The 230686-nt window shown below is 72.3% G+C and carries 191 protein-coding genes, 5 tRNA genes and 6 pseudogenes (2 of these 202 cut by a window edge); 125 read left to right on the forward strand and 77 right to left on the reverse strand.

Annotation, left to right across the window (positions count from 1 at the left end; genetic code table 11):
- On the forward strand, positions 1-13 hold the end of the coding sequence (locus tag ACF1DX_RS01345; RefSeq protein WP_391789715.1) for a sugar phosphate isomerase/epimerase family protein. The gene continues 785 nt to the left of window position 1, outside the view; 13 of the gene's 798 nt are visible here — the last part of the coding sequence; the start codon falls outside the window, past its left edge; it ends in the stop codon at positions 11-13.
- 266 nt (positions 14-279) lie between these two features.
- Here ACF1DX_RS01345 and ACF1DX_RS01350 read toward each other — a convergent pair whose 3' ends face one another.
- The 6 genes from ACF1DX_RS01350 to ACF1DX_RS01375 all read right to left on the reverse strand — a co-directional run bounded on the left by ACF1DX_RS01350 (position 280) and on the right by ACF1DX_RS01375 (position 7422).
- Positions 280-1263, reverse strand: coding sequence for a helix-turn-helix domain-containing protein (locus ACF1DX_RS01350; RefSeq protein ID WP_391789201.1), 984 nt, complete (start codon positions 1261-1263; stop codon positions 280-282).
- A gap of 242 nt (positions 1264-1505) precedes the next feature.
- On the reverse strand, positions 1506-1895 hold the full coding sequence (gene rbsD / locus ACF1DX_RS01355; RefSeq protein WP_391789202.1) for a D-ribose pyranase: 390 nt from the start codon (positions 1893-1895) through the stop codon (positions 1506-1508).
- Positions 1892-2884: a ribokinase gene (locus ACF1DX_RS01360; protein WP_391789203.1), complete on the reverse strand. Its 993-nt coding sequence runs from the start codon at positions 2882-2884 to the stop codon at positions 1892-1894. Before ACF1DX_RS01360 ends, rbsD begins: the two co-directional genes overlap by 4 nt.
- Positions 2885-2907: 23 nt before the next feature.
- Complete coding sequence (locus ACF1DX_RS01365; RefSeq protein WP_391789204.1) at positions 2908-4866, reverse strand: substrate-binding domain-containing protein; 1959 nt, start codon at positions 4864-4866, stop codon at positions 2908-2910.
- Positions 4856-6382 (reverse strand): sugar ABC transporter ATP-binding protein, encoded by a 1527-nt coding sequence (locus tag ACF1DX_RS01370; RefSeq protein ID WP_391789205.1) that lies wholly within the window; start codon positions 6380-6382, stop codon positions 4856-4858. The genes ACF1DX_RS01365 and ACF1DX_RS01370 overlap by 11 nt, the downstream gene beginning before the upstream one ends.
- A complete protein-coding gene (locus tag ACF1DX_RS01375) occupies positions 6379-7422 on the reverse strand; it encodes a LacI family DNA-binding transcriptional regulator (protein WP_391789206.1) in 1044 nt (347 codons plus the stop codon). Before ACF1DX_RS01375 ends, ACF1DX_RS01370 begins: the two co-directional genes overlap by 4 nt.
- Positions 7423-7885: 463 nt before the next feature.
- Between ACF1DX_RS01375 and ACF1DX_RS01380 the strand changes: the two genes are divergently transcribed.
- A complete protein-coding gene (locus ACF1DX_RS01380) occupies positions 7886-8539 on the forward strand; it encodes a hypothetical protein (protein ID WP_391789207.1) in 654 nt (217 codons plus the stop codon).
- A 128-nt stretch (positions 8540-8667) separates the two neighbouring features.
- Here ACF1DX_RS01380 and ACF1DX_RS01385 read toward each other — a convergent pair whose 3' ends face one another.
- Together ACF1DX_RS01385 and ACF1DX_RS01390 are read right to left on the reverse strand one after the other, a co-directional pair.
- Positions 8668-10533 (reverse strand): hypothetical protein, encoded by a 1866-nt coding sequence (locus ACF1DX_RS01385; protein WP_391789208.1) that lies wholly within the window; start codon positions 10531-10533, stop codon positions 8668-8670.
- 64 nt (positions 10534-10597) lie between these two features.
- Positions 10598-10708 (reverse strand): annotated as a pseudogene (locus ACF1DX_RS01390) (ATP-binding protein); the annotation flags it as partial.
- Between the two features lie 39 nt (positions 10709-10747).
- On the opposite strand from ACF1DX_RS01390, the gene ACF1DX_RS01395 reads away from it, so the two are divergent.
- From ACF1DX_RS01395 to ACF1DX_RS01410, 4 genes are all read left to right on the forward strand, one after another.
- Complete coding sequence (locus tag ACF1DX_RS01395; RefSeq protein WP_391789716.1) at positions 10748-11134, forward strand: DUF397 domain-containing protein; 387 nt, start codon at positions 10748-10750, stop codon at positions 11132-11134.
- Positions 11056-11523 carry a hypothetical protein gene (locus ACF1DX_RS01400; RefSeq protein ID WP_391789717.1) on the forward strand — a complete coding sequence of 156 codons (468 nt, stop codon included), beginning with the start codon at positions 11056-11058 and terminating at the stop codon, positions 11521-11523. Before ACF1DX_RS01395 ends, ACF1DX_RS01400 begins: the two co-directional genes overlap by 79 nt.
- A 56-nt stretch (positions 11524-11579) precedes the next feature.
- On the forward strand, positions 11580-13862 hold the full coding sequence (locus tag ACF1DX_RS01405; protein ID WP_391789209.1) for an ATP-dependent RecD-like DNA helicase: 2283 nt from the start codon (positions 11580-11582) through the stop codon (positions 13860-13862).
- A gap of 219 nt (positions 13863-14081) precedes the next feature.
- The gene (locus ACF1DX_RS01410; protein ID WP_391789210.1) at positions 14082-15371 is read left to right on the forward strand and encodes a citrate synthase; all 1290 of its coding nucleotides are present in this window, start codon (positions 14082-14084) and stop codon (positions 15369-15371) included.
- 723 nt (positions 15372-16094) lie between these two features.
- On the opposite strand, the gene ACF1DX_RS01415 is transcribed toward ACF1DX_RS01410, so the two are convergent.
- Entirely contained in the window at positions 16095-18413 is a 2319-nt protein-coding gene (locus ACF1DX_RS01415; protein WP_391789211.1) for a heavy metal translocating P-type ATPase, read from the reverse strand.
- 113 nt (positions 18414-18526) lie between these two features.
- Positions 18527-18766, reverse strand: a complete 240-nt coding sequence (locus ACF1DX_RS01420; protein WP_030857950.1) for a heavy-metal-associated domain-containing protein — start codon at positions 18764-18766, stop codon at positions 18527-18529.
- Between the two features lie 153 nt (positions 18767-18919).
- On the opposite strand from ACF1DX_RS01420, the gene ACF1DX_RS01425 reads away from it, so the two are divergent.
- Positions 18920-19966, forward strand: a complete 1047-nt coding sequence (locus tag ACF1DX_RS01425; protein ID WP_391789212.1) for a zinc-dependent alcohol dehydrogenase family protein — start codon at positions 18920-18922, stop codon at positions 19964-19966.
- Positions 19967-19968: 2 nt separating this feature from the next.
- On the opposite strand, the gene ACF1DX_RS01430 is transcribed toward ACF1DX_RS01425, so the two are convergent.
- Entirely contained in the window at positions 19969-20169 is a 201-nt protein-coding gene (locus ACF1DX_RS01430; RefSeq protein ID WP_030857954.1) for an AlpA family transcriptional regulator, read from the reverse strand.
- Positions 20170-20635: 466 nt separating this feature from the next.
- Between ACF1DX_RS01430 and iolC the strand changes: the two genes are divergently transcribed.
- The 8 genes and pseudogenes from iolC (at position 20636) to ACF1DX_RS01470 (ending at position 30258) form a co-directional block, all read left to right on the forward strand.
- Positions 20636-21586: a 5-dehydro-2-deoxygluconokinase gene (gene iolC, locus ACF1DX_RS01435; protein ID WP_391789718.1), complete on the forward strand. Its 951-nt coding sequence runs from the start codon at positions 20636-20638 to the stop codon at positions 21584-21586.
- A gap of 319 nt (positions 21587-21905) precedes the next feature.
- Positions 21906-23408 carry a CoA-acylating methylmalonate-semialdehyde dehydrogenase gene (mmsA, locus tag ACF1DX_RS01440; protein ID WP_391789213.1) on the forward strand — a complete coding sequence of 501 codons (1503 nt, stop codon included), beginning with the start codon at positions 21906-21908 and terminating at the stop codon, positions 23406-23408.
- A 27-nt stretch (positions 23409-23435) separates the two neighbouring features.
- Positions 23436-23801, forward strand: a pseudogene (locus ACF1DX_RS01445) (DUF5753 domain-containing protein); the annotation flags it as partial.
- Entirely contained in the window at positions 23798-24013 is a 216-nt protein-coding gene (locus tag ACF1DX_RS01450) for a DUF397 domain-containing protein (RefSeq protein ID WP_391789214.1), read from the forward strand. The pseudogene ACF1DX_RS01445 and the gene ACF1DX_RS01450, both read left to right, overlap by 4 nt.
- A gap of 534 nt (positions 24014-24547) precedes the next feature.
- Complete coding sequence (locus ACF1DX_RS01455) at positions 24548-25156, forward strand: hypothetical protein (protein WP_391789215.1); 609 nt, start codon at positions 24548-24550, stop codon at positions 25154-25156.
- Positions 25157-25598: 442 nt separating this feature from the next.
- Positions 25599-28268 (forward strand): alpha/beta fold hydrolase, encoded by a 2670-nt coding sequence (locus tag ACF1DX_RS01460; RefSeq protein WP_391789216.1) that lies wholly within the window; start codon positions 25599-25601, stop codon positions 28266-28268.
- Positions 28265-29137 (forward strand): ABC transporter permease, encoded by an 873-nt coding sequence (locus ACF1DX_RS01465; RefSeq protein ID WP_391789217.1) that lies wholly within the window; start codon positions 28265-28267, stop codon positions 29135-29137. The genes ACF1DX_RS01460 and ACF1DX_RS01465 overlap by 4 nt, the downstream gene beginning before the upstream one ends.
- 152 nt (positions 29138-29289) lie before the next feature.
- Positions 29290-30258, forward strand: coding sequence for a chaplin (locus ACF1DX_RS01470; RefSeq protein ID WP_391789218.1), 969 nt, complete (start codon positions 29290-29292; stop codon positions 30256-30258).
- 118 nt (positions 30259-30376) lie between these two features.
- Here ACF1DX_RS01470 and ACF1DX_RS01475 read toward each other — a convergent pair whose 3' ends face one another.
- Positions 30377-31642 carry an NAD(P)-binding domain-containing protein gene (locus tag ACF1DX_RS01475; RefSeq protein ID WP_391789719.1) on the reverse strand — a complete coding sequence of 422 codons (1266 nt, stop codon included), beginning with the start codon at positions 31640-31642 and terminating at the stop codon, positions 30377-30379.
- A gap of 2 nt (positions 31643-31644) precedes the next feature.
- Complete coding sequence (locus ACF1DX_RS01480; RefSeq protein WP_391789219.1) at positions 31645-32919, reverse strand: ATP-grasp domain-containing protein; 1275 nt, start codon at positions 32917-32919, stop codon at positions 31645-31647.
- Positions 32920-33090: 171 nt separating this feature from the next.
- Between ACF1DX_RS01480 and ACF1DX_RS01485 the strand changes: the two genes are divergently transcribed.
- Positions 33091-34410 (forward strand): glycosyl hydrolase, encoded by a 1320-nt coding sequence (locus tag ACF1DX_RS01485; RefSeq protein WP_391789220.1) that lies wholly within the window; start codon positions 33091-33093, stop codon positions 34408-34410.
- A gap of 16 nt (positions 34411-34426) precedes the next feature.
- On the opposite strand, the gene ACF1DX_RS01490 is transcribed toward ACF1DX_RS01485, so the two are convergent.
- The 8 genes from ACF1DX_RS01490 to ACF1DX_RS01525 form a co-directional block, all read right to left on the reverse strand.
- Positions 34427-35077, reverse strand: coding sequence for a lipopolysaccharide biosynthesis protein (locus tag ACF1DX_RS01490; RefSeq protein ID WP_391789221.1), 651 nt, complete (start codon positions 35075-35077; stop codon positions 34427-34429).
- Between the two features lie 74 nt (positions 35078-35151).
- Positions 35152-36291: a glycosyltransferase gene (locus ACF1DX_RS01495; protein WP_391789222.1), complete on the reverse strand. Its 1140-nt coding sequence runs from the start codon at positions 36289-36291 to the stop codon at positions 35152-35154.
- On the reverse strand, positions 36291-37055 hold the full coding sequence (locus ACF1DX_RS01500; RefSeq protein WP_391789223.1) for a polysaccharide deacetylase family protein: 765 nt from the start codon (positions 37053-37055) through the stop codon (positions 36291-36293). The genes ACF1DX_RS01495 and ACF1DX_RS01500 overlap by 1 nt, the downstream gene beginning before the upstream one ends.
- Positions 37039-38643 carry a murein biosynthesis integral membrane protein MurJ gene (gene murJ, locus ACF1DX_RS01505; protein ID WP_391789224.1) on the reverse strand — a complete coding sequence of 535 codons (1605 nt, stop codon included), beginning with the start codon at positions 38641-38643 and terminating at the stop codon, positions 37039-37041. Before murJ ends, ACF1DX_RS01500 begins: the two co-directional genes overlap by 17 nt.
- A gap of 539 nt (positions 38644-39182) precedes the next feature.
- Positions 39183-40535: an O-antigen ligase family protein gene (locus ACF1DX_RS01510; protein WP_391789225.1), complete on the reverse strand. Its 1353-nt coding sequence runs from the start codon at positions 40533-40535 to the stop codon at positions 39183-39185.
- Positions 40536-40541: 6 nt separating this feature from the next.
- Entirely contained in the window at positions 40542-41966 is a 1425-nt protein-coding gene (locus ACF1DX_RS01515; protein WP_391789226.1) for an exopolysaccharide biosynthesis polyprenyl glycosylphosphotransferase, read from the reverse strand.
- Entirely contained in the window at positions 41963-43201 is a 1239-nt protein-coding gene (locus ACF1DX_RS01520; RefSeq protein WP_391789720.1) for a glycosyltransferase family 4 protein, read from the reverse strand. The genes ACF1DX_RS01515 and ACF1DX_RS01520 overlap by 4 nt, the downstream gene beginning before the upstream one ends.
- A gap of 44 nt (positions 43202-43245) precedes the next feature.
- Positions 43246-44331, reverse strand: a complete 1086-nt coding sequence (locus ACF1DX_RS01525) for a DUF3344 domain-containing protein (protein WP_391789227.1) — start codon at positions 44329-44331, stop codon at positions 43246-43248.
- A gap of 363 nt (positions 44332-44694) precedes the next feature.
- Between ACF1DX_RS01525 and ACF1DX_RS01530 the strand changes: the two genes are divergently transcribed.
- The 6 genes from ACF1DX_RS01530 to ACF1DX_RS01555 all read left to right on the forward strand — a co-directional run bounded on the left by ACF1DX_RS01530 (position 44695) and on the right by ACF1DX_RS01555 (position 48079).
- Positions 44695-45405 carry a hypothetical protein gene (locus tag ACF1DX_RS01530; RefSeq protein ID WP_391789228.1) on the forward strand — a complete coding sequence of 237 codons (711 nt, stop codon included), beginning with the start codon at positions 44695-44697 and terminating at the stop codon, positions 45403-45405.
- Positions 45406-45548: 143 nt separating this feature from the next.
- A complete protein-coding gene (locus ACF1DX_RS01535; RefSeq protein WP_391789229.1) occupies positions 45549-45818 on the forward strand; it encodes a hypothetical protein in 270 nt (89 codons plus the stop codon).
- 107 nt (positions 45819-45925) lie between these two features.
- Positions 45926-46399: a tyrosinase family oxidase copper chaperone gene (locus tag ACF1DX_RS01540; RefSeq protein WP_391789721.1), complete on the forward strand. Its 474-nt coding sequence runs from the start codon at positions 45926-45928 to the stop codon at positions 46397-46399.
- Complete coding sequence (locus tag ACF1DX_RS01545; protein ID WP_391789230.1) at positions 46383-47249, forward strand: tyrosinase family protein; 867 nt, start codon at positions 46383-46385, stop codon at positions 47247-47249. The genes ACF1DX_RS01540 and ACF1DX_RS01545 overlap by 17 nt, the downstream gene beginning before the upstream one ends.
- 190 nt (positions 47250-47439) lie before the next feature.
- The gene (locus ACF1DX_RS01550) at positions 47440-47703 is read left to right on the forward strand and encodes a hypothetical protein (RefSeq protein ID WP_030858004.1); all 264 of its coding nucleotides are present in this window, start codon (positions 47440-47442) and stop codon (positions 47701-47703) included.
- Positions 47704-47854: 151 nt separating this feature from the next.
- On the forward strand, positions 47855-48079 hold the full coding sequence (locus ACF1DX_RS01555; RefSeq protein ID WP_391789231.1) for a hypothetical protein: 225 nt from the start codon (positions 47855-47857) through the stop codon (positions 48077-48079).
- An 86-nt stretch (positions 48080-48165) separates the two neighbouring features.
- On the opposite strand, the gene ACF1DX_RS01560 is transcribed toward ACF1DX_RS01555, so the two are convergent.
- Positions 48166-49095, reverse strand: coding sequence for an alpha/beta fold hydrolase (locus ACF1DX_RS01560; RefSeq protein WP_391789232.1), 930 nt, complete (start codon positions 49093-49095; stop codon positions 48166-48168).
- A 602-nt stretch (positions 49096-49697) separates the two neighbouring features.
- On the opposite strand from ACF1DX_RS01560, the gene ACF1DX_RS01565 reads away from it, so the two are divergent.
- Positions 49698-50018 carry a hypothetical protein gene (locus ACF1DX_RS01565; protein ID WP_391789233.1) on the forward strand — a complete coding sequence of 107 codons (321 nt, stop codon included), beginning with the start codon at positions 49698-49700 and terminating at the stop codon, positions 50016-50018.
- A 306-nt stretch (positions 50019-50324) separates the two neighbouring features.
- Here ACF1DX_RS01565 and ACF1DX_RS01570 read toward each other — a convergent pair whose 3' ends face one another.
- Both ACF1DX_RS01570 and ACF1DX_RS01575 read right to left on the reverse strand, forming a co-directional pair.
- Entirely contained in the window at positions 50325-51089 is a 765-nt protein-coding gene (locus ACF1DX_RS01570; RefSeq protein ID WP_391789234.1) for a transporter substrate-binding domain-containing protein, read from the reverse strand.
- Positions 51090-51531: 442 nt separating this feature from the next.
- Positions 51532-51604: transfer RNA gene (locus ACF1DX_RS01575), tRNA-Arg, on the reverse strand.
- Positions 51605-51926: 322 nt separating this feature from the next.
- Here ACF1DX_RS01575 and ACF1DX_RS01580 point away from each other — a divergent pair.
- The 5 genes and pseudogenes from ACF1DX_RS01580 to ACF1DX_RS01600 form a co-directional block, all read left to right on the forward strand.
- Positions 51927-53537 (forward strand): dynamin family protein, encoded by a 1611-nt coding sequence (locus tag ACF1DX_RS01580; protein ID WP_391789235.1) that lies wholly within the window; start codon positions 51927-51929, stop codon positions 53535-53537.
- A 3-nt stretch (positions 53538-53540) separates the two neighbouring features.
- Complete coding sequence (locus ACF1DX_RS01585) at positions 53541-55361, forward strand: GTPase (RefSeq protein ID WP_391789236.1); 1821 nt, start codon at positions 53541-53543, stop codon at positions 55359-55361.
- A gap of 226 nt (positions 55362-55587) precedes the next feature.
- Positions 55588-56067, forward strand: coding sequence for a single-stranded DNA-binding protein (locus tag ACF1DX_RS01590; RefSeq protein ID WP_391789237.1), 480 nt, complete (start codon positions 55588-55590; stop codon positions 56065-56067).
- Positions 56068-56348: 281 nt separating this feature from the next.
- On the forward strand, positions 56349-57758 hold the full coding sequence (locus ACF1DX_RS01595; protein WP_391789238.1) for a Cys-Gln thioester bond-forming surface protein: 1410 nt from the start codon (positions 56349-56351) through the stop codon (positions 57756-57758).
- Positions 57759-57784: 26 nt separating this feature from the next.
- Positions 57785-57988, forward strand: a pseudogene (locus tag ACF1DX_RS01600) (hypothetical protein); the annotation flags it as partial.
- On the opposite strand, the gene ACF1DX_RS01605 reads toward ACF1DX_RS01600, so the two are convergent.
- Positions 57919-58188 (reverse strand): hypothetical protein, encoded by a 270-nt coding sequence (locus tag ACF1DX_RS01605; RefSeq protein ID WP_391789239.1) that lies wholly within the window; start codon positions 58186-58188, stop codon positions 57919-57921. The pseudogene ACF1DX_RS01600 and the gene ACF1DX_RS01605 overlap by 70 nt on opposite strands.
- A gap of 231 nt (positions 58189-58419) precedes the next feature.
- On the opposite strand from ACF1DX_RS01605, the gene ettA reads away from it, so the two are divergent.
- The 3 genes from ettA to ACF1DX_RS01620 are packed head-to-tail and all read left to right on the forward strand — an operon-like array spanning position 58420 to position 61173.
- Positions 58420-60084 (forward strand): energy-dependent translational throttle protein EttA, encoded by a 1665-nt coding sequence (gene ettA, locus ACF1DX_RS01610; RefSeq protein ID WP_391789240.1) that lies wholly within the window; start codon positions 58420-58422, stop codon positions 60082-60084.
- A gap of 4 nt (positions 60085-60088) precedes the next feature.
- Positions 60089-60511 carry an acyl-CoA thioesterase gene (locus tag ACF1DX_RS01615; protein WP_391789241.1) on the forward strand — a complete coding sequence of 141 codons (423 nt, stop codon included), beginning with the start codon at positions 60089-60091 and terminating at the stop codon, positions 60509-60511.
- On the forward strand, positions 60508-61173 hold the full coding sequence (locus ACF1DX_RS01620; protein ID WP_391789242.1) for a hypothetical protein: 666 nt from the start codon (positions 60508-60510) through the stop codon (positions 61171-61173). The genes ACF1DX_RS01615 and ACF1DX_RS01620 overlap by 4 nt, the downstream gene beginning before the upstream one ends.
- A gap of 12 nt (positions 61174-61185) precedes the next feature.
- On the opposite strand, the gene ACF1DX_RS01625 is transcribed toward ACF1DX_RS01620, so the two are convergent.
- From ACF1DX_RS01625 to ACF1DX_RS01640, 4 genes are all read right to left on the reverse strand, one after another.
- Complete coding sequence (locus ACF1DX_RS01625; RefSeq protein ID WP_391789243.1) at positions 61186-62160, reverse strand: ABC transporter ATP-binding protein; 975 nt, start codon at positions 62158-62160, stop codon at positions 61186-61188.
- Positions 62161-62284: 124 nt separating this feature from the next.
- Positions 62285-65026: an FtsX-like permease family protein gene (locus ACF1DX_RS01630; protein ID WP_391789244.1), complete on the reverse strand. Its 2742-nt coding sequence runs from the start codon at positions 65024-65026 to the stop codon at positions 62285-62287.
- A 1-nt stretch (position 65027) separates the two neighbouring features.
- Positions 65028-68324: an FtsX-like permease family protein gene (locus ACF1DX_RS01635; RefSeq protein ID WP_391789245.1), complete on the reverse strand. Its 3297-nt coding sequence runs from the start codon at positions 68322-68324 to the stop codon at positions 65028-65030.
- A gap of 241 nt (positions 68325-68565) precedes the next feature.
- Entirely contained in the window at positions 68566-68979 is a 414-nt protein-coding gene (locus ACF1DX_RS01640; RefSeq protein ID WP_030858022.1) for a globin, read from the reverse strand.
- A gap of 56 nt (positions 68980-69035) precedes the next feature.
- Between ACF1DX_RS01640 and ACF1DX_RS01645 the strand changes: the two genes are divergently transcribed.
- Complete coding sequence (locus ACF1DX_RS01645) at positions 69036-70055, forward strand: methyltransferase domain-containing protein (protein WP_391789246.1); 1020 nt, start codon at positions 69036-69038, stop codon at positions 70053-70055.
- 82 nt (positions 70056-70137) lie between these two features.
- On the opposite strand, the gene ACF1DX_RS01650 is transcribed toward ACF1DX_RS01645, so the two are convergent.
- The 11 genes from ACF1DX_RS01650 to ACF1DX_RS01700 all read right to left on the reverse strand — a co-directional run bounded on the left by ACF1DX_RS01650 (position 70138) and on the right by ACF1DX_RS01700 (position 86517).
- Complete coding sequence (locus ACF1DX_RS01650) at positions 70138-71661, reverse strand: FHA domain-containing protein (RefSeq protein ID WP_391789247.1); 1524 nt, start codon at positions 71659-71661, stop codon at positions 70138-70140.
- Positions 71662-71743: 82 nt separating this feature from the next.
- A complete protein-coding gene (locus tag ACF1DX_RS01655; protein WP_391789248.1) occupies positions 71744-73093 on the reverse strand; it encodes a VWA domain-containing protein in 1350 nt (449 codons plus the stop codon).
- 112 nt (positions 73094-73205) lie between these two features.
- Positions 73206-74651: a protein phosphatase 2C domain-containing protein gene (locus ACF1DX_RS01660; RefSeq protein ID WP_391789249.1), complete on the reverse strand. Its 1446-nt coding sequence runs from the start codon at positions 74649-74651 to the stop codon at positions 73206-73208.
- A 3-nt stretch (positions 74652-74654) separates the two neighbouring features.
- Positions 74655-77192, reverse strand: coding sequence for a tetratricopeptide repeat protein (locus ACF1DX_RS01665; RefSeq protein WP_391789250.1), 2538 nt, complete (start codon positions 77190-77192; stop codon positions 74655-74657).
- 22 nt (positions 77193-77214) lie between these two features.
- Positions 77215-78549, reverse strand: coding sequence for a hypothetical protein (locus tag ACF1DX_RS01670; protein WP_391789251.1), 1335 nt, complete (start codon positions 78547-78549; stop codon positions 77215-77217).
- An 88-nt stretch (positions 78550-78637) separates the two neighbouring features.
- Positions 78638-79687, reverse strand: a complete 1050-nt coding sequence (locus ACF1DX_RS01675) for a glutamate ABC transporter substrate-binding protein (protein ID WP_391789252.1) — start codon at positions 79685-79687, stop codon at positions 78638-78640.
- A gap of 29 nt (positions 79688-79716) precedes the next feature.
- Positions 79717-81144 carry a hypothetical protein gene (locus ACF1DX_RS01680; protein ID WP_391789253.1) on the reverse strand — a complete coding sequence of 476 codons (1428 nt, stop codon included), beginning with the start codon at positions 81142-81144 and terminating at the stop codon, positions 79717-79719.
- Positions 81145-81479: 335 nt separating this feature from the next.
- Positions 81480-82451: an N-acetylglucosamine kinase gene (locus tag ACF1DX_RS01685; RefSeq protein WP_391789254.1), complete on the reverse strand. Its 972-nt coding sequence runs from the start codon at positions 82449-82451 to the stop codon at positions 81480-81482.
- On the reverse strand, positions 82442-83707 hold the full coding sequence (locus tag ACF1DX_RS01690; RefSeq protein WP_391789255.1) for a 6-phospho-beta-glucosidase: 1266 nt from the start codon (positions 83705-83707) through the stop codon (positions 82442-82444). The genes ACF1DX_RS01685 and ACF1DX_RS01690 overlap by 10 nt, the downstream gene beginning before the upstream one ends.
- A gap of 301 nt (positions 83708-84008) precedes the next feature.
- The gene (locus tag ACF1DX_RS01695) at positions 84009-85223 is read right to left on the reverse strand and encodes an ROK family protein (RefSeq protein WP_391789256.1); all 1215 of its coding nucleotides are present in this window, start codon (positions 85221-85223) and stop codon (positions 84009-84011) included.
- Between the two features lie 205 nt (positions 85224-85428).
- Positions 85429-86517, reverse strand: coding sequence for a mechanosensitive ion channel family protein (locus ACF1DX_RS01700; RefSeq protein WP_391789257.1), 1089 nt, complete (start codon positions 86515-86517; stop codon positions 85429-85431).
- A 313-nt stretch (positions 86518-86830) separates the two neighbouring features.
- Here ACF1DX_RS01700 and ACF1DX_RS01705 point away from each other — a divergent pair, with 313 nt between their 5' ends.
- The gene (locus tag ACF1DX_RS01705; protein ID WP_391789258.1) at positions 86831-87367 is read left to right on the forward strand and encodes an HNH endonuclease; all 537 of its coding nucleotides are present in this window, start codon (positions 86831-86833) and stop codon (positions 87365-87367) included.
- Between the two features lie 315 nt (positions 87368-87682).
- Positions 87683-87868 carry a hypothetical protein gene (locus ACF1DX_RS01710; protein WP_391789259.1) on the forward strand — a complete coding sequence of 62 codons (186 nt, stop codon included), beginning with the start codon at positions 87683-87685 and terminating at the stop codon, positions 87866-87868.
- On the opposite strand, the gene ACF1DX_RS01715 is transcribed toward ACF1DX_RS01710, so the two are convergent.
- From ACF1DX_RS01715 to ACF1DX_RS01745, 7 genes are all read right to left on the reverse strand, one after another.
- Positions 87841-88497, reverse strand: coding sequence for a class I SAM-dependent methyltransferase (locus ACF1DX_RS01715; protein ID WP_391789260.1), 657 nt, complete (start codon positions 88495-88497; stop codon positions 87841-87843). The two genes, ACF1DX_RS01710 and ACF1DX_RS01715, sit on opposite strands and share 28 nt — an antisense overlap.
- A 397-nt stretch (positions 88498-88894) precedes the next feature.
- Positions 88895-89500 carry a hypothetical protein gene (locus ACF1DX_RS01720; RefSeq protein ID WP_391789261.1) on the reverse strand — a complete coding sequence of 202 codons (606 nt, stop codon included), beginning with the start codon at positions 89498-89500 and terminating at the stop codon, positions 88895-88897.
- Complete coding sequence (locus ACF1DX_RS01725) at positions 89497-90852, reverse strand: hypothetical protein (protein WP_391789262.1); 1356 nt, start codon at positions 90850-90852, stop codon at positions 89497-89499. Before ACF1DX_RS01725 ends, ACF1DX_RS01720 begins: the two co-directional genes overlap by 4 nt.
- The gene (locus ACF1DX_RS01730; RefSeq protein WP_391789263.1) at positions 90849-91661 is read right to left on the reverse strand and encodes an ABC transporter ATP-binding protein; all 813 of its coding nucleotides are present in this window, start codon (positions 91659-91661) and stop codon (positions 90849-90851) included. Before ACF1DX_RS01730 ends, ACF1DX_RS01725 begins: the two co-directional genes overlap by 4 nt.
- A 29-nt stretch (positions 91662-91690) precedes the next feature.
- Positions 91691-92776: a zf-HC2 domain-containing protein gene (locus ACF1DX_RS01735; protein ID WP_391789264.1), complete on the reverse strand. Its 1086-nt coding sequence runs from the start codon at positions 92774-92776 to the stop codon at positions 91691-91693.
- Positions 92773-93381 (reverse strand): RNA polymerase sigma factor, encoded by a 609-nt coding sequence (locus tag ACF1DX_RS01740; RefSeq protein WP_391789722.1) that lies wholly within the window; start codon positions 93379-93381, stop codon positions 92773-92775. The genes ACF1DX_RS01735 and ACF1DX_RS01740 overlap by 4 nt, the downstream gene beginning before the upstream one ends.
- A gap of 72 nt (positions 93382-93453) precedes the next feature.
- Positions 93454-96381, reverse strand: coding sequence for a beta-N-acetylglucosaminidase domain-containing protein (locus ACF1DX_RS01745; RefSeq protein WP_391789265.1), 2928 nt, complete (start codon positions 96379-96381; stop codon positions 93454-93456).
- 297 nt (positions 96382-96678) lie between these two features.
- Between ACF1DX_RS01745 and ACF1DX_RS01750 the strand changes: the two genes are divergently transcribed.
- From ACF1DX_RS01750 to ACF1DX_RS01765, 4 genes are all read left to right on the forward strand, one after another.
- Positions 96679-96960 (forward strand): hypothetical protein, encoded by a 282-nt coding sequence (locus ACF1DX_RS01750; RefSeq protein ID WP_391789266.1) that lies wholly within the window; start codon positions 96679-96681, stop codon positions 96958-96960.
- Position 96961: 1 nt separating this feature from the next.
- Positions 96962-99019 carry a 4-alpha-glucanotransferase gene (gene malQ, locus ACF1DX_RS01755; RefSeq protein ID WP_391789267.1) on the forward strand — a complete coding sequence of 686 codons (2058 nt, stop codon included), beginning with the start codon at positions 96962-96964 and terminating at the stop codon, positions 99017-99019.
- A 212-nt stretch (positions 99020-99231) separates the two neighbouring features.
- Positions 99232-99507: a hypothetical protein gene (locus tag ACF1DX_RS01760; RefSeq protein ID WP_391789268.1), complete on the forward strand. Its 276-nt coding sequence runs from the start codon at positions 99232-99234 to the stop codon at positions 99505-99507.
- Positions 99508-99643: 136 nt separating this feature from the next.
- Positions 99644-101086, forward strand: a complete 1443-nt coding sequence (locus tag ACF1DX_RS01765; RefSeq protein WP_391789269.1) for an FAD-dependent oxidoreductase — start codon at positions 99644-99646, stop codon at positions 101084-101086.
- A 45-nt stretch (positions 101087-101131) separates the two neighbouring features.
- On the opposite strand, the gene ACF1DX_RS01770 is transcribed toward ACF1DX_RS01765, so the two are convergent.
- A complete protein-coding gene (locus ACF1DX_RS01770) occupies positions 101132-101638 on the reverse strand; it encodes a MarR family winged helix-turn-helix transcriptional regulator (RefSeq protein WP_391789270.1) in 507 nt (168 codons plus the stop codon).
- Positions 101639-101748: 110 nt separating this feature from the next.
- Here ACF1DX_RS01770 and ACF1DX_RS01775 point away from each other — a divergent pair, with 110 nt between their 5' ends.
- Positions 101749-102711 (forward strand): EamA family transporter, encoded by a 963-nt coding sequence (locus ACF1DX_RS01775; RefSeq protein WP_391789271.1) that lies wholly within the window; start codon positions 101749-101751, stop codon positions 102709-102711.
- Between the two features lie 103 nt (positions 102712-102814).
- On the opposite strand, the gene pepN (ACF1DX_RS01780) is transcribed toward ACF1DX_RS01775, so the two are convergent.
- Positions 102815-105394: an aminopeptidase N gene (gene pepN, locus ACF1DX_RS01780; RefSeq protein ID WP_391789272.1), complete on the reverse strand. Its 2580-nt coding sequence runs from the start codon at positions 105392-105394 to the stop codon at positions 102815-102817.
- Between the two features lie 194 nt (positions 105395-105588).
- Here pepN (ACF1DX_RS01780) and ACF1DX_RS01785 point away from each other — a divergent pair, with 194 nt between their 5' ends.
- Together ACF1DX_RS01785 and ACF1DX_RS01790 are read left to right on the forward strand one after the other, a co-directional pair.
- Positions 105589-105819 (forward strand): ribbon-helix-helix domain-containing protein, encoded by a 231-nt coding sequence (locus tag ACF1DX_RS01785; RefSeq protein WP_391789273.1) that lies wholly within the window; start codon positions 105589-105591, stop codon positions 105817-105819.
- Positions 105806-106153 (forward strand): type II toxin-antitoxin system PemK/MazF family toxin, encoded by a 348-nt coding sequence (locus tag ACF1DX_RS01790; protein WP_391789274.1) that lies wholly within the window; start codon positions 105806-105808, stop codon positions 106151-106153. Before ACF1DX_RS01785 ends, ACF1DX_RS01790 begins: the two co-directional genes overlap by 14 nt.
- A 55-nt stretch (positions 106154-106208) precedes the next feature.
- On the opposite strand, the gene ACF1DX_RS01795 is transcribed toward ACF1DX_RS01790, so the two are convergent.
- Entirely contained in the window at positions 106209-107225 is a 1017-nt protein-coding gene (locus tag ACF1DX_RS01795) for an aspartate-semialdehyde dehydrogenase (RefSeq protein ID WP_391789275.1), read from the reverse strand.
- A 334-nt stretch (positions 107226-107559) separates the two neighbouring features.
- On the opposite strand from ACF1DX_RS01795, the gene ACF1DX_RS01800 reads away from it, so the two are divergent.
- Both ACF1DX_RS01800 and ACF1DX_RS01805 read left to right on the forward strand, forming a co-directional pair.
- A complete protein-coding gene (locus ACF1DX_RS01800; protein ID WP_030858072.1) occupies positions 107560-108102 on the forward strand; it encodes a sigma-70 family RNA polymerase sigma factor in 543 nt (180 codons plus the stop codon).
- 1 nt (position 108103) lies between these two features.
- On the forward strand, positions 108104-109354 hold the full coding sequence (locus tag ACF1DX_RS01805) for a hypothetical protein (RefSeq protein ID WP_391789276.1): 1251 nt from the start codon (positions 108104-108106) through the stop codon (positions 109352-109354).
- A 68-nt stretch (positions 109355-109422) separates the two neighbouring features.
- On the opposite strand, the gene ACF1DX_RS01810 is transcribed toward ACF1DX_RS01805, so the two are convergent.
- From ACF1DX_RS01810 to ACF1DX_RS01820, 3 genes are all read right to left on the reverse strand, one after another.
- Positions 109423-109680: a hypothetical protein gene (locus ACF1DX_RS01810; protein ID WP_391789277.1), complete on the reverse strand. Its 258-nt coding sequence runs from the start codon at positions 109678-109680 to the stop codon at positions 109423-109425.
- Between the two features lie 96 nt (positions 109681-109776).
- Positions 109777-110154: a hypothetical protein gene (locus ACF1DX_RS01815; RefSeq protein WP_391789278.1), complete on the reverse strand. Its 378-nt coding sequence runs from the start codon at positions 110152-110154 to the stop codon at positions 109777-109779.
- A gap of 122 nt (positions 110155-110276) precedes the next feature.
- Positions 110277-111257, reverse strand: coding sequence for a LuxR C-terminal-related transcriptional regulator (locus ACF1DX_RS01820; RefSeq protein ID WP_391789279.1), 981 nt, complete (start codon positions 111255-111257; stop codon positions 110277-110279).
- 237 nt (positions 111258-111494) lie between these two features.
- Between ACF1DX_RS01820 and ACF1DX_RS01825 the strand changes: the two genes are divergently transcribed.
- Entirely contained in the window at positions 111495-112208 is a 714-nt protein-coding gene (locus ACF1DX_RS01825; RefSeq protein WP_391789280.1) for a hypothetical protein, read from the forward strand.
- A gap of 173 nt (positions 112209-112381) precedes the next feature.
- Entirely contained in the window at positions 112382-112690 is a 309-nt protein-coding gene (locus ACF1DX_RS01830; RefSeq protein WP_391789281.1) for a hypothetical protein, read from the forward strand.
- 97 nt (positions 112691-112787) lie between these two features.
- Here the strand turns inward: ACF1DX_RS01830 and ACF1DX_RS01835 are convergent, their stop codons facing one another.
- Positions 112788-112973 (reverse strand): hypothetical protein, encoded by a 186-nt coding sequence (locus tag ACF1DX_RS01835; protein ID WP_391789282.1) that lies wholly within the window; start codon positions 112971-112973, stop codon positions 112788-112790.
- 187 nt (positions 112974-113160) lie between these two features.
- Between ACF1DX_RS01835 and ACF1DX_RS01840 the strand changes: the two genes are divergently transcribed.
- Together ACF1DX_RS01840 and ACF1DX_RS01845 are read left to right on the forward strand one after the other, a co-directional pair.
- A complete protein-coding gene (locus tag ACF1DX_RS01840; RefSeq protein ID WP_199822052.1) occupies positions 113161-113613 on the forward strand; it encodes an NUDIX hydrolase in 453 nt (150 codons plus the stop codon).
- A 150-nt stretch (positions 113614-113763) separates the two neighbouring features.
- On the forward strand, positions 113764-114936 hold the full coding sequence (locus tag ACF1DX_RS01845; protein ID WP_391789723.1) for a serine hydrolase domain-containing protein: 1173 nt from the start codon (positions 113764-113766) through the stop codon (positions 114934-114936).
- Between the two features lie 90 nt (positions 114937-115026).
- Here the strand turns inward: ACF1DX_RS01845 and ACF1DX_RS01850 are convergent, their stop codons facing one another.
- On the reverse strand, positions 115027-116079 hold the full coding sequence (locus ACF1DX_RS01850; RefSeq protein ID WP_391789283.1) for a hypothetical protein: 1053 nt from the start codon (positions 116077-116079) through the stop codon (positions 115027-115029).
- A 179-nt stretch (positions 116080-116258) separates the two neighbouring features.
- Entirely contained in the window at positions 116259-118853 is a 2595-nt protein-coding gene (gene pepN, locus ACF1DX_RS01855) for an aminopeptidase N (RefSeq protein WP_391789284.1), read from the reverse strand.
- Positions 118854-118991: 138 nt separating this feature from the next.
- Here pepN (ACF1DX_RS01855) and ACF1DX_RS01860 point away from each other — a divergent pair, with 138 nt between their 5' ends.
- The gene (locus ACF1DX_RS01860; RefSeq protein ID WP_391789285.1) at positions 118992-119639 is read left to right on the forward strand and encodes a DsbA family protein; all 648 of its coding nucleotides are present in this window, start codon (positions 118992-118994) and stop codon (positions 119637-119639) included.
- A gap of 3 nt (positions 119640-119642) precedes the next feature.
- Here the strand turns inward: ACF1DX_RS01860 and ACF1DX_RS01865 are convergent, their stop codons facing one another.
- Positions 119643-119885, reverse strand: coding sequence for a hypothetical protein (locus tag ACF1DX_RS01865; RefSeq protein ID WP_391789286.1), 243 nt, complete (start codon positions 119883-119885; stop codon positions 119643-119645).
- A gap of 230 nt (positions 119886-120115) precedes the next feature.
- Positions 120116-121495, reverse strand: a complete 1380-nt coding sequence (locus ACF1DX_RS01870; protein ID WP_391789287.1) for an amino acid permease — start codon at positions 121493-121495, stop codon at positions 120116-120118.
- A 381-nt stretch (positions 121496-121876) separates the two neighbouring features.
- Here ACF1DX_RS01870 and ACF1DX_RS01875 point away from each other — a divergent pair, with 381 nt between their 5' ends.
- A complete protein-coding gene (locus tag ACF1DX_RS01875) occupies positions 121877-122461 on the forward strand; it encodes a biotin transporter BioY (protein WP_391789288.1) in 585 nt (194 codons plus the stop codon).
- Between the two features lie 81 nt (positions 122462-122542).
- On the opposite strand, the gene ACF1DX_RS01880 is transcribed toward ACF1DX_RS01875, so the two are convergent.
- Positions 122543-124009, reverse strand: coding sequence for an amino acid permease (locus ACF1DX_RS01880; protein ID WP_391789289.1), 1467 nt, complete (start codon positions 124007-124009; stop codon positions 122543-122545).
- Positions 124010-124213: 204 nt separating this feature from the next.
- Here ACF1DX_RS01880 and ACF1DX_RS01885 point away from each other — a divergent pair, with 204 nt between their 5' ends.
- Together ACF1DX_RS01885 and ACF1DX_RS01890 are read left to right on the forward strand one after the other, a co-directional pair.
- Positions 124214-124699, forward strand: a complete 486-nt coding sequence (locus ACF1DX_RS01885; protein ID WP_391789290.1) for a ribose-5-phosphate isomerase — start codon at positions 124214-124216, stop codon at positions 124697-124699.
- Positions 124700-125123: 424 nt separating this feature from the next.
- The gene (locus ACF1DX_RS01890; RefSeq protein WP_391789291.1) at positions 125124-125945 is read left to right on the forward strand and encodes an Fpg/Nei family DNA glycosylase; all 822 of its coding nucleotides are present in this window, start codon (positions 125124-125126) and stop codon (positions 125943-125945) included.
- A gap of 4 nt (positions 125946-125949) precedes the next feature.
- On the opposite strand, the gene ACF1DX_RS01895 is transcribed toward ACF1DX_RS01890, so the two are convergent.
- Positions 125950-127200, reverse strand: a complete 1251-nt coding sequence (locus ACF1DX_RS01895) for a GNAT family N-acetyltransferase (RefSeq protein ID WP_391789292.1) — start codon at positions 127198-127200, stop codon at positions 125950-125952.
- Between the two features lie 161 nt (positions 127201-127361).
- On the opposite strand from ACF1DX_RS01895, the gene ACF1DX_RS01900 reads away from it, so the two are divergent.
- Together ACF1DX_RS01900 and ACF1DX_RS01905 are read left to right on the forward strand one after the other, a co-directional pair.
- Positions 127362-128540 (forward strand): PP2C family protein-serine/threonine phosphatase, encoded by a 1179-nt coding sequence (locus tag ACF1DX_RS01900; protein WP_030858098.1) that lies wholly within the window; start codon positions 127362-127364, stop codon positions 128538-128540.
- 18 nt (positions 128541-128558) lie between these two features.
- A complete protein-coding gene (locus ACF1DX_RS01905; RefSeq protein WP_391789293.1) occupies positions 128559-129017 on the forward strand; it encodes an HD domain-containing protein in 459 nt (152 codons plus the stop codon).
- A gap of 33 nt (positions 129018-129050) precedes the next feature.
- On the opposite strand, the gene ACF1DX_RS01910 is transcribed toward ACF1DX_RS01905, so the two are convergent.
- Positions 129051-130232 carry an acyltransferase family protein gene (locus tag ACF1DX_RS01910; protein WP_391789294.1) on the reverse strand — a complete coding sequence of 394 codons (1182 nt, stop codon included), beginning with the start codon at positions 130230-130232 and terminating at the stop codon, positions 129051-129053.
- Positions 130233-130858: 626 nt separating this feature from the next.
- Between ACF1DX_RS01910 and ACF1DX_RS01915 the strand changes: the two genes are divergently transcribed.
- Positions 130859-131053 (forward strand): hypothetical protein, encoded by a 195-nt coding sequence (locus ACF1DX_RS01915; RefSeq protein WP_030858104.1) that lies wholly within the window; start codon positions 130859-130861, stop codon positions 131051-131053.
- A 168-nt stretch (positions 131054-131221) separates the two neighbouring features.
- Here the strand turns inward: ACF1DX_RS01915 and ACF1DX_RS01920 are convergent.
- Positions 131222-131292 (reverse strand) — tRNA-Gly (locus ACF1DX_RS01920).
- 164 nt (positions 131293-131456) lie between these two features.
- Between ACF1DX_RS01920 and ACF1DX_RS01925 the strand changes: the two genes are divergently transcribed.
- From ACF1DX_RS01925 to clpX, 5 genes are all read left to right on the forward strand, one after another.
- Positions 131457-131533 (forward strand) — tRNA-Pro (locus tag ACF1DX_RS01925).
- A gap of 165 nt (positions 131534-131698) precedes the next feature.
- The gene (tig, locus tag ACF1DX_RS01930; protein ID WP_391789295.1) at positions 131699-133096 is read left to right on the forward strand and encodes a trigger factor; all 1398 of its coding nucleotides are present in this window, start codon (positions 131699-131701) and stop codon (positions 133094-133096) included.
- 476 nt (positions 133097-133572) lie between these two features.
- The gene (locus ACF1DX_RS01935; protein WP_024887530.1) at positions 133573-134178 is read left to right on the forward strand and encodes an ATP-dependent Clp protease proteolytic subunit; all 606 of its coding nucleotides are present in this window, start codon (positions 133573-133575) and stop codon (positions 134176-134178) included.
- A gap of 110 nt (positions 134179-134288) precedes the next feature.
- Positions 134289-134981, forward strand: a complete 693-nt coding sequence (locus ACF1DX_RS01940; RefSeq protein ID WP_030858109.1) for an ATP-dependent Clp protease proteolytic subunit — start codon at positions 134289-134291, stop codon at positions 134979-134981.
- A gap of 182 nt (positions 134982-135163) precedes the next feature.
- Positions 135164-136450: an ATP-dependent Clp protease ATP-binding subunit ClpX gene (gene clpX / locus ACF1DX_RS01945; RefSeq protein WP_391789296.1), complete on the forward strand. Its 1287-nt coding sequence runs from the start codon at positions 135164-135166 to the stop codon at positions 136448-136450.
- Positions 136451-136997: 547 nt separating this feature from the next.
- Here the strand turns inward: clpX and ACF1DX_RS01950 are convergent.
- Complete coding sequence (locus tag ACF1DX_RS01950; RefSeq protein ID WP_391789297.1) at positions 136998-137942, reverse strand: hypothetical protein; 945 nt, start codon at positions 137940-137942, stop codon at positions 136998-137000.
- A gap of 137 nt (positions 137943-138079) precedes the next feature.
- On the opposite strand from ACF1DX_RS01950, the gene ACF1DX_RS01955 reads away from it, so the two are divergent.
- The 11 genes from ACF1DX_RS01955 to ACF1DX_RS02005 all read left to right on the forward strand — a co-directional run bounded on the left by ACF1DX_RS01955 (position 138080) and on the right by ACF1DX_RS02005 (position 153885).
- On the forward strand, positions 138080-140704 hold the full coding sequence (locus tag ACF1DX_RS01955; RefSeq protein WP_391789298.1) for a valine--tRNA ligase: 2625 nt from the start codon (positions 138080-138082) through the stop codon (positions 140702-140704).
- Positions 140705-140901: 197 nt separating this feature from the next.
- Complete coding sequence (locus ACF1DX_RS01960) at positions 140902-142416, forward strand: bifunctional folylpolyglutamate synthase/dihydrofolate synthase (protein WP_391789299.1); 1515 nt, start codon at positions 140902-140904, stop codon at positions 142414-142416.
- A 6-nt stretch (positions 142417-142422) separates the two neighbouring features.
- The gene (locus ACF1DX_RS01965) at positions 142423-142773 is read left to right on the forward strand and encodes a DUF4233 domain-containing protein (RefSeq protein ID WP_391789300.1); all 351 of its coding nucleotides are present in this window, start codon (positions 142423-142425) and stop codon (positions 142771-142773) included.
- Positions 142774-142838: 65 nt separating this feature from the next.
- Complete coding sequence (ndk, locus tag ACF1DX_RS01970) at positions 142839-143252, forward strand: nucleoside-diphosphate kinase (RefSeq protein WP_391789301.1); 414 nt, start codon at positions 142839-142841, stop codon at positions 143250-143252.
- Between the two features lie 354 nt (positions 143253-143606).
- Positions 143607-144626 (forward strand): rod shape-determining protein, encoded by a 1020-nt coding sequence (locus ACF1DX_RS01975; RefSeq protein ID WP_004931372.1) that lies wholly within the window; start codon positions 143607-143609, stop codon positions 144624-144626.
- A gap of 186 nt (positions 144627-144812) precedes the next feature.
- Positions 144813-145754: a rod shape-determining protein MreC gene (gene mreC, locus ACF1DX_RS01980; RefSeq protein WP_391789302.1), complete on the forward strand. Its 942-nt coding sequence runs from the start codon at positions 144813-144815 to the stop codon at positions 145752-145754.
- 13 nt (positions 145755-145767) lie between these two features.
- Positions 145768-146436: a rod shape-determining protein MreD gene (gene mreD / locus ACF1DX_RS01985; RefSeq protein ID WP_391789303.1), complete on the forward strand. Its 669-nt coding sequence runs from the start codon at positions 145768-145770 to the stop codon at positions 146434-146436.
- Positions 146437-146551: 115 nt separating this feature from the next.
- Positions 146552-148843 carry a penicillin-binding protein 2 gene (gene mrdA, locus ACF1DX_RS01990; RefSeq protein WP_391789304.1) on the forward strand — a complete coding sequence of 764 codons (2292 nt, stop codon included), beginning with the start codon at positions 146552-146554 and terminating at the stop codon, positions 148841-148843.
- A complete protein-coding gene (rodA, locus tag ACF1DX_RS01995; protein ID WP_391789305.1) occupies positions 148840-150042 on the forward strand; it encodes a rod shape-determining protein RodA in 1203 nt (400 codons plus the stop codon). The genes mrdA and rodA overlap by 4 nt, the downstream gene beginning before the upstream one ends.
- Before the next feature lie 251 nt (positions 150043-150293).
- Positions 150294-151856, forward strand: coding sequence for a CHAD domain-containing protein (locus ACF1DX_RS02000; protein ID WP_391789306.1), 1563 nt, complete (start codon positions 150294-150296; stop codon positions 151854-151856).
- Positions 151857-151920: 64 nt separating this feature from the next.
- Complete coding sequence (locus ACF1DX_RS02005; protein ID WP_391789307.1) at positions 151921-153885, forward strand: TIGR03960 family B12-binding radical SAM protein; 1965 nt, start codon at positions 151921-151923, stop codon at positions 153883-153885.
- A 163-nt stretch (positions 153886-154048) separates the two neighbouring features.
- Here ACF1DX_RS02005 and ACF1DX_RS02010 read toward each other — a convergent pair whose 3' ends face one another.
- Both ACF1DX_RS02010 and ACF1DX_RS02015 read right to left on the reverse strand, forming a co-directional pair.
- On the reverse strand, positions 154049-155275 hold the full coding sequence (locus ACF1DX_RS02010; RefSeq protein WP_391789308.1) for a hypothetical protein: 1227 nt from the start codon (positions 155273-155275) through the stop codon (positions 154049-154051).
- Positions 155276-155473: 198 nt separating this feature from the next.
- Positions 155474-156289, reverse strand: a complete 816-nt coding sequence (locus ACF1DX_RS02015) for a DUF2637 domain-containing protein (protein WP_391789309.1) — start codon at positions 156287-156289, stop codon at positions 155474-155476.
- Positions 156290-156561: 272 nt separating this feature from the next.
- Here ACF1DX_RS02015 and ACF1DX_RS02020 point away from each other — a divergent pair, with 272 nt between their 5' ends.
- The 17 genes from ACF1DX_RS02020 (at position 156562) to ACF1DX_RS02100 (ending at position 181178) form a co-directional block, all read left to right on the forward strand.
- Positions 156562-157593: a hypothetical protein gene (locus ACF1DX_RS02020; RefSeq protein WP_391789310.1), complete on the forward strand. Its 1032-nt coding sequence runs from the start codon at positions 156562-156564 to the stop codon at positions 157591-157593.
- Between the two features lie 104 nt (positions 157594-157697).
- Entirely contained in the window at positions 157698-158474 is a 777-nt protein-coding gene (locus ACF1DX_RS02025; protein ID WP_391789311.1) for a TIGR03936 family radical SAM-associated protein, read from the forward strand.
- Positions 158475-158735: 261 nt separating this feature from the next.
- A complete protein-coding gene (locus ACF1DX_RS02030; protein WP_391789312.1) occupies positions 158736-162797 on the forward strand; it encodes an Rne/Rng family ribonuclease in 4062 nt (1353 codons plus the stop codon).
- Between the two features lie 216 nt (positions 162798-163013).
- On the forward strand, positions 163014-164081 hold the full coding sequence (locus ACF1DX_RS02035) for a glucose-1-phosphate thymidylyltransferase (protein WP_391789313.1): 1068 nt from the start codon (positions 163014-163016) through the stop codon (positions 164079-164081).
- Positions 164078-165067, forward strand: coding sequence for a dTDP-glucose 4,6-dehydratase (gene rfbB, locus ACF1DX_RS02040; protein WP_391789314.1), 990 nt, complete (start codon positions 164078-164080; stop codon positions 165065-165067). The genes ACF1DX_RS02035 and rfbB overlap by 4 nt, the downstream gene beginning before the upstream one ends.
- A gap of 116 nt (positions 165068-165183) precedes the next feature.
- Positions 165184-166107, forward strand: a complete 924-nt coding sequence (gene rfbD / locus ACF1DX_RS02045) for a dTDP-4-dehydrorhamnose reductase (RefSeq protein WP_391789315.1) — start codon at positions 165184-165186, stop codon at positions 166105-166107.
- Positions 166104-168095 carry a glycosyltransferase family 2 protein gene (locus ACF1DX_RS02050; RefSeq protein ID WP_391789316.1) on the forward strand — a complete coding sequence of 664 codons (1992 nt, stop codon included), beginning with the start codon at positions 166104-166106 and terminating at the stop codon, positions 168093-168095. The genes rfbD and ACF1DX_RS02050 overlap by 4 nt, the downstream gene beginning before the upstream one ends.
- Before the next feature lie 11 nt (positions 168096-168106).
- Complete coding sequence (rfbC, locus tag ACF1DX_RS02055) at positions 168107-168700, forward strand: dTDP-4-dehydrorhamnose 3,5-epimerase (protein WP_030858151.1); 594 nt, start codon at positions 168107-168109, stop codon at positions 168698-168700.
- A gap of 212 nt (positions 168701-168912) precedes the next feature.
- Positions 168913-169233, forward strand: a complete 321-nt coding sequence (gene rplU / locus ACF1DX_RS02060; RefSeq protein ID WP_004931419.1) for a 50S ribosomal protein L21 — start codon at positions 168913-168915, stop codon at positions 169231-169233.
- A gap of 14 nt (positions 169234-169247) precedes the next feature.
- Positions 169248-169502, forward strand: a complete 255-nt coding sequence (gene rpmA / locus ACF1DX_RS02065) for a 50S ribosomal protein L27 (protein WP_003976205.1) — start codon at positions 169248-169250, stop codon at positions 169500-169502.
- Between the two features lie 106 nt (positions 169503-169608).
- Complete coding sequence (obgE, locus tag ACF1DX_RS02070) at positions 169609-171054, forward strand: GTPase ObgE (RefSeq protein WP_391789317.1); 1446 nt, start codon at positions 169609-169611, stop codon at positions 171052-171054.
- A 111-nt stretch (positions 171055-171165) separates the two neighbouring features.
- Positions 171166-172680, forward strand: coding sequence for a VCBS repeat-containing protein (locus ACF1DX_RS02075; protein ID WP_391789318.1), 1515 nt, complete (start codon positions 171166-171168; stop codon positions 172678-172680).
- Between the two features lie 199 nt (positions 172681-172879).
- Positions 172880-174430: an alkaline phosphatase D family protein gene (locus tag ACF1DX_RS02080; RefSeq protein ID WP_391789319.1), complete on the forward strand. Its 1551-nt coding sequence runs from the start codon at positions 172880-172882 to the stop codon at positions 174428-174430.
- A 196-nt stretch (positions 174431-174626) separates the two neighbouring features.
- Positions 174627-175793 carry a hypothetical protein gene (locus ACF1DX_RS02085; RefSeq protein ID WP_391789320.1) on the forward strand — a complete coding sequence of 389 codons (1167 nt, stop codon included), beginning with the start codon at positions 174627-174629 and terminating at the stop codon, positions 175791-175793.
- A gap of 226 nt (positions 175794-176019) precedes the next feature.
- Positions 176020-177516 (forward strand): bifunctional cytidylyltransferase/SDR family oxidoreductase, encoded by a 1497-nt coding sequence (locus tag ACF1DX_RS02090; protein WP_030858165.1) that lies wholly within the window; start codon positions 176020-176022, stop codon positions 177514-177516.
- A 184-nt stretch (positions 177517-177700) separates the two neighbouring features.
- On the forward strand, positions 177701-179776 hold the full coding sequence (locus ACF1DX_RS02095; RefSeq protein WP_391789724.1) for a hypothetical protein: 2076 nt from the start codon (positions 177701-177703) through the stop codon (positions 179774-179776).
- Between the two features lie 205 nt (positions 179777-179981).
- A complete protein-coding gene (locus tag ACF1DX_RS02100) occupies positions 179982-181178 on the forward strand; it encodes a glycosyltransferase family 2 protein (RefSeq protein ID WP_391789321.1) in 1197 nt (398 codons plus the stop codon).
- Between the two features lie 107 nt (positions 181179-181285).
- Here the strand turns inward: ACF1DX_RS02100 and ACF1DX_RS02105 are convergent, their stop codons facing one another.
- Positions 181286-183358: a hypothetical protein gene (locus tag ACF1DX_RS02105; protein WP_391789322.1), complete on the reverse strand. Its 2073-nt coding sequence runs from the start codon at positions 183356-183358 to the stop codon at positions 181286-181288.
- Between the two features lie 118 nt (positions 183359-183476).
- The gene (locus ACF1DX_RS02110; protein ID WP_391789323.1) at positions 183477-184892 is read right to left on the reverse strand and encodes a polysaccharide pyruvyl transferase family protein; all 1416 of its coding nucleotides are present in this window, start codon (positions 184890-184892) and stop codon (positions 183477-183479) included.
- A 211-nt stretch (positions 184893-185103) separates the two neighbouring features.
- Between ACF1DX_RS02110 and proB the strand changes: the two genes are divergently transcribed.
- From proB to ACF1DX_RS02135, 5 genes are all read left to right on the forward strand, one after another.
- Complete coding sequence (proB, locus tag ACF1DX_RS02115) at positions 185104-186210, forward strand: glutamate 5-kinase (RefSeq protein ID WP_391789725.1); 1107 nt, start codon at positions 185104-185106, stop codon at positions 186208-186210.
- 133 nt (positions 186211-186343) lie between these two features.
- Entirely contained in the window at positions 186344-186811 is a 468-nt protein-coding gene (locus tag ACF1DX_RS02120; protein ID WP_391789324.1) for a hypothetical protein, read from the forward strand.
- 163 nt (positions 186812-186974) lie between these two features.
- Positions 186975-188261 (forward strand): glutamate-5-semialdehyde dehydrogenase, encoded by a 1287-nt coding sequence (locus ACF1DX_RS02125; RefSeq protein ID WP_391789325.1) that lies wholly within the window; start codon positions 186975-186977, stop codon positions 188259-188261.
- A 72-nt stretch (positions 188262-188333) separates the two neighbouring features.
- Positions 188334-188939: a hypothetical protein gene (locus ACF1DX_RS02130; protein ID WP_391789326.1), complete on the forward strand. Its 606-nt coding sequence runs from the start codon at positions 188334-188336 to the stop codon at positions 188937-188939.
- A gap of 87 nt (positions 188940-189026) precedes the next feature.
- Positions 189027-190100, forward strand: a complete 1074-nt coding sequence (locus ACF1DX_RS02135) for a hypothetical protein (RefSeq protein WP_391789327.1) — start codon at positions 189027-189029, stop codon at positions 190098-190100.
- 254 nt (positions 190101-190354) lie between these two features.
- Here ACF1DX_RS02135 and ACF1DX_RS02140 read toward each other — a convergent pair whose 3' ends face one another.
- Entirely contained in the window at positions 190355-191482 is a 1128-nt protein-coding gene (locus ACF1DX_RS02140; protein ID WP_391789328.1) for a M48 family metallopeptidase, read from the reverse strand.
- Positions 191483-191838: 356 nt separating this feature from the next.
- Here ACF1DX_RS02140 and ACF1DX_RS02145 point away from each other — a divergent pair, with 356 nt between their 5' ends.
- The 9 genes from ACF1DX_RS02145 to ACF1DX_RS02185 all read left to right on the forward strand — a co-directional run bounded on the left by ACF1DX_RS02145 (position 191839) and on the right by ACF1DX_RS02185 (position 196667).
- Positions 191839-192003, forward strand: coding sequence for a hypothetical protein (locus ACF1DX_RS02145; protein WP_030858187.1), 165 nt, complete (start codon positions 191839-191841; stop codon positions 192001-192003).
- Between the two features lie 61 nt (positions 192004-192064).
- Positions 192065-192703: a nicotinate-nucleotide adenylyltransferase gene (nadD, locus tag ACF1DX_RS02150; RefSeq protein ID WP_391789329.1), complete on the forward strand. Its 639-nt coding sequence runs from the start codon at positions 192065-192067 to the stop codon at positions 192701-192703.
- A gap of 16 nt (positions 192704-192719) precedes the next feature.
- Positions 192720-194432, forward strand: coding sequence for a LytR C-terminal domain-containing protein (locus ACF1DX_RS02155; protein WP_391789330.1), 1713 nt, complete (start codon positions 192720-192722; stop codon positions 194430-194432).
- Positions 194433-194526: 94 nt separating this feature from the next.
- On the forward strand, positions 194527-194970 hold the full coding sequence (gene rsfS, locus ACF1DX_RS02160) for a ribosome silencing factor (RefSeq protein WP_391789331.1): 444 nt from the start codon (positions 194527-194529) through the stop codon (positions 194968-194970).
- Positions 194967-195635: a histidine phosphatase family protein gene (locus tag ACF1DX_RS02165; RefSeq protein ID WP_391789332.1), complete on the forward strand. Its 669-nt coding sequence runs from the start codon at positions 194967-194969 to the stop codon at positions 195633-195635. The genes rsfS and ACF1DX_RS02165 overlap by 4 nt, the downstream gene beginning before the upstream one ends.
- Positions 195636-195767: 132 nt before the next feature.
- A tRNA-Ala gene (locus tag ACF1DX_RS02170) sits at positions 195768-195840 on the forward strand.
- Positions 195841-196041: 201 nt separating this feature from the next.
- On the forward strand, positions 196042-196215 hold the full coding sequence (locus tag ACF1DX_RS02175) for a hypothetical protein (RefSeq protein WP_391789333.1): 174 nt from the start codon (positions 196042-196044) through the stop codon (positions 196213-196215).
- A gap of 3 nt (positions 196216-196218) precedes the next feature.
- The gene (locus ACF1DX_RS02180; protein ID WP_019523121.1) at positions 196219-196452 is read left to right on the forward strand and encodes a hypothetical protein; all 234 of its coding nucleotides are present in this window, start codon (positions 196219-196221) and stop codon (positions 196450-196452) included.
- A gap of 142 nt (positions 196453-196594) precedes the next feature.
- Positions 196595-196667: transfer RNA gene (locus ACF1DX_RS02185), tRNA-Ala, on the forward strand.
- 158 nt (positions 196668-196825) lie between these two features.
- Here ACF1DX_RS02185 and ACF1DX_RS02190 read toward each other — a convergent pair.
- On the reverse strand, positions 196826-198436 hold the full coding sequence (locus tag ACF1DX_RS02190) for an NADH-ubiquinone oxidoreductase-F iron-sulfur binding region domain-containing protein (protein WP_391789334.1): 1611 nt from the start codon (positions 198434-198436) through the stop codon (positions 196826-196828).
- A 184-nt stretch (positions 198437-198620) separates the two neighbouring features.
- Positions 198621-199910 (reverse strand): cytochrome b/b6 domain-containing protein, encoded by a 1290-nt coding sequence (locus ACF1DX_RS02195; protein WP_391789335.1) that lies wholly within the window; start codon positions 199908-199910, stop codon positions 198621-198623.
- Between the two features lie 482 nt (positions 199911-200392).
- Here ACF1DX_RS02195 and leuS point away from each other — a divergent pair, with 482 nt between their 5' ends.
- From leuS to ACF1DX_RS02220, 5 genes are all read left to right on the forward strand, one after another.
- The gene (leuS, locus tag ACF1DX_RS02200; protein WP_391789336.1) at positions 200393-203260 is read left to right on the forward strand and encodes a leucine--tRNA ligase; all 2868 of its coding nucleotides are present in this window, start codon (positions 200393-200395) and stop codon (positions 203258-203260) included.
- Between the two features lie 195 nt (positions 203261-203455).
- The gene (locus ACF1DX_RS02205) at positions 203456-204172 is read left to right on the forward strand and encodes a hypothetical protein (protein WP_391789337.1); all 717 of its coding nucleotides are present in this window, start codon (positions 203456-203458) and stop codon (positions 204170-204172) included.
- Between the two features lie 94 nt (positions 204173-204266).
- Positions 204267-205112, forward strand: coding sequence for a DegV family protein (locus ACF1DX_RS02210; RefSeq protein WP_030858205.1), 846 nt, complete (start codon positions 204267-204269; stop codon positions 205110-205112).
- 106 nt (positions 205113-205218) lie between these two features.
- Positions 205219-206580, forward strand: a complete 1362-nt coding sequence (locus ACF1DX_RS02215; RefSeq protein WP_391789338.1) for a helix-hairpin-helix domain-containing protein — start codon at positions 205219-205221, stop codon at positions 206578-206580.
- Positions 206577-209108: a ComEC/Rec2 family competence protein gene (locus ACF1DX_RS02220; RefSeq protein ID WP_391789339.1), complete on the forward strand. Its 2532-nt coding sequence runs from the start codon at positions 206577-206579 to the stop codon at positions 209106-209108. The genes ACF1DX_RS02215 and ACF1DX_RS02220 overlap by 4 nt, the downstream gene beginning before the upstream one ends.
- Positions 209109-209239: 131 nt before the next feature.
- Here ACF1DX_RS02220 and ACF1DX_RS02225 read toward each other — a convergent pair.
- Positions 209240-209788, reverse strand: a pseudogene (locus ACF1DX_RS02225) (flavoprotein).
- Between the two features lie 216 nt (positions 209789-210004).
- Here ACF1DX_RS02225 and ACF1DX_RS02230 point away from each other — a divergent pair.
- From ACF1DX_RS02230 to ACF1DX_RS02270, 9 genes are all read left to right on the forward strand, one after another.
- Positions 210005-211255 (forward strand): helix-turn-helix transcriptional regulator, encoded by a 1251-nt coding sequence (locus ACF1DX_RS02230; RefSeq protein WP_391789340.1) that lies wholly within the window; start codon positions 210005-210007, stop codon positions 211253-211255.
- 123 nt (positions 211256-211378) lie between these two features.
- Positions 211379-211585 carry a hypothetical protein gene (locus ACF1DX_RS02235; RefSeq protein ID WP_391789341.1) on the forward strand — a complete coding sequence of 69 codons (207 nt, stop codon included), beginning with the start codon at positions 211379-211381 and terminating at the stop codon, positions 211583-211585.
- Entirely contained in the window at positions 211582-211959 is a 378-nt protein-coding gene (locus tag ACF1DX_RS02240) for a DUF6415 family natural product biosynthesis protein (protein ID WP_391789342.1), read from the forward strand. The genes ACF1DX_RS02235 and ACF1DX_RS02240 overlap by 4 nt, the downstream gene beginning before the upstream one ends.
- Positions 211956-212165: a hypothetical protein gene (locus ACF1DX_RS02245; protein ID WP_391789343.1), complete on the forward strand. Its 210-nt coding sequence runs from the start codon at positions 211956-211958 to the stop codon at positions 212163-212165. Before ACF1DX_RS02240 ends, ACF1DX_RS02245 begins: the two co-directional genes overlap by 4 nt.
- Positions 212166-212359: 194 nt before the next feature.
- Positions 212360-212641 (forward strand): DUF397 domain-containing protein, encoded by a 282-nt coding sequence (locus tag ACF1DX_RS02250; RefSeq protein ID WP_391789344.1) that lies wholly within the window; start codon positions 212360-212362, stop codon positions 212639-212641.
- Positions 212642-212731: 90 nt separating this feature from the next.
- Positions 212732-213667, forward strand: coding sequence for a JmjC domain-containing protein (locus tag ACF1DX_RS02255; protein ID WP_391789345.1), 936 nt, complete (start codon positions 212732-212734; stop codon positions 213665-213667).
- The gene (locus tag ACF1DX_RS02260; RefSeq protein WP_391789346.1) at positions 213664-214047 is read left to right on the forward strand and encodes a hypothetical protein; all 384 of its coding nucleotides are present in this window, start codon (positions 213664-213666) and stop codon (positions 214045-214047) included. The genes ACF1DX_RS02255 and ACF1DX_RS02260 overlap by 4 nt, the downstream gene beginning before the upstream one ends.
- Positions 214048-214451: 404 nt before the next feature.
- Positions 214452-214670 carry a hypothetical protein gene (locus tag ACF1DX_RS02265; protein ID WP_391789740.1) on the forward strand — a complete coding sequence of 73 codons (219 nt, stop codon included), beginning with the start codon at positions 214452-214454 and terminating at the stop codon, positions 214668-214670.
- A gap of 243 nt (positions 214671-214913) precedes the next feature.
- Entirely contained in the window at positions 214914-215570 is a 657-nt protein-coding gene (locus ACF1DX_RS02270) for a class I SAM-dependent methyltransferase (protein ID WP_391789347.1), read from the forward strand.
- A 526-nt stretch (positions 215571-216096) separates the two neighbouring features.
- On the opposite strand, the gene ACF1DX_RS02275 is transcribed toward ACF1DX_RS02270, so the two are convergent.
- Positions 216097-216696, reverse strand: coding sequence for a hypothetical protein (locus ACF1DX_RS02275; RefSeq protein WP_391789348.1), 600 nt, complete (start codon positions 216694-216696; stop codon positions 216097-216099).
- A gap of 321 nt (positions 216697-217017) precedes the next feature.
- Here ACF1DX_RS02275 and ACF1DX_RS02280 point away from each other — a divergent pair, with 321 nt between their 5' ends.
- Entirely contained in the window at positions 217018-217359 is a 342-nt protein-coding gene (locus ACF1DX_RS02280; RefSeq protein WP_391789349.1) for a DUF5713 family protein, read from the forward strand.
- Between the two features lie 25 nt (positions 217360-217384).
- Here the strand turns inward: ACF1DX_RS02280 and ACF1DX_RS02285 are convergent, their stop codons facing one another.
- Positions 217385-217717 (reverse strand): hypothetical protein, encoded by a 333-nt coding sequence (locus ACF1DX_RS02285; RefSeq protein WP_391789350.1) that lies wholly within the window; start codon positions 217715-217717, stop codon positions 217385-217387.
- Between the two features lie 141 nt (positions 217718-217858).
- Between ACF1DX_RS02285 and ACF1DX_RS02290 the strand changes: the two genes are divergently transcribed.
- Positions 217859-218386 (forward strand): DinB family protein, encoded by a 528-nt coding sequence (locus tag ACF1DX_RS02290; RefSeq protein WP_391789351.1) that lies wholly within the window; start codon positions 217859-217861, stop codon positions 218384-218386.
- Positions 218387-218401: 15 nt separating this feature from the next.
- Here the strand turns inward: ACF1DX_RS02290 and ACF1DX_RS02295 are convergent.
- Positions 218402-218564: pseudogene (locus ACF1DX_RS02295) on the reverse strand (IS110 family transposase); the annotation flags it as partial.
- 15 nt (positions 218565-218579) lie between these two features.
- Here ACF1DX_RS02295 and ACF1DX_RS02300 point away from each other — a divergent pair.
- The 4 genes and pseudogenes from ACF1DX_RS02300 to holA form a co-directional block, all read left to right on the forward strand.
- Positions 218580-218835, forward strand: a pseudogene (locus ACF1DX_RS02300) (hypothetical protein); the annotation flags it as partial.
- Positions 218836-218843: 8 nt separating this feature from the next.
- Positions 218844-219683 carry an arylamine N-acetyltransferase gene (locus ACF1DX_RS02305; RefSeq protein WP_391789352.1) on the forward strand — a complete coding sequence of 280 codons (840 nt, stop codon included), beginning with the start codon at positions 218844-218846 and terminating at the stop codon, positions 219681-219683.
- A gap of 72 nt (positions 219684-219755) precedes the next feature.
- Complete coding sequence (locus tag ACF1DX_RS02310; RefSeq protein ID WP_391789353.1) at positions 219756-220001, forward strand: hypothetical protein; 246 nt, start codon at positions 219756-219758, stop codon at positions 219999-220001.
- An 82-nt stretch (positions 220002-220083) separates the two neighbouring features.
- On the forward strand, positions 220084-221061 hold the full coding sequence (gene holA / locus ACF1DX_RS02315) for a DNA polymerase III subunit delta (RefSeq protein WP_391789354.1): 978 nt from the start codon (positions 220084-220086) through the stop codon (positions 221059-221061).
- A 195-nt stretch (positions 221062-221256) separates the two neighbouring features.
- Here holA and rpsT read toward each other — a convergent pair whose 3' ends face one another.
- Complete coding sequence (rpsT, locus tag ACF1DX_RS02320) at positions 221257-221523, reverse strand: 30S ribosomal protein S20 (RefSeq protein ID WP_030818315.1); 267 nt, start codon at positions 221521-221523, stop codon at positions 221257-221259.
- Between the two features lie 243 nt (positions 221524-221766).
- Between rpsT and lepA the strand changes: the two genes are divergently transcribed.
- From lepA to hemW, 4 genes are all read left to right on the forward strand, one after another.
- Positions 221767-223635: a translation elongation factor 4 gene (lepA, locus tag ACF1DX_RS02325; protein ID WP_391789355.1), complete on the forward strand. Its 1869-nt coding sequence runs from the start codon at positions 221767-221769 to the stop codon at positions 223633-223635.
- Between the two features lie 247 nt (positions 223636-223882).
- On the forward strand, positions 223883-225757 hold the full coding sequence (locus ACF1DX_RS02330) for an AMP-dependent synthetase/ligase (RefSeq protein WP_391789356.1): 1875 nt from the start codon (positions 223883-223885) through the stop codon (positions 225755-225757).
- A 245-nt stretch (positions 225758-226002) separates the two neighbouring features.
- Entirely contained in the window at positions 226003-228036 is a 2034-nt protein-coding gene (locus ACF1DX_RS02335) for a SpoIIE family protein phosphatase (protein ID WP_391789357.1), read from the forward strand.
- Between the two features lie 27 nt (positions 228037-228063).
- Positions 228064-229296: a radical SAM family heme chaperone HemW gene (gene hemW, locus ACF1DX_RS02340; RefSeq protein ID WP_391789358.1), complete on the forward strand. Its 1233-nt coding sequence runs from the start codon at positions 228064-228066 to the stop codon at positions 229294-229296.
- Between the two features lie 199 nt (positions 229297-229495).
- On the opposite strand, the gene ACF1DX_RS02345 is transcribed toward hemW, so the two are convergent.
- Both ACF1DX_RS02345 and ACF1DX_RS02350 read right to left on the reverse strand, forming a co-directional pair.
- Positions 229496-230302 (reverse strand): DUF3097 domain-containing protein, encoded by an 807-nt coding sequence (locus tag ACF1DX_RS02345; RefSeq protein ID WP_391789359.1) that lies wholly within the window; start codon positions 230300-230302, stop codon positions 229496-229498.
- A gap of 34 nt (positions 230303-230336) precedes the next feature.
- Positions 230337-230686, reverse strand: the 3' end of a protein-coding gene (locus ACF1DX_RS02350; protein WP_391789360.1) for an MBL fold metallo-hydrolase. The gene runs 385 nt beyond the window's last position; the window shows 350 of its 735 coding nt (coding positions 386-735); its start codon lies beyond the right edge, outside the window — the gene reads right to left on this strand; its stop codon occupies positions 230337-230339.

A 230686-nucleotide genomic window follows, 5' to 3' on the forward strand; every position in this document is an offset into this window, starting at 1 on the left:
GCACGCGGGCTAGGCGCCGCGTCGAGGCGCGGGGCACGGGAGAAGCTCTGGGGAGAGGTCTTCCCGTGCCCTGTCGTCCCGTCCCGGGCGGAGCGCAAGCCGTGCGGTGCCGGATCGGACGCCGACGTTCGCCGGCACCGCACGCTGCTTCCCCCGGTTCCCCCGTGCGTGCACAGCCCCCACTGCGCACGAGCACCAGCATGCGTCCACCGAACGTTTGAATCCTTGACCGTCCGTGCAGGGATCTTGTCGATTCCGGCAGGACACGCCGGGCCGTCCTTACCAGTTGCGGCCCGTGTGGTGATGGCGGTGGTCCGTCGGCGTCATGCCGTACGCGCGGCGGAAGACGCGGCTGAAGGTGGCCGCGTCGGTGAAGCCCCACCGCGCGGCGATCGCGTGGACGGAGCGGCCCCGCAGCCGGGGATCGGCCAGGTCACGGCGGCACCGTTCCAGCCGGCGGTGGCGGATCCAGGCCGCCGGGGCCTCGCCCTCCGCCGCGAACAGCTGGTGCAGATGCCGTACCGAGATGCCGTGGGCCGCCGCGACGGTCGCCGGGGACAGCGACGGATCGCCCAGGTTCCGGTCGATGAAGTCCCGGATCCGGGTGCGCAGGGCACGCCGGCGGGACTCCGGCGGCAGCGCGTCCTCGGAGTCCGCGCAGCGGCCGAGCACGGAGGCGAGCAGATCCGTGGTCACCGAGGCCAGCGCCGGCACGTCCGCGTCGGTGAACTCGTCGGCCCGCCGGGCGACATCGGCCAGCCAGCGGTACAGCGCGCCGCCCATGCCCCGGTCCACCGGTATGGGCACCGCCAGCAGGCGGCGCACCGCGCGCGGCGGCAGCGGGAGCCGGGCCCGGGGCAGGCTGACGACCACCGTCGTGGACCGCTGCGACGTCCTGTTGATGCGGACGTCGTACGGGAGGCTGGTGTCGGCCACGATGAGCTGCCCCGCCCCGAACACCCCCTCGGTGCCGTCCTGCGCCAGCATGCCGTCGCCGGAGAGATGGCAGTTGATCTGGAGGACCTCGGGGTCGAAACGCCGGATGGTGCGCGGTGTGCGCATGGTGTCCAGGTGCGGCAGGTCCAGCTCGGCGATCTGCAGGTCTCCCAGCGGCAGGACCCGCATCGTGGCCTCGAAGTCGTCGCTGCGCTCGCTGCGCAGCAGGTTGGGCACGTGCGTCCGCGTGGCGACGTCCTGCCACAGGTCCCACCGCTCGGCGGGCGGCACCACTCCGGTCCGGAACTCCTGCACCAGCATCGTCATACGCCCCCAACGCGTACCGGACGACCGCATCCTGCCCAGGAGGACATCGTAGGGAACCGGGGCCGGAAAAAATGCCGGAGAGACCGTGCAACCCTCCCCGCTCCTCGCGGGTCGTACGTGGAGTCAGGACTCCTGGGAGGGGACCCGGGGGGCTTGAGGGGTTCTGACGGGGGAGGGACGAGGGGGCCGGGTCGACGGACCGGGCCCCCTCGAAGTTCGTGCGCGCCTCGCAACGGGCGTTCCTAGAAGAAGACCCCGCAGCGCAGCAGCACGTTCGCGTACGGCCGTGCCTCGCCGGTGCGCACGACGAGCCGCGCGCCCGCGCTCAGCTCCTTGAGCCGCTCGTGCGGGACCAGGCCGAGGCCGGGGAAGTGGCCCGCCAGCAGCCCGGCCGCCGCCGGATTGGCGTCCCGCACCTCGGACGCGGCCGTGGCGCCCTCGACGACCAGCTCGTCGAGGAGCCCCTCCAGCACCTCCGCGAACGACGGCACGCCCGCGCGGAACGCCAGGTCCACCACGCGCGGCCCACCGGGTATCGGCATCCCCGCGTCGCACACCAGCACCCCGTCGCCGTGCCCGAGCTCGGCCAGGGCGCCGGCGAGGTGCCGGTTCAGGATTCCGCGCTTCTTCACCGGGCGCCGCCTTCCGGGTCCACCCCGGACGTGCTGCCCGGCCCCCGGCCGGGGGGCCGGGAGTCGTCCCCCGGACCGGCACCGCACAGCCCGTCGACCTCCGCCGCCGTCGGGAAGGACACCTGCGCGCCCTCCTTGGTGACCGTCGCCGCGCCCACCCGGGCCGCGTACGCCGCCGCCCCGGCGAGCGGCTCGCCCGCGCCGAGGCGCCAGGCCAGCGCGGCGGTGAACGCGTCACCCGCACCGGTGGTGTCCACGGCGCGCACCTCGACGGACGCGACGCGGTGGACGCCCTCCGCGGAGGCCACCAGCGCGCCCTCGCCACCCAGCGTCACCACCACCGACCGCGGGCCCCTCGCCAGCAGCAGCCGCGCCCACTCCTCGGGCCCGTCGCCCGTCCCGGCGTCGTCGCCCAGGATCACCTTCGCCTCGTGCTCGTTGACGATCAGCGGGTCGCAGGCCGCCAGCACCTCCGCCGGGAGCGGGCGCGGCGGGGACGGGTTCAGTACGAACCGGCTGCCCGGCACCAGGCTCCGCACCACCTCCACCACCGTCTCCAGCGGGATCTCCAGCTGTGCGGAGACCACCCGGGAGGCGTGGAACAGGCTCCCGGCCGCCCGCACGTCCGCCGGCGTCAGCCGGCCGTTGGCGCCCGGCGAGACGACGATGCTGTTGTCCCCCGACGGGTCCACCGTGATCAGCGCGACCCCGGTGGGCGCCCCGCCGACCAGCACGCCCACCGTGTCCACCCCGGCCGCCCGCTGCGAGTCCAGCAGCAGCCGGCCGTGCCCGTCGTCGCCGACCCGCGCCAGCAGGGCCGTACGGGCACCGAGCCGGGCGGCCGCGACCGCCTGGTTCGCGCCCTTGCCGCCCGGGTGGACGGCCAGGTCGGAACCGAGCACCGTCTCCCCGGCGCCGGGCCGGCGCTCGACCCCGATCACCAGGTCGGCGTTGGCCGATCCGACGACCAGGAGGTCGTAGTCGTACATGAAATCGCTCCCCGATCCCGGCGTCAGCCCTCGAAGCCGGCCACGTTCTCCTGGGTGACCACCTTCACCGGCACCTTCACCATGTTCTCCACCTTCTCGTCCTCGGCGGCCCGCAGCGCGTTCCGTACCGCGATCCTGCCCAGTTCCGACGGCTGCTGCGCGACGGACGCGTACAACGTGCCGGCCTCGACCGCCTTCAGCCCGTCCGGCGTACCGTCGAACCCGACGACCTGGACCGACGTGCCGGCCTTCGAGCCGAGCGCCTTGATCGCGCCGAGCGCCATCTCGTCGTTCTCCGCGAAGACACCGTCGATGTCGGGGTGCGCCTGGAGCAGGTTCGTCATCACGTCCAGGCCCTTGGTGCGGTCGAAGTCCGCGGGCTGCTCGGCGACGACCCTGATGCCCGGGTAGTCCTTCAGCCCCTCGGCGAAGCCCGCGCCGCGCTCCCGGCTGGCGGAGGTGCCGGCCTGCCCCTGGAGGATGACGATGGTGCCCTTGCCGCCGAGCTTCTCGGCGAGCGCCTTCGCGCCCAGCGCGCCGCCCTCGACGTTGTCGGAGGCGACCAGCGCGGCCGTGTCCGCGTCGTTGACCCCGCGGTCCACGGCGACGACCGGGATGCCGGCCTTGTTCGCGCCGCGCACCGCGGGAGCGGCCGCGTCGGAGTCCACCGGGTTGACGACGACCGCGGAGAGCGAGCCGCTGGTGAAGTTCTGCAACTGGTTGGCCTGCTGGGAGGCGTCGTTCTGCGCGTCCGTGACCGTCAGGTCCACGCCCAGCTTCTTCGCCTCCTCCTCGGCGCCGTCGCGGATCTGCACGAAGAACGGGTTGTTGAGCGTCGACAGCGACAGGCCGATCCTCTGCGTCTTGCCCGCCGACGACCCGTTGTGCAGCAGCGAGGTCGCGCCGACGACCGCGACGGCGACGACCGCCGCGATGACGTACGTCAGTGCCTGCCTGCCCCTGTTCCCGCCCCCGGACGCCCCGGCCGCCGGGGTGGTCGCGCCCGCCTTGCGGCGCAGCGTGTCGAAGAGGACGGCCAGCGCGATGACGACACCGATGACGACCTGCTGCCAGAACGCGGAGACGGACAGCAGGTTGAGCCCGTTGCGCAGCACCGCCAGGATCAGCGCGCCGATCAGCGTGCCCGACGCCTTGCCGGTGCCGCCCGCGAGGGAGGCGCCGCCGATGACGACGGCGGCGATCGCGTCCAGCTCGTAGCCCTGCGCGGCCTGCGGCTGCGCGGAGGACAGCCGGGAGGCGAGCACGATGCCCGCGGCGGCGGCGAACAGCCCGGAGAAGGCGTAGATGGCGAGCTTCTGCCGCTTCACCCGCAGGCCCGACAGGCGCGCGGCCTCCTCGTTGCCGCCGATGGCGTACATGGAGCGGCCGATGTACGTCCGGCCGAGCACGAAGGCGGTGAGCAGCCCCATGACGACCATCACGAGCACCGGCACCGGCAGCCAGCCGCCCAGCGTGTCACCCAGGTGGGAGACCGAGTCCGGGAAGGCGATCGGCGAGCCCTGCGAGATGACGAGCGACAGACCGCGCCCCACCGACAGCATGGCCAGCGTCGCGATGAACGGCGGCAGCTTCCCGTACGAGATGAGGAAGCCGTTCACCAGACCGCAGACGATGCCCGTCGCGACGGCGAGGAGGACCGCCAGGGGGACCGGGATCCCGGCCTCGGTCGCGCTCCACGCCAGCACGGTCGCGGACAGAGCGGCGACCGAGCCGACCGACAGGTCGATGCCCGCCGAGACGATCACGAAGGTGACGCCGAAGGCGAGGATCGCGGTCACGGCGGCCTGGACGCCGACGTTGAGGAGGTTGTCGGCGGTCAGGAAGTCCCCGGACAGCGCCGACATGGCGATGACGAGGACGATCAGCGCGGTCAGCGCGCCGTTGTCGAGGAGCAGGCGGCGCAGGCCGGCCGTGGCGCCGCCCTGCGCGCCCGGCGTGCCCTTGAGCGTGTCAGTGGCCACGGGAGGCCTCCGTTCCGTTGCTGTGGGGAGTGGTACTGACGGCGAGGGCCATCACGGCGTCCTGGGTGGCCTCGTCGGCGGTGAGTTCGCCCGCGACGCGCCCCTGCGCCATGACGACCACCCGGTCGCTCATGCCGAGCACCTCCGGCAGATCGCTGGAGATCATGAGCACGGCGGCACCGGCGGCCGTCAGTTCGTTGACGAGCTGGTAGATCTCGACCTTCGCGCCGACGTCGATGCCGCGCGTCGGCTCGTCGAGGATGAGCACCTTGGTGTCGGCCAGCAGCCACTTGCCGATGACGACCTTCTGCTGGTTGCCGCCGGAGAGCGTCCGCACGTGCTGGCCGAGCCCGGCCATCCGCACGCCGAGCTGCCCGGCGATCCGCTCGGCGGCCTCGTGCTGCCCCTTGAGGTCGACGAGCCCCGCACGGGAGGCGGACCGGAGGGTGACCAGGCCGAGGTTCTCCTCGACGGAGGCGTCGAGGACGAGCCCCTGCCCCTTGCGGTCCTCGGGCACCAGCCCGATCCCGGCCGCCATGGCGGCGTTCACGTCGTGCCGGCGCAGCGGGGCCCCCGCGACGTGCACGGTCCCGGCGTCGTACGGGTCGGCCCCGAACACCGCCCGGACCACCTCCGTCCGCCCGGCCCCGACGAGCCCCGCGATACCGACGACCTCACCGGCCCGCACCTCGAAGCTCACGTCGTGGAAGACGCCGTCCCGGGTGAGCCCCTCCACCTTCAGCAGCGCGTCACCGGCCTCGGCGCGCTCGCGCGGGTACTGCTGCTCGATCGACCGCCCGACCATGAGCCGTACGAGCTCGTCCTCGGGCGTGGCGGCGGGCACCTGCCCGACGCTGCGGCCGTCCCGGATCACGGTGACCCGGTCGCCGAGGGCGGCGATCTCCTCCAGGTGATGGGTGATGAACACGATCCCGACGCCGTCCTCGCGCAGCCGCCGCACGATGGCGAACAGCTTCTCGACCTCCTCGGAGGTGAGCACGGCGGTCGGCTCGTCCATGACGAGCACCCGCGCGTCCAGGCTGAGCGCCTTGGCGATCTCGACCATCTGGAGCCGCGCGATGCCGAGTTCGCGCACCCGCGCCCGGGGGGACACATCGACCCCGACGCGCTTCAGCAGCACCTCGGCGTCGGCGTCCATCCTCTTCCGGTCGATCATCCCGAGGCGGCGCGGCTGCCGCCCGAGGAAGATGTTCTCGGCGACCGTCAGATCGGGGACCAGGTTGAACTCCTGGTAGATGGTGGCGATCCCGAGCCGCTCGGAGTCCTGCGCACCGTGGATGCGCACCTCCTCGCCGCCGACGGTGATCCGGCCGGCGTCGGGCGTGTAGGCGCCGGAGAGCATCTTGATCAGCGTGCTCTTGCCGGCACCGTTCTCACCGAGGAGCACGTGCACCTCGCCCCGGCGCAGGTCGAAGTCGACGCTGTCGAGCGCGACCACGCCCGGGAAGGTCTTGCGGATGCCCTCGATGCGCAGCAACTCGTCCGGGCTGCTCACGACGTACTCCTTCGTACGGGGGACTGTGGTGCGGGGGACTGCGGGGGTGCCGGCTCACCGCACGAGCGGCGTACGACGAGCCGGGCGGGGAGGGTGACGGACTCGCCGGGTCCGCCCTCGATCCGGTCGACGAGCGCGCGTACGGCGGCCCGGCCCAGCGCGCCGGTCGGCTGGGCGACGGCGGTGACCGGCGGATCGGTGTGCACGAACCAGGGGATGTCGTCGAACGCGGCCAGCGCGATGTCGTCGGGCACCCGCAGCCCGCGCGCGCGGACGGCGTCCAGCGCGCCGAGCGCCATCAGGTTGTCGGCGGCGAACACGACCTCGGGCGGCTCGGGCAGGCCGAGGAAGCCCTCGGTGACCCGGCGCCCGCTGTCGGCCTGGAAGTCGCCCTGGCCGATGTAGGCGTCGGGGAGGGGGAGCCCGTACGCGCCGAGCGCCTCCCGGAAGGCGTCCACGCGCTCGCGGCCGGTGGTGGTGGCGGCGGGCCCGGCGATGATCGCGAGCCGCCGGTGCCCGAGGGCGTACAGGTGCGCGACCAGGTCCCGTACGGCGCCACGCCCGTCCGACCTGACGACGGGCACGTCCACGCCGGGGATCCACCGGTCGACGAACACCATGGGCGTGCCCGCGCGGGCGGCGTCCAGCATGCGCGGGGAGCCGCCGTCGGTGGGGGAGACGAGCAACCCGTCGATACGGCGGTCCAGCAGGGTGGTGACGTGGTGGTCCTGGAGATCGGGCCGCTCGTCGGCGTTGCCGATGATCACGCTGTACCCGAGCGCGCGGGCCTCCTCCTCGACGGAGCGGGCCAGCTCGGTGAAGTACGGGTTCATCACGTCGCTGATGACCAGTCCGAGGGTGCGGGTCTGGTCGGTGCGCAGGGAGCGGGCGACGGCGTTCGGGCGGTAGCCCAGCGCCTCGACGGCGGCCGTCACCCGCCGGCGCGCGTCCTCGCTGACCGACGGGTGGTCGTTCAGCACCCGCGACACCGTGGCGACGGACAGCCCCGCCTCGGCAGCGACGTCCTTGATGCTCGCCATCGCCGTTCCACCTCCTCGTGGAATCGATTACACGGAGGATTGGAATCGATTACACGGGTGGCTGGCAAGAGGATGCGGGGTGTCCGAAATCGAATCGTGACCGCAGGGGCGGTGGTGTCCCGCGGGGCGACCGGGTTCCGCGTACCGCCTTCTTCCGGGGCGACGCGGAAGGGCGGCGTCCGGCCTGCCCCGGACCGGGGGCCCGGTCGTCGGGAAGGAGTGTGCGGCGGGAGAGGACCGCACGGGACGCGCTGCTGCCCTGGCCGGGGCAAGGTCCCACGGAGCCGGTCTGCGGTACCCGGCGCCCGGCGGTACCCGCCGCTTCGTGGTCGCTCACTCCGGGTGCGCCGCCGGCCGCTCCGTCTGCCGGAGTCCGGCCGGTCGCCTCCCCGGCCGTCGGCCTGCCGTCGGCCGGCGTGCGGGCCGGTCCCCGGTGTCAGTGGCCGCTGACAGTATGACGACCATGAGCCGGATCATCTCGTACAGCACCGCCGACAAAGCCGACGTCCTGGCCTTCATCGGAGCCGCGGACGACCTGACAGTCGATCAGGTGCGGCGGCTGGGCGTCATGCGTGAGAAGGCGCGGGAGAGCCAGCGGGAACTGGAGCGGCAGGGCATCGACCTGGGCCTGACCGTCCCCGACGCGCTGGAACACCTCGTGGCCGGCCACGCGGACTCCCAAGCCGAGTACGCGGCGGGCGCCTACTACCGCGCGCTCCAGCACATCATCGACCGCAACGCCTCCGACCCCGCCGAACTCGGTGTCTACTCCAAGCCCTCCACCTTCTTCGGCCTGCTCGACGAAGAGCTGCGCCGCGCGGGTGTGAGCGCCGATCTCCTGCCGCACGACCGCCTGTTCTCCGGGCCGCCCGAGGAGATCCCCTTCCCCGTCCCCTTCCCCGTGGACGGGCCGCACATCGGCATGTTCCCGCTGGACAGGGCCAAGCCGGCCGCCGACGCCTACCGCGCGGTGCTGGACCGGGTGGACGAGGACTTCCGGTACGACCTCGGGGAACTGGCCGAGAAGCTCGAGTTCGAACACGCGGAATGGGAGTACGCCACGAAGAACATCGACTGGTACACCCAGGACACGATCTTCTTCTCCATCACGGGCTGAGTGACGGCGGACGCCTCCCGGTTGAAAGGGGCGAGCGTCTGAAAACGGTGAGCATCCGGCGGACGAATGCACCATACGCACTCAGATGAGCGGAGCATGGACACCACGGACCGGGATGCTCCCGATTTTCAGGCGAGGGCGAGCAAGCTCCAGGCGACCGCGCGGAGTTCCTCGTCCTCGTGGTCCTCGGAGAAGGGTGTGGCGCCGAGCAGGCGGCGCGGGGAGAAGGCGCAGGCCCGAAGGGTCGGGCGCAGCTCCTCGGGTGTCCGGCCGATGGCGGCGAGGGCCTTGAGGGCGTGAAGACCGACCGGACTGGGACCGGCCAGCTCTGCGAGGACGGGGACGGCGTCGTCCGGGGAGCCGGTGATCCAGTGGTGCGCCTCGGCGGCGGTCGCCCGCGTCCATTCGTATCGCGCTGTCAGCATCGGTTCGACGAGGGGGAGCAGGGGTGCGGCGGCACTGCCGAGGGACTGGAGGCGGCCCAGGTGCCAGTGCGCCGGGCCCTGCGCCGCCGAGAGCAGCTCCTCGAAGGTGCGCAGTGCCGGGACGGGGTCACCGGTCAACCGGTAGTGGGCGACGGCCGCCGCGGCCCGCAGTGAGGCGTCGCTGCTCCGCCCGGCCTCCCGCAGGGCGGAAGAGACCTCCCCGGTCAGGATGCCGTTGAGGCCGAGCTGCCGGGCGGCGGCGACGGCCGCCCGGCGGGTCCGGAGACATTCCACCAGTTCGGGCCGGGCCCGCCGGGCGGGAGCACCGAGCGGTTCCAGCGCCGCGATCAGGGCGGCGGCCGCGTTCCCGGTGGCGCCCGCCGACAATTCCTCGCGGATCACCGCCGTGAGCTCGTCGCCCGCCTCCGGGAAGACCGTCGCCGCGGCCCGGACCGCCTCGGCGTCGGGGCGGCGCAGGAGCACGTCCACAGCACGGGGATCACGTGACCGGACCAGGGCGAGGAGCGCCGGCCGCGCGGTCTCCCCGTCCGCACGGGCGTAGTCGTACAGCCTGTCCCGGAGCTCGTCACCGGGCTCGGGCAGACGGCCGACCCAGCGGCCGATGACGTCCAGCGTGTGGACCAGTGAGCGGGTGTCCCGCTGGTGGGGCAGGGCGGCGAGCAGGAGATCCAGTACCTCCGGTTCCCGGTCGCGCCAGACCTCCGTGATCTCCCGGGCCAGCCATGATCCGCGTGAGCCCAGGTCTCCCGCGTCGATCCAGTGGGCCGCCACGGCGAGAGCGGCGTCCGGGTCGTCGGTCAGCAGCCCGGTGAGGTGGGATTCCGGGGTGTCGGCGCCCGGCCACGGGAAGTCGTCCTCCCCGGGGTCGGGTTCGGCCCCGTCCTCGGCGAGGATCGTCACCAGCTCCGCCGGGTACGGCGGGCCGGACCGTTCGGCGGCGAGCGTGGCCGCCGCCAGCCGGACCTCGGACCACGGGCTGCCGAAGGGCAGCGGTTTTCGCCCTCTCCGGTTCAGGACGACCAGTGCGTCGGCCCGTACCGCCGGGACCGCGTCACCGGCGTACAGCTCGCCGACCCGCTCCTCGACGGAGGCCCACAGTCCGACGGGGAGCACGTCCGCCACGGCCGCGACCACGCGAAGTGCCGCCCGGCGCACCGGCCGTTCGGTGTCCGTCAGGCAGGGCAGCAGCTCCGGAAGCACCCGGCACAGTTCCCTGCAGACCTCGGCGACCGGACTGCGCGGCCAGTGCGGTGACCCGGTGTCCGCGGGGGCGTGGTCGGCGAGTGCCGCCAGCAGCATCAGCAACTCGGTGCGCTTGCGGGGAACGTGCCGGGCGGCGTGCGCGAGGAAGGGAACGGCGGGTGCCGACGCCGAGTACACCGTGCCCTGGTGGTGGATGTTCCCGTACAGCTCGTGAACGGCTTCGTCGACGGCCGTGTCATCGCCCTGGTGGAGCGCCCTGATCAGGTCGGGCACGTCCACGGCCGGGCCGTAGGCGTGGGTCAGTGTCTGCCACCGGACGGCGTCCAGTTCGGCCGGGGACTTCATGGTCGGCGCTCCTTCGCTGATCAGGTGCGTCGACCCTACGGAGCACCACCGACAGCGCCGGTCTTCACGCAGTGCTGAGCTCGCACCACACGTACTTGCCCCGGCTGCCCTGTCCGGCCGGCGGCTGCCACCCCCGCCCGTCGGCACAGGCCCGCACCAGCGCCCCCGCCCGTCCTCCGACTCGGGCCCCGGTGACGGCAACTCGCGCCTCGAGATCGCACACGCCCGCACCCTCGTGGCCGTACGCGACTCCAAGGCCCCCATCCTGGCCGCCCTCACCTTCCCAACCGCCGTCTCCGCCGGCTTCCTTGAGGCGCTGAAGGAACCCGGACCGGCGGAAACTGGCATGATGTCACTCAGCCGACGTCTCTGCCGGACACGATCCCGTGGAACCAGGCCGTGCCGCTCCGGAGCGGCACGGACAGCCGTCCCGCCCGGCGGATCCCCCGCCGCGCTTTCACCCTGGAGCCCGCTTTGTCCTTACGGACGACCATCCGCCCCATACCCCTGCTCCTGTCGGCGGTGCTCGCGGCCGGAACGCTCACCGGCTGCGCGCTGCAGGAGCTCACCAAGGACTGCGAGGGGACCGGCAGCAGGGTGAAGGAGATGGCTGCGCTCGGCATCCTCGACTCCCGGCCCGCCGGGGCCACCGTCGCCCGTGGCTTCGAGAAGGTCGACGCCGGCTGCTGGGCGGACAGCGGCGACGTCTCGGTGTACGCCGGCCGGACCTACGCCTTCCCCGGCACGGAGGCCGAAGTCGCCGCCCACTACCGGACGGCAGCGGTACGGGACGGGTGGGATCCGGACCCCGAGGCCCCGTCCGGTGACCCGTGCTTCGTCAAGGAGGACATGACCCTGCGGATCGTCTTCCTCACCGCCGAGGGCCTCGCGGAGGACGGCCACGGAAGCCGCCCCGATCTCACCACCGGGGCCGGCTACTCGGTCAACGCCGACTCGTTCGTGGACAGCGGCGCCGAAGCGGGCTGCTAGCGGCGGGCCGCCCGGACGGGGCACCCCCTGTCACACCCCACGGGTACCGTCGGATCATGCCCAACCAGTCCGCAGCCGCCCCCGGCGAACGCCGGCTCGCCACCCTCGAAGGCGTGCTGGAGCGCATCACGTACGCCAACGAGGAGAACGGCTACACGGTCGCCCGCGTCGACACCGGCAGAGGCGCGGGTGATCTCCTCACCGTCGTCGGCGCGCTGCTCGGCGCCCAGGTGGGGGAGTCCCTGCGGATGGAGGGGCGCTGGGGGTCGCACCCCCAGTACGGCAAGCAGTTCCACGTCGAGAACTACACGACCGTCCTCCCCGCCACCGTCCAGGGCATCCGCCGCTACCTCGGCTCCGGCCTGGTCAAGGGCATCGGCCCGGTCTTCGCCGACCGCATCACGCAGCACTTCGGCATCGACACCCTCACGATCATCGAGGAGGAGCCCAAGCGCCTCATCGAGGTCCCCGGGCTCGGCCCCAAGCGGACCAAGAAGATCGCCGACGCCTGGGAGGAGCAGAAGGCGATCAAGGAGGTCATGCTCTTCCTCCAGACCGTGGAGGTGTCCACCTCCATCGCCGTGCGCATCTACAAGAAGTACGGCGACGCCTCGATCTCCGTCGTGAAGAACCAGCCGTACCGGCTCGCCGCCGACGTCTGGGGCATCGGCTTCCTCACCGCCGACAAGATCGCCCAGTCCGTCGGCATCCCGCACGACAGCCCCGACCGGGTGAAGGCCGGCCTGCAGTACGCCCTCTCGCAGGCCACCGACCAGGGGCACTGCTATCTCCCCGAGGAGAAGCTGATCGCCGACGCGGTGAAACTGCTCCAGGTGGACACCGGCCTCGTCATCGAGTGCCTCGCCGAACTCGCCGCCGAGCCGGAGGAGGACGGCGAGGACCCCGGCGTCGTACGCGAGAAGGTCCCCGACCCGCAGGGCGGCGACCCCGTCACCGCCGTCTACCTCGTTCCCTTCCACCGTGCCGAGCTGGCCCTCTCCGCCCAGTTGCAGCGCCTGCTCCGTACCGACGAGGACCGGATGCCGGCCTTCCGGGACGTGGCCTGGGACAAGGCGCTCGGCTGGCTGAAGGGGCGTACGGGCACGGACCTCGCGCCCGAGCAGGAGGCCGCCGTCAAGCTGGCGCTGAGCGAGAAGGTCGCCCTCCTCACCGGCGGTCCCGGCTGCGGCAAGTCGTTCACCGTCCGGTCCATCGTGGAGCTGGCCCGCGCCAAGAAGGCCAAGGTCGTCCTCGCCGCCCCGACCGGCCGCGCCGCCAAGCGGCTCGCCGAGCTGACCGGGGCCGAGGCCTCCACCGTCCACCGCCTCCTCGAGCTCAAGCCCGGCGGCGACGCCGCCTACGACCGGGACCGCCCGCTCGACGCCGACCTGGTGGTGGTCGACGAGGCGTCCATGCTGGACCTCCTCCTCGCGAACAAGCTGGTCAAGGCCGTGCCCCCGGGCGCCCACCTGCTCTTCGTCGGCGACGTCGACCAGCTCCCCAGCGTCGGCGCGGGGGAGGTGCTCCGGGACCTCCTCGCCGACGGCAGTCCCGTCCCCGCCGTGCGGCTCACCCGTGTCTTCCGCCAGGCCCAGCAGTCCGGCGTGGTGACCAACGCGCACCGGATCAACGCCGGGCAGCACCCCGTCACCGACGGCATGAAGGACTTCTTCCTCTTCGTCGAGGACGACACCGAGGAGGCGGGCCGGCTCACCGTGGACGTCGCGGCCCGGCGCATCCCGGCGAAGTTCGGGCTGGACCCGCGCCGGGACGTGCAGGTCCTCGCCCCCATGCACCGGGGCCCGGCCGGCGCGGGCACGCTCAACGGGCTGCTCCAGCAGGCCATCACCCCCGGCCGCCCCGACCTCGCCGAGAAGCGGTTCGGCGGCCGGGTCTTCCGCGTCGGCGACAAGGTCACCCAGATCCGCAACAATTACGAGAAGGGGGAGAACGGCGTCTTCAACGGCACCGTGGGCGTGGTCACCGCCCTCGATCCGGTCGACCAGCGCCTGACGGTGCTGACCGACGAGGACGAGGAGGTGGGTTACGACTTCGACGAGCTGGACGAGCTGGCGCACGCCTACGCCGTGACCATCCACCGTTCCCAGGGCAGCGAGTACCCGGCGGTCGTCATCCCGGTGACCACGGGCGCCTGGATGATGCTCCAGCGCAACCTGCTGTACACGGCGGTCACCCGGGCCAAGCGGCTGGTCGTCCTCGTCGGCTCCCGCAAGGCGATCGGACAGGCGGTGCGCACGGTCTCCGCGGGCCGCCGGTGCACGGCGCTGGACTTCCGCCTCGCCGGATCCCGCCTCTCGGCCCCCGCGTCACCCCTGTGAGCGGCCCGTCATCAAAAAATGATCGATCAAATGAGTCACGAAGGTCACAGAGCCCTTCCGGACGGGGGACACAGCGGGCAGTATGGGCAAGTTGGCGGCACTCAGTGCCGCCGATAGGCCCGATGGTCGACCCCGAGTGCACTCTCCTGCGCCGAGTGGGGGATGGTGGAGACAGTCAGGGCACCTCGAAGATGAGGCACTAGGTCGGTGAGGGAAGACGTGAGCGACAACTCTGTAGTACTGCGGTACGACGGCAGCGAGTACACCTACCCGGTGATCGACAGCACCGTCGGCGACAAGGGCTTCGACATCGGGAAGCTCCGCGCACAGACCGGTCTGGTGACACTGGACAGCGGCTACGGCAACACCGCCGCCTATAAATCCGCCGTCACCTATCTGGACGGCGAGGCCGGCATCCTCCGGTACCGCGGCTACCCGATCGAGCAGCTGGCCGAGCGTTCCACCTTCCTGGAGGTCGCCTACCTGCTGATCAACGGCGAACTGCCGACCGTCGACGAGCTGTCCGCGTTCAAGGGCGAGATCACGCAGCACACCCTGCTGCACGAGGACGTCAAGAACTTCTACAAGGGCTTCCCGCGCGACGCCCACCCGATGGCCATGCTGTCGTCGGTCGTCTCCGCGCTGTCGACGTTCTACCAGGACAGCCACAACCCGTTCGACGAGCAGCAGCGCAACCTCTCCACGATCCGGCTGCTCGCCAAGCTTCCGACGATCGCGGCCTACGCGTACAAGAAGTCGGTCGGCCACCCGTTCGTCTACCCGCGCAACGACCTCGGCTACGTCGAGAACTTCCTGCGCATGACGTTCTCGGTCCCGGCGCAGGACTACGACCTCGACCCGGTCGTCGTGGCTGCCCTGGACAAGCTGCTGATCCTGCACGCGGACCACGAGCAGAACTGCTCGACCTCCACCGTGCGTCTGGTCGGCTCCTCGCAGGCGAACATGTTCGCCTCGATCTCCGCGGGCATCTCCGCCCTGTGGGGTCCGCTGCACGGCGGCGCCAACCAGTCGGTGCTGGAGATGCTGGAGGGCATCCAGGCCTCCGGCGGTGACGTCGACTCCTTCATCCGCAAGGTGAAGAACAAGGAGGACGGCGTCCGCCTGATGGGCTTCGGCCACCGGGTCTACAAGAACTTCGACCCGCGCGCCAAGATCATCAAGGCTGCCGCGCACGATGTGCTGTCCGCCCTCGGCAAGTCCGACGAGCTGCTGGACATCGCGCTGAAGCTGGAGGAGCACGCGCTCTCCGACGACTACTTCGTCTCGCGCAGCCTCTACCCGAACGTCGACTTCTACACCGGTCTGATCTACCGGGCCATGGGCTTCCCGACCGAGATGTTCACGGTCCTGTTCGCCCTCGGCCGCCTCCCGGGCTGGATCGCCCAGTGGCACGAGATGATCAAGGAGCCGGGTTCCCGCATCGGCCGCCCGCGCCAGATCTACACGGGTGTCGTCGAGCGGGACTTCGTCCCGGTCGAGGAGCGCTGACACCTGCCCGGTGCGAGGGCCGTGCCCTTGAGGGCGCGTAATAGCTCGTCACTGTAGGAGCGTGGGCGACTGCGGGCCGGCTTGCGGCTGGTCGCGCAGTTCCCCGCGCCCCTGGGTGTGTCGCACTACCGCACGTAACCCGCGGTCCTTCAGGTGTGTTGCACAACCACACACGAGCCCGCGTCCCTATAGGCGTGTTGCGCAACCGCAAAGAAGAAGGCGCCCCGGCCGACGGTCCCCCCACGGGCCGACGAACCGGGGCGCCTTCCCATGTCCCGGTGCGGATTCCCCCCACGGGATCCGGCCGGGCGTCTGTGAGGACAGCGCCTGAATCGCTGGGTGAGTGCGGGCGGACCTGAACCCGCCGCACTCGTCGGTGTGTGCGGTCTGCCGGGACAGCGCACGTTCGGGAGGGCCGCTCAAAGCTCCCCGCTGGGTACGTGCCCCGGCAACGCAATCTCCGGAGAAAGTCCCCCAAGACATTCCCCAGATGTCAGGAAGCGCCCCCCAAGACGCTGCCCGACATCGCCAACTTAGACCTTCGAACCCCTTCGATGGTTACGTTCAGATCACTGTGATCTGCGTCTCTTGCACATCACCTCAAGGTGCGCAAGAGCCCGCAAACCGCTCACGGGACTCAAGCGTAAGGAAGATGCGCGAGCCGTGTGAAGAGCTTATGTGAGGGTCGTACCGGACGACAGGGGTACACCCCAACTTGAGACCTCAACGAAACGCCCGCAGGCGCAGGCTGTTCGTCACCACGAAGACCGAGGAGAACGCCATCGCCGCACCGGCGATCATCGGGTTCAGCAGCCCGGCCGCGGCCAGCGGCAGCGCGGCCACGTTGTAGCCGAAGGCCCACACCAGATTGCCCTTGATCGTGCCGAGTGTCCTGCGGGACAGCCGTATCGCGTCCGCGGCCACCCGCAGGTCGCCGCGGACCAGGGTCAGATCGCCCGCCTCGATCGCCGCGTCCGTACCGGTGCCCAGGGCGAGACCCAGATCGGCGACGGCCAGCGCGGCCGCGTCGTTGACGCCGTCGCCGACCATGGCGACGCTGCGTCCCTCGTCCCGCAGCCGCCGTACGACGTCGGCCTTGTCCTCGGGCAGCACCTCGGCGATCACCCGGTCGATGCCCACGGTCCGCGCCACCGCCTCGGCGACGGCCTTGTTGTCACCGGTCAGCAGCACCGGCGTGAGTCCGAGCGCGCGCAGCTCGCGCACCGCCTCGGCGCTGGTCTCCTTCACGGCGTCGGCGACGGCGAGGACACCGCGCGCCACCCCGTCCCAGCCGGCCACGACGGCCGTACGCCCGTCCCGCTCGGCCTCCTCCTTCGCCCGTGCCAGCTCCGGCGGCACCTCGTCGAAGAGGCGTCCCACGGCCACCTCGTGGCCCTCCACGCGCCCGCGTACGCCCCGGCCGGGGACGTTCTCGAAGTGCTCGGCGCGAGGCAGCGCGCCGGCCCGCTCCTCGGCGCCCGCGGCGATCGCCCGGGCGATCGGGTGTTCGGAGGCGTGTTCCAGGGCGCCGGCGAGGCGCAGCACCTCGGTCTCGTCGGTGCCGTCGGCGGTGTGGACGGCGAGCAGGGTCATGCGGCCGGTGGTGACGGTGCCGGTCTTGTCGAGGACGACGGTGTCGACGCGGTGGGTGGATTCCAGGACCTCGGGGCCCTTGATGAGGATGCCGAGCTGGGCGCCGCGCCCGGTGCCGACCATCAGCGCGGTCGGTGTGGCCAGGCCGAGGGCGCAGGGGCAGGCGATGATCAGGACGGCGACGGCGGCGGTGAACGCGGCGACGGTGTCGCCCGTGGCGCCCAGCCACGCCCCGAAGGTGCCGGCCGCGATCAGCAGCACCACCGGGACGAAGACCCCGGCGATCCGGTCGGCGAGCCGCTGCACCCGCGCCTTGCCGTTCTGCGCCTCCTCGACCAGCTTCGCCATCCGCGCGAGCCGCGTGTCGGCGCCGATCCGGGTCGCCTCGACGACGAGCCGTCCGCCCGCGTTGACCGTGGCGCCGGTGACGGTGTCGCCGACGGTGACGTCCACCGGGACGGACTCGCCGGTCAGCATGGACGCGTCCACGGCGGAGGCGCCCTCCACCACCGTGCCGTCGGTGGCGATCTTCTCCCCGGGCCGTACGACGAACAGGTCGCCCACGGCCAGCCGCTCCGCCGGGATCCGCACCTCGCGCCCGCCCACCCGTCTCCCGCCACCGCCCTCGACCGAGAGCGCTTCGCGCTCGCCCCCCTCGTATCGGAGCACGGTCACGTCCTTGGCGCCCAGCTCCATCAGCGCCCGCAGGGCCGCTCCCGCGCGGCGCTTGGAACGGGCCTCCAGATAGCGGCCGAGGAGGAGGAACGCGGTGACGCCCGCGGCGACCTCCAGGTAGATCGTGGAGGCGCCGTCGGTGCGGGTGACGGTGAGTGCGAAGGGGTGCCGCATGCCGGGCATGCCCGCGTCGCCGAGGAACAGCGCCCACAGGGACCAGCCGAACGCGGCGAGCGTGCCGACGGAGACCAGCGTGTCCATGGTGGCCGCGCCGTGCCGGAGGTTGGTCCAGGCGGCCCGGTGGAAGGGGGCGGCGCCCCAGACCACGACGGGCGCGGCGAGGGTGAGCGAGAGCCACTGCCAGTTGTCGAACTGCAGCGGCGGGACCATCGCCAGGAGGACGACGGGGAGGGCGAGGAGCGCGGAGACGGTGAGGCGGCGGCGCAGGGCGGCCGGTTCGGAGTCGGCCTCCCGTGAGGCGGACGTCTCGTCCTGCGGGGACTGCGGGGACCGCGGAGGCGCGGGTTCCTCGGCGGTGTACCCGGTCCGCACCACCGTGCCGATCAGGTCGGCGACCTCGGTGCCCGGCGGGTAGGTGATCCGGGCCTTCTCCGTCGCGTAGTTCACCGTGGCGGTGACCCCGTCCATCCGGTTGAGCTTCTTCTCGACACGGGCCGCGCAGGAGGCGCAGGTCATCCCGCCGATGAGCAGCTCGACCTCCGAGAGGGCCGGCTGCCCGGCGGCCGGTGCCTCGGGGGCGGTGGTGCTGGTCATGTCCGTATCTCCAGGGGCGAGGTCCGGGGCTCCGGGGGCGGTGGCGTGCCGGGCCGCGGGGAACGGGTGGCCGGTACGGCCCGGTTCACGCCGCGCGGGGGCTCAGGAGCGGCTCAGGCGGTGCCCGCCAGCTCGAAGCCGGCCTCGTCGACGGCGGCGCGGACGGCCTCCTCGTCGAGCGGGGCCGCGGAGACGACGGTCACCTCGCCGGAGGAGGCGACCGCCTGTACCGAGCTGACCCCGGGGAGCTGGGAGATCTCACCGGAGACGGCGCCCTCGCAGTGCCCGCAGCTCATCCCGCTCACCTTGTAGACGGTGGTGACGGAGCCCTGGGTGTCGGTCTGGGAGGTCATGTCGTTGCTCCTCGTCGAGGTGTGGATGATGGGTGGGGGTGGTGCGGGCCCACGCGGGTCACGGGGGACCTCAAGACCCTCCTGTCACCCAGTTTATACCCCTAGGGGGTATAAATCCACGACGGTCGGGCCGAGCGGAAGGCGGGACGGGTCATGCGGGCGGTGGTGTTCGAGCGGTACGGGGAACCGGCCGAGGTGCGGGAGGTCGCGGACCCGGAGCCCGCGGAGCACGGGGTCGTGGTCCGCGTCGAGGCCACCGGCCTGTGCCGCAGCGACTGGCACGGCTGGCAGGGCCACGACCCGGACATCACCCTCCCGCACGTCCCCGGCCATGAACTCGCCGGGACCGTCGAGGCCGTCGGCGCCCGGGTCACCGGCTGGCGCGCCGGGGACCGGGTCACCGTCCCCTTCGTCTGCGCCTGCGGTTCCTGCCCCGCCTGCGCGGCCGGCGACCAGCAGGTGTGCGAGCGCCAGACCCAGCCCGGCTTCACCCACTGGGGCTCCTTCGCCCAGTACGTGGCGCTGGACCACGCGGACGTGAACCTCGTCGCGGTCCCCGACGGGATGTCCTTCGCGACGGCCGCCTCGCTCGGCTGCCGTTTCGCCACGGCCTACCGCGCGGTGGTGCAGCGGGGCCGGGTGGCGGCGGGGGAGTGGGTGGCCGTGCACGGCTGCGGCGGGGTGGGGCTGTCGGCGGTGATGATCGCCGCGGCGGCCGGTGCGCGCGTCGTCGCCGTCGACGTGTCACCGGGCGCCCTCGACCTGGCACGGAGGTTCGGCGCGGCGCGGTGCGTGGACGCGGCGGCGGTACCGGACCCCGCCGGGGCGGTCCGCGACCTCACCGGCGGCGGCGTCCACCTCTCCCTGGACGCCCTCGGCGCGCCCGCCACCTGCGCCGCCTCCGTCGACAGCCTGCGCCGCCGGGGCCGCCACGTCCAGGTCGGCCTGCTGCCCTCACCCACGGGCACCACACCCGTCCCCATGGCCCGCGCCATCGCCCTCGAACTCGAACTCCTCGGCAGCCACGGCATGGCCGCGCACACCTATCCCCCGATGCTGGAACTGGTGCGCGCCGGCGTGCTCCGCCCCGACCTGCTGGTGACCTCCACCATCACCCTGGACGCCGCCCCGCCCGCCCTCGCGGCCATGGGCGGGGCGGGAGCGGGAGCGGGCGTGACCGTCATCGAACCCTGGAGCTGACCTCAGCCGTTCCCACGGCCCCGGTTGCCCGGACGGGAGGCGACCCACGCCCGGACGGTGTCGGCGTACCAGTAGGGCTTGCCCCCCTCCACATGGTCGGGCGGGGGCAGCAGCCCGTGCTTGCGGTACGAGCGGACGGTGTCCGGCTGCACCTTGATGTGGGCCGCGATGTCCTTGTAGGACCACAGCGATCGGTCGGTCATGGTGGCACCTCCCCGCGCGCACCACGGCGACGGCCGGGGGCGGCCGTCAGGGGAGCCGGGCGTGCGCTGGTGATCAGGCATGCGTTGTGCCCGGTGAACGAGGCCCGTCGGCGGCAGGGCAGGGGTTGTGCGCCGGGTGTGACGGAAGGCCCGCGCACGTGTGACGCCCGTGACAGCGCGGGAGTGTTTGTGACAGGGATGCCACACAGGCGCACGCCGGTCCGTCGGCGAGGCGCGTTGACTTCCCTCGCGACGGCCGGCCCGGGCCTCGCGGCAGTCGGCCCGGACTTCACGGCGGCCGGTCCGGACCTCACGACAGCGGGTCCGGACCTCACGGCGGCGCATCCGGACAGGCCCCCGGCAAAGTCTCGTCCGAATGTCCGGACAAAACATTGACAGGGCTTCGTGCCCGGGGCTAGAAACCGGGGAGGACCACACAGGCGTGGAGCCGTACGAAGGGGACGCGATGGCGTACGACGTGATCACCATGGGGCGGATCGGGGTGGATCTCTATCCGCTCCAGACGGGCGTGCCGCTGCCGCAGGTCACGTCCTTCGGCAAGTTCCTCGGCGGCTCGGCGACCAATGTCGCGGTCGCCGCAGCCCGCCTCGGCCGCCGCACCGCCGTGATCACCCGCACCGGCGACGACCCCTTCGGCACCTATCTCCACGAGGCGCTGCGCGACTTCGGCGTCGACGACCGCTGGGTCACCCCCGTCCACGGTCTGCCCACCCCGGTCACCTTCTGCGAGGTCTTCCCGCCGGACGACTTCCCGCTCTACTTCTACCGCCGGCCCAAGGCCCCCGACCTGGAGATCGACGCCCACGAACTCGACCTGGACGCCCTCCGCGACGCGAGCGTCTTCTGGGTCACCGGCACCGGCCTGAGCGAGGAACCCAGCCGTACCGCCACCCTCGCCGCCCTCGCCCACCGCGCCAGGTCCGGCACCACGGTCTTCGACCTCGACTGGCGTCCCATGTTCTGGACCGACCCCGACGCCGCCCGCCCCTTCTACCGCGAGGCCCTGCGCCACACCACGGTCGCCGTCGGCAACCTGGACGAGGTGGAGGTCGCCACCGGGGAGCGCGAACCGCACGCCGCCGCCCGCGCCCTGCTCGCCGCCGGGGTCGAGATCGCGGTGGTCAAACAGGGTCCGAAGGGCGTCCTGGCCATGGACCGCGACGGCCGGTCGGCCGAGGTCCCCCCGCTCCCGGTGACCGTCCTCAACGGCCTCGGCGCCGGCGACGCCTTCGGCGGCTCGCTCTGCCACGGCCTGCTGGCCGGCTGGGACCTGGAGAAGACCATGCGGCACGCCAACGCCGCCGGGGCCATCGTCGCCTCCCGCCTGGAGTGCTCCTCCGCGATGCCCACCCCCGACGAGATCGACGCGGCACTCGCCGCCGGGGCCGTCACATGACAACGCTGTACGTCCCCCGGTGCGCCACCACCGCCACCACCGTCACCACCCCACCGATCGCCTCCGGCGCGGGAGGCCGCTTCGCTTTGGCAGGAGCGAAGAGCGAGCGACGACTCCCCGCCCGCCGCGGCCCCGCGCCGGAGGTTCCGCCGAAGCCCCGGGTGTCTATGCGGGCCCCGAAACGGCCGACACTGTGTCGGGCCCGTCCGGCCGCCCGCACCTGGTGTGATGGACCCGTGGCCGAGCCACCCGAACCGCACGAGCTGTACGAACGGCACGTCTCCACCCGTCGCCGCCATCTGTGAAGGAGTTCCCGGTCATGACGAAGATCGTCAACCACTGGATCGGCGGCAGGACCGCCGAAGGCGCCTCGGGGACGTACGGCCCGGTGACGGACCCGGCGACCGGCGAGGTCACCACGAAGGTCGCGTTCGCCTCCGTCGAGGAGGTCGACGCCGCGGTCGCCGCCGCCAAGGAGGCGTACCTGAGCTGGGGCCAGTCCTCCCTGGCCACCCGCACCACCATCCTCTTCCGGTTCCGCGCGCTGCTCGACGCCCACCGCGACGAGATCGCCGAGCTGATCACCGCCGAGCACGGCAAGGTGCACTCCGACGCGCTCGGCGAGGTGGCGCGCGGCCTGGAGATCGTCGACCTGGCCTGCGGCATCAGCGTGCAGCTCAAGGGCGAGCTGTCCACGCAGGTCGCCAGCCGCGTCGACGTGTCGTCCATCCGCCAGCCGCTGGGCGTCGTCGCCGGCATCACGCCGTTCAACTTCCCCGCGATGGTGCCGATGTGGATGTTCCCCCTCGCCATCGCCTGCGGCAACACCTTCGTCCTGAAGCCGAGCGAGAAGGACCCGTCGGCCTCGATCCGCCTCGCCGAACTCCTGGCCGAGGCCGGTCTCCCCGACGGCGTGTTCAACGTCGTCCACGGTGACAAGGTGGCCGTCGACCGCCTCCTCGCCCACCCCGACGTCAAGGCGGTCTCCTTCGTCGGCTCCACCCCGATCGCCCGCTACATCCACACCACCGCCTCCGCGAACGGCAAGCGCGTCCAGGCCCTCGGCGGCGCCAAGAACCACATGCTGGTCCTCCCCGACGCCGACCTCGACGCGGCGGCCGACGCGGCGGTGTCGGCGGCCTACGGCTCGGCGGGCGAGCGCTGCATGGCGATCTCCGCGGTCGTCGCCGTCGGCGCGATCGGCGACACCCTGGTGGAGAAGATCCGCGAGCGCGCCGAGAAGATCAGGATCGGCCCCGGCAACGACCCCACCTCCGAGATGGGCCCGCTGATCACCAAGGTCCACCGCGACAAGGTCGCCTCCTACGTGGCCGGCGCGGCCGACGAGGGCGCCGAGGTCGTCCTGGACGGCACCGGCTACACCGTCGACGGCCACGAGAACGGCCACTGGATCGGCATCTCCCTCCTCGACAAGGTGCCGACCACGTCGAAGGCCTACCAGGACGAGATCTTCGGCCCCGTCCTGTGCGTCCTGCGCACGGAGACCTACGAGGAGGCCCTGGACCTCATCAACAGCTCCCCCTTCGGCAACGGCACCGCGATCTTCACCCGCGACGGCGGCGCCGCCCGCCGCTTCCAGCTGGAGGTCGAGGCCGGCATGGTCGGCGTGAACGTCCCGATCCCGGTCCCCGTCGGCTACCACTCCTTCGGCGGCTGGAAGGACTCCCTCTTCGGCGACCACCACATCTACGGCAACGACGGCACGCACTTCTACACCCGCGGCAAGGTCGTCACCACCCGCTGGCCCGACCCGGCGGACGCCCCGGCCGGCGTCGACCTGGGCTTCCCGCGCAACCACTGAGCCCGTCGCGGACCGTCACCCCGGCCGGCCGGGGCGACGGTCCGCGCGATCATCGACGAGGCGGCGCTACGACGCGCACCGGCCGATCCCAAGATCCGGGAAGACCAGTTGACCCACCTCATCTTCGCAGCGGCACAGCCGTCGATCACTGTCCAGGTGCTGCCGTTCAGTGTGGGAGTACAGCCAGTTCCCGACGGCGCGCTCTCCTTGTTGTGGCAGCCGGACGGCAGCTCCGTCGCATACCTGGAGGGCAGCGCGTCGGGCGAACTGATCGAAGAATCGGATGACTTCCTCAAGTATCGCTTGGCCTACGATCGGATCCGAGACGCGGCACTGGCACCGCCGGAATCGGTGACGTTCATCGAGCGCATCCTGGAGGAACACCGATCATGAACCACACCCTCGAACTCGGCACCGTGACGTGGCGCAAGTCGAGCTACAGCGACGGGGGCCAGAACAACTGCGTCGAGGTCGCCGACGGTCTCCCCGCCGTTGTCCCCGTCCGTGACAGCAAGGTCCCGTACAGTCCCGTCCTCCGCTTCCCCGCCTCCGCGTGGACGGCCTTCCTCAGCGGGCTCAAGGACTCCCGTTCCCCGATGGCCTGATGCCGTGGCCGCTCACCCGCGGAGCACGCCGACGGGACGCGATCCCCTGCGGCCCCTGACCGCGTGGACGGCCTGGCGGGCGCCGGGGAAGGGCAGGCTGTTCGAGACCGTGCGCACCTTCAGCCGGCGGATCTCCCGACGGCCGTGACCGGCCGCACGGGTCCCGTCCCGCAGTTGTCGCGTTGCCGGACGGCCCGGTTGGTTTCCGTCATGCTCTTCGGGATGCGTGACGAATGGGTCGCCTCACCCCGCCGCCATCTCCCCGAAGGGGATATGGGTGATATCTACCGTAAACTTTATTTTAGTTCCCCGGTGCTACCCGATGTGCCGAAATGCAACCGCCATTTGATCCCCGACGCCATAGCGAGGGACACTGCCCCGCGGATGCGTGTTCCCGGCCGAGCGGCACCCGCTTCAGTATCCTCCCGTGCGGGCCGTCGGAGGCCATCTACTCAAGGATTACTGGGCAGTTGACCTCGGGGTTTCGTGATAGCGTCCTTGTTCGGAGGGACAGTGCGACCTGAAAGGGAAATCGTGAACACGGAGAAGATCGCCGCTCGCCGCCTCTCGCTGGAAGAGGTGACGAACCTCGGCGTGAAGGACAGGATCTTCGTTTCCGCCGATACGGCAGAACTCAAACTTCCCGACTGCTATGTTCCTGCTTTTCTGACCAAGTCCGGTGAGCATTTCGAGGGCGGCTCGGTCACGGCGAGAACCGTATTCCAGGAAGAGGTCTCCTGCCTTCCCGACGACGAGAACGAAGCCGGAATCTACGTGGCCGACGAGAACGGCTCGATGACCATCGAGGTCCTCCAGTCCGCCGGTGTCGTGCTGGACCTGGCACTTTTCGTCCCCGGTGGGGACAAGGGGTCCCTCACGGCCCTTTACGCCGCCGTCCGGCAGGCCTTCGGCGCCGACGTCGTGCAGATCTGGCGCCAGGGCCTCAAGGAGGTCCCCGACGTGAAGGTCGACATCTTCGAGGAACAGGTTCCCCGGGGACGCAAGGCGAGCGACAGCCCCAAGCGTGACCGTCGCGCGATCGACACCTACCCCACCCGTGCGGACTTCATCGAGTTCTCCGCGGGATGGAAGCCGGTCGTCGAGATTCACAAGCCGATCGTTGACGACACCCCGACCATCTGAGGCGGAGTCACCTCCCGTCTCGCCCTGAGGGAACGCCGAAACACCGTTCCACTCGATGGCCTCGCGAGACGGCCCGCCCGACCAAGACCAAAGCTTGACGTCGTTCCGCGACAGCCCGCAGGGCTTCGGCGCAGTCAAGTGACGTCCCCTTCGCGCTCAGGCGAGCCCGAGGAGCGTGAGGGGTCGGCGGGCGTCACGCGCATTGCGGCGCGGGCCACCGAGGCGCAAGGGCCATGAGGCGGGAACCGTCCGCTCGCACTCCCTTCACCGCGCGTGGTCACGAGACGGACGCCCACCGGCTACGCCCAAGCCCTGGGGCGGACAAACCGTCCGCGTACCACGGACGCGGTACGCGGCGGCCCTCCCGTACACCAGCGGGAGGTGCCCGGGTTCGGTCTCCGGTCGACATCGCGGCGACAGGTTGACCCCGTACCGTTGACGCATGGATCTTCGACTGCCCGGATCGCGGTGGCTGCGGTCACGACGGCCGCTGTCACGGCGGCCGCGACGGACCGTCGCCGCCGCGGCCGCCGTCGTCGTGCTCGCCGGCGCCGGTACGTGGAGTGCCGTCGCCTCCGACGACGCGCCCGCGGTCACCCGCGCCGACCGGGTCATGAGCACGGGCGACGGGGTGCGCATCGACACCTCGTACTTCACCGCCGGGCCCGACGGCCGCCGCCCCGCCGTCCTGCTCGGGCACGGCTTCGGCGGCAGCAAGGACGATGTGCGGGAGCAGGCCGAGGACCTCGCGCGTGACGGGTATGCCGTGCTGACGTGGTCCGCGCGAGGCTTCGGCGGGTCCACCGGGAAGATCGGGCTGAACGACCCGGAGGGCGAGGTCGCCGACGTCTCCCGGCTGATCGACTGGCTGGCCGACCGGCCCGAGGTCCGGCTCGACAAGGGCGGCGACCCGCGGGTCGGGATGGCCGGTGGCTCGTACGGGGGTGCCATCGCGCTGCTCGGCGCCGGGTACGACGACCGGGTCGACGCCATCGCCCCGGCGATCACCTACTTCGACCTCGCCGACGCGCTCTTCCCGAACGGCGTCTTCAAGAAGCTGTGGGCCGGTGTCTTCGTCAACTCCGGCGGCGGCTGCGAGAAGTTCGAGCCCGCGCTGTGCGCGATGTACCAGCGGGTCGCCGAGTCCGGCGCCCCCGACGACGAGGCGCGCGAACTGCTCGAGGCGCGTTCGCCGTCCGCCGTCGCCGACCGCATCGACGTGCCCACGCTCCTGCTGCAGGGCCAGACCGACTCCCTCTTCCCGCTCGGCCAGGCCGACGCCGCCGCCAAGGCGATCCGCGCCAACGGCGCCCCGGTCGACGTCGACTGGATCGCGGGCGGCCACGACGGCGGCAACCCGGAGACGGACCGCGTGCGGCAGCGCGTACGGACCTGGTTCGACCGGTACCTGAAGGACGACAAGGGCGTCGACACCGGCCCCGCCTTCCGCGTCACCCGCACCGGAGGAGTCGACTCCACCGACGGTGAGGCCGTGCTGAACGGCGCGAGCGCCGACACCTACCCGGGTCTGACGAACGACGGCCGGTCCTTCCCCCTCACCGGACGCGAACAGAGCTTCGCCAACCCGGCAGGCGCCAACCCGCCCGCCATCTCCTCCCTGCCCGGCCTCGGCGGCTCCGGCGGACTCGCCCAGCTCTCCTCGCTCGGCGTGGGCATCTCCCTGGACTTCCCGGGCCAGTACGCCCGCTTCGAGTCCGCCCCGGTCGCCGACGACCTGCGGATCACCGGATCACCGACCGTCACCGTCCACGTCGAGTCGACCGGCGACGACGCCGTCCTCTTCGGCAAGGTCTACGACGTCGGCCCGGACGGACGGCAACAGGTGCTGCCCTCGCAGCTCGTCGCCCCCGTCCGCGTCGAGGACGCCAGGTCCGGCAAGGACGTGACGCTCACCCTCCCGGCCGTCGACCACGAGGTCCAGAAGGGCCACCGGCTGCGCCTTGTCCTCGCCTCCACCGACCTCGGCTACGCCTCCCCGGCCGCCCCGGCGACGTACACCGTCTCCCTGAAGAGCGACCTCACCGTGCCCACCGCACCCGGGGTGACCACCGCCGCGGCCCCGCTGCCCGCATGGGTGGTGTGGCTGCCGGTCGCCGGTGCCGTGATCGCGCTCGGGCTGCTGCTCACCGGCCGCCGCCGCACCACCGCCCCCGCACCCGACCCGGAACTGGCCGACGTCCCGCTCCAGATCACCGGCCTGAGCAAGCGGTACGCCCGCTCCTCGGACCGGTACGCCGTGCGGGACCTGTCCTTCCGGGTGGAGAAGGGGCAGGTGCTCGGACTGCTCGGGCCGAACGGAGCCGGCAAGACCACCACCCTGCGCATGCTGATGGGGCTCATCAAGCCCGACGGCGGCGAGATCCGCGTCTTCGGCCACGCCATCCGCCCCGGCGCCCCGGTGCTGTCCCGGGTCGGCGCGTTCGTCGAGGGCGCGGGCTTCCTGCCGCACCTGTCCGGCCGGGAGAACCTGGAGCTGTACTGGCGGGCCACAGGACGTCCGGCCGAGGACGCCCACCTGGAGGAGGCCCTGGAGATCGCCGGGCTCGGTGACGCACTCGCCCGCGCGGTGCGCACCTACTCCCAGGGCATGCGCCAGCGCCTCGCCATCGCCCAGGCCATGCTCGGCCTTCCGGACCTGCTCATCCTCGACGAACCGACCAACGGACTCGACCCGCCGCAGATCCGCGAGATGCGCGAGGTGATGATCCGCTACGCGGCCGCCGGACGCACGGTGATCGTCTCCAGCCATCTGCTGTCCGAGGTCGAGCAGTCCTGCACGCACCTCGTGGTCATGGACCGCGGGCAGCTCGTCCAGGCCGGTCCGGTGCGGGAGATCATCGGCTCCGGCGACACCCTGCTCGTCGGGACGGAGGAGCCCGTGGACGAGCCGGTCGCCGAGAAGATCGCCGCGCTGCCGGGCGTCGCCTCGGCGGTCCGCACCGACGACGGGCTGCTGGTCCGGCTCGACGCCGGCGGCACCGCCCCGCGCCTGGTCGCCGAACTGGTCCGGCTGGAGGTGCCCGTGGCGTCGGTGGGCCCGCACCGCCGCCTCGAAGACGCCTTCCTCACCCTGATCGGAGGTTCCGCATGAGCACGCTCACCGAGCCCACCGAGCGGACCGAGGTCGCCGCCGGCTACCGCGCGGGCCGCACCCTGCCCCTCCGGGTCGAACTGGTCCGCCAGCTCAAGCGCCGCCGCACCCTCGTGATGGGCGCGATCCTCGCCGTCCTGCCGTTCGTGCTGGTGGTCGCCTTCGCGATCGGCGGCGAGCCCGACCGTCCGGGCGGCCGGGTGAACCTGATGGACACGGCCACCGCCTCCGGCGCCAACTTCGCCGCCGTGAACCTGTTCGTGTCGGCGGGCTTCCTGCTGGTCATCCCCGTCGCCCTGTTCTGCGGGGACACCGTCGCCTCGGAGGCCGGCTGGTCCTCCCTGCGCTACCTGCTCGCCGCGCCGGTGCCCCGGATGCGGCTGCTGTGGTCCAAGCTGATCGTCGGACTGGGGCTGAGCCTGGCCGCGATGGTGCTGCTGCCGGTGGTGGCGCTCGTCGTCGGCACGGCCGCCTACGGCTGGGGCCCGCTGCGGATCCCCACCGGCGGCGCGCTCGACCCCGGCACGGCGGCGCAGCGGCTCGTGGTGGTCGTGGCGTACCTGTTCGTGTCGCAGCTCGTCACCGCCGGGCTCGCGTTCTGGCTGTCCACCCGCACCGACGCCCCACTGGGCGCGGTCGGCGGCGCGGTCGGCCTGACCATCGTCGGCAACGTCCTGGACGCCGTCACCGCCCTCGGCGACTGGCGTCACTTCCTGCCCGCGCACTGGCAGTTCGCCTGGGCGGACGCCGTCCAGCCGACCCCGGAGTGGTCCGGCATGATCCAGGGCGCGTCGGTGTCCGTGACGTACGCGCTGGTGCTGTTCGCGCTGGCGTTCCGCGGGTTCGTCCGCAAGGACGTGGTGTCGTAGCCGGTGGCCCCTTCCGGGTGCGGAGCGGGCCAACCGGGTGAAACCGCGCAACCGATTCCGTCGAGTCGGGTTGATGAAGAAGTAGGCCATGCGGCAGCGGAGGGCCAGAACGCGTGGCCGCTCCCATTTCTTCAAGCAGGAAGACAACCACATTGCGACAGACCCTGAGCAGGGGAGTGTTCGTGGCGGCCGCCGCCGCCACGGGCATTCTGTCCCTGTACGGAACCCCCGCCCTCGCCGACTCGTACGCGACCGGCAAAGCCGAGGATTCTTCCGGTGCGCTGGCTGGGAACAATGTGCAGGCACCGGTCCACGCGCCGGTGAACGCGTGCGGCAACGGCGTCAGCGTGGTCGGGGCGTTCAACGAGGCGTCCGACAACACGTGCGTCAACGGCTCCCACACGTCCAAGGACGGCTCGCACGGTGACTCCGACGGTGGCGCGCACGCGGTGGGCGCCACCAAGGACTCGTCCGGACTGGCGTCCGGGAACAACGTGCAGGTACCGGTCCACGCACCGGTGAACGCGTGCGGCAACGGCGTCAGCGTGATCGGGGCGTTCAACGAGGCGTCCGACAACACGTGCGTCAACGGCTCCTACGGATCCCACGACTCCCACGACGGCACGGAGAAGTCCGCGGACAGGCCGCACGGGGAGAGCACGTACGGCGACTCCTCGCACGCCGATTCCTCCTACGGCGACTACGGCGACTACGGCGCGCACGCGGTGGGCGCCACCAAGGACTCGTCCGGACTGGCGTCCGGGAACAACGTCCAGGTGCCCGTCCACCTGCCGGTGAACGCGTGCGGCAACGACGTCGACGTGATCGGGCTGTTCAACGACGCCTACGGCGACACCTGCGTCAACCACGGAGGCTACGGCGGCTACGGCGAGGAGGACGAGCCCGAGAAGGAGACGCCTCCGCCGCCCACCCACGTCAAGCTGCCTCCCGCCCACGAGGTCGAGAAGCCCCCGGCCGAGGAGTCGGAAGTGCCCGGCAACCCGCCGCACCTGGCCGAGACCGGCAGCGACGGCATGATCGCCGCCGCGGCGGCCGGCGCCGTCCTGATCACCGGCGGCGCGATGGTCTACCGCCGCAGCCGCACCGCCTTCCGCCGCTGAGGCGCTGAGGCGCTGAGCCGCCGGCCGCCGGGCCCGCCCCACCCGGCAGCCGTGCCCGTACGACGACGCGTCCCCCGGACCGAGACCGGTCCGGGGGACGCGTCGTCGTCGACGCCCGTCAGCCGTTCACCGGCGACGGCGCCCCGCTGCGGCTGCCGCCGCCCGGCACGGGGACCGTCCCGCGCACCGGCGTCGACCCCAGCCGCCGGCGCACCCCCTGGACCAGCGTCGACGCCGTGAACGTCGCGCCGTGCACGAAACGCATCGCCGGACCGAAACCGGACGCGGTCACCAGGCCCGCCAGGAACAGCCCCGGATGCGACGACTCGAAGCTGTGGCCGAGCGCCGGGGAACCGTCCGGCAGCACCGCCAGCGCCCCGCGCAGCTCGGCGGAGAGCAGACCGAGCCGGTCGCGGTGTGCCTTGAACCCGGTGGCGGCGATGACGTGTTCGGTCTCCAGGGAACGCCGGGCGCCGTCACGGCCGGTCAGGTCCAGGCGCAGCCCGCCCGGCACCGCGGCGGCCGCGGTGACCTCCTGGCCCGGCAGCAGGTCCACCGCCCGCTCCACCCGGTCCCGCACCCACCACGCGCCCGCGGGACCCAGCGCCGTGGCCGCGATCCGCGACCGGGACGTCTGCGGCAGCCGCCGGAACAGGCCGGGGCGCTCGGCGTAGAACCAGTTCCGCCAGCCGGGCCCGAGACCGCTGTGCGGTGAGCGGACCGACTGCCACCACGGGCGCTCCCAGGCCGGCGGCACATCGTTCCACCGCAGCCGCTCCGCCCGCGCCAGCACCCTTACCCGCGTGCCCTGTTCGGCGAGGAGCGCCGCCGTCTCCAGGGCCGCCTGGCCGCCGCCGATCACCGTGACGTCCTTGCCCTGGAAGTGCCCCAGATCGCTGTGGTGACTGCTGTGCGTCACCAGCGTGGGGTGCAGCCCGCGCAGGGTCGGCGGCACCTCGATGAACGGCATCACCCCGACCGCCAGCGCCACCGTCCGCGTGTGCAGCGCCTGCCCGTCCTCGGTGACCGCCGTGAACCCGTCGGCGCCGGACGAGATCCGGGTGATCACGCGCTCGTCCACCTCCGGCACGGCGTTGCGGGCGAACCACAGGCCGTACGACGCGAACGCCTCCACCGGGACCGGGTGCGCGTGACGCGCCGTCAGGCCCTGCTCGGCGCAGTACACGTCCAGCCGCCAGCGCCCGCCCGGATCGGACAGGTTGGACGCCCACGGCTCCGACTTCAGGAACATGCCGCCGGGCATGTGGTCCCGCCAGGACGCCATGGGCCGGCCGAACACACGCAGGTTCAGCCCGGCGTCCGCGGCGTGGGACGCGATCGACAGACCGTACGGACCGGCGCCCACCACCAGAAGGTCGTACATCATCAGCTGCTCGCTTTCTCGTTGTCGGTCGGGGGGATCGAGGGGGGAGCGGCCGCCCGGGGGACCGCCCGGGGGACCGGGCGGGGCGCCGGTACGGAGATCGCCGTGCCCAGCCGCTGCCGCAGCCGGCCGGACACATGGCGGGCCCACAGGGCCCACATCGCCCATCCGGGCGCGCGGTCGTCCCTGGCGTACCAGGCCAGTTCGCGTCCGCCCGGCGGTGTACGCAGCGCGGCGAACGGCGCGTAGTTCTCCACCACGAACGACCGCCCGGCCACCGGATCCCCCTCCGGCAGCGGCCGTCCGGTCAGATCCAGGTGCAGGGCGCGTACGACGTCCAGTCCCGCGCTGTCCGTGAACAGCCGGAACTGGGCGCCGGGGCGCGGGTTGAAGTCGAGGAGGTGGTAGCGGCCGGTCGTGCCGCAGCGGCGGAAGTCGAGGTCGAAGACGCCGCGGTAGCCGAGTTCGCCGGTGATCCGTTCGGCGAGCGCCCGGACCTCGGGGTTGGGGGTCCAGTGGCCCACCGCGGTCAGTCCCGCGCCGCGCGGCCAGGACAGCCGCTTGCGGCCCGGACCGCCGGCGCGCACGGTGCCCGTACGGTCGGCGTAGCCGTGGAAGAACCAGTCCCGGTCCTCGCCCGGCGGCAGGTACGCCTGGAGCAGCAGCGGGCTGCCCGCCTCCGCGGTGCGCGCGTGCAGCTCCCGGGCCTGCCGTGCGGTGTGCACCAGTTGGGTGCTGCGCAGTCCGCCGCCGGCCGGCAGCAGCCAGGGGCGGCTCCACTTCGCGACCAGCGGCAGTCCGAGCCGGTGGGCGTCGTCGGCGGCCTGCCGCGGGCTGTCCGGGACGAGCGTGAGCGGGTGCGGAACGTCCGCGGCGGCGCACACGGCGGCCAGTTCCGCCTTGTCGGCGACGCGTTCGGCCAGCGTGGCCGGCGTCTCGGGCAGCAGATAGGAGGGCGCGAGGTCGTCCCGCAGCCGGCCCGCGGCGATCGCGGTGGCGTCGTCCAGCGGGACCAGTACGGCAGGGCGCCCCACCCGGCCGGCCACCCGGCGCAGCACGGCGAGGATCTGCTGCGCGGATGCCCCCGGTGGCGGCGGGGAATGCATGTGGTGGACATAACGCGAGCGGTGAACGGGACTTCCCGTGGAATCGGCGACGACATGGACCTCCACTCCCGCCCTGCCGAGCGACCGTACGGCCCCCAGTGTTCCGTGGTGAAAGGGATTCCGGTCGGTCCGCAGCAGTACGGCGGGGACACGGGTGTCGAGCAGCGACACGAAAACTCACTTTCCTCTGGTACCGGCTCACCCGCACGGGCGAGCCCGGCACTCGAAAGCCGCAGTGACATTGGCACCGCCGTATGTCCTGTGCCTGAATTCATATGACTGTTCGTCAAGAGCTCGGACGTCAGGCAGAAGGCGGACGCGAATGAGAAAGAGGAGCAGCCCATGGCCCCACAGCACAGGCGGGTCCGGTCCCGCGGGATGGCCGTGGGCGCGGCGGCGCTCGCCGTGTCCGCCGCCCTGGCGGCCGGTCCCGCGACGGGGCCGGTACCGACCGACGACTCCCGTCCGGCGGTGCCGGCCCCGGACGGACCCGTGGCCACCCCCACGGTCCCCGCGGTCCCTGCCGTCCCCGTGACCCCGAAGGCCCCTGTCGCCCCGGACGTCCCGGACGTCGGCTTCCCGTCGGTCCCCGTGCCGGCCCCGCCGGTGCCGCTCCGCGACATCCCGGCCTTCGGCGCCTTCCTCGCCTCCGACGCGCGCGGAGTGGCCCGCATGGAGCAGCTCAGCCACTGGCTGGGCGGTGCCGAGCTGCGCGTCGGCCACACCTACCTGCCCGGCAACCACTGGAGCGACATCGAGGGGGACGTCGGCTTCCTCGAGTCGTGGGCGCGCTGGCGCAACGCCGAGGACGACCGGATGCTCGTCCTCAACGTCCCCCTGCAGGAGCGCAACGAGGAGGGCGTCCCCGACCACGAGGTCCGGCAGTTGCTGCGGCGGGGCGCCGCCGGGGAGTTCGACCACCACTTCCGTGCCCTCGCCGAGCGGCTGGTCGAGCTGAAGGTGCCGGACACGGTCCTGGTGCTCGGCTGGGAGATGAACGGCGTCACCTACACCCACCGCTGCGGCCCCGACCCGGAATCCTGGAAGAAATACTGGAACCGGATCGTCAGGACCATGCGCGCGGTACCGGGACAGGAATTCCGGTTCGACTTCACACCGAGCCGCGGCCGGGACGCCGTTCCCTGGACCCGGTGCTACCCCGGGGACGACACGGTCGACATCATCGGCATGGATTCCTACGACCAGCCGGCCGGGCACTCCTTCGACGAACAGGTGGAGGAACCGTACGGACTCCAGGCCCATGTGGATTTCGCGAAGGCCCACGGAAAACCGATCTCCTATCCCGAATGGGGGCTTTTCCGCAACGGCGACAATCCCGAGTACATGCGGCGCATGCTCGCGTGGATCGACGAGCACCAGCCGCTCTACAACACGCTCACCGACTACTGTCCGCACGGGGTGTGGCAGTGCGACGACAATCCGGAATCGTCCCGCGTCTACAGGTCCGTCCTCTCCGGCCGCACCCACGAGGAGGAACCGGACACCACGCCGGAGACCCCGGCACCCGCTCCCGCGCCGACCACGCCCGAGACACCGCTGCCGCCGGAGAACTGCTCCCCGCTGGACCTGGGCCAGTGGGTGGAGTACTGGCTCGGTGGAAGGCTCTGCCTCCGCCTCGACTGGTGGTCGCGCACCCGTTAGGGCCGCCCCGGCCGCGTCACCGCTGCACATCGGCGGCGGTGGCCGGGCCGGGCACCGAGGCGGCGGGGGCGGAGTCGCCGTCCCGGGCGGTCCGCCTCGGCCGGGCGAGCAGCACCAGGCCGCCCAGCAGGCCGCCCGCGCTCGCCCCCACCAGCGCGGTCACCTCCGACGTCGCGGACGACGGCTTGCCCGGTGTCACCGCGCGCGAGAACTGCACCAGCCGGACCTGGGTGCTGCCCTTGGTGTCCTCGGCGTGCCGGGTCAGCGCGCGCGAGACCGCGTTGGCCATGTCGACGGCCAGTTCGGGCTGTGCGGAGGTGGCCGTGACGGCGACCATCGGCGCGTCCGGCGAGGTCGCCGTGCGGATGCTGTCCCGCAGGGTGCGCACCGGCACACCGGCCCACACCTGCGCGTCGCCGAGGACCGCGAGCTGGGTGGCGACCCGGCCGTACGCCTGCGCGAAACCGCGGGCCGCGTCCGGGGTCGCCTCGTCGGTCGGCACGGCGACGACGTAACTGGTGGCCGTGTACACCGGAGGCGTGAGCGCGCCGTACGCGCCGCCGGACAGACCGCCGAGGAGCGTGCCCGCCACCAGCGCGGACCAGGCCGGCAGTTTTCTGACACGGTCCAGGGACGGACGGAGCCGACGGGACGGGGTGTCGGTCATGACGGGCTTGCTCCCTCGAAGGTACGGCGGAGTGCGGCGAAGTAGGGCGAAGTGCGGCGGACGACGGCGGAGGCCTACGGTGCGGCGGCGGACGGCGGTGGACCGGCGACGGCCGCCGCGTACACGTCCATCAGGCGGGCGGTGCTGCGGGTGATGCTGTAGTGGTGCGCGGCCCGGCCGGCCGTGCGCGGTCCGGGGCCCGCCGTACGGGCCTCGGCGATCGCGCGGGCGTACGCCCCGGGGCCGCCGCGCACCCGCCGGGCGCCGGCGCGGGTCTCGGGGGGCAGGTCCTCGATCGCCGGGCAGGAGGCGTAGAGCACGGGCAGACCGGACGCCAGCGCCTCCACGACCGCCAGGCCGAAGGCCTCCTCCGCGGACGGGGAGGCGAACAGGTCCATCGCCGCCGTCAGCGAGGGCAGGTCGGGGCCGGGGGAGCCGTCGGGGACGACGGGACGCTCGCCGGTGAACAGGACCCGCCCCGCCACCCCGGCCTCACGGGCGGTGCGGCGCAGCACGTGCTCCTCGGGTCCGCCGCCCACCAGCAGCAGCCAGTGGTCCTCCGGCAGCAGGGCCAGCGCCCGGACCAGGACGTCGAACCGCTTGCCCTGGGCGAGCCGGCCGACACCGCCGACGACGAACGCCCCCTGAGGCAGGCCGAGACGCCGCCGGGTGCGCTCCCGCCGCTGCGGGTCGAAGCGGAAACGGTCCAGGTCGATGCCGTTGGGGACGACCTCGATGCGGGGGGCGGGCACGCCCCAGCGCTTCAGCCGGTCGGCCACCGTCGGGGAGACGGCGACCGTCGCCGAGCCGAGCCGCTCGCTCGCCAGGTACAGCGCGCGCACCCCGGCCGTCAGCCTGCGGCCCTCCATCTGGGTGTCGCCCAGGGAGTGCTCGGTCGCCACGACCGCGCGGACCCCGGCGATCCGGGCGGCGATCCTGCCGTAGACACAGGCCCGGTACAGGTGCGTGTGCACGAGGTCGTAGCCGCCGGCCCGGATCACCCGGACCAGGCGCGGGAGCGCGGCCAGGTCGCGGTTGCCGCCCATGCCCAGGTGCACGACCCGTACGCCGTCGGTGCCGAGCCCCTCGGCGACCGCGCCGGGGTTGGTGAGCGTCACCACGTCGCAGTCGACCGGCAGATGACGCAGCAGCAGCCGCAACTGCTGTTCGGCGCCGCCGACACCGAGCCCGGTGATGATGTGCAGCGCCCTCATCACAGGCCCTCCACCGGGCGCCGGCGCAGCCGGTGCAGCCGGAGCTTGAGGTGCAGGCGCCACGCCGTGTCGTTCTGCCCGACGTGCGCCCGCGGCAGGGCGTGCGGGCCGGTCAGCGGGCCGGGGTCGATGGCGCAGGCGTAGGTGTAGCCCGCTTTCCGTACGGCCTCGACGGCGCGCGCGTCGACCGTGCCGTACGGGTAGCAGAACCCGTCGGCCGGGACGCCGGTCAGCTCCTCCAGCCGGGCCCGGCTCCCGGCGACCTCGGCGGTGAGCGTGGCGTCGTCCGCGCGGGTCAGGTCGACGTGGGTGAGACCGTGCGAGCCGATCTCCACGCCCTCGGCGGCGGCGCGCCGGATGCCGTCCGCGGTCAGCAGCGGCTTGCGCGGGCCGAGCGGGTCCCAGGCGTTGTCGCCGCCGAGCCGGCCCGGCAGGACGAAGAGGGTGGCGCCGCAGCGGAAGCGGCGCAGCAGCGGCAGGGCCCCGGTGAGGAAGTCGGTGTAGCCGTCGTCGAAGGTGAGGCCGACCAGGTCCCGGCCCTCGCCCCGGGCGCGCGCGGCGAGGAGTTCGGCGACGGACACGCCGCGCAGCCCGCGCCGGCGCAGCCAGGCCAGCTGCCGTTCGAGCCGCCGGGGGGTGACGGTGATGCGGTACGGATCGTCCGAGCAGTCGCCCACCGAGTGGTACATCGCCACCCAGGGGACGGGGCCCGGACGGGGCGCGGAGGGGCTGCCGGTGGCGACGGAATCAACGGGAGCGGCCATGTGTGAGCCTTCGTGTGACGGTGCGTACGGAGCGCAGTGCGGATGCGGATACGGAGCGCCGGGCGACGGACAGGGCGAGCGGCACGAAGACGGCGGCCACGGCCGGACAGCCGGCCGCGAGAGCGGCCACCGGGGACTCGAAGCGGCTCGCGGCGAACGTCCCGGCGGTGACGGCGAGTACCGAGGCGAGCACGGGCCGGCTCAGCCGGCCCAGCACCTCACGGACGCCGACCGAGACGCCGGCCGGTTCGCCGGCCGTGCCGCCGTGGCGGGTCGCGCGCAGGCCGGTCAGCAGCAGGACGGCCGTGACGGTGATGCCGAAGGCGTTGGCGGCGGCGATCCCCGCCACCCCCCAGCGGCCCACGGTCACGGCGCCGGTCAGGGACGTGACGACGATGCCGGCCGCCATCACGCCGAGGGGGTACCAGCTGGGGCGGCCCGCGGAGAAGTAGCAGCGGACGAGGGCGCCCACGAGGGTCTGGCCGAGCAGACCGAGGGCGTACACGCGCATGACGTTCGCCGTCGCGGCGGTGTCGGCCGCGGTGAACGCGCCCCGCTGGAAGAGCAGTTCGATCATCTGCGGGGCGCAGGCGATCACCGCGCACATGCCCGCCAGCACCACACAGGACGCCAGCACCAGGTCCCGTTCCACCCGGGCGCGGGCCCGGCGGGTGTCGCCGTCGGCGAGCGCCCGCGCCACCACGGGGAAGGTGACGGTGCACACCATCAGCGACAGCGTCATCGGGATCTGGGCGACCTTCTGCGCGTAGTTGAGGTGCGAGATGGACCCGGCGGGCAGCGACGACGCCAGGAACCGTTCGACGAGGACCTGCGACTGGCGGCACAGCGCGAACAGCAGCACGGCGGCGATCAGGGCGAGGCGCACCGGCCGCTCCTCGGCGGCCGGCCCGGTGGCGGGGGCGGGGGCGGGCGCGGGTGTACGCGACGCCAGTTGCCGCCACAGCGACGGCAGTTGCACCGCCACCATCAGACAGCCGCCCACCGCGACCCCGACCGCCGCCGCACGCACCCCCCACTCCCCGCCCAGCAGGAACATCGTCGCCACGATGCCGGTGTTGTAGGCGACGTAGATCGCCGCCGGCGCGAAGAAACGGCGGTGCGCCCGCAGGGCGGCACTGCAGTACCCGGCGAGCCCGAAGGCCAGCAGGCTGAGCGCGGTGAGCCGGGTGCAGTCGACGGCGAGGCGGGGGTCGGGCAGGCCGGGCGCCAGGACGCGGACCAGGTACGGGGCCCCGGCGGCGACCAGCGCCGTCACCGCGGCGAAGGCCAGGCACAGCCGGGGCAGGGTGGCCCTGACCAGTTCGCGCACCGGGTCGCCGGGCACGCCCCGGGCCCGGCGCGCCAGCGCCATGCTGAACGCCGGGATCAGCGCGATCGCCAGCCCGTCCTCGATCAGCAGCGTCGCGGCGATCTCCGGCACGGTCCACGCGACCAGGAAGGCGTCCGTGTCGCTCCCGGCCCCGAACAACCGCGCCAGCGACTGGTCCCGCACCAGCCCGAGCAGCGACCCGGCGATGGACAGCACCGCCGTCCCCAGCGCGGCCCGCGCGAGAAACCTCCGCGACACCCCGCCCGACTCACCCCCGTCACCGGCCGCGTCCTCGCCCCCGCCGCCCGGTGCCCCAACCGGCTCGACCGCGCCGGACCCGGGCCCACCGGTGACGGGCCCGCCGGGCCCGGATCCGCCGGGCGCGGGGCCGGTGAGACCGGGGTCCGTGGGCCGGGGCCCGCCCGTCACGGGGGCGTCCACCGGGGATCCGTCCGTCGTGGAGGTGCCTGCCGTGGCCCGTCCGGGTACGGGGCCTCCGGTCCGGGGCCGGCCGGCTGCGGGATCGCCGGTCGTCGTACGTGAGCCGGCCGCGTGGCCGGTGAGTCCGGGGTCCGTGGGGCGGCCGGGGGCGGCACCGCCGGTCCGGGACCGGTCGGGCGCGGGACCGCCGGTTGTCGTACGTGTGCCGGCCGTGGGGCCGGCGGTACCGGGTTCCGCGGGCCGGTCAGGGGCGGGACCGCCGCTGTGGGGGCCGGTCGGCCCGGGGGCGCCGGTCCTGAGACCGCCGGGTTCGGAGCCGGCGGCCTCGGAGCCGGGAGTCTGGGACGGCAGCACTGTCATCGTGTCGCGGCCTCCTCGGCCCGCTCGGATGCCGCATCGCGCCGGGCGGTGTGCGGCCGGCCGTCGCGGGACAGCGCCCACCACGCCGTCAGGCCCAGGGCCACGCCGGTCAGGACGGTCGAGGGGCCGCCGATGTCGCCGTAGACGAAGTCGGTGAGCAGCCAGAGCAGCAGGCCGACGGCGACGAGCGCACAGTCGAGGCCGGGGCCCCGGCGGCGGGCCCGCAGCAGGCGCCGCAGCGCGCACACCAGCAGCGCGAGCCAGCCCCCGGCGAGCGCCAGCAGCCCGACCAGACCCTGCTCGCTCAGCACCAGCAGGTACATGCTGTGCGGCGACAGCAGCGCCTGCTTGTGGTACTCCTCGCCCGCGCCCTCGATGTCGCTGCCCGAGGACAGCGCCAGGGTGGCGTGCCCGTCGCGGTACTCGGGGAAGTTCTTCAGCCCCACCCCGGTCCACGGGTGCTCGCGCCACATGCCGGCCGCCGCCGCCCACAGGGTGTACCGGTCGACGACGGACTGGTCGGGCGTGCCGGTGACCTCCGTGATGCTGTCGATCCGCTCCTGCAGCATCGCCGTACCGACCCCGAACCCGCCCACCAGCACGACGCCCGCCGCGACCACGGCCGCCGCCACCTTCAGCGCGCGCCGCAGCCCCGCCAGCGCCAGTTGCACCGCGCACGTCAGCGCGGTCGCGATCCACGCGCCCCGGCTGAAGGACAGCGCCAGCGGCAGCACCAGCAGCAGGGCGCACCCGGCGGCGGCCGCCCGCTGCCGCACCGGGGCCCGCCCCAGCGCGATCCCCGCCGCGCACACCACGCCCAGCGACACCGCCGTCGCCATGCCCATCACGTCCGTGGCCCCGAAGGTGCCGACCGCGCGGACGGTCTCGCCCTGGTACGAGGCACCGGTCCCGGTGACGTACTGGTGCACCCCGACGGCCCCCTGCCACAGGGCGAGCCCCACGAACGACCAGGCCAGCACCCGGAAGTCGGCCCGGCCACGGAGCAGCACCAGCACGGCGGCCGGGACGAGCACGAAGACCTGCAGATAGCGGGAGAGGCCGTCGAGCGCCGCCTGGGGCGAGGCCGCCCCCATGGCGGCGAGCGCCAGTCCCACGACCGGCAGCCCCAGCACCACGGCCGCGACGGGCGACAGCGGGCGCCGCCGTTCCCGCAGCAGCCGGATCACGCAGTACCCGACCAGCAGCGCGGACACCACGTCGGCGGGCCCCGCCCCGTCCCCCGTCGGCGGCAGGCCCGCCAGGGCGACCACCGCCACCGGCGGCAGGGCCGGCACCAGAGCGGCGGCGGCCCGGCGCGGTGGCGGCGGCGGGGCGAGGGCGTGGCTCACGTGACGTCAGCTCCCCGTCGGACGGACCAGCGTGGCCGCGGTGCGCAGCAGGATGCAGACGTCCCGCCACAGCGACCAGTCGTCGATGTAGGCGTTGTCGAACCGGCACCGGTCCTCGATCGAGGTGTCGCCGCGCAGCCCGTGGACCTGCGCCAGACCGGTGATGCCGGTACGCATCCGGTGCCGGGCCGCGTAACCCGGATACGTCTGGCTGAACTGGGCTACGAAGTACGGCCGTTCGGGCCGCGGACCGACCAGGCTCATGTCGCCGCGGAGCACGTTCCACAACTGGAGCAGCTCGTCCAGCGAGGTGCGCCGCAGCATGCGGCAGAACCAGCGCATCTCGTGCTCGCCCGCCACGCTCCACCGGGTCGCCGACTCGTGCTCGTCGACCGGGCGGTGGGTGCGGAACTTCAGCAGCGTGAACGGCTCCCCGTTCCGGCCGATGCGCTCCTGCCGGAACACCACCCCCGGCCCGTCACAGAGCCGCAGCGTCACCGCGCACACCAGCAGCAGCGGGGCGGCCAGCAGCAGCAGCGTCCCCGAGACCAGGACGTCGAGCAGCCGCTTGCCGGGGCCGCCGCCGCGCACCGGGGCGAGGTCCAGCCGCCGGCAGGGGAATCCGGCCAGCCGCTCCCGCGCCGGGTACGGCGCCGGGCCGGCGTCGACCTCCCAGACCGCGCAGCCCGACGCGGCCAGCGCCCGCAGCAGCGGCCCCTGTTCGTCCCGTACCGAGGGGTGGACGGCGAGCACCGCCCGCACCCCGTTCTGGATGACCGCCCGCTCGACCTCCTCGTCCGTGCGCAGCACCGGCACGCCCTCGGCGCCGTCCTGCTGCCCGGTGACGATCCCCACCGGCCGCACCCCGCAGCGCGGGTGGCGCAGCACGGCGGCGGCCACCCGCTGCGCGGTCGCGGCCGGTCCGACGACGAGCGCGGCGTGCGGGCGGCGCAGCAGCGCGGTCCGCCGCCGCCCGTGCACGGCCGCGCGCAGCGCACAGGCCGCCGCCGCCTGCGCGGCGAGACCTGCCAGCACGGTGCCGGCGGACAGCGCCTGCTCCGGCCGGTAGGCGGCCCACAGCGCCGCGCAGACCGGCCAGACCACCGCGACACGGCCGCACACGGCGGGCAGTTCCTCCAGCAGCCCCGGCACCGGCGGCCGGGTGTCACGCGGGCGCAGCAGCAGCGACACCGCGATCAGCAGGGCGACGAGCAGCGGATGGCGTTGGGCCCCGGGCAGCACCAGCGCGGCGGGCAGGACGGCGGCGCCGTCCGCGACGAGCAGCGGCAGCGGTGAGGCGGTCCGGGGCGGCACGGCGGGCAGCCGGGGGCCGGTGTCGGTGCCGCGCGGCGGCATGACGGAGACGGACGGGGGGAATCCGTGGTCCCGCGGCGGTACGCCGGGGGAGGCCACGGTGCGTTCGGCGGTCACGAGTGGATGGACTCCCTGTGCTCAAGGGGCTCGACGCGCGATGACGTCCGGTCGGCCTCGGCGTCCTGGGCCGCCCGGCACGGGCGGGCCCTCGTCGAGGCGGGCCGGGTGCCGAGCAGGTCGTGGTAGACGTCGGTGACCGCCCGCGCGGTGTGCCGCACGTCGTGGAGGGACAGCACGTGCCGGCGTCCCCGGTCGCCGAGGGACGCGCGCAGCGCCGGGTCGAGCAGCAGCCCGCCGACCGCCTCCGCCAGGGCCAGGGGGTCCTCCGGCGGCACCACGCACGAGGCGGCGAAGGACGGCGGCAGGCTCTCGCGGGCGCCGTCGACGTCCGTGACGACCACGGGCCGCCCGCAGGCCATCGCCTCCAGCGGGGCGAGCGCCATGCCCTCCCAGCGGGACGGCAGGACGACGAGGTCGGCGGCCTGGTACCAGGGGGAGGCGTCCGCGACGGCTCCCGCGAACAGCACGGACTCGGGTGCGGCCGCGCGCAGCCGGTCCCGGTCCGGGCCGTCGCCGACCAGGACGAGACGGGCGTCGGGCACCCGGCGCAGTACGGCGTCCCAGGCCCGCAGCAGGACGTCCTGCCCCTTCTGCCGGCACAGCCGGCCCACGCACACGGCGAGCGGCGCCCGCGCGGCCGGCCCGGCCAGCGGCGCGAGCCCGGCCCGTACGGGTCCGGCGGGTGCCGGGCGAAAACGGTCGGGGTCGATGCCGTTGGGCACGACGGTCCAGCGGCCGGTGATCCCGGCGTGCACGCCGGTGGCGCGTTCCGCCTCGCTCACGCACACCACCCGCGCGGCCCAGCGTGCCGCCCACCGCTCCCAGCGCAGCGCGAGGGCCGCCGTGCCGCCGCCCACCGCCTCGAACGACCAGGCGTGCGGCTGGAACACCGTGGGGATGCGCCCGCGCACCGCGAGCCGCCCGGCGAGCCCGGCCTTCGCGCTGTGCGCGTGCACCAGGTCGGGGCGCACCTCGTCGATCAGCCGGGCCAGTTGCCGTACCTCCCGCGCCAGCGAGGCGCCCGGCGAACGCGTCGCCCTCCAGTGCCGTACGTGCGCGCCGAGCGACCGGAGCCGGCCGGAGAGCGCGCTGTCGGGGCAGACCGCCACCACGTCCAGGCCGTCCGCGAGCTGGGCCCGGACCAGGTCCGTCACGACGCGCGCCACTCCGCCGTCCACCGGCTGGGTGAGGTGCAGGACCCGTGGTCCGCGGCCGGCGGCCGGCGGTTCCACGGGCACGGTCTCCTCGCGCCCGGAGGCGCCCGGCCCGGCGGCGTTCACCGCCGGGCGTCGACGGCGGCGAAGAGCACGCCCGCCCATGCCGCGTCCCGCTCGGACGTGAGCCGGAAGGCCGCCCGGTCACCGGCGTGCGGCAGGCCCCCTTCGAGGTCGAACACGTCGGAGTCGTAGCCCAGGGTGTTGGCGTACGCCGGCACCCGCGCGGGGGACGCGCCGCCGGGGTCGGCGATGGTGGAGTTCAGGACGTCGTCGAAGGGGTTGGCCCGGTCGGTGAACGCGGTGGGGGTGGGGCCGGCGGTGAGGACGAGCGAGTCGCCGGCGGTGCCGCGGTCGCCGTTGTACGCCACCAGTCCCGCCCGGCCCCCGGCGCCCGCCGGGAACGGCAGGTCGCGCAGCGGCATCTCGACCCCCGAGCGGCCGCCCAGCGGGGCGAAGCCGTCCCAGAGCGCGAGGTGCCGCAGCGGTTCCGCCGGGTTCTCGTACGCCACCACCAGCGTCCAGCCGCCCCAGGTCCCGGCCGCCGACCCGCCCATGGCCACATTGACCTGAGCCACCGTGTACAGGCCCGGCGCGCTGTCCCGCACCAGCTCCGTCACGTCCGCCGAGGCCTGGAAGGCGTCCGCGCCGTCCGCCACCCGGTGCCCCACCACCGTGTCGGCGAGCAGCTCCTTGTACTCCCCGCCGGGCTCGGCGATCAGCACCCGCCCGTTGTCCTGCCAGGGCTTCTGCTCACCGGCGAGCAGGTTGCCGCCCCAGTACAGGCGGGCGTACGTCACCCGGGAGCCGGCCGGCAGCCGGACCTCCGCGCGGGAGGAGTTGTACGTGTTCGGGTCGCTGTCGACGTCGATGTAGAACATGTCGAAGTCGCCGTTCACGCCCTGCGCTCCGGCCTGCACGTCCCGGCACGACGAGACCTGGGCACGGCAGGTGGCGGAGGCGTTGGCGGCCCGCACGATGCCGCCGTGCTGGACCGCGCGGTACCGCTGGGAGAAGGCGAGGCCGTCGGCCTCCGGGGAGGGCGCGACCGGAGCGGCGGCCGCGGAGCCGCAGGGAACCCACATCGCCGCGAGGGAGAAGACGCCCACTGCCGCATGGCGAAGCAGCTGACCCAGGGATTGACGCATGACCGTCGGAGCCTTTCGGAACAGGGTGGCGGTGGCAGGCAGCGGGGACGAATGCGATGCGGCCACCCGTGAGGGTGCTTCGGAGGTTCGCAACTCTAGTCATCAAACGGGCAAATTCTCCGAAACTCGATGAAAGGCGGCAAGTGTGTTGGAATCATGAAGCCTGTTCAGGGGAAGGAGAAGAGGTTGGCCGACCCGGCCCGCCGCCTCCCCGGAGACCCGCCGGGCGGAATACGTGACGGGCGCGGGGCGGGCGGAACGCGCGACGGGCGCGGGGAACCGAATGGCGCACCTCCGGTTGCGGGAGCCCCCGGGCGCTCCCACGGTGGGCTTCAAGATCCGAAGCCTGTGAAAGGAACCCCCATGCGCGCTCTGCCCGCCCGGCGCATCGCACTCGGCGCACTGTGCGCCGCCCTTCTCGCCGGCCTCACCGGCCCGGCCGCCATGGCGGCCGACACGACCGCCGAGCACGACCGCGCGGCGTCCTCCGCCGCACTGCTCGCGCAGGTCGGGACCGTCGACGGGGACGAGAGCGGACTCACCCCGGTCGTCGACCTGCTGAAGGCCGTGCTCGGGACGGACGACGGCCGAACGTCCTCCGCCGAGGTCAGGAAGCTGGGCGACGCGGCGAGGAAAGCCCTGGCGAAGGAAGCCCTGGCGAAGGCGGCCGACGAGGACCCGGTGGCCACCACCGAGGCCACGACCGAGGCCACCACCACTGAGACCACCGCCACGACCGACCCGTCGCCGTCGGTCACGACGGACGACACGCAACTGACCGTCTCCGTGGACGACCTCACGAACGAGGAGATGACCGCCCTGCGGGAGGCCCTCGACAACCTCCTCGAACTGCTCCGGCCCGACACCGACGCGGACGGAAGCACCACCGAGGCCCCCGCACTGGGCGGCGAGTTGGCGGCCCGGGTGCACGACCTCGTCGACGCCCTGCTCGGCACCGGGTCCCAGGTGTCGACCCTGCCCGCGCCGGCCGCCCCCGCGCCGGCGCCGTTGCTCCCGGGCGCCACGTTCCCCGCGTTCACCTCGCTGCTGCTGCCGCCCGCGGCGTCTTCGTAAAACCCCGCCGTCCTCGAAAAACTCTCATATGAGGACTTGCCAATCTCCCGCTTCACGGTTTCCGCCCCGGCCGGGGATCGTTAGGCACGGCGACAGAATTCCCCTCCGGTGACCGCCCCCGCGGCGCCGAAGAAAGGAACACGATGAAGTCCCTGAAGGCTGCCGCCGTCCTTGCCGGAACCCTGATCGCCGCCGGTGCCGCCGCGCCCGCGTACGCGGAGCCCATCGACCTGGCGCAGACCGGCGTCGACACCGGCCTGCGTACCGCGGTCCCCTTCGAGCTGATGCCGGCGCACGAGTCGGAGACGCTCGCCGACACCGGTGACGCGTCGCTGCTCGGCACGACGAAGGAAGCGGCGGCCACGGTGAACGACGCCAAGCCGGTCCACGGCGACCTCGGGCTGCACGCCTGAAAAGCACCCCCCGCGCAATCCGGCCCCCAGTTCCCACTGGGGGCCGGATTCCGTTTGCCGCCGCGGAGAACCGTATGGACAACCGGATGGACAAGGGAGTCGGACCGATGGTCATCGACATCGACGGAACCCCGAAAGACGCACAGCCGCCGTCATCACCGCCACCGGCGCCGGTCCCGGAGGGCAGAACACGGCGGGACGTGACCCGCGGACTGCGCACCGGCGCGCTCGCCGCGGCCCTGGCGCCGCTGCTCGCCGCCTTCCGCGCACCGCGCCCCGCTGCTCCCGGGAAGGCCCCCGGCCGCGCCTCCTTCGACCGGACGCACCGGGGCCGCCGCATCCGGGGGACGCGGACCGCGGACGGCCACTGGCACGTCACCCTCGACGGCCGCCCCCTGCACCTGATGCGCCGGGCCGACGGCACCTGGCTGAGCATGGTCGACCACTACTGCTCCTACCCCACACCGCTCGACGCCGCCCGCGCCGCCGCGGACGCCCTCGCCCCCGGCGAACGGCTGCGCGAGGCGGGCACGCAGCCGCGGCACGGGCACGGAGGAGGCCGGCATGGCGTACGTGCGTAAGGACGCCGCCACCCTCACGGCGACCGAGAAGCGCCGGTTCGTGAACGCGCTGCTGGAGGTCAAGCGGCGGGGCGAGTACGACGAATTCGTGCGCACGCACATCGCGTACTACGCCTCCGACGGCGAACAGGGGCTGCGCACCGCGCACATGGCGCCCTCCTTCCTGCCCTGGCACCGCCGGTTCCTGCTCGACCTGGAGGAGGCCCTGCGCCGGGTGGACTCCTCGGTGACCCTGCCGTACTGGGACTGGACCCGCGACCGCACGGCCCGCTCCGCGCCGTGGACCGCGGACCTGCTCGGCGGCAACGGGCGCCGCTCCGACCGCCAGGTGACGACGGGTCCGTTCGCGTACCGGGAGGGCAACTGGACGATCCGGGTGAACGTGACCGACACGGAGTTCCTCACCCGGGACCTCGGCCGCCGGGCCGACCCGATCGCCCTGCCGGGCAAGAGAGACCTGGAGTGGGCGCTGAAGGAGTCCGCCTACGACGTGGCGCCCTGGGACTCGACGGTCACGCGGGGCTTCCGCAACCGGATGGAGGGCTGGGGCACCGGCCGGGGCAGCGTCTCGTGGCGCAACCACAACCGGGTGCACCGCTGGGTCGGCGGGGTCATGCTCACCGCCGCCTCCGTCAACGACCCCGTCTTCTGGCTCCACCACGCCTTCGTCGACCTGCAGTGGTACCGCTGGCAGCGCAGACACGACGGAGCCCGCTACCGGCCCGCGACCGCGCCGGGCTCCGGCGACGCGCAGCACGGCCGGATCGTCTCCCGCCACGAGAGGCTGCCGCCGTGGGACGTGACCCCCGGCGAACTGGAGGACGTCAGCGCGACGTACCGCTACGCGTGACACGACTCGCCCCCACCTCCCGTTCGGCCATCTGATACCCCCTCGCACCGCGCTGACCTGCATCTTCACAGGGAAATTACGCAATTGGACGTTTCGGTTGCGAAGCGCCGCAAAACATCCCTTATAGTCATGACTGTCGGTGAACGGGCCATAACGGACCGTGCCGACACAAACGAGAAACGGAGAGGTAATGCGTAAGTTCCAGAAGGCCGCCGTTGTGGTGGCCATGCTCGGCAGCGTTGGCTTCCTCGGTGCGGGCGTCAGCCACGCCGGTGACGAGCCGAGCTTCAAGCTCGACAGCGAGCAGAGCCACTCCTGCACGGGTGAGGCCAACTTCCAGCAGGCCCTGATCGGCCTGCAGGACACCAACGTCGCTGCCAACGTCATCGGCGTCGGCAACCCGTCGGCGGGCGCCACCTCCGTGGAGTGCAACTCCATCCTCGGTGTTGGCTGACGATCACTGATCCAGTGATCTAGGCAGGTCTCGGGGCTCGAACCCAGTCGTTCGAGCCCCGGGACTCCTCGGCTTGTCGGGCCGCACCCCATTGACCGGAACGGCTCTCCCGCCCGTGGTGGAGGGCCGACCGCATAAGGAAAACAGGTAAATGTTCAACTCGAAGAAGATCGCAGCGACAGCGGCAGCCGGAATCCTGGGGAGCTTCGCCCTGGTCGGTCTCGGTGCCTCGCAGGCCCTTGCCGACGACGGTTCCGACGCGTGCGTCGCCGACGGCGAGACCATCAGCTGCGTCCAGTCGCAGACCTGCACCGGTGGAGGAGAGGTCTCCTGCAACAGCATCGTCGTCATCCGTCCCCATGGATCGGAAGCCTGACACGGCTGTCGCCCAGGTCTTGCCGCGAGGCGGAGAACGGCCGGGACCCCTGAGGGGTCCCGGCCGTTCCGTGTGTCCCGGCCCGCTCAGCAGGGCCGCGGCGCCGTGAGGGGGACGGCGTACGACGACTCGACGGGGGTGCAGTACGGCAGGCCGTCGATGGGGCGGTCGGTGCAGAAGCGGCCGATCAGGTCGGCGGACTCCTGGCTGCGTTCGACCGTGACCAGGTGGTCCGTCTCCTTGACGGTGGTGAACCGTGCCGAGGGCATCGTCGCGGCGAGTTCGCGGCCCATCTCCGGGGTGCACAGGGAGTCGTACTCGCCGGTGAAGACCAGCGAGGGCACGTCGGGCACGGGCAGGGGCTCGTAGCAGCCGTGCGTCACGAGCCTCGTGTTGTGCTCGACCGCCTTCCTGAGCTCGTCCGGCGTCTGGTTCATGAACTGCCGGCGGAGGAGACGCGCCACCGCCGCGTGCCTGCGGACCTTTCCGATGCCCGGGTTCGACATGAACAACTGGACCAGCCTTTCGGCGGCCCCCTCGATGTCACCCTGTTCGAGCGCGTGTGACACGCGCGGTACGGCGTCGGTGTAGAGGCCGGGAAGACGGATCGCCGCGCCGGCGAAGACGATGCGCCGCACGGACCCCGGATGCCGCTGCGCGAAGCGGAGACCGACGACCTCACCGAAGCAGCCGCCGAACAGGTTCACCTCGGGGACGCCGAGCTCCGTCAGCATGTGCTGGACGGCGTCGGCGAGGAAGTCGATGCCGTGGCGGGCCGGCAGGAAGTCCGAGCTGCCGTAACCGGGCAGGTCCACGGTGATCAGCGTGCACAGCGGCGCCAGCCATCTCTCGTGGCCCTGCCAGGAGTACCGGTTCTGCGACGACCCCCCGAGCAGCAGCAACGGAGCCGTCCGGGGTGCGCTCTGATGGACGATCCGGCACGTGTACGCGAAACCCTGGAAGGCGAGCCTTCGCTCCTCCACGGAGTCCTGGGCGGCGGGGACGGCAGTGCGCATGAACGGCTCCGGGAAGGCGAAAGACAGCGAACCGTTCCATGATTACCAGGAGTCCGGCGAATCCGGCGCAATCACTCCAAGGTGGGCGATCCGGCACTCATGGTGCGCCAGAAACGAAAGACCGGCGTTTCCACTGGTCCCCACGGGCGTTGACGCCCCCGGCAGGACTCGAACCTGCGGCCAAGCGCTCAGAAGAGGCCGGCACGCCTTGGTGAGTCCGCCCGATGGGCCTACGCCGGCACCGTGCCGGACCGCTGAACGCCACTGCCGTTCGACGTCGTTGCCGTCAGCGCTGCCGTCACTGCCGTCGGACGCATCGTCATGGACAGCCTGACATGCCGGTCCACTGATCACCGGTCCCGCTGACCAACGGGCCTGAAGAAGCCCATGGCTCTGGCCAGTTCAGACGCCGTGGGCTTCTGTCGTTGCCGGTCGGCGTCGGGTGGCCTCGTACGGCCCGGGGACGGCCTGAGCTCCTGGCTTGGCCACCGCCGGCTGGGAGGCACGCCCTCTTCCTGCATAGGTAACTGCGGCAACGGTATTCAGTCGGTTCGCCAGGCTCGCTAAACGATCAGTTGCCGCCCGTGAAGCTTGGGAGAGCTATGCCTCGATACATCCGAGTCAAAATCCTCACTCCTGAGGAAGAGGCGGCGGAGCGGCGAGCGAGGACCATCCTCTTCCTCACTGTCGCTGTGATAGCCGTCCAGCTGATCGGTATTTTCCTTCTGAGCCGAGGGATCGCTGGTTCAAGCGTTAGCCAGATCGTGACGGGCGCGATCGTCATACCGCTGGGATTATCAGCGGGGCAGTCTGCAGAGAGCAGGTTGCGGCGCCGTCCCTTCAAGACAAGGAGAGTCATAGTCGGCACATGCGTTGCCGTCGCCGTGGCAGTCCTGCTGGGAACGCATACGTTCTCCATGTGAACAGAACGTCATGCTCCTGGCGTGTCGGCTACGGGCCCGCCTCCCCTGGCCGGCGGAGCGGCTTTGGGCCGGAGTTCCAATGACCCGGTAAAGCTCCGCACTCGGATCCTGGAGTACTGGTGTGGAAGATCGCGTACGCGCACCCGCCCTGATCGGGCAAGACGCTGACCTGCGCGTTCTCGGGGTGCTCGTCGAGACTCCCCGTTGTTCCCCGCTCCGTTCCGCTTCATCGGGCGCGTAGGGGGCGCAGGCGCCTGCCTCCCGCGCTCCCCGGCGAGAGTCGGCCCCTCGGGGCACGCCCCCTGTTCAGCCGTCACGGAGGCGCTGTCGACGTCCAGGCCCGCGTCGAACCGCGGTGGGGGCAGTCAGTGTCGGGTCCTGGCCGGAGTGGCGCAGCGCCTCGGCGACGAATCCTGACGTCACCAGCTCGGTCACGAGTTCACTGAGGAACTGTGCGGTCTTCGGACGCCGCTCCTTCGTGGTACCCATGGCCTGCCGGATCGTCATGAACGCGGGTTCCAGAAGGCGCAGTTCGGCCCGCTGGGAAACGTGCGCGGTCAGCGGTTGACGGATACCGGCCGCCACGTCCAGGCCCTCGGCGTGGAAGACGTCGACCCCCTCGTCGCCGCGCACCACGGTGGCGTGACGCAGGGTGCGGCTCAGGTGGAGGTCGTACGCGGACCCTTTCTTGACGCCGATGCGCACCCCGTCCCGGTCCACGTCGTCGGCAGAGACGAACGCCGAGTTCACCGGTGCCGCGTACACCCCCTCGATGTGCACGTACGGCGTGCTGAATGCGACGTCCTTCTCGCGGTCCGGATCCACGGCCAGGAAACACAGGTCGGCGTGGCCCTCGGCCATCGCGGCGTACGACTTGCGGGCCGCGTCGAAGCAGATGAACCGCACCGGCAGAGCCAGACGTGCGGCAACCTCGCGGGCAAGCTCGACAGTGACCCCGGACGGCTCGTCGGGGGTGCCCTGAGCAAGGACTGGGTTGCCGAGGTTGATGGAGGCGCGCAGCACTCCGGTGGGGGCCAGGTCGTGCGCGAGCTCTGCGTCCATAGGCGTCATGGCCCGAGCCTAGGCGGCTGTTGCTCAACCGTTCGTGGCCGAAGGCACAAGGGCGGGTAAGGAAGATCGCGTCTGCACGCCGCATGAGGACACCTTGTCGATGCTTCATGGGGAGCTGGCCCGGCCCACCACTGTACGAACGGCCTGGACGCCAGGGGCCGCGTCGTCGCGGGTCGTGTTCTTGTGGTCGACGGGCGGTTGCCGGACCTGAGACGGCGGCTCGAAGCCGCGGGGGACCTGCCGGAGGCGCCCGGTGCCGGCTGGTCCTCCGGCCGGGAACTGCGGCACGTGTGCGGCACGGCCACCCGCGAAAACCCGGTGACATCCGGACGGCCCCGGAGCCCGCCCTTGATCGTCAAGAGAGCGTCCGGGGCTTCGCCGTGGCGGCTGACACCGAGCCTGACCAGCGAAAATCCCTCCCCGACGGGAGGGCAGAGACTTGCGCCCCCGGCAGGACTCGAACCTGCGGCCAAGCGCTTAGAAGGCGCCTGCTCTATCCACTGAGCTACGGGGGCCGGTGTGGTGGCCTGTCGTCGTGATGCCCGGGTTCGGGCCTGTCCGTGACGTCGCCGGAGACAAGGATAGGGCTCCCGCATCCTTGTCCCTGTTGCCTCGCCTCCGTGGCTCGATGTGGAGGTTCGGTGAAGCGGTCCTGATAATCGCAGGCAGGTACGAATCGTGCACCGCTTTTGGTCCCTCGCGCCACCGGGTGTTGTGCACTCGTTATGCCTGGGGCGCGCATGCGTCGCGGTCGTCCCTTCCGTCCCTTGTGTCCTGTCGGCGCGCAGGCATACTCATATGCTTCAGAATTCCCCCAAAATTGGGCATTCTTCGCATGTGGTGACCTTGGACGTACGGCCCCAGCTGCTCGACGCACTCTCCGCCCTGCGCGACCGTGTCGCCGCCGCACGCTTCCCGCTGCCCCTGGCGGGGGCCGCACGCGCGCGTGCCAACCGCGACGAACTGCTCGCGCAGCTCGACGACTATCTGGTGCCCCGGCTGAGAGACCCCGAAGCACCCCTGCTGGCCGTCGTCGGAGGATCCACCGGAGCCGGGAAGTCCACCCTGGTGAACTCCCTGGTGGGCCGCCGGGTGAGTGAGGCGGGCGTCCTGCGGCCCACGACCCGGACACCGGTGCTCGTCTGCCATCCGGAGGATCACCACTGGTTCAGCGGGATGCGGGTGCTGCCCGACCTCACGCGCGTGTGGGTGCCCCACCACCGGGACCCCGCGGACGACCTGCTCCTGCCCGGCGAGGACCCCGCGCGGGTGCTGCGCGTCGAGACCGCCGACACCCTGCCGCCCGGCCTCGCCCTCCTGGACGCGCCCGACGTCGACAGCCTCGTCGCCGACAACCGGGTCCTCGCCGCCGAACTCATCAGCGCCGCGGACATCTGGATCATGGTCACCACCGCCGCCCGCTACGCCGACGCCGTGCCCTGGCACATGCTGCGCACCGCCAAGGAGTACGACGTCACCCTGGTGACCGTCCTGGACCGGGTACCCCACCAGGTCGTCGCGGAGGTGTCCCGGCAGTACGGCGCCCTGCTCACCAAGGCCGGGCTCGGCCACGTACCGCGCTTCACCGTGCCCGAACTGCCCGAGTCGGCCTGGGGCGGCGGACTGCTGCCCGCCACCGCCGTGGCCGCGCTGCGGACCTGGCTGGTCCACCAGACGCTGGATCCCGCCGCCCGGCAGTACGTGATGGCCCGTACCGCGTACGGCGTCCTCGGCTCCCTCGACACCCGCATGCCCGAACTGGCCGGTGCCGCCGCCGCGCAGTACGCGGCCGCGCTGCGGCTCACCGCCGCCGTCGACGGGGCGTACGACAGCGAGCACGCGCGCGTACGGAGCCGGCTGCAGGCCGGGGCCGTACTCGCCGGCGACGCGCTCAGACGGTGGCGCGCCTTCCCCCTGGACTGCACCCCGGGCGAACTCCTCGACACCCTGGTGGAGAGCCTGAGCGCGCTGCTGCTGTGCGCCGTCGCCGCCGCCGACGAGCGCGTCGACGACGCCTGGCGGCGCGAGCCCGCGGCGGACGCCCCCGAGCTCGCCGGGCGCGGTGCCGCGCCCGAGAGTGCCGAGCACCGCATCGGACTGGCCGTACGACGCTGGCGGCGCGAGCTCGAGGAGTACGCCGAGGACGAGGTGCGGGAGCTGGACCGAAGCGCCGCGCCCGACCCCGAGACGGTTGCCGCGCTGGTCGCCACGGCACTGCTGGGCGGCCGCCGGGCGCGGACCGCCGGGGAGGGGCTCGCCGAGCGGATCGGCGCGCACGGCGCACTGCGGCTGCGCGACCGGGGCGGACGGCTGCTCGTCGCGTACGTGGACCGTGTCATGCACGCCGAACGCGAACGCCGGCTCGCCCCGCTCGACGCGCTCGAGGTGCACGCGGAGCCCCAGGCCGAACTCATCGCCGCGTTGTCCGTACTGCAGAAGGAGAGGTGACCGGTGACCGCCGTCACTGACCAGGACCACACCGAGCACCCCGAGCACCCCGAACCCCCTGAGCACTCCGACCGCGACGCCGGAGCACCACCCCGTACGGACACCACGAGCCCCTGGGACGACGGGCTGATCGCGCGCCGGGTGAACGGGAGCGCCGACGAGGAGCAGGGCGGGGCGGCCGCGGCCCGCACAGCCGTGCCGCAGGCCGTGACCCCGCTCGCCCACGACCCGTGGCTGCGGACGCGGCTCGACGCGCTGCGCGAGCTGGTGGGGCTCTCCCGCGCCCGGCTCGACAACCGGACCCTCGCACAGGCGGGCCGGGTCATCGAGGAGTCCACCGCGCGGCGCCGGCTCTCCGGACAGCACACCGTCGTCGCCATCGCGGGCGCCACCGGCAGCGGCAAGTCGCAGCTCTTCAACGCGCTGGCCGGAGTGCCCGTCTCGGAGACCGGCGTACGGCGGCCGACCACCGCCGCACCCATCGCGTGCAGCTGGAGCGACGGCGCGGCCGGCCTCATCGAACGCCTCGGCATCCCGCCCAGGCTCAGGCGGCGCCCCCTCCAGGCGACCGCGGACGCCGACGAACGGCTGCGCGGGCTGGTCCTGGTCGACCTGCCCGACCACGACTCGGCGGCCGTGCAGCACCGTGAGCAGGTGGACCGCGTCCTGGGCCTGGTCGACGCGGTCATCTGGGTCGTCGACCCCGAGAAGTACGCCGACGCCGTGCTGCACGAGCGCTATCTGCGGCCCATGGCGGCCCACGCGGAGGTCATGTTCGTCGTCCTCAACCAGACCGACCGGCTGCCGGGGGAGGCCGCCGAGCAGGTCCTGGACGATCTGCGGCGGCTGCTCGACGAGGACGGCATCGTCCTGGGGGAGTACGGCGAACCCGGCACGACCGTGCTGGCGCTGTCCGCGCTCACCGGGGACGGGGTCGGCGAACTGCGCGAATCGCTCGCCCGGTTCGTCGCCGAACGCGGCGCCCCGGCCCGGCGGATCTCCGCGGACGTGGACGTCGCTGCGGCCCGGCTGCGGCCCGTCTACGCCACCCGGCGGCGCACCGGGCTGAGCGAGGAGGCGCGCGAGGAGTTCGCCGACCGGCTCGCGGACGCCGTGGGGGCCACCGCCACGGGCGAGGCGGCCGAACGCGCCTGGCTGCGCAACGCGAACCGCGCGTGCGGCACGCCCTGGCTGCGGCTGTGGCGCTGGTGCCAGGAGCGGGGCGAGCCGTCCACCGGCCGGATCGCCCTGCGCGGTCAACCCGAGGAGGAGGCCACGGCCCGGCAGCGTGTGGAACAGGCGGTGCGCACGGTGGCCGACCGCGCCTCGACCGGACTGCCGGCGCCGTGGGCGCTGGCCGTGCGGGAGGCGGCCGTACGCGGCTCCCAGGGCCTGCCGGAGGCGCTGGACGAGCTGGCCGTACGCGCGGGACTGCCGCCGGGGAGGCCGCCGCGGCCCGGGTGGTGGCCCCTGGCCGTGCTCGTCCAGGTGTCGATGACGGTCCTCCAGTTCGTCGGTGGGCTGTGGCTGCTGGCGCAGATCATCGGGGTCATGGCGCCGAACCTGGGGGTGCCGGTGCTGCTGATGGCGATCGGCATCGTCGGCGGCCCGCTCGTCGAGTGGGGCTGCCGCATGGCGGCCCGGGGGCCCGCCCGGCGGTACGGGCAGGAGGCGGAGAGACGGCTGCGGGAGGCGGCCTCGGGGTGCGGCCGGGCCCGCGTCCTGGATCCGGTGGCGGCGGAGTTGCTGCGGTACCAGGAGGTACGGGAGCAGTACGGGCGGGTCGTGGGAACGGGGGCGGGGGCGGGGGGCGGCCGGGGCTGAGGTGGAGCGCCTCCTTCGAGTGGCGGGGATGTCCACAGGCCGGCGGTGGTCCACAGCGCTCAGCGGGCCCGGCCCGGCGGAGGCAGTCTGGCTTCGCGGCGATCGCGGGACGGTCCGCGGTCGCCCTGCCGGACGGCAGCCGTACGGGACGGGCCCGTACGCGTATCAGCCCGGCGCCGGTGCCGCCGTGCGCGGCCGGCGGGTCCGGGCGAGGGAGGGAGACACGATGAACGAGACGATGGTGTGCGTGGTGGGCAACGTGGCGACGCGGCCGGTGTACCGGGAGACGGCGACCGGCCCCGCGGCCAGGTTCCGGATCGCGGTCACGTCCCGGTACTGGGACCGGGAGAGGAGCGCCTGGGCGGACGGACACACCAACTTCTTCACGGTGTGGGCCAACCGGCAGCTCGCCACCAACGCGGCGGCGTCGCTGTCGGTGGGCGAACCGGTGATCGTGCAGGGCCGGCTGAAGGTGCGTACGGAGACGCGCGAGGGACAGCAGGGGTGGATGTCGGCGGACATCGACGCGGTGTCGATCGGCCACGACCTCGCCCGGGGCACGGCCGCCTTCCGGCGCGCGCAGCGACCGGAGCAGGCCTCCGTGCCGGAGCGCCCCGAACCCAACTGGGAGAACGAACCGGGAAATTCAGTGGTCGTGGACGGAAACACGCCCCAACGGCAGCCGGAACCGGCGACGGTGACATGAGGTCAGCGATTCGACCTCGGCGCCGACGCTGACCGAACCATGGCTTATCGGCGGATGCGTACCGGAACATCCCGGGTGGATTTGTCGATAATCCCTGCTCGCGACAGCTTCCGCGATAACGATTCCGAGTCGGATCACTCCTCCGACGCGATCATCGGCAAGCGCGCATCGCCGCCTCCTTAGGATGCCGGGCATGGCTCCCGGCACCCCCGGGGCCGGTGATTCTGCTGGTGGGACCGTCAGCCCCCCATGCCAACGGGTCCCGCCCGGGAAGGATTTCGGTGTTTGCTTCGTTCTCCGCGGGGCCCGCGCGCGGACGCGGGCCGGCCCGCGTCGCCGCAGGGGCGCTGGTGTCCGGACTCGTCACCACGGCCGTACTGGCCGGTGCCGGGAGAGCGGCCGCCGAAGAGGAGACGGTGCCGGACCACAGCGGGGCGGCCGCGACCGTAGACGGACTCAAGACCTACGGCGCGGCCGTGATCCACGGCGCCACCGGGGACCAGCAGGTGTCGGCGGGACTGTTCGAGATGTCCGTCGAGGGCGGCGGCATGCTGCAGACGTACTGCGTCGACATCCAGACGCCCACGCAGAAGGACGCCAAGTACCACGAGACCGCCTGGAGCGGGACCTCACTGGGCGTCAACAAGGACGCCGGCCGGATCAGCTGGATCCTGCGGAACTCCTACCCGCAGGTCAACGACCTCGCGGCACTCGCGAAGAAGGCCGGCGTACGCGGCCGGCTCACCGAGCAGGACGCGGCGGCCGGCACGCAGGTGGCCATCTGGCGGTACTCCGACGACGTCTCCGTGGACGCCGTCGACCCCCAGGCCGAGCAGCTCGCCGACTACCTGCGGAAGAACGCCCGCGATCAGGGGGAGCCGAAGGCGTCGCTGGCCCTGGACCCGCCGGCGGTCTCCGGCCGCCCGGGTGAGCGGCTCGGCCCGGTGACGGTGCGCACCGACGCGCGCAGCGTGACCATCTCCCCGCCGGCGGACGCCACCACGAGCGGGGCACGGATCGTGGACAAGGACGGCGAGCCCGTCACCACCGCCACCGACGGCGGCCAGGTCTTCTTCGAGGTGCCCGAGGACGCGGCGGCGGGCACCGTCGAGCTGACCGCGCAGGCCTCGACGACGGTGCCGGTCGGCCGTGCCTTCGTATCCGAGAGCAGGAGCCAGACGCAGATCCTGGCCGGCTCCAGCGAGTCGACGGTCTCGGCGACGGCGAGCGCCACCTGGGCGCTGAAGGGCGCGATACCCGCGCTGTCCGTCCGCGAGAACTGCGCCAAGGGCGGAGTGGACGTCACCGTCGCCAACCAGGACGACGAGCCGTTCACCTTCGAAGTGGCGGGCGCGGAGCACACCGTCGCGGGCGGCGAGTCCCGCACGGTGACGGTCCCGCTGAGCGAGGACCGGCCCTACGACTTCACGGTCACGGGCCCGAACGGCTTCGAGCGGCGCTTCACCGGCATGCTCGACTGCCTCACCCGGGCCGCCGAGACCGGCACCACCACCCACACCCTCACGGGCCCGGCCCCCAACCCCCTGACCGGCCCCACCGACACCAACCTCGCCGAGACCGGCTCCTCCAGCGCCACCCCGTGGATCGCCGGCACCGCGATCGCCCTGGTCGTCCTCGGCGGAGCGGGCCTGGTCCTCACCCGCCGCGGGAACGCCCCCTCCGGCGACTGAGACACCCCCGGTGCCCGGCGGCATACGGGCGGCCCGTGGAGACCGCCGACATCGTTGTGCCGGCTGCGCTCTGCGAGATCGTCTACGAGATTCCGTATTCCTCGGTAGCGGGCGGAGCCGGCCGCGGTGCCCATGTCGGTTCGCGGCGGATCGGCCGCCCTCAGCCTTCCCGCACGTGCGTCGATGTCCACCAGGCCACGAGGCGAACCGCCTGTCCGTCCACGTCGTAGGGCCGGCTCAGGCCGAAATGACCGGTCAGTTCGTGGTGAAGGAAGTCACGCGGACCCGCTCGGCCGGCGCCGCTCCGGAGCCGGTCGAGGAGCGGGGCGATGAGGCAGTCGTACTCGTCCTCCACCGAGTCGGCGACGCCGATCGGGTCCCACTCGTTGAGCAGGCGCCGTAGCCCGTCGTGTGCGTCCGCTGCCGTCATGGCGGCAGGATGCCATGCCCCGGGCTGGTCCATCCGGGCCGTCCCCGGGCCGTGCGAGAGGGCCCGAGGGTATTCGACGGTGACCGGCGGTGACAGGGGATGTGCGGTAGCCGTCCGCGAAACCCCAGGTCGGAGGCCCCGGACCATACGGGTTTCCCCCCGGGGGTGGCGGTCGGGCAAGATGGGGTGTATCTGCCCACTGCCTGATTTCAAGCTGCCGGACGGTTTCTCTTGGCTGAGTACATTTACACCATGCGCAAGGCGCGTAAAGCGCACGGCGACAAGGTGATCCTCGACGACGTCACCCTGAGCTTCCTGCCGGGAGCGAAGATCGGTGTCGTCGGTCCGAACGGCGCTGGTAAGTCGACGGTCCTGAAGATCATGGCGGGGCTGGAGCAGCCGTCGAACGGTGACGCCTTCCTCACTCCCGGTTACACCGTGGGCATCCTGCTCCAGGAGCCCCCGCTGAACGAGGACAAGACCGTCCTGGAGAACGTCCAGGAGGGTGTCGCCGAGGTCAAGGGCAAGCTCGACCGGTTCAACGAGATCGCCGAGCAGATGGCGACCGAGTACACCGACGAGCTCATGGACGAGATGGGCAAGCTGCAGGAGCAGCTCGACCACGCCAACGCCTGGGACCTCGACGCCCAGCTGGAGCAGGCCATGGACGCCCTGGGCTGCCCGCCCGGCGACTGGCCGGTCGCCAACCTCTCCGGTGGCGAGAAGCGCCGTGTGGCGCTGTGCAAGCTGCTGCTGGAGGCGCCCGACCTGCTGCTCCTCGACGAGCCCACCAACCACCTCGACGCCGAGTCGGTGAACTGGCTGGAGCAGCACCTCGCCAAGTACGAGGGCACCGTCGTGGCCGTCACCCACGACCGGTACTTCCTGGACAACGTCGCCGGGTGGATCTGCGAGGTCGACCGCGGCCGGCTGCACGGCTACGAGGGCAACTACTCCAAGTACCTGGAGACCAAGGCCACCCGCCTCAAGGTCGAGGGCCAGAAGGACGCCAAGCGGCAGAAGCGGCTCAAGGAAGAGCTGGAGTGGGTGCGGTCCAACGCCAAGGGGCGGCAGGCCAAGTCCAAGGCGCGTCTGGCCCGCTACGAGGAGATGGCCGCCGAGGCCGACAAGATGCGGAAGCTGGACTTCGAGGAGATCCAGATCCCGCCGGGGCCGCGCCTGGGCAACGTGGTCGTCGAGGTCAACAACCTCAGCAAGGCCTTCGGCGAGAAGGTGCTCATCGACGACCTCAGCTTCACGCTGCCGCGCAACGGCATCGTCGGGGTCATCGGGCCGAACGGCGCCGGCAAGACCACGCTGTTCAAGATGATCCAGGGGATCGAGGAGCCCGACTCCGGGTCCATCAAGGTCGGCGAGACCGTCAAGATCTCGTACGTCGACCAGAGCCGGGAGAACATCGACCCGAAGAAGACGCTGTGGGCGGTCGTCTCCGACGAGCTCGACTACATCAACGTCGGACAGGTCGAGATGCCGAGCCGTGCGTACGTCTCCGCGTTCGGGTTCAAGGGGCCGGACCAGCAGAAGCCGGCCGGCGTGCTCTCCGGCGGTGAGCGCAACCGGCTGAACCTCGCGCTCACCCTCAAGCAGGGCGGCAACCTGCTGCTCCTCGACGAGCCGACCAACGACCTCGACGTCGAGACGCTCTCCAGCCTGGAGAACGCCCTGCTCGAGTTCCCCGGCTGCGCCGTGGTCGTCTCCCACGACCGGTGGTTCCTGGACCGGGTCGCCACCCACATCCTCGCCTACGAGGGCGAGTCCAAGTGGTTCTGGTTCGAGGGCAACTTCGAGTCGTACGAGAAGAACAAGGTCGAGCGGCTCGGTGCGGACGCCGCGCGCCCGCACCGCGCCACCTACAAGAAGCTGACCCGGGGCTGATCTCTTGCGGCACATCTACCGCTGCCCGCTGCGCTGGGCGGACATGGACGCGTACGGCCACGTCAACAACGTGGTGTTCCTCCGCTACCTGGAGGAAGCCCGTATCGACTTCCTGTTCCGCCCGGAGAAGGACTTCAAGCAGGGGTCCGTGGTGGCGCGCCACGAGATCGACTACAAGCGGCAGCTCGTCCACCGGCACCACCCGGTCGACATCGAGCTGTGGGTCACCGAGATCAGGGCGGCGTCCTTCACCCTCACCTACGAGGTGAAGGACGACGACCTCGTCTACGTCCGCGCGTCGACGGTGATCGTGCCGTTCGACTTCGAGGCGCAGCGTCCGCGCCGGCTCACCACGGAGGAGCGCGAGTTCCTCCGGGAGTACACGGACGACCCCGCCGGTGAAGAGGAGGAGGCCGTCGCCGCATGACGGTGCTCCACCTCGCCGACGAGAGGGAGGCCGCGGACCTCGCGGCCTTCCTCTCCCGGCTGCTGCACTACGACCGTTCCGCCGCGGTGCGGTTGCAGGCGGCCGGTACGGCGCTCGCCGTCTTCGGCCGGCCGCCCTCCTTCGAGGTGCTCGCCGTCCGCGCCGTACGGCTCGCGAAGCCGTACGAGAACGGGCTCGACGTCACGCTGGACGTGACCGTGTCCGCCGGTGAGCTGCTGGAGTCGGTGGACGAGTCCGCCGCCACGGCCGCCGTGCCGGGCGCGGTGACCGGACCGCCGTGGGCCGGGGTGCTGCCGCCGCGCGGCGGCTGGCGGGCCGAGCCCGGACTGCCGGCGCCGCGGGAGCTGAGCGGGCTCGTCGCCGCGTCGGTCGCGGAGTTCCGTTCCCGCACGGAGGAACTGGCGCCCGAGCTGCGCACCAGGACGGAGCTCGACCGGATCGGGCGGGAGATCTGGTCCCGCACGGTCGCGGAGACCGGGCTTCCGGTGCGGGCGGTGCACGCCGCCCAGTCGCTGGGGTTCCTGCGGGGCGGCGAGCAGGGACTGTTCTCCTCGGGGTCCTGGCTCCGGCTGCGTACGCCCTACGGGTCGGTCGCCGTGCGCCGGGCGGGCCTCGGGGCGCTGGGCCTCAGCGTGCGCTGAGGCCGGTCCGCGCTATGCCGCGCTGTCGTCCGGGCGGACGGCGATGTGGTCGGGTTCCAGTTCCAGCGCGACCCGGTCACGCATGTCCAGCGCCTTCGTGTACTCGGCGGGGAGCTGGAGGCGTCCGGCGCGGTCGAGCATGGCGTACTCGCGGGCGACGACGGTCTCGTGGCCGGTGGCCGCGTCGACCTCGCTGCGCCGCAGCACCTCGGTGGAGGTGCGGCCGTCCCGGATGGCGACCGTGCGGCGGACCTCGCTCGCCACCGCCTGGTCGTGGGTGACGATCACGATGGTCGTGCCGAGCCGTTCGTTCGCGGTGCGGAACGCGGCGAAGATCTGCTCCGCGGTGTGGGAGTCGAGTTCGCCGGTGGGTTCGTCGGCGAGGAGCACGGAAGGGTCGCCGGCGAGGGCCACGGCGATGGCGACGCGCTGCTGCTGACCGCCGGACATCTGATGCGGGCGGCGGTCGCGGCAGTCCGCCACCTCCAGCAGCTCCAGCAGTTCCAGCGCGCGTTCGGCGCGGGCCCGGCGTCCGGACCGGGAGCGGCCGCCGCGGCATCCGGCGAGCTGCATCGGCAGGGCGACGTTCTGCGCCGAGGTCAGATAGGGCAGCAGGTTGCGGGACGTCTGCTGCCAGACGAAGCCGACGACCTCACGGCGGTAGGCGAGCCGGTCCTTCGCGGTCATCGTGAGCAGATCACGGCCGGCCACGCGTGCCGCGCCGGCCGTGGGGGTGTCCAGACCGGCCAGGATGTTCATCAGGGTCGACTTGCCGCTGCCGGACGCGCCCACGAGCGCCATCAACTCGCCCTCCCGCACCAGGAGATCGAGCCCCTGGAGCGCCTGCACCTCCACCCCGTCCGCGGTGAAGACACGGACCAGGCGGTCGCAGGTGATGAGCGCGTCATGGCCGTAGGCCGGGCGGTCGCGGTCGGCGGTGACGCGGCCGGCCAGCTCGGCGAGGGTGGGAGTGGGATGCGAGGTCATCGGGCGCCTCCGGGGCGGGAGTCGGTCGGTCGCGGACGTCCGGTACGCGGTGAGGGCTTCGGGGCCGCCCGTCGCCCTCCGGTCCCACCGGACGCCCCCGTCCCGGGCCTCGCATCGTCCGGCCTCATCGGGCGTCCCCCACCCTCAGCTCCCGTACGGACCCGCGGCGTCCCGTCCACCAGGCCTGCGCCGTCGCGACCCCGACGGTCAGCACCACGACCGCCAGCGCCGGCACCAGCAGTGACACCGGATCCGTGCGCAGCGCCGCCCGCCCCGCCGACGACGCGGTGGCGGGCAGGGCGACGGCGGTCAGGTCGATGCCGGGGGCGAGCAGCCGGATGGTGGCCCACGCGGTGAGGACCCCGCCCAGGGCCGCGAGCAGTGCCTGGGGGAGGGACTCGAGGACGAGCAGACGGCGCCCCTGGACGCGGGTGAGGCCCATGGTGCGCAGCCGGGCGAGCAGCGCCGCCCGTTCGGGGGCCGCGCGCACCAGTGTCAGCAGCAGCGCGAGCACGGCGTAGCCGGCGCCCGCCGCGACCGCCGCGGTGTAGACGCGTTCGGCGCCGGACTGCAGGGGCGAGTCGACGTAGCCGGCGCGTTCCTCGGCGCGCAACAGGACCGGTGTCCCGCCGCCCGCCGCCGCCCGCAGCGCGGCCCCGTCCGGATGGTCGCCGGTCGCCAGCAGCAGGGTCGGGCGGGCGGACCGGGCGGAGAGCCCCGACCGGTCCACGACCAGGAACTCCTCGCCGACGACCGCGGGGGTCCGTTCGCGCACCAGCGCGATCCGTACGGTGACGGAGGTGCCGTCCTCCATGCGCACCGGGAAGGGCCGGGTGCCGTGGCGGCCGGCGACCTCGGGCGAGGCCAGGGCGGGCAGGGCCTCCGACGCCCCGGACGCCTCCAGTGCCTCCTGGTCGAAGGCGCCGATGCCGGTGTGCCGGGTGAGGGCGGCGTAGCCGGCCGGGTCGACGCCGGCCACCGGGACCGTCCGCGTGTCGTTCCCGGGCCGGGCGAACCGGGCGACGCTCAGCGCGGTGACCTCCCGTACGCCGGGGGCGCGGCGGACCCGGTCGGTCAGGCCGGACGGCAGGGGGTAGGGCGACTCGACGCGGGCGTCGGCGCCGACGGTGAGCACGGCCGCGCGTTCCCGGGCGTCGTCCACACCGGTGAGCACGGACCCGCCGAAGGCGGCGGTGGTCAGCGCGGTCAGCAGCCCCAGCAGGGGCAGCACCGCGGAGCCGGAGGCGCGGCCCGCGCGGGCCAGGGACAGGTGACCGACCGCACCCCGCAGCCGTCGTGCCGCCCGGGCCAGCCCGCGCAGCGGCAGCGGGTAGAGCCGTACGAGCACGAAGGCGGCGATCGTCCCCACCAGCACCGGGGCCAGGGACACCAACGGGTCACCGGAGGCCGTCGCCCCGTCCGACGTGCCGTGGGTGCGCAGCGCCACGACCGCGCCCACCGCCAGCGCGAGCAGGGTGACCTCGGCGACCGTGCGGCGCCGCGACGGGCGTGCCGAGACGATGTCCTCACGGCCGCCGTGCACGCGGACGGACCGGTGTGCGGCGACGGCCCGCAGGGGCAGGGCCAGGCAGCCGAGGAGGGCGACGGCGCCCGCGGCGGCCACGGCGTACTCCGGCCGGGCGCCGGGGAACGCGAGCAGGGCGGCCGCCAGCCCGAGGGCGGCCGCGGGCACGGCGACCACCGCCGTCTCGGCGAGCAGCCGGCCGGCGACGCCGCGCAGGGACCCGCCGCGGGCGCGCAGCAGCGTCAGCTCGGCGCGGCGCCGGTCCGCGGCCAGTGAACCCGCCATGACCAGGACCACGGCGGCGACCGTGCCGGTGCCGAAGGCGGCGACGGAGACCATCGGACCGATGGCGGAGCGCAGCCCGGTGTACTCGGCGAGCACGTCGTCCAGTTCGGTGCTCGCCGTGACGTCGGGCGAGGTGGCCGTGCGCACTCGCTGGAGGGCCGGGCCGGACTCCAGGGCCGCGACGGCGGACTTCAGGCGGGCCGCGTCGTAGCCGTGCAGGGCGGTGACGGACGGGGCCAGCTGCCAGTAGCGCACGGGCACCGCGGCGGTGCCGAGCAGCGCCGGTGCGGCGTCCGGCGGGAGCAGCACGCGTCCCTGCCAGTACTGCCGCAGGTCCGGGTCGCCGGGCAGGGGGGTCAGGCCCGGGGTGCGCAGCAGGGGATCGGTCGACCAGTACGCGCCGCGGGGCTCGCGCGGCTCGACGATGCCGGTGATCCGGATCCTGAGCGGCGCACGCTCCACGCCGGGGATGTCCAGGACGGAACCCACCTCGATGCGCAGGTCCCGGGCCGTGTCGGCGGTGACGGCGCCCTCGACGCCCTCCGTCGCCGCGGTGACGGTGCCCCGGGCCTCGGGCAGCCGGCCCTCGCGCGGGCGGGAGTGGTCGCCGAGCCCGCTCTGCGCGACGAACGTGAGCCGTGCGGGCAGGCCGTCCGGCCGGGGTAGCCAGGGCTCGTCCATCACCTGTTCCTCGAAGGTGCGCACCCCGTACGCGGACTGGTCCGGGTCGACGGAGAGGAGCCCGGGGGCCAGGGCGAGGATCTCGGAGTGGTCCGCGCGCAGCGCGTCCGCGCGGACGGCCGCCTCGCGTTCCTCCTGGGGCAGGCCGGAGCCGGGCCGCGGGTCGGCCAGCAGCACCGTGGTGCGGTCGGGTTCGGCCGACCGCAGGGTCCGGTGCAGGCCCGCGTCGCCGTACCGGTCGACGGCGCGGGGCAGCGCGGCGGCCAGGAACGCGGTCACCGCCACCAGCAGCGCCAGGGCCAGCGCGGCGCCGGGGGCGGACCGTATCCGGGTGCGCACCCAGGGGGCGACCGTCCTCGGGGACCGCACGCTCACCTCACTCACCTCCCCGTTCCCGCAGTGACGTCACCGGGTCCGCGCGGCGCACCGCCAGGACGGCCGTGACCAGCAGCGGCGCCGCGGCCACGGCGGCCAGCAGAGCGGCCACCCGCCCGGCCGGCAGCTCCACCAGCACCTCGGGCACCGGCCGGGAGGCCTCCGAGGTCAGCATGATCAACGGGATCACGGCCCGGGCCAGCACCGCGCCGAGCAGCGCCCCCACCGCCAGCGCCAGACCGACCAGCACCCCGTGCTCGACGACCAGCACCCGGGCCAGCCGCCGGCGTGACGCGCCCAGGGCGCGCAGCACCGCGAACTCGGCGGACCGCTCGCGCAGCGCCCCGGCCGCGCTCACCGCGAACCCGACCGCCGCCAGCGCCGCCGCCGCGAAGGCCACCGCGGCGAACGCCGCCCCGGAGCCCGCGCCGAACGGGTCGTCGCGCAGCCGGTCGGCGATCTCGTCCCGCACCACCACCCGGGACGGCTCGACGTCGGGCCGGTCCCGCAGCGCCGAGGCCACCTCGGCCGACGCGCCCGGCGCGGTCCGCAGCCACCACTCGGTGGGCGGCACGCTCTCGCCGCGGCGGGCCTGCAGCACCCGGTTGACCGACCGCAGATCCACCAGCAGGGCCCCGCCGTCGCCCGTCCCCCCGGCCGGCACGGACGGCAGCTCCCGCACCGACCTGGTGATCCGCACCGGCACGGTGGAACCGTCGACCGTCACGTCCACGCGCTGCCCGGTGCGGGCGCCCGTCGAGGCCAGGTAGCGGTCGGTGGCCACGCCGGCGACCTCGGGCGTCCCGGGCTGCGGTATCCGCAGCAGGACGGTGAGCGACGGGATCGTCCAGGAGCTGTCCCGCGGCACGTATCCGGTGCCGTAGGCGAAGGCCGGCGGGGAGGCGGTGGTCAGCCGGGGGCGGGTCGGGGCGGTCCGCGCGTCGGGGGACGACACCGTGTCGCCGCCGTCGGTCCGCGAGGACAGGGCCCAGTCGGCGGAGCCGTCGGGCAGCGCCAGCGGCCGGGTCCGGCCACCGGTGTCCGTGGCGGTCAGCGAGGCCACGGTGAGGCGGTGTTCCTCGGCCCGGCCGACCGGCTGCTCCAGGTCGAGCCGCAGTCCGGTCAGCGTCAGCGCGCCCGGGGGCGCCTCGGCGACGGCGGACAGGCCGAGGGTGAGCGTGTGGGTGCGTCCGTCGGCGGGGAGCCGGCCGAAGGTGACCTTGTACGGCGTCCCGTAGCGGTCCTCCAGGGTGGCCCTGACGTCGACCGCCGTTCCCGCCGCCGCGCCCCGGAGCCGGACCGTCAGCGCCAGGCGTGCGGTGCCCGCCGGGACCCGTACGCCCGCCGTCCCGCCCTTCGGCGCCAGACCGTTGAGGAGCGTGCCCCCGGACCCGGCCCCGGAGGCCAGGTCGGGGCGCATGAGTACGGTCCCGGCCGCGTCCGCGGTGTCCAGCGCCAGCACGGTCGCCGTCCGGTTGCCGGACAGCGTCACCGACGTACGGTACGCCGGAGCGGCCGCGGTCACGCCGGGGACGGCCGCGTACGCCTGGGTGCGGCCCAGCCCGGCCTCCCCGGCGGCGAGCACCCGCACCGGGGCGCCGGCCCGGAAGTCCGCCTGGTCGTCCTGCGAGCGTTCCCAGGAGGAGCCCTGGCCGATCGCCAGCATGCCCAGCGCCACGGCGAGCACCAGCACCAGCACCGGGCCCGCACCGCGCGCCGGACGGCGGCTGAGCTGCCAGCCCGCCAGCGCCCCCGGCAGTCCGCGGCCGCGGGCCGCCCGGCGTTCGGCCAGACGCGCCACCGGCGGCAGCAGGCGCAACGTCAGCACCGTGCCGGCCAGCAGCGCCAGCGCCGGTGCCGCGACGAGCAGCGGATCGACGCCGAGGTCGCGGCCGACGGCACCGGAGGGCCGGCGGGCCAGCCGCCAGTACGCCACACCGGCCACCACCAGCAGACCCACGTCCGCGCCCGCGCGCACCACGCCCGGCAACGGCCTGGCACGGCCGGCGGTGAAGGAGGAGACGAGCGCCGGGACCGCGACGGCCAGCGCGCAGCCCAGCGCCACGCCCGCCGCCACCAGCCACACCGCGCCGCGTCCGGCGACCGCGCCGACGGAGGCGTCCAGGCGCAGCCCGATCCGGGCAGGCGCGCCCTGCCCGGCGAGCAGCCGGGTGAGCGGTCCCGCGAGCAGCGGGGCACAGGCCGCCGCCGGCACGGCCAGCAGCAGCGCCTCCAGGGCGGCGAGCCGGGCCACCTGGGCGCGGGAGGCGCCGCGGGCCCGCAGCAGCCGGGTCTCGGCCGCGCGTTCGGCGCTCAGCAGCCGGGCCACCAGCAGCAGGGCGCAGCCCGCCAGGAGGACGAGCTGGAGGGCGATGATCAGCAGGGTCGAGCGGGAGACGAGCAGGGAGCGCTCGACCCGGTCCAGCACGGTGGGCAGCGCGCTCGTCGCCGTCGCGGCGCCGCCCAGCGTCTCGTCATCGGACAGGGCGGCGGTGCCGTGCCGCACCGTCTCGCGCAGCGTGTCGATCCGCCGCGTGTCCACCGCCGAGAAGTCGGCCGACGCCAGCCAGCCCGTCGTGCCGCCGCTGACCAGGTCTCCGGTGAGCACCGAGGGGTGGGCGAGCAGCGGGCCGTACGTGGTGAAGTCGACCTCGACGACCCCGCGGCCCTCCAGGTCGTCCAGCCGCCAGTAGGGCGCGGCGGTGTCCGCCGGCCGGTACAGCCCGGTGATCCGCGCCCGCACCGGCGGTCCGCCCAGCCGGTCGGCCAGGGTGAGGCGGGCGCCCGGCTCCAGGGAGAGGGCGTGGGCCGCGGTCTCCGGCAGGGCGGCCTCGACCGTCGTTCCGGCGGCGGCCCGGGGCATCCGTCCTTCGGTGATCCGCACCTGGGTGCGGTCCAGCGCCGCGAAGTGCGTCAGGCCGGGGTCGTCCGTCCCGGCGCGCCCGCCCGGGGCGCGGAGGGAGCCGGGCAGGGAGTACGGGCCGGAACGGGTCAGGGTGCGCAGGGTCACCGGCAGTCCGTCGAAGGCCTTCCGGGCACCCTCGCGCACGGTGGTGTCGGCCGCGGCGCGACGGCCGGCGGGGACGTCGGCCCTGACGGTGAGCGCGGTGTCGGCGGTGGTGCGCGGGTCCCCGAGGGCCCGGCGCAGGGCCGCGTCGCCGATCGAGGCGGAGTAGGCCGTGAGGGTCGCCAGGACCGCCGTGGTCAGCAGGACCGTGATCAGGGCGGCGGCGAGGAGCGGCCGGTGAGCCCGTGCGCGGGCGAGGACCAGCTTCGTCGATCCCCCTGCGGCTGTCACCGCAACCCCCCCGTGGTTGTCCGGACCTTCGGGTGATGTTGTCAGAGGGGGTGGGGTGGGGGTAACCGTTCGGGAGGTGGGTTTGATCGGATTGTGATCGGAAATCGGGGTCGGGGTACCGGAATGCGATCGGGGAGGGAGGGTTTTCTTCGCCCCCGCCGCCCCTTCCCGTCCCAGGGGCTCCGCCCCCTGGACCCCCGCTCCTCAAACGCCGGAGGGGCTGTCCGAGAGGGGGTTGTTTTTAGTCCGGGGAGTTGATCATCGATGCCGCCGCGTACGTCATGTACTTCCACAGCGTCTGTTCGTGTTCCTCGGGCAGGCCCAGTTCGTCGACGGCGTCGCGCATGTGCTTCAGCCACGCGTCGTGCGCCGCCCGGTCGACCTTGAACGGGACGTGGCGCATCCGCAGACGCGGGTGGCCGCGGTTCTCGCTGTAGGTGGTCGGACCGCCCCAGTACTGCATGAGGAACAGCGTCAGCCGCTCCTCGGCCGGGCCCAGGTCCTCCTCGGGATACATGGGCTTCAGCAGCGGGTCCTCGGCCACCCCCTGGTAGAAACGGTGGACGAGCCGACGGAAGGTCTCCTCCCCGCCGACCTGCTCGTAGAAGGTCTGCTCCTGAAGCGTGCCGCGCCGAATCTCTGTCACGCCGTCCATGGTCTCAGACGCGCCGGCATAGGACTCGAGGCCCAGGACCGCCCTACCGTGGAGGCATGGGCGGACGGGACCGTGAGCTGCGGGCCGCGCTCGTGCGGGAGATCGGCGCGAGCGGGGCCTTCGACGCCGACCCCGTGTGGCGGGAGGCGTTCGCCGCCGTACCGCGCCACCTGTTCGTGCCGTCCTACTACGTGGGCGTCGTCGGCGGCTACGAACGCCGGTGGGGCGAGAACCCCGACCCCGGGGCGCGCGAGAGGTGGCTGCGCGGCGCCTACGAGGACACTCCGCTGGCGATCCTGCTGCGCGACGGCGAGCCGCTCTCCTCCAGCAGCCAGCCCTCCCTCATGGCGCTGATGCTGGCCGGCCTGGAACTCCGGGAGGGGCAGAGCGTCCTGGAGATCGGCACCGGCAGCGGGTACAACGCCGCCCTGCTCGCCCACCGGCTCGGCGACGACGGACTGGTCACCACGGTCGACCTCGACCCGGACCTCACCGCGTCGGCCCGCCGGCACCTCGACGCCGCCGGGCACCACCCGGCCGTCGTCACCGGCGACGGCACGCGCGGGGTGCCCGCACGCGCCCCCTTCGACCGGATCATCGCGACCTGCGCCCTGCCGTCCGTCCCGCGCGCCTGGCTCGCCCAGTGCCGTCCGGGCGGCCGGATCCTCGCCCCGTTCGCCACCGGCCTGGTCGCGCTCACCGTGCGCGACGCCGGGCACGCCGAGGGCAGCTTCCTGCACACGCCCGCCTACTTCGTCCCGCTGCGCGGCGCGAGCCGCTCGTGGCAGGAGCAGCCCGATCTGGAGGGGCTGCCGGCCACGGCCCGGGGGAGCGATCTGTTCCGGTTCCTGCTGGCCCTGGCCGCCGGCGCCCTCGACCCGTGGGAGGCGTACGGCCTCTGGGAGCGCGAGGGCAGGCCGCGGCGCGAACGCTACGGCCTCACCGTCGACGCCGGGGGCGACCGCGCCTGGCTGGACGACCCCGGAGGGCCGCACACCTGGCCGGTACCCGCTGCTCAGGGCCTGTCCGGCGAGGTCGGGCCGGAGGGGACCGGCGGCGCCTCGCGGCCCGGATGAGCGGGGTCCGGCACGCCGCGGACGGGCGTGCCGGACCCCGCGTCCCCGGCGTGATCCGCCGGACGGGCCCCGGGGCCGCGGCTCAGCCCCGGCGGATGGTGATCGTCGTCCAGGCGCCCACGTGGACCCGGTCGCCGTCCTGGAGCGGGACCGGGACGAACGGCTGGATCGGCTCGTCCGAGCCGTTGACCGTCGTGCCGTTCGTCGAGTTCTGGTCGACGACCGCCCATGTGCCGTCCGGCTGCTGCACCAGCACCGCGTGCTGGTGGGAGACGCCCGGGTCCTCCGGCGGGGTCGACAGATCGATGTCGGGGGTGTCGCCGGTGGAGTGGCGGCGGCGCCCGATGGTGATCTGGTTGCCGGTGAGCGTGCGCTGCTGCTCGGGCGAGTACGCGGGCAGGTTCAGGCCCGCGGCCTCGGGGCCGGAGCGCTGCATCATCGCCATGAAGTACTCGCGGTCCGGACCGATGGTCGCGGTCCAGGTCACCGGGCCCTGCGGGGGACGGGGCTGCTGCGGGAAGCCGCCGGGTCCGGGCGGTGCCTGGGTCGCGCCGGGCTGCGGGTAGCCGTAACCGCCGCGCTGACCGGGTCCGCCCGGTCCGCCCGGTCCGCCCGGTCCGCCGGTCGGCGGGGAGATCACCCAGTCGTCGTCACCGCCGCCGAAGGACGGCCCGCCCGGCTGGGGACGGCCGGTCTCCTGCGGGAACCGGGGCGGGGCCGACGTCCCGGGCTGGAACGCCTGCGGAGCACCGGGGCCGTTCGGCCCGCCGGGGCCTCCGGGGCCACCCGGCCCGTTCGGGCCACCGAAACCGCCGGGACCACCCGGTCCGCCGGGGCCGCCGGGACCGTTCGGCCCGCCGGGGCCTCCGGGGCCACCCGGCCCGTTCGGGCCACCGAAACCGCCGGGACCGTTCGGCCCGCCGGGACCACCCGGTCCGCCGGGGCCACCGAAGCCGCTGGGGCCACCAGGCCTGCCGGGACCGCCAGGTCCGTCGGGACCGCCGAAGCCGCTGGGGCCACCAGGCCCGTTAGGCCCACCAGGTCCGCCGGGACCACCGAAGCCGCCGGGGCCACCGGGACCGTTCGGCCCTCCGGGCGGGCCCGGAGGGGGCGGTACAGGCCGTGAGGGGTCGCCGCCGAAGCCGGGCGGGCCCGGGGGGATCGGTTCGGCGGGACGGTTCACCTGCGAGGGGCGTGAGCTCTGGTAGTCGTACGCGTCACCGCCGCCGTACGACGGTCCGCCGGGCGGCTGCTGGAAGGGACCGCCCGGACCCGGGCCGGGGGCCGGCGGACGCGGGGCGGCCGGGGTGTACGAGGTCGCCGTGTTCGTCAGGAAGTTCCACCGGCACTCCTCGCAGAACGGCGCCGCGCCCTCACGCGGCGTACGGCACTGCGGGCACAGCTCCGTCCGGCCGCCACCGGGACCGTCGAAACCGCCGGGGCCACCGGGACCGCCGGAGGGACCGCCCGGCGGCGGGAAGCCGTAGCCGCCGCCGGGCGCGGGCGGCGGGGGAGGAGGTGGGGGCACGGCACCCGCCATGCGGTGACCGCACACCTCGCACCAGTCGTCGGAACCCGACTGGTGTCCGTTCGGGCAGGTCGGCATGTCGGCGCTTCCCCCTCTCCTTGTCCGGCCGGTTCCGGCCGGTTTCTCCCACCCCGAGGGGTCGGGCTCGACTACTTACGGATCACTTCTTTACACGAACAGTCTTTGTCGACCGAGTCTCGAGCGTCATCTCGTCGGCCTCCTCGACCTTCGCCTTCAGTCGCACAGTACCCGTCGCGGCATCGACCACGTCCACCACCTTCGAAAGCAGTTTCGCAGTATCCGCGTTGCCGGACGCGCTCGCGAGCTGCACGGCCCTGCCCAGTTTGGCCGTCGCTCCGTCGATATCCCCCTCTTTGCGCAGATCCAGACCCTGTTGGATGACTTTCGCCAGTTCCTCCTGTCCGGTGTAATGGGCGACCTGGGGGTTGATCGACGTCGAGGCGGCCATGTCGTCCGTCCACACGGCCCGGACCAGACCCTGCGCCCCGAGGTTGCGCACACCGCCGTCGGACGACTGCGGGATCACCAGCGACAGCCGGGCCGCCAGCATCTCCTGCCCGATGCCCGCGGGCGGCACCTCGACGCAGACGTGGTAGTCGCGGGACTCGTCACCCCAGGAACCCAGCGGGTAGTCGCCCGCGCGCGGACCCGCCTCCGTACGGCGGCCGGTCAGCTCCTCGACCGTGGGCGCGACCTGCTTGACGAACCTCACCGTCGCACCGGCCGGGGTCCACAGCCGCAGCGAGACGTCCGCGACCTCCTTGCCCATCGCCGTCTCCATCATCCGCGTGAAGTCGGCGGCGAGACCGGCCGGATCGGCGACGATGTCGGCGGTGCCGAGGAGGGCGGAGGCGATGGCTGTGACTTCTTTCACTTCCCAGTCGGTGCCCACCCCGCGGGCGTCACAGGTGAACCGTCCGGCGCAGGCGTCCAGGGCCGCCTTCAGGTCCTCCGCCGACTCGTGCTCGTTGCGGCCGTCGGTGAGCAGGATGCCGTGCCGGATCGCCACGTCCGCCGGCGCCAGCAGCCGGTCGGCCAGCCGCAGCCAGGTGCCGATCGCCGTGCCGCCGCCCGCGCTCAGCTTCCGCAGCGCCTGCTTGGCCTGCTCACGGGTGGAGGCGTCGGCGACCGCGAGGCCGCCACCGCCCGGATACACCTCCTTGGCCACGTGCGTGCCGCCGACCACCGCGAAGCGCACGCCGTCGCGCAGGGCGTCGATCGCGGCGGCCGTCGCGTCGCGGGCGTTGCGCATCTTGGTCGGCGGGTAGTCCATCGAGCCCGAGCAGTCGACCATGAGGACCACGGCCGCCGACGGTCCCTGGCCGGGCGAGTAGAGGTGGGGTGCCGCCACCGCGCTGCCGACGGTGCCGCCGCCGGTCGCGGTCACCGTGACGATGGCGTTGACCTCGCGGCCGCCCTCCGGCAGGTACTCGTTCTGGTACACGTCCACCGAGAACTGCGGCACGTTCGATTTCGAGAAATTGGCCATGCCTGTTTCGCTCCCCCTTGGCTGCCCCGGCGGCGCGGGGCGACGACGGATGACGGACCGGTCCCCTCCGGTCCGTCGATGCTTCCCCGTGCGAGGCGTCCCGTAAGCGGCCTCAGGCCGATCCTGCCCCCTGCGGGACGGCCGGGAACGGCACGAGGGCCACTGTTACGTTGTCGTGGCCCCCGCCGTCGAGGGCGTGACCGACCAGGACCCGGGCGGCGTGCAGCGGTCGTACGGCCGCGTCCGCGGGCACGGCCCGGGCCATCTCGTCGGCCGACTCCGCGTAGTTCCACAGGCCGTCCGTGCAGACCACGACCACACCGGGCCGGTCCGGCTTGAACGAGGCGGTGTGCGGCTCCAGTTCGTAGGCGTCCGCGCCGAGCCAGCCGGTGATCGCGTGCGCGCGCTGGTCGGCGTACGCCTCGGCCTCGCCCATCAGACCCGCCGCGACCATCTGCGCGGCCCACGAGTCGTCCTCGGTGAGCCGGGCCGCCGGGGTGGAGCGGTCGGCCGGGATCCAGTAGACGCGGCTGTCGCCTACCCAGCCGACCACCAGCAGACCGGACGTCACCACCGCGCCGACGATGGTGCACGCCGGGGCGTTCTGGTGCGGGGCGTGCTCACGGGCCGCCGCAGGCTCGTCGGCCAGCGCGTTGACCGCCTCGGAGGCGGCGACGATCGCGTCGTGCATCGCCGCTTGCGGGTGCGTGCCGCGCGGCAGGGCCGCGAGCAGGGACTCGTTCGCCGCGCGGGAGGCGGCGAGTGACGCCTCGTCGGGGCGGGTGGCGGAGGAGACGCCGTCGCAGACGATCGCCACGGAGACGGGGGAGCCGTCGGGCAGCGCCGTGGTGCTCACGGCGAAGGCGTCCTCGTTGCGGTGGTGACGCAGGCCGCGGTCGCTGACCGCGCCGACCGGTCCGCTTTCCTGTTCCATGTGGTCCCGTTCGCGTGGCTGGGCGTGACCGCAGTTCTCGCAGTAGCCGTCGTCGTCGACCCGTCCCGCACGGCAGGCCACGCACACCGTGGCACCACCGCCGGGCGCCGCCTGCTCGGCCGCCACCCGCGGATCCGGTGCCTGGAGCGGGTACTCGTCGGGCTGCGCGGCCCGCTCCTCCGGCCGCGCACGCCGGTCGAACCGCACCCCGGACGACGGCGCGGGGGTCTTCGCCGACGGAGGCGGCGGCACGGCACCCGCCGGCGCCGGTGCCTCAGGGGCGCCTTCGGCGCGGGACGGGGGTACGGGCGTCACCTGCGCCGGGGGAGGCGGTACCTGGGCGCCGGCCGACGGGGCGGACAGGGGCGCCGGTGGGACGGCGGGGCCGCCCGGGGCGGGCCAGGACGGCGCGGCGGGCGGGGCCGACGGCGGCTGAGGCCGGTCACGGTCCGCCGAGGCCTGCGGCGGCACCGAGCCGTTCACGGCGGCCGGCTCGTCCCGCGGCCGTGCGGGGACCACGGAGAGGTCGTATCCGCACGCACCGCAGAAACGATCACCCGACTCGAGGGGTTCCTCGCAGCTCGGGCATTTCGACAGAGCGGCCTGCTGAGGCATCTGCGACATCAACTACACCCATGTCCGGGGGCGGTAACGATTGGCACGTTCCACCAGGTCGATCCTCTCCTCGCCGCTGCGCGCCAGCCGGGCCAGCGTGCGGTACGAACGCTCCAGGCCGAAACGGAGGCCCCGTTCGTCCAGGCCGCTGCCGAGCAGCGTCCGTCCCCCGGCGGCGGGAGGGGCGGAACCCTGGCCCCCGGAGAGTACCCAGTCCAGCGCGCAACCGAGGACTTCGGCCGACAACAGCTCGCGCCGTGCCGGATCCAGGCCGTACGCCTCCAGGGCCTCGACCTGCCCGGCGGCGGCGCTCAGGTCGTCCAGGAACGGTACGTCACCGGCGGCGGCCGTACGCCCGCGCAACCGCGCCCGGACGGACGCCACCCGCGCGGCCGTGTAGTGGATGGAGGACTCCGGCACCGACACCAGCGCCCGCACGGCACCGCCGCGGTCCCCGGCCGCCAGCCGCACCCGGGCCAGCCCGAACGCCGCGCTCACATGGCTCGGGTCGGTCGACCACACCAGGCGGTAGTACTCGGCGGCGTTGTCCAACTGACCCAGCACCTCCGCGCACACGCCGAGCGCCAGCTTCGGCGCGATCTCACCGGGGAACGCGTCGTAGACCGCGTCGAAGGCGAGCGCGGCACCCTCGTGGTCGCCGGTGACCAGCGAGGCCACCCCCCGGTACCAGACCACCCGCCAGTCGTCGGCGTCCTGTTCCTCCAGCGCGCCCAGCGCCGCCAGCGCGACGGGCCACTCGCCGGTCTCCAGCCGGGCGCGGACCTCACGCAGCCGGGTCTCCGTCGACGGGGCGGGCGCGGCGGCGAGCGCGTTGATCAGCTCACCGGGCGCGGACGCCAGCAGCCCCGTGAGGAAACCGGCGTTGGGGTCGGCCGGGTGGACGTGCGGCACGGGCAGGGCGAGCGCGGCGGCGGCGCAGTCGACGGGTTTGACGAGGGCGGCGGACGGGAGCGCGTGAGGTGTGCCCTCACGGGACGCGCGGGACTCACGGGACGCGCGGGAACGGTCCGGGCGGGCACCCAGGCGGGAGACGTCCCCGTCCGGCGCGGGGAACAACTCCGTGTCCGTCACCCGCGGTTCCGGTCCGAAGAGCGTGGACAGCGCCGGACGCGCCCGGCCCGACTGGAGGGAGACCACCTCGCGCAGCACGCCCGTCAGCTGCTCGGCCATCTCCTGCGCGGAGGAGAACCGGCGGGCCGGGTCCGGGTCGGTGGCGCGGACCAGGAAGCGGTAGAACGACTCGTACTGCCGGAACACCTCGATGTTGTCCGGGTCGGGCAGCGAGTCCACGTAGACGTTCGTGTAGCCCTGGAAGTCGAACGTGAGGACGGCGAGCGTACGGGCCACCGTGTACAGGTCCGACGCCACCGAGGGACCGACGTCGGCGACCTCGGGCGCCTGGTAGCCGACCGTGCCGTAGATGGCCGACTCCTCGTCGTCCGTCCGGCGCACCGCGCCCATGTCGATCAGCTTCAGCTGGTCCTCGGTCTGGATCGCGTTGTCGACCTTGAAGTCGCAGTACAGCAGGTTCCGGCTGTGCAGATGGCTGAGCGCCTCCAGGGCCTCGATGCCGTATGCGCACGCCTGCTCCACCGGCAGCGGATCGCGCCTGCCCTCCGGGGTGCGGCGGCCGTTGGCGATCTCCTTCAGCGACTTGCCGCCGACGTACTCCATGACGATGTAGCCGTCGAGGGAGCCGGTGCGCTGGTCGAGGTGCTCCACGAAGTTGTAGATCCGCACGATGTTGGCGTGCTCGATCTCCGCGAGGAAGCGCCGCTCGGAGATCGCCGCCGCCATCGCGTCCTGGTCACCCGTGTCCAGCAGGCCCTTCAGCACCACCCAGCGGTCCGAGACCGCCCGGTCCACGGCGAGGTAGATCCAGCCCAGACCGCCGTGCGCCAGACAGCCGACCACCTCGTACTGGCCGTGCACGACGTCCCCGCCCCGCAGCTTCGGGACGAACGAGTACGGGTGGCCGCACTTGGTGCAGAAGCCCTCCGTGCGCCCCGGCCGGCCGCCGCGGGCCCGGCCCACCTGCGCCCCGCAGTCCGAGCGCGAGCAGAACCGCTTCCGCTCGGGCACCTCGGGGTTCTCCAGCACCATCGCGCGCGGATCGGGGCGCGGGATCGGCGGCACCTCGACCAGACCGGCACCGAGACGGCCCCGGCCGGACGAGCCGGCGCCCGCGCCGGAACTGCGCACCGACACCGAACGGCCCGTGGTCCGGCCCGACAGCGAGCGGGAGAGCCGCCCGGAGACCGAACGGCGGGACTTCGACGACTGGGACGACGTCCGGGAACTGCGGGCGCTGCGGCCGCTGGAACGCCCGCTGCCCGCCGAGCCGCGCGAGTCGCGGCCGCCCGCCGTGATGCCGGTCGGGGCCGAGCCGACCATGCCGGTCGGCGACACCACCGGGGCGAGGCCACAGGTGTCGCAGTACAGTTCGCCGCCGCCGACGTCCTCGTACGCGCCCCCGCACCCGGGGCGCTGGCACCCGGTCCCGGGTGCCCGGTTCTCCGGTTCGCTCATGACGCGGCCTCCCCCTCGTCGCTCATGCGCCGGGCCCCCTCCGCTCGTCGGACACGCCCTGGTCCGGTACCCGGGGTGCCGTGCCGAGGACCTCCGCGGCGGCCTGCTGGTAGCGCAGCACCGCCCGGCCGGCGGCGCGCAGATCGCAGGGCGCGCTCCACAGCATGCGGCGCGCCTTCTCGTACCGCTCCACCAGTTCGGGGTCCTCCGCCAGACCGTGCCGGGCCACCTTCGCCTTGTACGCGTCCAGCCGGCCGCGCAGCTCGGCACGGACCGCCAGCGGTGCCGTCACCGCGGTCAACGACTCGCGGGCGCGCAGCAGTTCGTCCTCCGCCTTCTGTTCGAGGGACTCCAGGAGCGGGGACAGGCGGTGCCACTGGGCGTGTCTGCGGTACTCCGCGGCCGTCGACAACTGCTCCTGCAGCGCGGTCGGCGGCCCGCTGACCACCGGCACCTCCGTCGCGGCGATCTTCGCCAGCACCTCGCCGCGCGCGGTGCGGGCCTCGGCGAGGGTGCGGTCGGCACGGGACAGCACGTCCCGCAGCCTGACGATCCGCTTCTCGGCGTCCTGGCGGACCGTCAGCACCGCGTCGATCTCCCGGCGCACGTCCTCCAGCGCGCGCGCCTCACGGTCGTAGACCGTGGTGTCGGGCCGTCCGCCGCCGGGCGCCGAACTGCCCTCCGCCCGCTTCCAGTACGCCAGCGGGTCGGACACCACCTGCTCGCGCAGCTTCGTCAGCGTGCGGGTGATCCGCTCCAGGTCGTCGCCCGCCGGATGCTCGCCCGGGCGCACCCCGACCGAGTGCGCGAGCCGGGCGGTGCGCTGGAGCTCGGCGGCGAGCAGATCGATCCGGGCGGGCAGCGCCGACCACACCGCGTCGGCGGCGACGACCACGTCCAGCGAGGTCGCGTACAGCTCGTTCATGCGGTCGACGAGGGCGGCCAGCGAGTACCGCTCGCTGAGCTTCCCGGAGGCGGCGTGGAGCGTCGGCGCGCCTGCGGTCGCCGCCGCACCGCCGGCCACGGTCACCGCGTCGCCGCGCAGCAGCTCCGTCAGCTCCACCAGGTCCTCACGGCTGGACCAGCGGCGGCGGGAGCGGATGTTCCGGGCCGTGCGCAGCGCGTCCGTGTACGCGTCGAAGTACGTCCACAGCAGCGTGATCGACGCCTCCGTGGCCGTCCAGCGCTCCTCGGTGATGCCGGTGAGCCGCGCGCCCTCCAGGAGTCTTCGGCCCGCGTGGTCCTGCAGGGCGAGGAGCGAGGTCTCGATCGCCTCGTGCTCCGCGCCGAGCCGCGCCAGCGCACGGTCCACCTCGTCCCGGTCCATCACCGGCCCGGTGGGATCCGTGTCGGCCATCGATCACCTCTCGCTGGGGGGTTGTTGACGGTTGGGGTGTGTCCGGCCGGGGTCGTCGGTCCGGGATCGGTCCGGGGCCGCTCCGGGGTCAGTTCTCGCGCAGGTACTCCGGGGCCGGGGGCCGCGACCCGGAGGAGTCGTCGCCCAGCGTGGCCGACAGCCACTCGGTGTACGCGTCCTGCCAGCCGTCCGTGGTGTCCTCGCGGAAGTCCACCAGGATCCGGTTGACCCGGCGCACCAGATCGTCCGCGTCCTCCTTCATCGCCACGCCGTAGTACTCGGTCGTGAAGGCCTCCCCCTTGAGCTGGACCGTCGGGTCCTGCGCGGCCTGGCTGGCCGCGAGCGCGCCGTCGGTGACCACGGCGTCGACCTCGCCGAGCTGCAGCCGCACCAGGCAGTCGAGCTGGTTGGGGACGGTGGTGCGGATGTCGGTGGACGCCGGCAGGTCGCCCGCCTCCTTGTCCGTCTCCAGCTTCGTGTACGCGGTCGAGCCCGTCGCCGTGCAGATCTCCTGGTCCGCGAGCGTCTCGTCGTACCCCGTGATCGGTGAGGACTTCGGGGCCAGGACCTGCTGGCCCGTCCTGAAGTACGGCGCGGAGAACGCCACGTCCTCGATGCGGGCGCAGTTGATCGTCATCGTACGGACGACCATGTCGACGCGGCCGTCCTGGATCGCCGGGATGCGCTGGTCGGTCGGGATCGCCTTGAACTGGACCGCGTCCCGGTCGCCGAGTATGTCCTCGGCGATGCGGTGCGCCAGGTCGATGTCGAAGCCCTCCAGGGTGCCGCTCTCGCCGCCGTTGGGGTCGCGGTAGCCCCAGCGGTAGCTGTTCTGGTCGACCCCCACGATCAGTTTGCGCTTCTCACCCCGACGGTTCTTGATCGCCTCGATGGTGGGGCCGTCGGCGCCGGAGGGGGAGAGGGTCTGCTTCTCCGGCGCCGTGCAGTCCTCGTCCGCCTGGGCCCGCGCGGCGTGGGACACGGTCCGGCCGGTGGTCCCCGAGGGGCCGCCGGACGGGGAGCCGGCGCAGGCCAGTACCAGCGCGAAGACCAGGGCCAGGGCGCAGGCGGTCGCCATCGCGCCCACTCCGCCCCAGCCCTTCAGGCGGGCCCGCAGGTGTCGTGCGGTCGTCGTCATGGCCCCCTCCGGTGCGTCCACGCGTCCGTTCATCGGTACTCCGACAGCCTGCGGCCGATGCCCAGCACCGCACCGGCCGCGCCCAGTACGGCGAGGACGGCCGCGCCGGCCGGCAGGCCCGTCAGCGCGTCCCGGCCGTCGCCGGCCGCCCGCTCGAACTCGTTCTCCTCGTGCGCGAGCGCCGTGGCCAGGTTCTTGTCGACGTTGTCGAAGCACTCGCCGGTCGCGCCCTTGGCGCCGATCACCATGTCCAGCGCCTGCTGGTAGTCGCCGTTCTCGTCCCGCTCACGGGCCGCCGCGTGGCGCTTCCTCCACTCCGTCATGTTGCCCACCGCCGAGTCGACCGGCTGCTCGCCGCCGGCGTCGTCCGCGAGGCGCCGCGCCTGTGCCAGGCCCTTGGCGAGGGTGTCCATATCGCGGCCGAAGTCGTGGTCGTAGGCGTCGAACGTCTCGTCGCCGACCTTCGTCGTCTCGGCGCCCCGGGCCACCAGGGTCAGGTTCTCGTTGCCCCTCGCCTTCAGGGAGGCGATCCGGGCGTCGTGCAGCACGTTGAGCGAGCGGACGCCGTGGTCGTAGGAGTCGTTCAGGCCCGAGCGGGCGAGGGTGTGACCGGCCGTCAGCCAGATGAGGACGACCGCGGCCGCCGTCGTCGCCGCCACCAGGCCGTGGTTGAGGACCCTGTTGGTGCGCAGGTAAGTGCGGCGCATGGCCCAGGCGAGGGCGGCCAGGGTGACGACGCCGAGGGCGATGGCGGGCCAGGGGTAGGGGGTCGCGTCCGCGTAGTCGTCGCGGAGGCGCTGGTTCTCCTTGGTGTAGAGGTCCTCCGCCGCCGGGAGCATCTCCTTCTGCATCTTTTCGTTCGCGTACCGCAGGTAGGCGCCGCCGACGGGGAAGCCCTGGCGGTTGTAGGTGCGGGCGCGTTCGACCAGGCCCTTGTACTCGGGGAGCAGGCGGTTGAGCTCGGTGACGGTCCTGGCCGAGGGGGAACCGGGCTCCGAGCTGGCCGCGGCGTTGACGAGCTTCGCGGCGGCCGTGCGGATGCCGCTCTCGTAGCGGTCCCTGGAGGCGGCGGTCTCCTGACCACCGGCCAGGAACCCGCTGGACGCGGCGGTGTTGGCGTCGGCGAGAGAGCGGTAGATGTCGGCGGCGTCCGAGCTGAGGGGCTGGCTGCTGGTGAGGACGTCGTCGGCGGCCGTGGCCCGGTCGGTCATCTGCCAGGCGGTCACCGCGCCGAAGGCGACGACCAGGGCGGCGAGGAGCGCGCCGATGATGCGGAGACGGCCGGGCTCGGTGGTGGCGGCCCTGCGGAGGCGGTCGACGCCCTCGGCGAAGGCGGTGCGGCGGGCCTCCGGCGGTGGCGGGGCGGGAGCGGGGGTGGGCTGGGGCGGCACCGCGGGCAGCGTGGGCACGGGCGTGGTGGTGCCGGGTGGCGCCGTGCCGTTCGGCGTGTGTGTCATGTGACCTCCCCCATGGTCATCCCTCGCGGCAAGTATCGCCGCCACGGCCGACATATGCACCGGCCTTGGCACGATCTTGATCCGATCGCGGCGCGACCGCCGAAAACCCCGCCCCCACCCTGCCCACGAACACGCCCGGGAAATCAGTTCGGTTCCCGCCCGACGCCCCGCCCGCGATCCGCGGGCGGTCGTGCCTCCCCCAGTGCCTCACCGCCCTGGGAGGTACCCCCAGGGCGATGAGGGAGGGTGGGCTGGGATTGCCCCCTCCGGGGGAGGCGCCCCGCAAGCGCCGGGCAGCGCGGACACCCCCCGGCCCACACCGACGCGCGCGACCGTCAAGCCTCGTAGTGCCCGCGCAGCCGCTCGTGTGCCTCCTCGGGTACCTCCAGGTGGTCCAACCCCAGCAGGGCCGCCCCCAGTACAGGGCTCGCGGTGACCACCCGAGGCATCGCCTTGGGTGCCCGGGCGGCCAGCAGGCCGTGTATACGGTCGTTGAGCCGAGGATGCCGCGCCGCCAGCACCCCACCCCCCAACAGCACCGGCGTCTCCTCCTCCAAGAGCTCCAACCGCGTCAGCGCGACGACGGCCATCGCCACGATCTCCTCGGCCTGCCGGTCGACGATCGCCCCCGCCACCCCGTCCCCCTGCGCCGCCACATCGAAAAGCACCGGCGTCAACTCGTGCCGCCGAGCGGCCGGAACACGCTTGAGGTGCAGCGCCTCGATCAGAGCGGGCATGCCGGAAAGCCCGAAGTGGGAAGGCAGGGCACGGGCCAGAGCGGTGGGCGCTCCTCGCCCGTCCTCCGCACGCGCCGCGTGCCACAGCGCCTCCTCGGCGAGCGCCCAGCCACCGCCCCAGTCCCCGGAGATCCGTCCCACCGCCGGAAAGCGGGCCGTACGGCCGTCGGGAAGCATTCCCACGCAGTTGATGCCCGCCCCGCAGACGACGGCCACCCCCCGGGGCTCGGCCACCCCCGCCCGCAGGATCGCGAACGTGTCGTTGCGCACCGCGACACTCGCGCCCCAGCCCCGCTCCGCCAGCGCCACCGTCAACCGCTCCTCCTCGACCGGGAGGTCCGCGTTGGCCAGGCAGGCCGAGACGTGGGGGACGGCGGGGGCGCCGGCGGCGCCGAGCGCCCGGTCGACGGTCTCGGCGAGAGCGGACATCGCCGCCTCCAGACCCACGGCCGGCGGCCGGAACCCCTCCCCCCGCGCCGTCGCCAGCACCGTCCCGTCGTGGGCGACCACCGCCACGTCCGTCTTGCTGTTGCCGGCGTCGATGGCGAGGACGCCCGCGGTCAGGCCCACGTGAGGTGCTCCCGGTTGTGTGCGACGAGCTCGTCGGTGAGCCGGTCGGCGTACGCGTACTGGCCGATCAGGGGATGGGCCAGGAGAGCACGGAAGACCCGGTCCCGGGTGCCGTGCAGGGCCGCCTCCAGGGCCAGGTCCTCGTATGCGGTGACGTCGGCCATGAGGCCCGCGAACAGGGGGTCCACGGAGGGGACGGGGAGCGGGGCGGCGCCCTCCGGGCCCACCGCCGCCGGTACTTCGATCACCGCGTCGTCGGGGAGGAACGGCAGCGTGCCGTTGTTGAGGGTGTTGACCACCTGGTGGGGGGAGCCCGCGCCGCGCAGGAGCGCCGCCGCCAGGTCCACGGCCGCCTCCGAGTAGTAGGCGCCGCCCCGCTGGGACAGCAGCGCCGGTTTCCCGGCGAGCGCCGGGTCGGCGTAGAGGGCCAGGAGGCGGCGCTCCATGTCGGCCACCTCGGCCGCCCGGGAGGGCTTGGTGCGCTGTTCCCGTACGACCTCGTCGTGCGCGTAGAAGTAGCGCAGGTAGTAGGAGGGGATCACGCCCAGGCGGTCCAGCAGGGGGCGGGGGAGGCGGAGGTCGGCGGCGATCGTGTCACCGTGGGCGGAGAGGAGGCGGGGGAGGACGTCCTCTCCCGCCGGGCCGCCCAGGCGGACCGCCGTTTCCCAGGTGAGGTGGTTCAGGCCCACGTGGTCCAGGTGGATGCCGGCGGGGTCGGTGCCGAGGAGCGCCGCGAACTTGCGCTGGAGCCCGATGGCCACGTTGCACAGGCCCAGTGCCTTGTGGCCGGCCCGGAGCAGTGCCCGGGTGACGATGCCCACCGGGTTGGTGAAGTCGATGATCCAGGCGTCGGGGCTGGCCCGCCGTACGCGGTCGGCGATGTCCAGCACGACCGGGACCGTGCGCAGCGCCTTGGCCAGGCCGCCGGCGCCGGTCGTCTCCTGGCCCACGCACCCGCACTCCAGGGGCCAGGTCTCGTCCTGCTGTCGGGCGGCCTGGCCGCCCACCCGGAGCTGGAGGAGGACCGCGTCCGCGCCGTCCACCGCCGCGTCCGGGTCGGTGGTGGTGGTGATCGTGCCGGGGTGGCCCTGGCGGGTGAAGATGCGGCGGGACAGGGCGCCGATCAGTTCCAGGCGGTCCTCGGCCGGGTCGGTGAGGACCAGCTCGGTGACCGGGAGTGTGTCCCTCAGGCGGGCGAAGCCGTCGACGAGTTCGGGGGTGTAGGTCGAGCCTCCGCCGACCACGGTGAGTTTCATCGGGCCTCCTTCGTGGATTCCCCGGCCTTCAGGCCGGGGTGGGGGTACCTCCCGCTTGCGGGGGAGAGACGGAGCTCCTGCGGAGCGGGGCAAGGGAAGGCGAATCGCCTCCGGGGCGATTCGGCGTCTGCGGCCACCGGCCGACACCCGCGGCTCACACGGAAGCTGATACGAGGTTGCAGGCGTCGCCGAGGACGGCGAGGGAGGCGGTGGCCGGCGCGGATGTCGGTTTTCTGGATGTTCCGGGCATGACTGTGCTCCCTGGGGCAGGGGTGGGAGGGCGGAAGGGGGAGGGGCGGGGCTAGCGGGAGGTGTCGAAGACCTCGTCGCGGGTGGTCGCCAGCGCGCTTTCGAGCGCGCCGCGCAGGACCGGGTGCTCACGGACGTCACCCACGACCAGGCGGGGGTGGGAGGCGGCCAGTTCCTCCAGTTCGGCCTGGATCAGGGCGCGCAGCACCTCGCCGCCGGAGGTGAGGCCGGTGCCGCTCAGGACGACGAGTTCGGGGTCGAGGACGGAGACCAGGGAGGCGAGGCCGGTGGCCAGGCGGGTGGCGTAGGCGCGGAGGAGGCGGTGGTGCCGGTCGTCGTGGGGGGCCGCCGCCGCGCGTGCGAGGAGGGTGGCGGCCGTCTCGGGGTACGGGTCCCGCGGGATGTCCCCGATGCCCAGTCCGCGGGCGAGTTCCGGGACGGCCTGGGAGCCGGCCAGCTCCTGGAAGCCGCCGCTGTTGGCCTTGGTGACCTGGCGGACCAGGGGCGTGCCCGGCACGGGGAGGAAGCCGACCTCGCCGGCGCCTCCGGTCCAGCCCCGGTGCAGCCGGCCGCCGAGCACCAGGGCGGCGCCCAGGCCCTCCTGGTTCCACAGCAGGACGAAGTCGGTGTGGCCGCGGGCCGCGCCGAGGCGTTGTTCGGCGAGGGCGACCAGGTTGACGTCGTTCTCGTACTCGAACGGCATCGGCAGCGCGGCGGCCAGTTCGCCGAGCAGCGTGGGGGAGTGCCAGCCGGGCAGGTGGGAGGCGTAACGCAGGCGGCCGGTGTTCGGGTCGAAGGCGCCCGGCGTCCCGATGACCAGGCGGTGGACGTCGGCGCGGGACAGTCCTGCCGCCTTCACCGCGCCGTCCAGGGCGTCGGTGACCTGCTGGACGACGGGGGCGCCGGAGCGGCGGCCGGGGGCGGGCAGTTCGTGCCGGCCGACCGTGCGGCCGGTGATGTCGGCGACCGCGGCGCGTATCCGCCGGGGGGTGACGTCCAGCCCGGCGGCGTACGCGGCGGCGGGGTTGACCTCGTAGAGCTGGGCGCCGGGGCCGGGGCGGCCCGCGGTGGTGCCGGTGGCGAGGACCAGTCCGCCCGCTTCCAGACGGGCCAGGAGCTGCGAGGCGGTCGGCTTGGACAGGCCGGTGAGCTTGCCGATCCGGGTGCGGGACAGCGGCCCGTGCTCCAGCAGGAGGTCCAGGGCGGCGCGGTCGTTCATGGCGCGCAGCACACGCGGGGTGCCCGGCGTACCGGCGGTTCCTGCCATGGGACGCGACACCTGCCCTTCCTCGACCGCCCAGCTTCTCGGCGGCCGGTGGGGGACGTCCGTCCCGGGCGGTCGCGATCACTGTTAGGAAAGTTTCCTTTCGGATGGGGAGGAACGTAAGCCCGGCGCGGAAGGGGCGTCAAGAGGGGGTACGGGAAGGGCGGCATCCGGGGAGTCCCGGGTGCCGCCGTTCACGAGCCGGCGGTTACTTCGTGGTGCTCGTCGGCGGGGGCAGCGGGGACGCCGCCACCGACTGCGGGGAGACCGTGCTGGCGTAGACCGACGGGGGCGCCATGCCCGCCGTCGGGTCGGCGGTCTCCGCGTCCTCCGTGGCCGTGGCGCCGCCGACGATACGGATGCCGCGCGCGTCGAAGGCCCGCTTGACGCGCCAGCGCAGTTCCCGCTCCACGGTCAGGGACTTGCCGGGCATGGTCTTCGCGGAGAGGCGGACCACCATCGAGTCCAGCAGCACCGAGTCCAGGCCGAGCACCTCGATCGGGCTCCACAGGAGCTCGTTCCAGGGCTCCTCCTTGCCCATCTTCTCGGCGACCTCGCTCAGCGTGGCCTTCACCCGGTCCAGGTCCTCGTCGGAACGGACCGTGACGTCGACGCCCGCGGTCGCCCAGCCCTGGGAGAGGTTGCCTATGCGCTTGACCTCGCCGTTGCGGACGTACCAGATCTCGCCGTTGTCGCCGCGCAGCTTGGTCACCCGCAGCCCGACCTCGATCACCTCACCGGACGCCACCCCCGCGTCGATGGTGTCGCCGACGCCGTACTGGTCCTCCAGGATCATGAAGACGCCGGAGAGGAAGTCCGTCACCAGGTTGCGCGCGCCGAAACCGATCGCCACACCCGCGACACCGGCCGAGGCCAGCAGCGGGGCCAGGTTGATCTGGAAGGTGCCGAGGACCATCAGCGCGGCCGTGCCCATGATCAGGAACGACGCCACCGAGCGCAGCACCGAGCCGATCGCCTGCGAGCGCTGCCGACGCCGTTCGGCGTTGACCAGCAGTCCGCCGAGCGTGGTGCCGTCCACCGCCTGGCCGGTCCGGGACATCCGGTCGACCAGCTTGGTGATCGCCCGCCGCACCACGACTCTCAGCACCGTCGCGATCACCAGGATCAGCAGGACCCTGAGCCCGATCGCGAGCCACGTCGACCAGTTCTCCTCGACCCAGCCGGCGGCGTTCGTGGCACTCTCCTGGGCGTCCTGGAGCGAGGGCACCCGCGGTGTCCCGGACTCCGAGGGCGTCGGCGACGGGTCGGCGGCCGACAGGACGGCGGACAAGGACACGGCAGGTACCTCCAGGTGCATGTCTGCCCCCGATGCGGCGGTCAAGGTCTTCAAGGTCACGATCGGGTCACCGGACGGGCAGAACCACCACACTAACGGGGCATTGTGCGGAGATCGGCCCCATGTGTGAAGAAGAGACCGTCCTCACCCGCGCTTGAACAGGCCATGATCCTGGGGATGAATCGGGATGTGGTCGAAAACACTCCCAGCCCGTTACCGGGACATGGTGGCGCGTCCACCAGGCATGAGGGGAGACTGACTACGGATCGTCCCGGCGCGAGCCACGCGCCGCCGGCGTACAAGGAGGCCGTCCGTGCCGCATGCCCTGGTCCTCAACGCGTCGTACGAGCCGCTCGGCGTCGTACCGCTCCGCCGCGCGCTCGTGCTCGTCCTCGAGAACAAGGCAGTCTGCCTCGAGGAGACCGGCGCCCACCTGCACAGCGCGACCATCACCGTCCCCGCACCCAGCGTGGTCCGGCTCAAGCGTTTCGTGCGGGTCCCCTACCGGGGGCCCGTTCCGCTCACCCGCCGGGCGCTGTTCGCCCGTGACGGGGGCCGGTGCATGTACTGCGGTGGCGTCGCAACCAGCGTCGACCACGTCGTCCCGCGCAGCCGCGGGGGCAAGCACGTCTGGGACAACGTGGTGGCGTCCTGCCGCCGCTGCAACCACGTGAAGGCCGACCGCCACCTGATCGAGCTGGGCTGGCGCCTGCGCCACAAACCCGCCCCGCCCACCGGTCTGGCCTGGCGCATCATCGGCACCGGCCACAGGGACCCGCGCTGGCTGCCCTACCTGCAGCCGTACGGCGCGGACGACGCGATGGCCCGGATCGACGGCATCTCCGCCTGACGTCGTATCCGGGCCTACGTACGACAGGGGCCCGGCTTTGGGCTGCTCCGTGCGGCGTGAACGCTCCGGCGCCGGGTGTTCACGCTCGCGCGGACGGGCTCCGGGGCGGGAATGCCCCCTTCGGCGTACACCGTCCTGCCGACGGTCCGCGGCTCCCGGCCCCACCGCGCGGAGACCGCCTCGACCAGGGGAAGCCCCTGTCCGAACTGCTCGGCGCCGCCGGCCCCGCCCGGGCGCGGCCTCGGCAACGGCTCACCGCGCGGATCACTCACCTCGACCCGCAGGACACGGCGAGCGAGGGTGATGTGTACGCGGATGAGCCGTCCTCGGACGCTGCCGTGCGGCAGGGCGCTGGTCATCGGCTCCGACGCCGCCGTCCGCGATTCCGAGAACTCCGGTGACGGCCTGGTACTCCGCCTCGCGCCGCGGGCCTGGGTGCGGTTCGCGGGGGCGCTGGGGCGGCGGCTGCCCGCTCAAGGGCGACGCCACGAGAGTGTGTAGCGCCAGAAGAGCCGGCGGCGCAGCCGGGCGCCGGGCAGGACCTCGCGGGCCTCATCGGCGATGTCGGAGAAGGCCATGTCGGCCGGCCGGGTCCGCGCGGTCATCGAGACGGGCCGGGGCGCTCTGCGGCCCTTGTTCTTGAGCCACCCGGTGGCGGCGTTCAGCGGGATGGCGGCTGCGCCGAGCAGGTGGTCCGTGACGGTCCGCGGCCGGAAGAGGCCCACGACGACCAGAGTGCCGCCGGGAGCCAGGTGCCGCCGGAAGGCGGTGAGGGCATCGGTGAACGGCAGATGGTGGAGGGTGGCGACGCAGGTGATGACGTCGTGGGGTCCGGCGGGGAGCCCCGTCAGGGCGTCCGCGACCGCGAAGGACACCGGCGTCGTCTCAGGGGTCGACGCGCGCGCCCGTGAGGTGATCGCGGGGTCGGAGTCGATGCCCCGGACCTCGTCGGCGCGTCGGGCGAGGAGCCGGGCCAGGTCACCACTGCCGGAGCCGACGTCCAGCGCACGGCCGAACCGGCGGGGGAGCTGCCGCAGGATCCACCGGTGGTAGTGGGCGTTGTGGTCCCAGGGGTGGGCGGCGTTGAACCGGTCGAGCGCTCGGAGGACTCGGTGCGGCAGGGACGTCATGTGATTCCTCGGGGGACGGTCCGCTTCCGGTGAGCCGTACGTCGGCCACCCCGGGGGACGACGGCCCCGGCGTCGCGCGCGGCCGGCCTGCCGTCGGCGGCCGTCGGGCCGCGCCGGTACGGCGGTGACCCGCGTACTCCAGGTACGTGACCGGCTGGACCACCCGGCGGGACATGATTCCCCGAGAGCCCATGACACCTCCCCTGCCGAAAAGCGTGAGCATCTGGTGGGCGAATGTAACTCGCGCACTCAAATGAGCGGAATCTGAACGCCAGAGGCCGAAATGCTCTCGCTTTTCAAAAGCACGCATGCCTTCGACCGCTCAGGACGACGCGACAGCCCGGCCCCGGGGAACCCCCGTTCCCCCGGGACCAGGGCGATCACCCCGCGCGGTGCGTCAGCCGCGCCGCCCCTCGGGCCGCGCCCCGCGTACGGCGTACAGCGCCGAACCCGCCACCAGGAGTACGGCGGCGGTCACCCAGGCGATGTGCTGCCCGGCGGGCTGCACCGGCCACGCCCACAACGGGACCAGAAGGCCGCGCGCGTTCGCCGACCCCACGTACACGGCACTGACGTAACCGAAGACCGGCAGCCAGCTCAGCCGGGCCCCCAGCAGGGCGGCCGCGCCCGCGGTGAGGCCCGCGCACCCCAGGGTGTTGCGGATCATCGCCGCGGGGCCGAACGGGGAAGGATGCCCGTACACGGTCGCCGCCAGCAGCAGCGCGGCGCAGCCGGTCAGCGCCAGCAGATGGGCCAGGCGCCGGCGCCACCAGGGGCGCACCGCGGTGCGGTCCAGCTCGTCGGACGCGCTGTGCAGACCGGTGCCGATCACCGCCGCCGCGAACAGCGGCGCCAGCGCGACGACCGGGACCTGCCGGGACGGGTCCAGATACGCGTTCAGGTTCCGGGCACCCAGGACGGCGAGGGCGGCGGTCGCGACGAGCACCAGCACGGTGCGCGGAACGGTGCGCGCGCGGGCGTACAGCAGGAAGCCGTGCGTCACAGTGCCGGCACCCCCTTCGCGTCGCACTCGCCCCGCGTCGCGAAGTACGCCGACAGCCACGCGCGGCGCTCCTCCGCACCCATCGACGCCAGCCGCTCGCGTGCCGCGAGCCGTTCCCCGAGCGCGGTGCGCTCGGCGGCGCTGCCCCGCGCGTGATGCTCGTCGAACTGCCGCCGCAGCGGGCTGGGGGCCAGGTAGTACTCGACGGCGTCGTCCACGGCGGCCACCCGCGGCGTCACCTCGTCGCACTCCCCGCGTCCCTGCAGCGTCATCCCCGCCGCCCACGCGTACTCCTCGGGATCCGTGAGCCGCCCCCGTACGACGGACCAGCCGATCGGTGTGATCATCGGCAGCTCCACCTCGTCCGGTCCCGGCCGGCCCTGCCGGTCCTCGAAGCGCACCGGCAGGTTCTCCACGCCCTCCAGACGGCTCGTCATCCCGGACAGGGCCCTGGTGATCTGGGGGAGCAGCTCCTCGTAGCGGGCGTTCACGCAGATCTGCGGGGTGCTGGAGGTGTCGCACACCTGACGCCGGGCGAGCGGATCGGTGCGCCACAGGCCGTCGCCGGTCTGGACGAGCAGCGTCCCGGCGGCCGCCGCGGCCACCAGCGGCAGCAGCGCGAGCGTGCGGCGGCGCGCGGTGTGCGCGAGGACCGCGGCAGCCGTGAGCCCGCCCGTCCACGCCACCGTCACCAGGGGCTGCCACCACACCGGTACGGAGTCCGACGGGTGATCGGTGAAGGGCGACAGGTGACCGGCGGAGCCGGGATCGCCGTATCCGGCGACACCGAGCACGACGTACCCGGCCGCCGCCAGCAGCGGCGGCGCCAGCCGCCAGGCCACCAGACGGCCCACGACCTGCCCGGTCAACGCGGCGCACGCCAGGACGGCGGCGTCTCCGAGCGGTGTGCCCAGGTGGGGCCGGTCGCCCATGGCGCAGTACCAGGTGGCGAGCAGCGCGAGCGCCGTCGCGACGGCGTACCCGGCGACCAGCCACAGCGCGACCGGCAGGGCCGACGCGAGGAACGCCGCCGTCCGGCCGCGCACGGCCGTCGCCATCAACTCCCGCGTCCCGCGCCTGCGTTCCCGGCCGCCCTGCCAGCAGCCGGCCGCCAGGGCCAGCGGGACACCGAGGAGCATCGCCGTCGTGTGCACCTGGTCACGGGTCTCCGCCCAGCCCCCCTGCCACCGCTCCGATCCGGCCGCCAGCGCCACCACGAGCGTGAGCGTCATCGCCGCCCCGGCCCAGGGGGCGAAACCGCGCACGGCCTCCGCCCGCAGGGGGTGCCGGGCGCGGGGCGGGCGCGGCGACGCACCGCGCTTCTCGGGCACCCGCTCCGTCAGGAGGGTCATCGGGCCGTCCCTTCGGAGGCCGACGGCCGGCCCGCCCGCGCCTTTGGCGCACGGTGCGCCCGCAGCGCCGCCGTGTAGCCGCGTTCGATCGGGTGGTCGCCGGGGCCGCCCGCCGACTCGCCGAGAGCGGCGAGCGCCGGGGGCGTCCCGCGGTAGGCGACCCGGCCCGCGTCGACGAGGGTGACCTCCGTGCAGGCCGCCGCCACGTCCTCCACCAGGTGCGTGGAGACGATGACGGTGGACGAGGCGCCCAGTTCGCGCAGCAGCTCACGGAACTCCACGCGCTGTTCCGGGTCCAGGCCGGCGGTCGGCTCGTCGAGGAGCAGCACCCGGGGGTCGTTCACGACGGCCTGCGCGATGCCGACGCGGCGGATCATGCCGCCGGACAGTCCGCGCACCTTCGCGTCGATGCGGTCGGCCAGGCCGACGCGGGCGACGGCCCGCTCGACGGCGGCCGGGACGCGGTCCGCCGGCATCTCCTTCAGCCAGGCCACGTAGGCGACGAACTCCCGCACCGTGAAGCCCGGGTAGTAGCCGAAGTCCTGCGGCAGATAGCCCAGGTGGCGGCGGACCTCACCGCGCCGCCGGTGGTCGCGGGTGTCGTGGCCGAGGATCTCCACCCGGCCGCCGGACGGTTCGGCGACCGTGGCGAGGACGCGGATCAGCGAGGTCTTGCCGGCACCGTTCGGGCCGAGCAGACCGTGCACGCCGGGGCCGAAGTCCAGGTCCACCGAGTCCAGGGCGACGGTTCTGCGGTGCCGGACGTGCAGGCCGGTGGTCCGGACGGTGGCGGCCGGTGCCTCGGGCACGGGGCGGGAAACGGTGTACGGAGCCGTACTCAACTCTTCTCCAGGAAGTGGAAGGCGGGGCGGCGCGCGGCCAGCAGGGCGGCGGACAGGAGAGCCGCGGCCGCCCAGCCTCCCTGAGCCGGGGCGCCGCCGAGGTACGAGGACAGCCGCAGGCCCAGCTCGGCGGTGGGCCCGCCGGGGGCGGCGAGCACCGGACCGAGAACGGCGCACAGCCAGCCACCGCCGGTCACGGCGGTGGCGGCGCGCAGGCCGACGTACCCGGCGAGGGCCAGCGAGGCCAGGGTCAGCGCGAGGCCGGGCAGCAGCCAGGCGGCGGCGTTCGGGGCGTCCGTGGACGGCAGCAGCACCCCGGCGAGGGTCAGCAGCGGCAGACTCACCGCCAGCACGGCGGCCGTGCGCATCAGGACCAGCCGCAGTCCGGCCGAGGGCGTGGCCGCGGTGATCTCGTGCATCGGGTCGGCGTGCGGCCCGTAGGACAGGGCGACCCCGGCGACCGGCACGACCGGGGCGAGGGCCAGCAGCCAGGGCCGTGCGTGGGCGAAGCCGGCCCCGTGGGCGAGCGCGACGGCACCGACGGCGACGAGCAGCACGGCCGGCAGCCAGGCACCGCGCACGGCAGGCCCCAGGGCCCACAGCACGCGCACGGTTCTCGGGCCGGCGGACGGCCACCGGAGCGCCCTCAGCCCGGCCCGGCCCGGAAATCCGGCGGCGCGCGCGGGAACCGGCGCCCCGGAGACCGGACCGTACGCGGGTGACGCCGCCGGCACCGCTCCGGACGCACCGGCCGGCGCCGCCTTGTACACGTCGGTTCGGGCCGCCGTGCCGGTGTGGGTCTGTGTGGTGTCGTGGGGGTTGGTTCGGGCCGCCGTGCCGGTGCCGGCCCGAACCGTCTCGCGGACGTCGGCCAGTACCGCCTCATGGACGTCGGCCAGTACCGCCTCACGGATGCCGGCCAGGGCCGGACCCGCCACTGTCGCGCGTACCGCCCGCGAGACACGCAGCGCGCAGCCGGCGCAGGACTCCAGGTGTTTCTCCAGCGACCACGCGTCCGCCTCCGGCAGGCAGCCGTCGGCGTAACGGGTGACGAGGTGGTCGGACGCGTGCCAGCCGGTCATGCCGGACCTCCCATCGGTGACGGGCTCATCTGTGCCAGGACCGCCCGCAGTTCGGCGCGGGCGCGCATCGCGCGGGACTTGACGGTTCCCTCGGGAACGCCCAGCAGCCGCGCGGCCTCACGGGTGCTCAGCCCGTCGACGACCGTGGCACGCAGCACCTCCCGCAGTTCGGGCGAGATCCGGCCGAGGGCGGTGCCCACATCCCCGTACTCCAGGCCCGCCAGCACCCGGTCCTCGGCGGACGGCGCCGCGGCCCCGGCCGGCGGGAGACCGTCCCACGCCTCCTCCATCGGCGCCGTGCGCAGCCGCGCGGCCCGCTCCTGCGCCCGGTACGTGTCGACCAGTCGCCGCGCGGCGATGGTCCACAGCCAGCCGCCGGCCTGCTCGCCGCGGTGGGCGTCCGCCGACCGCCACACCGTGACGAACGTGTCCTGGAGCACCTCCCGCACGGTCTCGGGGTCGGCACAGCGCCGGCTCAGCCGCGCGTACAGCCAGCCCGCGTGCCGGTCGTACAACGCGGCCAGCGCCGTCGGGTCCCCGCCCGCGACGGCCCTCAGCAGCGTCGCGTCGGAGTCCCCCTCGTCCTTCTCCCGGTGGCCCCCCATGGGGCGGAACAGTCTCACACCCCGTCTATCGACGACCGCGGGGACGCCGGTTCACGGCACCGGCCGGCCCGGTCACCGGGCGACCGCGTACGCCTCCACCGACCACAGCGAGTAGCCGTACCGCGTCGCCCGCTTCTCGCCCCGGACGCGGATGTGCCGGACGCCGGGCTCGTCCATGCGGACGGTCTCCCGGCCGCCCCGGCTGTCGCGGACCGTCGCCGCCGTGCGCCAGGTACGGCCGTCCGCCGACACCTCCACGCGGTACGCCGACGGGTGCGCCTCCTGCCAGTGCAGCGCGACCTTGCCCAGCCGTACCGGACGCTCCAGCCCGACCTGCCACCAGGCGTCGTCGTCGACCGGGGACGACCAGCGGGTCTCCGGGTCGCCGTCGTTCGCCGCCGGGGCCGGGAAGTCGGGTGTCTCGTCGGCCGAGGAGCTCGCCCGGCCGGTGCGGGCCAGGTCGGGGCCGGCGGTGCGGGGGACGGCGTGGACCGTCAGTGTGCGGGTGGCGCCGGCGAAGGCGAGCCGGATGCCGTACGACCCGGTGGGCGTGCCCGGCTCCACGGTCACCTCGACCGGTACCTCCACCGGTGTGCCGCGCGGCACGGTCAGCGCGTCCTTCGGCACCTGGACGTCGATGCCCTTCGGGGCGTCCACGGTCAGCCTGCCGCGCACCTCGTCGGGGCGCAGCGAGCCGAGGGCGACCGTCAGCCGCCGGGTGCCGCCGATGTCGGTGTCCGCGCGGCCGTCGGGCGGCTCCACGGAGGCGGCGGGCGCGTCCGCGAACCAGGGGACCAGGTGCCGCACCCGGGAGGCGTCGGCGCCGGTGACCCGGACGGAGTCCACCGGGTCGTCGCCGGGCGGCAGTTCGGTGGCGCCCGACGGGGACAGCGCGCCCAGGCGGCGCCACCCCTCGCCCGGCACACGGACCTCCACGGTCCCCCGCGTGCCCGGCTCGGTGAGCACCGTCACGGCGTTCAGCGCGCGGGCGCGCGGGAGGTCGAGGACGCGGTCGCCGCCGGACCGCGCGGGCGGCTCGTGGCCGATGCCCGCCCAGCTCTCGTACGCCTGCCGCGCCCGGCTCAGGAACGGGTCCAGCACCCCCTCGCCGACCGTCACCCGGGAGGACTCCAGTCCCGCCCGCTGCTCGCCCAGCCGCCGGTACGCCGCCCAGGCGGCGTCCGCGTCCCCGGCCCGCTGCGCGCGCAGCAGGTCCAGGGCCGTGGTGCCCGCCTCGCCGTAGCGGGCCAGCCGCCGGGACCACGGGTCGACCTCGGTGGCGAGCCCGGTCCCGGACAGCCGCTCCGGCAGCTCGCGCAGGACGGTGAAGGCCGCGCGCAGCCGCGCCGCCTCCGTCGTCCCGTCCGTGCCGGGGGCGGTCGTACGGGCCCGCCGGAACGCCTCCAGCAGCGGCCGCAGATACGCCGACTCCTCGCCGCCCAGCACCGACGACGCGGTGTTCCCGGCGAGCGCGGCCAGGGCCTCCTCGCGCCGGGCGTCACCGCCGGCGAGATCGGCGATCGCGGCCCGCCAGGACTCCCGGGGACGGTAGTCGCGCGGGTTCCAGGCGAAGTCCGCGGCGGTGAACAGCGGGATGCGGGACGCCTCGGGCTGCGCCATCGCGTTGGCGAGCAGCGCGGCCGAGCCCGCCGCGACGGCCGGTTCGCGGCCCTGGTAGGGGCCGAGGAAGATCCGGCCGGGGGCGTAGTCGTTCACCGGGTAGTTGTCCATGGTCACCAGCGGATGCCCGAACACCTCCCGCGCCTTCGCCAGCTGGCCGCCCGTGATGGTGCTCGGCACCACCCCGACCCCGGTCCACGCCACCTCGACGTCCGCGTCCAGCTCCTCGGCGAGGGCACGCCGGTACGCCGTCGAACCCTCCTCGTAGAACTCGGTGGGCATCAGGGACAGGGCGGCGGCGTCCGGGTGGCGCTCCGCCAGGTGCCGGGCCACCGCGTTCGCCACGTGCGCCTGGGCGCGGGCGGCCGCGCCGGGCCCCGACCCGAACCGGCCGGCGTCCGCCCCGCAGTGCCACTCGCTGTAGCTGACGTCCTGGAACTGCACCTGGAAGGCGCGGAAGCCCAGCGCCCACATCGCGTCCAGCTTGCGGGTCAGCGCCCGCAGGTCGTCGTCCGAGGCGAAGCACATCGCCTGCCCCGGCGCCACCGCCCAGCCGAGCGTGACGTGGTCGCGCCGCGCCCGCTCCGCCAGCTCCCGGAACTCCGCACGCCGCCCGGCCGGATACGGCTCGCGCCAGCGGGCCTGCCGGTAGAGGTCCTCGCCGGGCGCGTAGAGGTACCGGTTCTGCTTGGTGCGGCCCATGAAGTCGAGCTGGGCCAGCCGCTGCCCGTGCGTCCACGGAGTGCCGTAGAAGCCCTCGGTGACACCGCGCACGGCGGTGCCGGGCCAGTCGCGCACGACGGCCGCGGTGAACGTGGTGCCGTCCGGGCGCAGCAGTTGGCGCAACGTCTGCACGCCGTGGAACTGACCGTCGCCGTCCGCGCCGGACAGGGAGACGGCACCCTTGCCGACGGTCAGCGCGTAACCGCCGGCGGGGAGGGCGTGCCGGGGGTCGCCCGGGGTGCGTTCCCTGTCCATGCGGACCACGAGCGCCCCCTCGGGCACCTGTGCGCCGAGGGCGGTGAACCGGCGCGCGCCCGCCTCCCGCAGCAGCGCGCGGAGCGCGTCGAGGGCGTACGGGTCGGCCGTCGCGTCCGCGATCAGGGCGACCTCCCCGGTCACCGCGACCGGGGCGCCGTTCGCGCGCAGGGAGTGCGGCCGCGGCCACACGGACGGCTCCGCCGCCCGCGCGGTGTCGGCGGCCGGGGACGCGGTGGTGCCCGGGGACGCGGTGGTGCCCGGCGCGGGCGGCGCGGCCACGGCGGCGGGCGCGGTGCCCAGGGTCCCGGCGCCCAGGGTGCCGGCGAGGACGGCGAGGGCGAGGGCGGTCCTTCTGGTGTTCGCCGCCGTGTTCGCCGTCCTGCCACGCCGTAGCCGCACGGGGCCCTCCTGGTCGCTCGACGGGCCGCCCGGCCCGGTGGCCGGTGCGGCCGTGTCCATTCCGTTACCGAGAAAACCCGAGCCCACCATTTCTGCGGTGAACGTGTCAATGAGAGTGGCCGTTGTGGCGCGTTTGTCCCACCGTGGAGGGAGGGGGCGGGGGAAGAATGTGATCAGGACCACGTTGGAAGACTTTGTGCGTCTGGCATCGCGCCCCCTGGGTAGGGCTGCGGGATAACCCGCACGACCCGCACGCCCCGCGTGATCCGCGCGCCGTGCTCGACGAGGAGGCCACCTGTGGCTGCACCGGCTTACGTCCCTTCCCCGGCCCTGTCCAAACCCGTGGCGGAGCCCTCCGCCGACTTCGAGGAACCGCACTTCTGCGTCTTCAGCGCGGAAGGATCCTGCGCCGAGGCACCGCTGACCAGCGAACCCCCGCTGCCCGACGCCGAACCCCTCACCAGCGAACCGCCGCTCGCCGACGCCACCCCCCTGACCAGCGAGTCCGACGCCTTCCTGGACACCTCGGACTCCTCCGGGCTCGACTCCTTCCCGGCCCAGTACCGCCCGGAGCCCTAGGGTGAGCGCGCCACGGCCGGCCGAGCCCCCCTCCGAGGACCTGTCCCGGCTCGCCGCCCTGCACGGCGTCGCCACCTCGTACCACCCCTCCCCGGACCACACGGTCGCGGCCACGGCCACCGCCGTCTCCCTCACGCTGGCCGCCCTCGGCGTGGACACGGCCACCCCCGAGGCCGTACGCGCCGCCCTCACCGCCCGCGAACGGGAACTCGGCGAGCGGCTGCTGCCCCCCACCGTGGTCGGCTGGGGCGCCGGCACCCCGGCCGCCCTCACCGCGCTCCCCGGGGGCACCCGGCTGCTCGTCCGCACCGAACAGGGCGAGACCCGCGACCGGGCCGAGCACCTCCCGCCCGGCGTGCACGAACTGACCGCCATCACCCCCGACGGCCGCACCGCCCACGCCCACCTGATCGTCGCCCCCACCGGGCTGCCCGCGCCGCCCGGACGCGCGTACGGGCTCCTGGTCCAGCTCTACTCCCTGCTCTCCCGCCGCTCCTGGGGCATGGGCGACCTCGCCGACCTCGGCGAACTCGCCGGCTGGGCCGGACGCGCCCTCGGCGCCGGGTTCGTCCAGGTCAACCCCCTGCACGCGGCCGTCCCCGGCCCCCCGACCGACCCCTCCCCCTACCGCCCCTCCTCCCGCCGCTTCCCCGACCCCGTCCACCTGCGGATCGAGGACGTCCCCGAGTTCGCGTACGTCGACGACCGCGACCGCGTGCGCGCCCTGCTGGAGCGGGCCGGACGGCTGCGCGAGGCGGTGCTGGACGACGGCGCCCTGATCGACCGGGACGCCGTGTGGGAGGCCAAACGGGAGGCGCTGGAACTGGTGCACCGGGTCCCGCTCGGCCCCGGCCGCCGCGCCGCCTACGACGACTTCCGCGCCGGACAGGGCCAGGCCCTGGAGGACCACGCCACCTGGTGCGCGCTCGCCGAGGTCCACGGCGCCGACTGGCACCGCTGGCCCGCCGCACTGCGCGACCCGCGATCGCCCGACACCGCCCGCGCCCGGCACGAGCTGGCGGACCGCGTCGACTTCCACTCCCGGCTCGTCTGGCTCACCGACGCCCAGCTCACCGCCGCCCAGCGGACCGCGCGCGAGGCCGGGATGCCGGTCGGGATCGTCCACGACCTCGCCGTCGGCGTCCACCCCGGTGGCGCCGACGCCTGGGCCCAGCAGGAGTACTTCGCGGCCGGCATGTCCGTCGGCGCGCCCCCGGACGCCTTCAACGCGCGCGGCCAGGACTGGGGCCTGCCGCCCTGGCGCCCCGACCGGCTCGCCGCCTTCGGGTACGCCCCGTTCCGCGCCCTGCTGCGAGGACTGTTCCGGTACGCGGGCGCCCTGCGCATCGACCACGTGATGGGCCTGTTCCGGCTCTGGTGGGTCCCCGAGGGCCACCCGCCCACGGAGGGCACGTACGTCCGTTACGACGCGGAGGCGATGCTCGCCGTCCTCGTCCTGGAGGCGTCCCGGGCCGGGGCGGTGGTGATCGGCGAGGACCTGGGGACCGTCGAGCCCGGCGTGCGCGAGGCGCTGCGCGAGCGGGGTGTGTACGGCACGTCGGTGCTGTGGTTCGAACGGGACTGGGACGGCGACCGGCGCCCGCTGCCGCCGGACGACTGGCGTGCGGACTGCCTGGCCACCGCCACCACCCACGACCTGCCGCCGACGGCCGCGCGGCTCAGCGGGGAGCACGTGGAGCTGCGGGACGGTCTGGGGCTGCTCACGCGGTCACCGGCGGAGGAGCGGGCGGAGGCGGCGGCCGACACGGCGGAGTGGCGGGAGCTGTTCGTACGGCTGGGGCTGATGGGGGCGGGCGCCTCCGAGGAGGCCGAGATCCAGGCCGTCCACCGGTACCTGCTGCGTACGCCGGCCCGGATGATCGGGGTCTGGCTTCCCGACGGCATCGGCGACCGGCGCCCGCAGAACCTGCCCGGCACGTGGGACCAGTACCCGAACTGGCGGCTGCCGGTGGCGGACGCGCGGGGGAGGCCGGTGACGCTGGAGGAACTGGCGGCGTCGGCTCGGCTACGGGCACTGATCGACGTACTGAGGGAATGACGCGTGGCGGCGGGCAGTCGTGCCTCCCCCCCCCCCGTGCCTCAAGGGCCTGGGAGGTGCCCCCAGCGGCACAGGTGGGCCGGGGGCGCCCCCTGTGGGAGAGGCACCCCGCAAGCGCCGGGCCACGCGAACACCGCCAGCCCCTTCCCGCACGGGCCCCTTAGGACACCCCGCCCGCGCGAGGCCCGACCGAGTTGGATAGTTTGGGCACCGTGGACAAGAAGAACGCCCTGCGCGCCGGCGCCCTGGCAGCCGGTACGACGCTGATGATGCTGCTCATGTCGTCCCCCGCGCTCGCGCTCAACCGCGACGACGGTGACGACCCCGGCACCGGTCTGAGCGTCATCGAGACGCTGGGCCTCTACGTCGTGGCCCCGATCGCGCTGTTCGTGATCATCGCCGGCCTGGTGATGGTCGGCGACAAGTCGCACAAGAAGAAGGACACGACCAGCTCCAACATCAGCACCAAGGCCGAAGCCAAGGCCTGACCCGGGGCTCACCCGCTCGTGAAGAGGGCGCCGTCACCGCCGTACGCGGGGCCGGCGCCCTCAGCGCTGCCGAAAAGCGCCCTTGCGCGTTCCGCCGCGGCACGATCTCCTCACAGATGGCACCGAGGAGGTCCTGATGAACGGCACCACCCGTACCGTGATCGTGGTCGGCTCCGGCCCCACCGGCCTGCTGCTGGCCGGTGACCTGGCGGCCGCGGGCGTCCCCGTCACCGTCGTCGAGAAGCGCGCCCGCGGGATCAGCAACCTCTCCCGCGCCTTCGTCCTGCACGCCCGCACCCTCGAACAGCTCGACGTGCGGGGCCTGGCCGACGAGCTGGAGGCGGTCGGCCGCCCGCTCGACCGGCTGCGCCTGTACGACCGGCTCGAACTCGACCTCCGCGCGCTCCCCTCCCGCTTCCCCCACCTCCTGGTCATCCCGCAGTACGAGGTGGAGAAGGCCCTGCTGCGGCGGGCCGTCGAAGCCGGCGCCGACTTCCGGTACGAGACCGAGGCGACCGGACTGACCCAGGACGCGGACGGCGTGACGGTCAGGACGAAGGGCCCCGGCGGGGAGCGCGGAGAACTGCGGGCCGCGTACGTCGTCGGCGCCGACGGAATGCGCAGCACCGTGCGGGAGGCGGTCGGGCTGCCGTTCCCCGGACGTTCCGTCATCCGGTCCGTGGTCCTGGCGGACGTACGGCTCGCCGAGCAGCCGGAGACGCTGCTCACCGTGAACGCCGTCGGGGACGCCTTCGCCTTCCTCGCGCCGTTCGGCGACGGCTACCACCGGGTCATCGGCTGGAACCGGGCCCGCGACGTCCCCGACGACACCCCCCTCGACCTCGACGAGATCAAGGAGATCACCCGCCTCGCCCTCGGCCGGGACCACGGCATGCACGACGCCCGCTGGATGTCCCGCTTCCACAGCGACGAACGCCAGGCGCCCGCCTACCGCGTGGGCCGCGCCTTCCTCGCCGGGGACGCCGCGCACGTGCACACCCCGGCCGGCGGACAGGGCATGAACACCGGCATGCAGGACGCGGCCAACCTGAGCTGGAAGCTCGCCCAGGTGCTGGACGGCCACGCCCCCGACTCCCTGCTCGACACCTACCACGCCGAACGGCACCCGGTCGGCCGGGCGGTGCTGCGCAGCAGCGGCGGCATCGTCCGGCTCGCTATGGCCCGGCGCTCCACGGCACTGGCGCTGCGCGCGGCCCTGGCCGCGGTGGTCACCCACGCCGCCCCGGTCCGCCGCAGGGCGCTCGGCCAGGTCACCGGCGTCGGCGTCCGGTACGCCGCGCCCCTCGGCGCCCACCGCATGACCGGCCTGCGCGTCCCCGACGTGACGCTCAGGGGCGGCCGCCTGCACCAGGCGCTGCGCGGCGGCCGTTTCGTACTGATCACACCGGAGCCGTACGGCGACGGGGGCGCCCGCAAGGAACGGCTGGCGGTGGAACGCTGGGCGTCCGGGAGCCGCCGTACGACCGTGCTGGTACGCCCCGACGGATATGTGGCCTGGGCGTCGGACTCCGCCGGCGCCGCCGACGTCGAGGCCGCGCTCGCCACGCACGTCGGCTGAGGAGCCGGGGAGCCGGGGGAGCTGAGGAAGGGGAGAGCGCGGCCCCTACTTCTCGGTCACGAGCAGCAGCTCCCGCAGCAGACCGGCCAGCTCCCCCGCCCGTTCCCCGCCCAGGGCGGACAGGGCCTCCGTCTGGACGGCGAGACCCGCGCCGACCGCCGCGTCGATCAGACGCAGGCCCGCCTCGGTGAGCGTGACCTGCAGTCCGCGGCGGTCGTGCGGGTCGGGGGAGCGGCGGAGCAGTCCCGCGCGCTCCAGCTTGTCGAGGCGGCCGGTCATCCCGCCGGTGGTGAGCATCAGCGTGGCCGAGAGCCGGCGGGGGGAGAGGGTGTAGGGCTCCCCGGAGCGGCGCAGGGTGGCGAGGACGTCGAACTCCCCGCGGGAGATCCCGTACTTGGCGTACTCCTTCTCCATCCGGTCGCCCATGGCGCGCGCGAGCCGGAAGACGCGCCCGAAGACCTCCATGCCGTCGGTGTCGAGATCGGGCCGTACCCGCGCCCACTGTTCGATGATCGCGTCGACGGGGTCCTGGGGGCGCTGCTCTGCGGTCATGGACAGGAGTATCCGCCGAGAATGGGTCACCCGCAAGAAAGTAGATTGACGGCAAGTAGCTTGCTGCTAAGCTACTTGCCATCGACCTGTTCGGAAGAGGTGTGCCCGTCATGGCCGCGAACCGTGCCACCCTTATCGCGCTCACCGCCCTCGCCCCCGTCTCCTGGGGCACCACCTACGCCGTGACCACGGAGTTCCTCCCGTCCGACCGGCCTCTGTTCACCGGCCTGATGCGTGCCCTGCCCGCCGGACTGGTCCTGCTCGCACTCGTCCGGGTGCTGCCGCGCGGGGCCTGGTGGTGGAAGGCGACGGTGCTGGGCGCGCTCAACATCGGCGCCTTCTTCCCGCTGCTGTTCCTCTCCGCGTACCGGCTGCCCGGCGGCATGGCGGCGGTGGTCGGCTCGGTGGGCCCCCTGCTCGTGGTCGGCCTCTCGGCGCTGCTGCTGGGGCAGCGGCCGACGGCCCGCCATGTGGTCACCGGCGTCGTGGCCGCGTTCGGTGTCAGCCTGGTGGTCCTGAGGGCGGCCGGCGCGCTGGACGTGCTGGGTGTCGCCGCGGCCCTCGCCTCCACGGCCTCGATGTCCGCCGGCACCGTCCTCACCAAGCGCTGGGGCCGCCCGGAGGGTGTCGGCCCGCTCGCCCTGACGGGCTGGCAGCTGACGGCCGGAGGCCTGCTGATCGCGCCCGTCGCCTTCCTGGCCGAGGGCACCCCGCCGGCCCTGGACGCCCCGGCGGCCGCCGGCTACCTCTACCTCGCCCTGGCGAACACGGCGATCGCGTACTGGCTCTGGTTCCGGGGCATCGGCCGCCTCAGCGCCACCCAGGTCACCTTCCTCGGCCCGCTCAGCCCCCTCACGGCGGCGGTGGTCGGCTGGGCGGCCCTCGGCGAGAGCCTGACACCGCTGCAACTGACGGGCATGGCGCTGGCGTTCGGCGCGACGGTGGCCGGCCAGAGCGCCACCCCGTCCGTCCGGACGGCCCCTGCGGCAGCCGCGCCCTCCCGCGCCGCGCCGCGCGGTGCCGCCGAGGACGCGCGCCGGCACCCCTCCACTCCCTCGGCGGAAACTGTTTGACGCCCCGGAAAGCGGGCGGCCCGACGGTCACTGAAAACCCCGTCGGGCCGCACCCGCCCCGGACGCCCGGCACAAGCCCCGGGCGCCCCGACGCGCGTACCGGCTAGGACGCCGCCGCGTCCGCCGCCTGGGCGCGCAGAGCGCGCTCCACGCCCGCGCGGGACTCCGAGACCAGGCGGCGCAGGGCCGCGTTCGGCTCGGCGGAGGTCAGCCAGGCGTCCGTCTTGTCGAGGGTCTCGCCCGAGACCTGGACCGTCGGGTAGAGGCCGACCGCGATCTGCTGGGCCATCTCGTGCGAGCGGGACTCCCAGACGTCCGCCAGCACCTCGAAGTACCGGTCCGTGTACGGCGCCAGCAGCTCCCGCTGGTCGGTCTGGACGAAGCCGGCGATGACCGCCTCCTGGAGGGCGTTCGGCAGCTTGTCGGACTCGACGACCGAGGCCCACGCCTCCGCCTTGGCCTCCTCGGTCGGGCGGGCCGCGCGGGCGGTCGCGGCGTGCCGCTCACCGGCCGCCGTCCTGTCCCGCTCGTACTCGTCCGCGATCTCCGCCTCGTCGAACCGGCCCACCGCCGCCAGCCGCTGCACGAACGACCAGCGCAGCTCCGTGTCCACGGCCAGCCCCTCGACGGTCTGCGTACCGGCCAGCAGACCCTCCAGCAGGTCGAGCTGCTCCGGCGTACGGGCCGTCGCCGCGAACGCCCGTGCCCACGCGAGCTGGTGGTCGCTCGCCGGCTCGGCGGACCGCAGGTGGGCCAGCGTGGCGTCGGTCCAGCGGGCCAGCAGGGTCTCGCGGGCGTTCGGGTCGGCGTACAGGTCGATCGCCAGCTTCACCTGGCGGTGCAGCGACTGCACGACGCCGATGTCGGACTCCTTGCCGATGCCCGACAGGACCAGGGACAGGTAGTCGCGGGCGGCGAGTTCCGCGTCCCGCGTCATGTCCCAGGCGGAGGCCCAGCACAGGGCACGCGGAAGGGACTCCGCGAAGTCGCCCAGGTGCTCGGTGACGAACGCCAGCGAGGCCTCGTCCAGGCGGACCTTGGCGTACGACAGGTCGTCGTCGTTGAGGAGCACCACCGCCGGGCGGCGCTTGCCGGCGAGCTGCGGCACGGCCGTCAGCTCACCGTCGACGTCCAGTTCGACGCGCTCGCCGCGCACCAGCTTGCCGGTCGCCTCGTCGAGGTCGTACAGGCCGACCGCGATGCGGTGCGGGCGCAGCGTCGGCTCGCCCTTGGCGCCGGCCGGGAGTGCCGGGGCCTCCTGGCGGATGCCGAAGGAGGTGATGACACCGTCGGCGTCCGTCTCGATCTCCGGACGCAGCACGTTGATGCCGGCCGTCTCCAGCCACTGCTTCGACCACGTCCTCAGGTCGCGTCCGGAGGTCTCCTCCAGCGCGCCCAGCAGGTCGGACAGGCGCGTGTTGCCGTACGCGTGGCGCTTGAAGTACGCCTGCACGCCCCGGAAGAACTCGTCCTCACCGACGTACGCGACGAGCTGCTTCAGCACGGACGCGCCCTTGGCGTACGTGATGCCGTCGAAGTTGACGAGCACGTCGTCCAGGTCGCGGATGTCCGCCATGATCGGGTGCGTGGACGGAAGCTGGTCCTGGCGGTAGGCCCAGGTCTTCATCGAGTTGGCGAACGTCGTCCACGAGTGCGGCCAGCGCGAACCGGGCGCGGCGGCCTGGCAGGCGATGGACGTGTAGGTGGCGAACGACTCGTTCAGCCACAGGTCGTTCCACCACTCCATGGTGACCAGGTCGCCGAACCACATGTGGGCCAGCTCGTGCAGGATGGTCTCCGCGCGCACCTCGTACGCGGCGTCCGTCACCTTCGACCGGAAGACGTACTGGTCGCGGATGGTCACCGCGCCCGCGTTCTCCATCGCGCCCGCGTTGAACTCCGGCACGAAGAGCTGGTCGTACTTGGCGAACGGGTACGCGTAGTCGAACTTCTCCTGGAACCAGTCGAAGCCCTGCCGGGTGACCTCGAAGATCGCGTCGGAGTCGAGGAACTCGGCCAGCGACGGGCGGCAGTAGATGCCGAGCGGGACGGACTGGCCGTCCTTCTCGTAGACGCTGTGCACGGAGTGGTACGGGCCGACGATCAGCGCCGTGATGTACGACGAGATGCGCGGGGTCGGCTCGAACGTCCAGACGTTCTCCACCGGTTCCGGCGTGGGCGAGTTGGAGACGACGGTCCAGCCCTCCGGCGCCTTCACGGTGAACTGGAAGGTCGCCTTCAGGTCGGGCTGCTCGAAGCTCGCGAAGACGCGGCGGGCGTCCGGCACCTCGAACTGGGTGTACAGGTACGCCTGGTCGTCGACCGGGTCGACGAACCGGTGCAGACCCTCACCGGTGTTGGTGTACGCGCAGTCGGCGCTCACCCGGAGGATGTTGCGGCCCCTCAGCAGGCCGGGCAGGGCGATGCGGGAGTCCGCGAAGACCTCGGCGGGGTCGAGGGAGTCCCCGTTGAGGGTCACCTCGTGCACGGTGGGGGCCACCAGGTCGATGAAGGACTCCGCGCCGTCGCCGTCCTCGGCGACGTCGAAGCGCACCGTGGTCACGGACCGGTAGGTGCCGCCCTCCTGCGCGCCGGAGAGGTCGAGATCGATCTCGTACGAGTCAACGGTCAGCAGCTTCGCCCGCTGCCGCGCCTCTTCGCGAGTCAGGTTTGTGCCAGGCACGCGGTCATCTCCTCGATATGTGTGGGTTGCGCCATCCTTCCACGCGACATCGGGATGAGGCGATGACCGAGCCGGATCATGGGGATACCCCTGTGTCGGTTGTGTCGGTTGTGTCGGTCCTGTCGGAGCGGGTCCGGCCGGTGGTCCCGCATTCGGGTGGCCAAGGTGTTCATACCGAGAGTAGGATCGACGGTATGAAGATTAGTGTGAGCCTGCCTCAGGAGGATGTCGCCTTCGTCGATGAGTACGCCGCGCGTATCGATGCCGAGTCCAGGTCGGCCGTGATACACGCCGCGATCGAGCTGCTGAGGCAGGCGCAGCTCGTGCAGGAGTACACCGAGGCGTTCGCCGAGTGGGACGCGAGCGACGACGCCGCCCTCTGGGACCGGACGAGCGGGGACGGGATCACCGATGAGGCGTGGTGACATCTACATGGTGGACCTGGAACCGGCCAGGGGCAGCGAGGCCAACAAGGTCAGACCCGCTGTGATCGTGTCCAACGACGGAGCCAACGAGTCCGTCGAGCGGAACAGCCGAGGTGTCGTCAGTGTCGTGCCGCTGACGTCGAACACCACTCGGATCCTGTCGTTCCAGGTATTCCTGCGCGCTGACGAAAGCCGTCTGCCCAAGGACTCCAAGGCGCAGTGCGAGCAGGTGCGCGCCGTCGCGCCGGAGCGGCTGCGGGAACGGGTCGGTGCCGTACCCCGACAGCGCATGGCCGATATCGACGTGGCGCTGCGGCGGCATCTGGCGCTCTGAACGCCCTGAGGGGGCGCCCACCGGTGGGCGCCCCCTCAGTCATGCCTGCGGCGCGTTACGCGCTCAGCTCCGCCGCCACCAGCTCCGCGATCTGTACGGCGTTCAGCGCCGCGCCCTTGCGGAGGTTGTCGCTGGAGACGAACAGCGCGAGGCCGTGTTCCACCGTCTCGTCGGGGCGGATCCGGCCGACGTACGACGGGTCCTGGCCGGCGGCCTGGAGCGGGGTGGGGATGTCGGTGAGGACGACGCCGGGGGCGTCCGCCAGCAGCTCGGTCGCGCGCTCGGCGCTGATCGGGCGGGCGAAACGGGCGTTGATCTGCAGCGAGTGCCCGGAGAACACCGGAACGCGCACGCACGTGCCGGAGACCTTCAGCTCGGGGATCTCCAGGATCTTGCGCGACTCGTTGCGCAGCTTCTGCTCCTCGTCGGTCTCGTTCAGGCCGTCGTCGACCAGGTTCCCGGCGAAGGGCAGCACATTGAAGGCGATGGGGCGCTTGTAGACGCCGGGCTCGGGGAAGTCGACCGCCGCGCCGTCGTGGGTCAGCCTGTCGGCCTCGTCGATCACCTTCCGCGCCTGACCGTGCAGCTCCGCGACGCCCGCGAGGCCGGAACCGGACACGGCCTGGTACGTGGCGACGACCAGCGCCTGGAGGCCCGCCTCCGCGTGCAGCGGACGCAGGACCGGCATCGCGGCCATCGTCGTGCAGTTCGGGTTGGCGATGATGCCCTTGGGGCGGTTCGCGATCGCGTGCGGGTTCACCTCGGAGACGACGAGGGGGACCTCGGGGTCCTTGCGCCAGGCGGAGGAGTTGTCGATCACGACCGCGCCCTGCGCGGCGACCTTCTCGGCCAGCGCCTTCGAGGTCGCGCCGCCCGCGGAGAACAGCACGATGTCCAGGCCGCTGTAGTCGGCGGTGGACGCGTCCTCCACCGTCACGCCGTCCAGCTCCGTGCCGGCCGAGCGGGCCGAGGCGAACAGGCGCAGCTCCGTGACCGGGAAGTTCCGCTCCTTGAGGATCCTGCGCATGACCGTGCCCACCTGACCGGTGGCTCCGACGATTCCGACCCTCACGGCGACTCCCTACTCTGTCCTGATTCGTATCCGAATGCCTGGCCGAGGCTCTTCCATAATGCGGCCGACCACGGCCCGCCTGTCCAATTCTTTGCCCCTCCCGCCCGCACAGTGGGACGACGGGCCGGCGCACAGGGGTTGCGGACCTTCGGTCGTCACCCCGCTGACCAGGAGGAATTCAGCCTGCGGGGGTCGCTGACCGCAAGGTCCCCTGCCCGGCCCGCCCCCGCCCACACGAAGGTGTGACGTACGCCTCGGCCGGTTCCGGAGGGCCAGGCCGAACGTTCCGGGCGGAAGCGGCGTCGTAGGGGAAACAGCGTGAGGGGGGTGGCCGGTGCTGCGCGGAAGGATCCGGCGCGGCCGGGGGTCGTCGTACGTCGCCACGGACGACGACCCGCTGGACGCGGCGCAGGAACGCCGGGTGCGGGCGGTGCTCGCACTGGGCGGGGTACCACAGGCGGACCTGCCGGACGGGGTGCAGCAGGTCCGCCTGCGGCTGCTGGAACGCGCCGCGAGCGGGCGGGAGGCGCCGCGGGACGTCTCGGCGTGGGCGGCGGTCGTCGCCTCCAACCTCGCCATGGACTGGCACCGGGCCAAGCGCCGCCAGGAGCGGCTGGGCGAGCGCCTCGCCGCGCTCCGTCCGGCGGAGGCGGCCCCTTCCGGCGAGGAGACCAGCCTGCTCTCCCTCGCCGTGGCCCGCGGCCTGGACGAGCTGCCCGACGCGCAGCGCCAGGTGGTCGTGCTGCGCTTCTACGCCGACCTGCCGGTCCGGTCCATCGCCGAGCAGCTCGGCGTCCCGGAGGGCACGGTCAAGAGCAGGCTGCACACGGCGGTACGCGCCCTGCGCACCCGCCTGCACGAGGACGAGGTGGTCTGACATGCCGGCCCACGACGAACACCGGGACCCGCCCCGCGACAACCCCGCCGAGCCCGGCCCCGAGCACGAGACCCCGGAGCACGAAGAACCCACCACGCACGACCACCACGAAGCCGGCAGCCCCGGCGACGGGGAGCCCGGTCGCGGCGGCGACCCTGCGCGCGCGGACCGCGAGGGCGGCAGCCCCGGTGACGAGGGGCCCGGGCAGGGCAGCCGGGAGTCCGGCGGTTCCGCGCCCGCCGGTCGCGGCGGCGGTGACCTCGTGCGCGAGGACGACGAGGGTGACAGTCCCGGCGGCGGGGCTCCTGGGCACGGCGGCCGCGTCCACGACGGCGACCCCGTGCGCGAGGGTCGCGACGGCGACGGTCCCGCCCCCGGTGGCATGGACGCGCTGATGGCTGTCCTTCTCGATGAGCCCCTGTCCGCACGGGCGCGGCAGGATCCGGAGGTCGTGGCCGCGCACCGGGCGGCCGTCGTCGACGTCGCCGTGCTGCGGGAGCAACTGGCGTTGATCGGGGACGCTCTCGCCGGGGAGACGGCGGACGGGGAAGGGGCAGGTGCGCCGGCGGGGCGAGGCGGGGCCGGGCGGCTTGCCGGCGGGCCGGGGGCCGGTCCGGAACCGGAGGCCGGGCCCCGCTCCGGGGACGGGCCGCCGGCCGCCCGGCCGGCGGTGAGTCCCTCGGCCGGCGGCCGTCCCGGCACCGTCCGCGGGCGTCCCGGCACCGTCCGCGGCCCCCGCGGACCGCACCGCGGCCGGCGCCGGCCCCTCAAGGCCGCCCTCGGCGCCCTCGTGGCCGCCGCTGCCGCCACCGTCGTCGTCGGTATGGGGTGGCTCGTGACGCAGGCCGGGGGAATGGCCGACTCGGACGCGGGCGGTTCCGCCGCGCGGGCCGACTCCGAGGAGGCGGGAGGGAAGGACGCGGGCGGGGTCGCCTTCGGCAGTCCCCGCTACCTCGCCTGCGCCCGCCTCGTCGCCGAGGGCGCCGTGCTGACGGTGGACCCGGTGCCGGGGGCCGGGGCGGAACGCGTCACGCTGAAGGCGAGCCGCTACTACAAGGGCGAGGGCGAGGTCACCTTCCTCCACGACCTCGCCGGTGACGCCCCGCTGCACGAGGGCGACCAGGTGCTGGTCGGTATGCCCGCCGAGGGCGTCCACCCGGACACGGTGGTCGTCGGGGAGGCGGACATCGCACCCGAACGGGTCCGGATCACCGCCTCGCTCCCCGAGTCGCGCACCCTCACCTGCGAATGAGGACGACGGGACGACGAAGGGGCGGGCGTCCTTCGCGGGCGCCCGCCCCTTCGTCGTCCCGCGCGGTCCTACGGATGAAGGTCGTCCCACACCCAGCTGCCCTTTTCTCCGCCGGGCTCCTGCGGCTTGGAGAAGACGGGCTCACCGAGGTCTTCGGGACCCGCACCGCTGGGGGCCGGAGCCGCCTGCCCGGTCTGCGGTGTGGGGACACCGTCCGCGGCCTCGGCGGGAGAGGCCCCGAGGGCGAGGGACAGTACCGCCAGTGCTGTGGCGACCACCATGCCGCCGATGACGGCGCGGACGGCTCGTCCGGTGATGTGCTTCATCCTGTGCCTCTTCTCGTTCCGTCGCCGGTCGGCGATCGTGTGCCCGACACGATCATCCGGCTCGCTCCGGTCGGCGTCAGCAGGATGCGGCTGGCCTCACGAGGACATGGCATCGTCATGCCAGTCGCGGGCCGGGGGCCGCAGGAGCCGGCGTCCATGCAGATAAAGGTCGGCTTCGCAGGTGTCGACAACCCATCCCGGTAGCAGGCCCGGCAGGCTCAGCCACCGGTTCCAGCCGACCCGGGCCCGGACGAGGGCCTCGCTGGGGCCCGGGGCGTCGACGAAGGTCATCCCCACCAGCCGCGTGCCCCACCGGACGAGGGAGACATGGGCGATGCCTGGCTGCGGAGCCAGCCGTGTGTAGCGGGCGATCGCCTTGAGCCGCCGGTCGCCGGGCATGTCGGCCGGCGGGCCGGAGGGATCGGGAGAAGCGGGTGCGGACGGGAACAGGAGGACGACCTTGACTGCGTACACCAGCCCGACCCTAGGCACTGTACGACGGCAAGGCCGGCGACTGGTGCCTGTCAGCTCCGGGCCATGGCATCGAGAGGCCAGCGCATCGGCTCCGTGCTCACCGGCGACGGGGCCGACACGTGTCAGATCCAGCCGCGCCGAACGGCTTCGGCGCCCGCCTGGAACCGGCTCTGCACCCCGAGACGCCTCTGCAGATCCGCCGTGTTGCGTCGGATCGTGCGCAGCGAGACGCCCATCTTGCGGGCGATGCCCTCGTCGGTCAGACCTATCGCCCACATCTTGAGGAGGGCGGTCTCCCGGTCGCTCGGGGTGTCCTCGGAGTTCTTCTGTGCCGGTGCGCCGAGCGGCACCGCGTTCTCCCAGACCAGGTCGAACAACTCCTCGAGCGCCCGCACCATGCTGGGGTAACGGATGAGCAGGGCGCCCTTGCCGCTGTCGTCGGTGTCTATGGGAATGACCGCTGCCGTACGGTCGCACAGGATCATGCGCATGGGCAGCGTGGGCACGGTACGCGTCTCGGCACCGACGGAAGCGAGCCACGTGGCGTACTCGACGGTCGCGGAGTCGTTGCGGACACTGTCCAGGTAGACGGTCCGCATCCGCACCCCACGCGCGAGGTTCTGTTCGTCCAGCGGTTTGCCCGCCTCCAGGGCGGCGGCGCTGAGCGCCCCGCCGGGCACGAAGGTGCACACCTCGGTCTTGGCGCGGTGCGCGAGTTCCATCAGCCGGACCCGCACCGCTTCCACACCGTCGAGCCGCTCCACACCACTGCCGCCGTGACTCGTCGTGAGCGCGGTGTACTCGGAGGTGAGAGCAGCCAGCGCGGCTCGTTCGCGGGACAACCTGGCTCTCTGCTCGTCCAGTTCGGCTTCCTTGCGCAACAGCTCCGGGGAGAGGACGACGTCGGGGCTGATGGGAACGAACTGGTGGTCGGTGGCTTCGTGAAGCAGCGACAGTTGGGTCAACCGGTCGAACGCCGCACGCACTTCGGCGGTGGTGAGACCGGTCTCCCGGGCGATGTCCTGCAACGTCCAGGACGGATGCAGCAGCAGGGCCCGGTAGACGCCGTGGGCCGGTCCATCGATGCCGAGGGTGTCCAGCACGGTTTTCTCCCGGGAAGGTGATGCTGGTCAGGTCAGGTGAGCCGACGGTACCCGGTTCTGTGTACGAATCCGTCGGGATTCCTGCGTTGACATCCTGCGGCCATGGCCTCCGAGTGCCAGGTGAGAAGCAGTTCGCGGCGGTCCGCGCGGGCCTAATGTCGAAGGCACCGGACGGCGAACGGCGAGTCACGCTGCCGACCGGTTCCCCATTTCCCTTTCACGGTAAGGAAGTTCGGCATGCCCCGGTACTCGACCAAGTCCGTCAGGCGCAAGGCCACCCGTGTCGTGGTGACGGTCGCGGCGGCCACCGCACTGGCCGCGTCCGCTTCGATGCCCGCCCTCGCGGACGAGACGGATCCGGTCGTGGACGAGATCGTCGTCGGCACGGAGCCTCCGGCGGAACCGGAGGAGGAGGACGTCTTCGACGTGCCGGAGGAGGAGGTCACCCAGGAGCCCGGTACCGAGCCGGGCGAGGAACTGGAGCCTCCCCTGCCCAGCAAGCCCACGGACAAGCCCGATGCCGAGTACTGCGATCCGGCCAAGATCTATACACCGAAGACCAAGGGGAGCAAGTACCACAAGGGTGTCGGTCCGACCCTGGCGAACTACAACGGCACCTCACGCACCGCCAAGTCGACGTTCACCTCCGAAGTGACCGGTACCATCGGCGTCAGCGTCACGGCCGGCCTCGCCGTGAGCGTGGACGCGATGCTCGCCAAGATCGAGGGCAAGTACGACGTCAACCTGTCCGCTTCGCTCACCGCCAAGCTCGGCAACAGCATCGCCGTCGACACGCCGTCGAAGACGACGACCAACGCCAAGTACGGCGTCTACCGGCTGAAGAACACCGGCGTCAGCTACCATATCTACAGCAACTGCCAGACGTCGGCCAAGAAGACCATCACCAGCTACTCGCCCATGAAGGTCGGTTGGTACCTGTGGGAGTCCTGAGCAGTCGGCGGCCCGGCCGGGTCGCCGTCCTCGTAGTGGCCTGCCTGGTGACGGCTCTCTGCGGCGGTTGCACGGAGGACGACGTCCATCGGGAGCGGGCGGCCGAGCCGGGCACATCGTCCACACAGTCCGGGAACCCCGCAGACCGGGCCGAGCACGTCTCGGGCGAGACCGTGACCAGGGCGCCACAGGTCGTCGACGGCGAGGTGATCGCATCGTTGGCGGACGCACGGGGGAACCGGACCCTGCCGCTGGACGGCGGTGTGAGGAGCGGGCCGGTGTCCATCGCCGTGAACTGTCAGGGCGAGGGAACGCTGACGGTCGAGCTGAAGCCCGTCGGACTGAGTTTCCCCCTGGAATGCGTCGGCCACGAGGTGAGCAGTACGTACAACCAGATCGCCCTGAAGGAGGCGCGCGAGGAAGCCGTGCTCCAGGTGACCGCCGGGTCCGGTGTTCGTTGGGCGCTGTCCGTCGGGCAATGAGGTGAGCGCGGCATGGCAGTCGTGCCCCCCGCGTCGCACGTGAAGGATGGGGGCACAGGGCGGGCACCCCGGGGGAGTACCCGCCCTGTCCCCTGGATCACGGACGTCGACCGGTGGCCTTCCTGACGATCACCGTGTCCTGGCCGATGGCGCTGCCATGGCTGTTGACCAGCCTGCCCTCGCCGAAGAACCGGCGGTCCGCCGGACCGGCCGACTCGACCAGGACCTCGGCGGAGAGCTTCGCGGAAGCGCTGCCCGCCGGCGCGACCACGGTGGTCTTCACCTGCTGTGCCCGACGGTCGATGTGTCCGGCACGATCGATCTCAGCGGTCCGCCCTCCAGTTTGTCCTCGAGGGAGGCGAAGTCATGGGTCACGACCCACTCGGCGGTGGCCGGGAATGCGGAGATGGAGGACGACGAACTGGCCCGCACCTGCTCCGCGGTACCGGCCGCCGGGTTAACGTCCCCGGATGCGACGGAATCTGAGGGTGGCGGCCTACGCCGTGGTGGTGCGCGACGGACAGTTCCTGCTCGCCCGGTCACCGGGTCCCGGCGGCGTGCCCGAGTGGGTGCTGCCGGGCGGCGGCATGGAGCACGGCGAGGATCCCTACGACACCGTGCGGCGGGAGGTCGAGGAGGAGACCGGCTACCGCATCGAGGTCACCGGACTGCTCGGGGTGAACTCCACCCGCCGCACCTTCCCCGCCCGCTTCGGCCGCTCCGTCGACCACCACGGCGTACGGCTGGTCTACGAGGGCCGGATCACCGGCGGCGAACTGCGCAACGAGATCGGCGGCTCCACCGACCTCGCCGCCTGGCAGCCCCTGGACGCCGTCCCGGACCTGGTCCGCGTCCGCATGGTCGACATCGGGCTGCGGCTGTGGCGGGAGCGTCCGGCGGCGGGGCGGGTGGAGTCCGCGTAAGAAAGGCGCGTGTGCGACCCGGCCGGCGCCCGGAGGACCGCCCCCGGGGAAAGGCCGAAACCCGGTCAACCACCGCGGCCGGCGGCAACCCCGCCGGCCCGTCCGCGGTCCCTCCCCGCGACCATGCCGATGAACAGGGGAGACACGAGCATGCGGATGCGGATGCGGACGACAGCGGTGGCGGCGGTGGCGGTGGCCCTTTCGGCGGCCCTGGCGGTCCCCGCCGTGGCGGCGCCCTCGGACCCCGGGGCCGGAACGGGGAACACCACCGCCACCGGTGACCACCAGGCGACCCGCCGGGCGATGAAGGCCGCGGTCGCCGCGGGCGTGCCCGGTGTGACGGCGACGGCGCGGGACGGGAGGGGCACCTGGGCGGCGACAGCCGGGGTGGGCGACCTCCGCACGGAACGGAAGCGTTCCCCGCAGGACCACTACCGGGTCGGCAGCATCACCAAGACCTTCGTGGCGACGGTGCTGCTGCAACTGGAGGCCGAGGGGAGGCTGTCCCTGGACGACACCGTCGACACCTGGCTGCCCGGCCTGGTGACCGGCAACGGCCACGACGGCACCCGGATCACCCTCAGGCACCTGCTGAACCACACCAGCGGCGTCTTCAACTACACGGCGGACGAGGACTTCGGCCGCACGTACTTCACGAAGGAGGGTGGTTTCCTCGAGCACCGCTACGACACCCTGACCCCGGGGGAACTCGTAGGGATCGCCCTGGCCCACGAGCCGGACTTCGTGCCCGGCACCTCCTGGAACTACTCCAACACCAACTACGTCCTGGCCGGCATGGTGATCGAGAAGGCCACCGGCCGCCCCTACGGCGAGGAGATCCGCCGGCGCGTCATCGACCCCCTGCGCCTGACCGCCACCTCGGTCCCCGGCACCCGCTCCTCCCTGCCCCGCCCCAGCAGCCGCGCCTACTCCAAACTGGCACCGACCGCGACCGGCCCCACGTACGACGTCACGCGCATCAATCCGTCCCTCGCCCACTCGGCGGGCGAGATGATCTCCGACTCCAAGGACCTGAACCGCTTCTACCGCGCCCTGCTGACGGGCCGGCTGCTCCCCCGGGAGCAGTTGAACGAGATGACCACCATGGTGCCCGTGGACGCCACCCACGCCTACGGCCTGGGCCTGATGAGGACCACGCTGAGCTGCGGGGTGGCCGTGTGGGGCCACGGCGGCGGCATCCACGGCTCCGTGTCCGAGGCCGTCACGACGAAGGACGGCCGGCACTCCCTGGCGTTCAACTTCAACGGTGACTGGGCGGGGGACACCGAGGCGGTGATCGAGGCGGAGTTCTGCGGCGACTGACACCCGCGGCCCGGACACACGGGAGGGGCCACCGGGCGACGGCTCCCGGCGGCCCCTCCGGCCCCCTCCTGACGGTGCTGCCCCGGCCCCCTACCGGGGCAGCACCACCACATACGCCGACGGGTCGCGGTCGGCCGAGGCGATCAGCGCCGTACGGACCACCGCCGCCTGCTGCTCCATCGCGTCCCGGAGCCCCCGCGGGGTGATGTGGACGACCGTGATGCCGAGGCGTTCCAGGTGTTCACGCCTGCGGGCGTACTCCGACCACTCGGCCTCGTCGTCGGGCCGCCGGCCCGGACGCGGCGCGCGGGTGTCCAGCTCCACCGCCACCGCGTGCTCCGGCCAGTACGCGTCCACGCCGCCGAGATGGGGTCCGCCCGGCAGCCGCAGGTCGACGTTCCAGCACGGGTCGGGCAGGCCGTGCTCGCGCACCATCCGGTACAGCCGGGACTCCGCCAGCGTCCGCCCCTCGGCCAGCAGCGAGTCCACCGCGTCCACCACGTGCGGCCGGTTCAGCAGCTTCGCGGCGGTCAGTTCGCGCACCACCGCCGCCGGGTCGCAGAAGCCGCCGCGCACCGCCTCCGTGAGCAGCCGGCGTACCGTGTCCGCGTCCTGCAGGCCCGCCACGGCGTCGGCCAGCGCGCGCGGGACCGGGGCCACCGGCAGGCCCGTGACCTGCTCCGGGACGGGCAGCTCGGGGGTGCGGACGATCCGGGCGCAGCCCGTCGAGCGCAGCCGGCGCAGCCGCGGGACCAGGACGTCGAAGGCGTCCAGGGACGGCAGCGGGGGAGCGGACGGGAAGCCGTGCAGGGTCAGCGCGGCCAGCCCGGTGATCATCGCCTCCCCGTAGGCGGACGCGGGAGGGCTCTCCGTACCGGGCTGGACGGGGACGCCCGCGGTCCGCTCCCGTGCCGCGTACATCAGCACCGCGTGCAGCCGCTCCTCGCTGGTCGGCGGGCCGGGGTGGAGCAGGACGACGCCCGGGAGCAGGTGCAGCCAGGGCCCGCCGGGGCGGCACTGCTCGCCGGCCTTCGCGGCCGAGACGCCGTGGGCGCGCAGTTGCGCGTGGGTCAGCACCCGGCGTCCGGCACCGGCGGAGAGGTGGTGCAGGGGGCGGGGGGAGAGCGGGGTGTTGTGGTTCATGCCCGGCAATTTCCCGCCTCCGGGCCGTCTTGGAACCCCTGTTACAGGCTCGTCGACAAATGAGGACAAGGCCGCACTAAAGGACGCGTGTTCGGATACCGAAAACCCCTGGTCCGTTCGGGTACGGACCAGGGGTTACGGGTCTCTTGTAACGGTGACGGAACGGCCGGTCGCGGCACTCAGCGGCCGGCGGCGGCCGCGTCGCAGGCCTGGCCGCGCAGGGCGCGGGCCAGGTCGTCGCGGGACTCCAGGACCAGGCGGCGCAGGGCCGGGGCCGCGTCCTCGTGGGACGTGAGCCACGCGTCCGTCGCGTCCAGCGTCGCCTGCGAGTCCTGGAAGGAGGGGAACAGGCCCCGCACCACGTCCATGCCGATCTGGATCGACCGCTCGGTCCACACCCGCTCGATCGCCGCGAAGTACTTCTCCGTGTACGGCGCGAGCAGCTCCCGCTGGGACGCCTGCGCGAAGCCCGAGATGGTGGCCTCCACCAGCGCGTTGGACAGCGCGTCCGACTCCACGACCTGCTCCCAGCACCGCGCCTTGACCGCCGCCGACGGGCGGGCGGCCAGACAGCGCACGTGGTGCCGCTTGCCGGACGCGGTGTCGTCGCGGGCCAGCTCCTCGTCCAGCCGCTTCTCGTCCGCCACGCCGTGCGCGGCCAGCGGCTCCAGGAACGCCCAGCGCAGCTCCTGGTCGACCTCCAGGCCCGGCAGGGTCACCGTGCCGTCGAGCAGCGCGGTCAGCAGCTCGAAGGCGGCCGGTACATCGGCCACGCGCGCGAAGAACCGCGCCCACGCGAGCTGGTGCTCGCTGCCCGCATCGGGGGAGTACATCCGGATGGAGGCGATCTGGCAGAGCTCCCGCCCGGCCTCCGCCCGCCGCTCGGCCGCGGTGTAGTGCACCGCCGCCGACTCCGCCCACGCGTGCAGCATCTGCAGCACGCCGATGTCCGTCTCCTGGCCCGCGAACTTCACCACCAGGCCGATGAACTCCCGGGCCGGCAGCAGCGCGTCCCGCGTCATGTTCCACAGCGCCGACCAGCACAGGGCGCGCGCCAGCGGGTCGGTCATGTAGCCGAGGCTGCGCCGCAGCGCCGCCAGCGAGGTCTCGTCGAACCGGGTCTTGCAGTACGTCAGGTCGTCGTCGTTGACCAGCACCAGGTCCGGTGCTTCGGCGCCCGCCAGCTCCGCCACGACCGTACGCGCGCCCTCGACGTCCGTCTCGGTCTGCGCGTACCGCTCCAGCGCCGGCAGCCCCCCGGCGTCCTCGGTGCGCCGGTACAGGCCCACCGCGACCCGGTGCGGGCGCAGTTCGGGGTGCGACTCGGCGGCCTCCTGCACGATCGCCAGCTCGTCGACCCGACCGTCCTCACGCAACAGCACCTGCGGGGTGAGGGAGTTGACGCCGGCCGTCTGCAGCCAGGCCCGCGACCAGGCGGCCATGTCCCGCCCGCTGGTCTCCTCAAGGACCGACAGCAGATCACCGAGCCGGGTGTTGCCGTACGCGTGCCGCTTGAAGTAGCGCCGGGCGCCCTCCAGGAACGCGTCCTGACCGACGTACGCCACCAGCTGCTTGAGAACCGAGGCGCCCTTCGCGTAGGTGATGCCGTCGAAGTTGAGCTTGGCGTCCTGGAGGTCGCGGATGTCGGCGGTGACCGGGTGCGTGGAGGGGAGCTGGTCCGCGCGGTACGCCCACGCCTTGCGGCGGTTGGCGAAGGTGATCCAGCCGTCGGTGAAGCGGGTCGCGCCGACCAGCGAGAACGCGCCCATGAAGTCCGCGAAGGACTCCTTCAGCCACAGGTCGTCCCACCACTCCATGGTGACCAGGTCGCCGAACCACATGTGCGCCATCTCGTGCAGGATGACGTTGGCCCGGCCCTCGTACGACGCCCGCGTCACCTTGCCCCGGAAGATGAACTCCTCCCGGAAGGTCACCATCCCCGGGTTCTCCATCGCGCCCAGGTTGTACTCGGGCACGAACGCCTGGTCGTACTTGCCGAACGGGTACGGGTAGTCGAAGTGGTCGTGGAAGAAGTCCAGGCCCTGCTTGGTCACCAGGAACACGTCGTCGGCGTCGAAGTGCGGGGCGAGCCCCTTGCGGCACATCGCGCCGAGCGGGATCTCCAGCCGCGTACCGTCCTCGAAGACCCGCTCGTAGGAGTCGGTCACGTAGTGGTACGGGCCGGCCACCACGCACGTGATGTACGTCGAGATCGGCTTGGTCTCCGCGAACCGCCACACCCCGTCGGTGAGTTCACCGGCCCCGTTGCTCCACACCGTCCAGCCCTCGGGCGCGCGCACCTCGAAGCGGTAGGGCGCCTTGAGGTCGGGCTGCTCGAAACCCGCGAAGACGCGACGGGAGTCGGCCGGCTCGTACTGGGTGTACAGGTACACCTCGCCGTCCTCGGGGTCGACGAAGCGGTGCATGCCCTCGCCGGTGCGGGAGTAGGCGCACCGCGCGTCGACGACGAGCTCGTTCTCGGCGGCCAGGTCCTCCAGCAGGATCCGCGAGCCGTCGAAGACCTGGCCGGGGTCGAGGTCCCGCCCGTTGAGGGAGACGGCCGTCACGGCCGGCGCGATCAGGTCCGCGAAGCTGCTCGCGCCCGGCTCGGCGCAGCGGAACCGGACGGTGGTGACGGAGCGGAAGGTGCGCGGCCCCCCGCCGCTGTGCTCGCCGACCGCCGAGCGCAGGTCCAGGGACACCTCGTACCCGTCGACGGACAGCAGGGCTGCCCGCTCCCGGGCCTCGTCGCGGGTCAGATTCTCACCGGGCACGGGCGGACTCCTCAGGCGTCGTCGACAGGGATGATCAGGACCGATCCTGCCATGTGCTCCTGACCCGGGGCGGGCGGGAATGGCCGGGATCCCTCACGCTGTTTCCGGAGAGGACCTTTTCCTTCTCTGAGGAGCGACATGCCGGACAAGACGACCGCCACGCCCGTCGACTTCTGGTTCGACCCGCTGTGCCCCTGGGCCTGGATGACCTCCCGCTGGGTGCGGGAGGTGGAGAAGGTGCGGGACATCGAGATCCGCTGGCACCTGATGAGCCTCGCCGTCCTCAACGAGGACAAGCTCGACGAGCTCCCCGCCGAGTACCGCGAGATGCTCGAGGTCAAGGCCTGGGGCCCGGTCCGGGTGGTCATCGCGGCCCAGCAGGAGCACGGCGCGGAGGTGCTCGGCGACCTCTACACCGCGCTCGGCACCCGCATCCACAACCAGGACCAGGGCCCGGGCAGGGAGACGGTCGCCGCCGCCCTGAAGGACGTCGGCCTGCCCGAGTCCCTCATGGAGCACTGGGACTCCACCCCCTACGAGCCCGAGCTGCGCGCCTCCCACAAGGAGGGCATCGAGAAGGTGGGCCAGGAGGTCGGCACCCCGGTCATCGCGGTCCCCGGACCCGACGGCGAGGAGATCGCCTTCTTCGGCCCGGTCGTCACCCCGGCGCCCAAGGGCGACGAGGCCGCCCGCCTGTGGGACGGCACCCTCGCGGTGGCCTCGGTCCCCGGCTTCTACGAGATCAAGCGCACCCGGACGAAGGGGCCGGACTTCAGCAACCTGTGACGGTCAGTCGATCACGGGCACTTTGATCGGCGCGGCGAAGGGCTTCTTGTTGAAGCCCGTGCGCAGGTTGCGGCACTGCTTGCCGGTGTCGGGGTCGAGCACGTTCACACAGAGCCAGAACTCGCCGACCCCGGACCGGCCGAGCCGTTCCTTGAGCCAGTCCTCCTCCTTCCTGGTGAGCTGACGGTGTTGCTGGTCCCCGTCGCAGGTCCAGCAGTAGTCCCTCATCGTCCTCTGTGTCGCCATTGCGCCACCATGACCCGGATCGCCGCATACCGGAAGCCCCCGCGAGTCCTGTCCTCGCGGGGGCTTCCTCTTTTCCGCCTGCCGGGTGAACGGTGAGAAGACGGTCACGAGGCAGGACGCTTATTGCACATTACTTGCAACTACACGCTAACAGCGGAAAGGGTCGTCCGTGAGCCCCCGGTACGCGAAACGGCCCCCGCGTGGTCACGCGAGGGCCGTCGGGGCGGGCGTCAGTCCCGGGCGCGCGTCCGCTGCCAGGCGTATCCCCCGGCCGCCAGGAGCAGCGTCATGGCGCCCGTCGAGTAGAGCTGCACCCGCGTGTCCGGCTCCCGGGCCATGAGGACGAAGACCGCCGCCATGCCGGCCAGCGCCAGCCGGGTCAGCCACGGGAAGGCCCACATCCGCACCGTGAGCCGCTCCGGCGCCTCGCGCTCCAGCCGGCGGCGCAGCCGCAGCTGGGAGACGGCGATGAAGATCCAGACGACCAGGATCACCGCGCCGATGGTGTTCAGCAGCCAGGCGAAGACGTCGTCCGGCCGCCAGTGGCTCAGCAGCACGCACAGGAAGCCGAAGGCCGAGGAGGCCAGTACGGCGATCCGCGGCACCCCGCCCGACACCCGGCCGAGCGCCTTCGGGCCGTGTCCGCGCCCGACCAGCGAGTAGCCGATGCGCGAGGCGCCGTAGATGTTGGCGTTCATCGCGGACAGCAGCGCCACCAGGATCACGACGTTCATCACCTGGTCGGCGCCCGGGATGCCGAGGCGGTCCAGGGCGGCGACGTACGGGCCGTCCTCGACCACCGCCGGGGAGTCCCACGGGACCAGGGTGACGACGACCGCCATCGAGCCGATGTAGAACAGCGCGATCCGCCACATCGCCGTACGGACCGCGCCCGCCACGCCCCTGACCGGGTCCCGCGACTCGGCCGCCGCGATGGTCACCGTCTCCAGACCGCCGTACGCGAAGACGGAGGCGAGCAGTCCGATCACCAGGCCCTCGCCGCCGTGGGGGAGGAAGTCGGTGAGGTGGGAGGTGCCCGGGGAGTCCGTGCCCGGCAGCACACCGGCGATCGCCAGCCCGCCGAGCACCAGGAACAGGGAGATCACGCCGACCTTGAGGGCCGCGAACCAGAACTCGAACTCGCCGAAGTTCTTCACCGCCGCGAGGTTCGTCCCGCAGAACACCACCATGAACAGCGCCACCCACGCCCACGCGGGCGTGCCCGGCAGCCAGCCGGTGACGATCGTCGCGGCGCCGATGCCCTCCAGGCCGACCGCCGTGCACAGCAGCACCCAGAAGGACCAGCCCACGGTGAACCCCGCCCAGGGCCCGAACGCCCGCTCGGCGTGCGCGGAGAAGGAGCCCGACGACGGGTACGCGGCCGACATCTCGCCCAGCATCCGCATCACCAGCATCACCAGAAGACCGGAGAGGGTGTAGGCGACGACGACGGACGGACCGGCGGCGGCGATGGCCGTCCCGGAGCCGACGAACAGCCCGGCGCCGATCACCCCGCCGAGGGCGATCATCGACAGATGGCGTTGTTTCAGGCCGTGCGAGAGGGGGACGCCGTCCGCCTTCGGGGGCGTCTCGACAGTGGTGCGGGGCATGGGCGTGACTCGTCCAATGCGGGAGACGGCAAAACGTCCCCCAGTCTGGTCGGCCTCCCCGCGCGCACGGGGAGGCCGACCGGCATGTGGACACGTGTCATGCGGAGGGTGATATTCCGGTTACTTGGCGGTCGTCGCGCGGTGCGGGACGCCGCACGGCCCGTTTGGTGGGTCCCTACAGCCGCCCTACCACCCGGAGGTGTCGACGAAACCACCTCACCTCAGTGACCGGCGTCACCCCACGCCCCTCATCGCCCCGCCCTTTGTCAGGAGCCCACCAAGGCCGCGGCGGCGCCTTTGTCGAGCGCTGACGGTGATCGGCGCGCGGGCGCCGGTATAGCGTCGCGGTGTCCCCAACTGCCCTCACCCCGCGGAGACCTCATGAGCACCGCCACCGTCACGTCCGCCCGATCCGGCCAGGTCCTCGCGGACCTCGTCCCGGCCTCCCGTGTCCGGGACGCCGCGCTCGTGCTCGGCGGCGCCGCGCTCACCGGCCTCGCCGCCCAGATCGCGGTGCCCGTCCCCGGTTCCCCGGTGCCGGTGACCGGCCAGACCTTCGCGGCGCTCCTCGTCGGCACCGCCCTCGGCGCCCGCCGCGGATTCGCCTCCCTCGCGGTGTACGCGCTGGCGGGCGCGGCCGGCGTGCCGTGGTTCGCGGAGGGCGGGTCGGGAACGGCGATGCCGTCGTTCGGTTACGTCCTCGGCATGCTGCTGGCCTCCGTCGTCGTGGGCGCCCTGGCCCGTCGCGGCGCCGACCGCTCCGCCTGGCGCATGGCGGGCACCATGGTGCTCGGCTCGGCGATCATCTACGCCGTCGGCGTGCCCTACCTGGCCCTCGCCACCGGCATGTCCGCCTCCGCCGCGATCGCGGCCGGCCTCACCCCGTTCCTCATCGGCGACGCCCTGAAGGCGGCCCTGGCGATGGGCGTGCTGCCGACGGCCTGGAAGTTCGCCGACAAGCGGTGATCCGTCCGGGTTCTACGGCAGGAGGCCCGGCGGGGCACCACATGGTGCCCCGCCGGGCCTCCTGCCGTAGGGAAGGGTGCCTCAGCCGGCCGGGATCCCGTCCCGGTCCTCCGCGCGGCGCCCGGCCACCCGCTGCTTGACGACGGCGATGACGAGCACGATCGCGGCGACCAGCAGCGACAGCAGCACCGTCGTACGCCCGTCGTGCTCGGTGTCGGTCAGCATGTAACCGAGCACGAACACGATCAGCGCGGCGCTGGCCCACGTCAGGTACGGGTACAGCCACATCCGCACGACCAGCTTCTCCGGCGCCTCCGCCTCGATGATCCTCCGCATGCGCAGCTGCGAGAAGCAGATCACCAGCCACACGAACAGCGCGACCGCGCCGGAGGAGTTGACGAGGAAGAGGAAGACGGAGTCCGGGAACTTGTAGTTGAAGAAGACCGCGACGAAGCCGAACACCACGGACACGAGGATCGCCGTGCGCGGCACACCGCGGCCCGTGGTCCGGGCGAACGCCTTCGGCGCGTCCCCGCGCCGGCCGAGCGAGAAGGCCATCCGGGAGGCCGTGTAGAGCCCGGAGTTGAGGCAGGACAGCACGGACGTCAGCACGATGAAGTTCATGATCTGACCGGCGTGCGCGATGCCGAGGGAGTCCAGGGCGGCGACGTACGAGCCGTCCTCGGTGATGGACTCGCTGTCCCACGGCAGCAGGCAGACCACGACGAGGATCGAGCCGAGGTAGAAGACGCCGATCCGCCAGATGATGCTGTTGGTCGCCTTGGTGACGGCGCGCTGCGGGTCCTCCGACTCACCGGCGGCCAGCGTGGCGATCTCGCTGCCCATGAAGGAGAAGACGACGAGCAGGATGCCGGTGAGGATGGCGCCGGCGCCGTTCGGCAGGAAGCCGCCGTGCTCGGTGAGGTTGGCCAGGCCCGCCTGGTCGCTGTCGACGCCGGGCAGCACACCGAAGACGGCCAGCCCGCCGATGACGATGAACGCGCCGATGGCGACGACCTTGATCCCGGCGAACCAGAACTCGAACTCGCCGTAGGAACCGACGGAGACCAGGTTGGTGGCGGTCAGCACCACCATCACGATGAGCGCCCAGCCCCACTGCGGAACGGCCGGTATCCACCCTTCGAGGATCGCGGCACCGGCGGTCGCCTCGACCGCGAGGACGACGACCCAGAAGAACCAGTAGAGCCAGCCGATGGTGAACCCGGCCCAGGGCCCGAGCGCCCGGTCGGCGTGCGCGGAGAAGGACCCGGAGGTCGGGTTGGCCGCGGACATCTCCCCGAGCATCCGCATCACCAGCACCACGAGCGTGCCGACGAGGGCGTACGACAGGAGGATGCCGGGGCCGGCGGTCGCGATGCCGGAGCTGGAACCGACGAAGAGGCCGGCGCCGATCACACCGCCGATGGCGATCATCGACAGATGGCGGTTCTTGAGCCCGGCCTGGAGTCCGGAATCTCCCGGTGTCCCGGGATCGCCGGACCTTCCGGGATCGTCCTCGGGCTTGGTGAGGGTCGGCTGCGAAGTCATGGGGTGGTTTTCCTTTGCGCCGGTGGGGCGGTCCCCGTGCGAGCGGGTACGAGCCGGACCAGTGAAACGGAGGAGAAAGAATTCGGAAACCTTTGATTCCGGATCGTTACTTGAGCTTTTCCTGAGCTTCTATGGATTTCCTCACAATTTTTGTGCAAGGCACCCGACGCGCCTTCCCGGGAACCCCCGTGTCACACTCGGACCATGCGCGTGTATCTCGGCTCGGACCATGCGGGCTACGAACTCAAGAACCACCTCGTCGAGTGGCTCGGGGCGGCGGGGCACGAGCCCGTCGACTGCGGTCCGCACATCTACGACGCCCAGGACGACTACCCGCCCTTCTGCCTCCGCGCCGCCGAGCGGACCGCCGCGGACGAGGGCGCCCTCGGCATCGTGATCGGCGGCTCCGGCAACGGAGAGCAGATCGCCGCCAACAAGGTCGCGGGTGTACGGGCGGCCCTGGCGTGGAGCGAGGAGACGGCGGCCCTGGGCCGCCAGCACAACAACGCCAACGTGATCGCGGTGGGCGCGCGCATGCACACCCGGGACGAGGCGACGAAGTTCGTCGAGACCTTCCTGAGCACCCCGTTCTCCGGTGACGAGCGCCACATCCGCCGGATCGACATGCTCGCCGCCTACGAGACCACCGGCGACCTCCCGCCCGTCCCCCCGCACCACCCGCAGCGGTAACGCCGCCAGGGTCCCCCGACGCAAGGGCCTCGGGGGCCCTCTCCGCGGCGCGCACCGCCGGGGCGACGCGCCGAGGCGCCGGCGGGACGCGGCGGACGCGGCCCCCGCCGGGGCCCGGGGCGTAGCCCCCGGAACGCGCCGGCCGTCCGGAACGCGCCGGCCGTCCGGGACGAGCCGGGCCGGCCGGGGCGAGTCGAGTCGCCTGGAGTAAGCCGGGCCGTTTGGGACGAGCCGGACCGCTTGGAGCGAGCTGGATCGCCCGGGCGGGTCGGGCCGTCTTGGGCGAGCCGGGCCGCTTGGAGTGAGCCGAGTCGCCTGGAGTGAGCCGAGTCGCCTGGAGTGAGCCGGGCTGCTTGGAGTGAGTCGGGCCGCCCGGCCGACCGGGTCGGCCGGGCGGTGGGCACAAGCTTGGAAGGACATCCCCGTGCCGGAAGGCCACACCATCCACCGGCTGGCCGAGGACTACGCCGCCGCCTTCGCCGCCGGCGCCCCCCTCCGCGTCACCAGCCCCCAGGGCAAGTTCGCCGACGCCGCCGCCCTCCTCGACCGCACGCCGCTGCACACCACCGACGCCCACGGCAAGCACCTGTTCCTCGGCTTCGGCGACGCCGAGCCCGCCGAGTGGGTCCACATCCACCTCGGCCTCTTCGGCAAGGTCACCTTCGGTCCGGCCCCGGCGCCGCCGCCCACGGACACCGTCCGGCTCCGCCTCGCAGGCGCCACGTCCTACGTCGACCTGCGCGGCCCCACCACCTGCGCCCTGATCACGGACCCCGAGAAGCAGGCGGTCCACGACCGGCTCGGCCCCGACCCGCTGCGCCCGGACGCCGACCCGGCCCTCGCGTACCGCAGGATCGGCCGGAGCCGTACGACGATCGCCGCCCTCCTCATGGACCAGAAGGTCATCGCGGGCGTGGGCAACGTCTACCGCGCCGAGGTCCTCTTCCGGCACGGGATCGACCCGTACCGCGCGGGCCGGGACATCACCGCGGCCGAGTGGGACGCGATCTGGGCCGACCTGGTCGCGCTGATGCGCGAGGGCGTCCGTCTCAACCGCATCGACACCGTCCGCCCCGAACACACCCCGGAGGCGATGGGACGCCCGCCGCGCGTCGACGACCACGGCGGCGAGGTGTACGTCTACCGCAGGGCGAACCTGCCCTGCCACATCTGCGGCGGCGAGATCCGCACCGCCGGCCTCGCCGCCCGCAATCTGTTCTGGTGCCCGGAGTGTCAGCGCCGCTGAGCGGTCAGAACCCGTGCGGCAGCCACGGCGCCGGGTCGCTCCCGAACGCCAGGGACGCCTCCGCCAGCGCGCCCCGCCGTGACTCGTCCACCCGGCCGGCCGCCGCGAGCGCCGCGAGGCTCACCCCGCCCAGATACGCCGTGCCCAACTCCCGTATCGACAGGGCGAGATCGGCCGGATCCTCCGTACGCTCGCAGGACGCGCCCTTGGCGTCCCCGCTCAGCCGCCAACGCCCCGCGTTCCACGGGCAGAAGGCGTCCTCCACCTCGAACACCACGTCCACCGGCGCCCGGTAGGTCCGCGCCCGGAGCGCCGCGCCGACGTCGACCAGCCGTACGTACAGCGAGTCCCGGAGCTCCGGCCGGCACCGGCGGATGTCGGACACCAGGTACTGCCACGCCTCGTCGACCGGCCGGCTGCGCGCCACCAGCGTCGACGTCAGGTCGATGCCGAACAGGAACCGCCACAGCGCGGCGTCCGCCGCCGGATCGAGCGCGCCCAGGGTGCTCAGCAGCACCGTGCCGTCGGCCCCGGCGGAGCTCCAGCCCGGCTTCACCCGGAACCGCGCGTACCCGACCGTCTCACCGGCCCGCTCGGCGACCACGCACTGCAGCGGTGACGCCCCGCCCCGCTGCTGCTCCGTGTCGAGCAGGGCCACCCGCTCCCAGCCGGGCAGGCGTGCGAGCATCCCGGGACGGCCGGGCACCGACCGGGCGTAGACCGCCTCACAGGCGTCGAGGACGTCGACGGGATCCGCGTACCGCAGCCGTACGTCGTCGGTGCCGGCCGGGACGGTCAGGCCCGCCCGGCGGGTGTCGATCTCGGCGTTGACCTGGAAGGTGGCCGCGGCGTACCCGAACCGGCCGTAGATCGCCGGCTCCGACGCCGTGAGCACCGCCAGCGGCTCCCCCGAGGACCGCACGTCGTCCAGCTGCCGTCGCATCATCGACGTCAGCACCCCGCGCCGCCGGTGTGTGGCGGCCACGCTGACCATCGTGACGCCCGCGGCCGGTACGCAGGCGCCGCCCGGCACGGTGAGCCGGAACGAGAACGCACCCGCCGTACCCACGCAGGCGTCCCCGTCCCATACGCCGAGGGAACGGTCGAACTCGGTCAGCGAGTTCCACAGGTCCCGTTCCGCGTCCGCCTCCGGGACCCCGCCGAAAGCGCGGATCAGCGTCGTGTACCACTTGTCCCAGTCGTCCGGATCCAGCACGCGAAGTCCGGTCGCGGGGCCCGTTTTCTCGGTCGTCATGAGCCATCCCTACCAGTGCCGTACCGCACGGGCGAGGCAATTTCTCCCGCGCGGCCCCACGACGGCGTCCGGTGAAGTTGACTGTGAAGTCGGCCCCGGCACGGGGACAACCAGGACCTCCCGTGCCAAGTGGCCGGTCCGATGGATAGGGTCCCGAACTAATGGCAACAGGACGAGAGCGGCGCGCGGAAGCCGACACGTTCACGGCCCGGTGGAAGAAGCAGTGGCACCGGGCCCGCGTCGGCATGCGCCGGAGCGCCGTCGACTACTTCCGCGGGGACGGCTCCGACTGGGTCGCGCTCGCCGGACTGTTCCTCACCGTCCCGCTGATCGCGGCCGGGACCCTCGCCAACTCGGTGTGGTGCGCGCCGTCCGCACTGGTCATACCGATCGTCGCCGGCGGCCTGCTGCTGCGCCCGGCGAGCCTGCTCGGCCTGTACGCCGCCGCGGCGACCGCGCTGATCGTGGAATCGGTGCTGCTCGGCCCCTACACCGAGGGCGCGGCCCGCGTCACGCCCGGTGTGGTCCTCACCGTCGCCGCCTGCGGCTTCTTCGGACTGCTCGTCGCCCAGTTCCGCAGCCGGGTCGGCGTGCCCTGGCGGCGCGGCGGCACCATGCTGTTCGACCTGCGCGAACGCATCCGGGTGCAGAGCAAGCTGCCGAAGCTGCCGGACGGCTGGCACCGGGAGATGGCCCTGCGCCCGGCGGGCGGACAGTCCTTCTCGGGCGACTTCGTGGTCGCCGCCCGCACCAACGGCGGGCGCACCCTGGAGGTCGTGCTCACCGACGTCTCCGGCAAGGGCATGGACGCCGCCTCGCGCGCCCTGCTGCTGTCGGGCGCCTTCGGCGGTCTCCTCGGCAGCCTCCCGCCGCACGCCTTCCTCCCGGCCGCCAACGGCTACCTGCTGCGCCAGGACTGGGACGAGGGCTTCGCCACCTCCATCCACCTGGTGCTCGACCTGGACTCCGGCGACTACGAGCTCTACTCCGCCGGACACCCGCCGGGCCTCCAGCTCAGCGCGGGCAGCGGACGCTGGGAGGAGAAGGCGGCCGACGGCCCGCTGCTCGGCGTGTACGACGGCGCCCAGTTCGACTCGGTGAAGGGCTCGCTGCGCCCCGGCGACGTGCTGATGCTGTTCACGGACGGCCTGGTGGAGACCTCCGACCGGGACATCGTCGAGGGCATCGACCGCCTCACCGGCGAGGCCGACCGCTATGTCGCGGGCGGCTTCCACGGTGCCGCCTGGCACCTCATCGAGGCGGTCGCCAAGGACGTCAACGACGACCGGGCGCTGCTGCTGATCTGCCGTGAGGGCCCGACGGCCGCGGCGGCCCGCTGACCCGTGCACACTGGGCGGGTGACCGAGACGACACCGCTGTCCCTGGCCGAGATCGAGGCCACCGCCCGTGCCGCGCACGCCGGCCAGACCGACAAGGCGGGCCGGCCCTACGCCGAACACCTCCGGGCCGTCGCCGAGGGGGTACGGGCCCGCGGCGGCGACGAGGAGCAGATCGCGGCGGCCTGGCTGCACGACGCCGTCGAGGACGACAAGCTGTCCCGGCGGTGGCTGGAGGAGGCGGCGCTGACCCGGCGGACCAAGGACATCGTCCTCGCGGTCACCAAACGCCCCGGGGAGCCGCCCGAGGCGTACGCGGCCCGGATCCTCGCCACTCCCGGCGCGCCGCTGGTGAAGGAGGCGGACCTGGCGCACAACGCCGACCCGGCCCGCCTCGCCGTACTGGACGGACCGACCCGCACACGACTGACCGAGAAGTACGCGCGGATGCGCGCACTCCTCGGTCTCGTGGTCTCGTGATCTCGTGGTCTCCTGAAGGGGGGAGGGGACCTCCTAGGCGGAGACCTTCTCGCGGGTCTCCCTCTTCTCCTGCCGCCCGCGTTCGCGGGCCGCTTCGGCGGCGTCCCGCTTGAACGCCCACTCCATCCTCGGCTCCATCACGAACCGGAACATCCGCCGCACGGGGGCGGTGCACAGCAGCGTCACCACGACCGCCGCCAGGACGCTCACCGCGATCTCGCCGAGCGGCCGGTGCAGCACGGAGTGCTCGAACCAGCCCTGGTAGTCGCCGGCCTTCACCACGAAGCCGTGCAGCAGATAGCCGTACAGCGTGCCCGCGCCGAGCGCCGTGAACCACATGCGGCGGCCCGGCACCCAGGCGAAGAAGCAGGCGGTCAGCAGCAGCGAGCAGCCGAACATCGCGAGCACCATGACCGGACCGGCCCACCACGGCGCGCCCAGCTCCTGCGCGGCGTCACGGTGGTAGAACCACGCGGTGTTCATCCGCGGCACCGCCCACCAGCCGAAGGCCAGCGCCGCCGCGAACACCGGCACCGCCGCGATCCGCACCGACCGGCGGCGCACCAGGCGGAAGTGGTCCGGCCGCATGCACAGACCGAGCACGAAGTACGGCAGGAACTGCAGCACGCGCTGCAGGTCGAGGTCGTCGCCGATCCCGGGGGTGACACTGGCCAGCGCGGCGATGCCGAGGGCCAGCGGCAGCGGGTGCCGTACCGCGTTCCAGACCGGCGTGGTCAGCCGCCACACGAACAGCGCGACCAGGAACCAGGTCAGGTACCAGGGGTCGAGCAGGCTGATCTCCTGCTCGGGGGCGTGGTCGACGACCCGCCGGAACAGGGGATAGGCGGTCTCGAACACGATGTACGGCACGGCGACGCCGGTGATCAGCCGGCGCAGCCGGTCGGGCCGCATGTCGAAACTGCGCGAGAAGTAGCCGGAGACGATGATGAAGGCCGGCATGTGGAACGTGTACACGACCGTGTACGCCGCCTCCAGGACCCGGCTGTCGCCCTTGAGGGGCTCCCAGGCGTGGCCCACCGCCACCAGCACGATCGCCAGGTACTTGGCGTTGTCGAAGAACGCGTCGCGCTGTTTGCCGTGCGGGTTCTTCGTGTGCGGGTTCTTCGTGCGCGGGCTCGGCACCGCGGGTGCCGGTGACTGTGCCGGGGGGAGCGGCGTTCTGCGGTTGCCGTACGGTCGCTGCGAGTTCGTCACTGACCCTCCCGGCGGGAACTCGGGGAGTCGATCGGTGAGCTCGCTGCGCTTGCGGGGGACGAGGCAGCGTGGAACATCTGAGGCACCCTAGCGTCGTCCTCGGCATTTCGTAAAACGCCCGGCGTTGTTCCTGGTATTCGGCTCGGGTACCCCGGATCGGGGAAAGTGATCGGCGTGATCGCCGTGATGGCCAACACGTTGTGCGTATAAGGGACTTGGTCGGTGCTCGGGTCGTCCTTGTCATGATTGTTCCGGACTAAGTCACGCATAAGTCCGGCAGGCGACTCCGGCGGTATGTACCGGCTTGGGGGTTTCTCTCCCGTATCGACCCAAGGGGTGTTGGAGCACCTGCGGTGACAATTCGAATTAGCTGCGAACGCGTTGTGTGGAGACGGAAACGATCCGGTTGAATTCCCTGTGCGGGTGCCCCTTCGAATTGCCGTGCGACACCGCGTCGTCGGCCGGTGCGGACGGCCGCGCACGGGCGGGACCGTCCGTACCGGGACGGATGATGCGTCAGCCGCCGCATAGGGCGGCCGTGTTGGTGGCACGATGGTTCTGGCGGGGTGCGCGGGGTCGTGTCGCCCGGGCCGGGGAAGCGGAACCGACCGAGGGTGTGATCAGTTGTGGCCATTTCACTGTCTGTGGTGCTGCTGTTGGCGATCATCCTGGTGGTGCTGATGAGAGGCGGCTCCCTCAAGGCCGGCCCGGCGATCGTCGCCGTCCTCTTCGGTTTCTTCCTCGCCTCCACCGGCATGGCCGACGACATCCAGCGGTTCCTGGACTCGATAGCCGAGATGATCAACTCGATCAGCTTCTGACCCCGCCCGCCCCCGCGCGGAAACGATCCGGGCCGGCCCGGGAACCACTCCTCGGCCCGGCGGCCCGGCCTGTCCGCCCTCAGCCGCCCGACGCCGCGGACAGCGCGAGGAAAACACCCGGGGCCGGGCCGGAGGAGTGATCCTCCGGCCCGGCCCCGAGCCGTACAGAGCGGGCGACGGGAATCGAACCCGCGTAGCTAGTTTGGAAGACTAGGGCTCTACCATTGAGCTACGCCCGCACAGAGCGCGCCGCGCGTCGGTGACCGCGGCACTGACAGGCATCGTAGCGGGTTGTACGCCCTCGTCGCACACCCCGTTTCCGGACCGCCCCGGCGCGGCACCGCGCCCGTGAAACGCGGCGGCCGTTCCGCCCGGGTGCATGTACCCTACGTGTCGCACCAGACGGGGTGTGGCGCAGCTTGGTAGCGCGTCCGCTTTGGGAGCGGAAGGCCGTGGGTTCAAATCCCGCCACCCCGACCAGCCACCTGCTCACGCACCGGTGATCGCCTTTTGGGTGCCGTAGCCGCTGCCGTTACTATGCAAGCTGCACGCCCTGTGTGTCTCTGAAGTCCTCCGGGCGGCGAATCGGCCGGGCCTCTCTGGTCCCGGCAGAACCCGAGAAGTCAGCCACAAGGAGACCGAACCGTGAAGAGCGCCGTGGAGACCCTGAACCCGACCCGGGTTCGGCTCACTGTCGAGGTGCCCTTCGAGGAGCTCAAGGACAGCCTCGACGCGGCGTACAAGAAGATCAACCAGCAGGTCACGGTGAAGGGCTTCCGCAAGGGCAAGGTCCCGGCCCGGGTCATCGACCAGCGCTTCGGCCGCGGTGCGGTGCTGGAGGAGGCCGTCAACGACGCCCTCCCGAAGTTCTACACCGACGCCGTGAACGAGGCGGAGCTGAGCCCGCTGGGCCAGCCCGAGGTCGACATCACGGAGCTGAAGGACGGCGAGACGCTGAACTTCACCGCCGAGGTCGACATCCGCCCGACCATCGAGATCCCGGACTACTCCGGCATCGAGGTCGAGGTCGACGCCGTCGAGGTCACCGACGAGGACGTCGAGAAGTCGGTCGAGCAGCTCCGCGAGCGCTTCGCCTCCACCTCCCCGGTGGAGCGCGCCGCCCAGGACGGCGACGTCGTCACCATCGACCTGGAGGCCAAGGTCGACGGCGAGGTCCTCGAGGACGGCGTCGCGAGCGGCGTGTCGTACACCATCGGCTCCGGTGAGCTGCTGGACGGCATCGACGACGCCGTGAAGGGCCTGGAGGCCGGTGGCGAGGCCACCTTCACCTCCGAGCTCAAGGGCGGCTCGGCGGCCGGCAAGGAGTCCGAGGTCACCGTCAAGGTGTCCCAGGTCGCCGCCCGTGAGCTGCCGGAGCTGGACGACGAGTTCGCCCAGCTCGCGTCCGAGTTCGACACCCTCGAGGAGCTGAAGGCGGACAGCCGCAAGCGCCTGGAGAACATGAAGCAGTACGACCAGGCCACGCAGGCCCAGGAGCGCGTCCTGGAGAAGCTGCTCGAGCTGGTCGAGGTCCCGGTCCCCGAGAAGCTGCTCGAGGACGAGATCAACACCCGCAAGCACAACCTCGAGCACCACCAGCTCGGCCAGATGGGCCTCGACCTCGCGAAGTACCTGGAGATCCAGGGCAAGACCGAGGAGGAGTTCGAGGCCGAGACCCGCGAGGCCGCGATCAAGGGCATCAAGACCCAGTTCGTGCTCGACGAGCTCGTCAAGCAGGAGAAGCTCAACGTCAACCAGGAGGAGCTCACCGAGCACCTCATGCGGCGCGCGGCCTCCTCCGGCATGTCCCCCGACCAGTTCGCCCAGGCCGTCGTCGAGCAGGGCCAGGTCCCGCTCCTCGTCGGCGAGGTCGCCCGCGGCAAGGCCCTGGCCTCCGTGGTCGAGAAGGCCACGGTCAAGGACACCAACGGCGAGATCGTCGACCTCGAGGACGAGGACGAGGACGAGGCGGACACCGCCGAGACCGCCACGGAGTCGGCCGAGACCGCCGAGGAGCCGGCCGAGGAGAAGACCGAGGGCTGATCCTCGCGTCACCTCTGACATGATCACCGGGGCCCCGGAGTGCTGTGCACTCCGGGGCCCCGGTGTCTGGTCGTCGGGACGCACGTCACTCAGGGCCCTGCTCTCGGGTACCGGGGTGCGCATCGCTCCGGGGCCCTGTTGTCGGGCGGTGGGGCAGCCCACCCAGGGGAGCGGGCCGTGTCGACGCGCGGCTCCGCCGCGTGGGCGCGACCGGCCCCCACCGGCCCGCGGCCGCCCGCGAACCGGCGGCCCCCGCCGGAAAGGCGAACGGCGCTCCCCGCGGAGCGCATCGCGAAGTACACCCCTCTACGCCCCCGGCGAACACCCCCGTTACCGGGATTCCCTGGCGGAGTCACCGCGTTAGGGTCCTTGAATACCAGGGGACGTGAGTCACCGAATACGGCTCCGACCCGTAGGGACACGTGAGACGGCCCGGCGCCGTCGTAAGACGAGCAGGTGGATACGTGACGAATCTGATGCCCTCAGCCGCCGGCGAGCCCTCCATCGGTGGTGGCCTCGGCGACCAGGTCTACAACCGGCTGCTCGGCGAGCGGATCATCTTCCTCGGCCAGCCGGTCGACGACGACATTGCCAACAAGATCACCGCACAGCTGCTGCTCCTTGCCTCCGACCCGGACAAGGACATCTACCTGTACATCAACAGCCCCGGCGGCTCCATCACGGCCGGTATGGCGATCTACGACACCATGCAGTACATCAAGAACGACGTGGTGACGATCGCCATGGGCCTGGCGGCCTCCATGGGCCAGTTCCTGCTGAGCGCCGGCACCCCCGGCAAGCGTTTCGCGCTGCCGAACGCCGAGATCCTGATCCACCAGCCGTCCGCCGGTCTCGCCGGCTCGGCCTCGGACATCAAGATCCACGCCGAGCGGCTGCTGCACACCAAGAAGCGCATGGCCGAGCTGACGTCCCAGCACACCGGCCAGACGGTCGAGCAGATCACCCGCGACTCCGACCGTGACCGCTGGTTCGACGCCTTCGAGGCCAAGGAGTACGGCCTCATCGACGACGTGATCGCCACGGCCGCCGGCATGCCGGGCGGCGGCGGCACCGGGGCCTGAGCGGCCTCACGGGGCCCTCGCGGCCCCGCGGACGCCCCACCGGGCCCCCGGGCCCGGTGAACAGCCCCAGCAGCCCCAGCCGACCGCCTCAGCCCCTTTCAGGAGACACCGTGAACAGCTTCCCCGGCAGCGGCCTGTACGACCGCACGCCCGCCGCCTCCGAGGGCCGGTACACCGGCCCCTCGGCCGAGTCCCGCTACGTCATCCCGCGCTTCGTCGAGCGCACCTCCCAGGGCATCCGCGAGTACGACCCGTACGCGAAGCTCTTCGAGGAGCGCGTGATCTTCCTCGGCGTGCAGATCGACGACGCCTCCGCCAACGACGTCATGGCGCAGCTGCTGTGCCTGGAGTCGATGGACCCCGACCGGGACATCTCGGTCTACATCAACAGCCCCGGCGGCTCCTTCACCGCGCTCACGGCGATCTACGACACGATGCAGTACGTGAAACCGGACGTCCAGACGGTCTGCATGGGCCAGGCGGCCTCCGCCGCCGCCGTCCTGCTGGCCGCCGGTACGCCCGGCAAGCGCATGGCGCTGCCGAACGCGCGCGTGCTGATCCACCAGCCGTACAGCGAGACCGGCCGCGGTCAGGTCTCCGACCTGGAGATCGCCGCCAACGAGATCCTGCGGATGCGGAGCCAGCTGGAGGAGATGCTGGCCAAGCACTCCACCCGGCCGCTCGACAAGATCCGCGAGGACATCGAGCGCGACAAGATCCTCACGGCCGAGGACGCGCTGGAGTACGGCCTGATCGATCAGATCATCACCACCCGGAAGATGGACAACACCAGCCTGCGCTGACGCGGGGCGGGGTGTGACGTCTGCCGCCCCTTGGCACGGTTTGACACGGTCCACGTCAAAGTGAACCGTGCCAAGGGGGGCCCGAACGGGGGGCCAGGCAAGGTACCGTCGGACATAAGGCAGCACCAGGAGCCGCCGGACGCCCGCGTCCAGACGACTCCCAGGCGAAGGGGAAGCACACCGTGGCACGCATCGGTGACGGCGGCGATCTGCTCAAGTGCTCGTTCTGCGGCAAGAGCCAGAAGCAGGTCAAGAAGCTCATCGCAGGGCCCGGTGTGTACATCTGCGACGAGTGCATCGATCTCTGCAACGAGATCATCGAGGAAGAGCTCGCCGAGACCAGTGAGGTCCGCTGGGAGGAGCTGCCCAAGCCCCGCGAGATCTACGAGTTCCTCGAGGGGTACGTGGTGGGGCAGGAGGCGGCCAAGAAGGCCCTCTCCGTCGCCGTCTACAACCACTACAAGCGCGTCCAGGCCGGCGAGAACGGCGGCGCGCAGGGCCGCGAGGACGCCATCGAGCTGGCGAAGTCCAACATCCTCCTGCTGGGCCCCACCGGCTCCGGCAAGACCCTGCTGGCCCAGACCCTCGCCCGCATGCTGAACGTCCCGTTCGCGATCGCCGACGCCACGGCGCTCACGGAGGCGGGATACGTCGGCGAGGACGTCGAGAACATCCTGCTGAAGCTGATCCAGGCGGCCGACTACGACGTCAAGAAGGCCGAGACCGGGATCATCTACATCGACGAGATCGACAAGGTCGCCCGCAAGAGTGAAAACCCGTCGATCACCCGTGACGTCAGCGGTGAGGGTGTACAGCAGGCCCTGCTGAAGATCCTGGAGGGCACCACGGCCTCCGTCCCGCCGCAGGGCGGCCGCAAGCACCCGCACCAGGAGTTCATCCAGATCGACACGACGAACGTGCTGTTCATCGTGGGCGGCGCCTTCGCCGGACTGGAGAAGATCATCGAGGGCCGGGCGGGAGCCAAGGGCATCGGCTTCGGCGCGACGATCATCTCCAAGCAGGAGCGGGAGGCCAAGGACCAGTTCGAGGAGGTCATGCCGGAGGACCTGGTCAAGTTCGGCATGATCCCCGAGTTCATCGGCCGGCTCCCGGTCATCACGAGCGTCCACAACCTCGACCGCGAGGCCCTGCTCCAGATCCTCGTCGAGCCGCGCAACGCGTTGGTGAAGCAGTACCAGCGCCTCTTCGAACTCGACGGCGTGGAGCTGGACTTCGAGCGCGAGGCGCTGGAGGCCATCGCCGACCAGGCCATCCTCCGCCAGACCGGCGCCCGCGGCCTGCGCGCCATCATGGAGGAGGTCCTCCAGGGCGTGATGTACGAGGTCCCGTCCCGCAAGGACGTCGCCCGCGTGGTCATCACGGCCGACGTGGTCCTCTCCAACGTCAACCCGACCCTGATCCCGCGCGACGCCCGCGGCCGGGGCTCCGGGGAGCAGAAGACGGCGTAACTCGGACACACGAATGGCACCCCATCAAAGCATGTGGGGTGCCTTATTCGTTCACCGTGCCGGAAGCCATCGATTTCTCGCTGATCGTCAAATGGATCCGGACATGCCCGTCCGTACCACTGGTGACATGGGCATCTCACATGTTCTGCTCGTTGTCGACAAGGTTGACCACCTTGTCCCATGGAAACCGGAGGGGCGGCATGAAGTTGAAGCGTGCATTGACGGCGTTGGCTGTAGCAGCAACCGCAGGAGTACTGCCTCTGGTTACGGCTACGCCGGCCAGCGCCTATGGACCTTCCTACTGTGAGAGTTATATCGCTTCGAAGGGCTATCTCGTCGGCCCGAAGGTGAAGGGCGCCTGCCAGTATGCGGGATCTCCCGGAACTGCACCGATATGCGGTGCAGGGCTGACTAACTCGGGAGTTAGGAACAATCACGCGATACAGGCGTGTCGAGCAGCCTGAGACGCGGTACAGGCTGCTGAACGTGATGAATACGCGACGAAGGGGAGCCATCGATCGATGACTCCCCTTCGTCGCACGCGCCGTCAGGCCTTGACGCGGACCTCGTTGCGGAGCTTGGTGGTCATGTCCGCCGCGGTGCTCTTGCTGATGTCCTTGGTGTTGTCACCGGGGGAGACGATCGCAATGGTGCTGTAGTCGGCCCAGGCGCAGAACCAGTTGGTCGTTTCCTTCTGGGTGAGGTCGTTGGTGCCTTTGCCCGCCTGGCACTTCATCACCGCGCCGTCGATGTCGACCGACTCCGGCTCCCCGACCAGTTCGGACATGAGCCCGTTGCCCGAGCTCTCCGACGTTTCCTTCTTCAGGGAGGCGAAGACCTTGTCGAGGGCCGCTTCCGGGTCGGCGACCTCGCCGTAGGCGCCGAAGAACGACACGCCCTTCGCGGTCAGCAGCTCGGACTGGTCGGGCAGCGTGGTCGGGTCCTGCGGGTCGTAGTTGCTGAAGTCGGCCGTCGAGTAGGAGGCGCCGACGGACTTGCCGTCCTTGATGCCGCCCTTGGCCAGGTCGCTCACCGTGTCGGAACTGGAGTCCTCGCCGCCTTCGCCGACGCGGGTGTACTCACTGAGTACCTTTTCCGGCGCCGACAGCTTGTGCGCCCCGTCGTCCTCCAGGCCGCCCCCGCCGCCCCCGCCGATCACGAAGTACGCGCCCACGCCGATCGCCGCGACGACCGCCACCGCGCCGATGATGATCCCGGCCTTCTTGCCGCCGCCACCGGAGGCGGGGGGCTGGGGCGGCATGCCGTACTGGGGCTGGCCGTAGGGCGGCTGCTGGCCGTACGGGGGCTGCTGCGGCGGGACGCCGGGCTGGCCGGGCTGCTGCGGGTAGCCGTACCCGGGCTGCGGGGCCTGCTGGGGGTAGCCGTAGCCGGGCTGCGGGGCCTGCGGCTGCTGGCCGTAAGGACCCGGCTGGCCGTACGGTCCGGGCTGTTGTGGCTGCCCGCCGTACGGGCCCGGCTGGTTGTAACTCATTACGGGGTTCCCCCTCCAGGTGCTTATGCGTTGCTGACATCCTGACTCAGGAGTGACGCGTTCAGGCCGCCGGGGGTCGCACCGTTACAGAGAAACGCGTTTCGGGACAGGCCCGTGACGCCTCTAAACTGAGCCCCGTGACCGAGAACGCTCAGCAGGAGCCACCAGCGCCCACGACCGAACTGCCGACCCAGTACGCGCCGGCCGATGTAGAGGGGCCGCTGTACGAGCGCTGGGTGGAGCGCGGTTACTTCGAGGCGGACGCGGGGAGCGAGAAGCCTCCGTACACCGTCGTCATCCCGCCGCCGAACGTCACCGGCAGCCTGCACCTCGGGCACGCGTTCGAGCACACGCTCATCGACGCGCTGACCCGCCGCAAGCGCATGCAGGGCTTCGAGACGCTGTGGCAGCCCGGCATGGACCACGCCGGCATCGCCACGCAGAACGTCGTCGAGCGGGAGCTCGCCAAGGAGGGCAAGTCCCGTCACGACCTCGGCCGTGAGGCGTTCATCGAGCGCGTCTGGCAGTGGAAGGGCGAGTCCGGCGGGCAGATCTCCGGTCAGATGCGCCGCCTCGGTGACGGCGTCGCCTGGTCGCGTGAGCGCTTCACGATGGACGAGGGCCTCTCCCAGGCCGTCCAGACCATCTTCAAGCGGCTCTACGACGACGAGCTGATCTACCGCGCCGAGCGCATCATCAACTGGTGCCCGCGCTGTCTGACCGCGATCTCCGACATCGAGGTCGACTACCAGGACGACGACGGCGAGCTCGTCTCCATGAAGTACGGCGAGGGGGACGAGACGATCGTCGTCGCCACGACCCGTGCCGAGACGATGCTCGGTGACACGGCCGTCGCCGTCCACCCCGAGGACGAGCGCTACAAGCACCTCGTCGGCAAACTCGTCAAGCTGCCGCTGACCGACCGTTCCATCCCGGTCGTCGCGGACGAGCACGTCGACCCCGAGTTCGGCACGGGTGCCGTCAAGGTCACCCCGGCGCACGACCCGAACGACTTCGAGATCGGCCGGCGGCACGGCCTGCCGTCCATCGCCGTGATGGACGAGCACGCGGTCATCACCGCCCACGGCCCCTTCCAGGGCCTGGACCGGCTGGAGGCCCGCTCCGCCATCGTCGCCGCGCTGCGCGCCGAGGGCCGGATCGTCGCCGAGAAGCGGCCCTACGTCCACTCGGTCGGCCACTGCTCGCGCTGCAAGACCACCGTCGAGCCGCGGCTGTCCATGCAGTGGTGGGTCAAGGTCGGCCCGCTGGCGAAGGCGGCCGGTGACGCGGTCCGCGAGGGCAAGGTCAAGATCCATCCGCAGGAGATGGAGAAGCGGTACTTCGACTGGGTCGACAACCTCCACGACTGGTGCATCTCGCGGCAGTTGTGGTGGGGCCACCGCATCCCGGTCTGGTACGGGCCCAGCGGCGAGGTCGTCTGCGTCGGACCGGACGACGAGGCCCCGGCCGGTGAGGGCTGGCACCAGGACACCGACGTCCTCGACACCTGGTTCTCGTCGGGCCTGTGGCCGTTCTCCACGCTCGGCTGGCCCGAACAGACCGAGTCGCTCGCGAAGTTCTACCCGAACTCCGTCCTGGTCACCGGCTACGACATCCTCTTCTTCTGGGTCGCCCGGATGATGATGTTCGGCCTGTACGCGATGGACGGCACCCCGCCGTTCCACACCATCGCCCTGCACGGCATGGTCCGCGACCAGTTCGGCAAGAAGATGTCGAAGTCCTTCGGCAACGCGGTCAACCCGCTGGACTGGATGGACAAGTACGGCTCCGACGCCCTGCGCTTCACGCTCGCGCGCGGCGCCAACCCGGGCGTCGACGTGCCGATCGGCGAGGACTGGGTCCAGGGCTCGCGCAACTTCGCCAACAAGATCTGGAACGCCACGCGCTTCGCGCTGATGAACGGCGCGACGGTCGAGGGCCCGCTGCCGGACGCGTCGACGATGTCGCCGACCGACCGCTGGATCCTGTCCCGGCTGAACTCGGTCGTCGCCGAGGTCGACGCGTACTACGACGACTACCAGTTCGCCAAGCTGTCGGACGCGCTGTTCCACTTCGCCTGGGACGAGGTCTTCGACTGGTACGTCGAGCTGTCCAAGACGACGTTCCAGGCGGGCGGCGAGCCGGCCGAGGTCAGCAAGCGGGTCCTCGGCGAGGTCCTCGACGTCACGCTCAAGCTGCTCCACCCGGTCGTCCCGTTCGTCACCGAGACGCTGTGGACGACGCTCATGGGCGGCGAGTCGGTCGTCATCGCCGAGTGGCCGTCCGACAGCGGCTTCCGGGACGCGGACGCCGAGCGGGAGATCGGGACGCTGCAGTCCGTCATCACCGAGGTCCGCCGCTTCCGCGCCGACCAGGGCCTGCAGCCCGGCCAGCGGGTCCCCGCCCGGCTGACCCTCGACGGCACGGCGCTGGCCCCGCACGAGCCGGCCATCCGGCAGCTGCTGCGCCTCCAGCCGGAGGGCGACGCCTTCACCGCGACGGCTACCCTGCCGGTCGCGGGCGTGGAGGTCGCGCTGGACCTGTCCGGTGTGATCGACGTCGCCGCCGAGCGCAAGCGCCTGGCCAAGGACCTCGCCGCCGCCGAGAAGGAGAAGGCCCAGGCGACGGCGAAGCTCGGCAACGAGGCGTTCCTGTCGAAGGCCCCGGACCACGTGGTCGACAAGATCCGTGGCCGTCTGGCCAAGGCGGAGGAGGACATCGCACGCCTCCAGGCGCAGCTCGGGAAGCTGCCGCAGGCGTAGCCGCCGATACGTCGGTGAAGGCTCCCGGTGCCCTGTCGGTACCGGGAGCCTTCGTGTACGCAGGGGCGCGGGGCCGTACCGATGGGCGGCTTCGCCGCGTGGGCGCGGCCGGCCATGACGCACTCGCACACGCCGCGGAACACCGGCCGCCCCACTCCGTGGGTGTCCCGTCGGCGGGCCTCCGTAGACTGGTCCCCGTGAGCGACATCCCCGGCGAGAACGATCAGCCAGACCCTCTCGACTCCTTCGACGAGATCGTCGACGCGGAGACCACCCGCGACCCCGACCTCGCCGTGATCGAGGCGGGCAGCCGCACCCTGCGCACCCAGGGCGGCCCGCCCCAGGCGGACGTGCCCGCCCGCCCCGCCGACCCCGAGGTCGACAAGGCCCTGCGCGAGGTCGAGGCGGAGCTCGCCACCCGCTGGGGCGAGACCAAGCTCGAGCCCTCGGTCGCCCGCATCGCCGCGCTGATGGACGTCCTGGGCGAGCCCCAGCGCTCGTACCCCTCGATCCACATCACCGGCACCAACGGCAAGACCTCCACCGCCCGCATGATCGAGGCCCTGCTCGGCGCCTTCGAGCTGCGCACCGGCCGCTACACCTCCCCGCACGTCCAGTCGGTCACCGAGCGGATCAGCCTCGACGGGGCGCCCGTGACCGCCGAGCGGTTCATCGAGACGTACCGGGACATCAAGCCGTACGTCGAGATGGTCGACTCCACGCAGGAGTACCGGCTGTCGTTCTTCGAGGTGCTGACCGGCATGGCGTACGCCGCCTTCGCCGACGCGCCCGTGGACGTGGCGGTCGTCGAGGTCGGCATGGGCGGCAGCTGGGACGCGACGAACGTGATCGACGCCGGCGTCGCCGTGGTGACGCCCATCGACCTCGACCACACCGACCGGCTCGGCACCACGCCCGCCGAGATCGCCGGCGAGAAGGCCGGCATCGTCAAGCGGGACGCGACGGTGATCATGGCCCAGCAGCCGGTGGACGCCGCGCAGGTGCTGCTGAAGAAGGCCGTCGAGGTGGACGCGACGGTGGCCCGTGAGGGCCTGGAGTTCGGGGTCGTCGCCCGGCAGGTCGCCGTCGGCGGCCAGCAGGTGACCCTGCGCGGACTCGGCGGCGAGTACCCCGAGGTGTACCTCCCGCTGCACGGTGAACACCAGGCGCACAACGCGGCCGTGGCGCTCGCCGCCGTGGAGGCGTTCTTCGGCGTCGGCGCGCAGCACGCCCGGACGCTGGACATCGACACCGTGCGCAAGGCGTTCGCCGCCGTCGCCTCCCCGGGCCGGCTGGAGGTCGTACGGCGTTCGCCGACCGTCGTCCTGGACGCCGCCCACAACCCGGCGGGCGCGCGGGCGGCGGCCGCCGCGATCGGGGAGGCGTTCCAGTTCAGCCGGCTCATCGGCGTGGTCGGCGCGAGCGGCGACAAGAACGTGCGCGGACTGCTGGAGGCGTTCGAGCCGGTCTTCGCCGAGGTCGTCGTCACCCAGAACTCCAGCCACCGCGCGATGGACGCCGACGAGCTGGCGGGCATCGCCGTCGAGGTGTTCGGCGAGGACCGCGTCCAGGTCGAGCCGCGGCTGCCGGACGCCCTGGAGGCCGCGATCACGCTGGCCGAGGAGGAGGGCGAGTTCGCGGGCGGCGGTGTGCTCGTCACCGGTTCCGTCATCACCGTCGGCGAGGCCCGACTGCTCCTGGGGAGGGGCTGAGATCCCGTGCGTACGCTCTGCTCTTCGACCCTGATCGGCGAGTTCTTCATCATCGGTTTCGCCGGACTGGTCGCGATGAAGGACCAGGACCTGTCCACCGGCACGGTGTGGACGGTCTGTGGTATCGCGATGTTCCTGTCCGTGCTCCTGTGCGGGATGGTCACCCGGCCCGGCGGGGTGGCCCTCGGCTGGGCGCTGCAGATCGCCCTGATCGCCTCCGGTGTCTTCGTCCCGATGATGTTCTTCATGGGCGCGCTCTTCGCGCTGCTGTGGTGGGCTTCGGTGCACTTCGGGCGAAAGGTGGACGAAGCCAAGGCCCGTTTCGCCGCACAGGCGGAGCGGCCTGACGCTGCGTGACAGATGTCCCGACACGCCCGGTAATCTCGTCCTCCCGCACCACTTCCCGTACAAGGAGTTCCGTCGTGACCCAGCGCACCCTCGTCCTCCTCAAGCCCGACGCCGTACGTCGTGGCCTGACCGGCGAGATCATCAGCCGTATCGAGCGCAAGGCCGGCTGGCAGATCACCGCGCTGGAGCTGCGGACCCTGGACCAGGACACGCTGGAGCAGCACTACGGCGAGCACAGGGGCAAGCCGTTCTACGAGCCGCTGGTGGAGTTCATGGCCTCCGGGCCGGTCGTGGCGATGATCGTCGAGGGTGAGCGGGTCATCGAGGGTGTGCGCCAACTGGCCGGTCCCACCGACCCGATCGCCGCCGCGCCGGGCTCGATCCGCGGCGACTTCGGTGTGATCGTCCGGGAGAACCTGATCCACGCCTCCGACTCCGAGGAGTCCGCCGAGCGCGAGGTGAAGATCTTCTTCCCGGGCCGCGCGTAACCCGCGCACCCGGACGTGCGCGTAACCCGCGCACCCGGACGTGCGCGAATCCCGCGCATAACGATCACATCGCGGTGGCGGCCGGCGCGTTTGGCCGCCTGTCGGACGGTCTGGGGGCTTTGCCCCCGGACCTTTTCTGGCATATGCGTGGCGTTCGGGGGAACGGGTGCCCCCGATGGACCGTCTCCACAAGCAGCGGGGTCCGCCATCTGATGACAATGGCGAAGACCCTCGCGCGGTGCTCGCGAAGGCGCGTCTACGATGGAAGCATTCACGTCACCGCACCCACCTCGCCGACCTGAGATGCCCTCAAAAGCTCGTGGGAAGGCCAGTCGAATCCTGATGGGGAACTCAATGTCGTTCATCGGCCGTGACATGGCTGTCGACCTCGGGACCGCCAACACGCTGGTGTACGTCAGGGGTCGTGGGATCGTACTCAACGAGCCGTCCGTCGTCGCGATCAACACCAACACCGGTGGCATCCTCGCGGTCGGCGCCGAGGCGAAGAAGATGATCGGACGCACCCCCGGCAACATCGTCGCCGTGCGCCCGCTGAAGGACGGCGTCATCGCCGACTTCGAGATCACCGAGCGGATGCTCCGCTACTTCATCCTGAAGATCCACAAGCGGCGGTACCTGGCTCGTCCGCGGGTCGTCGTCTGTGTGCCCTCGGGCATCACTGGCGTCGAGCGCCGCGCCGTCATCGAGGCGTCGTCCCAGGCCGGCGCCCGTCAGGTGCACATCATCGAGGAGCCCATGGCCGCCGCCATCGGCTCCGGCCTGCCGGTCCACGAGGCCACCGGCAACATGGTGGTGGACATCGGCGGCGGCACCACGGAGGTCGCGGTCATCTCCCTCGGCGGCATCGTCACCGCCCAGTCCATCCGCGTCGCGGGCGACGAGCTGGACAACGCGATCATCCAGCACATCAAGAAGGAGTACTCCCTCCTGCTGGGTGAGCGGACGGCCGAACAGATCAAGATCACGATCGGTTCGGCGTACGACCTGGACGCCGACGAGCACACCGAGATCCGCGGCCGGGACCTCGTCTCCGGACTGCCGAAGACCGTCGTCATCTCCGCCGCCGAAGTGCGCAAGGCGATCGAGGAGCCGGTCAACGCCATCGTGGACGCCGTCAAGACGACCCTCGACAAGTGCCCGCCGGAGCTGTCCGGCGACATCATGGACCGGGGAATCGTTCTGACCGGCGGCGGTGCGCTGCTGCGCGGCCTCGACGAGCGGCTGCGCCGGGAGACGGGCATGCCGATCCACATCGCCGAGGACCCGCTGGACAGCGTGGCGCTCGGTTCCGGCAAGTGCGTCGAGGAGTTCGAGGCGCTTCAGCAGGTGCTCGACGCCCAGCCGCGCAGATGACACACCTCCTCGACACCGCCGTACGGGACGACCTTCTTCCGTACGGCGGATCGTTGATATAGAGGCACGAAACCCCCCATAACGCCTCGAAATGCCGTTGACGCACCTTCAATACACTTTTCACACATCTGAACAGACCCCCCCACCTCATACCCGTTCTCGACGAGGAAGGCACGGCCGCCGCACGTGAGGGACACACGAGAGAGCCGGCTGCTCCTGGTGCTGCTGATCGCCATCGCGTTCGCACTGATCACGGTGGACATCCGCGGCGGGGAGGATTCACCGGTCGACGGTGCCCGGCAGGCCGCGGCGACCGTCTTCGGCCCGATCGAGAACGGCGTGTCCGGCGCGGTCGACCCGATCGGCAACGCGGTCACCGCCGTCCGCGAGTCCGGCGACCGGCACGACCGGCTCGCCGAGCTGGAGCGGGAGAACGCCGCGCTCAAGGCCGAACTCGGCAGCGACGACCGCGGCCGCAGCCGCCTCAAGCAGCTCGACAAGCTGCTGAAGGTCTCCGGCCAGGGCCAGTACGGCATCAAGGGCGCCCAGGTCATCGCCATAGGAGCGGCCCAGGGCTTCTCCTGGACGATCACCATCGACGCCGGCGCCGACGACGGCATCGAACGCGACATGACCGTCCTCAACGGCGACGGACTCGTCGGCCGTGTCACCACCGTAGGCCCGGACACCGCCACCGTGCTGCTCGCCACCGACCCCGACTTCACCGTCGGCACCCGTATGGAGTCCACCGACGAACTCGGCTTCGCCTCCGGCCAGGGCGACCGCCCGCTGCGCGTCGAACTCCTCAACGGCAAGGCCGAGATCAAGAAGGGCGACCGCCTGGTCACCTTCGGCTCGCAGGCCGACAAGCCGTTCGTGCCCGGCGTCCCCGTCGGCGTCGTCTCCCGCGTCGACCCGTCCGGCGGCGACCTCACCCGCACCCTCTCCGTCACGCCGTTCGTCAGCTTCAGCAAGCTCGACGTCGTCGGCGTCGTCGTCCAGGCACCCGAGAAGGACCCGCGCGACACGGTGCTGCCCAAGAAGCCGAAGCCGACCCCCACGCCGACCGTGACGGTGACCGTCACGCCCTCCGCCCCCGCCGACGGCCTCAACCAGCAAGAGCAGTAGGAGCTGTCACCCCATGCGCGTCAACCGGATCCTGCTCTCCAGCTCGCTGATCGTCGTCGCCCTGGTGATCCAGGTGAGCGTCCTCGCCCGCCTCCACCTCCCGGGCGCCGTCCCCGACCTGCTGCTGCTCACCGTCCTCGGCCTCGCCCTGGTCTACGGCCATGTCGGCGGCGCCCTCATCGGCTTCGCCGCCGGACTCCTCGCCGACCTCGCCCCGCCCGCCGACCACGCCGCCGGGCGGTACGCCCTCGTGCTGTGCGTCATCGGCTACCTCGCCGGACTCGTCAAGCCCGAGAGCGGCCAGGTGAAGTCGGCGAGCGGCCCGATGATCGTGGTCGTCGCCGCCGCCGTCGGCTCCACCCTGCTCTACGCCGGTGTCGGCGCCCTCGTCGGCGACACCGCCGCCCGCCATGTCGGCCTCGGCGGACTGCTGTTCACCGCCGCCCTGTACGACCTGCTGCTCGCGCCGTTCGTCGTCCCCGGCGTCATGGCCCTGGCCCGGCGCGCCGAGAACGACCCGCTCGCCGAGACCAACCCCGCCAAGTCCGGCGACATCGCCTCCGGCTGGCTCTCCGGCGGCACCGGACTGCGCATCGGCGGACAGCGGGGCGGACTGCGGGTCAAGGCCGCCCGCGCCCGGGGAGCCCGCGCCGGACGCATCAAGGGGGTCAAGCGCCTGTGACCTCGCAGAACTTCACCGGAACGAGTGAACGGGCGGCGGAACGCGGGCACACGGCCCGGCCGTTCATCACTCGTACCCGCACCGCCGTACGCGCTCCGAGGGAGGAGGAAGCCGCGTGACCAACATCCCCGAGACCGGCCGCAGCCCACGGGTCCAGATCCGGCTCGTCGTCGTCCAGGTCCTCGTCCTCTCCCTCCTCGGCACCCTCGGCGGGCGCCTGTGGTACCTCCAGATCCGCGAGGGCGACCAGTACGCCAAGGAGGCCTCCGGCAACCACGTCCAGCAGGTCGTCCAGCCCGCGGTCCGCGGCTCCATCCTGGACGCCCGCGGAGTGCCCCTCGCCGACAACGAGACCCGCCTGGTCGTCTCCGCCTCCCGCACCGACCTGCTGAAGATGAAGGACGACGGCAAGGCGGTCCTCACCAAACTCGCCGGCGTCCTCGGCATGGACGCCGAGGAGGTCCGGCGGAAGGTCCGCCTCTGCGACGCCAAGACCCCCCAGCCCTGCTGGAACGGCTCGCCGTACCAGCCCATCCCCATCACCGACGAGGCCACCGCCAAACAGGCCCTGCAGATCCGCGAGCGCGCCGAGGACTTCCCCGGCATCACCGCCGAACCGCAGGCCCTGCGCCGCTACCCGAGCCCCGGCAAGGCCAACACCGCCCAGGTCCTCGGCTACCTCTCGCCCGTCACCGACGAGGAGATCACCAAGGCCCAGGACACCAGCTCGCCCTACCTGCGCTCCGACATGGTCGGCCGCTCCGGCCTGGAGCGCCAGTACGACCAGCAGCTGCGCGGCAAGGCCGGCGTCACCCGCTACGAGGTCGACAACCTCGGCCGCGTCATCGGCGAGGCCGAGGCCGACCCCGCCCAGCCCGGCGCCAACCTCGTCACCAGCATCGACGCCCGCGTCCAGCGCGTCGCCGAGTACCAGCTCAACCAGGCGATGAAGGACGCCCGCAAGGTCCACGACCACAACACCAACCGCAACTACGAGGCCGACTCCGGCGCCGTCGTCGTCATGGAGGCCAAGACCGGCCGCGTCGTCGCCATGGCCTCCAACCCGACCTACGACCCCAACGCCTGGGTCGGCGGCATCTCCGCCAAGGACTACGCCGACCTCACCGGCAAGAAGTCCAACTACCCGCTGCTCAACCGCGCCATCCAGGGCCAGTCGGCACCCGGCTCCATCTTCAAGGTCATCCCGACGGCCGCCGCCATACAGGCCGGCTACTCCTTCGAAGGCCCCTACAACTGCTCCAGCTCGTACTCCATCGGCAACCAGGTCTTCAAGAACTTCGAGTCCCAGAACCACGGCCCGATCAGCCTCGGCCGCGCCCTGGAGGTGTCCTGCGACACCGTCTTCTACGCCCTCGCCCATCAGGAGTGGAAGCGCGACGGCGGCAACAAGCCGAAGAAGAACGCCAACGACTGGTTCTACAAGACCGCCCACCAGTTCGGCCTCGGCGAGGAGACCGGCATCGACCTGCCCAACGAGGTCACCGGCCGCGTCCCCGACCGCCAGTGGAAGCTGGACTACTGGACGGCCAACAAGGACGCCTGGTGCAAGTACGGCAAGAAGGACGGCACCTACGCGGAGAAGATCGCCTACGAGAACTGCCTCGAAGGCAACCGGCTGCGCGCGGGTGACTCCGTCAACTACTCCATCGGCCAGGGCGACACGCTCGTCACCCCCATCCAGATGGCCACCATCTACGCGGCCCTCTCCAACGGCGGCACCCTCTACGACCCCACCGTCGGCAAGGCCGTCATCAGCCCCGACGGCAAGACCGTCACGGAGATCGAGCCCAAGGCGCACGGCAAGCTGCCCACGTCGAAGAAGACGCTCGCCCAGATAGACGAAGCCCTCGAAGGAGTCGCCACCCGCGGTACGGCCGCGTGGCGATTCGGGGGCTGGCCGCAGGACGAGATCCCGATGCACGCCAAGACCGGTACCGCCGAGGTCTACGGCAAGCAGACCACCTCGTGGTTCGCCACGTACACCAAGGACTACTCGATCGTCATGACGATCTCCCAGGGCGGTACGGGCTCCGGCGCCTCGGGCCCCGCCGTGCGCAACATCTACAACGCCCTGTACGGCGTCTCCGAGGACGGCGAGATCGACAAGAAGAAGGCGCTGCTGCCCACGCCGCAGAAGAGCCTCCCGAAGGTCCGCACGGACGGCACCATCACCTCCCCGAAGATCTCCAAGGACCCCGCCAAGGACCGGGCGACCCCCTCGCCCGACGCACAGGCCACCACCCCGCAGGGCGACGACCCCGCCGGCCCGCAGCAGGCGGGCACGGTCCCCTCACCGGAGAACACCAACCGCCAGACCCGCCGCCGCCACCGGCGACGCCGCGGCGGCACCGGCACCGGAAAGGCACTCCGGAGGGCAGCGTCATGACCGGCGGAGTCAACAGCTTCCAGGTCTCCGGATACGGACCGGAGCGGGCCGGCTGGACACGGGTCTTCGCCCGTGACTCCCTGGCCCGGCGCCTCGACTGGCCGATACTGTTCTCGGCGCTCGCCCTGTCCCTGCTGGGCTCGCTCCTGGTCTACTCGGCCACCCGCAACCGCACCGAACTCAACCAGGGCGACCCCTACTACTTCCTGGTCCGGCACTGGCTCAACACCGGCATCGGGGTGGCCCTGATGATCGGCGTCCTCTGGCTCGGCCACCGCACCCTGCGCACGGCCGTGCCCCTGCTGTACGGAGCCTCCGTCTTCCTGATCCTGCTGGTGCTCACCCCGTTGGGCTCCACCATCAACGGCGCCCACTCCTGGATCAAGCTCCCCGGCGGCTTCTCCCTCCAGCCCTCCGAGTTCGTGAAGATCACGATCATCCTGGGCATGGCGATGCTGCTCGCCGCCCGCGTCGACGCCGGCGACAAGCCCTACCCCGATCACCGCACGGTCCTCCAGGCCCTCGGACTGGCCGTCGTCCCCATGCTGATCGTGATGCTCATGCCCGACCTCGGGTCGGTCATGGTCATGGTCATCATCGTGCTCGGTGTGCTGCTCGCCTCCGGCGCCTCCAACCGCTGGGTCTTCGGCCTGATCGGTGCCGGCGCGGCCGGCGCGGTCACCGTCTGGCAGCTCGGGATCCTCGACGAGTACCAGATCAACCGCTTCGCCGCCTTCGCCAACCCCGAGCTCGATCCCGCCGGCGTCGGCTACAACACCAACCAGGCCCGCATCGCCATCGGCTCCGGCGGGCTGACCGGCTCCGGTCTCTTCCAGGGCTCCCAGACCACCGGCCAGTTCGTGCCCGAACAGCAGACCGACTTCGTCTTCACCGTCGCCGGTGAGGAACTCGGCTTCGTCGGCGGAGCACTGATCATCGGCCTGCTCGGCGTCATCCTCTGGCGCGCCTGCCGCATCGCCCGCGACACCACCGACCTGTACGGCACGATCGTCGCCGCGGGCATCGTCGCCTGGTTCGCCTTCCAGGCCTTCGAGAACATCGGCATGACCCTCGGCATCATGCCCGTCACCGGCCTCCCCCTGCCGTTCGTCTCCTACGGCGGCTCCTCCATGTTCGCCGTCTGGCTGGCCGTGGGCCTGCTCCAGTCCATCCGGATACAACGGCCGATGTCCGCGTAGAGGGTGCCGTCCGGATCAGGCCGGCCGCGGGCGCGGCGCCCGCGGCCGAGCCGAGCGGATCCGGTACGCGCGGACGCGAGGCGGAGGGGGAGCCGGCGAGTGACGACGACACCGCCGGGGGAGTGCGTGCCGGACCCCGCGACCCCGGCCGGATCCGGACGGCACCCCCTGACCGTCCCGGGTGCGGAGCGGCGGTCCACTGCCGCTCCGTACCCACGACTGGATTCGCCTGTGGCGGATACATTCACCTCATGGCGGACACCAAGCGCGAGACCGAGCGAAAGTACGAGTCCGACGACAGCGGGCTGCCCGACCTGACCCGCGTTCCCGGCGTGGCGACCGTCCTCGACAAGGGCGTCATGAGCCTCGACGCCACCTATCACGACACCGCCGACGCACGCCTCGCCGCGTCCTCCGTCACCCTGCGCCGCCGCACCGGCGGCTCCGACGCCGGCTGGCACCTGAAGTTCCCCGTCGCCCCCGGAGTGCGCGACGAGATCCGCGCCCCGCTCTCCGACACCCTCCCGGACGAGCTCGCCGCCCTCGTCCGCTCCCGCGTCCGCGACCACGCACTGCTGCCCGTCGTCCGGCTGCGCTCCGACCGCGACGTACGCCACCTCGTCGACGCCGACGGCCGGCTGCTCGCCGAGGTCAGCGTCGACACCGTCCACGCCGAACGCCTCACCGGCACCGGCGGCACCGCCCGGTGGACCGAGATCGAGGTCGAACTCGCCGACGACGGCGACCCCGCCTTCCTCGACAAGGTCGACAAACGCCTGCGCAAGGCCGGCGTACGCCCCTCGGCCTCGGCCTCGAAACTGGCCAGAGCACTGGCCGCCACGGCACCGGACACCACCACGGCCACGACGGCCCCACGCACACCCGCCACGGCACCCGAGGCCGCCCCGAAGCGGAAACACAGGTCACGGCCGGCCGGGAAACCCGTCACCGCCGGCGACCACGTCCTCGCCTACGTCCGCGCCCAGCGCGACGCCCTCGTCGAGCTCGACCCCGCCGTGCGTCAGGACGTCCCCGACTCCGTGCACCGTATGAGAGTCGCCACCCGCCGCCTGCGCAGCACCTTCCGCGCCGTCCTCGCCCGCGAGGCGACCGACCCCCTCGGCGCCGACCTGAAGTGGCTGGCCGCCGAGCTGGGCCTGGACCGCGACCAGGAGGTGCTCGCCGAACGCCTCCGCTCCTCCCTCGCCGACCTGCCCGACGCCCTCGTCGCCGGCCCCGTCGGCCACCGGCTCACCACCTGGGCCGAGGCCCGCCACGCCGGAGCCCACGGCCGCCTCACCGGCATCCTCGACTCCCGCCGGTACCTCACCCTCCTCGACACCCTGGACGCCCTGCTCGCCGACCCGCCCCTGCGCAAGAAGGCCGAAGCCAAGCCGGAGAAGGCCCTCACCAAGGCCGTACGCAAGGACCTCGGCAAACTGACCGGCCTCGTCACCCGCGCCCTCGACCTCCCGCCCGGCACCGACCGCGACGTCGCCCTGCACGAGGCCCGCAAGAAGACCAAGCGCACCCGCTACGCCGCCGAGGCCGCGGCCCCCGCGCTCGGCAAACCGGCGGACGGCCTCGTCAAGGACATGAAGGCGCTCCAGGGCCTGCTCGGCGACCACCAGGACAGCGTCATGGCCCGCCGGACCCTCCGCGAGCTCGCCGCCGTCGCCCACGCGGCCGGCGAGAGCGCCTTCACCTACGGCGTCCTCCACGCCCGCGAGGAACACCGCGCGGAACGCGCCGAGGCCGCCCTCCCCGAAGCCTGGACGTCGGTCACCGAGGACCTCCGGCCCTGGACAACGTAGGGAGTACCCCTCCGGCCGCGTTACGCTGAATGGTCACCCCACTCAGCACACAAAGGTTCGCGAGATGCCTGCCGAAGCCGCCGAGTCTGTGTTCCCGCAGCTCGAAGCTCTGCTCCCGCATGTGCAGAAGCCGATCCAGTACGTCGGCGGAGAGCTCAACTCCACGGTCAAGCCGTGGGAGAGCTGCGACGTCCGCTGGGCGCTCATGTACCCCGACGCCTACGAGGTCGGACTGCCCAACCAGGGCGTCATGATCCTCTACGAGGTCCTCAACGAACAGGACGGCGTCCTCGCCGAGCGCACCTACAGCGTCTGGCCGGACCTGGAAGCGCTGATGCGGGAACACCGCGTCCCGCAGTTCACGGTCGACAGCCACCGCCCGGTGAAGGCCTTCGACGTGTTCGGCCTGAGCTTCTCCACCGAGCTCGGCTACACCAACATGCTCACCGCCCTCGACCTGGCCGGCATCCCCCTGGAGGCCAAGGACCGGACGCTGGACGACCCGATCGTCATGGCCGGCGGCCACGCCGCCTTCAACCCCGAGCCGATCGCCGACTTCATCGACTGCGCGGTCATCGGCGACGGCGAGCAGGCCGTCCTGGAGGTCACGCGGATCATCCGCGCCTGGAAGGAGGAGGGCCGCCCCGGCGGCCGCGAGGAACTCCTCCTCCGCCTGGCGAAGACCGGCGGGGTGTACGTCCCCGGCTTCTACGACGTCGAGTACCTCCCCGACGGCCGCATCGCCCGCGTCGTACCGAACAGGTCGGGCGTCCCGTGGCGCGTCTCCAAGCACACGGTGATGGACCTCGACGAGTGGCCCTACCCCAAGCAGCCCCTCGTCCCGCTCGCCGAGACCGTCCACGAGCGCATGTCCGTGGAGATCTTCCGCGGCTGCACCCGCGGCTGCCGTTTCTGCCAGGCCGGCATGATCACCCGCCCGGTCCGGGAGCGCTCGATCACCGGCATCGGCGAGATGGTGGAGAAGGGCCTCAAGGCCACGGGCTTCGAGGAGGTCGGTCTGCTCTCCCTCTCCTCCGCCGACCACTCGGAGATCGGCGACATCGCCAAGGGCCTCGCCGACCGCTACGAGGAGGACAAGGTCGGCCTCTCCCTCCCCTCCACCCGCGTCGACGCCTTCAACATCGACCTGGCGAACGAGCTGACCCGCAACGGCCGCCGCTCCGGCCTCACCTTCGCCCCCGAGGGCGGCTCGGAGCGCATCCGCAAGGTCATCAACAAGATGGTCTCCGAGGACGACCTCATCCGGACCGTCGCCACCGCCTACGGCAACGGCTGGCGCCAGGTGAAGCTGTACTTCATGTGCGGCCTGCCCACCGAGACCGACGACGACGTCCTCCAGATCGCCGACATGGCCACCCGCGTGATCGCCAAGGGCCGCGAGGTCTCCGGCTCCAACGACATCCGCTGCACGGTCTCCATCGGTGGCTTCGTCCCCAAGCCGCACACCCCCTTCCAGTGGGCCCCGCAGCTCTCCGCCGAGCAGACGGACGAGCGCCTCACCAAGCTCCGCGACAAGATCCGCGGCGACAAGAAGTACGGCCGCTCGATCGGCTTCCGCTACCACGACGGCAAGCCCGGCATCGTCGAGGGCCTGCTCTCGCGCGGTGACCGCCGCATCGGCGCGGTCATCCGCGCGGTCTACGAGGACGGCGGCCGGTTCGACGGCTGGCGCGAGCACTTCTCGTACGACCGCTGGATGAACTGCGCCGACAAGGCGCTGGCCCCCTTCGGTGTCGACGTCGACTGGTACACCACCCGCGAGCGCACCTACGAGGAGGTCCTCCCCTGGGACCACCTCGACTCCGGCCTGGACAAGGACTGGCTCTGGGAGGACTGGCAGGACGCCCTCGACGAGACGGAGGTCGAGGACTGCCGCTGGACCCCGTGCTTCGACTGCGGCGTGTGTCCTCAAATGGACACGTCCATCCAGATCGGCCCCACCGGCAAGAAGTTGCTGCCGCTGACGGTCAAGAACGCCGCGCCGGCGACGAGCGGTCACGTTCACTGACGTGAGCGGGGCCTCGATCGGGTGATCGAGGCCCCGGAGGCGGGGGAGGGTGAGGCGGCCGCCGTGCCGTGCGCGCCCGGCGGAGCACGGCCTCGCCCTCCTCACCCGGGTGACCGGGCCGCCCTGCTTCGGGTCGCCTGGTCGCGGACTTCCGTCACCTGCTTCAGGCGGCGCCCCTGATGGTGACGACGTAACAGCTGGCGTGTCCTCCGCTCTGTTCCCATTGTTCCCGCTTGGACCACATGTGCCAGTACTCTCCGGCCCGGTCCGCCTCGGAGACCCATGGCCCGGGGGCGGTGCCATAGGCGGTGCGGCAGGCGGCGGCGGCTTTCTCCCGGGCGGCCGTGCTGCCCGGGTAGGGGCCCGTGCCGAGTGTTCTCTGCGCGAAGATCCTGCCGTCGTGCGCGCCCGAGCACGGCACGTCCACGACGGTGTCCATGAGCCGCTGGCCCGTGCTGAAGTCGACGCAGCCGCCGGGCTTCACCGCGTTGACGGAGCGGACCGCCTCGGAGGCCGGCCGGACAGGTCCGTCGGGCTTCGCGGCGGGCTTCGACGCACCGTGCCCGGAGAGCCGGAGGTCGATGGTCAGGGAGGTCATGTCCTCGAACGCGCTGCCCTCCTTCCCCAGGGTCGTCGAGAGGTCGGTCCGCACGTGGGTGACGCGTCCCCGGCCGTCCACGGAGACGGTCGTCGGCAGCGGGGCGCTCGTGTCGGAGGATCCGCCGGGGAAGGGGACGGACAGTTCGTGCGTGAGGTCCTCGGGGAACAGTTGCCTGGCTGCGCCGGCGGACATGTCCGCCTCGTAGACGCGCTGGGAGCCGTCGGTCCGCCGGGATGTCGCCTCCGCGGCGCCGAGTCCTTCGAGGAGGGTGCCGCCCACGGGTCCTTCGGTTCCGCGCAGGTGGCCGATGTTGTCGATGCCGAGGTCCCGAGCGGTGTCGTCCGTCGTGTACCGGAGCCAGTACGCCGCCGTCCCGGCACGGTAGTGGATGTGCTGGAAGTCGACGAGGACGCGTGCCGAGGTAGCGGCGTTGCCCTTGCCCGGGGTGGTGCCCAGGAGCGTGTCCTTCGTGTCCTGGGGGAGCTTCTTCGGCAGGTTCCACTCTGTGGTCGCCTCGCCCGTTCCCTTCCCGAAGTCCATCCGCCCGCTGACGGTCTGCACCGCCCGGCCCTTCTTCGACGTGAAGGTCGTGGTCTGGACGAAGTCGGCGCTGCCCGCCTTCTGTGTCTGGCGCAGGGCGTGGAAGATCTGGAGGCCGAGCTTCTGGTCGAAGACGGGGTGCTTGGCGGCGGGGTGCCCGGCGGGGGTGTCCTGGCCGCCGGAGCAGGCGGTCAGGAGCAGGGACGCGAGGGTGAGCACCGCACCTGTACGGGCAAGGTGTCTGATCATGCCCGTAAGACCCGGCAGGGTCGTGGGAGGTTGCTTCCGTACGGGGCATGACTTGATCGCCTTCGACGGGACGGAGGGGCCGTCACGGAGGGCGTCGTCCTTCCCCGTTCGCCCGGCATGACGCGGCCCCCGCCGTCGGCGGGGGCCGCTGAGAGGTTTTCTGCCGCCGGCGGTGCATCGGTCCGTCGGCGGTGGGGCCTACAGGGTGTGCTGTCCGGGGTGCCGGGTGGAGGGCGTGTCACGCCGGTAGGAGCGGGCCGGTGCCCGGAAACGTTCCTGTTTGCCGGGATCGGTGAGCGGTGCGGGGTGGTCCATGGGGGACCGAAGCCGGTGGCGGGCCGAGGTGCGGCGGGGTGGGCGGGTGAGGGTGATCTGGCGGACGAGTTGCTGGAAGCAGGCCAGGGCGGCCACGCCCGGGAGGGCCGCGGCGGCCGTGTCGGTGAGTGTCCGGGGGGCCTGGGCCACGCAGAGCGCGATGGCGACGAGTGAGAAGAGGAGGACGACGAACCACGAGTGCAGGGCGCGCCGTTGGTGCAGTGCCGCGCGGAGGATGGACAGCGAGCCCGCCAGCCAGGGGCCGTAGACCAGTACGGGCCACCAGGCCGAGGAACTGCCGCTGTTGTGGGCCGTGGTGACGAGGAGCAGGGGTTCGTAGGTGACGACGCCGCTGAAGACGCTCACCATCGACACGGTGACCGCTGCCAGGGCGGCGATGGTGCAGCTGGCGAGGCGCAGTGCGTCGGGGCGTTTGCGCGGGGGTTTGCGGTGGCCGTGAGGTGACGCGCGCAGGGGTGGCAGTTCCGCCGTGATCTCCTGCAGGTTGCCCATGGGGCTGCCGGCCGGGGGAGCGGTGACCGAGGTCTCCTCGCGGGGGCCGGGCATGGTGATGCCGGAGGCTTCCTCGCCGCGGGCTTCCTGGAGCAGATAGGCGAGTTCCTCGGCCGGGTCCCAGTGCGGTACGGGCGATTCCATGGGCTCCGCGTAGACGAGAGGGTCGTAGCGTTCGTCATTCATGTCAGGCGGCCTCGCCGATCCAGTGGGCGGCGAGGCCGGTTTTCCATGAATTCCCCCCGTCGGACCTGATGAGCCCGGACATGCTTGCCTTCGTCATATAGCGACTAACGGTGGCTGTTTCGCTTGGATGCGTGGCGAATGAGTGAACGGCCGTAGGGAAAATCGCTTTACATAAGTCGCGGAATTCTTATGTCGGATCGGCGTTCAGCATATGAGGTAAACAACATCGTGAGGGTGGGATCCGGACGGGCCGCGCCTGCGTCTCCGTGGGTATGGATCTCGAGAAGCCGGCCGGTCCGCCGGCCACCGCGCCCGCGGGCGAGGGGTGTCTCGTCGTGGCGATCCGCGTTCCGGTGCGGATCGTGGCGCTGGTGCTGGTCGTGCCGGTGCGGATGGTGTGGGACGCGCTGGTCGTCGCCGGACGGTTCCTGAACGACACGCTGCTGCGGCCTCTCGGGCGGGCGCTGCTGTGGGTGGGGCGGGCGGTGTTCGTGTGGCCGTTCGTGGGGCTGTGGCGGTATGTCCTGGTGCCGTCCGGCAAGGGGCTGGCGTGGCTCGGGAAAGTGCTGCTGGTCCTTCCGGCCATCGCGTTCTACCGCCATGTGCTGACTCCTCTCGGTCATGGGGCCGTATGGCTGTACGCACGTGTGCTGACACCGATCGGGACCGGGGCGTGGACGGCCGTGATGTGGCTGGGGCGGTGTCTCGTCGTCGTGCCCGCGCTGTGGTTGTACCGGTGGGTTCTGGTGCCGGTGGGGCGGGCGGTCGCCTGGTGCGGGAAGGGGCTGGTGTGGCTGGTGGCGACGGCTGTCACCGGGATCGGGGCGGGGCTGTACTGGATCGCCCGGATCCTGCTGGTGCTGCCCGCGCTCGCGGTGTGGCGGTGGGTGCTGGTGCCCGTCGGGCGTGTGCTCGCGGTCGTCGCGCGGGAGGTCGGGGACGCCCTCGGGCATGGCTGGCGGATCGCCGGGTACATGTCCCTCGCCGTGGGGCGGTTTCTGGGGAGGCTCTTCCGGTGGGTGTTCGTGGAGCCGGTGCGCTGGGTGTACCTGAGTGTGCTGACGCCGGTGGGGCACGTGGTGCGCGACGCGGTGCTGCGGCCCGTCGGGAACGCCGCCCGCGCGGTGGGCCGGGCCGGCCGGCAGGCCCTCGCCGCCGCCCGCGCGTCGGTGCGGCAGGCACGTGCCGACCTCCGCCGGGCGCTGTTCGGCGAACCGGCCGCGGAACCGGGGAAACCGCAGCTCACGCACCGGCGGGAACCTGTGGCGGCGGTAACGCGTACTCTAGAAAAGAAGACCGAGTGAAGTGTCCCCGCCGATGCGGGGACGTGCCTCGGTCCGACCGCCGTACACAAGGAGTAGTTCCCCTGGGCAAGCGACAGCCCGAAGGCCCGCCGCCCGCACCCGCGGTGCAGCGCATCCGACTGCGCTACACCAAGCGCGGCCGCCTCCGGTTCACCAGCCACCGTGACTTCCAGCGCGCCTTCGAGCGTGCGCTGCGCCGCGCCGAGGTGCCGATGGCGTACTCGGCGGGGTTCACACCGCACCCGAAGGTGTCGTACGCCAATGCCGCACCCACCGGCACGGGCAGTGAGGCGGAGTATCTGGAGATCGCGCTCACCGAGCCGCGTGACCCGGAGCGGCTCCGGGTCCTCCTCGACGAGTCGATGCCCGCAGGACTCGACATCATCGAGGCGGTCGAGGCCCGGACCCCGGGTCTCGCCGACCGGCTGACGGCTTCCGTGTGGGAGCTGCGGCTGGACGGTGTCGGCCCCGAGGACGCCCGCCGTGCGGTGGACGTCTTCAACGCGGCCGAGGCCGTCGAGGTCCAGCGCCGGACCAAGAACGGCGTCCGCACCTTCGACGCCCGCTCGGCGGTCGTGGGCCTGGAGAGCGCGGAGACGTACTCGTCGCGGCCTGATAGGCCGACCGGCCGGCCCTGTGCGATACTGCGGCTGGTTGTTCGGCACGTGACGCCTGCCGTACGACCCGACGACGTCCTGTCCGGTCTCCGCGCCGTGGCCGACCTGGCGCCGCCGGTCCCCGCAGCGGTGACCAGGCTGGCGCAGGGGCTGCTCGATGAAGAGACCGGCACGGTGACCGACCCGCTCGCGCCCGACCGCGAGGCAGCAGCGACCGAGCCGCAACCGGCCGGCGCCACTGCCGCCGCGACGGCGCCGGCGTAAGGAAGGTCCCGCGAAGGGACGGATGTCGTAAGCGCCGCCCTCGAACTCGGGAGCCACCTGGGTCGGGCAGCGCACCGACCACAAGACTTTCGCCAGGCCGTACGCATTCGGTGTACGGAACCGGCGAGACAGGACACAGAGTGCTCCCGTGCGGCGCCCGCGCCCCGGACGGCGGCGATCGCGCACCGCGCGAGCCGCGGACGTCACCGGCATCGCCGGACCAGGTGCGGCGCCCGGGAGCCTGACGGGAGAAACGCCCGCATGCTCGAACCGATCGAGCCCACCGAGGGCTCCGAACCGAACACCCCCAGCGACACCCTGCCGCCGAGGCGGCGGCGCCGTGCCGCGTCCCGCCCGGCGGGCCCGCCCGCCGGGGCGGCCGAGGCGACGGCCGAGACCGTCGCGCCGGCCATACCGGCCGCGGAGGCCCCCGAGCTCGTGGAGCAGGAGGGCGTCGAGGCCGAGGCGGAGCAGGAGGCCGAGCCCGTCGAGGCCCCGGCCGCCGCGCCCCGGCGTCGTCGTGTGGTCCGCCGCGCGGCCGCGCCGGCCGGGGCGCCCGAGTCGGCGGAGGCCGCCGAGACCGTCGTACCGGCGACGCCCGCCACGCCCGGGACGGCTCCCGCTCCCGAGCAGCCCGCCGTCGCCGAGGACGCGGCCCCGCGCCGTACCCGGCGTCGTGCGACCCGCAGCGTGACCTCGCCGACGGCGGCCGGCGCGGCCACCGAAGTCCCGGAGACCACCCCTGCGGCCCCGGAGACCGTCCCCACGGCCCCGGAGACCGCCCCCGAGGCGGGGGAGACCGTGGCCGAGGACGCCGCTCCGCGCCGTTCCCGGCGTCGCGCCACGCGCAGCGTGACCTCCTCGGAGGTGTCCACCGAGACCGCCGAGGCCACGACCGAGGCCCCCGCGGCCCCCGAGGCCGGGGAAGCCGCGTCTGAGGACGCCGCTCCGCGCCGCTCCCGGCGTCGCGCCACGCGGCGCGCCGACGCGCCCGCCGTCGAGGAGACCCCGGTGACCGAGGCCCCCGAGCCCGCGCCGGCCCCTGAGCCCGTACGGGCCCCTGAGCCCGCGCAGGCTTCCAAGCCCGTTCAGGCCCCCGAGCCCGTCACCGACGAGGCCGCTCCGCGGCGCCGGCGCCGGGTGGTCCGCAAGGCCGCCGCCGGCTTCGCCGAGCCCGCCGGGTCCGGCGAGGCGGAGACCCCGTCGCGGCGCCCCGCGCGTCCGGCCGTCGCCGTGTTCCAGCCGCCGGTGTTCACCGAGCCACGCTTCCAGACCCCCGAGCGGGCCGCCGCCGAAGCGGCCGCCGAGGTCGCCGAACCGGCGGTGGAGCCGGAGCGGACCGAGGAGCCCGCCGAGGAGCAGCCCGCCGCCTCCCGCCGCCGTCGCCGGCGCCGGGGCGAGGAGCCCGAGGCCGCTCCCGTGACCCCTGCCGAGGACGAGGCGGAGGAGGCCGAGGAGCAGGCCGAGGACCACGCCGAGGCCGACGACCAGGACGACAGCGAGGCCGCCGGTTCGCGCCGTCGCCGTCGCCGCGGCGGCCGTCGCCGCCGGCGTGGTGACTCCGCCGAGAGCGACGTCGAGGACGGCGAGCCCGTGGACGTCTCGGCCGAGCAGGCCGTCCGGGACGCCGAGGACACCGCCGAGCAGGTCGAGGAGGACGCCGAGGAGGAGGCCGAGCAGGCCGAGGACCGCGAGGACTCCGGGTCCAGCAGCAGCCGGCGCCGTCGTCGCCGTCGTCGCCGCGCCGGTGACGGCGGTGGCGAGGCCGAGACGACCGCCGACGACCCCGAGCGCACCGTCGTCAAGGTCCGCGAGCCACGCCCGAAGGCCGAGCCGTCGGACGAGGTGCAGTCCATCAAGGGCTCCACGCGTCTGGAGGCGAAGAAGCAGCGCCGCCGCGAGGGCCGTGAGCAGGGCCGCCGCCGGGTGCCGATCATCACCGAGGCCGAGTTCCTGGCCCGCCGCGAGGCCGTCGAGCGCGTCATGGTGGTCCGCCAGCACGGCGACCGCACGCAGATCGGCGTCCTGGAGGACGACGTGCTCGTCGAGCACTACGTCAACAAGGAGCAGGCGACCTCGTACGTCGGCAACGTCTACCTCGGCAAGGTGCAGAACGTGCTGCCGTCGATGGAGGCCGCCTTCATCGACATCGGCAAGGGCCGCAACGCCGTGCTGTACGCCGGTGAGGTCAACTTCGAGGCGCTCGGCATGTCGGGCGGCCCGCGCCGCATCGAGTCCGCGCTGAAGTCCGGCCAGTCGGTCCTGGTGCAGGTCACCAAGGACCCGATCGGCCACAAGGGCGCCCGCCTCACCAGCCAGGTCTCCCTCCCGGGCCGTTACCTCGTGTACGTCCCCGAGGGCTCGATGACCGGCATCAGCCGCAAGCTGCCCGACACCGAGCGGGCCCGGCTGAAGACCATCCTCAAGAAGGTCGTCCCCGAGGACGCGGGCGTCATCGTGCGCACCGCCGCCGAGGGCGCGAGCGAGGACGAGCTGCGCCGGGACGTCGAGCGGCTGCAGGCGCAGTGGGAAGAGATCAAGAAGAAGGCCAAGAACGGTGCCGGCAGCGCGCCGACGCTGCTGTACGGCGAGCCGGACATGACCGTCCGGGTCGTGCGGGACATCTTCAACGAGGACTTCTCCAAGGTCGTCGTCAGCGGTGACGACGCCTGGGAGACCATCCACGGGTACGTGTCGCACGTGGCGCCGGACCTGGCCGGGCGGCTGTCCAGGTGGACCAGCGAGGTCGACGTCTTCGCCACGTACCGGATCGACGAGCAGCTCGCCAAGGCGCTGGACCGCAAGGTGTGGCTGCCCAGTGGCGGTTCGCTGGTGATCGACCGGACCGAGGCGATGGTCGTGGTCGACGTCAACACCGGCAAGTTCACCGGCCAGGGCGGCAACCTCGAGGAGACGGTCACCAGGAACAACCTGGAGGCGGCCGAGGAGATCGTGCGCCAGCTTCGGCTGCGCGACCTCGGCGGCATCATCGTCATCGACTTCATCGACATGGTGCTGGAGTCCAACCGGGACCTCGTGCTGCGGCGCCTGCTGGAGTGCCTGGGCCGGGACCGTACGAAGCACCAGGTCGCCGAGGTGACCTCGCTGGGTCTGGTGCAGATGACCCGCAAGCGGGTCGGCCAGGGCCTGCTGGAGTCGTTCTCGGAGACCTGCGTCCACTGCAACGGGCGCGGTGTCATCGTGCACCTGGACCAGCCCGCGGCCGCCGGTGGCGGCGGCAAGCGCCGGAAGCGGGCGCGGGCCGGCGCGGCGGACCAGCCGCACGAGCACGAGGTGATCGTGGGCGTGGAGACGGCCGAGGAGGAGGCGGAGACGGAGACGGCGGCGGAGGTCGCCGCCGAGACCGCCGAGCCGGTCGCGCTCCCCGCACCCGAGTTCGTGCCGGACGAGGAGCTGTACAGCAGCGCCGCCGAGGCGGAGGCCGCGGCCACCCGTGGGCGCACGCGCCGCCGGGCGAGCCGGCGGGTGTCGGCCCCGGCGGGCGCGCCGAAGCGGTCGGCCAGGGCCGAGCGGCGGAAGGCCGAGGAGGCCGAGGCCGAGGAGGTCGAGGCCCCGACGGCGCAGGACGTGACGGCCGCCGAGGAGGCCGCGCGTCCGGTGCGGCCGGAGCCGGCTGCCGAGGCGCTGGCCGAGCCCGCAGCCGTCGAGGACGCGGTGGTCCCCGAGCCGGCCGAGCCGGCCGCGGAGGAGGCCGCGCCCAAGGGCCGTACGCGTCGCCGGGCCACCCGCAAGGTGTCCGCGCCGGCCGGTTCCCCGGCGGGGGCGGAGGCCGCGGTGGTGACGGTCGCGGAGCCCGCGGCCCCGGTCGCCGAGGCGCCCGCGCCGAAGCCCGAGGAGGCCCCGTCCGAGGCACCCGCCGCGGCGTCCGACGGGACCGGGGCCCCGGCCCGTCCGCGCCGCCGCGCGGTGCGCAAGCCGAGCACGTCGACCGCGTCCGAGGAGACGGCCGTCGTGGTCGTCCCGTCGGTGGCGACGGAGACGGCGACGGCGCCCGTCGAGGAAGCCGAGACCGAGACCGAGACCGAGACCGAGGCCGAGGCCGAGGCCGAGGCCGCCCCGGCCAAGAAGACCGCCCGCAAGGCGGCCAAGAAGGTCACGGCGAAGAAGGCCGCCACGAAGAAGACGGCGGCCAAGAAGACCGCCGCCAAGAAGACGACGGCCAAGAAGGCGGCGGCCAAGACCACCAAGTCGGCCGCCGCCAAGACGACCACCGCCAAGACGACCGCGAAGAAGACGGCGTCGAAGAAGACCGCGGCGGCCCGGCAGCCGTCGTCGTCGGTGACCGCCTCGACGGAGGACTGACCTCCGGATCGTTCGGTGATCGTGATCCGCCCCCGGTCCCACCCGGGGGCGGATCATTTTTGTCGTGAGAGTGGCCACGGTGGGTTCGAATACGTGAATGGCCGGTGAATCGTTGTTCCTGCCACGTGGTTATGATGTGCCGACAGATTGACTGCGAAATCAGACAAACAGGGGCTTTCCGTCCCTATCAAGGTCCACAGTATTGGGGCGCCACACGTGAAGGCTCTCGTTCTTTCCGGGGGAGCGGGGACCCGCCTCCGTCCGATCACCCACACCTCCGCCAAGCAGCTCGTACCGGTCGCCAACAAGCCGGTGCTCTTCTACGGCCTGGAGGCGATCGCCGACGCCGGTATCACCGAGGTCGGGATCATCGTCGGCGACACCGCGGACGAGATCCGTGAGGCGGTGGGGGACGGATCCCGGTTCGGCATCGAGGTCACCTACATCCCGCAGGAAGCGCCCCTGGGGCTCGCGCACGCCGTGCTCATCGCCCAGGACTTCCTCGGCGACGACGACTTCGTCATGTACCTCGGCGACAACTTCATCGTCGGCGGCATCACCGGCCTGGTGGAGGAGTTCCGCACCGAGCGGCCCGACGCGCAGATCCTGCTGACCAAGGTCCCCAACCCCACCTCCTTCGGTGTCGCCGAACTCGGCGCCGACGGCCGCGTGGTGGGCCTGGAGGAGAAGCCGAAGCAGCCGAAGAGCGATCTGGCCCTCGTCGGCGTCTACCTGTTCACCCCGGCCATACACGAGGCGGTCCGCTCCATCGAGCCGTCCTGGCGCGGCGAGCTGGAGATCACGCACGCCATCCAGTGGCTGATCGACGAGAAGCGGGACGTCCGCTCCACCACGATCTCCGGCTACTGGAAGGACACCGGCAACGTCACCGACATGCTGGAGGTCAACCGGTCCGTCCTGGAGACCCTGGAGCCCCACGACGCGGGCACGGTGGACGAGGCCAGCGAGATCATCGGCCGGGTGCGCATCGAGGAAGGCGCCCGGGTCAGCGGCAGCCGGATCGTCGGGCCCGCCGTCATCGGCGCCGGTACGGTGGTCAACGACGCGTACATCGGTCCCTTCACCTCGGTGTCCGAGGGCTGCCGGATCGAGGACAGCGAAATCGAGTACTCCATCGTCCTGCGGGGCGCGTCCGTGACCGGCGTGCGCCGGGTGGAGGCCTCGCTCATCGGGCGCGACGTCGAGGTCACGCCCGCCCCCCGTAACCCCAAGGCCCACCGGCTCGTGCTCGGTGATCACAGCAAGGTGCAGATCTCCTCATGACTACCAGGATCCTGGTGACCGGCGGTGCCGGCTTCATCGGCTCGCACTACGTCCGTACGCTGCTCGGCCCCCAGGGCCCCGGTGACGTCGCGGTCACCGTCCTGGACAAGCTGACGTACGCGGGCAACCCGGCCAACCTCGACGAGGTGCGCGAGCACCCCGGGTTCGCCTTCGTGCAGGGCGACATCTGCGACCCGGAGCTGGTCGGCAAGCTGATGGCCGAGCACGACCAGGTGGTGCACTTCGCCGCCGAGTCCCACGTCGACCGGTCCATCGACGGCGGCGCGGAGTTCGTCCGCACGAACGTGGTCGGCACCCACACGCTCGTCGACGCCGCGCACCGGGCCGGCGTCAAGACCTTCGTGCACATCTCCACCGACGAGGTCTACGGCTCGATCGACGAGGGCTCCTGGCCCGAGACCCACCCGCTGGAGCCCAACTCGCCCTACTCCTCGGCGAAGGCGTCCAGCGACCTGATCGCGCTGTCCTACCACCGCACCCACGGCCTGGACGTCCGCGTCACCCGCTGCTCCAACAACTACGGGCACCACCACTTCCCCGAGAAGGTCATCCCCCTCTTCGTCACCAACCTCCTCGACGGCAAGAAGGTCCCGCTGTACGGCGACGGCGGCAACGTCCGCGACTGGCTGCACATCGACGACCACGTCCAGGGCATCGAACTGGTCCGCACCAAGGGCCGCGCGGGCGAGATCTACAACATCGGCGGCGGCACCGAGCTCTCCAACAAGGAGCTCACCGAGCTGCTCCTGAAGGCGTGCGGCGCCGACTGGGAGACCAGCGTCGAGTACGTCCAGGACCGCAAGGGCCACGACCGCCGCTACTCCGTCGACTGCACGAAGATCCGCGAGGAACTCGGCTACGAGCCCCGCAAGAGCTTCGAGCAGGGCCTCGCCGAGACTGTCCAGTGGTACCGCGACAACCGCGCCTGGTGGGAGCCGCTGAAGGAGCGCGCGGCGCTGAGCTGACGCCGCCACCCGTCTCACGCGGGCCCGGGACCGTCCCGGGCCCGTTCAGGCATTTCCCGCGCGCCCCGGATCCCGCCCGGGGCCCGCGCCATCCGGCACGGAGGACAGGAAGAGGGATGAACCCGACAGAGGAACAGGGGAACACGCCGGCCGGCTGGCTGGTCACCGGGGCGGGCGGGATGCTCGGCCAGGACGTGCTGGCCCGGCTGGCCGCGGCCGGGGAGCGGGCCACCGCCCTGGACCGGGCGGCGCTGGACCTCACGGACGCCGACGCCGTGCGGCGGGCGCTCGAGCACCACCGGCCGGCCGTGGTCGTCAACTGCGCCGCCTGGACCGCCGTGGACGACGCCGAGACCCGCGAGGCCGAGGCGCTCGCGATCAACGGCGACGGCCCGGCCCACCTCGCCGCCGCCTGCGCCCGCACCGGCGCCGTCCTGCTCCACGTCTCCACCGACTACGTCTTCGCGGGCGACGCCACGACGCCGTACGCCGAGGACGCCCCCACCGCGCCGCGCAGCGCCTACGGCCGCACCAAGCTGGCCGGCGAGCAGGCCGTCCTGAAGACCCTCCCCGACAGCGGTTACGTCGTGCGCACCGCCTGGCTGTACGGAGCGGGCGGAGGCAACTTCGTCCGTACGATGATCAAGCTGGAAGGCCTCAAGGACACCCTCGACGTCGTCGACGACCAGCGCGGCCAGCCCACCTGGAGCGCCGACCTGGCCGGCCTGCTGGTCGAGCTGGGGCGGGGCGCCCTGGCCGGTACCGCCCCGGCGGGCGTCTACCACGGCACCAGCTCCGGCGAGACCACCTGGTACGGCCTCACCCGCGAGATCTTCCGCCTGCTCGGCACCGACCCGGACCGGGTCCGCCCCACCACCAGCGAGGCGTTCGTCCGCCCCGCCCCCCGCCCGGCCTACAGCGTGCTCGGTCACGAGCGCTTCGCCACGGCCGGCATCGAGCCGCTGCGCGACTGGCGCGCGGCCCTCACCGAGGCGTTCCCGGAGATCCACCGGGTCCACGAGAAGGAGAACCCGGCGTGACAGTCAAGGTCAGCGTCGTCATCGCGGTCTACAACCCGGGCAAGTACGTCGAGGACTGCGTCAACGGCCTGCTCCGGCAGAGCCTCACCCCCGACGAGTTCGAGGTCTTCTTCGTCGACGACGGCTCCACCGACGAGACCCCCGCCCGGCTGGACCAGCTGGCGGCCGAGCACCCCCACTTCCACGTCATCCACCAGGAGTCCTCCGGCTGGTCCGGAAAGCCCCGCAACACCGGCATCGACGCCGCCCGCGGCGAGTACGTCATGTTCGTCGACCACGACGACTGGCTCGGCGACGAAGCCCTCGAGCGGATGTACGACTACGGCAAGGCGAACGAGGCCGACGTGGTCGTGGGCAAGATGGCGGGAATCGGCCGCCCGGTCCCGCAGGAGCTGTTCCGGGTCAACCGGCCGCGCGCGACGGTGGAGAACGCGCCGCTGATCGACAGCCTCACCCCGCACAAGATGTTCCGGCGGGAGTTCCTCCAGCAGCACGACATGCGCTTCAAGGAGGGCCGCCGCCGGCTGGAGGACCACGTCTTCGTCGTCGAGGCCTACCTGCGGGCGAAGAGCGTCGCCGTCCTGGGCGACTACCTGTGCTACTACCACATCACCCGTGACGACGGCTCCAACGCCGGCTTCCAGCGCTTCGACCCGGTCGGCTACTTCGCCAACCTCCGCGAGGCCCTCGACGTGGTCGAGGAGCTCACCGAGCCCGGCCCGCTGCGCGACAAGCTGTTCAGCCGCTGGCTGCGCAACGAGATGGTCGAGCGGCTGCGCGGCAGCCGGCTGCTCAAGCTCCCCGAGGACTACGCCGAGGAGCTGTACCGCGAGATCCGCGGGGTGGTCACCGAGCGTTTCGGGCCGGGCGTGTTCAAGCGGGTCGCCCCCACCCAGCGGGTGGTGGCCGGACTGATCGCCGCCGACCTCTACGAGGACGTCCGCGCCCTCGCCCACTGGGAGGCCGGGATCAAGCCCACCGGCACACTCGACTCCCTGGCCTGGGAGGACGGCGTCCTGAACATCGGCTTCACCTCCGAGTACCAGGTCGACGGCGAGCCGATGATCTTCCGCCGGGAGGACGGGCGCGACCTGCTCGGCCTGCCGCTCTCCGAGAAGGCGCTCAAGGCGCTGGCCGACCAGGACATCTCCCTGGCCGCCCCGGTCGACAAGAGCGACGTGGACCTGGTGGTCCGCCACCGCGAGACCGCCACGCAGTACTACCTCCCGGTCGAGTGCGAACCGCACCGCCTGGACGCGGGGGACGGCTCCTTCCGGCAGCGGATCACCACGCGCGCCGTCCTCGACCCGGAGACGGCGGCCGCGGGCAAGCCCCTGGACAAGGGCCTGTGGGACCTGCACCTGCGCATCAAGTCCTGCGGCTGGAGCAAGGAGACCCGGCTCGGCGCGGTGCGCGGCGAGGACGTGGACGCCGGACGGCTGGCCGCGCTCACCGGTGAGCCGCGGCGGCTGGTGCTGCCGTACTGGACCGACGGGCCGGGCAACCTCTCCCTCGACGTCGACCAGCACACGAACAAGCTGGAGCGCGAGGCGGTGGCCCTGATGGACCCGGCCCGGGCCGTGGTCGAGGGCTCCACCGTGCGGCTCCCGCTGCCGCTGCACGGCACGGCGGACGCCGGGGACCCGGTACGGCTCCGCTTCGAGCGCAAGAACGTGGGCAAGTACCCGGCCGACGCCGTGACCGACGGCCGTACCGTGACCGCCACGCTGCCGCTGGAGGAGCTCACCGGCAAGCGCTGGGCCGTCCGGATCGGCGTGCCGTCGGCCGGCCGCGGCGAGGCGAAGTGGACCCGGCTCCCGGTCGACGTGGTGGTCGCCGCCGACGGCACCGCCCGGGTGATCGACCGGCACACCCCGCCGGCCGGGAAGAAGCCGGCGCCGAAGCAGCCCGCCCGGCCCCGGCCCCTGTGGCGCCGGGCCGCCGGCCGGGTCAAGCGCGCACTGATGAACGAGCAGAAGAAGAGCTGAGGACACCTTCGATGCGACCCCTTTCCCTCTCCGGTGCCTGGGTGCACGAGCCGAAGATCTTCCCCGACGGCCGGGGCAGCTTCCACGAGTGGTTCAAGGCCCCGGTCTTCACCGAGGCGGCGGGCCACCCGCTGACGCTCGCCCAGGCCAACATGTCCGTCTCCAGCCGGGGCACCCTGCGCGGCATCCACTTCGCCGACGTGCCGCCCGGCCAGGCCAAGTACGTCAAGTGCGTGCGCGGCGCGGTCCTCGACGTGATCGTGGACATCCGGACCGGCTCGCCCACCTTCGGCCAGTGGGAGGCGGTCCGCCTGGACGACCGGGACCACCACGCGGTCTACCTCTCCGAGGGCCTCGGCCACGGCTTCATGGCGCTCACCGACGACGCCACCGTGGTCTACCTCTGCTCCGAGGGGTACGCCCCCGAGCGGGAGCACGGCATCCACCCCCTCGACCCGGCCGTCGGCATCGACTGGCCCGCCGAGCTCACCCCGCTGCTGTCCGCCAAGGACGAGCAGGCCCCCACCCTGGCCGAGGCCCGCGACCAGGGCCTCCTTCCCTCCTACGAGGCGTGCGTGGCCTACCGGGAGGGCCTCGGCCGCTGAACCGTCCGGGTCGGGCCGGCCTCCCGCGGGGGCCGGTTTGACCCGTTCGGCCACGGCCCGTAACCTTGACCGTCGGCGTGTCCATCGGGGCCGCCACGTCCCCGTAAACCTCTTCCTTCCGGGTGCTCCGGTGTCCGGGAGAGGTCGTCCGTGTTCTTGGCCGGGCGGCTGGCCTGCGGGGATGCCGTTCTTCGAGTGAGAGTGAGATCCGCGTGTACGCCATCGTGCGCAGCGGTGGCCGCCAGCACAAGGTTGCTGTCGGCGACATCGTTGAGGTTGACAAGATTTCCACCGCCAAGGTGGGCGACACGGTCGAGCTCTCGACCCTGCTCGTCGTCGACGGCGACGCTGTGACCAGCGACCCGTGGGTGCTGGCCGGCATCAAGGTCCAGGCCGAGGTCGTGGACCACCACAAGGGCCAGAAGATCGACATTCTGCGCTACAAGAACAAGACCGGCTACCGCCGTCGTCAGGGCCACCGCCAGCAGTACACGGCGATCAAGGTCACTGAGATCCCCGCGGCTGCGAAGTAAGGGACTGAGGAGACATGGCACACAAGAAGGGCGCATCGTCCACCCGGAACGGTCGCGACTCGAACGCCCAGCGGCTCGGCGTGAAGCGCTTCGGCGGTCAGGCCGTCAACGCGGGTGAGATCCTGGTCCGCCAGCGCGGCACCCACTTCCACCCGGGCGCCGGCGTCGGCCGCGGCGGCGACGACACGCTGTTCGCCCTGCAGGCCGGTGCGGTGCAGTTCGGCACCCACCGTGGCCGCAAGGTCGTGAACATCGTTCCGGTCGCCTGATCGGAAGCTTTCGCGAGGCGGACCTCACTTCCCGGTCGGGAAGGCGGGTCCGCCTTTCGCGTGTTAAGACAACACATCCCTGATACGTCTCTGGAGGCACCCCACCATGACCACCTTCGTGGACCGCGTCGAGCTGCACGTCGCCGCGGGTAACGGAGGCCACGGCTGTGCCTCCGTCCACCGTGAGAAGTTCAAGCCGCTCGGCGGACCCGACGGCGGGAACGGCGGACGCGGCGGCGATGTGATCCTCACCGTCGACCAGTCCGTGACGACCCTCCTCGACTACCACCACTCCCCGCACCGCAAGGCCACCAACGGCAAGCCCGGCGAGGGCGGCAACCGGTCCGGCAAGGACGGGCAGGACCTGGTCCTCCCCGTGCCGGACGGGACCGTCGTCCTGGACAAGGCCGGCAACGTGCTCGCGGACCTGGTCGGGCACGGGACGTCGTACATCGCCGCCCAGGGCGGACGCGGCGGGCTCGGCAACGCCGCACTCGCCTCCGCGCGCCGCAAGGCGCCCGGGTTCGCGCTGCTCGGCGAGCCGGGGGACCTTCAGGACGTCGTCCTGGAGCTCAAGACCGTCGCCGACGTGGCGCTGGTCGGGTACCCGAGCGCCGGCAAGTCGTCGCTGATCTCCGTGCTCAGCGCCGCCAAGCCGAAGATCGCCGACTACCCCTTCACCACCCTCGTCCCGAACCTCGGTGTCGTCACCGCCGGGTCGACCGTCTACACCATCGCCGACGTGCCCGGCCTCATCCCCGGCGCCAGCCAGGGCAAGGGTCTCGGCCTGGAGTTCCTGCGCCACGTCGAGCGGTGCAGCGTGCTCGTGCACGTGCTGGACACCGCCACGCTGGAGTCCGACCGCGACCCCGTCTCCGACCTCGACATCATCGAGGAGGAGCTGCGGCAGTACGGCGGTCTCGGCGACCGCCCCCGCATCGTCGTCCTCAACAAGATCGACGTCCCCGACGGCAAGGACCTCGCCGAGATGGTCCGCCCCGACCTGGAGGCACGCGGCTACCGCGTCTTCGAGGCGTCGGCCGTCGCCCACATGGGGCTGAGGGAGCTGTCGTTCGCGCTCGCCGGGCTGGTGGCCCAGGCGCGGGCGGCCAGGCCCAAGGAGGAGGCGACCCGCATCGTCATCCGGCCCAAGGCCGTGGACGACGCCGGCTTCACCGTCACCCGCGAGGACGTCGACGGGGAGCCGCTGTTCCGCGTGCGCGGCGAGAAGCCCGAACGCTGGGTCCGCCAGACCGACTTCAACAACGACGAGGCCGTCGGCTACCTCGCCGACCGGCTCAACCGCCTCGGTGTCGAGACCGAGCTGATGAAGGCCGGCGCCCGCTCCGGTGACGGCGTCGCCATCGGCCCCGAGGAGAACGCGGTCGTCTTCGACTGGGAGCCGACCGTCATGGCCGGCGCGGAGATGCTCGGCCGGCGCGGCGAGGACCACCGCTTGGAGGCGCCCCGCCCGGCGGCCCAGCGGCGCCGGGACAAGCAGGCCGAACGGGACGAGTCGGAGCGGGAGTACGACGACTTCGAGCCGTTCTAGCCGGTGCGGTGACGGCGGGTGAGGTCGTGGTGAACACCCGGGCAACCAACGGGTGCTCCGGCCGGTCGTACTGAACGGCAACCCGACCGGTTCTACGACAGGACGCCCGCCATGGCCGCGCCTTCCCCACGCCACAGGAACCTCACCCGCCCCGCCCGGATCGCGCTCGCGACCGGTGCGGCACTCGTCGTCGCCGGCACCCTCGCGGTGCCCGGCGCGCACGCGGCGCCCGCCGGGGCACCGGCCGCCGGCGCCGCGCAGCCGCGCGACGACTTCAACGGCGACGGCTACGCCGACCTCGCCGTCGCCGCGCCCACCGCGACCGTCGCCGGCAAGAAGGGCGCCGGTTACGTCGCCGTGGTGTACGGGTCGGCGAGCGGCCTGCGCACCGCGACCAGGCAGGTCTTCCACCAGAACACCGCCGGTGTCCCCGGCAGCGCGGAGACGGACGACGAGTTCGGCAGCGCGCTCACCACCGCCGACGTCGACCAGGACGGCTACGCCGATCTCGTCGTCGGCGTCGGCCGCGAGGACACCGCCGACGGCGGCGAGGACTCCGGGCTGGTGGAGGTGGTGTGGGGCGGCCCCCAGGGGCTGTCCGGCGGTGCCGCGCTCGCGTCGGGGGGAAACGCGTACGAGGGCCTCGGAGCCGCCGGCCACCTGACCACCGGGGACGTCGACGGCGACGGCGCCCCGGACGTCGTGACCGTCGAGAACCTGCACGACCTGCGGATCCTCAAGGGTCCCTTCGGCCGGGACGGCGCCCATGCGGGCGGCGAACAGACGGTCAGGGACGTGTACGACAGCCGGATCCTCGACCTCGCCGCCGGTGACGTCAACGGCGACGGCCTCACCGACGTCGTCGCCACCGAGAACGACGGCGACGAGTACGACGCCCGCCGGGTCGTGTACTGGCTGGGCGACCGCACCGCGCTCAACCCCTTCACCCTCGTCTACGACATCGACGGCGCGGGCCTCCAGGGCGGCGAGAACCTCGACGTCGGGGACGTGAACGCCGACGGGTACGACGACATCGTGGTCGGCCGGGCCGTGGACGGCTACGACAGCGACCTCGACAACCCGTACGTCAAGGGCGGCCGGGTCACCTGGATCCCCGGCACCCCGGAGGGCCCCGACGGGGTGAAGGCCGTCTTCCTCAACCAGGACCGCCCCGGTGTGCCCGGCACGGCCGAGGACGACGACGCCTTCGGCACCGACGTCCACATCGGCGATGTCGACGGCGACGGCTACCAGGACGTCGTCACCGGAGTGCCCGGCGAGGACCTCGGCGGCGTGTCCGCGGCCGGCGCCGTCGTCGTCCTGCGCGGCACCGCGCACGGGCTCACCGGCGCCGGCGGCCTGACGGTCACCCAGAACACCGCGAACGTGCCCGGCACCGCCGAGAGGAACGACAGGTTCGGCGGCGCCACCCACCTCGGCGACACCGACGGCGACGGGCGCGCCGACCTCGTCGTCGGCGCGCCGGGGGAGAACTCCGGCGCCGGGTCGGTGTGGTACTTCCGCTCCACCCCGACGGCCGTCGCGGGGAGCGCCGGGACCTTCGGCGCGGGCACCCTCGGCACGGTGGCGACCGGGGCGGGGCTGGGCACCGCCTTCACCGGCTGACCCGTACGGGCGCCGGCGGCCGTCGCCCGCCGCTCACCCGGCGGACCCGTCGTGGCCACGGGATGTTCCCGTGCCGCGGCGGGTTTCCCGTTGTCCCCCTGCTTGTCATGCACGCGAACCTCGGTGTTCAGCGGACGGACCGCCCGGACCGCGAACTTCCCACTGTCCGAGTGTCGTACGAGGCAGGGGAGTTCGCCCGATGTCCGGAGCATTCCAGCCCGACCGCCGCCGCGTCCTGACCGCCGGTGCCGCCGTACTCGGCGCCGCCGCATCCGCCCAGCTGTGGCTGCCGGCCACCGCGCACACGGCCGAAGTGAAGCTGCCCGACGGCGTGTTCAGCCTGGGGGTGGCCTCCGGCGACCCGCTGCCCGACGGGGTCGTCCTGTGGACCCGGCTCGCCCAGGACCCGCTGAACGGCGGCGGCATGCCCGGCCGCACCGTGGCCGTGGAGTGGCAGGTCGCCCAGGACGCCCGCTTCAAGAAGGTCGTCCGCCGGGGCGTCGCCCCGGCCCGGCCCACGTACGGGCACAGCGTCCACGTGGACGTACGCGGGCTGAACCCGGACACCACGTACTGGTTCCGCTTCCGTGCCGGCGGGCAGCTCTCGCGCGTCGGCCGCACCCGTACCGCGCCCGCCCCGCACAGCTCCGGCGGCCGTCTGAAGGTCGCGCTCGCCTCCTGCCAGAACTGGCAGCAGGGTTACTTCACCCCGTACGCCGACATGCTGCGGCAGGACCCGGACGTCGTGGTGTTCGTCGGCGACTACATCTACGAGTCCACGCCCTCGGCGACCGGCGTACGACGCCACGAGGGCACCGGTGAGCCGTACAGCCTCACCCAGTACCGCAACCGGTACGCCCAGTACCGCTCCGACCCGGACCTCGCGGAGATGCACGCGAACGCGCCCTTCGTGGTCACCTTCGACGACCACGAGGTCGACAACGACTTCGCCGGCGAGATCCCGCAGGACCCCGACAAGCAGGCGCACGACCCGTTCGTCGCCCGGCTGACGGCCGCCTACCAGGCGTACTACGAGCACATGCCGGTCCGTGCCACCGCCGTCCCCGACGGCCCGCACATCCGGATGTACCGCCGGCTGGAGTTCGGCCGGCTGGCCCGGCTCAACGTGCTGGACACCCGCCAGTACCGCAGCGACCAGGCCACCAGCCAGGAAGGCGCCCAGGACCCGTCGCTGACCATGCTCGGGGCCGCGCAGAAGCGCTGGCTGGTCGACGGGCTGCGCGACTCGCCGGCCCGCTGGAACCTGATCGCCTCGCAGATCATGATGGCCGAGACCGACATCCGGGTCGGTGAGGGCAAGCTCTGGTACTACGACGCCTGGGACGGCTACCAGGCCGAACGCAACGCGCTGCTCCAGGAGTTCCGGCGGGTCAGCAACCCCGTCGTCCTCACCGGTGACCGCCATCTGACGATGATCAGCGACCTGAAGGCGGACTTCGCCGACCCGGGGTCGGCGGTCGTGGGCGCCGAGTTCGTCGGTACGTCCATCTCCAGCAACGGTGACCAGGACCATGCCGCGTTCCGCGCGCAGTGGGACCCGCTGCGCGCGGACAACCCGCACTGGAAGCTGCTCGACGCCCACCGCGGGTACCACCTGTTCGACATCCGCCGCGACGGCATCGACGCGCGGGTGCGGGTGGTGGACACGGTGCTGCGGCCGCAGTCCACGCCCAGCACGCTGGCCGCGCTGCGGGTGGAGGCGGGGCGGCCGGGCGTGCACCTGGTCTGAGCGGGGCGGGGGTGGGGCGCGCGGCCCGGCGTCTGCGGGGTGCCGTCGCGCCCACCCGTGCCGCTGGGGGCACCTCCCAGGCCCTTAAGGCACTGGGGGAGGCACGACTTGCCCGCGGCTGGGTGGGGCGGGCGCTCAGGTGGGTCCCAGGCTGCTCTCACCGGATCCTCAGTGAGCCGCCCTACCGTGCCTCGGCATGGACACCGACTGTACGAGAGAAGAACTCCGCGTCCCCGCCCTCCCCGCCGGTACCCGGCTGCTGCACATCGGGCCGCACAAAACCGGCACCACCGCCGTCCAGGGCGCGCTGTTCGCCGCGAAGGAGGAGATGGCGCGGCACGGCGTCGACTTCCCGGCGCACAGCCGGCACCCGATGGAGGCCGTCCTCGCCGCCTGCGCCCGGCCCGCGATGATGGGGGACCCCGTCCCCACCGAGAGGCACTGGCGGCGGCTGCTGGACCAGGTGGCGGCCACCGGGGAGCGCACCTCCGTGATCAGCAGCGAGTTCTTCGCCGACGCCGAGGACGACGCGACGATCGCCCGGATCGTCGAGCAGCTCGGCGGTGCGGACAGGGTGCACGTCCTGGTCACCCTGCGGCCCCTGACGCGGATCATGCCCTCGCAGTGGCAGCAGTACGTGCAGAACGGGCTGCGGCTGGGCTACGAGCCGTGGCTGGAGCACATGCTCCGCCGGGCCCCGTACGACAGGCCCACCCCCAGCTTCTGGCGCCGGCACCGGCACGACCGGCTGGTCGAGCGGTGGGCCGCGGCGACCGGTCCCGGCCGGGTGACCGTCGTCGTGGTCGACGACCGCGACCGGGACGCGCTGATGCGCACCTTCGAGGCGCTCCTCGGGCTGCCCGGGGGACTGCTGCGGCCGGTCCCGGAGACCGCGAACCGTTCCCTCACCCTCGCCGAGACCGAAATGCTGCGGCACCTCAATAAGGAATTCCGCGGCAATGAGCTTCCGGAAGAGTTCTATTCGAGGCTGGTACGGCACGGCGCGATCGCACATATGAAGAACGCGTGCGGTCCCACCCCGCGGGACGTGAAGATCCGTACTCCGCAATGGGCCCTGGAGGCCGCCTCCGGGATCGGCGCCGAGACGGCCGCGCGGATCGGCTCCCTGGGCGTACGGATCCTCGGCGACCCGGAGGCGCTGTCCCGCGTACCGGCGTCCGGGGGACAGGCGGGCGAGCCGCGGCTCGCCCCCGAGGTGGCCGCGCAGGCCCTGTTCGGGATGCTCACCGCGGTCGCCGCGACGAACGGCACCGGCAAAGGGCGTACTGTTCACCGGACATCGTCGAAGGAACTGGTGAAGGTCCTCGGCCACCGCTGCCTGAAACGGCTGCGCCTGCGCTGAGCCGACCGGGTGGTGTCCCGCCTGTCACGCACAGCAATGACATAACTCCTGTGGAGTTACTCACAAGAATTCACCGCGGGTCCCTGGAACCCCCCACGGGGCACCAGGAGTCCTAGGTGAATGACAGGTGGCGCGCACATATGCGGCAGAGGTCGCTCACCTTGCACTGCGGTAACCCCAAGTGGGACCATTTCGAAGTTCCCTGTCGCCCCAAGGTAGGTCACCTGTGTCCCAGCACATAGCCAAGCCCCGTACCACCGCAGTGATCCTGGCCGGCGGTACCGGTCAGCGGGTGGGTCTCTCGATCCCCAAGCAGCTGCTGAAGATCGCCGGCAAGGCAGTCATCGAGCACACCCTGACCACCTTCGAGAAGGCCGACTCCATCGACGACATCATCGTGCTGATGGCGCCGGGATACGTGCCCGACATCGAGAAGATCGTCGCCAAGGCCGGGTTCACGAAGGTCACCAAGGTCATCGAGGGCGGCTCGACCCGGAACGAGACCACGGAGCGGGCCATCGCCGCGCTCGGCGAGGGCCTGGCCGAGGGCGAGGACCGCAACGTCCTCTTCCACGACGCCGTGCGCCCCCTGCTGTCGCAGCGCGTCATCGACGACTGCGTGAGCGCGCTGGAGCGCTACCAGGCCGTCGACGTGGCCATCCCGTCCGCCGACACCATCATCGTCACGCGCACGCACGGCGAGGACGGCGAGTTCATCACGGAGATCCCGGACCGCTCCCGGCTGCGCCGCGGCCAGACCCCGCAGGCCTTCAAGCTGTCCACCATCCGCCGCGCCTACGAGGTCGCCGCGAACGACCCCAACTTCCAGGCCACGGACGACTGCTCGGTCGTGCTCAAGTACCTGCCGGACGTGCCGATCCACGTCGTGGCGGGCGACGAGTACAACATGAAGGTCACCCAGCCCGTCGACGTCTTCATCGCCGACAAGCTCTTCCAGCTCGCCTCCACCGCCGCGCCCGAGCAGGTCTCCGAGGAGGCCTACCGGAAGCTGCTCACCGGCAGGACCATGGTGGTCTTCGGCGGTTCGTACGGCATCGGCAAGGACATCGCCGAGCTCGCCGAGTCCTACGGCGCCACCGTCTACGCGCTGGGCCGCTCCACCACCGGCACCCACGTGGAGAACCCGGAGGAGGTCGACGACGCGCTGTCCAAGGCGTACGGCGAGACCGGCCGCATCGACTACGTCGTCAACACCGCGGGCGTGCTGCGCATCGGCAAGCTCGCCGAGACCGACAACGCCACCATCGAGGAGGCGCTGAAGGTCAACTACCTGGCCCCGGTGCAGATCGCCCGCTCCGCCTACAAGTACCTCGCCGAGACCAAGGGACAGCTGCTGCTGTACACCTCCAGCAGCTACACCCGCGGGCGCGCCGAGTACAGCCTGTACTCCTCGACCAAGGCCGCGATGGTGAACCTCACCCAGGCCCTGTCCGACGAGTGGGCCGGTGACGGCGTCCGGGTGAACTGCATCAACCCGGAGCGCACCGCCACGCCGATGCGCACCAAGGCTTTCGGACAGGAGCCGGCGGGCAGCCTGCTCTCCTCCGAGGCGGTCGCCCGGACCTCGCTGGACGTGCTGCTGTCCGAGCTCACCGGCCATGTCATCGACGTACGGCAGCAGGACCCGACGGCGGGCGCGGCGCGGGCCACCGGCTTTGAGCAGGCGCTGGCCGCGGTGTTGGACCGTCAGGACGGCGTGTAATAATTGCCGCCAAATAGTCTTCCGTAATTCAGGCCTCCACGGCCTCCTGTTCACGTAGTCAGTCGACGGGAGTTCGCGGGGGCCTGAATCCGTACCTCCTGAATTGCGCACAGGCACAAAAACCGGCACTCCCCCCTCCAAGAGCAGGTTATCCGTGATATCCACCGCTATTCGCGTCGCCCGGGTGGGCAGCGCGGCCGAGCTGGCCGCGGCGGTCCTCATGTTGCTGGGCTTCCCCTGCCTCATGCTGGCCGCGCTCGTCCCGAGCATCCCCGCCTTCGCGGCAGCGGCCGCAGTGACGTACCTGGCGGACCACTATCTGCACCGCAAGGGCAGCTACCTGGTCAACCGTCTCAGCAAGGTACGGGCCGGCCTGTCGATCCGCTTCCTGATCCGACAGCTCCTGCTGATCCTGCTGCTGGCCCGCCTGTCCCTCGCGGACAACCTGATCTACTACGGGGCGATCGCCTGCTTCATCGCCTTCTACGGTCTTCAGGCCCCGCACGGCGCGCTCACCACGCTGATCCGCAACCGCCGCCGGATGCCGGTCGCCACCCGCAACGTCGACCTGGCCTCCCGCATCCGCATCCCGGACGCGCCGCCGAAGGTGCTGCTGAACCGGCCCGCGGAGAAGATGCTCCACCTCGACCTCGCGGCGGTCGTCGGCATACTCCTCGGCGCCTTCCTGGAGTCGGCCGCCGTCGGCTACGCCGGCATCGGCGTCACGGTGGCCGCGGGCGTCCTGTACGTCCTCGCCCTGCTGCCCTACGTGCGCGGCCGGAAGACCCCGCCGACCCCGGAGAAGGTGCTGGACGCGGTCGACGGCTGGCTGCGCGAGTACCGCCCGGAGACCGTGCTGTACTTCTCCGGATCCAAGGACTCCGCCTACCAGGTCAACATGTGGCTGGAGACCATGGAGCAGCTGGACACCCGTCCACTGGTCCTGCTGCGCGAGCGGGTCATCCTGCAGAACCTGGCGCCCACCACGGTCCCCGTCGTCTGCGTGCCCGGAGGGGTGCACCTGATGAACATGGACCTGTCCACGGTGCGGGTCGCGCTGTACGCGGCGAACGTCGGCAAGAACATCCACATGCTGCGCGTGCCCACCATGAAGCACGTCTTCATCGGCCACGGCGACAGCGACAAGCTCGCCAGCGTCAACCCGTTCAGCAAGGTCTACGACGAGGTGTGGACGGCCGGCCGCGCGGGCCGCGACCGCTACGCCATCGCCGACGTCGGTGTCCGCGACGACGACATCGTCGAGGTCGGCCGCCCCCAGCTGGCCCCGATCCGGACCTGGCAGGGCGTCCCCGGCGACCGCATGCCGACGGTCCTGTACGCCCCCACCTGGGAGGGCTGGGACGACAACCCCGGCAACACCTCGATCCTGCTGGCCGGCGAGAACATCGTGAAGAAGCTGGTCGAGGCCGACCCGGCGGTGCGGGTCCTGTACAAGCCTCACCCCTTCACCGGCACCCGCAGCGCGAAGGCGAAGGCCGCCCACCAGCGGATCACCGCGCTGATCGAGAAGGCCGCCGCCGCGCGCGCCGCCGATCCGCGCTTCACCGTCGACACGGCGGCCCAGAGCGAGGCCAGGGCCGAGCTGGCCCGCATCGAGGCCCGGCTGGCCGAGCTGACCGGCGGCACCGAGAAGGGCGACGAGGCCGAGGCCTCCCGCGACGGGGTGACCGACGTGGCCCGGTACGAGGAGACCGCCCGGCTGCGCGCCGAGTGGAACACCGCGTACTGGCGCTCCTTCCCCGACTGGGAACACCGCGTCATCACGGGCGCCGAGCCGCGGCTGTACGACTGCTTCAACGTCTCCGACGCGATGGTCTCCGACATCTCCAGCGTGGTCTCCGACTTCATCGCCAGCGGCAAGCCGTACGCCGTCACGGACTCCGCCGGGCTGGGCGTGGAGGAGTTCAAGCGGCAGAACACGGCGGTGCGCGCCGCGGTGATCCTGTCCAACGGGGCGAAGGAGCTCGGCGGGCTGCTCGACGCGGTCCGCGACCCGGCCGCCGACCCGCTGGCCGGGGACCGGGAGGAGCTCAAGCGCTACCTGCTCGGCCCGGACGAGCCGAAGTCCATCGACCAGTTCAACACCGCGGTCGCCCAGCTCGCGCTGAAGGCCGAGGCGCGCAACCTCGGCCAGGAGTCCCGGATCACCACCGGCGGCCCCGACGTGGAGCTGGCGGACGCGGTGCCCGTGCCGCGGGCGTCGGCGGCGGGTGAGGCGGACGGCGTCGACGCCGTCTGACCCGCCCGGCGGGCTCGACAGGGCCCGGTTCCCGAGGAGTTGATCCTCGGGGACCGGGCCCTGTCGCATACCCGACGGGGCGACGGCGGCCCTGTGACGTGGACCACTAAAACAGGTGTCCGAGGCAACCCCCTGCCTCGAACATCCGTCTGACAAGTAGCGAATGAGGTGATACGGGGGGCTATTCACATGAACAGGGGGAAACGTGACCGTGGCGCAGCCTGATGTCACCGTGATCATCGGGGCGTACGAAGCGATGCCGTATCTGGTCGAGTGCCTCGCCTCCGTGGAGGCACAGACCATCGGCCCGGAGCGCATCGAGGTCATCGCGGTCGACGACGGCTCGACCGACGGCACGGGGGAGTACCTGGAGGAGTTCGCGGCCCGCACGCCCATGCCGGTCACCGTGCTGAGGCAGAAGAACTCGGGCGGCCCCAGCGGCCCGCGCAACGTGGGCCTGGGCAGGGCCACCGGGCGCTACGTCTTCTTCCTGGACGCCGACGACCGGCTGGGCCCCGAGGCCCTGGAGCGGATGGTCTCCATGGCCGACCGGGCCGGCACCGATGTCGTCCTGGGCCGGGTCGAGGGCGTCAACCGGGGCGCGCCGAAGTCCATGTGGGGGAAGACACTGGAGCGGACCGACGTCTACTCCTCCCACATCAAGTTCACGCTCAGCGCGCAGAAGCTGTTCCGCCGCGCGTTGCTCGACCGGCACGGCATGCGGTTCGACGAGTCCCTGTTCACCGGCGAGGACGCGCTGTTCACCATGGAGGCCTATCTGCGGGCCGACGGCGTCTCCGTGATCGCCGACTACACCTGCTACTACCTGGTGGGCCGCGACGACGGCAAGCACGTCACCAGGAGCGGCGGCTACACCCTGCGGTTCGACTCCGCCCGCGCCCTGATGAACCTGATCGCCGGCCTCGTCCCCGAGGGCCCCCGCCGCGACCTGCTCATGGTGCGGCCCTTCACCGTCACCCTGCTGCCCCAGTTCGGCCCCCGGTTCCTCAAGGACACCGACGACGTCCGGCGGCGCAAACTGGAGCTGGCGCGGCCGCTGATGGACGTCCACTGGACCGAGGGCGTCGCCCGGCTGCTGAAGACCGAGGAGCGGCTGCGGCTGCACCTGGTGGCCGGGCAGCGGCTGGAACTCCTCCTGGACGTCCTCCGGTTCGTCCAGGAGAAGAAGCAGCCGCAGGCCCTGCTGGAGCGCCGGGGCCGCCGCGTCTACCTCGCCTACCCGCACTTCCGCGACCGCGCGGCCGGCATCCCCGACTCCGTGTACCTGGCCACCCCGCGCGAGGCCCGCGCGGTCCCCGGCCACCGCGCGGGCGGCACGGGCTCCGCACTGCGCCGGGTCGCCCGCAGGGCCCGCCGCCTGCTGACCCCGACGGCGGCCTGAATTCCAGCCCCTCCGGCGTGTGAGGAGCGGGGTCCGGGGCGGAGCCCCGGGTTCGGGACGGGAAGGGGCGGCGGGGGCGAAAACCCTCCTGCGCTTCGGCCGTGGTGTTACGCGGGGCGGGACGGCCGGTGCGGGATGAGTGTGACGGGCGCCGGCGTACCGGTGGTCTGATGGCGCTGGCCGGGGAGTTCCGCGGCGAGGCGCCGGGGAGCACGGGTGCGATGGGCCTGTGCCGCCGCGCACAGGGCCTGGACGGCCGCGGCGAAGCGCCGCTGGGACGTCGGGTCGGCCGGGCCCAGCAGGCGGAGCTTCAACTCCGCGCGGGCCGGGGCCAGCTCGTCCTTCTCCGGGGCGCGGACCGACTCCAGCAGGGCCGGCACCCCGGCCGCGTCCGGCGTCAGCACCGTCGCCGCCGCCACCGTCGGGAACGCCGCACGGAACGCCTCCTCGGGCAGTCCGCTGGTGTTCGCCACCGCGTACGGCTTCTCGCTCGCCAGGAAGTCGCTGATCACGCTCGACACATCACTGATCAGCAGGTCGGCGACGTCGAAGCAGGAGTACAGCTCGGGGCGGGCGTCCGTGACGACCTGGTGCTCCCACTCCGGCAGCGACGCCCAGTACGCCTCCTCCCAGGCCGCCTTCGCCCGCGCCACCGCCTCCGCCCGGCCGGGCTCCGGCGCGGACTGCACCAGCATCCGCTCGACCTGGTCGGCGCCCGCCCGGAACGCGGCCGTGGTGAGCCGGTCCAGCTCGGCGGTGCGGCGCGCCAGTTCCCCCGACGGCGCGGGACGCGCCCCGGACCGCTCCCGGTTCGCCGCCCGGATCAGCTCCCGCATCCGCCGGTCGGCGGCGCCCGCCCGCGGATCCACCGAGCCGGTCAGCGGGTGCGGCTTGTACAGCAGCCGCACCCCCGGGTCGGCGAGCAGCGCCCGCACCAGGTTCTCACCGGCCGCGACCACCGACGTGTTGCCCGGGTTGCCGTCCCAGCCCTCCCAGGTCGGCGCGTACAGCACGGTGGTGTACGCCCCGGTGGGCGGACCCGCGTACGGGCGTACGGCGTCCAGCTGCGGGCGCCCGATCTCCACCACGTCCTTGTCCTCGACCCCCACGTCGGCCAGCGCGTACCGCTCGCGCGCCGCCGGACCGGCCACCCACACCTCGTCGTACGCCTTCGCGTACGGGTTGCAGGACGAGAGCTTGTCGCTCTCGCCGTGGTTGACGAAGGTGTGCTTGATCGTGGGGATGCGCAGCACCTGGGAGGTCTTGCCGGAGTTCGACGGGTGGATGAGCACCTGGAGCGTGGACTGCTCGAGACGCATCAGCGTGGACACCTTCGGCAGGCACACGACGGGGATGTCGGTCGCCGCGATCCTCGGCACCATGAACCGCTCCCGCAGCACGATCACCGGCCGCCCGCCGAGCCCCGCCAGCGGCTCCAGCCACATGTTGGCCTGGTAGGCGGAGGACGGGCCGCCGGAGAAGTACAGGCCGACCGTCGGCCGGTACTCGGCCAGCCACGCGTCGAACCAGTCGAGCACCTCCTGCTCGCCCGCCGGACGCCGCCCCGGCAGCAGCCGCAGCAGCAGCGCGCCCAGGCCAGCGGCCGTGAGCAGCAATGCCAGCGCGACACCGGCCGCCGCGTACCGGGCGTCGTCGGTGACCGCCGTCGCCGTCAGCCCGGCCGTGGCGGGCAGGCCGAACACCAGCAGCCGGTGGCCGGGGCGGCGCAGCAGCACGTGCGGGGCGGGGGACAGGCGCAGCGCCGAGGCGTCGATGTTGCGGGTCAGCACCGGCAGCGTGCGGGTGCGGCGGACCAGCACGGACACCGCCTGGACCGCGCAGTGCAGCGCGTAGAAGGCGAGCAGCCCGGCGACCAGCGGGGCGTACTGCGTCTCCCGGTGCTGCTCGCCGAGCCGCAGCAGGCCCACCACCAGCAGCAGATCGCGCAGCACATGGCGGACGGTGACGTCCGCGTGCGACTTGGCGAACAGCGCCACCATGCCGGGCTGCCACCGGTACAGCACGCCCTCGACCGCCAGGGACACGGCGGTCGAGACGAGCAGCAGCGGCACATGGGGGCGCAGCGCGGCGACGGCCTGCGCGGCGACGGCGGCCGACAGGAGGGCGAGGACGAGCAACTGGGCGGCGGTCCGCCGCCGGGGGGACGAGGGTTCGGGCACTGCGGTCACTCCAGGGTCGACGCAGAAGCGGGCGCCCGGGTTAACGCGCGCCCACCTCCGGACGACACGCGGGTGTCCTCGTCGTGGGGAGTGACCAGGGGGCTGTGGCCCCGGGACCCTACTTCCGGCCTCCCTGCAGCGCCCGGCGCAGGGGAGCGCCCACCACGCGGCGGGCCCGGCGGTACACCGACGTGGTCGCCGGCCCTGCCGCGTACCCGTGCGCACCGGACCTCGCCCGGTCCAGGTCCCGCCTCAACCGGGTGTTCTCCTGGGTCAGTTCGCCCACCCGGTTGTTCAGCCAGCCCATGCGGGAGGCGAGGGAGGCGAGGTCGGTGTCGATCCAGGGGCGCACGCCCGGCGGGAAGTCCAGCGAGCGCAGCTTCTTCTCGAAGGCCGCGCCGCCGTCGCCGTGCGAGAAGGTGTTCTCCAGGCCGTTGCGGTCCAGGAACGCCGTGAACCGCTCGAACCGCTCGTGGTGGTTGCCCGTGAGCGCGCTGAGGTCCGTCTCCTCGTACAGCCGTGCCGGGTCGACGTCCTCGGGCAGCTTGTCGATCCGGCGGTGCGGGATCTCGAAGTAGCGGCACAGCTCCAGCGTCCGCGAGTCCGCGCACAGCACGGTCGCGGGCGTACCGGCCAGCAGCGCGGCGATGTTGCCGTGGATGCGGGAGCCGAAGGAGTAGTCGAAGTCCCGCAGGTCGTCGATCCAGGTGACCGGGTCGACGTAGACGCGGGCCTTGTCCTCCCGGTACATCGGGTGGTCGGGATGCGTCGGCATCGCGGTGACCTTCCCGTTCGGGTCGGACAGGTCCCGCCAGTGCAACTGCTTGGCGTCGCTGAGGTTCTGGCCTATGAACCGCAGGTTCGGGTAGCGGGAGTGGGCGCGCGAGATGATCCGGTCCATGCCGAGCCTGCGCACGGCGCTGTGCGAGCCGTTGATCGCTATGCGCGAGTCGGCGGTCAGCGCCTGCGTCCGCTTCTGTACGACGAGTTCCTTGCCGTACATGAACAGCGACGGGCAGCCGATCACCTCGACGTCGCGGAAGCCCATGTCCTTGAGGTACTTCTCGGTGAACTCGCCCCGCACGCCGATCGAGGCGCTGTGGTCGAGCACCGCGGAGACGAAGGCGCGCACGGACGGCTCCATCGGCTTCAGCCGGTCCGGGTTGTAGTTCAGCCCGGTCTGCGCGCCGACCCCGAGGACGACCACGGGGATCCTCAGCCGGCCGATCAGCCGCGTGAGCCGCTTCAGGCCCGGCTCGAAGGACGGGCGGAAGGCGTTGGCGAGCGGGACGACGAAGGCGTCGTACTCCTCGTTGATGCGCGCCGCCGCGGCCACCTCGGTCCGCATCTCGTTCGAGACCACCTCGGTACGGGGCGTCTCGAGGATCTTGTGCGCGGCATCGCTGAAGATCAGGTTGCCGGAGTTGGTGGCGATGACGTCACGGTGGAGGGCCTCCTCCACGGACAGGACGTCGTAGGGGCTCTTCCCCGATCTCAGGAGGATGCGTTTCTTGCCGCGAACGTTGTGTGACACGGCATTCAAAATACGTTTACTGAACGTTTGATTTCTATGGGTGCCCGGCGCAACCTTTTCACCCGGCGCGGTGCGTGAGTGAACGGTCACGGTGCGCGTGTCCGGAGGCTGGAACGGCCGAGCGCCGGACGATCCGCTTCGCGTAGATTGCCTGACGGGTGATCGACCGACGTGAGGGACGGGCGGCAGGGTGACAGGGGCAAGGCAGGCCGTGGGCGAGGCACGCAGGATCGTCGTCAAGGTCGGCTCCTCGTCGCTGACCACCGCGGCGGGCGGTCTGGACGCCGACCGCGTGGACGCGCTCGTCGACGTGCTGGCCAAGACCCGCAGCGGGGGAGAGCGGGAGATCGTCCTCGTCTCCTCCGGTGCCATCGCCGCCGGACTCGCCCCGCTGGGCCTGCGCCGCCGCCCCCGGGACCTGGCCCGGCAGCAGGCCGCCGCCAGCGTCGGCCAGGGGCTGCTGGTCGCCCGCTACACCGCCTCCTTCGCGCGCTACGGCGTCCGGGTCGGACAGGTGCTGCTGACCAGCGACGACATGAGCCGCCGCGCCCACCACCGCAACGCCTCCCGCACCCTCGACAAGCTGCTGGCGATGGGCGCGTTCCCGATCGTCAACGAGAACGACACCGTCGCCACCGACGAGATCCGCTTCGGCGACAACGACCGGCTCGCCGCCCTCGTCGCCCACCTGGTCCACGCCGACCTGCTGGTCCTGCTCTCCGACGTGGACGGCGTCTACGACGGCGACCCCAGCCGCCCCGGCACCTCCCGCGTCGCCGAGGTCAGGGGTCCCGGGGACCTCGCCCACGTCGAGATCGGCAGCGCCGGCAAGGCGGGCGTCGGCACCGGCGGCATGGTCACCAAGATCGAGGCCGCCTCGATCGCCGCCGCCGCCGGCATCCAGGTGGTGCTGACCAGCGCGGTCCACGCCGCCGACGCCCTCACCGGCGGCGACACCGGCACCTACTTCCACCCCACAGGGCGCCGCTCCGCCGACCGGCTGCTGTGGCTCCAGCACGCCTCCACCCCGCAGGGCTCGCTCACCCTGGACGACGGCGCGGTCCGCGCGGTCGTCCAGGGCCGCAAGTCGCTGCTGCCGGCCGGGATCGCGGGCGTCGAGGGCGAGTTCAGCGCGGGCGACCCGGTGGAGCTGCGGGACACCGAGGGGCGGGCGGTGGCCCGGGGGCTGGTCAACTTCGACGCCAAGGAGATCCCCCTCCTGATCGGCCGCTCGACCCATGAACTCGCCCGGGATCTCGGACCGGAGTACGAACGTGAGGTCGTACACAGGGACGATCTGGTGGTCCTGCATCCGTAATGCGCCGAAACGTCCGCCCGCGGTGGTGGACGTTCCGCGAAAGTGCCCCGCGAGCCACGGCGGCCTGCTCAACTTTGTTGCGAGGACACATCCGCCCGACCACCGGGTGGGTCCGCGCGTGAAGGAGGCCGTCGTGAGACGAGTGCGCCCGGGGACGACATCGTCTCGCGGGGCCGGCTCCCGTGCGGCCGGCGACGAGCGCGCCCTGAGCAGCGTCGCGGCCGGTGACCGGTTCCAGGGCGGCGGCGACCCCCGGGACCTGCCGCGCCTGTGGCACGTCACCCTCAGCGTCTCCGGCCGGCCGGCCCCGGTCGCGGAGGTCCGGCGGGCGCTGGAACAGCTTGCCCACGACCACCCCTTCCTGCTGACCAGCCGCTACGCCGACGACCACGCGGAGATCCGCTACTGGGAGGAGGCCCGCGACCTGCACGACGCGGCCGCCGTGGCGCTGCGCCTGTGGGGCGAACACCGCCGGACCGCCGGCCTGCCGCCCTGGGAGATCGTCGGCCTGGAGGTCATCGACCGGGCCACCTACCACCAGCGCGTCGCGGCGGGCTACGGACCCGCGCTGGCGACACCGGTCGGCGTGCATCCCTTCTAGAAGCACTCGGGGCGCCTCCCTCCCGAGAACCCGGGCGCGTCCCTCCCGAGAACGAGGAGATGGGGGGAGGGGTGCGCAATTCGGTGCCCAAGGGGCAAAAGCCGCTGTCTCGGGGTGTGAAACGCATGCCGTCGACGACGGCCGCCCGCACTACCCTTCCCCCATGACCACGCTCTCGCCGTACGACTCGATGTCCCCGGTCAGCCAGGCCGCCTACCGGGCCAAGGGGGCCGCCGCCACCCTCGCGCCGCTGCCGCGGGCCGCCAAGGACGACGCGCTGCTCGCCATCGCCGACGCGCTGGAGGTCCGTACGAGTGAAATCGTCGAGGCCAACACCCAGGACGTGGCCAGGGCCCGCGAGGCCGGCGTCAGCGAGGGCATGATCGACCGGCTCACCCTCACCCCCGAGCGGGTGCGCGCGATCGCCGCCGACGTGCGGGACGTGGCCGCGCTGCCCGACCCGGTCGGCGAGGTCGTCCGCGGCTCCACCCTGCCCAACGGCATCGACCTGCGCCAGGTCCGGGTGCCGCTCGGCGTCGTCGGCATCATCTACGAGGGCCGGCCGAACGTCACGGTCGACGCCGCCGCCCTCTGCCTGAAGTCCGGCAACGCGGTCCTGCTGCGCGGCTCGTCCTCCGCGTACCGGTCGAACACCGCGCTGGTGCGCGTCCTGCGCGACGCCGTGCACGGCGCCGGGCTGCCCGCCGACGCCGTCCAGCTCGTACCCGGCGAGAGCCGGGACAGCGTGCGCGAGCTGATGCGCGCCCGCGGCCTGGTCGACGTGCTCATCCCGCGCGGCGGCGCCTCCCTGATCAACACGGTCGTCCAGGAGTCGGTCGTCCCCGTCATCGAGACCGGCACCGGCAACTGCCACGTCTACGTCGACGCCGCGGCCGACCTCGACATGGCCGTCGACGTCCTGGTCAACTCCAAGGCCCAGCGGGTCGGCGTCTGCAACGCCGCCGAGACCCTCCTGGTCCACCAGGACATCGCCCCCGAGTTCCTGCCGCGCGCCCTGGACGCCCTCGCCGACGCCGGGGTGACCGTGCACGCCGACGAACGCGTGATGGCGTACGCCAAGGACTCCCGCGCCACCGTCGTGGAGGCCACCACGGAGGACTGGGAGACCGAGTACCTCTCCCACGACATCGCCGCCGCCGTCGTCGACTCCCTCGACCGGGCCGTCGAGCACATCCGGCTGTGGACCTCCGGCCACACCGAGGCCATCGTCACCACCTCGCAGCAGGCCGCCCGCCGTTTCACCCAGTTGGTGGACTCCACCACGGTCGCGGTGAACGCCTCCACCCGGTTCACCGACGGCGGCCAGTTCGGCTTCGGCGCGGAGATCGGCATCTCGACGCAGAAGCTGCACGCCCGGGGACCGATGGGCCTGCCCGAGCTGACCAGCACGAAGTACATCGTCACCGGCGACGGTCACGTACGGCGCTGACCCGCGCACGGGGAAGGCGCGGCGGCGGAACCGTCTCGGCGGACGGATGAATTTCCATACCGTCTGCCCAAAATGACCCCCCAGGTCTACTCTGGGTCTGTGCCGGAGGACGTGGGGGGCACGCCGTTCCCTGACGGCTGGGAGCCCGACGACGACCACGACCGCGGGGTGTCGGACGAAGAGTTCGCCTCCGTGGTCTTCGACGAGGCCTTCGTACGGGCGGCCGAGGTCCACGAGCCGACCGCCGTCGAACGCCTCCTGGCCGCCGCGCAGGCCAGAGCCGAGGCCTCCGAGGCGGAGGCCCGCCGGGCCCGCACGCGCGGCGAGCGGTACGACGACGGGTACGGCGGCTACCGGGGCGGTTCCGGCTACGACGACCCGGACGACGACGAGGACGTCCTGGAGGACGACTACGGCTCCCCGGGCCCGTACGGCAGGCAGGTGCGCTGGCACCGTCCCGTCGCCTGGATGCTCGCCCTGGTGATGGGCGTCGGCATGGTCGCGCTCGCCTTCTCGGCCGTCTACCGGGGCGCCTCCGGGGGCCGCCAGGAACCGGCCCCGCCGCCCGCCACCACCGGCGTGGAGCAGGGTGGCGCGACGGCGCACTCCGCGGCGCCCTCCGCGTCGGCCGACTACTCCCAGCCGGCCGTCCCGGTGATCCCGCGCGGCGGCCCCTGAGACCGGCCGCCGGCCTGGTGAGAACCTGTCAGAACTTGTGCCCCGGCCGGGCGTTTACCGGGACCTCCCCGGACCTACCCTGAAGATATGGGAGGGCCTTCGGACCCACCCGAGGGGACGCCCGAGGGAGCCCCCGGAGGTGGCGAGGACGAGTACAGGTCCGTCGTCTTCGACGAGTCCTTCGTCCGCGCTGCCCGGCTCCAGGAGTACTCCGCCGAGCAGCGCATCACCGACCACGCGCCCGCCGTGCGCCGCCGCCCGCCGCGCAGGCGCGGCGGCCTGACCCGGCAGGCGCTGGTCCTGGTCCTGCTGATCGCCGTGGCCTTCGGCACGGCCGTCTACATGGGCCTGCGCCACCCCTACCGCAACCCCGCCGCCGACGACCCCGCCGAGCCGCTGCGGATGACCGTCATCCCGCTCGCCCCGCGGGGCGAGGTCCCCGGCACCGCCGACGTCGAACGGCTGTACGCGCACAGTCCGGCGGCGCGGTTCCGGCCCGGTGCCGAGGGGGTGCCGCTCCCGGCGTCCCGGCGCACCGCGCACTTCTCCGACGGCCAGGTGGTGACCGCGCTGCTCACCGCCAAGGACTACCTCGTGCGGTCCGCCCTCGACCCGGGCGTGCTCACCGGCGGCGAGACCCGGCCCGTGCGGGCACTGCTCGACCCCGGGCAGCTGGACCAGTTCGACCGGAGCTTCGACCGGCCCGCCGCCGACGGACGGCACGCGCCCACCGGATGGCTGGTCCGCTTCGACCCCGCCCGCGTGCGGCTGGCCGACCGTGGGATCCGGGTCCAGGGCACCATGCAGGCCACCGAGAACGACTCCTCCACCCTCGAGGTCACCACGGACCACACGTTCGTCTACGCGCTGCGCCCGGCCGGCACGGGCCCGGACGCCGAGGCGTCCCTGTTCACCGTCCGGCGCGAGCTGCGCTTCCGCTTCGACCGCGACGATCTGCGCATGCACCAGGCGGAACTCGTCGTCGCCCAGGTCCAGGCCGGCCCGCTCTCCTGCGCCGAGGACTCCGCCGCCCGGCTGCGCCCGCTGCTGGCGGGCCAGAAGGCGAAGGAGACCACTCCCACCGTCACCGACCCCTACGCCACGGGCAGCATCCCGGCCCTGTGCGGCGCCCTGGCACCGGGCGCCCAGCCGACGCTGTGAACGCCGGGCGGCGAGGCGCGGGCCCGACGGGGGTGGTGGGGTGGCGATGCGCCCGAGCCCTGTACGGCTGCTCCGTGCCTGGGGGTTTCCTCGCCCCCGCCGCCCTTACCCGTCCCGTCCCGGGGGCGGAGCCCTGGGTTCGGGACGGGAAGGGGCGGCGGGGGCGATCGGCGTTGTCAGCGGCGGGGCGCACCACGCGGGCATGAGCGGGGCGCCGGACGCCGTGGTCCGCCGGCCCCCGCGGCCGGGCGGGCCTACGCCCCGTCGCGCGGCGGCTCGTCGTCCTCCGTGCCCGACGGCGCACCCGGCTCCCGCGGTCCCGGCTTCGGGGACTTCGGCTCCGACGACGTGAACCCGCCGAAGCCGCGGCGGACCCGGCCGCCCAGGTCTCCGGCACCGCCCGCGATGTCGCTGACCAGCTTCATCAGCGGGTCCTTGGAGGTGCGCACCTCGTCCGCGTAGCTGCTCGCCGACTCCCGCCAGGAGTCCCGTACCGAGGCGTCCTTGTCCTCGTCGCGGCGCGGGTAGTGGCCGTCCATGATCCGCTGGTAGTCGCGGGAGGCCGCCCACTTCTTCAGCTCGGCCGCCCGCACCGTGGTGAACGGGTGCGAGCGGGGCAGCACGTTGAGGATCTTCAGCACGGAGTCGCGCAGGTCGCCCCCCGCCTCGTACTCCTCGGCCTGCTCCAGGAACGCGTCCACGTTCATCTCGTGCAGGTGGTTGCCGCCCGCGATCTTCATCAGACCGCGCATCGAGGCCCGCGGATCCTGTCCGACCAGCAGCCCCGCGCGGTCCGCGGACAGCTCCGACTTGCGGAACCACTCCCGCAGCGCCGTCACGATCGCCATGATCGCGACATTGCCGAGCGGGATCCACGCGACCCGGACCGCCAGCGACGTCAGGAACAGCAGGATCGTCCGGTACACCGAGTGCCCGGACAGCGCGTGCCCGACCTCGTGTCCGACGACCGCCCGCATCTCCTCCTCGTCGAGCAGCTCCACCAGACCCGTGGTCACCACGATGATCGGCTCGTCCAGGCCGATGCACATCGCGTTCGGATTCGGGTCCTGCTTGACGTACATCGGCGGGACCTTCTCCAGGTCCAGGATGTAGCAGGCGTCCCGCAGCATGTCGTTGAGGTGCGCGAACTGCCGGTCCGAGACCCGCACCGAGTCGGACAGGAACAGCAGCCGCAGACTGCGCTCGGGCAGCAGGCCGCTCAGCGCCTTGAAGACCGTGTCGAAACCGGTCAGCTTGCGCAGCGCCACCAGCGCGGAACGGTCCGCCGGATGCTCGTACGCCCGCGTGGAGATCCCGGGGAAGCGCCTGCGCTGCCTGCTCGGCACGCTCTCGTGCCCGTTGTGCTGATGGCCGTCGGACATGTATCCCCCATGTGCGTCTGAGTGATCCTTCGCGGACCCTTGTCGCGGCCCTTCACGTCCCCGAGGCGCAGCCCGGCCCAGGCGGAGTCACCGTGGACGGGCAGTGACGGACGGGACGGCCGAGGAGGTGCGGGATCTTGCTCCGGGTGCTTCTGATCGTGATGGTGGTGGGCTGCGCGCTCACCGCGTGGTTCCTGTCGCGCGGCTACAGCCGGAAGGACGACTGAGCGGCGCGGAAGGTTCCTCGCGCCCTCCACGGGCCCGCAACGGCGGAGTCGGCGTGATCGACGGGAAGGCCCCCGCATACGATGAGCCGACGTCTTTGTCCCGCCCACACGCGATAGGTCCTGCCGAAGATGAGCATCCACAGCACCGCTGCCCAGTTCGCCACCCTTGCCGCCGAGGGCGGAGAGCACGGCGGCAACCACGAGAGCCTCAGCCCCTACCTCACCGGCGGCGGCGCCCTGTTCGTGCTGCTGCTCCTGCTGTGGGTCACCACCCGCTTCAACCGCGACCGCTGAGCCTCTTGCCGGCCGCCCTGGCGGACGGGGTGTTCAGGCCGGGCCGGTAGGGTCTGCACGCATGGGAGAGCAGGACATGCCTACCGGCCCCGGCAACGGCCCGGCGCGGCAGGGCAGGCGCCGTCTCGGCGTGATGGGCGGCACCTTCGACCCGATCCACCACGGACACCTGGTGGCGGCCAGTGAGGTCGCCGCGCAGTTCCGCCTCGACGAGGTGGTGTTCGTCCCCACCGGCCAGCCGTGGCAGAAGAGCCACCGCGCGGTGTCCGCCGCCGAGGACCGCTATCTGATGACGGTCATCGCGACCGCCGAGAACCCGCAGTTCTCGGTGAGCCGCATCGACATCGACCGCGGCGGCCCCACCTACACCACGGACACCCTGCGCGACCTGCGCGCGCTCAACCCGGACAGCGACCTGTTCTTCATCACCGGTGCCGACGCCCTCGCCCAGATCCTCACCTGGCGCGACAGCGAGGAACTGTTCTCCCTGGCACACTTCATCGGCGTGACCCGGCCCGGCCACCACCTGACCGACGCGGGCCTGCCCGAGGGCGGTGTCTCGCTCGTCGAGGTTCCCGCCCTCGCCATCTCCTCCACGGACTGCCGTGCGAGGGTCGCCGAGGGGGCACCCGTCTGGTACCTGGTGCCGGACGGAGTCGTGCGCTACATCGACAAGCGCGAGCTGTACCGCGGCGAGTGAGCCGAGAGGGGCACCGGTGAACGACCGATACGACGCGGGATACGGGGCCGACGGGGGCGGCGCCCCGTACGAGCTCGTCGGCTACGACGAGTACGGCCGGCCTGTCTACCGCCAGGCCACGGACCAGCAGAACCAGCAGTACGACGGTTACCCGCAGCAGGGCTACGGCTACGACCCGTACCACACGGGCGGACACCAGCAGCCCTCGTACGACCCCTACGGGACCGGGACCGGCGCCCCGCAGCAGCCGCAGGCGCCGTCCTACGACTCCTACGACCCCTACGGCACCCAACAGGGCGGCCAGGGCGGCCAGAGCGCCCCGTACGACCCCTACGGGCAGACCGCGCAGTCCGCGCACACCGGGCAGCAGCCCCGCGTCACCGAGCAGACCGCGCACATCCCGCAGCAGCCCGGCCCGGCCGACGACGAGCAGGGCTCCGACGGGCCCGCACCGGAGTACCGCACCGAGCAGTTCGCCTTCGTCGAGGAGCCCGACGGGGACTCCGAGGACGTCATCGACTGGATGAAGTTCACGGAGAACCGCACCGAGCGCCGGGAGGAGGCCAAGCGCCGCGCCCGCAGCCGGATCATCGCCCTCGTCGTGGTGTTCGCCCTGGTCGCGGCCGGCGGCGTCGGCTACCTCTGGTACGCCGGGAAGCTGCCGGGCCTGTCCGACTCCGGTCCCGGCACGGGCACCACGACGGCCGCGGGCGCGCAGAAGCGGGACGTCATCGTCGTCCACCTGCACGACACCACAGGCGGCGGCACCGTCACCGCCCTGCTCGTCGACAACACCACCACCGAGCAGGGCACCACCGTGCTGCTGCCCAACTCCCTCACCCTGACCGCCGACGACGGCACCACCACCACGCTCGCCAAGTCGGTCGAGGACGACGGCTCCGAGGGCACCAGGACCGCCCTCGACACCGTCCTCGGCACCGACATCGAGGGCACCTGGCGGCTGGACACCCCGTTCCTGCTCACCCTCGTCGACCTCGTCGGCAACATCGAGGTCGACACCGACACCGACGTGCCCGACCCGGACGCCGGGAAGAAGGGCGAGGCGCCCCTGGTCAGGAAGGGCAAGGGCCAGACCCTCAGCGGCAAGATGGCCGTCGCCTACGCCACCCACCGCGGCTCCGGCGAGTCCCAGAACGCCCAGCTGGAGCGGTTCGGGCAGGTCCTGCACGGCGTCCTGCGCAAGATGACCTCCGACCCGGACGCCGCCACGGTCACCGTCCAGACCCTCGGGCAGATCATCGAGCCGCCGCTCACCGACAAGGACCTCGGCTCCTTCCTCGCCCGGCTCTCCGACCGCGCCAAGGGCGGCGACCACAAGACCGCCGTGCTGCCCGTGCAGGACGACGGCACGCTCACCGCCCAGGCGAGCGACAGCGTCGTCAAGGACGTCCTCGGCGGCACCGCCAAGAGCCCCGACAAGAACGCCGCCGTCAGCGTCTCCGTGCGCAACGCCACCGGGACGAAGGACAACACCGAGAAGGCCCGCGTGGTGCTCCTCAACGGCGGCTTCACCTTCCGGGACGCGGGCGCCGCCGGCGCCGCCGAGACCACCTCGAAGGTCGTCTACGCCGACGCCGCCGAGAAGGAGAACGCCACCGAGGTCGCCAAGACCCTGGGACTGCCCGCCGGCTCCGTCACCAAGGGCGAGGTCTCCGCCAACGCCCGCGTCTCGGTCGTCCTCGGCCAGGACTACGACCCCGGCTCGTAGCGCGCTCCGGGCGCACCCTCCGCAATTGCGGAGGGTGCGCCCGGCGGTCCGTGAGACCCTTGACAGCAAGTGTCCACCGACCGAAAGCCTCGCAGTGACCGCAACCGACCGTTCCCTCGAGCTCGTCACCACCGCCGCCCAGGCGGCCGCCGACAAGCTCGCGCACGACATCGTCGCCTACGACGTCAGTGACGTGCTGTCCATCACCGACGCCTTCCTGCTGGCCTCCGCGCCCAACGACCGCCAGGTCAAGTCCATCGTCGACGAGATCGAGGAGCGGCTCAGCAAGGAGCTCGGCGCCAAGCCGGTCCGCCGCGAGGGCGACCGCGAGGCCCGCTGGGTACTCCTCGACTACGTCGACATCGTCGTCCACGTCCAGCACAGCGAGGAGCGCGTCTTCTACGCCCTGGAGCGGCTGTGGAAGGACTGCCCCGAGCTGGAGCTGCCCGAGGACGCCAAGGCCACCCGCGGCAAGGCCGCCGAGCACGCCAGGCTCCAGGAGGCCGAGGAGGCCGCGCAGCCCGGCGGTGAGTGGTGAGCGCCACCGGTGAGGTGGGCGGGTCCGCGCGCCGGGGCCGCCGCGTCATCCTGTGGCGGCACGGTCAGACGTCCTGGAACGTGGAGCGCCGCTTCCAGGGCTCCACGGACGTGGACCTCACCGAGACCGGCGTCGCCCAGGCCCGCCGGTCCGCCCGCCTCCTCGCGGGGCTCAAGCCCGACGCGATCGTCGCCTCCGACCTGAAGCGGGCCGCGGCCACCGCCGCCGAGCTCGCCGCGCTCACCGGCCTGGAGGTCACCCTCGACGAGGCCCTGCGGGAGACCTACGCGGGCGTCTGGCAGGGCCTGACGCACGACGAGATCATCGCCAGGTACGGCGACGAGTACACCGCGTGGAAGCGCGGTGAGCCGGTCCGCCGGGGCGGGGGCGAACTGGAGACCGAGGTCGCCGACCGCGCCGCCCCCGTGGTGCTGCGGCACGTCGAGAAGCTCCCGCAGGACGGCACGCTCGTCGTGGTCAGCCACGGCGGCACCATCCGCACCACCATCGGCCGGCTGCTCGGACTCGACCCGCACAACTGGGAGAGCCTGGGCGGTCTCACCAACTGCTGCTGGTCCGTCCTCGGCGAGGGCGCCCGCGGCTGGCGGCTGCTCGAGCACAACGCCGGCACCCTGCCGGAGCCGGTGCTCGGCGACGACGACTGAGAGTGCTTCGATCCGGCCCCGGGACGCCCCGGGACCCGGATTTCACTTTCCGGCAGGTCACAGGCTAGAGTTCTTCTTGTTCGCCCCGCCGAGCGGGAGGGAACACCAGGAAGCCGCGTCACGTGGCAGCCAGGGGCTATAGCTCAGTTGGTAGAGCGCCTGCATGGCATGCAGGAGGTCAGGAGTTCAATTCTCCTTAGCTCCACATGACGAAGATCCCGTCCCTCGCAAGGGGACGGGATCTTTTGTTGTCCGCCGTTGAGCGGGACGGCTCTCGCGGGCGTATACCCCTGTGAGGCGCCGAGCCGTGTCCCGACCGGTACCCCGGCGTCGCTGACCGTGTCGGCCCGGTCGTGGCAGAATCAAACGGCCGGAAGGGGGCGCGGCCCGACGGGAGGGAGTTGTGATGCCTGCGAGCATCCTCGAGGAGGTCGACCACCTCCTCGGAGCGGTGTCGACGCGACGGACCTCTACCCGCCTCAACTGCCCTTCCTGCGGCTCCGCGCACGTCGCCCAGGTGCTCGGCGACAACGGCGGGATCTCCTACGTGTGCACGGCCTGCGGCCACAGCTGGAGCTGACCGATGGGTGCACACAGGCGGAAGTGCGACTGGTGCGGCAGCGGGACGCCGATCGTCCGGGACATGGAGCCGCTCAACCCCGACTACCAGTACTGGTGCGAGGAATGCGCGCGGGCGCTGATCATAAAAGGCGACCCCATCGAGACGTACCGCGAACTCGAGGGGGAGCCGATCTATGGCCGGCTGCTGGAGGAGCACTGCACGCTCAAGCGCTTCTATTCGTTCGTGACCGCGTGACCCCCGGTAGGGGAAATTCGGGACATAGGCGAGCGAAGCGAAACCGATTTGGTGTTGGCCCGGGTCGACCGTGTAAAGTTGGCGTCGCCGCCGGGGAAACCGGGCGACACGAACGACATGCGGCTCCGCCGCGTGGCAGCAAGGGGCTATAGCTCAGTTGGTAGAGCGCCTGCATGGCATGCAGGAGGTCAGGAGTTCAATTCTCCTTAGCTCCACAGAAGTCGAGGGCGGATCATCCGAACGGATGGTCCGCCCTCGCTGGTTGTCCGGGACCTCGCTGTCTGTTCCGGTCCTCGCCGCCCGTTCAGGTTCCAGCGGCCTGTTCCGGTCCTCGCCGGTCGTCCCGGACCGCCGTAGCGGCCCGGGACCCGTCTCAGCGGCCCAGGGCGCGCCGGCCGCGACCCTGCGAGAGCACCGGCAGATTGCGGGACGGCGCCTTCGCCTGGGGCGACTCGTCCTCGATGCGCAGGGCCAGCGCCGGGCAGCGGCGCACCGCCCGCAGCGCCTTCGCCTCCGCGAAACGCGGCACCTGCGCCTGAGCCACCGTCGGGAAGCCGTCCGCGCCGAGCTGGAACACCTCCGGGAGGATGTCCGCGCACAGGCCGTGGCCCCGGCACAGCGTCCAGTCGACGTAGATCTTCTGGCGGCTGGGCCCGTTCTCCTCGTCTCCGCCGCCCGGGATGCCCGTAGGGGCCCTGCCCCCCTCGAAGAGCGGCAGGACGCCCGCCACGGGCCGTCCGCAGCCGTTGCCGAGGACATGCGCGGCGAGGTCGTCGGTGAACGCCTTGATGGTCGACTCCAGGAACATCGCGGAGCCGTCCGGGTGCGAACACGCCCCGCGCCGCTTCACGTTCTTGGCGACCTGCTTGACCGCCTCCAGGGCGGCCGGACCGCCACCGTTGAGGATGTCCTCCAAGCCGCGCGCGGCGGCCGGCAGCCCCAGGTAGCAGGGACCGCACTGGCCGGCGCTCTCCTCCGCCAGCCACTTCGCCACCATCAGCGACTCGCCCAGCGGGCAGGTGTCCTGACTGATCGGCAGGATCGCCCCGGCGCCGAGCGCACCGCCCACGGCGTCCAGGGAGTTGCGGGAGACGATCGCCTCGTTGACGGTCGCCGCGTCGATCCACTTGCCGTGGTAGCCGCCCGTCAGCACCCCCTGCGGCACCGGGGGAGCCCCGGCGAGCTGGAGGATGTAGCGCAGCGGCACACCCGTCGGTGCCTCGATCACCATCGGGCGGGCCACCGCCCCCGACACCGTGAGCATCACGGTGCCCGGCTCGTCGTACAGGCCGGTGTTGCCGTAGCGCTCCGGGCCGATGCGGGCGGCGATGGCGAGCTGGGCGAAGGTCTCGGCGTTGGACAGCAGCGTGGGCGCGCCGCCGACGCCGTTCTTCGAGGCGCTGGTCTTGCGGCCCGGCGGGATCGCCGGGCCGCCGTCGATCGAGCGGATCAGGGAGGCCGCCGCGCCCGTGACCATGCGGACCGGGTTGCGCTGCACGCGGGCGCGCAGCGCGGAGCGGCGTCCGTTGTTCAGACCGCGTTCGGCGAGCGCGGCCTCCATGGAGCGCTGGGTGGACTCCCGGGTGACCCCCACCACGAGTGTGCGGGCACCCATGGCCTCGGCGCACAGCAGTGCGCCGTCCAGGATGAGATGAGGGGCACGGTTGATCAGCACCGTGTCCTTGCGGCAGGCCGGCTCGTCCTCGCTGCCGTTGACGACGACGACCGGCCGCACACCGCGCTTGATCGCCGTTTCGGCGACCGAGCGCAGCTTCTTGTGGAAGGGGAACCCCGCGCCGCCGCGGCCCCTGAGGTTGATGCGTTCGGCGAGCTGCGCGAGCTGCTCACCGCCCAGCGGCTCGAGCGGCCCGTGCACCTTGAGGTGCATGGGCAGATCGAGCCGGTCCACAAGGTCGAAGCCCGACGTGAGCTGGGGAAGCCCGACCACGCGGACTTCGGGTACGTCGGGCAGGGCCTCGTTCACCGGTGACCTCCGAGGGTGCCCCCGGCTCCGGCCGGGAGAGAAATCGGGCTCCTGCGGGGCAGGGCGGGAAACGGGGGTTCACCCCGAAGACGGCGGACGGACCACGTGGCCGGGTGGCCCGGCTGCCGTGCGTCGTGAGGGCCAGGCACGCGCGACTCTTCCGTTGCTGTTGTGGGGGGAGGGTTCAATTGAAGCCTCCGGACGGCGTGTTCGGTGTGTTCCAGGGTTCGCCCGATCCCGGCGCGTCGAAGTCGTAGGACGACGACACGCCGGGGTTCGGTGCGGGGACGGGACCGCTGTTGTACGTGTCACTCGGGTTGTACGTGCTGTAGAGGCCGTTCGTCTCACCGGTGTCGTACACATCACTCGAACCGAACCCGGAGGCGGCCGGATTGTCATAGGCCGGGATGGTGTATCCGGTGTCCTGGAGCGGGTCGTACGCCGACGGCGGGGCCTCGCCGACCGGCGGCGGGGACGGGATCGGCCAGTTGCCCGAGGTGCTGGAGGGGCCGTCCACGCGCGGGATGGCCTCCGTGGGCTGCATGTCCAGCGGCAGTTCCATGCGGGAGGTCGCGTCGGTGAGGGGGGTCTGTCCGGCCGGCGGCCGGCCGGGCGCCGAGACCGCGCGGTAGGCGGCCGCGAAGCCGTTCGCCGGTTCCGGCGCGGGCGCGGGCCCGGCGGTCTCGTACAGCGGGCGCCCGCCGCGCGGTCTCTCGCCCCGCCGGTCGCCGTCCCCGCGCGGACGCCCGTCGCCCCGCGCGGAGTCGCGCTCGCCGCCGTATCCCGGCAGGGCGGACCCGGCCGCCCGGGACCTGCTCTCCTCCAGCCGCTCCTCACGGCTCCGCTGCTGGTCGGCGGCGCCGAGCAGCGCGGTGAGCCGGTCGGAGATCCTGCGCTTCACGCGGGGCGGGGAGGCGCGCACGGCGAGGGCCGCCATGACGCCGACCACGGACAGCCCGTAGAGGATCGTGAAGATCGGCTTCGCCGCTCGACCCGCGTAGAGGCCGTGCACCAGCGCGGCGCACCAGGCCGGGTAGGCCAGCATGTGCATCGCCCGCCAGCGGGCCGCGACCGGTGCCGGGGAGGCGAAGCGGTTGCGCAGCACACCGGTGATGCCGACGAAGATCATCAGCATCCCGGCGAGGGTGCCGAGCCCGATGAGGACCCCCCGGCCGGCGACGGCCTCGTCGTCGGTGAGGAGCAGTCCGAAGGGGATCACCGCGGCGATCCAGGTGGTGTGCTCCTGCAGCAGCTTGACGACGATGTGCACCAGCAGGAAGGCGATCGAGGCGACCGCGGTCGTCCGGTGCACCGCCTGCGCGAGGATCCGCTGCCGGGGGCCGAGCAGGATGCGGTCCTGGGCGACGAGTCCCCAGATCACCGAGCAGCTCAGGGAGACCAGGGACAGCACGCCCGCACCGAAGCTGAGGAACTCGACGAGCCAGTCGTCCGCCGTGCTGTCGTCCGGCCTCACGACCTGCCTCCCGGCGTCCCGGCGCGGAGCGGGCACGACGGAGCCGCAGCCGACCGGCCCCGAGCGGGGGGCGGGCTGCAGTCTGGACGAGGGTTCATGGGGCGACTCCGAAGGTTCGGTAAAGCGGTCCCGCTGCCGAACTCTAAGGGGCGTCATACCGATGAGTACGAGGTTTGAGTTATTGCGCTGTTATCAAATGACAATGAGGCCGTTGTGATGTCCCTTAGCGGTCGTTACGCGAAGTAACATTTGACCTTGGGTCAACGTGCCGCGGAAGCGCGTCGCGGCCGGATCGGCGGCTGCGGTACCCTGGCGCCATGCGTGCCGTACGCCTTCTGCTTAGCGGGCCGCGCTGATCAGTCCCGACCGCCGGTGACCGGCAGGTCGGAATCGGCGCGGCGTCCCCTCCTGTGCGAGGGGATTTTTCATTTCCGGGAAGTCCGCAGCAGCAGGCAGAGACGATCGATGGAGCATTGAGGATCATGAGCGAGACGAACCCCGCAGCCGCGGAGGCCGCGCCGCACCGCTACACGGCCGCCCTGGCCGCCGAGATCGAGGCACGCTGGCAGGACTTCTGGGACGCCGACGGAACCTACGCCGCGCCGAACCCGAGCGGCGACCTGTCGGGCGATCCGGAGACGGCCGCCAGGCCCAAGAAGTTCATCATGGACATGTTCCCGTACCCCTCGGGTGCGGGACTGCACGTCGGACACCCGCTGGGCTACATCGCCACCGACGTCTTCGCCCGCTTCCAGCGCATGACCGGGCACAACGTCCTGCACACCCTGGGCTTCGACGCCTTCGGCCTGCCCGCCGAGCAGTACGCGGTGCAGACCGGCACGCACCCGCGCGTGTCGACCGAGGCCAACATGGAGAACATGAAGTCCCAGCTGCGCCGGCTGGGCCTGGGCCACGACAAGCGCCGCTCGTTCGCCACGATCGACCCGGAGTACTACAAGTGGACCCAGTGGATCTTCCTGCAGATCTTCAACTCCTGGTACGACCACGAGGCGAAGCGGGCCCGCCCGATCTCCGAGCTGGTCGAGCGGTTCGAGTCCGGTGAGCGCGCCGTCCCCGGCGACCGCTCCTGGAGCGAGCTGACCGAGGCCGAGCGCGCCGACGTCCTGGGCGAGTACCGCCTGGCCTACGCCTCCGACGCGCCGGTCAACTGGTGCCCCGGCCTGGGCACCGTGCTGGCCAACGAGGAGGTCACCGCCGAGGGCCGCTCCGAGCGCGGCAACTTCCCCGTCTTCAAGGCCAAGCTGCGCCAGTGGAACATGCGCATCACCGCTTACGCGGACCGCCTGCTGGACGACCTGGACGCCCTGGACTGGCCCGAGGCCATCAAGCTGCAGCAGCGCAACTGGATCGGCCGCTCCGAGGGCGCCCGCGTCGGCTTCCCGATCGACGGCGAGAGCATCACCGTCTTCACCACCCGCCCCGACACCCTGTTCGGCGCGACCTACATGGTGCTGGCGCCCGAGCACCCGCTGGTCGAGAAGTTCACGCCCCAGGAGTGGCCCGAGGGCACCCACGCGGTGTGGACCGGCGGACACGCCACGCCCGCCGAGGCCGTCGCCGCCTACCGCGCGCAGGCCGCCTCCAAGTCCGACGTCGAGCGGCAGGCCGAGGCCAAGGACAAGACCGGCGTCTTCATCGGCGCGTACGCCACCAACCCGGTCAACGGCGAGAAGGTCCCCGTCTTCATCGCCGACTACGTCCTGATGGGCTACGGCACCGGCGCGATCATGGCCGTCCCGGCCGGCGATCAGCGCGACTTCGAGTTCGCCCGCGCCTTCGAGCTGCCGATCCGCTGCATCGTCGAGCCGACCGACGGCCGCGGCACGGACACCTCCACGTGGGAGAACGCCTTCTCCTCGTACGACGCGAAGATCATCGACTCGTCGAACGACGAGGTCTCCCTGGACGGCCTGGGCGTCGCCGAGGCCAAGGCGCGCGTCATCGAGTGGCTGGAGCGGTCGGGCCACGGCGAGGGCACCGTCAACTTCCGCCTGCGCGACTGGCTGTTCAGCCGGCAGCGCTACTGGGGCGAGCCCTTCCCGATCGTCTACGACGAGGACGGCGTCGCCCACGCCCTGCCCGAGTCGATGCTGCCGCTGGAGCTGCCCGAGGTCGAGGACTACAGCCCCCGCACCTTCGACCCGGACGACGCCGACACCCGGCCCGAGACGCCGCTGTCGCGCAACGAGGACTGGGTCAACGTCACCCTGGACCTGGGCGACGGGCCGAAGAAGTACCGCCGCGAGACCAACACCATGCCCAACTGGGCCGGTTCCTGCTGGTACGAGCTGCGTTACCTGGACCCGCACAACAGCGAGCGGCTGGTCGACCCGGCCGTCGAGCAGTACTGGATGGGCCCGCGCGAGGGCATGCCGCACGGCGGCGTCGACCTGTACGTCGGCGGCGCCGAACACGCCGTACTGCACCTGCTGTACGCCCGCTTCTGGTCCAAGGTGCTGTACGACCTGGGGCACGTGTCGTCCGCGGAGCCGTTCCACAAGCTGTTCAACCAGGGCATGATCCAGGCCTATGTCTACCGCGACAGCCGGGGCATCGCCGTACCGGCCGCCGAGGTGGAGGAGCGCGACGGCGGCTACTGGTACCAGGGCGAGCGCGTCACCCGGCTGCTGGGCAAGATGGGCAAGTCCCTGAAGAACGCCGTCACCCCGGACGAGATCTGCGCCGAGTACGGCGCCGACACGCTGCGCCTGTACGAGATGGCCATGGGCCCGCTGGACGTCTCCCGGCCGTGGGACACCCGCGCGGTGGTCGGCCAGTTCCGGCTGCTGCAGCGGCTGTGGCGCAACATCGTCGACGAGGCGAGCGGCGAGGTCACCGTCGTCGACACCGACGACGTCGACGAGGACACCCTGCGCGCCCTGCACAAGGCGATCGACGGCGTGCGCGGCGACCTGGAGGGCATGCGCTTCAACACCGCCATCGCCAAGGTCACCGAGCTGAACAACCACCTGACCAAGCGGGGAGAGGCGCTGCCGCGCACCGTCGCGGAGTCCCTGGTGCTGCTGATCGCCCCGCTGGCCCCGCACATCGCCGAGGAGCTGTGGCGCAAGCTGGGGCACACGGACTCCGTGGTGCACCGGGACTTCCCGGTCGCCGACCCGGCGTACGTGGTCGACGAGACCGTCACCTGCGTCGTGCAGATCAAGGGCAAGGTCAAGGCGCGCCTGGAGGTGTCCCCGGACATCGCCGAGGACGAGCTGGAGAAGGTCGCGCTGGCCGACGAGCGGGTCGTCGCGGCGCTGGACGGCGCCGGGATCCGCAAGGTGATCGTCCGGGCGCCGAAGCTGGTGAACATCGTCCCGGCGTGAGGTGAGCGCTTCGGGGGCCCGTCTGGTGCGATCCGCCGGACGGGCCCCGGGCTTCAGGGCGCCCGACGGTCCGGGTAGTCCCTTACGGGCAGGTTCGGGGTTGTTCAGGAACTCCGGACCTGCCCGCTGCGTTTACCGTTGAAGAGCGGCGCGAAGTGCGCCGGGACAGGCCGGAAGGCCCGGAGGAGGAGCTTCGTGGAGACGGTGTTCGCAGTGGTCGCCCTGCTCTTCGTGCTCTTCGTCGCGCTCGGCGCCTACGCCACGGTGAAGGTCGTCGGCGCCGCCAAGCGCAGCGCGGACCGCCACATCACCCAGGCCCGCCGCACGGTCGAGGACCACACCCTGCGGGCCAAGGCCTTCGCGCAGCCCGGCCCGGCCGGCCAGATCGCCCAGCTCCGGCTGGGGCTGCGCACCTCCATGCGGGCCACCCAGGACGCCCTGGAGGCCGCCGTCACCGAGGACGAGTCCCTCAAGGAGTCCCTCGGTCTCTTCCAGCGGCTCAGCGCGCACGGCCACGAACTGGACGGCGAGCTCAGGCGCCTGGAGTCCGAACCGGACCGCACCACCCTCGCCGCCCGGCTGCCCGAGCTGCGCGAGCGCACCGAGCGCATCACGAGCGCCGCGGACTCCCTGCGCTGGGCGGCCCGCGACCGCGCCCGCCGTTTCGCCTCCGACGACCTGGACTCGCTGAGCGAGCAGATCGACATGGAGGCCGGGGCCCTGCGCCACTGGACCACCACGGAGCAGCACCCGGCGCCCCCGCCCTGGCCCGAGACCCCCGCCGCCGACGCCCCGGAGCCCGCCCCGGCGAAGGAACCGGAGCAGCGGACCGATCGGCCCGCCATCACCCCGCCGGCACCGCGCCCCACCTACTCCTGGCAGAAGAAGCCCCGCCCCGAGAGCACCACGTGAGTACCACATGAGCACCCCCTGATCCGGCCACCGTCGGCCCCGCCCCGCGAGGCCGGGCTGCCGCACGGGCACCACGGCAGGTAACCTCCAGCTCATGTCCCGCCATGTCGCGATCGTCACCGATTCAACGGCCTACCTGCCGGCCCGGACGATGGAGCGGCACCGCATCACGGCGGTACCCCTGACCGTGGTCCTCGGCGACCGCGCGCTCGAAGAGGGCACCGAGATCTCCACCCGCTCCCTCGCCCAGGCTTTGCAGAAGCGGCGCCCGGTCACGACCTCACGGCCCGGCCCCGAGGTGTTCGCCGAGACCTACCGCAGGGCCGCCGAGTCCGGTGCCACCGGCATCGTCTCCCTCCACCTCTCCGCCGAGCTCTCCGGCACCTACGACGCGGCGGTCGTCGCCGCCCGCGAGGCGCCCGTGCCGGTACGGGTGGTGGACACCGGCATGATCGCGATGGCGCTCGGGTTCTGCGCGCTGGCGGCGGCGGAGACCGCGGAGGCGGGCGGCACGGTGGACGAGGCGGTCACGGCCGCGGAGAAGCGGGCGGCGGACACGTCCGCCTACTTCTACGTCGACACGCTCGACTATCTGCGCCGGGGCGGCCGGATCGGCGCCGCGCAGGCCCTGCTGGGCTCGGCCCTCGCGGTCAAGCCGCTGCTGCAGCTCGCGGGCGGCCGGATCGAACCGTTGGAGAAGGTCCGTACGGCGTCGAAGGCGATCGCCCGCCTGGAGGAGATCGCGGCCGAGCGGGCGGGCGGGGCGGAGGTCGACGTCGCCGTCCACCATCTCGCCGCGCAGGAGCGCGCGTCGGCCCTCGCGGACCGGCTGCGGACCCGGCTGCCGGGCCTGGCCGACCTGCACGTCAGCGAGGTGGGCGCGGTGATCGGGGCGCACACGGGGCCCGGACTGCTGGGGGTCGTGGTCTCGGCCCGGTGAGGCCGGTGCGCTCGTACGGGTGACGGGGTTGTCCACACCCGGTCGGTAATCCCCGGAAAACAGGCAAGATCATCGCGAGTGGGCCGATGTGCCGGATCCTCCTGGCATGGCACTTCGATCACGCTCACGCACAGGGACAGCGACCAGCGGCCCGGGCCGCCCGCCCGCCTCCGACGGCCGCGCCCGCCACCGCCGGCCGACCGGACCCCGCGGCCGGGGCTCGCGCCCGGACCGCCGAGCGGCGGCGGAGGAACTCCGCCGCCGGGCGGAGTCACTCTTCGACGGCGACGACCACTGCGCGCACGGCAGGCGCCCCCCGGCCTGGGCCCTGACCGGCACCCGCCGCATCACACGGGCCGGTTCCTCGGCGGCCGGGAACCGGTCGGGGGCGGTGGACCGCGCGGGCGGTGCGGACCGTGGGACGGTCGCGGACCGCGTGCCGGACCGGGGCCGCTCGGCGGCGGTGGACCGCCAGGGCGCTGGGGAGCACGCGGCGACGGCCGGGAACCGGGCGGTGGACGCGGGCCGGCCGGGGTCCGGGGACCGGTGGCCGGATGTCGGCCGGCCGGTGGTTCCTGAGCGGTCGGTGGAGCCGGGGCGGCCGGCGGCTGCGGACCGGCAGGCCGCGCAGGGGCGGTCGACGGCCGCCGGGGACTTTCTCGCGGCGGGGCCAGGTGGTGGCGCGGTCGCGGTGGACGACGAGGGCGGTACCGCGGATCCGGAGGAAGCCGGTGGCGCGTCCGCACGGGGGCGGCGGGAGCGGGCCGGGCTCGCGCTGCGGGAGCGTCTGCCGTTATGGGTGCAGACGCGGTGCGGCATGGAGCGGCGGAGCGTGGCCGCGCTGTCGGTACTGCTCGTGATCGCCGTGGGGTTCGCCGTGCAGCACTTCTGGACCGGACGGACCCAGCCGGTACGGGCGCCGGAGGTGGTGCGGGCGGCGGCGGTTCCGCACGGGGAGCACGGCAAGGACGCGGCGAAGGGGGAGGCCGCGCCGGACGGTGCGGTGAGGCCCGGCGGCCCGGGCCCGGCGGGGACCGAGATCGTGGTCGACGTCAGCGGCAAGGTGCGGGACCCGGGGATCCACCGCCTGCCCGCCGGTTCACGCGTCGAGGACGCGCTGCGGGCGGCCGGCGGAGTACGGCCCGGCACCAGGACCGACGCCCTGAACCGCGCCCGTTTCCTCGTCGACGGCGAGCAGGTGGTCGTAGGCGGGCCGGTACCGGCCGCGGCAGCCCCCGGCGGCGGTACGGGTACGGCGGCGGGAGCCGGCCCCACCGCCCCGGTGTCCCTCAGCACCGCCACCCTCGACCAGCTCGACGCCCTCCCCGGAGTAGGCCCTGTGCTGGCCCAGCACATCGTCGACCACCGCACCCGCAACGGCGGTTTCCGCTCGGTGGACGAACTCCGCGAGGTGAACGGCATCGGCGACCGCCGTTTCGCGGAGCTGCGGAACCTCGTACGGCCATGAGTACCGAGCCGAACACCGAGCCCACGGCCCGGCGGCACGTCCACGCCGCCTCCGGCAAGCGGCTCGGCGCCGCGCACCCGAGGCAGGAGGGACCGACGGACCTGCGGCTGGTCCCGCCCGCCCTGGCCGCCTGGGCCACGGCCGCCGTGCTGCTGCACGCCCCGCCCGGCCGGGCGGCGGGCACGGCGATCGCCGCCCTGCTGACGGCCGGCGCCCTCCTCCTGGCGCGCAGCCGCCTGGCCGGACGCGGACGGGCCACCGCCCACGCCACCGCCGCCGCACTGCTCTGCGTCGCCGCGGCCGCCGGATCGGCGGGACTGCACGGCGCGGACCTGCGACGGGGCCCCGTGCCCGCACTGGCCCGGGAGTACGCCCCGGTGACCGCCGAGGTCGAGATCACCACCGACCCCCGGCTCACCCGGCCCAGGGTCAGCGGCAACCGTATGGCCCCCACCTCCGTACTGATCGAGGCCGACGTACGACGGGTGGAGCGGGCCGGCGGCACGGCGGAGACGACCCGCACGCCCGTTCTGCTGATCGTCGACCCGGGCCCCTCCGGACGCACCGCACCGGACGCCGGGGACCGCTCCCCCTGGCTCACCCTCCTGCCCTCCACCCGCCTCCGCGTCGAGGCACGGCTCGCCCCGGCGAGGGCGGGCGGCGACCGGTTCGCCGCCGTGCTGCGGGTGAAGGGCCGCGACGGTCCCGAGACCGTGGGCCGGCCGTCGGGCCCGCAGCGGCTGGCGGGACGGCTGCGGGCCGGACTGCGGGAGGCGACCGCCGGACTGCCGGCGGACGCGCGGGCGCTGCTGCCCGGCCTGGTCGTGGGCGACACCGCGAGGATCACCCCCGAACTGGACGAGGCGTTCCGGGAGACCGACCTCACCCACACGCTCGCCGTCTCCGGCGCCAACTTCACCATCCTCCTCGCCCTGCTCCTCGGCCCGCCCGGCCTGGCCCAGCGGGCCGAGCGACGCGGACTCGCACCCCGCCTCGGCATCCCCCTGCGGGTCACCGCACTCCTCGGCGCGACGCTCTCCCTCGCCTTCGTCGTCGTGTGCCGACCGGACCCGAGCGTGCTGCGGGCCGCCGCCTGCGGCTCCGTCGCCCTGCTCGCGCTCGCCACCGGCCGCCGCAGATCACTGATCCCGGCGCTGGCGACGGCGGTCCTGCTCCTGGTGCTCTACGACCCCTGGCTGGCCCGCAGCCCCGGCTTCCTGCTTTCCGTGCTGGCCACCGGCGCGCTGCTCACCCTCGCGCCACGCTGGAGCGCGGGACTGCGGAGGCGCGGTGTGCCGCCCCGCCTCGCGGAGGCGCTGGCCGCCGCGGGCGCCGCGCAGGCGGTGTGCGCGCCGGTGGTCGCCGTACTGGCGGCACGGGTCAGCCTGGTGGCGATCCCCTGCAACCTGCTCGCGGAGGCCGCGCTCGCACCGGCCACGGTGCTGGGTTTCCTGGCCCTGACCACGGCACCGCTGGCGATGCCGGCGGCGAAGGCACTGGCCTGGTGCGCGAGCTGGCCCGCGGAGTGGATCGCACAGGTCGCCAGAACGGGCGCCGCGCTGCCCGGCGCGGGAGTGGACTGGCCCGGCAGCTGGGCCGGCGCGGCGGCACTCGGCGCCCTCACCCTGACGGCACTGCTCGTAGGGCGACGGCTGCTGAGACACCCCTGGTGGTGCGCCGCCTGCGCACTCCTGCTGGTACTGGTCGTGATACAGCCACGCCCCCTCACCCGGGCGATCACGGGCTGGCCCCCGCCGGACTGGCGGATGGTGATGTGCGACGTCGGCCAGGGCGACGCACTGGTCCTGGCGGCGGGCGGCGACACCGGCGTGGTCGTGGACGCCGGCCCCGACCCCGCCCTCGTCGACCACTGCCTGCGCTCCCTCGGCATCACCACCATCCCCCTCGTCGTCCTGACCCACTTCCACGCCGACCACGTGGCGGGCCTGCCCGGCGTCCTGCGCGGACGCGCGGTCGGCGCCGTCGAGACGACGTCCTTCGAAGAACCCGCCGACCAGGCCGCGTTCGTCCGAAGACTCGCCGATACCCACCACATCCCGGTGACACACGCGGCGGCCGGCGAGGCGCGGCGCACGGGAGAACTGTCCTGGGAGGTGGTGTGGCCCCCACCGAGCACCCACTCCGCACCGGAAGGCCCGAACGACGCCAGCGTCGCCCTACTGGTCCGCACGGCCGGCCTGCGCCTGCTACTCCTCGGAGACCTGGAACCCCCGTCCCAACGGGCCCTGGCGAGATCACCCGCGGCGCACCGGCTGACCGCCGTGGACGTCCTCAAGGTCGCCCACCACGGCTCGGCGTACCAGGACCCGGACCTCATACGCCGCACGGCCCCCCGCCTGGCGCTGATCAGCACGGGGGAGGACAACACGTACGGGCACCCGGCACCGGGCACGGTCGCCGCCCTGCGCGCCGGGGGAGCGACGGTGCTGCGCACGGACCGGGACGGGGCACTGGCGGTGACCGTCGGCGAGAACGGGAGCAGGGAACTGCGGGTGGCGCGCCACTGAGGGGATGACCGAGGGGATGAGCACCGTGGGAGTCGACGCCTATCTGCGCCACCTGGGCGTCGAACAGCCCGTCTGGCCCACCGTGGACGCGCTGCGCGAGCTGCACCCCCGCATCCGGTTCGCGTGGCTGCCTATCGGGCGCTGGTGTCCTCCACGGCGTCAAGTACCGCGTGCCACGGGTACTCCTCCGGTCGACCCTGACCCGGCTGGTTCGGTACGAACCCGTCCTCGCCGTACAGGACACGCACACCCATGTCGCGCAAATCGGTCACGCTCCGCTCGAACTGCCGATGCCGTGCGTAGGCCGCATTGACGCAGGGCATCGCCACGAGCGGGATGCCCTTGCCGATACCCTCGGCCACCACCCCGACGACGAAGTCACGGGTGATGCCCAGCGCCCAGGCGTTCATCGTGTTGAAGGTGGCCGGCGCGACGGCGATGACGTCCGCCTTCGGCTATACGTCGGGCTCGCCCGGCAGCTTGTAATCGGACCGGACCGGGTGGCCGGTGAGCTGTTCGAGCTCGGCCTGCTGGGGGGCGAGCCAGCGTGCGGCGGTCGGGGTCAGTCCCAGACACACGTCGAAGCCGCGGGTTTGGGCGTCCCGGATCACCTGAGGAATGTCGAACACGGGCGGGGCGGCCGAACCAAACAGGTACAGCACACGGTCAGCTGTGGTCATGCCGCCATCCGACCACAACCGCCTCCCGCTCACGGAGGCTTGATTTCCAGTGGTCGTCACAACGCCCCAGCTCAAGAGGTGCGATGGACTTCGGAAGCGGGCGGCTGGGGACTCTCGTCGTGCCCGAAAGAAGGGAGCCGCACAAGGCGCTCACGCAGGACCGGCCTCGCCCCCTACTCTGACAGTGATGAAGCCGCTGGGAGGGGCAAGGCCGTGATGTCTTCAGACGCTACCCCGGATCCGTACGCCGACCCGCTGCGATTCGGGCAGAGGGCACAGATCCTTCGTGAACGGCGCGGCATGACGCAGGCGCAGTTGGCCGATCTTGTCGGTATCTCGCCGCACACTCTGCGGAAGATCGAGAACGGGCAGCAGAAGGCGCCGGGGCTCGACATGGTGATGCGCATCGCTGAAGCGCTGCGGGTGCGCGACCTGGCGGACCTGACCGGGCGGCCGGACGGACACGTTGACCTGTTCGTCGGGCCCGGGCATCCGCGCCTGGCCGCGGTGAAGGCCGCCGTCGACTCCTTCCCGCTCACCGGCAGCGTGGAGCCTCCACCGGTCGCGCACCTGGAAGCACGCCTGCATGCGGCCTGGCGGGAGCGGCACGCCTCGAAGAACCACCGTGAGGTACTCGGCAAGCTGCTGCCGGACCTGATCCGGGACGCGCAGGCTCTTGTCCGGCACGCCGACTCGGCGTCGGACCGCCGCCGGACGCAGGCGCTGCTTGCAGAGGTCTACAGCCTGAGTCAGTTCTTCATCGCCTACCAGCCGGACAGCTCTCTGCTGTGGCGGGTCGCAGAACGCGGCATGATCGCCGCGCAGGAGAGCGAGGACCCGCACGCCATCGGTGTGGCTTCCTGGCTGCTCGCACAGGCCCACCGCGACAGCGGGCCACGCCACTTCGAAGCCGCCGATGCTGTGAACCGTGAAGCCGTCGCCTACCTCAAGCCCTTGCTCTCCGACGCCGGCGAAGACGTCCTCGCCATCGCCGGCGCGCTGGAGTTCGAGCTCGGCTACACCGCGGCCCGCCGCCGGGAGACCGGAACGGCGTGGCGGCACTGGGACCAGGCCAACGACATGGCCAAGCGGCTTCCTGCCGACTACTACCACCCGGTCACCAGCTTCAGCCGGGCCGTCATGGGCGCGCACGCCGTCACGGTGGCGGTGGAGCTCCATCAGGGCGGCGAGTCCGTACGGCAGGCTGCGCGGGCCGACCGGAGCGTCATCAAGTCCCGCCCACGCCGGGCCCGGCACCGCATCGAGGAAGCCCGCGGCTACCGGCTGGACAACCAACTGGACACGGCTGTCGCGTCGCTGGAGAAGGCGTTCGAGGCCGCTCCCGAGACGATCCGCTACAACGGCTACGCCCGCGTGATCCTCCTGGAGGAGGTGGAGTCGACTCAGGCCGCGCGTCGGCGTCGTGCCGCTGACCTGGCGTCACGTATAGGAATTCTTGCTGCCTGAGCGTAGCGACCGGATTACGGTCAGCGGTTGAGTGGCGGCGCTCCTACGGTCTTGAGCCAGAACCCCGGCGACCGCGCGAACGGTCCCGGGGCGTGGCCAACGCTGCTGAGGAGCGTCAACACCATGAACGCTATCGCCCCACCGAAGACCGGCGTCAAGATGACGATCCGGGTCTACACCGTGAACGCACAGGGGGCAGTCACCGAGGACCGCGGCACCGTGGTCGCCGTCGGGTTCGGAGAGGACCCGGCCGCGCTCGCCCCCGGCTCCTTCGGATTCCCGCCCTGCCGGTGTCCCCGCCACCGCACCCGCCGGGCGGTGACCCGGTGACCACCACCCGCCCGAACACCCGGACCACGCCGGTCGACCTCGTCACGATGCGCGACACCGTGAACCGGCTGCTGGACCCCGACGCCGTCCCCGAAGCGCTGCCGCCCACCGGCGACGAGCTCCAGACACTGACCGCCCTCGTGCGCGGCCACCTTGCGCTGCTGGTCCCCGAGGTGGAGGCAGCGGCCCGCACGCTGGAGGAGAACAGCGTCCGCCGCTACACCGTCCTCGGGTGCGTGTGGGAGGCCCGCAGCCGGCTGGAGGCACAGCCGTCCCCTCGCTTCGGCGGCGCCCCCGGTTACGCCCGACGCCTGGCCCGCGCCCTCAACGCCCTGTGCGACCACTACGAGGCGCTGGACGGAACCACCCGGTGACCGCACCCGTACCCGTGTGCTGGGCCTACCACCAGCTGATCGAGGATCCGGACGACGCCGTCCACCTCGGGCACGAGGAAGGCGACAGCGGGCCCAGCTGGGACATCCACGCGCACTGCGCACACAACGACCGGACCGGCCCGGACTCCGTGGCGGCCGTGACCGGCCCCGTCCCCACCGTGGTGCCGGCGCGGACCCCCAGCTGACGCACCCTCATGGCGACCGCAGGGACAGGGTCGCATCCCCGGAACGCCCCTCCCGTTGCGGACCGCAAGCCGCGGCGGGAGAGGTCCCAACGCCCGCCCCGCCGGAAGGCCCGCAAGCCTCCGGCGGGACGGGTTCCACCCGCCGGGTCTCAGCAGGGGCCTGGCACCGATCCCGCATCCAGGAAGGGAAACGCATGACCGCGAACACCAACGGTGGAGGCACGGACCCCGTCGGAACCAGCCTCTACGGCCGGGAACTGGTCGGCCCGTACGACTACATGTGCAACACCGACGGCAGCAACACCGACATGGAGTCCTGCCTCGGTATCGCCGGACTGAAGGGCGGCGGCTACTCCATCACCGGCACCAAGCCGGAGGACTCCGGCCGCGAACTGCGCGGCACCGTGGGCGAGCTGAGGGCCTTCTACCGGACGCTGAGGGGCATCCCGGAGATCGCCGGAAACCCGACCCTCTGACACTCACGCAACCCCCGCTCCGCGACGCCCAGGACCGGTCAGTGGTCCTGGGCGCCGCGCCCACCACGCTACTCGAACAGGAGCACCGTCATGCCGCTGTCCGACCTGGTTCCCGACGCCGCCGAACTCCTCGACGACTGGCCCACCGAACCCCGCACCTACCAGCACGGCGCCCGCGCCTTCGAGGACCTGCTCACCATGGCTGAGGCCGACGCGCTCATCGACCACGACTGCCTGCCCAACCGCAACGTGCGCCTGATCCGTGACGGCGAGACGGTCGACGACCGCGAGTACAGCGCCACCCCCGACATGCCCGACCCCGGCGCCGTCCGCCGCTACCTGGACGGCGGCTGCTCGCTGTCCATCCGCCGCCTGCAGACCATCAAGCCCTCGCTGTCGGTTCTGCGCCGCGAGGTCGCCCGGGAGACCGGCTACGAGACGCACTTCAACGCCTACCTCACCCCGCCCCGCCAGCACGGCTTGCGCTACCACTTCGACCCGTACGTCACCCTCGTCATCCAGATCCACGGCTCCAAGACATGGCCCCTGCACCAGCCGTTCGTCGATAACCCGGTGGAGGAGTACGAGAACTTCCGCCGCCGGGGCTTCACCCCCTCCGAGCGCGTATACCTCGCCACCACCGCCCCGGCGCAGGAGATCACCTTGAACGCCGGAGACGTGCTCTGGTTGCCGAGGGGCTGGGTGCACTCCCCGCACAACCGGGACGGCGACGAGCCCAGCCTGCACCTGACCTTCGCCCTCAAACAGCGCACCCTGCACTGGGCCGCCGAGGAGATCGCCGGTGTCCTCACCCGTCACCTCCTGGGCGACACCGAAGCCCGCGACGGCATCCCGCCCACCCGCCTGCTCGACAGTCCCGAGGCAGTCGTCAAGGACGTCCGCGAGATCCTCGTGGGCGCCCTGCTGACCATGGATACGGAAGAGATGGCCGCGACACTCCGCCGTGCGGCCCTGACCGAGGAGCCCTTGCCGGCCCCTCGCCTGCGCTACGGTCTGCGTCCGTGACCGCCGCATTTGTCCACTGGCACGCCTTTGCGTACACCGGTAAGGGCTACACCGACAGCGAGGTAGGCAAGGGCCTCGCCCCGCCTTCCTTCCCACCGGTCGAGCTCGCCCAGTGGCTGGACCGACGGCCCGGTCTGCGCGTCTTCACCGAACAGCAGATCGATGAGGCCGTGGCCTGGCTGGACAAGGAGCTGAACGAGCATGTTCCGGTGGACGCCGCCTCGTTCCCCATCACCACACGCCTGGAGTACTCGCGGGCCCGGCTGCGCGAACGGGTCAACAGGGACGTGTGGTACGGCTACTGGTCCGCACGCGGACAGTTCGTGACCCGTGTGCTGGTCGCCTGCACCGACACCGGGAAGAGCAAGGGCTGCGCGTAGCCCTCACCGACCGGTCCCGCCTGTCCGTTGCCCCCGTGGCGGACGGGTGGGGCCTTCTCCCGCCCGGCGACAGCCGCCTTCGTGGCTGCGTGTGCGAAGGCCCTGGCCATCGACGTGACCGTGTTGACCGGGCAGCCGTATGTGACCGAGTCGCAGCGGGACCGGCTTGTTGAGCTCGTAAGGTTCATCCGGGAGTCCTTGGACCTGTACGACCTCGGACACCCAACCCGGATATCAGCGCGCGGCCGGCGGACCGGCTCATCGCCGCTGCCGACCACCTGTGTGCCGAGGTACGCGCCACGCGCCTGCGTAACGCGGCCCGTGAGCTGCCGGATGTGATTGCCAAGCCGGCGCACACCGCGTGGTCGATGCCGACGACCTAGGTATGGCAGGCCCTTGCGTCGGTGTACCGCACCGCGCACGACATCAGCGTGAAGCCCGGTTACTACGACCTGTTCAGGTTCAAGCACCACGCCCCGCTCATCGAGCGGCGCAGCGACGGCCTGTGCCTGCGCACCGGCGACTTCCTGAAGAGCCAGGGCTGGGCCATCGATGAAGAGCTGTGGGCCATCGACGGCGCGGACTGCTCGCCGTGCGACGACAAGGTCCCCGACAGCCACTGACCCCGCTACAGTCGGCCCCCGCTCTCACGGCTCCCCGGATGCCGTTGGCGAATCCCGTCACAGGACGATGATTGGAGCGTTTCTCCAGACACAACGGCGCATACGCGGTGTGTCGTCTGGAGAAACGCTCCAATCGTCGTCTGCGCAGCATGCACCGGCAGCCGCCGGGCGGATGTGCCAGCAGCGTCTCACGGCTCCCCGGGGCGAGGGCTCCCCGCACTCCACCGACCCAGAGGATCCGCAGTGCCCGTACCGCACGACATCGCCGCCGAGACCGAACTGTGGGACGCCTTCGCCACGTCCGCCTTCGACGCGGATGCCGAGCCGTCGTTCCGCTGGACGCAGTACCAGGGCCACGGCCCCGGCCCCGAGCTTCTGGGCGCCCCGCAGGCCGTACTGGAAATCGGCTGCGGTACCGGCCGCGCCCTCGCCCACCTCGCACAGCAGGGCATCAAGGCGGCCGGAGTGGACCTGTCACCGAGGATGGTGCGGCTGGCCGGCGAGCGGTGGGCGCCGCTTGGCGTCCGGATCGAGCAGGGCGAGGTCCTGGAGTGGCTGGCCGCCGATGAGGCCCGGTACGACGCGGTGTACTCCGTCTTCGGGGCCGCCTGGTTCACCGACCCGGGCCGGCTGTTCCCACTCGTTCGGGCCCGGCTCAACCCCGGCGGCCGGTTCGTGTTCTCCCAGCCGCCGGCAATTCCTGGCGCGTACGGACCCCAGGGCATGTACAAGGGCGGGTTCGCCGGAAAGGCGATGTTCACCTACCGCTACAGCTACCGGCCCGCCGTCTGGGAACGCCTGCTGACCAGGGCCGGCTTCACCTCGGCCAAGGCCATGATCCTGGACGCTCCCACCGAAGGGCACATCGGGACCCTGCTCGTCAGCGCTGATGCCTGGTAACTCAGTTGCAGTTCGCTGTCCCTGCTGGTCAGAGGAATGCATGTGAATGCACGTGACTGATTCCGTATCAGGTGGCGTGAGTTCGTGACCTCGGGTGCGGCGGTGGTAGTGGCAACGGTGGGCGGTGGCTCGGTGACGGCGGCGCCAGTGGGATCAGACGGCCTTCGCTGGGTGGGAGCGTCCGGAGGCCGCCCGGGTGAAGCGGCAGTTGGTCACCGCGCCCCCGTAGCGGTCTACCAGACCAAGATGCTCCGACGGGTCAAGACGGACCTGACGAAGGCAGCTCGGAATCTGGTGGACGAGCCGGCGCGCAGGGCGGCCTGAGTGCTTCGGAGAAGGCCATGACGCTGTCAAGGGTTACTCGTATCGTCAGACCGTGACCGTAACTACCCGTCGCGAACTTACGAGTTCAGCAACCTGAAACGAAACGTGTTTCGCTCACTCGCCACTGACCTGACGTTCAAGATCGTGGATGAGCTGTGGGAGGGCCAGGGCTTCGCGCCGGTCCCTCGGAGGAGCCGAAGTATCAGGATTCAGAGCAGGACCCGTCGTTCTTGACGCTGTGCGGATCAATGCAGGTGCTGTCGTAGATGTCCGCACCCTCGCGGTCGAAGACCTGGAGTCTCGGGTTCGGCTCATCGGCCTCCCACCATGCGGAGAATGCCTCGGCAGCGTGCTGGGTTTCGACCCGGAGCTGCATCCACAGCTCCAGTTCCTTGTCGTCCCCGGCGTCCACGGCGTCGATGTCGATGACTGGATAGTCGGACTTGACCTCAAGGATGGGGAACTCCGTTCCCACGCCTCGCCGGAATCCCTTCCACCCCTTGAGATGGCTGACGACCTCCTTCTGCTTGGCCGTCCCGTTGTCCTCCACGAAGTTCTTGAACTGCTTGAAGGAGCCCGGGGTCTCGGCGATCTCCGCAAGGGACGTGGTCACCTTCTTCGGCTTCTGCGGGGTGGTCTTCTCCGGGGAGGCTTCGGGGCTGGCCGAGACACTGGGCGGGGCAGATCTGGAGGCGGTCGGCTCATCGTCATCCCCACCGCACTGCTGCACCAGCGCCGCGATGAGCGCGACGGTGATGAGGATGCCGCACCCGAGCGGGCCGTCATTGCTGTTGCTGGCCACTGCACAAACTCCATTGCACATGAGGGCTGCCGACAGCGTTTACGCAGGTAGAAGCCCCCCACTTCCGATTTGGCGAGATCGTACAACAGTCCAAGGTTTAACTACTGACCGGCATCAGCTCGCTTTGATCCGATGGGGTTCCAGGCGACGAAGGGCCGAGTCGCAGGATGTCGAACAACTCGTCAATGATTCGTTCATTCAAGGCCGTTCAGGCTCAGATGCTCCGCCGAACGAAGGCGGGCCTGACGTCCATTGGGGAGCGTTGTCAGTGGGGCTGTGCATGATCGGCGCGTCAGCTTTTCGCGGAAGTGGGGAAGTGCCATGCCGATCACAAACCAGCAGGTAGCGGGACACGTCTTCCTGCGGCAGATGTACGACGACTCGTACTTCCCTGAGCACATGGTCGACCAGGGGAAGGTGATCCTGCTACGGCTGTGCGAGCGCATTGAGGCTGAGCAGCCGGCGGACCTGGAAGACTTGTATGCACTCACCCGGGCCGCGACGGAGGAGTTCAACCTGCTGGACAGCGAGTTCATGGCGGCCGGGAGCGGGATCGAGACGGTGGCGCGGGAGTGGATCTGCGACGAGTTCTGCTTCGTCGCGTCGGCATATGGGTTCGCGGAAGCGGATGCGGAGAAGCTGACCGCCGGCCGGGACTGGTGAACGCGCACGGGAAGGCCACCTCCGATCAAAGCCATTCGTCGAGAGCTGCGATCAGCACGGTCGCCTCGAAGCGGACGGCGGGCTTGTCGCATCGCGTGGTGACGGCGCGATGTCTCCTGAGGCGGTTGATCCCGCACTCGACTGCATGACGCTCGCGGTGGTCGGCTGGGCCGAAATACGGCGGCCGGCCGCCGTGGGAACCGGGCTTCCGGCGGTTGCGCGCCTGGTCGGCCTTGTCCGGGATGGTGCGGCGGATCCCGCGGCGGCGCAGGTGAGCGCGGTTTCCGCAGGAGACGTATGCCTTGTCGGCCCGCACGCGGCCGGGGCGGACGCGCAACCGTCCCAGCCCCATGATCATGGGGCTGGGTGAAGACGCCGACCGGTGGTTCCCTCTGCAGGTCGCCCTGCTTGCGAGCCATGGGTGGCAAGAGGGCGAGACGGGTGTTCGTCGCCGGCGAAGGCATGTGTGAGGTACGGCTGCTGCTGCCAGGGTGTGCTCATGAATACGACACCAGACGGACGGCCGATTCCTCCCGCGCATGCCAGTGAGCGGACCATGCTGGAGGCATGGCTGGACTTCCACCGTGCGACTCTCGCCCTGAAGTGTTCGGGCCTCGAGGATGACCAATTACGACTTGCTGTGGCGTCCCCCTCGTCGATGACGCTGCTGGGACTCGTGCAGCACATGGCTGAGGTGGAACGCAACTGGTTCCAGCGTGTGTTCGCAGGTCGGAACGTGCCGCCGGTCTTCGGGGAAAGTAACCTCGATGGTTTTGCCCTTCAGCCGGAACGAGGGCTCGACGAGGCGGTGGCCGCGTGGCAAGCGGAGGTCGCTCGCGGCCGTGAGCTGATCGCCGACGCATCGCTGGACGACTCCGGCCGCCTGTCCGAACAGGAAGCGGGGCACGTCGGCGAACAGGGAGTCTCCTTGCGCTGGATCATGGTGCACATGATCGAGGAATACGCACGTCACAACGGCCATGCCGACCTCATTCGCGAGCAGGTCGACGGAGTCACCGGCGCATGAGGTGTGCTCGCACGGTCAGAAGGTGACCAGGCATCTCCGGCCGGCTCCAGGTCGCGCGGCAGCTTGAAGGAACGGTGCGAACGCGCTGTTCGTCGAAATGCTGCTGTGCCTGAAGACAGTGGTGGAGTTGGCCGGGGAAGCGGTTGAGCAGATGGCGCCGGGCGGCGGCGTGACAGTCTTCGGGCGGCCGGCCGCCGTGGACGTCCTCAAGGTCGCCCACCACGGCTCCGCGTACCAGGACCCGGACCTCATCGCCGGGCGGTCCCACGCCTGGCGCTGATCAGCACGGGGAGGACAACACGTACGGACACCCGGCACCGGGTACGGTCGCCGCCCTGTGGGCCGGGGGAGCGACGGTGCTGCGCACCGACCGGGACGGGGCGCGGGCGGTGTCCGCCGGTGAGAACGGAGGGCAAGGAGGGGCGGGTGACGCGACACTGAAGGCATGACTGAGGGCATGAGCACCGCGGAAGTCGACGCCTACCTGCGCCGCCTGGGCGTCGGGCAGCCCGCCTGGCCCACCGTGGACGCGCTGCGCGAGCTGCACCTGCGGCATCTGGAGACCGTGCCGTTCGAGAACCTGTCCATCCATCTCGGCGAGGAGATCGTGCTGGAGGAGAAGCGGCTGCTGGACAAGGTGGTGGAGGCGCGGCGGGGCGGGTTCTGTTACGAACTCAACGGGGTCTTCGGAGGGTTGCTCGCCGCCCTCGGCTACGACGTCCAGCTCATCGCGGCGCGGGTGTACGGCGACGAGGGCCGGCTCGGCATCCCGTACGACCATCTCGCGCTGCGGGTGCGGACGGTGGACGGCGGCGACTGGCTGGCCGACGTCGGCTTCGGCGCCCACTTCCACCGGCCGCTCGCCTTCGGGGAGCGCGGGGAGCAGGAGGATCCCGGGGGCACGTTCCGGATCGCCGAGGCGGGCGCCGACGCGGCCGGGGTGCGCGGCGGGTCCGACCGGGTGGAGGCGGCGGACCTGGACGTGAGCCGGAACGGGCGGCCGGTGTACCGGCTGGAGGTCCGGCCGCGGGTGCTCGCCGACTTCACGGCCGGGGCGTGGTGGCACAGCACCTCACCGGCCTCCCACTTCACGCGGTCGCCGGTGTGCTCGCGGATCACCGGGGACGGGGGCAGGATCACGCTCAGCGGCCGGCGGTTCACGGTCACCGCGCCGGACGGGACGCGGCGGGAGCACGAGACCGGGACGGACGAGGAGGTGCTCGCGCTCTACCGGGAGCGGTTCGGGATCGCACTGGACACGGTGCCGACGGCGCGCGGCACCGGGACGGGCGGCTGACCCCGGCACTGGGACGGGTGGTCGGCCCGGCACCGGGACGGGCGGCTGACCCGGTACCGGACAATGGCCCGTGTGAGTGATGTGCGACATGTGCTGGTGCTGCCCGACCGTGATGCCGCGGAGGAGGTGGCCGAGGCCCTCGGGGAACGGTTCGGCGTGGACGAGGAGCCCCGGCTGGTGCGGGACGCGCTCGCCGGTGAGGACGACGCGGAGGACGCGCAGTGGCTCGTCGTCCTGCGGGACGAGGCGGCCCGGCTGGACCCCGGGGAGCTGAACGAGTTCGTGGCCGAGTGGGACGGCTGGCGGGAGGAGCCGTAGCCCGGCGGCCGTAGCCCGGCGACCGCTCCCGGCGGCCGCCGGCCGGGCGGCGGTGTCGGTGGCGCGTGGGATGCTTGTCGCGATGGCCAGGAAGACCGCATCCGACGACCTCCTCGCCCCGGTGACGCTCGCCGTGGGCCAGGAGGACCTGCTGCTCGACCGTGCCGTGCGGGAGGTGGTGGCCGCCGCGAGGGCCGCCGACGCCGACACGGACGTACGCGACCTGACACCGGACCAGCTCCAGCCCGGCACCCTCGCCGAGCTGACCAGCCCGTCGCTCTTCGCGGAGCGCAAGGTCGTCGTCGTACGCAACGCGCAGGACCTGCCCGCCGACACCGTCAAGGACGTGAAGGCGTACCTCGGCTCGCCGGCCGAGGAGATCACGCTCGTCCTGCTGCACGCGGGCGGCGCCAAGGGCAAGGGGCTGCTCGACGCGGCGCGCAAGGCGGGGGCGCGGGAGGTGGCGTGCCCGAAGATGACCAAGCCGGCGGACCGGATGGCCTTCGTACGGAGCGAGTTCCGCACCGCCGGCCGGTCGGCCACCCCGGAGGCGTGCCAGGCGCTGGTCGACGCCATCGGCAGCGATCTGCGGGAGCTGGCCTCGGCGGTGACCCAGCTCGTCGCGGACGTCGAGGGCACGATCGACGAGGCGGTCGTCGGGCGGTACTACACCGGGCGGGCCGAGGCGTCGAGTTTCGCGGTCGCCGACCGCGCGGTCGAGGGACGCGCGGCGGAGGCCCTGGAGGCCCTGCGCTGGTCGCTGTCGACCGGCGTGGCTCCGGTGCTGATCACCAGCGCGCTGGCCCAGGGCGTACGGGCGATCGGCAAGCTGCAGTCGTCGCCGAACGCGCGCCCCGCCGATCTCGGCATGCCGCCCTGGAAGATCAACCAGGTGCGGCAGCAGATGCGCGGCTGGTCCCCGGACGGCGTGGCCGTCGCGCTGCGCGCGGTCGCCGAGGCGGACGCGGGCGTGAAGGGCGGCGGGGACGATCCGGAGTACGCCCTGGAGAAGGCGGTCGTCACCATCGCCCGCGCGGCCCGCTCGCGCGGTCGCGGCTGACGGACCGGACCGGACAAGCCCGAAGGCCCCGCCCACCACCCGGGGAAGGGTGTGAGGGCGGGGCCTTCGGATGAAGCGTGTGAGCCCGTACCCGCGTGGCGAACGCAGGCCGCGTACGAGCTCGGGGTGCCGGCCGGGGGCGGATGAGAGAGGGCCCGCCCGGGGTCCCGCCGGCGGTCAGATCAGAAGGGTGGTTCAGCCCTTGACGGCCGCGACCTTCTGAGCCAGCGCCGACTTCTTGTTGGCGGCCTGGTTCTTGTGGATGACGCCCTTGGAGACGGCCTTGTCGAGCTGACGCGCGGCGGCGCGCTGGTACTCGGTGGCCTTCTCGGCGTCACCCGCGGCGGCGGCCTCGCGGGCCTTGCGGATCGCGGTCTTCAGAGAGGACTTGACGGCCTTGTTGCGCAGCCGGGCCTTCTCGTTGGTCTTGTTCCGCTTGATCTGGGACTTGATGTTCGCCACGAATGAGCCTCTACAGGTTCTGGCACGAGCCCGCACGGGACGCGTACCGGTGATTTTCCGAAGGTGTGCCTCGCGCTGAGAGGGCATGAGACACAGCCCCCCACACTACCAGCGGCCCATTCGGTGGCCCAAACCCGTCCCCGGTCGCCGCGCGTGGGACGATGGAAGCTACGTATCGATCCGACCCGAGACCGCAGACGCACAAGCACACGTATGCGGACGCCTCAAGAATCAGGACCCTGCGTGCCCGCGATCCCCAGTCATGTGCCCGAGCCGAGCCGTACCGACCCCGCGCTGATCCGCAATTTCTGCATCATCGCGCACATCGACCACGGCAAGTCCACGCTCGCCGACCGGATGCTCCAGCTGACCGGAGTGGTCGAGCAGCGGCAGATGCGCGCTCAGTACCTCGACCGCATGGACATCGAGCGTGAGCGCGGCATCACGATCAAGTCCCAGGCGGTGCGGTTGCCGTGGGCGCCCACCGACGACAAGGGCAACACGCACATCCTCAACATGATCGACACCCCCGGGCACGTCGACTTCACCTATGAGGTCTCCCGGTCCCTCGCCGCCTGCGAGGGCACGATCCTGCTGGTCGACGCCGCCCAGGGCATCGAGGCCCAGACCCTCGCCAACCTCTACCTGGCGATGGAGAACGACCTCACGATCATCCCCGTACTGAACAAGATCGACCTGCCGGCCGCGCAGCCGGAGAAGTTCGCCGAGGAGCTGGCGAACCTGGTCGGCTGCGACCCCGACGACGTGCTCAAGGTGTCCGCGAAGACCGGTCTCGGCGTCGAGGCGCTGCTGGACAAGGTGGTCGCCGAGATCCCGGCCCCGGTCGGCGTCAAGGACGCCCCCGCCCGCGCGATGATCTTCGACTCGGTCTACGACTCCTACCGCGGTGTCGTGACGTACGTCCGTGTCATCGACGGCCAGCTCAACAAGCGCGAGCGGATCCGCATGATGTCCACCGGCGCCACCCACGAGCTGCTGGAGATCGGCACCAACTCCCCGGAGATGCTGCCCGCCGACGGCCTCGGCGTCGGCGAGGTGGGCTACCTCATCACCGGTGTGAAGGACGTCCGCCAGTCGAAGGTCGGTGACACCGTCACCAGCCAGCACAAGGGCGCCGAGGAGGCGCTCGGCGGCTACAAGGACCCCAAGCCGATGGTGTTCTCCGGCCTCTACCCGCTGGACGGCTCCGACTACCCGGAGCTGCGCGAGGCCCTCGACAAGCTCCAGCTCAACGACGCCGCCCTGGTCTACGAGCCGGAGACCTCCGCCGCCCTCGGCTTCGGCTTCCGCGTCGGCTTCCTCGGCCTGCTGCACCTCGACGTGATCCGCGAGCGCCTGGAGCGCGAGTTCGGCCTCGACCTCATCGCGACCGCGCCGAACGTGGTCTACCGGGTGGTCATGGAGGACGGCGGCGAGCACGTCGTCACCAACCCGAGCGAGTTCCCCGAGGGGAAGATCGGCGAGGTGTACGAGCCGGTGGTGCGCGCCACCATCCTGGCGCCCAGCGAGTTCATCGGCTCGATCATGGAGCTGTGCCAGACCCGGCGCGGTGTCCTGCTCGGCATGGACTACCTCTCCGAGGACCGGGTGGAGATCCGCTACACCCTCCCGCTCGCGGAGATCGTCTTCGACTTCTTCGACCAGCTGAAGTCCAAGACCCGTGGTTACGCCTCCCTGGACTACGAGCCCACCGGCGAGCAGACCTCCAGCCTGGTCAAGGTCGACATCCTGCTGCACGGCGACAAGGTGGACGCGTTCTCCGCGATCACCCACAAGGACCAGGCGTACGCGTACGGCGTACGGCTCGTCGCCAAGCTCAAGGAGCTCATCCCGCGGCAGGCCTTCGAGGTGCCGGTGCAGGCCGCCATCGGCTCGCGGGTCATCGCCCGCGAGACCATCCGCGCCATCCGCAAGGACGTCCTCGCCAAGTGCTACGGCGGTGACATCTCCCGCAAGCGGAAGCTGCTGGAGAAGCAGAAGGAAGGCAAGAAGCGGATGAAGATGGTGGGTTCCGTGGAGGTCCCGCAGGAGGCCTTCATCGCCGTCCTCTCCAGCGACGACAGCGCGGGATCGGGCAAGAGCAAGAAGTAACCGGAGGTTACCGCGGGTCACTCCGCGAACCGGGCGTAACGGGGCCCGTCGTACGCGCGTACGGCGGGCTCCGCGCGTTCACGGGGTAGGTCTTCCTGTGTGAAGTGGCAGGCCGTGACCCCTTACGCCGTGGCCGGTCGCCCTTTACTCTGTCCGTGCTCGATAGTTACTCGCCAGTTAAACAACGGCGCGAGGAAACCCCAGCCGCACTGAGCCAGCCGCACCGTCGCGGGCCCCGGAGGATGTCGTGAGCGACACACAGACACTGATCGAGAACCGTCCGCCGAGCGTGGCGACCCTCTTCCTGGAGCGTGTGGCGACCACACCGGACGCCGAGGCCTACCGCTACCCGGTCCCGGCGGCCTCCGGTACGGGCCCCGACGACTGGAAGTCCCTCACCTGGGCGGGCGCCGCCGAGCGGGTCCACGCCATCGCGGCCGGCCTGATCGAGCTGGGCGTCGAGCCCGAGGAGCGGGTCGCGCTCGCCTCCTCCACCCGCGTCGAGTGGATCCTCGCCGACCTCGGCATCCTCTGCGCCGGCGCCGCCACCACCACGGTCTACCCGCAGACCAACGCCGACGAGTCCGCCTACATCCTCTCCGACTCCCAGAGCCGGGTGCTGATCGCGGAGAACGCCGAGCAGGCGGCCAAGGCGGTCGAGAAGCGCGCCGAGCTGCCCGACCTCACCCGTGTCGTGGTCGTCGACCCGGCCGGCGCCGACACCGACGACTTCGTGATCACCCTCACCGACCTGGAGAAGCTCGGCGCCGCCCGGCTCCAGAAGGAACCGGAGCTGATCAAGGAGCGGGTCGCCGCGATCACCAAGGACCAGCTCGCCACCCTCATCTACACCTCCGGCACCACCGGCCGCCCCAAGGGCGTACGCCTGCCGCACGACTGCTGGTCGTACATGGCCAAGGCCATCCCCGCCACCGGCCTGGTCAGCGCCGACGACGTGCAGTACCTGTGGCTGCCGCTCGCCCACGTCTTCGGCAAGGTGCTCATCTCCGGCCAGATCGAGGCCGGCCACGTCACCGCCGTCGACGGCCGCGTCGACAAGATCATCGAGAACCTTCCGGTGGTCCGGCCGACCTACATGGCGGCCGTGCCCCGCATCTTCGAGAAGGTCTACAACGGCGTGGCCGCCAAGGCGAAGGCCGGCGGCGGCGCCAAGTACAAGATCTTCCAGTGGGCCGCCGAGGTCGCCCGCGAGTACGCCAAGGTCACCCAGGACAACTTCCGCCGTACCGGCACCGCGAGCGCCCCCTTCGGCCTCTCGGCGAAGCACGGCGTCGCCGACAAGCTCGTCTACGCCAAGATCCGCGAGGCCTTCGGCGGCAACCTGCGCGCCTGCGTCTCCGGCTCCGCCGCCCTCGCCCCCGAGATCGGCTACTTCTTCTCCGGCGCCGGCATCCACATCCTGGAGGGCTACGGCCTCACCGAGTCCTCCGCCGCCTCCTTCGTCAACCCCGGCGAGGCCTACCGCACCGGCACCGTCGGCAAGCCGCTGCCCGGCACCGAGGTGCGCATCGCCGACGACGGCGAGATCCTGCTGCGCGGCCCCGGCATCATGCAGGGCTACCACAACCTGCCCGAGAAGACCGCCGAGGTCCTGGAGGAGGACGGCTGGTTCCACACCGGCGACATCGGCGAGCTCTCGCCCGACGGCTACCTCCGGATCACCGACCGCAAGAAGGACCTGATCAAGACCTCCGGCGGCAAGTACATCGCGCCGGCCGAGGTCGAGGGCCAGTTCAAGGCGGTCTGCCCCTACGTCTCCAACATCCTCGTCCACGGCGCCGACCGGAACTACTGCACCGCCCTCATCGCCCTCGACGAGGCCGCCCTCGCGCCCTGGGCGGCCGAGAACGGCCTGGCGGGCAAGCCGTACGCGGAGATCGTCGCCGCGCCCGCCACGGTCGAGATGGTCGACGGCTACGTCAGGCGGCTCAACGAGGGCCTCCAGCGCTGGCAGACCATCAAGAAGTTCCGCCTCCTCCCGCGCGATCTCGACATCGAGCACGGCGAGGTCACCCCGAGCCTGAAGCTGAAGCGCCCGGTGGTGGAGCGCGAGTACAAGCACCTCATCGAGGAGATGTACGAGGGCACGCGCGAGGCGTGACCGTCACGGTGTGACTGCGGAGGGGCGGGGTCCCGGGCCGGTACGGCCGGGACCCCGCCCCTCTTGTCGCGTTTCCGTGATGACCGGAACGGAACGGCTTCCTGTTCGTTCCTGACCGCACACCTGACGCTGTTCTCACCCCTGACGGTCCACTTCGGTGACTCGGCGCTTATGGGCGGGTCCGGTCTGTCACCCTGTCGGCATCGATCGAGTTCTCTTCGTACGAACTGCCCGGGGAGCTGCCCATGGGGGCCATTCCGACCCAACGGGAGACCGCCTCGTGCGCCTCCGGCGCGCGGGAGTGCACGTGGGTGGACGCGACCCTGGCCGGGAGCCCCCTCGCACCGGGCGCCGCACGCGCCCTGCTGCGCAAGGCGCTCACCGAGTGGGCGGAACTCGCCCTGCCCGGCGCCGAACACCTCGCCGGCCGCGTCGGCGACGACGCCACGCTGATCGCCAGCGAACTCGTCACCAACGCCGTCGTGCACGCCGGTACCGAGGTGCGGGTGGCGTGCAGGCTGGAGGAAGGGGCCGGCGCGCTCGTCGTCGAGGTCGCCGACCAGCACCCCTCCCGCGCGCCGCGCGGCAACGAACCGGAGGGGTCGCCGTACGACACCCCCGAGTACGGGCGCGGCCTGCGCCTCGTCGCCGCGCTCTCCGAGGCCTGGGGGATCACCTACCGTCCGGGCACGAAGACGGTGTGGGCACGCCTGGCCGCAGGGGGGTGCACGGCGGACGACCGGATCGAGGCGTACGCCGGGGAGCGCACGCTGGCGCGCGACCTGCGGGTGGCGGAGATCCTCGCGCCGGAGCCGCCCCGGACGGAACAGCGCGCCCCCGGACCGCTGGACGCACTCGATCCGCCGGCCTCCCGACGCCCGCCCGGTCCCGCCCGGGACACCTGGCGGGGCGGCTCGTACGGCGACGACTGGCTCGCCCGCCGGCCCGGCCGGGACGGGACCTGGCTGGGGCGCGGCGCCCTGTCCTTCCTCGCCGAGGCCTCCGACCTGCTCGCCGGGCAACTGGACGAGGACCTGGTCACCTCGCTCACCGGCCAGCTGATCGTGCCGCGGCTGGCCGACTGGTGCGCGGTGTGGCTGGAGGACGAGACCACCGGCCACGGCGGCGGCTGGGGCGGGGGAAGCCGGACCGACGGCTCCCGCCTCGCCCGCGTCTGGCACGCCAGCGAGAACCGCATCGAGGACCTGAGCCGGGCCCTGGAGCGGAACCCGCCCCACCCCGGCGACCCGTTGCACCCGGGACCCGAGCCCTATCCGTGGCCGGGCGGGGCGCTCGACGACTCCGCCGACGGCGCCCGCGGCACCGCTCTCGCCTACCGGCTCGTCGCCGGCGGGCGCCCGCTCGGCACGCTGGTGATCGGGCGGGGCGGGATCGACCGCTTCCCCGACGAGATCACCGGCCTGGTCGAGGACCTCGGCCGGCGCGTCGCGCTCGCCATCGGCGCCGCCCGGCAGTACTCCCGCCAGGCCACCATCAGCGCCGTACTCCAGCGCGGACTGCTGCCCGGCGCCGTCGCCGAGATCCCCGGCGTGCGCAGCGCCCTCGTCTACGAACCCTGCGACAAGGGCGGACCCAGCGGCGACTTCTACGACCTCTTCCCGGCCGGTCGGGGCCGCTGGTGCTTCGCCGTCGGCGACGTCCAGGGCAAGGGACCGGAGGCCGCCGTCGTCATCGGCCTCGTCCGCCCCTGGCTGCGGCTGCTCGCCCGCGAGGGCTACCGCGTCGCCGACGTCCTCGACCGCCTCAACCAGCTCCTCCTCGACGACGCCACCGAGGCCGCCGACGCCGCCGCCCGCGCGCTGGTGGCCGCCGGCGCCCGCCCGACCGCCCCCGGCGACGGCCCCCAGACCCGCTTCCTCTCCCTCCTCTACGGCGAACTCGTCCCCTTCGACGGCGGCGTCCGCTGCACCCTCGCCTCCGCCGGACACCCCCTGCCCCTGCTGCTCGCCCCCGACGGCTCGGTCCGTGCCGTCGCCCAGCCGCAGACCCTGCTCGGGGTCGTCGAGGACGCCACCTACACCAGCGAGACCTTCGAGATGTACTCCGGCGACACCCTGCTCTGCGTCACCGACGGAGTCACCGAGCGCCGCTCCGGCTCCCGCCAGTTCGACGACGGCGACGGGCTCGCCATGGCCCTGTCGGGGTGCGCGGGGATGGACGCGGAGCTGATAGCGGAACGCATCACCCAGCTCGTGCACGAGTTCGGGGCCCGCCCGCCGGCCGACGATCTCGCGCTCCTCGTCCTCCAAGCGGAGTGACACGGCCGGTGCGGGACAATGGAGCACATGCCTTCCGCACTCCCCGACGGCGAGCCCGTCCCCGCCGACGGCGCGCTGCCCGCGTCCGCGCTCGCCGGGGCCGCCGACCGCCCCCTCGGCTTCTACCTGCACGTCCCGTACTGCGCGACCCGCTGCGGCTACTGCGACTTCAACACGTACACCGCGACCGAGCTGCGCGGCAGCGGTGGCGTCCTGGCCTCCCGCGACAACTACGCCGGGACCCTCGTCGACGAGGTCCGCCTGGCGCGGAAGGTGCTGGGCGACGACCCGCGCGAGGTCCGCACGGTCTTCGTCGGCGGCGGCACCCCCACCCTGCTCGCCGCCGACGACCTCGTACGGATGCTGGGGGCGATCCGCGAGGAGTTCGGGCTGGCGCCGGACGCCGAGGTGACCACGGAGGCGAACCCGGAGTCGGTCGACCCGGCCTACCTGGCGGCCCTCCGCGCGGGAGGCTTCAACCGGATCTCCTTCGGCATGCAGAGCGCCCGGCAGCACGTGCTGAAGGTCCTGGACCGCACGCACACCCCCGGGCGGCCCGAGGCGTGCGTCGCCGAGGCCCGCGCGGCCGGCTTCGAGCACGTCAACCTCGACCTGATCTACGGCACGCCGGGGGAGTCCGACGACGACTGGCGGGCGTCCCTGGACGCGGCGATCGGCGCCGGTCCCGACCACGTCTCGGCGTACGCGCTGATCGTCGAGGAGGGCACGCAGCTCGCCCGACGCATCCGCCGCGGCGAGGTCCCGATGACGGACGACGACGTCCACGCCGACCGCTACCTGATCGCCGAGGAGATGCTGTCGGGGGCGGGCTTCGACTGGTACGAGGTGTCGAACTGGGCCACGTCGGAGGCCGGCCGCTGCCTGCACAACGAGCTGTACTGGCGCGGCGCCGACTGGTGGGGCGCGGGCCCCGGCGCCCACTCCCACGTGGGCGGGGTGCGCTGGTGGAACGTCAAGCACCCGGGCGCCTACGCGGCGGCGCTCGCGGAGGGACGGTCGCCGGGGGCGGGCCGTGAGCTGCTGTCGGACGAGGACCGGCGGGTCGAGCGGATCCTGCTGGAGCTTCGGCTCGAGGAGGGGGTTCCTCTCTCGCTCCTCCGTGCGGAGGGGCTTGCGGCGGCTCGCCGGGCCCTGGCGGACGGGCTGCTGGCCCCCGGCCCGTACGAGGAGGGCCGTGCGGCCCTCACCCTGCGGGGGCGGCTGCTCGCCGACGCGGTGGTGCGGGATCTGGTCGACTGACCTTTTCTCGCCCCCGCCGCCCCTTCCCCTCCCGAAACCGGGGCTCCGCCCCGGCCCCCGCTCCTCACACGCCGGAGGGGCTGCTTTTAGCCTGTCTGGGGGAGTTTGAGGACGAGGCCCGAAGGGCCGACAGGGGGTCTGGGGCGCAGCCCCAGGGACGGGACGGGAAGGGGGCGGCGGGGGCGAGGAACCGTGCCCCTCAGGACGGTGCAGTGACGAAGTCGATCAGTTCCTCCACGCGGCCCAGGAGCTGGGGCTCCAGGTCCCTGTACGACCGCACCGAGCCGAGGATCCGCTGCCACGCCTCCCCGGTGTTCGCCACGCGCCAGCCCAGCGCCCGGCACACCCCCGTCTTCCAGTCCTGACCGCGCGGCACCCGGGGCCACGCCTCGATGCCCACCGACGCCGGCTTCACCGCCTCCCAGACGTCGATGTACGGGTGACCCACCACCAGCGCGTGCTCACTCGTCACCGCCTCCGCGATCCGCCACTCCTTCGAGCCCGGCACCAGGTGGTCCACCAGGACGCCCAGCCGCGCGTCCGGGCCGGGGGAGAAGTCCTCGACGATCGACGGCAGGTCGTCGACACCCTCCAGGTACTCGACGACCACCCCCTCGATGCGCAGGTCGTCGCCCCACACCTTCTCCACCAGCTCCGCGTCGTGCCGCCCCTCGACGTAGATGCGCCCCGCGCGGGCCACCCGCGCCCGCGCGCCGGGGACGGCCACCGAGCCGGACGCCGTACGGGCGGGCCGCCGAGGACCGGCGGCCGGCCGCACCAACGTCACCACGCGCCCCTCCAGCAGGAAGCCCCGCGGCTCCAGCGGGAACACCCGGTGCTTGCCGAAGCGGTCCTCCAGCGTCACCGTGCCCGCCTCGCAGCGGATCACCGCGCCGCAGAAGCCGGTGCCGGGTTCCTCCACCACCAGGCCCGGCTCGGCCGCGACCTCGGGGACCGGCTGCGGTTTCTTCCACGGAGGGGTCAGATCGGCGGAGTACTGGCGCATTCTGACGACGATACGAGGAACGCGCCCGCCGTGATCAGTCCGACACGCCGAAACGGGCCGCCAGGGCGTCACGCTGACGGCGTACGAACGCCGCGTCCACCACCGCTCCGTGACCGGGGACGTACCGCGCGTCCTCGCCGCCCAGCTCCAGGAGCCGGTCCAGCGCGGCCGGCCAGTGCGACGGTACGGCGTCGGGGCCGGCCTGCGGTTCGCCCGACTCCTCGACCAGGTCGCCGCAGAACACCACCTCCGGATCACCGGGGACGAGGACCGCGAGATCGTGGGCGGTGTGCCCGGGACCCACGTTCGCCAGCAGGACCTGCCGGCCACCGACCGGGCCGAGGTCGAGCGTCCACTCGCCGGACACCGCGTGCCGCGGCGGGA

This window comes from Streptomyces sp. NPDC014676 (assembly GCF_043084105.1).
GTDB lineage: Bacteria > Actinomycetota > Actinomycetes > Streptomycetales > Streptomycetaceae > Streptomyces.

Excerpts from the sequence above, each read along its gene's own strand:
- ACF1DX_RS01350 (WP_391789201.1), bottom strand. The coding sequence starts at position 1,263 with ATGACGATGCTGGTGCAGGAGTTCCGGACCGGAGTGGTGCCGCCCGCC.
- ACF1DX_RS01360 (WP_391789203.1), bottom strand. The coding sequence starts at position 2,884 with ATGTACGACTACGACCTCCTGGTCGTCGGATCGGCCAACGCCGACCTG.
- ACF1DX_RS01375 (WP_391789206.1), bottom strand. The coding sequence starts at position 7,422 with ATGGCGAGCATCAAGGACGTCGCTGCCGAGGCGGGGCTGTCCGTCGCC.
- ACF1DX_RS01380 (WP_391789207.1), top strand. The coding sequence starts at position 7,886 with ATGAGCCGGATCATCTCGTACAGCACCGCCGACAAAGCCGACGTCCTG.
- ACF1DX_RS01385 (WP_391789208.1), bottom strand. The coding sequence starts at position 10,533 with ATGAAGTCCCCGGCCGAACTGGACGCCGTCCGGTGGCAGACACTGACC.
- ACF1DX_RS01405 (WP_391789209.1), top strand. The coding sequence starts at position 11,580 with ATGCCCAACCAGTCCGCAGCCGCCCCCGGCGAACGCCGGCTCGCCACC.
- ACF1DX_RS01415 (WP_391789211.1), bottom strand. The coding sequence starts at position 18,413 with ATGACCAGCACCACCGCCCCCGAGGCACCGGCCGCCGGGCAGCCGGCC.
- ACF1DX_RS01420 (WP_030857950.1), bottom strand. The coding sequence starts at position 18,766 with ATGACCTCCCAGACCGACACCCAGGGCTCCGTCACCACCGTCTACAAG.
- ACF1DX_RS01425 (WP_391789212.1), top strand. The coding sequence starts at position 18,920 with ATGCGGGCGGTGGTGTTCGAGCGGTACGGGGAACCGGCCGAGGTGCGG.
- ACF1DX_RS01430 (WP_030857954.1), bottom strand. The coding sequence starts at position 20,169 with ATGACCGACCGATCGCTGTGGTCCTACAAGGACATCGCGGCCCACATC.
- iolC (WP_391789718.1), top strand. The coding sequence starts at position 20,636 with ATGGCGTACGACGTGATCACCATGGGGCGGATCGGGGTGGATCTCTAT.
- mmsA (WP_391789213.1), top strand. The coding sequence starts at position 21,906 with ATGACGAAGATCGTCAACCACTGGATCGGCGGCAGGACCGCCGAAGGC.
- ACF1DX_RS01450 (WP_391789214.1), top strand. The coding sequence starts at position 23,798 with ATGAACCACACCCTCGAACTCGGCACCGTGACGTGGCGCAAGTCGAGC.
- ACF1DX_RS01460 (WP_391789216.1), top strand. The coding sequence starts at position 25,599 with ATGGATCTTCGACTGCCCGGATCGCGGTGGCTGCGGTCACGACGGCCG.
- ACF1DX_RS01465 (WP_391789217.1), top strand. The coding sequence starts at position 28,265 with ATGAGCACGCTCACCGAGCCCACCGAGCGGACCGAGGTCGCCGCCGGC.
- ACF1DX_RS01475 (WP_391789719.1), bottom strand. The coding sequence starts at position 31,642 with ATGTACGACCTTCTGGTGGTGGGCGCCGGTCCGTACGGTCTGTCGATC.
- ACF1DX_RS01485 (WP_391789220.1), top strand. The coding sequence starts at position 33,091 with ATGGCCCCACAGCACAGGCGGGTCCGGTCCCGCGGGATGGCCGTGGGC.
- ACF1DX_RS01490 (WP_391789221.1), bottom strand. The coding sequence starts at position 35,077 with ATGACCGACACCCCGTCCCGTCGGCTCCGTCCGTCCCTGGACCGTGTC.
- ACF1DX_RS01495 (WP_391789222.1), bottom strand. The coding sequence starts at position 36,291 with ATGAGGGCGCTGCACATCATCACCGGGCTCGGTGTCGGCGGCGCCGAA.
- ACF1DX_RS01500 (WP_391789223.1), bottom strand. The coding sequence starts at position 37,055 with ATGGCCGCTCCCGTTGATTCCGTCGCCACCGGCAGCCCCTCCGCGCCC.
- ACF1DX_RS01525 (WP_391789227.1), bottom strand. The coding sequence starts at position 44,331 with ATGCGTCAATCCCTGGGTCAGCTGCTTCGCCATGCGGCAGTGGGCGTC.
- ACF1DX_RS01530 (WP_391789228.1), top strand. The coding sequence starts at position 44,695 with ATGCGCGCTCTGCCCGCCCGGCGCATCGCACTCGGCGCACTGTGCGCC.
- ACF1DX_RS01535 (WP_391789229.1), top strand. The coding sequence starts at position 45,549 with ATGAAGTCCCTGAAGGCTGCCGCCGTCCTTGCCGGAACCCTGATCGCC.
- ACF1DX_RS01540 (WP_391789721.1), top strand. The coding sequence starts at position 45,926 with ATGGTCATCGACATCGACGGAACCCCGAAAGACGCACAGCCGCCGTCA.
- ACF1DX_RS01545 (WP_391789230.1), top strand. The coding sequence starts at position 46,383 with ATGGCGTACGTGCGTAAGGACGCCGCCACCCTCACGGCGACCGAGAAG.
- ACF1DX_RS01550 (WP_030858004.1), top strand. The coding sequence starts at position 47,440 with ATGCGTAAGTTCCAGAAGGCCGCCGTTGTGGTGGCCATGCTCGGCAGC.
- ACF1DX_RS01555 (WP_391789231.1), top strand. The coding sequence starts at position 47,855 with ATGTTCAACTCGAAGAAGATCGCAGCGACAGCGGCAGCCGGAATCCTG.
- ACF1DX_RS01560 (WP_391789232.1), bottom strand. The coding sequence starts at position 49,095 with ATGCGCACTGCCGTCCCCGCCGCCCAGGACTCCGTGGAGGAGCGAAGG.
- ACF1DX_RS01565 (WP_391789233.1), top strand. The coding sequence starts at position 49,698 with ATGCCTCGATACATCCGAGTCAAAATCCTCACTCCTGAGGAAGAGGCG.
- ACF1DX_RS01570 (WP_391789234.1), bottom strand. The coding sequence starts at position 51,089 with ATGACGCCTATGGACGCAGAGCTCGCGCACGACCTGGCCCCCACCGGA.
- ACF1DX_RS01590 (WP_391789237.1), top strand. The coding sequence starts at position 55,588 with ATGAACGAGACGATGGTGTGCGTGGTGGGCAACGTGGCGACGCGGCCG.
- ACF1DX_RS01605 (WP_391789239.1), bottom strand. The coding sequence starts at position 58,188 with ATGACGGCAGCGGACGCACACGACGGGCTACGGCGCCTGCTCAACGAG.
- ACF1DX_RS01620 (WP_391789242.1), top strand. The coding sequence starts at position 60,508 with ATGACGGTGCTCCACCTCGCCGACGAGAGGGAGGCCGCGGACCTCGCG.
- ACF1DX_RS01625 (WP_391789243.1), bottom strand. The coding sequence starts at position 62,160 with ATGACCTCGCATCCCACTCCCACCCTCGCCGAGCTGGCCGGCCGCGTC.
- ACF1DX_RS01640 (WP_030858022.1), bottom strand. The coding sequence starts at position 68,979 with ATGGACGGCGTGACAGAGATTCGGCGCGGCACGCTTCAGGAGCAGACC.
- ACF1DX_RS01645 (WP_391789246.1), top strand. The coding sequence starts at position 69,036 with ATGGGCGGACGGGACCGTGAGCTGCGGGCCGCGCTCGTGCGGGAGATC.
- ACF1DX_RS01650 (WP_391789247.1), bottom strand. The coding sequence starts at position 71,661 with ATGCCGACCTGCCCGAACGGACACCAGTCGGGTTCCGACGACTGGTGC.
- ACF1DX_RS01655 (WP_391789248.1), bottom strand. The coding sequence starts at position 73,093 with ATGGCCAATTTCTCGAAATCGAACGTGCCGCAGTTCTCGGTGGACGTG.
- ACF1DX_RS01660 (WP_391789249.1), bottom strand. The coding sequence starts at position 74,651 with ATGTCGCAGATGCCTCAGCAGGCCGCTCTGTCGAAATGCCCGAGCTGC.
- ACF1DX_RS01665 (WP_391789250.1), bottom strand. The coding sequence starts at position 77,192 with ATGAGCGAACCGGAGAACCGGGCACCCGGGACCGGGTGCCAGCGCCCC.
- ACF1DX_RS01670 (WP_391789251.1), bottom strand. The coding sequence starts at position 78,549 with ATGGCCGACACGGATCCCACCGGGCCGGTGATGGACCGGGACGAGGTG.
- ACF1DX_RS01675 (WP_391789252.1), bottom strand. The coding sequence starts at position 79,687 with ATGACGACGACCGCACGACACCTGCGGGCCCGCCTGAAGGGCTGGGGC.
- ACF1DX_RS01680 (WP_391789253.1), bottom strand. The coding sequence starts at position 81,144 with ATGACACACACGCCGAACGGCACGGCGCCACCCGGCACCACCACGCCC.
- ACF1DX_RS01690 (WP_391789255.1), bottom strand. The coding sequence starts at position 83,707 with ATGAAACTCACCGTGGTCGGCGGAGGCTCGACCTACACCCCCGAACTC.
- ACF1DX_RS01695 (WP_391789256.1), bottom strand. The coding sequence starts at position 85,223 with ATGGCAGGAACCGCCGGTACGCCGGGCACCCCGCGTGTGCTGCGCGCC.
- ACF1DX_RS01710 (WP_391789259.1), top strand. The coding sequence starts at position 87,683 with ATGAGCCGTCCTCGGACGCTGCCGTGCGGCAGGGCGCTGGTCATCGGC.
- ACF1DX_RS01715 (WP_391789260.1), bottom strand. The coding sequence starts at position 88,497 with ATGACGTCCCTGCCGCACCGAGTCCTCCGAGCGCTCGACCGGTTCAAC.
- ACF1DX_RS01725 (WP_391789262.1), bottom strand. The coding sequence starts at position 90,852 with ATGACCCTCCTGACGGAGCGGGTGCCCGAGAAGCGCGGTGCGTCGCCG.
- ACF1DX_RS01735 (WP_391789264.1), bottom strand. The coding sequence starts at position 92,776 with ATGACCGGCTGGCACGCGTCCGACCACCTCGTCACCCGTTACGCCGAC.
- ACF1DX_RS01740 (WP_391789722.1), bottom strand. The coding sequence starts at position 93,381 with ATGGGGGGCCACCGGGAGAAGGACGAGGGGGACTCCGACGCGACGCTG.
- ACF1DX_RS01765 (WP_391789269.1), top strand. The coding sequence starts at position 99,644 with ATGAACGGCACCACCCGTACCGTGATCGTGGTCGGCTCCGGCCCCACC.
- ACF1DX_RS01770 (WP_391789270.1), bottom strand. The coding sequence starts at position 101,638 with ATGACCGCAGAGCAGCGCCCCCAGGACCCCGTCGACGCGATCATCGAA.
- ACF1DX_RS01775 (WP_391789271.1), top strand. The coding sequence starts at position 101,749 with ATGGCCGCGAACCGTGCCACCCTTATCGCGCTCACCGCCCTCGCCCCC.
- ACF1DX_RS01785 (WP_391789273.1), top strand. The coding sequence starts at position 105,589 with ATGAAGATTAGTGTGAGCCTGCCTCAGGAGGATGTCGCCTTCGTCGAT.
- ACF1DX_RS01790 (WP_391789274.1), top strand. The coding sequence starts at position 105,806 with ATGAGGCGTGGTGACATCTACATGGTGGACCTGGAACCGGCCAGGGGC.
- ACF1DX_RS01805 (WP_391789276.1), top strand. The coding sequence starts at position 108,104 with ATGCCGGCCCACGACGAACACCGGGACCCGCCCCGCGACAACCCCGCC.
- ACF1DX_RS01810 (WP_391789277.1), bottom strand. The coding sequence starts at position 109,680 with ATGAAGCACATCACCGGACGAGCCGTCCGCGCCGTCATCGGCGGCATG.
- ACF1DX_RS01825 (WP_391789280.1), top strand. The coding sequence starts at position 111,495 with ATGCCCCGGTACTCGACCAAGTCCGTCAGGCGCAAGGCCACCCGTGTC.
- ACF1DX_RS01840 (WP_199822052.1), top strand. The coding sequence starts at position 113,161 with ATGCGACGGAATCTGAGGGTGGCGGCCTACGCCGTGGTGGTGCGCGAC.
- ACF1DX_RS01845 (WP_391789723.1), top strand. The coding sequence starts at position 113,764 with ATGCGGATGCGGATGCGGACGACAGCGGTGGCGGCGGTGGCGGTGGCC.
- ACF1DX_RS01850 (WP_391789283.1), bottom strand. The coding sequence starts at position 116,079 with ATGAACCACAACACCCCGCTCTCCCCCCGCCCCCTGCACCACCTCTCC.
- ACF1DX_RS01860 (WP_391789285.1), top strand. The coding sequence starts at position 118,992 with ATGCCGGACAAGACGACCGCCACGCCCGTCGACTTCTGGTTCGACCCG.
- ACF1DX_RS01865 (WP_391789286.1), bottom strand. The coding sequence starts at position 119,885 with ATGGCGACACAGAGGACGATGAGGGACTACTGCTGGACCTGCGACGGG.
- ACF1DX_RS01870 (WP_391789287.1), bottom strand. The coding sequence starts at position 121,495 with ATGCCCCGCACCACTGTCGAGACGCCCCCGAAGGCGGACGGCGTCCCC.
- ACF1DX_RS01875 (WP_391789288.1), top strand. The coding sequence starts at position 121,877 with ATGAGCACCGCCACCGTCACGTCCGCCCGATCCGGCCAGGTCCTCGCG.
- ACF1DX_RS01880 (WP_391789289.1), bottom strand. The coding sequence starts at position 124,009 with ATGACTTCGCAGCCGACCCTCACCAAGCCCGAGGACGATCCCGGAAGG.
- ACF1DX_RS01885 (WP_391789290.1), top strand. The coding sequence starts at position 124,214 with ATGCGCGTGTATCTCGGCTCGGACCATGCGGGCTACGAACTCAAGAAC.
- ACF1DX_RS01895 (WP_391789292.1), bottom strand. The coding sequence starts at position 127,200 with ATGACGACCGAGAAAACGGGCCCCGCGACCGGACTTCGCGTGCTGGAT.
- ACF1DX_RS01900 (WP_030858098.1), top strand. The coding sequence starts at position 127,362 with ATGGCAACAGGACGAGAGCGGCGCGCGGAAGCCGACACGTTCACGGCC.
- ACF1DX_RS01935 (WP_024887530.1), top strand. The coding sequence starts at position 133,573 with ATGCCCTCAGCCGCCGGCGAGCCCTCCATCGGTGGTGGCCTCGGCGAC.
- ACF1DX_RS01950 (WP_391789297.1), bottom strand. The coding sequence starts at position 137,942 with ATGAGTTACAACCAGCCGGGCCCGTACGGCGGGCAGCCACAACAGCCC.
- ACF1DX_RS01975 (WP_004931372.1), top strand. The coding sequence starts at position 143,607 with ATGTCGTTCATCGGCCGTGACATGGCTGTCGACCTCGGGACCGCCAAC.
- mreD (WP_391789303.1), top strand. The coding sequence starts at position 145,768 with ATGCGCGTCAACCGGATCCTGCTCTCCAGCTCGCTGATCGTCGTCGCC.
- rodA (WP_391789305.1), top strand. The coding sequence starts at position 148,840 with ATGACCGGCGGAGTCAACAGCTTCCAGGTCTCCGGATACGGACCGGAG.
- ACF1DX_RS02000 (WP_391789306.1), top strand. The coding sequence starts at position 150,294 with ATGGCGGACACCAAGCGCGAGACCGAGCGAAAGTACGAGTCCGACGAC.
- ACF1DX_RS02005 (WP_391789307.1), top strand. The coding sequence starts at position 151,921 with ATGCCTGCCGAAGCCGCCGAGTCTGTGTTCCCGCAGCTCGAAGCTCTG.
- ACF1DX_RS02010 (WP_391789308.1), bottom strand. The coding sequence starts at position 155,275 with ATGATCAGACACCTTGCCCGTACAGGTGCGGTGCTCACCCTCGCGTCC.
- ACF1DX_RS02015 (WP_391789309.1), bottom strand. The coding sequence starts at position 156,289 with ATGAATGACGAACGCTACGACCCTCTCGTCTACGCGGAGCCCATGGAA.
- ACF1DX_RS02020 (WP_391789310.1), top strand. The coding sequence starts at position 156,562 with ATGGATCTCGAGAAGCCGGCCGGTCCGCCGGCCACCGCGCCCGCGGGC.
- ACF1DX_RS02030 (WP_391789312.1), top strand. The coding sequence starts at position 158,736 with ATGCTCGAACCGATCGAGCCCACCGAGGGCTCCGAACCGAACACCCCC.
- rfbB (WP_391789314.1), top strand. The coding sequence starts at position 164,078 with ATGACTACCAGGATCCTGGTGACCGGCGGTGCCGGCTTCATCGGCTCG.
- rfbD (WP_391789315.1), top strand. The coding sequence starts at position 165,184 with ATGAACCCGACAGAGGAACAGGGGAACACGCCGGCCGGCTGGCTGGTC.
- rfbC (WP_030858151.1), top strand. The coding sequence starts at position 168,107 with ATGCGACCCCTTTCCCTCTCCGGTGCCTGGGTGCACGAGCCGAAGATC.
- rpmA (WP_003976205.1), top strand. The coding sequence starts at position 169,248 with ATGGCACACAAGAAGGGCGCATCGTCCACCCGGAACGGTCGCGACTCG.
- obgE (WP_391789317.1), top strand. The coding sequence starts at position 169,609 with ATGACCACCTTCGTGGACCGCGTCGAGCTGCACGTCGCCGCGGGTAAC.
- ACF1DX_RS02075 (WP_391789318.1), top strand. The coding sequence starts at position 171,166 with ATGGCCGCGCCTTCCCCACGCCACAGGAACCTCACCCGCCCCGCCCGG.
- ACF1DX_RS02080 (WP_391789319.1), top strand. The coding sequence starts at position 172,880 with ATGTCCGGAGCATTCCAGCCCGACCGCCGCCGCGTCCTGACCGCCGGT.
- ACF1DX_RS02085 (WP_391789320.1), top strand. The coding sequence starts at position 174,627 with ATGGACACCGACTGTACGAGAGAAGAACTCCGCGTCCCCGCCCTCCCC.
- ACF1DX_RS02125 (WP_391789325.1), top strand. The coding sequence starts at position 186,975 with ATGACCACGCTCTCGCCGTACGACTCGATGTCCCCGGTCAGCCAGGCC.
- ACF1DX_RS02130 (WP_391789326.1), top strand. The coding sequence starts at position 188,334 with ATGACCCCCCAGGTCTACTCTGGGTCTGTGCCGGAGGACGTGGGGGGC.
- ACF1DX_RS02135 (WP_391789327.1), top strand. The coding sequence starts at position 189,027 with ATGGGAGGGCCTTCGGACCCACCCGAGGGGACGCCCGAGGGAGCCCCC.
- ACF1DX_RS02140 (WP_391789328.1), bottom strand. The coding sequence starts at position 191,482 with ATGTCCGACGGCCATCAGCACAACGGGCACGAGAGCGTGCCGAGCAGG.
- ACF1DX_RS02145 (WP_030858187.1), top strand. The coding sequence starts at position 191,839 with ATGAGCATCCACAGCACCGCTGCCCAGTTCGCCACCCTTGCCGCCGAG.
- nadD (WP_391789329.1), top strand. The coding sequence starts at position 192,065 with ATGGGAGAGCAGGACATGCCTACCGGCCCCGGCAACGGCCCGGCGCGG.
- ACF1DX_RS02175 (WP_391789333.1), top strand. The coding sequence starts at position 196,042 with ATGCCTGCGAGCATCCTCGAGGAGGTCGACCACCTCCTCGGAGCGGTG.
- ACF1DX_RS02180 (WP_019523121.1), top strand. The coding sequence starts at position 196,219 with ATGGGTGCACACAGGCGGAAGTGCGACTGGTGCGGCAGCGGGACGCCG.
- leuS (WP_391789336.1), top strand. The coding sequence starts at position 200,393 with ATGAGCGAGACGAACCCCGCAGCCGCGGAGGCCGCGCCGCACCGCTAC.
- ACF1DX_RS02210 (WP_030858205.1), top strand. The coding sequence starts at position 204,267 with ATGTCCCGCCATGTCGCGATCGTCACCGATTCAACGGCCTACCTGCCG.
- ACF1DX_RS02215 (WP_391789338.1), top strand. The coding sequence starts at position 205,219 with ATGGCACTTCGATCACGCTCACGCACAGGGACAGCGACCAGCGGCCCG.
- ACF1DX_RS02220 (WP_391789339.1), top strand. The coding sequence starts at position 206,577 with ATGAGTACCGAGCCGAACACCGAGCCCACGGCCCGGCGGCACGTCCAC.
- ACF1DX_RS02230 (WP_391789340.1), top strand. The coding sequence starts at position 210,005 with ATGTCTTCAGACGCTACCCCGGATCCGTACGCCGACCCGCTGCGATTC.
- ACF1DX_RS02235 (WP_391789341.1), top strand. The coding sequence starts at position 211,379 with ATGAACGCTATCGCCCCACCGAAGACCGGCGTCAAGATGACGATCCGG.
- ACF1DX_RS02250 (WP_391789344.1), top strand. The coding sequence starts at position 212,360 with ATGACCGCGAACACCAACGGTGGAGGCACGGACCCCGTCGGAACCAGC.
- ACF1DX_RS02255 (WP_391789345.1), top strand. The coding sequence starts at position 212,732 with ATGCCGCTGTCCGACCTGGTTCCCGACGCCGCCGAACTCCTCGACGAC.
- ACF1DX_RS02280 (WP_391789349.1), top strand. The coding sequence starts at position 217,018 with ATGCCGATCACAAACCAGCAGGTAGCGGGACACGTCTTCCTGCGGCAG.
- ACF1DX_RS02285 (WP_391789350.1), bottom strand. The coding sequence starts at position 217,717 with ATGATCATGGGGCTGGGACGGTTGCGCGTCCGCCCCGGCCGCGTGCGG.
- ACF1DX_RS02290 (WP_391789351.1), top strand. The coding sequence starts at position 217,859 with ATGAATACGACACCAGACGGACGGCCGATTCCTCCCGCGCATGCCAGT.
- ACF1DX_RS02305 (WP_391789352.1), top strand. The coding sequence starts at position 218,844 with ATGAGCACCGCGGAAGTCGACGCCTACCTGCGCCGCCTGGGCGTCGGG.
- holA (WP_391789354.1), top strand. The coding sequence starts at position 220,084 with ATGGCCAGGAAGACCGCATCCGACGACCTCCTCGCCCCGGTGACGCTC.
- ACF1DX_RS02335 (WP_391789357.1), top strand. The coding sequence starts at position 226,003 with ATGGGGGCCATTCCGACCCAACGGGAGACCGCCTCGTGCGCCTCCGGC.
- hemW (WP_391789358.1), top strand. The coding sequence starts at position 228,064 with ATGCCTTCCGCACTCCCCGACGGCGAGCCCGTCCCCGCCGACGGCGCG.
- ACF1DX_RS02345 (WP_391789359.1), bottom strand. The coding sequence starts at position 230,302 with ATGCGCCAGTACTCCGCCGATCTGACCCCTCCGTGGAAGAAACCGCAG.